The following is a 229646-nucleotide window of genomic DNA, read 5'->3' as shown; positions in this document are numbered from 1 at the left end:
GCACCGGCCTGAACCTCACCCGCGCGGGACACGTCGTCCACTTCGACCGCTGGTGGAACCCCGCCGTCGAGGAACAGGCCACCGACCGCGCCTACCGGATCGGCCAGACCCAGCCCGTCCAGGTCCACCGCCTCGTCACCGAGGGCACCGTCGAGGACCGCATCGCCGAGATGCTCACCGCCAAGCGGGCCCTGGCCGACGCCGTCCTCGGCTCCGGCGAGGCCGCCCTGACCGAGCTGACCGACCGCGAACTGACCGACCTCGTGTCCCTGAGGAGGCCGGTGTGAGTTCCGGGGAGAGCAGTCCGGCGGAGGCAGCCCGAGAGGCGCTGCGCGCGGCTCGGGCGGGCGCCTCCGGCGGGGAACGCGGTGCGGAAGGGGCTGCGTCGTCCGGCACGGCGGCTGCGCCTGACGCGGCTCATGGAGACCGCGTGGGGGAGCTGGCCGAGGGAGGGTCCGCGCCGGCCGAAGCGCAAGAGGCTAAGCACCGGCCCGGCGGGGCGGCGCGTGCCGCGCTGCGGGGTGCTCCCGAGGCGGATGGCGTCGCGTCCCAGGAGGCCGCCGGAGCCGAGGCTCGGCCCGGTGAGGTCGCTCGGGCGGCTCTGCGGGCCGCTGTCGCGGCCCGGCGTGAGGGGGCGGAAGCGGACTTCGACTCGGATGCCGAGTCCGATGGCCTGCCCATGTCGGCCGACCCTCCGCCGACCACCGAGGAGCCCACCACGGCCGGCCCTCGCCCGGCCGACGTCGCCCGCGAGGCGCTCCGTGCCGCCCGGCGGGAAGCCGAGCGGCGCCCCCGTCGGACCACGCCACGTCCCGTACCCGCGCCCGCCGAGGGCTCCGGGCGCTCCGCCCATGCCCAAGTCGCCCGCGACATGCGGGCCTTCCTCAGCAACGCCTTCCGTATGCCCGAGTGGGCCGACGACCCCGAGGGCGCTGAAGCCCAGCCGCAGCACGACAGCCCCGAGCCCGTCGGCATGGCCGCCCTGCTGAAGGCCGCCCCGGCGATCCCGCGGGACCAGGACCGCACCCCGCCGGGCGAAGCCCCCACCACCCCGGAACCGGGCCCGGCCGCGGACCACCCCACGCCGGAGCCCCCCACCGAGCACGCGCCGACGCCCGCCTCCCCGGAGCCCGCCGAGCACGAGCGGATCCCTTCCCGGACCAGCACCGGCGCCCATCCGCACCCCGCACCCCCACACATCCCCTCCTCCATGGCCACCCCCCACCGCGACAACGAACTCCGCCGCACCTTCCCCCCGTTCACCCCCCGCCCCGAGGCGCACCACGAGTTCGCCACCACCTGGTGGGGTCAGGCATGGGTCGACGCGCTGGAGCACACCGCGCTGGACGTCAACCGGCTGGGCCGAGGGCGCGGTTACGCCGACGCGGGCAACGTCGACGCGATCACCGTGACACCGGGCCTCGTGCTGGCGTACGTACGGGGGAGCCGTCCACGGCCGTACCGGGTGCAGTTGCGGCTGCGGACGCTGGGTGACGAGGACTGGGAGCGCTTCCTGGAAGCGGCGGTGGACAGCCCCGCGGACATCGCCGCGCTGCTCGACAAGGAGCTGCCGCACACCCTGGCCGACTGCGGGGTCCCCCTGCTGCCCGGCCCCGGCGACCTCACCTCGCACTGCAGTTGCCCCGACTCCGGCCGCCCCTGCAAACACGCGGCCGCGCTCTGCTACCAGACGGCCCGCCTGCTGGACGCCGACCCGTTCGTGCTGCTTCTGCTGCGCGGCCGGGGCGAGCGGGACCTGCTGGACGCCCTCGCCCGGCGCAGCGCCGCCGACGCGGCCCGTGCCGCGCGGGAGCGGGGCCCGGCCGCGCTGCCCGGGGTGAGGGCCTCGGAGGCGCTCGCGGGGCGCCCGCTCCCGCCGCTGCCGGCACCGCTGCCCGCGCCCGTTCACCCCGAGGCGCCTCCGGCGTACCCGGCGGCGCCCGGCGGTCCCGACCCGTTCGCGCTGGACCAGTTGGCCACCGACGCGGCCGCCCGCGCGCACGCCCTGCTCACCACCGGCCGCGACCCGGTGGGCGGACTGACGCTGTGGCAGGACGCCGTGCGCCTCGCGGCCGCCCGGCCCGGCTCCGGCCTGACCGCCACCACCCGCAGCCTGTACGCCACCCTGGCCGCCGCCGTGCGGCGCACCCCCGCCGAGCTGGCCCGCGCGGTCGCCGCCTGGCGGCAGGGCGGCTTCGCCGGGCTGAGAGTGCTCGAGGAGCCCTGGGACCCGCCCGCGGGCCGCTTCGACCGCGCGCGCCCGCTGCTGCTCGCCGCCGACCTGCCCGCGTTCCGTCCCTGGCGCAACCACCTCACCCACCCGGCGGGCCACGCCCAACTCCGGCTGGGCCAGGACGGCTTGTGGTACGCGTACGAGTCGGAGCCCGGCCAGGAGGACTGGTGGCCCCGGGGTACCCCCGACCTCGACCCGGTCTCCGCCCTCACCACCTTGGACATACCGGACTCGCTCTGAGCGCCGAAGGCACGCCGTGAAGACCGTGTGAGAGTTCCCCGGGCTTTCCGGGGAGCCCCGAGCCGGTCACCGGGCCCCCCGGCCCGGCGAGGCCGTCCGGGCGGTTAGCGTGGTGCGGTGAGTGAGAAGAAGACCCCCACCCTTCAGTACCGGTTCGACGGCCCGGAAGACGCCCCCGTGCTCATCCTGGGCCCTTCCCTCGGCACGACCTGGCACATGTTCGACCGCCAGGTTCCGGAACTGGTCAAGCAGTGGCGGGTCCTGCGCTTCGATCTGCCGGGCCACGGCGGCGCCCCCGCCCACCCGGCCGGTTCGGTCGCGGAGCTGGCCACGCGCCTGCTGGCCACCCTGGACAGTCTCGGCGTGCAGCGCTTCGGCTACGCGGGCTGCGCCCTCGGCGGCGCCGTCGGCATCGAGCTGGCCCTGCGCCACCCCGAGCGCCTCGCCTCGCTCGCGCTGGTCGCCGCCTCGCCCCGGTTCGGCACCCCCGACGAGTTCCGTCAACGTGGCGTGATCGTACGCACGAACGGCCTCGACCCGATCGCGCGAAGCGCCCCCGACCGCTGGTTCACGCAAGGCTTCGCCGCCGCCCAGCCCGCGATCACCGAGTGGGCGGTGCAGATGGTGCGCACCACCGACCCCGGCTGCTACATCGCCGCCTGCGAGGCGCTCGCCGCCTTCGACGTGCGCCCGGAGCTGGGCCGTATCGGGGTGCCCGCGCTCGTGCTGGTCGGCTCCGAGGACCAGGTCACCGGCCCCGCCGAGGCCCGCACCCTGGTCGCCGGGATCCCGGACGCCCGGCTCGCGGTCGTACCCGGCGCCTCCCATCTGGTGCCCGTCGAGCAGCCCGCCGCGGTCACCGATCTCCTCGTCCGGCACTTCTCCACCGCCTGGCAGCAGACCTTCGACACCGGCCAGGCCGCACTCCCGGCCGCCGCCCCGGTCACGCAGGCCCCGGCCGCCCCGGCCCCCGTGGCGATGCCCACCCCTGCCCCCGTTCCCGTCGTGCCGCCGCGCACCGCGCCGGTCGCCGAGATCGCGACCGCCGCCGAGCCGCCGCAGCCGGTCGCGCCGCCGGACCGCTACGAGACGGGCCTGAAGATCCGCCGCGAGGTGCTGGGCGACGCGCACGTCGAGGGCGTCCTCGCGCGGGCCGACGAGTTCTCCGGCGACTTCGAGGAGCTCGTCACCCGCTACGCCTGGGGCGAGGTGTGGGACCGGCCGGGCCTGGACCGCAAGTCCCGTAGCTGCGTCACGCTCACCGCGCTGGTCGCGGGCGGCCACCTGGACGACCTGGCCGTCCACACCCGCGCCGCGCTCCGCAACGGACTCACCCCGCAGGAGATCAAGGAGGTGCTGCTCCAGGCCGCCGTCTACTGCGGCGTCCCGGCGGCGAACAGCGCCTTCCGGGTGGCCCAGCGGGTCATCCGCGAGGAGACCACGCCCGCCGAGTGAGTCCCCGGCCGCTGGACGCGGCACGATGGAAGCGACCGCAGCCGAACCGGCAGGACGGGGAGCCATGAAGTTCACCAAGAAGTCCCACTCCTGCGTCCGCCTGGAGAAGGACGGCCGGACGCTCGTCATCGACCCCGGCGGGTTCAGCGAGCCGGACGCGGCACTCGGCGCGGACGTCGTCCTCGTCACCCACGAACACCCGGACCACTTCGACGAGGGCCGGCTGCGCACCGCGCTGGAGGCGAACCCGGAAGCCGCGATCTGGACCCTCAGGTCGGTCGCCGACCAGCTCACGGCCGCGTTCCCCGGCCGGGTGCACACCGTCGGACACGGCGACAGCTTCACCGCCGCCGGCTTCGACGTGCAGGTCCACGGCGAGCTGCACGCCGTCATCCACCCGGACATCCCGCGCATCACCAACGTCGGCTACCTCGTCGACGGCGGCAAGGTCTTCCACCCCGGCGACGCCCTCACCGTCCCCGACCAGCCGGTGGAGACGCTGATGCTCCCGGTGATGGCCCCCTGGAACAAGATCTCCGAAGTGATCGAGTACGTCCGCGAGGTCAAGCCCCGGCGGGCCTACGACGTCCACGACGCCCTCCTCACCGACCTGGCCCGGCCGATCTACGACCGCCAGATCGGCGCCCTGGCCGACGCCGAGCACCTGCGCCTGGCACCGGGGGCCTCCGCCGAGCTGTGAGGCCCGTTGTCGGACCCGGCGGGTAGGTTGAGGGACATGCGTATCGCCACCTGGAACGTGAACTCGATCACCGCCCGCCTGCCGCGGCTGCTCGCCTGGCTGGAGAGCAGCGGCACCGACGTGCTCTGCCTCCAGGAGGCCAAGGTCGCCGAGGCGCAGTTCCCGGTCGAGGCCCTGCGCGAGCTGGGCTACGAGTCGGCGGTCCACGCCACCGGCCGGTGGAACGGCGTGGCGGTGCTCTCCCGCGTGGGGCTGGAGGACGTGGTCAAGGGCCTGCCCGGCGACCCCGGCTACGAGGGCGCCCAGGAGCCCCGCGCCGTGTCGGCCACCTGCGGCCCGGTCCGCGTCTGGTCGGTGTACGTCCCCAACGGCCGCGAGGTGGAGCACCCGCACTACGCGTACAAGCTCCAGTGGCTCGAGGCGCTGAAGACCGCCGTCGCCGGCGACGCGGCGGGCGGCCGCCCCTTCGCCGTCCTCGGTGACTACAACATCGCCCCGGCCGACGACGACGTGTACGACCGCGTCGCCTTCGAGGGCGCCACCCACGTCACCCCCGCCGAGCGCGCCGCGCTCGCCTCCCTGCGCGAGACCGGCCTGAGCGACGTGGTGCCCCGCCCGCTGAAGTACGCCCACCCGTACACGTACTGGGACTACCGCCAGCTCTGCTTCCCCAAGAACCGTGGCATGCGCATCGACCTGGTGTACGGCAACGGCCCGTTCGCCGGAGCCGTCAAGGACGCCTACGTCGACCGCGAGGAGCGCAAGGGCAAGGGCGCGTCCGATCACGCGCCGGTGGTGGTCGACCTCGACGTGTGATGCCAGGCTTGGCCCATGAACATCCCGTTCCTGGGCCACCGGCGCGGCAAGAGCGGTGACGCGGCGCTCCCGGCCGACCCCGAGGCCATCGCCGCCCTGCTCTCCGAGTGCGAGCTGCTGCGCTCCCAGGCGGCCCGGGCGGGCGTCCGCCTGGACGACACCCCGGCCTCCCTGGAGGCCCTCGACCAGCTCGTCCCCCGCTGGCGGGACGACCCCGAGGTGCTGCCCTGGCTCGGCAACGACGCCGGGCTCTACCTCGGCACCGTCGTCGTCCGCACCGTAACCGGCGCCTCCTGGCGCATCAGACGGGACGGAGAGCCCGTCCTGCGGCTCGCCTCCGGCCGGGAGGTGGAGGTCGCCGAGTCAGGCCGTCAGTGGGCCGCGAGCGGCCTTCCTGAACTGTCCCAGTCGTACGCGGAGATCGCCGAACCCTGACCCCCGCACATCCCCGCGCCGCACAACTGGGGCTTAAATACGGCTAATGCCACCAAGTGCGTGTCGTCCGCACGCTCCGGCACGGTCTGGATAGTTTCGGCCACTACGACTCGGCGAGAGTGAGTAGGGCTGCGGATGGCCGTCGATCCGTTGATCGAACTGCGTGACGTCAACAAACACTTCGGGGAGCTGCATGTCCTGCAGGACATCGACCTGACCGTCGGCAAGGGGGAGGTGGTCGTGGTCATCGGCCCCTCCGGGTCGGGCAAGTCGACGCTGTGCCGGGCCATCAACCGGCTGGAGACCATCGAGTCGGGCACGATCACGCTCGACGGCCGGCCGCTTCCCGAGGAGGGCCGGGCGCTCGCCAGGCTGCGGGCCGAAGTGGGCATGGTCTTCCAGTCGTTCAACCTCTTCGCCCACAAGACGGTCCTGGAGAACGTCTCCCTCGCGCAGACCAAGGTGCGCGGCCGCAAGAAGGCCGAGGCCGACCGCCGCTCCCGTGAACTCCTGGACAGGGTCGGCCTCTCGGCCCACGCGGACAAGTACCCCGCCCAGCTCTCCGGCGGCCAGCAGCAGCGCGTGGCCATCGCCCGCGCCCTCGCCATGGACCCCAAGGCGCTGCTCTTCGACGAGCCCACCTCCGCGCTCGACCCCGAGATGATCAACGAGGTGCTCGAGGTCATGCAGCAGCTCGCCCGCGAGGGCATGACCATGATCGTCGTCACCCACGAGATGGGCTTCGCCCGCTCCGCCGCCAACCGCGTCGTCTTCATGGCCGACGGCCGGATCGTGGAGGACCGCAGTCCCGAGGAGTTCTTCACCGCCCCGCGCAGCGAACGCGCCAAGGACTTCCTTTCCAAGATCCTCAAGCACTGACCGGGGGAGTGCGACCCATGTTCCGCCACACCCGCGCGCCCCGCGCCGTCGGCCTGCTCGCGCCCCTGCTGACCTCGCTCGTCCTGCTCGCCGCCGCCTGCGGCAAGGACGGCAGCCCGCCCACCAAGGGCCCCGCCCCCGACCAGCTCCCGCACTACTCGGTGGACCGAGACTTCAGCCTCCCCGGCTCCCCGACCTGGGCCCGCGCCAAGAAGCGCGGCCACTTCGTCGTGGGCGCCAAGGAGGACCAGCCCTACCTCGGCGAGAAGGACCCGGCGACCGGCCGGTACTCCGGCTTCGACATCGAGATCGCCAAGATGCTCTCCGCCTCCCTCGGTCTGCCCGGCGACTCCGTCCGCTTCCGCACGATCGCCTCCGCCAACCGCGAGACGGCCCTGCAGAACGGCCAGATCGACTACTACGTCGGCACCTACACCATCAACCCCAACCGCAAGAAGCTCGTCGGCTTCGCGGGCCCCTACTACATGGCCGGCCAGTCCCTGCTCGTCCGCAAGGACACCGACGACATCAACGGACCCGAGGACCTCGACGGCAAACGCGTCTGCTCGGCGGCCGGTTCGACCCCGTACCAGCGCATCAAGGACGAGTTCCCGAAGGCCGTCCTGGTCGCCTACGACACCTACTCGGTCTGCGTCGACAACCTCCTCACCTACCAGGTCGACGCGGTCACCACCGACGACGCCATCCTGATCGGCTACGCCGCCAAGGCCCCCGACGAACTCAAGGTCGTCGGCAAACCGTTCTCGAAGGAGCCGTACGGCATCGGCGTCCCGCGCAACGACAACGCCCTGCGCTTCGCGCTCGACGACGCCCTCGCCGCCCGCGAGAAGGACGGCGACTGGAAGAAGGCGTACGACGCCACGCTCGGCCTGTCCGGCGTGCCCGCACCGAAGCCCCCGCCGATCGACCGCTACCCGGCGAGCTGACGGAAGGACGCCATGAACGTACTGACAGACAACTTCGCCGTCTACGCCGAGGGATTCCTCGGCACGGTCGAACTGACCGTCTACGCCTCCCTGCTGGCCCTCGCGCTCGGCTTCCTGATGGCGTCCTTCCGGGTCGCGCCCGTGGCCTCGCTGCGCGTCTTCGGCACGGTGTGGGTGACCGTGCTGCGCAACACCCCGCTCACCCTGCTGTTCTTCGCGGTGCTGCTCGGGCTGCCCCGGTTCGGACTCGTCCTGCCCTTCCAGGCGTTCGCCGTCCTCGCGCTCGGCTGCTACACCTCCGCGTTCATCTGCGAGGCGCTTCGCTCCGGCATCAACACCGTGCCCAGGGGCCAGGGCGAGGCCGCCCGCAGCCTCGGCATGACCTTCTCGCAGACGCTCAGCGTGGTCGTCCTCCCGCAGGCGTTCCGCTCGGTGATCCCGCCCGTCGGCTCCACCCTGATCGCGCTGGCCAAGAACTCCGCCATCGCCGGCGCCTTCAGCGTCACCGAACTGCTGGGCACCTACAAGACGTTGAGCGAACTGGGCTACAACATCATCTGGACCTTCTTCTGGATCGCCGTCGGCTACCTGATCATCACGCTCGCCATCAGCGCCCTGTTCAACCTGCTGGAACGCAAGTGGGGAGTGGCCCGATGACCGCCGAGACCACCGCGCTCTACGACGTCCCCGGCCCCGGCACCCGCCGACGCCACGCGCTGTACGCGGCGCTGTCCACCGCCGTCCTGCTGGGCCTGGTCGCCTGGCTCCTCTACCTCCTCTTCTCCACCGGCCAGTTCACCGCCACCAAGTGGATGCCGTTCGAGTACAAGGGCATCCAGGAACTGCTGCTGCGCGGGCTCGGCAACACCCTCAAGGCGTTCGGCATGGCCGCCGTGCTCTCCCTCGCCCTCGGCGGAGTGCTGGCCGCCGGACGCCTCTCCGACCACGCGCCGGTGCGCTGGCTGGCGACGCTCCTCGTGGAGTTCTTCCGGGCGATGCCCGTCCTGGTGATGATCTTCTTCATCTTCGTGGCGCTCAAGGTGCAGCCGCTGCCCGCCCTCGTCGCCGGACTGACCCTCTACAACGGCTCGGTGCTCGCCGAGGTCTTCCGCTCCGGGGTGAACTCCGTGGAACGTGGTCAGGGCGAGGCCGCGTTCGCTCTCGGCATGAGGAAAACCCAGGTCATGTCCTACGTCCTCGTACCGCAGGCCGTACGCGCCATGTTGCCTGCGATCATCAGCCAGTTGGTCGTCGCGCTGAAGGACACCTCGCTGGGCTTCCTCATCACCTACGAGGAGTTCCTCCATGCCGGGAAGCTCATCGCCTCGAACCTCGACTACGATTTGCCGTTCATCCCCGTGGTGATGGTGATCTCGCCGATCTACATCGGGATGTGCATGCTGCTCTCGTGGTTCGCCGTCTGGGTGTCCCGCCGGGAGCAGCGCAGTCCCAAGACCGAGGCCGTGGCTGTCGCCGCGCCCGGCCCTGGGGCGCCGCTGCCGGGTGGGGAGCCACCCACGGCTCCGAAGCCGTGACGAAGGCGGCGGTTCACACGGGCCATGCTCGTCCGGCGGCGGCCGGAGATCACTGCTCGCGCAGGGGGACCGACACGTACGACGGGTCGTTCCCGGGCGAGGAGAAGGTCAGCCGCGCGCCGGACGGGTTGTGCTCGATGTAGAGCGGATCGACCGTGTCGGCCACCAGGGCCAGCCGGTGCCCGGCCGGGACGTCGTAGGCCGTGGAGAACAGGTCCAGATCCACCCCGAACGGCTCGCCCGGGGTGCGGCCGTGCCAGGTCAGGGGCGCGTGGGTGACCAGCTTGCCGATGCCGAGCGGGCCCACGTCGTAGAGGTAGGCCACGAAGGTGCCGCTCTCGGCGGTCGGCGTGAGCGTGGTGTGCAGCCTGGCGGTGCCGCGTACCCGCTGGGGGGCCGCGTACCGCTCCGACTGCCAGACGGCCGCCCAGCGGCGCGGGAGCAGCGGGACGGAGGCCATCGGGGGCAGCTTGGTGACCTGGTCCAGGAGGCCGGAGAGCAGGACGATCCCGCCGTCCGCCCCGGAGTCGACGTTGGCGTGGATGGTGGTGCTGCCCGCCAGCGCGATCTTGCGGTCGGTGGCGGCGACCGACTTCCAGTCCGGGTAGCCCTCGTAACCTCCGCCGCCGCGGGAGCGGAGCTGGACCGGCTGCTCGCGGTCGACGCCGTTGTCCACGCCCCGCAGATAGTGGTCGAACCAGCGGCCGGTGTCCTGCCACACGTCGTTGGGCAGCCCGAACAGGCCGGTCAGCTCGGGGGTGGCGTGGTCGCCGGGGCGCAACTGGAGGCGCTTGGGGCCGCTCAGCTTCTCGTAGAAGCTCGCGTACTGGTTGGCCGGGAAGACCGAGTCGCTCCAGGCGTTGGCGAGCATGACGGCGGGCTTGTTGGCGTTCAGCCGGTCCAGGTAGGTCAGGGGGGAACGCCGCTCGCCCCAGTCGATCAGGCTCTGCTCGTCGGCGAGGTCGGAGGCGTAGAAGCTGTCGAAGATCTTCCGCAGTTCGGCGCTCTCACGGCCGGTGACGAGGCCCGCGCCGTCCAGCAGGGCGCCCGCCTGGACGTGCTGGGTGCGGCCGGAGTAGATCGAGCCGATCAGGTCGGCCCAGCCGCTGAGCGCCGCCACGGCCCTGATCCGCTTGTCGTGGGCGGCGGCGAGGAGGCTGATGCCCGCGCCGTAGGAGACGCCCGCCATGCCGATACGGTCCGGGTCGGAGGGGGTGTTCGCCAGCGCCCAGTCGATCACCTTGGAGGCGTCCGCGAGGTCGGGCGGCCCGGCCACCTCGATCTCGCCGCCGGACTGCCAGAAGCCGCGCACGTTGTAGGTGAGGACCACATAGCCGGAGTCGGCGAGCTTGCGGGCCTGGGCGAGGTACTCGACCTGCGGCAGGCCCCAGCTCGTCGGCAGCACCAGGAGCGGATGGCTCCCCGCGCCGGCCGGGGTGACGACGTTCGCCTTCAGTACGGTCCCCCCGTCTCCGGGGATGTCCACGAACCGTACGGCGGGGGCCGCCTGGGCGACGGGAGCCAGTCCGACGACCGCGCCGGCGACCAGCGCCGCCGAGAGGGCGCCGACGGCGCAGGTGCGCAGGGGTTTGCGGGTGGGGGCCATGGTCACTCCTGACGCGTGCCAGTGCGAAAGTGACCCGACAGTAGTGGGTTGTTCTTACCTCAAGTAACCCGTGGGTAAGTTACGTACGGGTAACAATTGTTGAAGAGTGTTGCGCCCTAGGAGGCGGGTGCCGCCGCTGCCGGTGTCTCCTCGGTCTCCTGGAACGGCGCCTGCGCCGCCCGCGTGACATCGGCGACCAGTTCCACCAGGTCGGGGCCGTACGCCTGGGAGTTGACCACCTTCAGCAGCAGCACGAACGATCCCGAGCCGTGCTTGCGGGCCAACCGCTCGTGGTTGCGGGCCAGATAGCGGGTCGCGGCCTGATTGGTGATCGCCCGCTGCCCGCAGAACAGGAACACCGGCCGCGTCTGCCGCCCCGCCGAGACCTTCGCCAGCAGCACGTACTCGGTCGTGCCGGGCTCCATCCGGTAGGTCTCCCCGCCGATCCGGAACGCGCCCCGGTTCGGCCCCTTCTCCTTCTCGGTGTTCATCCGCACCCCCGGCAGCATCGCCGACATGTGCGCCAGCATGCGCCGGTTGGACGCCGGGCCGCCCACACAGAACTCGGTGCGCTCGCCGAACCCCTGGTGCGGCACGTCCTGCGTCACCAACTGCAGGTGCGCCCCGCAGTCCTTGATCAGCGCGGACAGCTCCAGCAGCGCGAACACATCGAAGCGGTGCACCGCCGGTTCGGTGGCGGCCGGGTCCCGGTTCACCACGAACAGCGACTCCGAGTTGTCCGGCAACCCGAAGAACCCCTGCTTCCGCCGCAGCTTCCGCCGCCACAGATAGGTACGAGCCACCCAACCCAGCGCGGCACTGACCCCCGCGGCTATGACCCCTAGGACGATGTTGCGCACGTCGTCGTTCATGCGGGGGGATGCTAGCGGGTCCATGAGTACGGAGAGCGGGCGCGGGCCCCGTAAACCCGGTGGCCGCCGCGCGGGCCACTCCGCGATGCTGGGCGCGTGATCGAGCTGGATGCCGCGGTGCGGATCGTCGAGGAGGAGCTGGAACGCGAGTACCGGCGGAAGTCGGCGCTGGGGAGGCAGCCGCCGAACCTGGTCGTCTCACGGGCCGTGCGGCATGAACTGGCGTGGATCGTCTCCGTGGCGACCGCGGAGTACCTGCGGACCCGTGACCCTGCTCTCCTGTTGGTCGGGGCAGGCCCGTACCTGGTCGACCGCATGGACGGCGGGCTGCACTCGGTCGGTGCCGTCTCCTGGGCCTCGGGGGCGTGGGAGACCGACTACCGGGTGCGCATCCGGGGAGAGGTCGTGCGGACCGCCGTGGACGAGCTGCACGACGAGGTCCGGGCCGCCGTCGCGGAGAAGGGGCGGCTGCCCGCCATGCGTCTGCTGCGGCAGCGGGTGCCCGTGCTGGCGCTCTCCCAGGCTGCCGCGTACGTGACCGGGCTGGGCGAGGGCGCGGCTCCGGCGGGGCTCGTGGCCGTCGTCACGCGGGAACTGGTGCCGCCCGTCGACCCGGTGATGGCCGTCGACACCATCCGGGCCGGCTGAGTCCGCGTGCGGGGGCCCGGGCCGCGAGGCATACTGTCGAGGGCCTCGGGAATCTGGTTACGCTGCGCGGACGGTGTTCTCGGGAGGTTCGGATGGGTCGTCCTGGTACGCGGAAGCTGACGGTGCTGGCGGTGTCGGTCGCCGTCGTGTCGTCCATGGGTGCGGCGGCTCCACCGGCCGCGCCGGGCGGGCCCGGCGGGAAGGTGCCCGTGGCGGTCGGCTACGGGGGCGCGGTCTCCAGCGTCGACGCCGACGCCAGTGCGGCGGGCATCGAGGTGCTGCGCAACGGCGGCAACGCGGTCGACGCGGCCGTGGCCACCGCGGCCGCGCTGGGCGTCACGGAACCGTACTCGGCGGGCGTCGGCGGGGGCGGCTACTTCGTCTACTACGACGCCAAGTCCCGCACCGTGCACACCATCGACGGCCGCGAGACCGCCCCGCTGAGCGCCGGGTCCGACCTGTTCCTGGAGAACGGCAAGCCGCTCGCCTTCGCGGACGCCGTCACCAGCGGACTGAGCGTCGGCACTCCGGGCACCCCGGCCACCTGGCAGACGGCACTGCGCAGTTGGGGCACCAGCAGCCTCGCCAAGGTGCTGCGGCCGGCCGAGCGGATCGCCCGCGACGGCTTCACCGTGGACGACACCTTCCGCTCCCAGACCGCCTCCAACGAGACCCGTTTCCGCTACTTCCCGGACACCGCCCGGCTGTTCCTGCCCGGCGGCAAGCTGCCCGTCGTCGGCTCGACCCTCAAGAACCCTGATCTGGCGAAGACCTACCAGGAGTTGGGGCGCAAGGGCGCCGACGCGATCTACCAGGGCGAGCTCGGCCGGGACATCCTCACCACCGTCAACAAGCCCCCGGTCGACCCCGCCTCCGGCTGGAACGCCCGCCCCGGCAAGCTGACCGCCAAGGACCTGTCGAGCTACCGCGCGAAACTCCAGCGGCCCACCGACACCTCGTACCGCGGCCTGAAGGTGTACTCCATCGCGCCCTCCTCCTCCGGCGGCACCACGGTGGGCGAGGCCCTCAACATCCTGGAGAAGAGCGACCTCTCCAAGGCGAGCGAGACCCAGTACCTCCACCGGTACATCGAGGCGAGCCGGATCGCGTTCGCCGACCGGGGCCGCTGGGTCGGCGACCCCGCCTTCGAGGACGTACCCACGAAGCAACTGCTGTCGCAGCGGTTCGCCGACTCGCGGGCCTGCCTGATCAAGCCGGACGCCGTCCTCACCAGCCCGCTCGCCCCCGGCGACCCGCGCCACCCCGCCGCCTGCGCCACCAAGGGCAAGGCCGCGCCGACCACGTACGAGGGCGAGAACACCACCCACCTCACCGTCTCCGACAAGTGGGGCAACGTCGTCGCCTACACCCTCACCATCGAGCAGACCGGCGGCAGCGGCATCACCGTGCCCGGCCGGGGCTTCCTGCTCAACAACGAGCTGACCGACTTCTCCTTCGCCCCGGCCAGCCCCGCGGTCCACGACCCCAACCTGCCCGGACCCGGCAAGCGCCCCCGCTCCTCCATCTCGCCGACCATCGTCCTCGACCGGCACGACCGGCCCGTGGTGGCGCTCGGTTCGCCCGGCGGCGCCACCATCATCACCACCGTGCTCCAGACCCTGACCGGGTTCCTCGACCGGGGTCTGCCGCTGGTGGACGCCATCGCCGCACCCCGCGCCAGCCAGCGCAACGCCGCCCAGACCGAGCTGGAACCCGCCCTGTACGACAGCGCGTTGCGCGAGCGGCTGGAACAGCTCGGGCACAGCTTCAAGCTCAACCCGGAGATCGGCGCCGCGACCGGCGTACAGCGGCTGCCGGACGGGAAGTGGCTGGCCGCCGCCGAGACGACCCGGCGCGGCGGCGGCTCCGCCATGGTCGTGAAATCGACGGGCTGACGGGCTGACCGGAGGGAGCCTCAGGCGCCCTCGCGCTGCGCCTCGGCCGGCTGGGCCTCCTGGCCCCGGACCCGGAAGTCCAGCCGCCCGTCGGCCACATCGACGGTCACCTCGCCGCCCTCGGCCACCGTGCCGTTCAGCAGCAGCCGGGACAACTGGTTGTCCACCTCGCGCTGGATGGTGCGGCGCAGCGGACGCGCACCGTACTCCGGCTGGTGGCCGCGCTCGGCCAGCCAGTCCACGGCCGCCTCGGTGAACTCCACCGCCACGCCCTGGGCGTTGCTCAGTTCGCGCGTGCCGTTCAGCAACAGGTCGGTGATCCGGCGCAGTTGCTCGGGCGTGAGCTGGCGGAACACCACGATCTCGTCGATCCGGTTGAGGAACTCCGGCCGGAAGTGCTCCCGCAGCGGCCGCAGGATCTGCTCCCGCCGCGCCTCCTCGTCCGCGTCCGCGCCGCCCGGCCCGAAGCCGATCCCGGCACCGCGCCGGGTGATGACGTCCGAGCCCAGGTTGCTGGTCATCACGATCACGGTGTTGGTGAAGTCCACCGTCCGCCCCTGGGCGTCGGTCAGCCGGCCGTCGTCCAGCACCTGGAGCAGGATGTTGAACACGTCCGGGTGCGCCTTCTCCACCTCGTCCAGCAACAGCAGCGAGTACGGATGCCTGCGCACCACCTCGGTGAGCTGGCCCGCCTCCTCGTGACCGACGTAACCGGGCGGTGCCCCGACCAGCCGGGAGACGGTGTGCCGCTCCTGGTACTCGCTCATGTCGAGCCGCACCATGCGGTCCTCGCTGCCGAACAGCGACTCCGCAAGCGCCCGGGCCAGTTCGGTCTTGCCGACACCGGTCGGACCGAGGAACAGGAAGCTGCCGATCGGCCGGTCCGGGCTCGACAGCCCGGCGCGGGAACGCAGCACGGCGTCGGCGACCACGTTCACCGCCTCGTCCTGGCCGACGACCCGCTGGTGCAGATGCTCGTCCAGGCCGAGCAGCCGCTCCTTCTCCTCCTGGGTCAGCCGGCTCACCGGGACCCCGGTCTGCCGGGACACGACCTCGGCGATGGCCTCCGCCGTCACCTCGAGGTTCTGCCCCTCGACGGCCTCCCCGTCGTCGGCCGCCTCCGAGATCCGCCGCTGGAGATCGGCGATCCGGTCCCGCAACTGCGTGGCCTGCTCGTACTGTTCGTCCGCCACCGCCTGGTCCTTGTCCCGGACCAACTGCTCGGCCTCGCGCTCCATCGCGCGCACGTCCGCGCCCTTGGTCCGGGCGCCGAGCCGTACCCGCGCGCCCGCCTGGTCGATCAGGTCGATCGCCTTGTCCGGCAGCCGGCGGTCGGTGAGGTACCGGTCGGACAGCTCCACGGCGGCCGCGAGCGCCTCGTCCGAGTAGCGGACCTGGTGGTGGGCCTCGTAGCGGTCGCGCAGCCCGCGCAGGATCTCCAGCGCGTCCTCGACGGTCGGCTCCGGCACCTGGATCGGCTGGAACCTGCGGGCCAGCGCCGCGTCCTTCTCGATCCGCCGGAACTCCTCCAGCGTGGTCGCGCCGACGATGTGCAGCTCACCCCGGGCCAGGGCGGGCTTGAGGATGTTGCCCGCGTCCATCGCGCCGCCCTCGCCGCCGGTGCCCGCCCCGACGACGGTGTGCAGCTCGTCGATGAACACGACCAGCTTGTCCGAGTTGGCGCGGATCTCCTGCACGATGTTGTTCAGGCGCTCCTCGAAGTCGCCCCGGTAGCGGGTCCCGGCCACCACCGAGGTCAGGTCGAGCGCCACCACCCGGCGCTCCTCCAGGCCCTCGGGCACGTCGCCGTCCGCGATGCGCTGCGCCAGCCCCTCGACCACCGCCGTCTTGCCGACGCCCGCGTCACCGATCAGCACCGGGTTGTTCTTGCCGCGCCGGGACAGCACCTCGATGGTCTGCTCGATCTCCTTCTCCCTGCCGATGACCGGGTCGATACGGCCCTCGCGGGCCAGCTCGGTCAGATCGCGCCCGTACTTGTCCAGCGTCGGCGTGGAGGTCGGCCGGGGGCGGTCCTGGCGGCCCTGCGCGGTGTCCTGGGCCTCGGGCGGCACCGGGCCGCCCCGGAACCTGGCCGCGTGCAGGATGTGCCCGGCGGCCGAGTCGGGGTTCATCGCGAGGGCGCTCAGCACGTGCTCGGGGCCGATGTACCCGGCGCCGCTGGCCCGGGCCATCTCGTGCGCCTCCATCAGTGCCCGCTTGACGGCCGGGGTCAGGGAGAGTGCGGTCGGCGGCACCTTGCCCGGCTGGTGCTGCACGGGGCCGGCGCGGCCGTCGATCTCGGTGGCCATCGAGTCCGGGTTCGCCCCGGACCGGCTGAGCAGACTGCGGGTGGGCTCGCTGGACAGTGCCGCGCGCAGCAGGTGCTGGGTGTCGAGATCCCGGCTGCCGTGCTCGGCGGCGTACTGCGCGGCCCCCTTGACCAGCTCGCGCGCGGGCTGGCTCAGCAGGCGGCCGATGTCGATCTGGCGGGGGCCGCCGGGCTGGCCCTGGCCCCCGGTGCCGCCGAAGAAACGGGAGAAGAACTCCCCGAAGGGGTCGCCCTCCGGGCCGATGTAGCCGCTGGTCATCGTTTCCGTCCTTCGCAGACGACGTGCGGAACGGCCGGGTAACCCGGATCGGCCGCTCTTGCCACGATGGCACGAGGCGGGGTGAAGGGCACCCGCAGGCTTCGGCGGGGGACCGGACGGCCGAGCTGGCGGGTGTTCCGGGCTCTTCAGGGGGTGTCTCGTCGATCACTCCGGGCTCGCGGCGTCCTGACCCGGCCTGATCGACAAGACGTCCCCTAGGGGCTCCAGTGGATGAACGCCCTGGTCGGCGGCGGGTCCCTCACCCGCGGGGACCGTTGCCCCCGACCCCGCTAGGGGGCCGGGATCAGGGGCGGCTCCGGGAGATTCCGGTGCCGCGGTGTCCGCCGGAAGCCGAGCATGGAGTCATGACACGTCCGGGCAGCCGCAACTGGAGGCACCTTCTCGCGCCCACGGTCTGGGCAGCCATCGCCCTGGCCGTGAACGCGGCCTTGTGGGCGCCCATGGACACCGATCCGGAACTCAGCCCGCTCTCGCTGACCGTCAGCGACTTCGCCGCACTGGACCGGGGCGGCCCGATAGAGACCGGCATGGCCCTGCTGGGCGTGGCCTCGCTGCTGTTGCTGGCGGGGATGGCACGGGCGCTGCCGGTACGCGGGCTGCCCTCGGTGCTGCTGGCGGTCTGGGGGCTCGGTCTGGTCGTCGCCGCCGTGGTGCCCACCGACGCGCTGACCACCGACCTGAGCGGGTCGGCGTACGTCCACCGGTACGCCTCGGTCACCGCGTTCGTGGCACTGCCCGCCGCCGCTCTCCTCCTGGCCCGCCGCCTCGGCCCCGGCGAGCGCCGGGCCCGGTCCATACGCGTGCTGGGGTGGGCCGCGCTGGCCGGGGCCGCGGTGATGGCCTGCTCGGCGAACCTGGGCGACCGGGAGTTGATCGGCCTGGCCGAACGGGCCCTGCTCGGCTGCGAGATGGTCCTGCTCGGGGTGCTCGCCCTGTACGCGCGGGCGCCGCGTGCCGCTGGGCCGGTGCTGCCGGTGATGCCGGGGCGGCGGGAGGCACCCGAGGGGGAGCGCCTGGCCACGCGCGGCCGTGCGGGCAAGCGATGAGCGTTACGACGCCGTGCCCTGCCGTGCCGTCTCGCGTGCCGTCTCGCGTGCCGTGAGGATGCGCGGTCCCGCGTCCGTGATGGCCACCGTGTGCTCCACGTGCGCCGCGCGGGAGGCGTCGTTCGTGCGCAGGGTCCAGCCGTCGAGGTCGGGGTGGTAGTCGTCCTTGCCGCCGGCGATCAGCATCGGCTCGATCGCCAGGACCATCCCGTGGCGCAGCGGCATGCCCCGGCCGGGACGGCCCTCGTTCGGCACCCCGGGGTCCTCGTGCATCTTGCGTCCGATGCCGTGGCCGCCGAAGTCGGCGGGGATGCCGTATCCGGCCGCACGGCACACCGTGCCGATGGCGTGGGCGATGTCGCCGATGCGGTTGCCGACGACGGCCGCCCCGATCCCGGCCGCCAGTGCCCGCTCGGCCGTGTCGATCAGGGTCAGGTCCTCGTCGCGGGGGCGTCCGACCACGAAGCTGATCGCCGAGTCGCCGGCCCAGCCGTCCAGCAGCGCGCCGCAGTCCACGGAGAGGAGGTCGCCGTCGCGCAGGCGGTAGTCGCTCGGGATGCCGTGCACGATCGCGTCGTTCACCGAGGCGCAGATCACCGCCGGGAAGGGGGTCGGGGCGAAGGAGGGCCGGTACCCGAGGAAGGGCGAGGTCGCCCCGGCCTCGCGCAGCACCTCGCGTGCCACCTCGTCCAGTTCCCGCAGGCTCACGCCCACGTCGGCCGCGTCCCGTACCGCCGTCAGGGCACGCCCGACGACCTGGCCCGACGCGTACATGGCCTCGATGGAGGCGTCCGTCTTGAGTTCAACCATGCCAATTACTATACCGGTATTAGAATGGTGTCATGGTGCGCACCCCCCTGACCCCCGAAGAGCGCGAGCGCGGCGAACAGCTCGGCCGGCTGCTGCGCGAGGCGCGCGGCGCGCGGAGCATGACCGCGGTCGCCGCGGTCGCCGGCATCTCCGCCGAGACCCTCCGCAAGATCGAGACCGGCCGGGCACCGACCCCCGCGTTCTTCACCGTGGCGGCGCTGGCGCGGGCGCTCGGGCTCTCCATGGACGAACTGGTCGTCCGGTGCGCCCTGGTGCCCGTCTGAGCGGCGCCTCGTCGCGTTCCGCAAACCGTGCGTAGCAGGCCCGTAACACGCCTGGTGTTGCCTGGCTCCCGCAGTGCTGGCAATCGAGCGGGGGCCGGTCGATGGCGGAACAACTCGCGGCGGGGTCGGGGGAGTTCGGGTACTACCTGGACGGCCTCCTGGCCCGCTTGGACCAGGGCGCGGGCTGGTGCGGGGCCTTCTGGCAGCGCGACCCGGACGGTATGCGCGCCTGCCGCGAGGGGCGCGAGGTGCCTCCGTGGGACGTGGTGGACGCCCTGCTGCGCGACCTGGCGGCGACGTACGGCACGGAACCGGCCCTCGCCGAACGGGAGCGAGCCCGCATCCTGCACGCGGGCGCCCTCACCGCGTACGACGCCCGCCCCGGCGCCCACGACATCCTGACCCGCCGCCTGCACGGCACGCTCCGCGAGCGCCACGACGCCGGTGAGCGCGAGGCCGCCCTGACGCACCGTCTCACCGAGGCGCGGACGGAGGTCGAGGCGGAGTCCCTCCGTGTCGACCTTGCCTGGGCCCGGGACGACCGCCACCGGGCCACGGCCCGCTGCGCGGAACTCCGGGACCGGCTGGCCCGCATCCCCACCGCCCGCCCTGGCCCGTACCCCCCTGTCCAGGCGGCGCCCGCCCCGGATGCCGCTGGAGCCCCGTCCGGCCCGCTCCGCGCGAGCGCCGGCCGTCCGGACGCCGCCGCTGTCGCCATGGGTGGCGGTCCGGTCGCACCTGACTCCGCCCTCGTCGGTCCGGCAGCTCCCGGCGGCGAGGGTCACGCGTCTCCCTTAACTCCCGCCCCCGCCAGACCCCGCAAGCGCCGCCGAGGCAGCGCCCGTTTCGCCGGGCTGGACGAGGACACCCCCGCCCCGCTCGTCCTCCCCGGAGCCCCCGCCCCGCAGGACGACCCCGACCTCACCCCCCGAGGCGCCCGCTTCGCCGGAGCGGAGGCGGAGGAGACGCCGGGCGGTGACCGGACGGAACCCGTACCCGATGCCGACGATCACCGTGCCGTGGCCCACGCCGTCGCGCAGCTCGCAGCACTCCGCGCCGGGGGCCGCAGCGGTGAGGCGCACATACTCCTGGCGGAAGCCGCCCGCTGGCCCGCCGTACGTCTCCCGCTCCTGGCGGACGCCCTCACCCGCGCCGGCCGGGACGCGGACTGGGCCACCCTGCGATGGGAGGCGGCCGCGCTGCCGGCGGGGCAACTGGTCGAAGCGGCAGCCGCGTTGGAATCGGCGGGCCGGGCCGGCGAAGGCGACCGCCTGCTGCGGGAGGGCGCCGCCCGCCCACCGGAGGAGACCGGCGCGGCGGTCGCACGACTCGATGCCGAGGGCCGTACCCGCGATGCCCGGACCCTCCTGGACGCCTGTGTCCGTGCCCGCACCCCCGAGGACGCGGCCCGCACCGCCGCCGCGGCCCCCGGACGGATCGCCCCCCTCCTCCTGCAAGCCGCCCGCCACGTCTCCGAGGAACACCACCGGGACCTCCTGCACGCCCTCCGGGTCGCCGGGATCACCCACTGACCGGCCCCCGCTCACCCGCAGGGGTGTGAAACGGGATCGAATCAGCGGGTTGGCGACGATGGTCTTGGCAAGGGCGTCCAAGAGGCTTACTTTCGTCCCTCTACGGCCCGTTTCTACGGGCGTAGAGGCTCGGACGCCGCGTCGAAGGAGCAGCTCATGGCCAACGTCGTACGTGCCGCACTGGTTCAGGCCACCTGGACCGGCGACACCGAGTCCATGATCGACAAGCATGAGGAGTACGCCCGCGAGGCGGCGGCCCAGGGCGCGAAGATCATCGGGTTCCAGGAAGTCTTCAACGCCCCCTACTTCTGCCAGGTGCAGGAGCCAGAGCACTACCGCTGGGCGGAACCGGTGCCGGACGGGCCGACCGTGAGCCGGATGCGGGACCTGGCGGCCGAGACCGGCATGGTGATCATCGCCCCGGTCTTCGAGGTCGACGGCTCCGGTTTCTACTACAACACCGCCGCCGTGATCGACGCGGACGGCAGCTACCTGGGCAAGTACCGCAAGCACCACATCCCCCAGGTCAAGGGCTTCTGGGAGAAGTACTACTTCAAACCCGGAAACCTCGGCTGGCCCGTCTTCGACACGGCGGTCGGCAAGGTCGGCGTCTACATCTGCTACGACCGCCACTTCCCCGAGGGCTGGCGCCAACTGGGACTCAACGGAGCCCAGTTGGTCTACAACCCGTCAGCGACCCACCGCGGTCTCTCCTCCCACCTCTGGCAGTTGGAGCAGCCCGCCGCGGCCGTCGCCAACGAGTACTTCGTCGCCGCCATCAACCGCGTCGGCCAGGAGGAGTACGGCGACAACGACTTCTACGGCACCTCGTACTTCGTCGACCCGCGCGGCCGCTTCGTCGGCGAGGTCGCCGACGACAAGGCCGAGGAACTCGTCGTACGCGACCTGGACTTCGACCTCATCGACGAGGTCCGGCAGCAGTGGGCGTTCTACCGCGACCGCCGCCCCGACACCTACGAGGGGCTGGTGAACCCGTGAACGACCTGTACGCCCGCCACCGTGGTGTCATGCCCGACTGGCTCGCCCTCTACTACGACCGGCCGCTGGAGATCACCCACGGCGAGGGCCGCCACGTCTGGGACGCCGAGGGAAACCGCTACCTGGACTTCTTCGGCGGCATCCTCACCACCATGACCGCGCACGCCCTGCCCGAGGTCACCAAGGCGGTCAGCGAGCAGGCCGGCCGCATCATCCACTCCTCGACCCTCTACCTCAACCGCCCGATGGTCGAACTGGCCGAGCGCGTGGCCATGTTGAGCGGAATCCCGGACGCGCGGGTCTTCTTCACCACCTCCGGCACCGAGGCCAACGACACGGCGATGCTGCTCGCCACCACCTACCGCCAGGGCAACACCGTCCTGGCGATGCGCAACAGCTACCACGGCCGTTCCTTCGGCGCGGTCGGCATGACCGGCAACCGCGCCTGGTCCCCGACCACCCTGTCCCCGCTCCAGACCCTCTACGTGCACGGCGGCGTCCGCAGCCGGGGCCCGTACGCGGACCTCGACGACCGCGCGTTCATCGACGCCTGCGTGGCCGACCTGCGCGACCTCCTCGGCCAGACCCGGCCCCCGGTCGCGCTGATCGCCGAACCCATCCAGGGCGTCGGCGGCTTCACCTCCCCGCCGGACGGCCTGTACGCCGCCTTCCGCGAGGTGCTGGACGAGCACGGCATCCTCTGGATCTCCGACGAGGTCCAGACCGGCTGGGGCCGCACCGGCGAGCATTTCTGGGGCTGGCAGGCACACGGCCGGAGCGGCCCGCCGGACATCGTCACCTTCGCCAAGGGCATCGGCAACGGCATGTCCATCGGCGGGGTGATCGCCCGCTCCGAGATCATGAACTGCATCGACGCCAACAGCATCTCCACCTTCGGCGGCACCCAGATCACCATGACCGCCGGTCTCGCCAACCTCGCCTACCACCTCGAACACGACCTCCAGGGCAACGCCCGCCGGGTCGGCGGCCTGCTCATCGAGCTGCTGCGCGCCGTCACCGCCGGACTGCCCGGCGTCCGCGAGGTGCGCGGCCGGGGCCTGATGATCGGCGTCGAACTGGTGAAGCCGGGCACCGACCAGGCCGATCCGGCCGCAGCGGCCGCCGTACTGGAGACGGCCCGCGCGAACGGCCTGCTCATCGGCAAGGGCGGCGGCCACGACACCAGCGCCCTGCGCATCGCCCCGCCGCTGACGCTCACCGTCGCGGAGGCCGAGGAAGGCGCGGCGATCCTCGAGAACGCGCTGAGGAGCACGTACTAGAGAACGAGGTACAGCGATGACCACCACCTCGGAGTTCCGGCACGCCTCCCGGCCGGAGGAACCGGCCCTGTCCGTCCGGCAGGTGCTCACGCTGGAACGGGTGCTCGCCGGGGAGCCCGAGGTGGTGGCCGGGGCCGGCGGGCTCGACCGGGCCGTGCGCTGGGTGCACGTGGCCGAGGCCGCCGACGTGGGCGTGATGCTCAGCGGCGGCGAGATGGTGCTCACCACCGGGGTGCTGCTCGCCGGGGACGAGGCCAAGCAGACCGCGTACATCCAGTCGCTGCACCGGGCGGAGGCCGCCGCCGTCGTCCTCGGGCTCGGCCGCGCCTTCCCCACACCGCCCGAGGTGATGCGCCGGGCCGCCGAGCGGTGCGGGCTGCCGCTGGTCGTCCTGCACCGGCCCTTCCCCTTCGCCGAACTCACCGAAGAGGTCCAGTCCCGGCTGGTACGGCGGAAGTTCGCCGCCGTCAGCCTCTCCGAGGCCGTCCGCACCGGCCTCACCGCGCTGATCACCTCCGGCGCCCCGCTGCAGCGTCTCCTGGACGAGGTCGCCCAGCACAGCGGCTGTCCGGTCGTCCTCACCAACCTCGCCCACCGCGTCCTCGCCACGGCGGGGGAGCGGCCTGCCGTGGACGACGTGCTGCGCGACTGGGAGCGCATCGCCCGGCAGGCCGGGGGCAGCGAGGGCGACGGCTGGGTCCGCGCCGAGCTGGGCGGCCGCGGGGAGCGCTGGGGCAGGCTGCTGCTGTGCGGCTACCGGGGCGACACGGCCACCGGGCGCCTCCTGGCCGACCGGGCCGCCGAGGCGCTGGTGCTGCACCGGATGCTCGGCGCCGGCTCCGGCCGGACCTGGGAGGAGCAGTCCGCGCACGGGCTGCTGACCGACCTCGCCGCCGGGACCGTACCCGCCCGCCATCTGCTGCCCAGGGCGCGCGCGGCCGGACTCCCCGTCAACCGGCGCACGTTCGTGCCGCTCGTCGTGCCGGGCGCCGAACCTGCCCGGCTGGAGCGGGTGTTGCGCACCCTGGGGCTGACCGGGCTGGTCGCGGAGCTGGCCGACGGCGCCACCGCCGTACTGCTCAGCCTCGCCCGCGACCAGGACGCGGAAGCGCTCACCGCGCGCCTGGCCGCGCGGCTGCGCACCCCCGAGCATCCGGACACGGTGATCGCCGCCGCCGACCCCCGTACCTGCTGGGACGACGTGCCCGCCGGACTGCGCGAGGCCCGGCACGTCGCGGACGCCGTCGCCGGGGCCGCCCTCGACCCGCCGGCCGTGGTCCGGCTGCGGGACGTGCACCTGCGCGGGCTGGTCCGGCTGCTGCGCGACGACCCGCAGGTGCAGTCCTTCGCCGAACGCGAGCTGGACGGCCTGCTGTGCGGCGGCGGCCGTGAGCTGCTGGACGTGCTGCGCACCTATCTGGCGACCGGCCGCAACAAGTCCCGCACCGCCCAGCTCCACCACGTCTCCCGGCCCGCCCTGTACCGCCGGCTAGAGGCCATACAGACGCGGCTCGGGATCGACCTGGACGACTTCGAACAGGCGGCCTCCGTGCACATCGCACTCCTCGCGCACGATGCGCAACAGGGCTGAAACATGCCACGACCTGCGAAAACGGCGGTGAAACATGTCCACGGGAACACGTGACACGGTGGCACGGCCACGCCCCGCAGACGTGACACGCTGCCACTCAAACCGGCCCCGCGACCTTCCTAGGCTCCCCTTGAGTCGAGCTACCGGAGGTCCCGATGAGCCGAGTGATCCGCGCCGCCCTCTTCCAGACGGCCTGGACGGGCGACAAGGAATCCATGATCCAGGTGCACGAGCAGGCGGCCCGCGACGCCGCCGCCCAGGGCGCCCAGGTCCTCTGCTTCCAGGAGCTGTTCTACGGCCCCTACTTCTGCCAGGTGCAGGACAAGGCGTTCTACGAGTACGCCGAGCAGATCCCCGAGGGCCCCACCGTCCGCCGCTTCCAGGCGCTGGCGAAGGAACTGGGCATCGTCCTGGTGCTGCCCATGTACGAGGAGGAGCAGCCCGGCGTCCTCTACAACACCGCCGCCGTGATCGACGCGGACGGCTCCTACCTCGGCAAGTACCGCAAGACCCACATCCCCCAGGTCCAGGGATTCTGGGAGAAGTTCTACTTCCGTCCCGGCAACAGCGGCTGGCCCGTCTTCGACACCGCCGTCGGCCGGATCGGCGTCTACATCTGCTACGACCGCCACTTCCCGGAAGGCTGGCGGGCGTTGGGCCTGGCCGGAGCCGAGATCGTCTTCAACCCCTCGGCCACCTCGCGCGGACTCTCCCGCTACCTCTGGCAGTTGGAGCAGCCGGCGGCGGCCGTCGCCAACGAGTACTTCGTCGGCGCCATCAACCGGGTCGGCGTGGAGGACCTGGGCGACAACGACTTCTACGGCACCACGTACTTCGTGGACCCGGAGGCCCAGTTCGTCGGCGAGGTCGCGAGCGACAAGGAGACCGAACTCGTCGTACGCGACCTCGACATGGCGAAGCTGCGCGAGGTCCGCGACCGCTGGCAGTTCTACCGCGACCGCGAGCCGGGCACGTACGGCCCGCTGACGGCGCCGTAACCGACAGGTCCTGTCCAGAAGGCCGTTCGATCCAGGAGTAGGAGCATGGGCACCCGTACCCTCATCCGCAACGGTCTCGTCATCACCGCCTCCGACGAGATCCACGCCGACGTACTGATCGAGGACGGCCGTATCGCCGCCCTCGCCGCCTCCGGCACCCCCGCCGCCGAGGCGTTCACCGCGGACCGGACCATCGACGCGACCGGGAAGTACGTCATCCCGGGCGGAGTCGACGGCCACACCCACATGGAGATGCCGTTCGGCGGCACCTACGCCGCCGACACCTTCGAGACCGGCACCCGCGCGGCAGCCTGGGGCGGCACCACCACCATCGTGGACTTCGCCATCCAGAGCGTCGGCAGCACCCTGCGCGAGGGACTGGACGCCTGGCACCAGAAGGCCGAGGGCAACTGCGCCATCGACTACGGCTTCCACATGATCGTCTCCGATGTGAACCAGGAGACGCTCAAGGAGATGGACCTGCTGGTCGAGGAGGGCGTGACCTCGTTCAAGCAGTTCATGGCCTATCCGGGGGTCTTCTACTCCGACGACGGCCAGATCCTGCGGGCCATGCAGAGGGCCGCCGAGAACGGCGGGCTGATCATGATGCACGCCGAGAACGGCATCGCCATCGACGTCCTGGTCGAGCAGGCCCTCGCACGCGGCGAGACCGACCCCCGCTACCACGGAGAGGTCCGCAAGGCCCTGCTGGAGGCCGAGGCCACCCACCGCGCGATCAAACTGGCCCAGGTCGCCGGCGCGCCGCTGTACGTCGTGCACGTCTCGGCGCAGGAGGCGGTGGCCGAGCTGACGCGGGCCCGCGACGAGGGTCTGAACGTCTTCGGCGAGACCTGCCCGCAGTACCTGTTCCTGTCCACCGACAACCTCGCCGAGCCGGACTTCGAGGGCGCCAAGTACGTGTGCAGCACCCCGCTGCGGCCCAAGGACCACCAGGCCGCACTCTGGCGGGGCCTGCGCACCAACGACCTCCAGGTGGTCTCCACCGACCACTGCCCGTTCTGCTTCTCCGGCCAGAAGGAGCTGGGCCGCGGCGACTTCTCCAAGATCCCCAACGGGATGCCGGGTGTGGAGAACCGCATGGACCTCCTCCACCAGGCCGTGGTCGACGGCCACATCTCGCGCCGCCGCTGGATCGAGATCGCCTGCGCCACCCCGGCCCGCATGTTCGGTATGTACCCGAAGAAGGGCACCATCGCGCCCGGCGCCGACGCCGACGTGGTGATCTACGACCCGCACGCCGAGCAGGTGATCTCGGCCGAGACGCACCACATGAACGTCGACTACTCGGCGTACGAGGGCAAGCGGATCACCGGCCGGGTCGAGACGGTCCTCTCGCGCGGCGTCCCCGTGATCACCGACCGGGAGTACACCGGCCACGCCGGGCACGGCGCCTACACCCCCCGCTCCACCTGTCAGTACCTCAACTAGGAGTCGTGCCCATGGACTTCGGACTAGTCCTCCAGACCGACCCGCCGGCCTCCCGAGTCATCGACCTGATGAAGCGGGCCGAGCGCAACGGCTTCACCCACGGCTGGACCTTCGACTCGGCCGTGCTCTGGCAGGAACCGTTCGTCATCTACAGCCAGATCCTGGCGAACACCGACAGGCTGACCGTCGGCCCGATGGTCACCAATCCCGGCACCCGCACCTGGGAGGTCACCGCCTCCACCTTCGCCACCCTCAACGACATGTACGGCAACCGCACGGTGTGCGGCATCGGCCGCGGCGACTCCGCGATGCGCGTCGCGGGCCGCAAGCCCAACACCCTCGCCCGGATCAGCGAGGCCATGAAGGTCATCCGCGCCCTCGGCCGGGGCGAGGAGGCCGACCTGGGCGGTACCCCGATCCGGCTGCCCTGGGTGCGGGAGGGCGCCGAACTCCCCGTCTGGATGGCCGCGTACGGGCCCAAGGCGCTGAAGATGACCGGCGAGGAGGCCGACGGCTTCATCCTCCAGCTCGCCGACCTCTACCTCACCGAGTTCATGGTGAAGGCCGTCAAGGACGCGGCCGTGGCCGCCGGCCGCGACCCGGACGAGGTCACCATCTGCGTGGCCGCCCCCGCCTACGTCACCGACGACGACTCGCCCGAGGCCCTCGCCCACGCCCGCGAGCAGTGCCGCTGGTTCGGCGGCATGGTCGGCAACCACGTGGCCGACCTCGTCTCCCGCTACGGCGAGCACTCCGCGCAGATCCCCGACGAACTCACCGAGTACATCAAGGCCCGCCAGGGCTACGACTACGCCCACCACGGACGCAGCGGCAACCCCGACACCCAGTTCGTGCCCGACGAGATCGTGGACCGCTTCTGCCTGATCGGCCCGGTCGAGACCCACATCGAGAAGCTGAACGCCCTGCGCGCCCTGGGCGTGGACCAGTTCGCGGTGTACGACATGCACGACGCGCAGGAGGCCACCATCGACGCCTACGGCACGAAGGTGATCCCCGCCGTCAACGCCTGAGCACGGCAGGCGAATCGAACTCCCCCTTCCCGCGTGACGCGCGGGAAGGGGGCCAGGACGCCCGTACGGAACCCTTACGGGACGCACCCCCCCCGCACGGCCTGTCCCGACCCTCCCATCCGATTGGCCTGCACCATGACCGATACAGCTCCCACGGCCATACCACCGTCCGACCAAGTCACCCTCGCCGACGGCCGGGTGGAGATCGCCCCCGGCACACCCCGGCCCAGCGGCCCCTACGCCAACGAGGACCTGCTCCCGGTACCCGCGTCCCAGCGGACCTGGACGACGTACAACTTCTCCGCGCTGTGGGTCGGCATGGCCCACAACACCGCCTCCTGGACGCTCGCTTCGGGACTCATCGCGGTCGGCATGGACTGGAAACAGGCCGTGTTCACCATCGCCCTGGCCAACCTGATCGTGCTGGTGCCGATGCTGCTCACCGGGCACGCGGGACCGAAGTACGGCATCCCCTTCCCCGTCTTCGCCCGCGCCTCCTTCGGGGTGCGCGGCGCCAACCTGCCTGCTGTCGTACGGGCGTTGGTGGCGTGTGGCTGGTTCGGCATCCAGACCTGGATCGGCGGCGAGGCCATCTACTTCCTGGCCGGCAAGCTGATCGGCGACCGCTGGTCCGGCGCCTCGCACATCGGCGGCTACGCCTGGACCATGTGGCTCTCCTTCGCCATCTTCTGGGCGATCCAGGTGGCCATCATCCTGCGGGGCATGGAGACCATCCGCCGCTTCGAGAACTGGGCCGCGCCCTTCGTGCTGGTCGGGGCGTTCGTGATGCTGTGGTGGATGAGCGACCAGGCCGGGGGAGTCGGCCCGCTCTTCGACCAGCCGTCCAAGCTGGGCTGGGGCGGTGACTTCTGGAAGCTGTTCTGGCCCTCCCTGATGGGCATGATCGGCTTCTGGTCCACCCTCTCCCTGAACATCCCCGACTTCACCCGCTACGGCCGCAGCCAGCGCGCGCAGACCCTCGGCCAGGCTTTCGGTCTGCCCACGACCATGACCCTCTTCGCGTTCCTTTCGGTCCTGGTCACCTCCGGCTCGCAGGCGGTGTACGGCGAGCCGGTCTGGGACCCGGTCCAGCTCGCCGCCAAGACCGACAACGTGGTGGGCCTGATCTACGCCCTGGTCACCGTCCTGGTGGCGACCCTCTCCGTGAACATCGCGGCCAACCTGGTCTCCCCGGCCTTCGACTTCTCCAACGTCGCGCCGCGCAAGATCAGTTTCCGCACCGGCGCGCTGATCACCGCCGTCCTCGCGGTGCTGATCTTCCCGTGGCGGCTGTACTCCGACCCGCAGGGCTACATCTTCACCTGGCTCGGCCTGGTCGGCGGCCTGCTCGGCACGGTGGCGGGCATCCTGGTCGCCGACTACTGGTTCCTGCGCCGCACCCGCCTCGACCTGGCCGACCTGTACCGGGCGGGCGGGCGTTACTGGTACGCGGGCGGCTGGAACTGGCGGGCGGTGGTGGCCTTCGTGGTGGGCGGCGTCCTCGCCGTCGGCGGGGCCGACTTCCAACCGCTGATCGACGGCCGCCCGATCCCGGCCCTCAGCGCACTGTCCGACTACGGCTGGGCGGTCGGGCTCGGCACCTCGCTGGTGCTGTACGTGGCGCTGACCCTGGCGAGCGGCAAGAAGACTGCGCAAACGCCGAGTTGACGCAGTGAGCCCCGGTGGCCGAGGTGCGGCTGCCGGGGCTTCCTTCCTACTTGGCGCCGCCGCGCAGGGCCGCCACCGCGTCCTTGGCCGCCTTGATGGCGCCCTTGTTGATCTCGGCCGTCGCGGGGGCCTTCTTGTTCTCGAAGTCGCTGCCGCTGTAGGTGATGACCACCAGCGCGTTGGCGACGTGGGCCAGCACCACGCCCTCGCGGGTCTGCTGCTTGTCCTCCGTGGTGAGGTTCACGACGGAGTAGCCGCCGTCCCCGAGACCGGGCACGGCTCCGCCGCCGCTCTTCTCGCCGACCCGCTGCTCGTACTCCTTGGCCGCTGCCTCGTCGGAGGCGGCGACCTCGTAGGAGACGTCCAGCCAGCGGTAGTCGTAGCCCTTGAGCGCGTTCCAGGAGCAGGTGCGGCGCAGCCGGGAGTCGGTGGACGGTATCTCCTTGCCCGCCGTCTTCGCGCCGGGCACCAGTGACTTCACGGTGGCGACGGGCACTCCGGTGCAGGGCGCGGGCGCCGCGTCGTAGGTCTTGGCGGCGGGCGCGGCCGAGGAGGCGGCAGGCGCGGCGGAGTCACCGGCAGACGTCGGACTCCCCCCAGCAGGACCGGAGTTGGCGGTGGCGGCAGGACCCGAGGTGAGGGCCCAGCCCGCGACGGCCAGCACGACGACCGGGGACAGACGAGCGGTGAGGGCGAGCGGCAGAGGCAGAGATCGCACGGCGCACTTCTCGTGGGGGAGGGGGTGGTGGAAGGGGTCCGCAGGGGCGGGGGACGACAGTGTCACACGACGGGTCCGTGACACGGAAGCCCGAACTCGCTGTGTGCTCGACCGGTGACCGGGGCCGTGTACCGGGGAGTTGCGTATCGCCCTTTTCCTCCCTGCCCGCTGTGCGTCTTCCGCCTGCGGAACGGAAGGCGTGTGATTGGCATGGACCTGTTGTGAAGGTGCCGCTAGGCTCTGCCCCGCACTGATGAGAGCGCTCTCAGAAATCGGCTGTTCCACCCCCACCTCGTTGGAACGACGAAGGGCAACTCCCCATGAGACGCAAGAAAGTCGTGCGCGCCGCCGCGGCCGCACTCCTCATGCTCGGCGGCCTCTCCGCGGCGGGCACCCTCCCCGCCTCCGCGCAGACCGCCGGCGAAGCCCCCGCATCCAAGAGTCTGCTGACCGCGATGCAGCACGACTTCGGGCTCACCAAGACCCAGGCCGAGGCCCGCCTCAAGGCCGAGCGCGCGGCCACCGACCTGGCCCCGAAGGCCCGCACGACCGCCGGTGCGGCCTACGGCGGCTCCTGGTTCGACGCCCGCAGCGGCCGGCTGACCGTGGCCGTGACCGACGACGCCTCCGCGAGCGTCCGCGCCGAGCTCCGCGACGCCGGGGCCACCGTGCGCACGGTGGAGCGCAGCGCCCGCGAGCTGGACGCGGCCAAGGCGCGCGTCGACCGCCTCAAGGCGCCCAAGTCCGTGACCAGTTGGCATGTCGACCCGAGCGCCGGGTCCGTCGTGATCGACGTGGTCCGCTCCAAGGCCGCCGACAACGATGTCCAGCGCTTCCTGGCGAGCGCCCGCCAGGCGGGTCCCGTCACCGTCAACAAGGTCGCCGAGTCCGCGAGCACCCTCGCCGCGGGCACGGTCGGCGGAGACCCGTTCTACACGGGCAACGTCCGGTGCTCCATCGGCTTCTCGGTCTACGGCGGCTTCGTCACCGCGGGGCACTGCGGCCAGCCGTCCGCCGCCGTCTACGGCTGGGACCGGTCCTACGTCGGCAACTTCCAGGGCTCGTCGTTCCCCGACAACGACTACGCCTGGATCAACGTGGGCAGCGGCTGGTGGACCGTACCGGTCGTGCTCGGCTGGGGCACCGTCTCCGACCAGCTCGTGCGCGGCTCCAACGTGGCCCCGCCCGGCACCTCCATCTGCCGCTCCGGCTCCACGACCCACTGGCACTGCGGCACCGTCCTCGGCCTCAACGAGACCGTCAACTACAGCCAGGGCGCGGTGCACCAGGTCACTAGGACCAACGTGTGCGCCGAACCCGGTGACTCCGGCGGCTCGTTCATCAGCGGCGACCAGGCCCAGGGCGTCACCTCCGGCGGCTGGGGCAACTGCTCCAGCGGCGGCGAGACCTGGTTCCAGCCGGTCAACGAGATCCTGAGCCGCTACGGCCTGACCCTGCACACCGCCTGACCCTCCGCGCACCAGGGGCCCCGCGGGCGACCTGCCCGCGGGGCCCTTCGCGCCCTCTTGCGCAGCCCTCGGCAGAACTTGTTTCATCCTGCATGAGTCACCGGGCAGAGAAAGAGGCCGCATGTTCACCACCCGTCCCACCCTCCAGGGCACCTTCGGCATGGTGTCCAGCACCCACTGGCTGGCCTCCCAGTCGGCCATGGCCGTGCTGGAGGACGGCGGCAACGCCTTCGACGCCGCCGTGGCGGGCGCGTTCGTGCTGCACGTCGTGGAACCCCACCTGAACGGCCCGGCGGGCGAGGTCCCCATCCTGCTCGCCCCGGCCGGCGGCGAGGTCCGGGTGCTGTGCGGCCAGGGGGTCGCCCCGGCGGGCGCCACCGTCGCGCACTACCGGGGCCTGGGACTGGACCTCGTACCCGGCACCGGGCCCCTCGCGTCCGCCGTGCCCGGCGCCTTCGACGCCTGGCTGCTGCTTCTGCGCGATCACGGGACCAAACCTCTGGACGAGGTCCTGAAATACGCCATCGGATACGCCGAGGACGGCCACCCGCCCGTGGAGAACGTCACCGCGACCGTGGAGAGCGTGCGGGAGCTGTTCGAGACGGAGTGGACGAGCTCGGCCGAGGTCTACCTGCCGGGCGGCCGCGCACCCCGCCCCGGTGAGCTGCTGCGCAACCCCGCCCTCGCCGCCACCTGGAAGCGCCTGCTGGCCGAGACCGCGGGCGCGGGCGACCGCGAGGCCCGCATCGACGCCGCCCGCGCGGTGTGGCGTACGGGCTTCATCGCCGAAGCCCTGCTCCGCCAGTCCCGCCGCCCCACCCTCGACTCCACCGGCGCCCACCACACCGGCACCCTCACCGAGGCCGACCTCGCGGACTGGACGGCGACCTACGAGGCTCCGGCGACGTACGACTGGAACGGCTGGACCCTCTGCAAGGCGGGCCCCTGGAGCCAGGGCCCGGCCCTCCTCCAGCAGCTCGCCCTGCTCCCGGCCGACCTCCCGCCCTACGGCAGCGCCGACTACGTCCACCTGCTGATCGAGGGCTGCAAGCTCGCCATGGCCGACCGCGAGGCGTGGTACGGCGACGCCGCGAAGGCGCCGCTCACCGAGCTGCTGTCGGACGAGTACAACACCGGCCGGCGGGGCCTGATCGGCGCCGACGCCTCCTGGGAGCTGCGGCCGGGGAGCCCCGGCGGGCGCACGCCCCGCCTGCCGAAGCAGGTGCACGCGCGCGTGCCGCACGGCGTCATGGGGGTGGGCGAGCCCACCGTGGCCGTACCGGGCGAGCCCCGCGTGAGCGCCGACGGCACCACGCGCGGGGACACCTGCCACCTCGACGTGGCCGACCGCTGGGGCAACATGATCGCCGCCACGCCCAGCGGAGGCTGGCTCCAGTGCAACCCGGTCGTGCCCGAACTGGGCTTCCCGCTCGGCACCCGGCTCCAGATGACCTGGCTGGAGGAGGGCCTGCCCAACACGCTGACCCCCGGCCGCCGCCCCCGTACCACCCTCAGCCCGTCGCTGGCCCTGCGCGACGGCGTGCCCGTACTCGCCTTCGGCACCCCCGGCGGCGACCAGCAGGACCAGTGGCAGACGCACTTCTTCCTCGCCGCCGCCCTGCGCGCACCCGTCCGGGGCGCCCTCGACCTCCAGGGCGCCATCGACGCCCCGAACTGGCACAACGACAGTTTCCCCAGCTCCTTCTACCCGCGCGGCCAGGAGCCCGGCAGCGTGACCGTCGAGTCCCGCATGCCCGAGGCGGTCGTCGCCGAGCTGCGCCGCCGAGGGCACGACGTCACCGTGGGACCCGCCTGGTCGGAAGGCCGGCTGTGCGCGGTCGCCCGCGACCCCGCCACCGGCGTCCTGTCCGCCGCGGCGAACCCACGGGGCATGCAGGGGTACGCGGTCGGCCGCTGAGGGTTTTCCACAGGCTCCGCCGAGGGTTTTCCACAGGCCGGAGAGGCCATGTCGGCGGGACGTGGTCTCATGGACACATGATCGAAGACACGGAAACCATCGAGGAGTTTCTCGCCCACCACTCCGCCGACGTGGAAGAGGCGATCCGGAAGGCCGCCGCCACCGAGATCCTGCCCCGCTTCCGCCGCCTGGCCGAGCACGAGGTGGACCAGAAGAGCGGGCCGCACGACCTGGTGACCGACGCCGACCGGCTCGCCGAGCGCCGCCTCACCGAGGAGCTGAGCCGCCTGCTGCCCGGCTCCGTCGTGGTCGGCGAGGAGGCCGTGCACGCGAACCCGGCCACGTACGACGCCATCCGGGGCGACGCACCGGTGTGGATCATCGACCCGGTCGACGGCACCCGCCAGTTCGTGCACGGCAACGACGGCTTCTGCACCCTGGTCGCGCTCGCCCACCGGGGCACCGTGCTGGCCTCCTGGACGTACGCGCCGGTCCGCGACCAGTTCGCCACCGCCGTGCGCGGCCAGGGCGCCTTCCTGGACGGGGAGCGGCTCTTCGCCGGGCCGCCCGCGCCGGGCCGGGACCTCAGGGTGGCCGTCTCCCACCCCGACTACACCACCGAGGAGCAGAAGCGCGCGCTGCGCGCCCTGTGGACCGACGGGGTCGCCCCGCGTTCCTGCGGCTCGGCCGGCCTGGAGTACCTGGCGATCGCGCGGGGCGAGACCGACGCCGTGGCCTTTTCCTGGGAGGCCGCCTGGGACCACGCGGCGGGCCTGCTGCTGGTGGAGGAGGCGGGCGGCGCCCACCTGACCCTCACCGGAGAGCCCTTCCGCATAACCGGGGGCAACGCGCTGCCGTTCACCGCCGCCCGCGACGCCACCACGGCCCGCCAGGTCGGGGAGCTGCTGCGCACCGGGTGACGTTGAGCGGCCGGGGCCGGTGAGGATGCCCCGGCCTATGCTGATCCGAGTTGCCATCGGCTGACGAGGGGGTCGGAAGGTGCCGTCGATGCTGGACGCGGTCGTGGTGGGAGCGGGGCCGAACGGACTGACCGCCGCCGTGGAGCTGGCCCGCCGGGGCTTCTCCGTGGCCGTCTTCGAAGCGCGGTCCACCGTGGGCGGCGGCGCCCGCACCGAGGAACTCACGCTGCCCGGCTTCCGGCACGACCCCTGCTCGGCCGCGCACCCCCTGGGCATCAACTCGCCCGCGTTCCGCGCCATGCCGCTGGAGCGGTACGGGCTGCGGTGGCTCCACCCGGAGCTGCCCATGGCCCACCCGTTCCTGGACGGCAGCGCAGCCGTGCTGGCCCGCTCGGTCGCGGAGACCGCGGCCTCCTTCGGCCCGCGCGACGCGGGTGCGTACCGCCGCCTGATCACCCCGTTCCTGCACCGCTGGGACACCCTGCTGCGGGACTTCATGTCCCTGCCGCTGACCGCGCTGCCGCGTGACCCGCTCACCCTGGCCCGCTTCGGCCTGGCCGGCCTGCCGCCCGCGACGGCCCTGATGAGCCGCTTCCAGGACGAGCGGTTCAAGGCCCTGTTCTCCGGTCTTGTCGCCCACGCGATCGCCCCGCTGAGCGGCTTCGGCACCGGAGCGATCGGCCTGGTCTTCGCGCTCGCCGCGCACGCGCGGGGCTGGCCGGTCGCCCAGGGCGGCTCCCAGTCGATCTCCGACGCGCTCACGGCGTACCTGCTCGACCTCGGCGGCACCGTGCACACCGACTACGAGGTCAAGCGGGTGGACGACCTGCCACCGGCCCGCGCCTACATCTTCGACACCTCACCGACGGCGCTGGCCCGCATCGCCGGCTTCGGCAACTACTACGACGGCTACCGCTACGGCCCCAGCGTCTTCAAGATCGACTACGCGCTGGACGGCCCCGTCCCGTGGACCGCCCCCGAGGCCCGCGTCGCGGGCACGGTCCAGCTCGGCAAGAACCGGGCCGAGATCGACCGAGCCCTGCGCGCCGCGTCCCGCGAGGGCCGCGCCCCCGACCCGCCGTTCCTGATCACCGTGCAGCCCAGCGTGGTCGACCCCACCCGCGCACCCGAGGGCAAGCAGGTCTTCTGGGCGTACGGCCACGTCCCGAACGACTGGCAGGGCGACCTCACGGACGCGATAGAACGCCAACTGGAGCGCTTCGCCCCCGGCTTCCGCGACCGCGTCCTCGCCCGCGCCACGGCGGGCCCACCCGAGTTGGCGTCCCGCAACGCCAACTACATCGGCGGTGACATCGCCTGCGGCGCGGTCGACGGCCGCCAACTCCTGCTGCGCCCCCGCCCCACCCTGTTCCCGTACCGCACCCCCCACCCCGCCGTCTTCCTCTGCTCCTCCGCGACCCCGCCCGGCGCGGGGGTACACGGCATGTCGGGCCACAACGCGGCGAAGGAAGTCTGGAGGAGGCTCCGCCAGTCATGACCACCATCACGCTCGTCCAGGGCGACATCACCGAGCAGCGCGTGGACGCGATCGTCAACGCGGCGAACTCTTCCTTGCTGGGCGGGGGAGGGGTGGACGGGGCGATCCACCGGCGGGGCGGCCCCGCGATCCTCGCGGCCTGCCGCGACCTCCGGGCCGCCCACTACGGCGGCGGCCTCCCCACGGGCGAGGCGGTTGCCACGACGGCGGGGGATCTTCCGGCGGAGTGGGTCATCCACACGGTGGGGCCTGTCTGGCAGGGGCCGGGCTCCGATCCGTCTTTGCTGGCGTCCTGCTATCGGGAGTCGCTGCGGGTGGCGGATGAGTTGGGGGCGCGGACGGTGGCGTTTCCGGCGATCTCGACGGGGGTGTACCGGTGGCCGGTGGGGGAGGCGGCGCGGGTCGCCTTGGACGCGGTGCGGTCTGCTCCGACCGGCGTGGAGGAGGTCCGCTTCGTGCTTTTCGATGAGCGGACGTTCGAGGTGTTCGCGGGGGAAGTGGAGTGACGATGGCGGTTCAGGGATTCCGGTGCCGCGCCGGTAGCTGATCCCTCCGATGACGTGACGACGGCCGACGAACGGCCGCCCGGCTTCCTTCCGTTGCTCGGGGAAGCAGGGCGGCCGGGGTGCCCACCGCTCATCGGTCAGCAGGCGTGCGTGCGCCTGCTCGGGATCACCGAGGCTGGTAGGCGGTTGCTAGCACGGAGACGGTGACCTGATCGGGCAGGGGGTGGTCATCGGCCAGGTCCGCAGGACTCAAGTGGCGTGCGCTCGGCGTCATTGCCACCAGGTCCAGGGCATCCCGCCTGGTCAGGGTCACGGGGTACTCGACCTGTTCGGTGACGACGCTGTCGAAGAAGGGAGCCAGCGCCCGGTGCAGGCGCTGTTCCTTGGCCGGATCGACCGTGATCATCGCGGGTAGCCGGCCGCGGAGTTCGGCCAGGTGCCGCCCAGTGGGACGGACGACGATCAACCGGCCGGTCGGACGCAGCACGCGGTGGAACTCCGCCGGATTGCGTGGGGCGAACACGTCCAGCACGACATCGGCCACCCCATCGGCCAGCGGGAAGGGACGGAAGACGTCCCAGGCCACCGCCGCGGCTCGTTCGTGAACCCGGGCTGCCGCGCGGAGCGCGCGCACCGACGTGTCCAGGCCCAGACCGCGAGCGCCGGCCAACTGGTCGAGTATGCCGCCCAAGTAGTAACCGGTGCCGCAGCCCACGTCCACGACCGTGGGCTGCTCGGACACGGCGTCGGCCACCAGATGGGTCACAGCCTCACGGAGGGGTGCATAGGCACCGGCGGCCAGGAACCGGCTCCGGGCTTCGACCATGGCAGCGTCGTCGGCGCTGGTGGCGCGGCTGCCTGTCAGCAGGCCCGCGTATCCGTGCCGTGCGACGTCGAAGGTGTGGCCGACCGGACAGCGCAGCGCGCCACGGTCGGGGTTCAGGGGGCGAGTACGACACGTCGGGCAGCGCAGCAGGTCGAGGAAGAGTTCGAGGGCAGGGGGAAGCAACACGGGCACGGGGCACTCCTGGCCGGGGTGAAGGGAAGAGACCGTGTCTGCGTGCGGGCCCGGAGCGGCACTGCCCCGGAGCGGGGCGTGCGGCGTCGTAAGCGGGGTTCAGGCAGCAGACACACCAAGGAGGGCGATGCCGTCCGGCGTCGCCCTCATCGTCTTCCGATCAGAGGAAGCAGTGGCGGGGGGTGCTCGTGAATGCCATGTCTTGAGTCTATGGCTGCGGGTGAAGCGCCGTGTGCTTCAACGAGGTTGAGGGAGTGGGCAGGCGCTTAGAAGGCGCTTGGCGTGATTGCTGCCGCGTCGCCCCTGACCTGGGGCTTTCCGTAGGGCGGAGGTGAATTCTCCGTGTCTTCGGCACGCATTCGACAGGGGACGTGAACGTCACCCGACTGTGGTCACCAGCGGGCTCCGAGATCACAAAAAGCCTGCCCCCGGCGGGCTGACGCGGTTCTCCTGAGGAGGCACTGTGACACTCGCGGCTCGAAAAGTGCCCACCGTGGGTACAGACTTCCACGCGGCGGGCCCGCAAGGTGGTGCTCAGGACGTCAGCGGCTCTGGACTCATCGATTTACCGTCCGGTGGTAAAGACATCACACCTCGGATGTCGGATCCTTGAGGACACAGGAGGGGGGTGGTTCGTGTGAGAAGGTCCCTCAGGGAGTCTCTGTAGCGAGGGCAAGATCATCGGTTGATCGGAATCTCGTAGACGATCTCGCAGTGAGCGACGGGCACAACGATGTCCGCCGTCTCCACGGGCCGCCCTTGGTCGCTGTAGTACGTCCGCCGGATGTGCGTGACGAGCGCGGCCTTCTGGATGCCGAGTAGCGACGCCTCCTCGGCGGTCGCCTGCCTCGGCTCCGGCTGCTCCACCGCATGGCTGACGGTGATACCGATCGCGGCCATACGGTTCACGACCCCGGCGCCAGCGTGCGGTCCTCCCTCGGGAAGGACGACGAGGGTGCCAGCGGTGAGGTCGTACGGCTCCCAGCTCGTGGACAGTTGCACCGGCCTGCCGTCCGCGAGGAACTCGTACGTCGTCCGTACGCACAACGCGCCCTCGTCGACCCCCAGCCGCGCCGCGATCTCCGCCGGGGCTGGCACCTTGGCGTCCGTCCGGCTCTCCCAGTCGCCCTGCCTGCCGACGGCCTTCATGTCCGCCCGGAACGGTGAGCCACTGGGCTGCTCCCGCGCTGAAGACCGTACGACCCGCACGCGCTGCCGGGGCTCGGCGACGTACGTGCCCGAACCGGCACGACCCTCCAAGACCCCCTGGGAGATCAGCAACTCCTGCGCCCGGCGCACCACGTTCTCGCCGACGCCGCACTCCTGGCCGATCTGAGCGCGGGAGGGCAGGCGGTCTCCCGGCTCCCACACACGTTCCGCGATCCGGCGCCTCAGCTCATCGGCGATGCGGAGGTACGGCGGTTGCTCAGACATATGGAAAATCTAGTCCACTAGCCCTAATCTAGTTAACTAGCTTCACTGAAAGTGATCGCCGGTTGACGGAGGCTGCCCTGTGCCCGCTTCGGGAGTTCGCGCGGAGGCCATCGCCGCCCGGCTGTCCGCCTTCGGATTTCTCACGCGAGTGGAGGAACACCCCCGGCACACGACGGTCGAAGCGGAGATGCCGGACGACGTCTCCGCCGAGACATGGCGAGAGGTCCTGGACGCGGTGTCCACGGCCGACCAATTCGGCCTCCTCGCCACCAGCTTGAACGCCCGCACCCTCTGGGCGGTCGTACGCAAAGCGGTCCCCACGACGGGCGATGTCGGGGGACCGAGCCATCAGCGATAGGAGCTGAGCAGCGTGCTCAACCGTATCCGCCGCGCCCTTGCCCTAGCTAGGGTGCGGACCTCGACCAAGGGCAGGCATCGCCGCCCCTTACGGCCCTCCCACCCGTCGGCCGAAGCCTTCTCCCTGGCGCCCACGGACGCATCGACCGTTGTCCTGCATCGGTCCACCGCATTGACGGCTCATCTGGCCCCGCTTGCGGGTGAGAAAGTCGCCCTGGTCCGCCCGTACGTGCTGGCGTGGGAGAGGCGCGCGCGGCCTCGCGCCGTGCTTGTCGCCCCTCACCTCTCCGCCGAAGCATGGTCGGCCCTTGCGGGGGTCCACTGATGCCGCCCTGTCGACAGTCATCGATCACGGAAGGCATGCCGGGCCCCTGCCGCTCGACCGCCTGCCACATCGGCACGCATTCCGCTTGCGTGGAGTCGGCGCCGGCACCGGCACCCATCGATCTTCCGGTGATCTATGAAGCGTGCGACTGCCTGTGCCATAGGGCCGTCGACCTGCCTGCGTCCGTGGTGGTGACGCGGTGAGGCCCCCGATCGCCGGTAGCGCACCGGTAACGAGCGTCGAAATCACTGCCAGTACCGTGCAGCGCGGCGACGTCATCCAACTCGGCGGCAGAGCCTGCCGCGTGAGCGACCTGCTCCAGCTTCCTCACGGTGCGAAGCAACTCGTCTTCGAGTCGGGCGAGCTGCTGACCATGCACACGCGTACCCGACTCGTCGCCGCGCGGCCTATGAGAAGGCGGTGACGGTACTCGTGCCACCTCGCCACCATGACATCGCCGACGACCTACGGCAGCAGATCACCTCCGGCCGTCTCCAACCCGGCGAACGACTCCCATCCGAAACGGCCCTGGCCGAACAGTACGCCGTGAGCACGGTGACACTGCGCCATGCCCTCGCAGTGCTCCAGGGCGAACGCCTCGTCGAGAAAATCCACGGCAAGGGCAACTTCGTCCGACGGGCACCACGCAAGATCATGTACGTCGGCGGCTGGGGAACGCTGGACCTGTTGACGGCCACTGGACCGGCGTTGCGCATCACCGTTCGTAGCGCCACGATCCCGGCCCGCGGCAGCCTCGCAGCTCTCTTGATGGTGCCGACAGGCAGCCCCCTGGCGGAGCTCTCCTGCCTCAGTCTCGATGGCGATACGCCCCAAGGACTGGCCCGCATCTACATGCCACGCGCCCTGGCGCCGGCCGGAGTGCTCGACGACGCCCCCGCGCGCCGAGAAGCGCTCGCAAGATTCGCCGTCCTCGGCCCGTCACCGGCCGCCATCCGAGAGACGGTCTGCGCTCGCTCAGCGACACCGGACGAAGCCTCGGCCCTGAAGATCCCTTCCGCGACGGCTGTCCTCGCTATCACCCGCATTGCCACCGACTCCAGCGGACGTGTCACCGAGGTCGCGCTCCTGGCGTTCCCGGGAGACCGTGTCGACGCGGTCTTCACCTCCCACCACGTGATCAACGAGAGGCATCCCTCGCCATGACAGCCCCGAGCGAACTCCGGCTTCTTCCTTGGGTGGGTCCGGAAGGCAAGCCCTGCTACCTGAGCACCGGCGACCGTAGTGGCTACATCTCCCGCTTGGCAGACGACGTCGAGTCGGCCCAACTCGACGTCGCTACTGAGTTGCTGGACCAAGTCTCGGACACGCTCGACGACGCGGGCGCGGACCCGGACGAGGTCCGCAGCCTGGCACGGGACTTGGCCAGTGCACTGCGCGACGTATTGCGGGTCGCGATCAGCCGAGGCTGCCTGTTGGCTGTCAGCGATCCGCACAAGCTCTAAGGACTGCCACGAAACGGCGCCTGCCAAGACAGGTCCATTCGAACGGAGGCAGGAGCCTAGGCATCAACTGGGTTACTCCCTCAGTTCGTTGGGCGGATCTTGCTCGACTTCCTTGTGCCTCAGAGACCAGCAGCCTGACGCATGCCGACGGAAAGAAACACCCATCTTGCCGTACGGCCACCCCTGGGCGGAAACGCGTTGAGTCTGAGCGCTCTGAACTGGTACTTCGCGGCTGCGGGCTGCGCTTCGTCTGTCACTGTCGGTCGCCGTTGGCCGGCCTTGGGTGCCCTCGCACGGCCCAGGGACGGCCCAGCCCGACCCGCGCGGACCGAGCGAGTCGGCTCCGTTGTCGGTGTGGGCGGCTACCGTGCATCCGCCAGCGAGGGCAACACCATGGGGAGGGGCTTTGGGAGCCAAGACGGGATTTCTGGTGTACGCCGATGGCGACGTGCCGCGGCTGCTACGCGAAGTGGGCGCAGCGGATCTGGAACAGACCGACAACATGATGCGGCGGCTCTACCCAGGCTGGGAGATCGAGGAGAGCGAGGTCTCGAAGCTCAGCGGGGGCGTTTACCCGCCGGAGGGGACGGCTTACGCGGCCAGCTGGCCGGGCCTGGAGTTCATCGGTGACCAGAGGGTGATGATCGACGCTCCCTCGGAACTGCCGGAGCACCTCGTGGCGGCAAGCGCCGGCCGACGGCTCGTGCTTCACGCCATGCACAGCGTCGTGGACTGGCTCGCGTTCGCCGTATGGGAGGACGGCCGGCTCGTCCGCTCCGTGAGCCTGTCCCCGGACAGCGGCATCATCGAGAACATCGGCGAACCCCTCCCCTTTGAGCTGCCCTACTGGTCCGGGGATCGCCCGGCCGACGTCATCCCCTGGCCGGACGAGGACGAAGAGCCGTACCCACTGCCCTTCCACCCCTTGGAACTTGGCGAAGACGCACTGCGAGCACTCTGCGGCTTCGTCCTGGAGGGCCACCTCGAATCGGACGACATCGACGCGGACAACATCCACCTGCACGGATTCCGGGTCCGGGATCCGCACGGCCTTGATCCCGCAGAGCAGCAAGCGGCCATGGAAGCCATGAGTCCGCCGCGCTTCTTCACCGTGAGCCCAGACGGCTCGCTCATCGAGCGCGATGGCCTTTAGCTCGGGACTTCTTCGTCCCGAAGCAACTTGGGGCGGCCGTTGTACTTGGACTGCGGCTCGTGTCACCTGCGCTGATGGTCCGCTGACGTCCACGATTGTTCGTGGATGTGCGCCGCGGTTGTCACGCAGTTAGACACTCACCGCTGTAGCTCCATCAACTCGTCGACTGCTCGGAGATCTGCCGAGGTCTGCGGTGAAGAGGGGGTGGGCAAAGGTCCCCACGAGCCACCTTGGGACTATGTTGCAGGCCGCAGACCCCACCCCCTCATCAACTGACCAACACGCTTTCCAACTGTGTTGGTGGGGTCTCGGGCTGCGTGCGGGGGCGTTCACCTGCGTTCATTGGCGGCTGGCCGCCGATGCGGGTACGGCTTCAGGACTCGCCTGAACGATCGTGGACGGGGCTGAATGAGACGGAAACTGAGACGGCCGTCCATGCTCCTAGAGCCGACATCGCCACCATGGCGCGTCCAGACTGTCAGTCGGGATGACCTTGGCCCTGGCCAGGATCTTCGCGTCCAGGGCCCGCACCAGGGCCCGCAACTCACGCGCGCTCCTCCTGGGCAGGGCGTGAATCACGGCTTCAAGGTGACCGCGGAAGTCGACGCCGTAACACCCGCACTCAAGGATGCCGCAGTCAGGACCTAGTGGGTCCGCAAGCTGCCTGAGAGGGCCGTGGGCTAGGGCCTTCCAGTGCCAGAACGCCTCTTCCGTGGCTTCGGGCCAGAAACGGGTCTTCTCAAGCCGCCGTATGTCAGCAGTGCAAGATCCGGAGAGGCGATCAATGAACGGGTACCGTCGCTGCCTCGGCCGGCGGCTAGGAAGGCCGCCCCGCAGGGCTGACGGGCGCCTACGCGGCATTGCCCCTTCGGTTGTGGGTCATGCGGGCAAGGTACAGAACGACATGCTCGGTGGCCACCGCGTATCGGGTGACTGAAGCTCTGAGCTTCGGAAGCTTGGGTCTCTTACGGCCGATTGCTGGGCTGACCTGCGGCGGAGCGGCTACGGAACCTGCCTGGCTGGCGGCCGGGTCACCGCTTTCCCCGTGGCTTCCCGCCTGACCTGGCACGGTTCTGGCACGCCGACACGGGTGATCTCTCGTTGCTGGGCTTGGCCCCCTGGATGCTACGAATCAACTCAGCTGTCTGCGCTGACCGTTTCGCCCCCACTGTTGTCAGTGGGCCCTCATACAATCGGAGTTGACCGGCATGGTCCTGATGCGAAGGAGGTGAATGATGGCCAAGAAGGGAAGCGGTGGCAGCTCCGGGAGCAAGGCCCGGAGCGCCGTAACCGGCCGGTACGTGACCAAGAGCTATGCGAAGGCTCACCCACGTACCACGGTGGTAGAGACTCCGAAGAGGCGTTCCGGCAAGAAGTGACCTCTTGAAGTCCAAACAGGGAGGGGTGTCGCTCACGCGGCGCCCCTCCGCTCCTCCCACCATATCGACCCGTACGCGGACAGCTAGCCGCGGGGACGTCCGATCAGGACAACATTGAAAACCGTCGTGGCAGCGATATCACCGTGGGTTCAAATCCCACCACCTCCGCACAATGAGCAGTGAGAACGGCGCCCGACCAGGAACATCGGTCGGGCGCCTTCCTCATGCGCGGTGCCTGCTAGTGACCGTGGTTCCCCGTGAGTTCCCGGTCTACCGGGCACGGATGGGGCACGGCTTCAGTCGCCCTGGAACCACAGATAGCTGCCTGGAGTGCTGGCGCACTGCTCCAGCAACCTTGCCAGGTCGTCCAAGGCACGGAGCTGACGCTCATCGGTGCACCGTTGCCGTAGATCGGGGATCTCACCGAGAGCAACGGCAGCCTCCTGCTCGTTCATCAGAGCATCCCCGTACGGATCTACGGCGGTCAGCCGCCCAGGCACTCCGAGCAGCCGTAGCAAGCCGATCGCATCCGCCAACGCGTCCCCGTGCCCGAACGAACTCTGTATCAGCGTCGCTCGGGACTTGCGCCAGTTATGCGTTGGCCGTGCTGAGTGCAGCTCCACGTCTATCCCCACGGGCTCATGATGCCTGCTACAGAGGCTCAGCATCTGATCCGTAGCTCTAGCCAGCTCGGTCAGTGACGGTCATACAGGCCGCGCTTCGGGTCGACAAGGACGCTACGGGACGGGACCGGTCGCGCTGGTTGCTGTACTCCGCTGCTGTACAGCTAGCGCTCTTCGGCCCACGACCGGAACATCGTCAGGAGCTCGGTCAAGTTGCCGGGACCGCAGGCGCCGTCGAATTGATGGTCTATCACTCGCGCGAAGATCCAGTCATTGGGGCCGCGCCTGATGGTCTGCTCGGGGTACTCGCGCTCTTCGAGCGAAGTGTCCTCAAGATCAATGGTGATGGTCCACCCAGGGTTGTCGAGCGTCGCGATCTTGACACCCCATTCGTGCTCCCAATCGCCGTCGCACTGCTCGGCGTACCACCCCTACAGCCAGCCAAGAACGCTGTCCGAGTCGCTCATAGCCGCTGATCCTAGGCGTGGCGGGTGCCCACGGCCTGTGGACTCTCGACGAGCCGCTCAGCTTCCTCCCGCAGGCACATCCGAACGCGCCCGTCATACTGTGCGCGTGAACCGTGAGGGACTCGTGGCTCTGTTGCAGAGCAATGGGAGCGATCGCTCACGCGAGGCAGTCGAGCGCCTCGCTGCGGGCGCTGAGTTTGTGGTCTGGTCCAACAATCCTGTCTCGGCTCGTCGCCTATGGGATGTTTGGGCGTGGCGTGAGGAGTGCCTGCTTGAGCAGGGCATCAGCAAGGCAGGGCTAGCCGAGGCAGTTCGCGCCCTGCGAGCAGCCGGGGATGATCCGATCTGCCTTGGTGCTATCTACCCGGCTGACCGGCGGCAGAATTGCACTCTCTTCTTGGCCGGAGACCTCGGAAGCTGCGTCGCTTGCATGTAGGCCCCATGTGCGATCGTCGCCAGCGATGGTGAGAGGTCGGCTCCGAGACTCTGGGCTGGAGCTACCACCGTTGGCCCACGATCAGTGGACTGTGGCTGGGGGCAAGCTGGTGCGGCGTCGTTCATTGCTTGCCGACCGTGCAGCGCCCCGAACGCAGGCTTTGCACTCTGACCTCATCCTTACCAGGTCGATCGCAGGGCACAGTCGACCGTGACCAGCCAGCCCAGCGCTTCGGGCGAGCGTCCGCTGAGAACTGGTGTCGACCGCCGTGATCCGCGCTTGTTGGTGTCAGCTGCTGATGTCAGCACCCGGGATCATCCCTGTATGACGCAGAGCGAATACGTGCTGAGGATGGCCGATCTCCGGCGGGCCTGTTCTGTACTCCTGGACGAGACGGAACGCCGGTTCGGCGTCGAGGTGGACCTCTCCAGGGTGTCTGCGGACTACTACTGGAGTCTCGACCCTGCGACTGCGTTCGACATGAGCGAGACGCCGACAGCACCGCTTGGCTGCGGACAGGTCAGTGACGACGTCGCCGAGATCGCCGCGCTTGTGCGGCGCGGCCCTGAGGACGTGATCCCCCTGTGGCACGACCTCGATCACCTCGCTGGCGTGCTGCGCCTTCTTGCATACCTCGATCTGCCGCAGTAGGGCCAGGCGGAAGAATCTTGAAAACCGTCGTGGCAGCGATGTCACCGTGGGTTCAAATCCCACCACCTCCGCAGGTGAACGGTCCCTGACCAGGTATATCGGTCAGGGACCGTCGTGCTGTGCGATGGCCGTGGGTGACCGTCGTTCCCCGGTGTTCCCCGCTCGATCGGGCACGCCGGGGGCACGGTCAGTCTTCGGCGGGACTGTGTGCCGTGAGGTCAACCCATATCCACGGCTTGTGATCCCAGTCGCGTACCTCGCCTATGACTAGGTCGATGGTCGTCCCCACTGGCGGCAGGTCCCGCACGAGGCGCTTCACTCCCGGCTCGCTTCCGCGGCGAATCGTGTCCAGTGAGGCGCCCACCGGGTCGTACTCGTCGAGCTTTGCCGTGAGGCCCCATGGCTGGTGACTAGTGATCGTTGCTTGGACTGTTTCGCCCTGCCGAAGCTCGCTGAGAGGCCGTCTCGGTTCATCTGCCATGGCGGCATCCTCCTCAACCCACCACTCACCCCAGCTCCCATCCCGTCCGCCGTCGACCCACACACCGTGGAGCGGGCGTGGTTCATGGCGTCCAGGTGGAGCGCGCCACTGTACGAACGACCTGGACGCCATGGGCCGCGTCTGCTCGGCTTTGCCTGGGTCGGTGGTGGACGGGATGGGAGCTCTCAACGCTCGCCACGATGTTCCCGCGGCCGGGAACGGCGCCCCTCCATCCCGGTGCCGGCCGATCCCCCGCCGGAGGCATCGTCTGTGACCGGTGGCCGAGCGCACGTCGGGTGATCGACGCATGCCACCGGGCCTATCCACATGTGGGCGGGCGTCGGCGCAGCCGGGGCGGAGCGGGCCGGAGGCAGGAGCGGCGCCCCGAGCGGAGCCGGGAAGCCCGCCCGGCGGAGCGGAGCGCAGCCGGATGCTTGATGAAGTAGAGAAGGTCTTACCCCGCTGGGATCAGGCGCTTGCCGTCATGGCTCCGCACGTGAGGCCCGTTGCCGTCCAAGGCATCCAGCAGCCTGACCGCGAAGACCTCCGACATGCGCTCACTGACCTTGGGGGCTCTCTCGGACGCCGATAGGGCTCGACCGTAGACGGCGGCTGGAGGCTGCCGGAGATCTGCCCGAGCGGCCGGATGTCGGCTGACGGAGGCCCCCGAAAACTTCGACACGTATTCGACACGGCCACCCGCCAGAACCCGGTGACAGCCGGACGGCTCCGGAGTCTCCCCATGATCGTCGGGGGAGAGGCCGGGGCCTCGTCATGTCTACCGAAACAGCGCCTGACCAGCAAAAAGCCCTTCCCGAAGGAAGGGCTTGGACGCGCGCCCCCGGCGGGACTCGAACCTGCGGCCAAGCGCTTAGAAGACGCCTGGCGTGTCGGTCAAGGTGTCTCGCGCATCCCCTCTATCCCGCTGGCAGAGCAGTGGCCGATGCTGCTGCGGGCCGCTGGCTGCCCGGTTGGCGTTGCCCTCTTTGAAGGGTCTCTTGCCCCCTGTTGGGTGAGCTCTTGATTGCCAGGTACTTTGTGATGCAAAGTTACTCCGCAGCGGACGACCATCTGGGCGTTCGTGCAAGGGCGTTGGTGAAGCGCCGGTCATGAGGGGGACAGATGGAGACATCCGCACCGGGTAGCGCGGGATCGGATCCGAGGGCGACTGCGGCGGCACTGTTGGCCGCGACGGAGGACCTCCGGGCTGGGACTCGCAGGCAGACCAGGTGGGCATGGACTGCACTTCTGGGCTTCGGGCTTCTTGCGCTGGCGGCCACTCCTGTCGCCCGGTACGCCTTCAACTTCGGAGCTCATGGGCGAAACATCGGGTCCTATCCGGCCTTCGCCTACGCCGAGTTGACCGGTCTCTGTGTCGTCCATGAACCGGGGGCCCCTTGTCTGAAGGGAGAGTTCGACGGAGCCGTCCTGCGCTTCGTGGCATGGGGCGTGTGGTTCGCGGTTCTTCCCCTCGCATGGTTCGTCTTCGCCCGCTGGTATCGCCTGCGGGGGGAGGCTCGAGGTGTCGTACCTCGGCGCGGTATGTGGGTTCTTGCAACCTTCGTGGCCACCACCGCGATCACGGCGGCTCTGGCGCTACTGCTGTTCGGCAAGGACCAGCCGTGGGAGGCCGTACTGCTGGAGAACAGCTACGCCTCACCGTGGTACCTGGTCGACATCGGACTTCTCGGCCTCGGCATTGCGGAACGCAGTTGGATCGTCGCAGCGGCAGGCACCGCTCACGCCCTACTGCTCACGGGCTACCTGGGGGCCTCATGGGGGAGCGGATGGCTTCCGTGGCAGCACCCCGCCCACCCCGGGTTGACGGACGGGCCGCAGGCCAAGGCGTTTCTGCTCGCCGCGATTCTGCTCATCGCCGGTCTTTGCGAGTGGACGACGGTCCGTCGCCGGGGCGTACCAGGTCCAGCCGGTGCAGGTACGGTCGTCTCATGAGCGTCGAAGGCTCGGCCGTCACGCAGGACGACCAGGAGGAACCCCATCCGACCCAGGCGCTGGACGACACCGTCCACCAGCGTGTGCGGCTCGGTGTCCTCACTGTTGCCCGCGAAGCCGACCGGGTCGAATTCAGCTTCCTGAAGAAGCAACTGGCCGTCACCGACGGAAATCTCTCCAGGCACCTGAAGGTGCTGGAAGAGTCCGGGCTGATCATCCTTGAGAAGGGCTACGCCGGTCGACGTCCTCGTACGTGGGTGACCCTCACCCGCGAAGGTGCACAGGCCCTGGACGTCGAACTGCGGGCTCTACGGGCACTCGTGCTTCGTCTTGAGGCTCCGCGTCAGGTGCCCGACACGCCCGGCGCGTGATCAGCGGGCGGGAATTGCTCACCAGTCCCGCCACCGGTTCGTGAGTTCGCGTCGGCCGAGACCGTGCCCGACGGTGAGGGGCGCGACGTCGACCCCCTGCTCAAGGCATGGCGCTCCCACGAAGTCAGCGGGCCTCGGCCGGCCGGAGATCCTCCGTCACCGGCGCGAGAACCGCCTTCGGCCTACGCGGCCCGACCCCGCTCAACCCCGCGCTCATCGCCAGCGCGACCCCCGCCGCCGCCAGCGCCGCCCGTAGCCCGGTCAGGAAGTGCCCGGAGGACGCCTGGCCCACGAGCAGCCCCATCACAGCCACCCCGACGAGCCCACCCAACTGGCGTGAGGCGTTGAGGACTCCGGAGGCGATGCCCGCGTTGACGGGGGCCACCGAGCCGAGCATGGCGTTGGTCATGGAGGGCACGACCAGGCCGAGGCCGAAGCCGGCGACCACGAACTGCGCGACCATCCGCACATACGAGTCCGAGCCGACGACCGGGATCATGGCCAGGTAGCCGAGGGTGGCCAGGGTGTTGCCGGTGATCAGGACGGAGCGGGCGCCGTACCGCTTGACCAGCGGGCCGCAGCACAGGTTGGCGATCATGATGGCGGCCGTCATCGGCAGGAACGCGAGGCCCGCGGTGATCGGGGAGTAGTTCCAGACCTGCTGGAAGAACAGGCTGAAGACGAAGATCAGGCCGTAGAAGGCGAAGTTGAGCAGCGCGCCGATGAGCGAGGTCGCGGTGAACGCGGGGCGGCGGAACAGGTGCAGCGGGAGCATCGGGTCGTGGGTACGGCGTTCGGCGGCGAGGAAGCCGGTCAGTGCCAGGACGCAGACGACCAGGCAGGTCAGCACGGTGGCCGAGGTCCAGCCCTGCGCGTTGGCCTCGACGATCGCCCCGGTCAGCGCGCCCAGCCCGACCACCGCGAGCAACTGGCCCGGCAGGTCCAGCGAGCGGACCACGGAGGCGTCACGGGCGGGGGCGGGGCGGGCGTAGGCCCGGACGAGGACGATACCGAGGGCGGCGATCGGGAGGTTGACGTAGAAGATCGACCGCCAGCCGAGCGCGTCCACCAGCAGGCCCCCCACCACCGGGCCCAGGGCCAGGGCGAGGCCGCCCGCCGCCGCCCACAGGCTCACCGCGCGGGTGCGCTCGGCGGGTTCGGGGAAGTTGGTGTTCACGATGGACAGCGACGACGGCACGATCATCGCGGCCCCCGCGCCCTGGAGGACCCGGGCGGCGGTCAGGGCGACCAGCGTGGGGGCGGCGCCGCAGATCAGCGAGGTCACGGCGAAGAGTGCGAAGCCCCACATGAATATCCGCCTGGGGCCGTAGCGGTCGCCCATGGCGCCGGCGGTCAGCAGGAAGGCCGCGAAGGTGAGGGTGTAGCCGTTGATCACCCACTCCAGGCCGGAGAGGCTGCCGCCGAACTCGGCGCCGAGGGCCTTGATGGCGACGTTGACCACGCTCACGTCGAGGATGACGACGACGAAGCCGAGGCACGCGGCGAACAGGGGCAGTCCTGGCCGGGTCTTGTGCGGTGAGGTCTGGGGCACGGGAGTCTTCCTTCCATGCGTGCCGAGGCGGAACAGCGAGAAGGGGGTGCGGTGAGGTACGGGAGCAGGGCGGTACGCCGGCGTCTCCGGTAGACTGTTCGTCGATGGACGAACAGTCAGAGTGTACGCAGATCATCGAACACTCTGCAATCCGTGCGCGCCCGGTGGGTACGGATCGAGCGAGACGGGACGGAGAGATCAGCCATGGCGGCACAGACCCCTCGGCAGCAGGACGCGGCGAGCCACCGCACCCCGCCGGTCCACGCGGCCCCGGACGAGGTCGCGCTGGAGACGGCCCTGCTCGCCCTCGCCGACCCCGTGCGCCAGACCCTGGTGCGGGAGTTGGCCGGGGCCGGGGACTGGGAGCGGGCCTGCGGCAGCTTCGACGTGCCGGTCACCAAGGCGACCCTCAGCCGCCACTTCGCCGTGCTGCGCGAAGCGGGGCTCCTGGAGCAGCGGGACGCGGGGGCCAAGCGCCTCAACCGGCTTCGCAAGCCGGAGTTCGACGCCCGGTTCCCCGGTCTGCTGGACCTGGTCCTCGGGCACGGAGGTGCCGCCCCGCGGGCGTGAGCACCGGCCCGGTGTGCGGGAGTCGTGCTCCCTCCGTGTTGCGCCAGGAGGTCCCTACGCGTCCGGCGCCGTGCTTCGCAGGGCCGGGGTGCCGTCGCCCGCAGTGCGCGGGGCCGGGATCGCCGGGCGGGCGTTCACGCGCGTCCGGCGTTCGTCCGACTTCGCGCACAACTCCCGTACGGCCGAGGCGAATCGCTCGGGGGAGGGCGGGTCGGCCGGACCGAGCAGGCGCTCCTTGAGCTCGGCGCGGTCGGCCGCGTACCGGTCCCGGCGCGGATCGCGCACCGACTCCAGCAGCTCCGGCACGCCCTCCGCGTCCGGGGTGAGCACGGCGCCGGCGGACACGGTGGGGAAGGCGGCCCGGAAGTCCTCCTCAGGCAGCCCCGAGGTGTTGGCCACGGCATAGGGCTTCTCGCTGCTCAGCCAGTCCGACACCACGCTGGACACATCGCTGATCAGCAGATCGGCCGCGTTGAAGCAGGCGTAGAGCGCCGGACGGGCACCGGTCACGATCAGGTGCTCCCACTCCGGGTGCGAGGCCCAATACGCCCTCTCCCAGGCGGCCGTGGCCCGCGCGATGCGGGACTCGCGGTCGCCGTCCGGGGTGCCCTGGAGCATCATCCGTTCGAGCTCGTCCGCCGCGCCACGGAACGCGGTGGAGGTGAGCCGGTCCAACTCAATTGTGGCGCGCAGGATTTCGGCTTCGGCCTCCGGGCCCGGGCGGGTGCCGGAACGTTTCGCGTTCGCCGCGTGGATCAGCGCCCGGACGCGCGCGTCGGCCGCGCCCGCGCGCGGGTCGACCGAGCCGGTCATGGGGTGCGGCTTGTACAGCAGACGCACGTGGGGGTCGGCGAGCAGTCGCCGCACGATGTCCTCGCCCGCGAGGACCACCGAGGTGTTGCCCGGATTGCCGTCCCAGCCCTCCCACGTCGGGGCGTACAGCACGGTGGTGTACGGGCCGGAGGGCGGCCCCGAGTGCGCGCGGATCGCGGCCAGTTGGGGGCGGCCCACCTCCACGACGTCCCCGTCCTCGACGCCGACGTCGGCGAGCGCGTACCGCTCCCGCGCCGCCGGGCCGGCCACCCACACCTCGTCGTACGCCTTGGCGTAGGGGTTGCAGGAGGAGAGCTTGTCGCTCTCGCCGTGGTTGACGAACGCGTGCTTGATGGCGGGGATGCGCAACACCTGGGAGGTCTTGCCGGAGTTGGCCGGGTGCAGCATCGCCTTGAGCGTCGAGTTCTCCAGCGCGAACAGCGTGGCGACCTTGGGGAAGCAGAGGACGGGTACGTCCGTCGCGTCGATCTTCTGCACCATGAACCGCTCCCGCAGCACGATCAGCGGCCGCTCCAGCCCGGACAGCGTGGAGAGCCACATGTTCGCCTGGTAGGCGGAGGAGGCGCCGCCGGAGAAGTACATCGCCACGGTCGGCCGGTACTCGGCCAGCCAGTCGTCCAGCCACTCCATCACCTGCGCGTCACCCGCCGGGCGGTTCTCCGGCAGCAGCCAGGTGGCCAGGCGCACGACGCCCATGCCGATCAGGGTGAGGGAGGCGGCGAGCCCGGCGAAGCCCCATTCGGCCCGCGCGGTGCACGCGGTGACCAGGAGCCCGGCCGTCGCCGGGATGGAGAACGCCAGCAGGCGGTGGCCGGCCCGGCGGGCCAGGACGCGCGGCGGTGCGACGGTCGGGTTCAGCGCGCGGACGTCGATGTTGCGTGTCACGACCGGCAGGGTCCGGGTGCGGCGCACCAGCAGGGAGACCGCCTGGCAGGCGAAGTGCAGGACGTAGAAGGCGCTCGACGCGGCGAGCAGCGGGGGCATCTCCCGCTCCGGGTCGATCCCGTCGATCCGCAGCAGCGCCACCATGAGCAGCATGTCGCGCAGCAACTGCCGCACGGTCACGTCCAGTCGGATCCTGCTCAGCGTGGACAGCAGGGCCGGGCGCCGGTGCAGCAGGCCGGCGTCGAGCGCGAGACCGGCCGCGCCGGAGGCGACGAGGAGCGGCACGTCCGGCAGCAGCGCGCCCGCCAACTGCCCGGCGAACAGCAGGAACAGCGTGGATATCGCGCACAGCGCGGGCAGTCGGGTCCTGATCCTGGGAAGGAGTCCGGCAAGGGGCACGGTGGGAGCTCCTGCTGCTCGTACGACGGGAGACGCGGCGCCGGAACGACCCCGGCCACCCGCGCCCGCCCCGGCCCCACGAACAGCCAACGACCGGCCGGACCCCCCGGTCACGTGACCCGGGGTTTTCGCCAGGGCTTCCGAATCCCCGGCGTCCGTGACCGGTGGAACCCGTGCCCCGCCCCTCCCCGCCGCCGTGGCATCATCGGCCGGGGTTCGGTGGAGAGAAGGGGTCGCGGACGGTGATGGAGAGCGTTCTCGGTGTGTCCGGCCGGGTGGGAGCGTCGTTGCTCGACGGGTTCTCGCTGGAGATGACCGGGAAGGACGTGCCGCGGCTGGAGGAGGCGCGCGCGGCTATCGCCCCCGGAACCCGGATCAACATCACCTACCTCGCGGGCGAGGACCCCGGTATGCGGCTGGCGGCCGCGCGGGCGGTGCGGGAGTGCGGGTTCGTGCCGGTGCCGCACCTGTCGGCCCGGCGGCTGCCCTCCAGCGCCGAGCTGGAACGTTTCCTCGCCGGACTGGCCGAGGAAGGCGCCGTGGAGAACGTGTTCGTGGTCGGCGGCGACCCGGCCCGCCCCGAGGGACCGTACGAGGACGCGCTCTCCGTCATCCGCAGCGGGCTGCTCCAGCGGTACGGCGTACGACACGTCGGCATCTGCGGCTACCCGGAGGGGCACCCGGCGATCGGCGACGACGCGCTGTGGTCGGCGCTCACCGGCAAGGCGGCCGCGCTCGAGGCGGCGGGGCTCACGGGCGACGTCATCACCCAGTTCGGCTTCGACGCCGACGCCGTCCTCACCTGGCTGGAGGCCCTGCGCGGGCGCGGGGTGCACCTCCCGGTGCGCGTCGGCGTGCCCGGCCCGGCCGGGGTGCGGCGGCTGCTCGGGTACGCGACCCGGTTCGGGGTCGGCACCGGTGCCGGTGTCGCCCGCAAGTACGGGATGTCGCTGACCAACCTCATGGGCACGGCGGGCCCGGACCGCTTCCTGGACGACCTGGTCTCCGGCTGGGACCCGGCCCGCCACGGCACCGTCGGGCTGCACTTCTACACCTTCGGCGGGCTCCGCCCGACCGCCGAGTGGATCACGCGGTACCGGACGGACCGAGGCTGACCCCGTCCGAGGTGCATGTCGGAATCTCGCCAGCCAGGGGTGCCGAACTGCCCGATGCTTGAGGCATGCGGAAAGCGACCACCACGAGCCCCGACGCCCCCTTCGACCGGGAGCACTGCGTGCACGCCGTCCAGTCCAAGGACGCCCGGTTCGACGGCTGGTTCTTCACCGCCGTGCTCACCACCCGCATCTACTGCCGCCCGAGCTGCCCCGTGGTGCCGCCCAAGGCGGAGAACATGACCTTCTACCCGAGCGCCGCCGCCTGCCAGCGCGCCGGGTTCCGCGCCTGCAAGCGCTGCCGCCCCGACGCCACCCCCGGCTCCCCCGAGTGGAACCACCGCGCCGACCTGGTGGCCCGCGCCATGCGGCTCATCGCGGACGGGGTCGTCGACCGCGAGGGCGTGCCCGGACTTGCCGCCCGGCTCGGCTACTCCGCCCGCCAGATCGAGCGCCAGCTCCTGGCCGAACTCGGCGCCGGCCCCCTCGCCCTGGCCCGCGCCCAGCGCGCCCAGACCGCGCGGCTGCTGATAGAGACCACCGGGCTGCCCATGGCGGAGATCGCCTTCGCCGCCGGGTTCTCCTCCATCCGCACCTTCAACGACACCGTCCGCGAGGTCTTCGCCCTCGCCCCGACCGACCTGCGCACCCGCGCACCCCACGCGCAAGCGGCCGGAACCGCGGGCACGCTCACGCTCCGGCTGCCGTTCCGCGCGCCGCTGAACCCCGACAACCTCTTCGGCCACCTCGCCGCCACCGCCGTACCCGGCGTGGAGGAGTGGCGGGACGGCGCCTACCGGCGCACGCTGCGGCTGCCGTACGGGCACGGCATCGTCGCCCTCACCCCCGAGGCCACCCACATCGGGTGCCGGATCGCCCTCAGCGACCTGCGCGACCTCACCGTGGCCATCAGCCGCTGCCGCAGGCTGCTCGACCTCGACGCCGACCCGGTCGCCGTGGACGAGCGGCTGCGGGCCGACCCGGTGCTCGCCCCGCTGGTGGACGCCGCGCCGGGGCGCCGGGTGCCGCGCACGGTGGACGAGGCCGAGTTCGCCGTACGCGCGGTGCTCGGACAGCAGGTGTCCACGGCCGCCGCCCGCACGCACGCCGCCCGGCTGGTCACCGCGCACGGCAAACCGCTGGACGACCCCGAGGGCGGCCTCACCCACCTCTTCCCCGACCCCGACGCGCTGGCCGCCGTGGACCCGGAGACGCTGGCCATGCCGCGCAGCCGCCGCGCCACGCTGACCACGCTGGTCGGCGCGCTCGCGGACGGCACCCTGAACCTGGGCGTGGAGGCCGACCGGGCCGAGACCCGCGCCCGCCTGCTGGACCTGCCCGGGTTCGGCCCCTGGACCGCCGACGTCATCGCCATGCGCGCCCTCGGCGACCCCGACGCCTTCCTCCCCACCGACCTAGGCATCCGGCGCGCCGCCGAGACCCTGGGCCTGCCCGGCACCCCGGCGGCGCTCACCGCCCGCGCCGAGGCATGGCGCCCCTGGCGGGCCTACGCCGTGCAGTACCTGTGGGCGACCGACAGCCACCCGATCAACTTCCTCCCGGCCTGAAGCAAGGAACTCCCGTGCGACACCACACCGTGATCGACAGCCCCTACGGGCCGCTGACCCTCGTCGCGGACGCCGACGACGCCCTGTGCGGCCTGTACATGACCGACCAGCGCCACCGCCCGGCCGACGAGACCTTCGGCCCGCGCGACGACACCCTGCGTATCTTCGGCGAGACCCAGGAGCAGTTGACGGCCTACTTCGCCGGTGAGACACGGCGGTTCACCGTCCGGCTCGGCCTGCACGGCACCCCGTTCCAGCGCCGCGTGTGGGACCAGCTCGGCGAGATCCCCTACGGGGAGACCCGGAGCTACGGCCAACTGGCCCTCGCCCTCGGCACCCCCGGCGCCTCACGCGCGGTCGGCCTCGCCAACGGCCGCAACCCGGTCGGCATCATCGTCCCCTGCCACCGCGTCGTCGGCTCCGACGGCAGCCTCACCGGCTACGGCGGCGGCCTGGACCGCAAGCGCCGCCTGCTGACCTTCGAACGCGGCTCGGACCGGGCGGAGACGGGGGTGCTGTTCTAGACGCCGCCCACCGGGACCGCCCCGCCCGCGGCCCAGCGCACCGCGCCGACGGGGACCGCCCCGCTCAGCCGCCCGACGCCCAGCGCACCGCGGCCACAGCCCCGAGGAGCACCGGCGGCAGCGGCCACCACCAGGGCATGACCCGGCGCACCGGCGGCAGCAGCCAGACCGCCGCCGCCGTGACCGCCGCCCCGACGGCCGTCACGCACGACAGCACGATGCCCGCGTAGGCGTCGTCGTCCCAGGGCCCGGACGGGCGGATCGTCAGCGCCGTCCAGCAGAAGTACGCCGCGACGAGCGTGAGCAGCGCCGACGGCACGGCGAGCACCAGGACGACGCACCCGCGGTCGTCCTCGTCCATCAGGCGGCCCGATGGCCGTTCTCCAGCTCCGCCGGGCCGGTGCCGTCCTCCGCCGCGTCCAGGGCCGCGAGGACGCGGCGGCCGAGCTGAGGGGGCAGGAAGTCGGGGAGGTCGGCGCGCGGGACCAGGCGCCAGGACAGCAGCTCCTCCTCCTGGAGGCGGATCGACTTGAGGTCGGCCTCGGTGAGGACGCCGCCGTCGTAGAGGTACGCCACCAGCGGCATGTGGCCGGGCACCGGCACCCAGTCCACCGCCAGCAGCCGGCCCGGCACCCGGTCGAGACCGATCTCCTCCAGCGTCTCGCGGCGCGCGCCGAGCCGGGGCGTCTCACCGTCGTCCGACTCGATCGTCCCGCCCGGCAGCCCCCACCCCGGCCGGTAGTTCGGCTCGACCAGCAGCACGCGCCCCTCCGCGTCCCGGAACAGGGTCGCGGCGGCGGACAGGACGCGCGGCAGGCCCGCGATGTACGTGGCGAAGTCGTCAGAGGTGGTCATCCAGGCAGGGTAACCACGGCAGCCGGGCGAGCGCCGCGCGGCCGGTGTCGTGGCGTTCCGGCCGGTCAGGGGGTGGTGGGGGACACGCCCTAGGGTGGCAAGCCGCGCCGTCCCCGAGGGCGGCGGTCGAGTGTGAGGGGACGCGGAGTGGTGGACGGTGTGGGACGCGGGGTGCTCGTCGCCCCGGACAAGTTCAAGGGGTCGCTGACGGCGGCGGAGGTCGCCGCGCACGTGGCGGCCGGGCTGCGGCGGGCCGTACCGGGCGTCGAGGTCGAGACGCTGCCCGTCGCCGACGGCGGGGACGGGACCGTGGACGCCGCTCTCGCGGCCGGGTTCGAGCGCCGGGAGGTGCGGGTCGCCGGGCCGCTCGGGCGGGAGGTGACCGCCGCCTTCGCGGTGCGTGGTGACACGGCGGTCGTGGAGATGGCGGAGGCGAGCGGACTGCGCCGCCTGCCCGCCGGGACCCTCGCCCCGCTCACCGCGTCCACCCACGGCACCGGGGAGCTGCTGCGGGCCGCGCTCGACTCGGGCGCCCGCACCGTCGTCCTCGGGGTCGGCGGCAGCGCCACGACGGACGGCGGCACCGGGATGCTGACGGCGCTCGGGGCGCGCTTCCTCGACGAGCGGGGCGAGCCGGTCGCGCCCGGCGGCGGAGGGCTCACCGCTCTCGCCCGCGCCGACCTGACCGGTCTCGACCCCCGGCTGGCCTCGGTCGACCTGGTTCTCGCGAGCGACGTGGACAACCCCCTCACCGGCCCGCACGGCGCCGCCGCGGTCTACGGCCCGCAGAAGGGCGCCTCCCCGGCCGACGTGGCCCTGCTGGACGCCGCGCTGACCCGTCTCGCGGCCGTCCTGGCACCCGACCTCGCGGACAGGCCAGGCGCGGGCGCTGCGGGCGGTGCCGGGTACGCGGCGCTGCTGCTGGGCGCCCGGTTCCGGGCCGGTATCGAGGTCATGCTCGACGTACTGGGCTTCGAGGCCGCGCTGGCCCGCGCCGACCTCGTCATCACGGGCGAGGGCGCCCTGGACGAGCAGACCCTGCGCGGCAAGGCCCCGGCCGGGGTGGCCGCGGCGGCCCGCGCCGCCCGCAAGGAGGTCGTCGCGGTGTGCGGCCGCCTGACCCTGCCGCCCGAGGCCCTGCACCGGGCCGGCATCACGGCCGCGTACCCGCTGACCGCCCTGGAGCCCGACCCCGCCGTCTGCATCGCCGAGGCGGGCCCCCTCCTGGAACGCCTCGCGGCCCGCATCGCCGAGCGGCACCTGCCCCGACACTCCTAGGGCGACGCGAAAGGGCCCCGGACCGAAGAAGGTCCGGGGCCCCGAGGCCAGGAGATCCGCGCTACGGCAACTGCGCCGCCCGCGCCTCCCGACGGTTGTCGCGGAAGTTGTTCACCCGGCGGGCCGTGGCGAACAGCGGGATCACCGCGCCCATCACGAGCTGGAGTGCGCAGCCGGTCTGGAGCAGGAGCTGACCGCCGGGGGCCTCGAAGGCCCACGCGGCCAGCAGGCCCATCGACAGCACGATCCAGCCCAGCATGGCGCCGGCGAGGCGGCCGCGCGGCTTCGGGTACTCGACCCGGCTCACCATCAGCCAGGCGGTGCCCAGGATGGCCATCAGCGTGGCCGGGAAGGGCAGCTCCAGCAGCACGATGGAGACGACCGTCAGCGCGCCGAACGGCGAGGGCATGCCCTGGAACATGCCGTCCCTCACCGTCACGCAGGAGAACCGCGCGAGCCTCAGCACCACGGCCAGCAGCACCACGATCGCGCCCAGTGCCGCCACCCGCTGGTGGGCGTCGTCCGCGACCATGCCGTAGACGAGGACGAAGTACGCCGGGGCCAGGCCGAAGCTGATCAGGTCGGAGAGGTTGTCCAGCTCCGCGCCCATCGGGGAGGAGCGCAGCTTGCGCGCCACCAGCCCGTCGAACAGGTCGAAGACCGCCGCGCAGAGCATCAGGATGACCGCCGTGGCCGCGCTGTGGCGGGCCATGCCGGATTCCTGGCTGCCGGTGAGGTGCGGGATGAGGATGCCGGTGGTGGTGAAGTACACCGCCATGAAGCCGCAGGTCGCGTTGCCGAGCGTGAGCGTGTCCGCTATCGACAGGCGCATAGAGAGGGGCATCTCCTCCTCGTCGCCGGCCTCGTCTGCCTCGGGCACCCAGCCCGCCTGTGTCTCTGGATCAATCACGGTCAATGCGAGTCACCCCAGCCACGGTCTTCTGCCCGACCTCGACGTCGACCTCCACGCCCTCGGGCAGGTACAGGTCGACACGCGAGCCGAAGCGGATCAGACCGATGCGGTCGCCCTGCTCGACCTTCGTGCCCTCAGGGATGTAGGGCACGATGCGGCGGGCAACGGCGCCCGCGATCTGGATCATTTCGATGTCGCCGAGTTCGGTGTCGAAATGCCAGACTACGCGCTCGTTGTTCTCGCTCTCCTTGTTGAAAGCCGGAACAAAGCCGCCGGGGATGTGCTCGACCGACGTCACGGTGCCCGAGAGGGGCGCGCGGTTGACGTGGACATTGAGCGGGCTCATGAAGATGGCTACGCGGGTGCGGCCGTCCTTCCAGGGCATGATGCTCTGCACCACACCGTCGGCGGGCGAGATGACGCGTCCCGTGGCGATCTCGCGCTCCGGGTCGCGGAAGAACCACAGCATGCCCGCCGCGAGAGCGGTGGCGGGCACGGCGACGGCCTTGGCGACGCCCGAGCGGCGGGCCCGCGCCAGGCTGAGGGCCGCGGTGGCGACGGTCGGGAGGAGCCACGGCGATGCTCCGCGCGCGAGGCGTACGCCGCCGGCTCGGCTGTCGCTGGGTGCAGAGGTTTGGCTGTGGGGCATGGATGACCTTCGTAGCGGATGATGCCGCGCAATGACGGGGGACGGCGGCTTTCCGGGGATCGTACCGGGCGCGGGGCGCAACTGGGCAAGCCAGGAAGCCGAGTCGGCGGCCGAAGAGCGTCGACGGGGTGTGATCTTCTTCTCGGCGAAAACACCCCGTCTCGGGACAATCAGCCCTGGAATCGATACTCTTCGAGGAGTCGGCGGCCGATGATCATTTTCTGGATCTCGGCGGTACCCTCACCGATCAGCAGCATCGGCGCCTCGCGGTACAGGCGCTCGATCTCGTACTCCTTGGAGAAGCCGTAGCCGCCGTGGATGCGGAAGGCGTCCTCCACCACTTCCTTGCAGTACTCGGAGGCGAGGTACTTGGCCATCCCGGCCTCCAGGTCGTTTCGCTGCCCGGAGTCCTTTTTGCGCGCCGCGTTGACCATCATCGCATGCGCGGCCTCGACCTTCGTCGCCATCTCGGCCAGCTTGAACTGGATGGCCTGGTGCTGGGCGATCGGCTTGCCGAAGGTGTGCCGCTGCTGCGCGTACCCGACGCCCAGCTCGAACGCGCGCTGGGCGACACCGCAGCCACGGGCCGCCACATTGACGCGGCCGACCTCGACCCCGTCCATCATTTGGTAAAAACCCCGGCCCGTGACGCCGCCGAGCACCCGGTCCGCGGGCACCCGCAGACCGTCCATGATCAGCTCGGTGGTGTCGACGCCCTTGTAGCCCATCTTGTCGATCTTGCCGGGGATGGTGAGACCGGGTCGGACCTCGCCGAAGCCGGGCTCCTTCTCCACCAGGAAGGTCGTCATGGACTTGTGGGGCGCGGTGCCCTCGGGGTGTCCTTCGTCACTGCGGACCAGAACGGCCACCAGGGAGGACGTGCCGCCGTTCGTCAGCCACATCTTCTGGCCGTTCAGGACGTACTCCTCGCCGTCCTTCACCGCCTTGGACGTGATGGCCGACACGTCCGAGCCGAGCGCCGGCTCCGACATCGAGAACGCGCCCCGGATGTCGCCCGCCGCCATGCGCGGCAGGAAGTGGTCCTTCTGCTCCTCGGTGCCGTGCTGCTTGAGCATGTACGCCACGATGAAGTGCGTGTTGATGATCCCGGAGACCGACATCCAGCCGCGGGCGATCTCCTCCACGCACAGCGCGTAGGTGAGCAGCGACTCGCCCAGGCCCCCGTACTCCTCGGGGATCATCAGACCGAAGAGGCCGAGCTCCTTGAGCCCGTCCACGATCTGCTGCGGGTACTCGTCGCGGTGTTCGAGCTCCGTGGCGACCGGGATGATCTCCTTGTCCACGAAGTCGCGGACGGTGGAGAGGATCTCCGTCTGGATGTCCGTCAGTCCGGCGGTCCGGGCGAGGCGCGCCATCTACTTCACCTGCTCCTTGAGCTCCGGGCGGCCGGGCTGCTCGCCGCCGCGCTCCTTGATGTACGTCTCGGTCGGCACCATGACCTTGCGGCGGAAGACGCACACCAGGGTGCCGTCCTGCTTGTAGCCCTTGGTCTCCACGTACACGATCCCGCGGTCGTCCTTCGACTTCGACGGCCACTTGTCGAGCACGGTCGTCTCGCCGTAGATCGTGTCGCCGTGGAAGGTCGGCGCCACGTGCTTGAGCGACTCGATCTCCAGGTTGGCGATCGCCTTGCCGGACACGTCCGGCACCGACATGCCGAGCAGGAGGGAGTAGATGTAGTTGCCCACCACGACGTTCTTGCCGAAGTCGGTCGTGCTCCCGGCGTAGTTGGCGTCCATGTGGAGCGGGTGGTGGTTCATGGTGAGGAGGCAGAAGAGGTGGTCGTCGTACTCGGTGACCGTCTTGCCGGGCCAGTGCTTGTAGACCGCCCCGACCTCGAACTCCTCGTAGGTGCGCCCGAACTGCATGCTCACGCCTCCGGAATCTCGAACTTGGTCGTCCGCCGCATCCCGGCCGCGCGGCCCTTGCCCGCGACGACCAGGGCCATCTTGCGGCTGGCCTCGTCGATCATCTCGTCGCCGAGCATCGCCGAGCCCTTCTTGCCGCCCGCCTCGGAGGTGCAGTACTCGTAGGCGTCCAGGATCAGCTCGGCGTGGTCGTAGTCCTCCTGCGAGGGGGAGAAGACCTCGTTGGCGGCGTCCACCTGGCCGGGGTGCAGCACCCACTTGCCGTCGAAGCCGAGCGCGGCGGCGCGGCCGGCGACCTCGCGGAAGCCGTCGACGTTGCGGATCTGGAGGTAGGGGCCGTCGATCGCCTGGAGGTCGTTGGCGCGGGCTGCCATCAGGATCTTCATCAGGATGTAGTGGTAGGCGTCCGCCGGGTAGCCGGGCGGCTGCTCGCCCACGACCAGGGTCTTCATGTTGATCGACGCCATGAAGTCGGCCGGGCCGAAGATGATCGTCTCGATGCGCGGGGACGCCTGCGCGATCTCGTTGACGTTGTTGAGGCCCTGCGCGTTCTCGATCTGCGCCTCGATGCCGATGCGGCCGACCTCGAAGCCCATCGTCTTCTCGATCTGCGTCAGCAGCAGGTCAAGGGCGACGATCTGCTGGGCGTTCTGCACCTTCGGCAGCATGATGCAGTCGAGGTTCGGACCCGCGCCCTCGACCACCGTCACGACGTCGCGGTACGTCCACTCGGTCGTCCAGTCGTTGACCCGCACGACCCGCGTCTTGCCCGTCCAGTCACCCTCGTTGAGGAACTTGACGATGGTGTGCCGCGCCTCCGGCTTGGCGAGCGGCGCGCACGCGTCCTCCAGGTCCAGGAAGACCTGGTCGGCCGGGAGGTCCTGCGCCTTCTCCAGGAAGCGCGGGTTGCTCCCCGGCACCGCGAGACAGGAGCGGCGCGGGCGAAGGCGGTTGACGGGGGACGTCATGCGGGGACCTCCAGGGGGTCGAGCTTGTTCGCTTTACGGATCTCGTCGACGATACGGCCGATGATTCCGGTGATGTCGAAGTCCTTCGGGGTGAACACGGCCGCCACACCGGCCGACTTCAGCAGTTCGGCGTCGGCGTTCGGGATGATCCCGCCCGCGATCACCGGGATGTCGTGCGCTCCGGCCTCGCGCAGCCGGTCCAGCACGTCCGGCACCAGTTGGGCGTGCGAGCCGGACAGGATGGACAGGCCGACCGCGTGCACGTCCTCCGCGAGAGCGGCGTCCACGATCTGCTCCGGGGTCAGCCGGATGCCCTGGTAGACCACCTCGAACCCGGCGTCACGGGCGCGTACGGCGATCTGCTCGGCGCCGTTGGAGTGCCCGTCCAGGCCCGGCTTGCCCACCAGGAACCGCAGCTTGCCCACGCCCATGTCCCGCGCGGTGGCGTCCACCCGCGCCCGCACCCCGGCCATCGCCGAGCCGGCCTCGGCGGGCACCGCCACCGGGGCGGAGGAGACGCCGGTCGGCGCCCGGTACTCACCGAACACCTCGCGCAGCGCCCCCGCCCACTCGCCGGTCGTGACCCCGGCGCGGGCGCACTCCAGCGTGGCCTCCATGAGGTTGGCGGTGCCCTTGGCGGCCTCCTTCAGCTTCTCCAGCGCCTTGCAGGGGCGCGGGTGGTTGAAGGGCGGCTGGTAGCGGGTGTCCCGCCAGGTGCCCAGGGCCTCGATCACCCGGTTCTCCACGGCCGGGTCGACCGTCTGGATCGCCGTGTCCAGGTCGGCGGTGAGCGGGTTGGGCTCGGTCGTCTCGAAGATGTTGACGCCGATGATCTTCTCGTCGCCCGACTCGATCCGCGCCCGCCGCTCGGCGTGCGAGGCGACCAACTGGGCCTTGAGATAACCGGATTCGACGGCGGCCATCGCGCCGCCCATCTCCTCGATGCGGGCCATCTCCGCAAGTGAGTCATCGACCAGTGCGGCCACCTTCTCCTCGATGACGTGGCTGCCGGCGAAGATGTCCTCGTACTCCAGCAGATCGCTCTCGTGCGCCAGCACCTGCTGGATGCGCAGCGACCACTGCTGGTCCCAGGGGCGGGGCAGGCCCAGGGCCTCGTTCCAGGCGGGCAACTGCACGGCACGCGCGCGGGCGTCCTTGGAGAGCGTCACCGCGAGCATCTCCAGCACGATCCGCTGGACGTTGTTCTCCGGCTGCGCCTCGGTCAGACCGAGCGAGTTGACCTGGACGCCGTAGCGGAACCGGCGCTGCTTGGGGTTCTCGATGCCGTACCGCTCACGGGTGACCTGGTCCCAGATGCGGCCGAACGCCCGCATCTTGCACATCTCCTCGACGAAGCGGACGCCCGCGTTGACGAAGAAGGAGATGCGGGCCACCACGTCGCCCATGCGCTCCTCGGGCACCTGGCCGGAGTCGCGCACGGCGTCGAGCACCGCGATGGCGGTGGACATGGCGTACGCGATCTCCTGGACCGGCGTGGCCCCGGCCTCCTGCAGGTGGTAGCTGCAGATGTTGATCGGGTTCCACTTGGGGATGTGGGAGACCGTGTACGCGATCATGTCGGTCGTCAGCCGGAGCGAGGGTCCCGGCGGGAAGACGTGTGTCCCGCGCGACAGGTACTCCTTGACGATGTCGTTCTGGGTCGTGCCCTGGAGCTTGGTGACGTCCACACCCTGCTCCTCGGCGACGACCTGGTAGAGCGCCAGCAGCCACATGGCGGTGGCGTTGATCGTCATCGAGGTGTTCATCTGCTCCAGGGGGATGTCCTGGAACAGCCTGCGCATGTCACCCAGATGCGAGACGGGCACACCGACCCGGCCGACCTCGCCGCGGGCGAGGATGTGGTCGGCGTCGTAGCCGGTCTGGGTGGGCAGGTCGAACGCCACCGACAGACCGGTCTGGCCCTTGGCCAGGTTGCGCCGGTACAGCTCGTTGGACGCCTCCGCCGTGGAGTGACCGGCGTACGTGCGCATGAGCCACGGCCGGTCCTTCTGACGCTGTGTCATCTGTGGGCCTCCGCCGCGCTCAGACGTTCCGGAAGCGGTTGATCGCGTCGATGTGCTCGGCGCGCTTCTCCGCGTCGCGCACGCCGAGCCCCTCCTCGGGGGACAGGCACAGCACGCCGACCTTGCCCTGGTGCAGGTTGCGGTGCACGTCGTACGCGGCCTGGCCGGTGTCCTCCAGGGAGTACACCTTCGACAGCGTCGGGTGGATCTTGCCCTTGGCGATCAGGCGGTTGGCCTCCCACGCCTCGCGGTAGTTGGCGAAGTGGGAGCCGATGATGCGCTTGAGCGACATCCACAGGTAGCGGTTGTCGTACTCGTGCATGTAGCCCGAGGTCGAGGCGCAGGTGGTGATGGTGCCGCCCTTGCGCGTGACGAAGACGCTCGCGCCGAAGGTCTCGCGGCCGGGGTGCTCGAAGACGATGTCGATGTCCTCGCCGCCGGTCAGCTCGCGGATGCGCTTGCCGAAGCGCTTCCACTCCTTCGGGTCCTGGGTCTGCTCGTCCTTCCAGAACTTGTAGCCCTCGGCGTTGCGGTCGATGATCGCCTCGGCGCCCATCGAGCGGCAGATGTCCGCCTTCTGGTCGCTGGAGACGACGCAGATCGGGTTGGCGCCGCCGGCCAGCGCGAACTGGGTGGCGTAGGAGCCGAGTCCGCCGCTCGCGCCCCAGATGAGGACGTTGTCGCCCTGCTTCATCCCGGCGCCGTTGCGGGAGACGAGCTGGCGGTAGGCGGTGGAGTTGACCAGGCCGGGGGCCGCGGCCTCCTCCCAGCTCAGGTGGTCCGGCTTCGGCATGAGCTGGTTGGACTTGACGAGCGCTATCTCCGCGAGCCCGCCGAAGTTGGTCTCGAAGCCCCAGATCCGCTGCTCGGGGTCGAGCATGGTGTCGTTGTGGCCGTCCGAGGACTCCATCTCGACGGAGAGGCAGTGCGCGACGACCTCGTCACCGGGCTTCCAGGCGTTCACGCCGGGGCCGGTGCGCAGCACGACGCCCGCGAGGTCGGAGCCGATGATGTGGTACGGCAGGTCGTGCCGCTTGGCCAGCTCGTTCGTGCGGCCGTAGCGCTCCAGGAACCCGAAGGTGGACAGCGGCTCGAAGATCGAGGTCCACACCGAGTTGTAGTTCACCGAGGAGGCCATCACGGCCACCAGGGCCTCGCCGGGGCCCAGCTCGGGCAGCGGCACCTCGTCGAGGTGGGTGGACTTGCGCGGGTCCTTGTCGCGGGTGTCCAGCCCCGCGAACATCTCCGTCTCGTCCTTGTGCACGGTGATCGCGCGGTACGACTCGGGCAGCGGCAGCGCGGCGAAGTCGGCGGACGTGGAGTCCGGGGACTGGATCGCGGCGAGGATGTCCTTCACGGTCACGGTATTGCCTCCGGCGGTGAGCGCCCTGTCAGGGAGGGGCGCTGGGGTTTCGTCGGTGCGGGAAGTGCGCTCTGAGGGTGCGAGGGGTGGGCCGTCTGTTCGGCGGCTGGTGCTTCGGCGGCGCTTTGTGGCGCGGGAGGTTGCCTGTGACGCAGGCGTCCGGACGCGCAAACCGGGGGGCTTGCGGGGACAGCCGACGCGCGGGATTTCGCTACGCGCCGGCCGTCCGGACACTCTCAACGTATGACACGGCGTGTCAGGCGGCAAGGCACTGAGTGCCAGAACTTCCACTCACATGAAATCTTTACGTAACAAATGAGCGATGATCGATCGAACGGGCTCGGGGAGCCGGGTGAAAGCGGCCCCCGGCATGCCAAAACGGCCACCCCGGAGGGTGGCCGTCGTCACAGCGGGAGAGGGCTTGCTCAGCGCTCCTTGAGCGCCTGCTCGATGGTCCGCATGACCTCGTCCAGCGGGGCGTCGGTGCGGGCGACCGTCACCAGCACCTCGCCGTGCGTGGAAGCCGTCGCCGGGGCCGGGGCCGCGGTGCCGGCGGACGTGCTCCGGCCGGCGCCGATGCCGGTGCCGAAGGTGCGGCGGACGATGGCGAAGGCGTGGTCGAGCTGCGCCTCCACATCGCCCTGGCCGTCCGCCCGCAGCCAGCGCCGCAGGACGTGGTTGTGGGCGGTGACCACCGCGGAGGCGGCGACCTCGGCCAGCAGCGGGTCGTCGTTGGCGTCGTCGGCGTGCGCCCGCTCGTCGAAGTGGCCCAGCAGATAGCGGGTGAACAGGCGCTCGTAGCGGGCCACCGAGGCGATCTCCGCCTCGCGCAGCGTGGGCACCTCACGGGTCAGCCGGTAGCGGGCCACCGAGATCTCCGGCTGGGCCGCGTACATCTTCATGACTTCCTTGATCCCGCGGCACACGGTGTCGAGCGGGTGCTCGTGCGCGGGGGCGGCCTTGAGCACCGCCTCGGCCCGGATCAGGGTGTCGTCGTGGTCCGGGAAGATCGCCTCTTCCTTGGAGCGGAAGTGCCGGAAGAAGGTGCGGCGGGCGACGCCGGCCGCCGCGGCGATCTCGTCGACGGTGGTCGCCTCGTACCCCTTGGACGCGAACAGCTCCATGGCGGCGGCCGCCAGTTCCCGGCGCATCTTCAGCCGCTGGGCGGCGGCGCGACCGCCCGCGGCGCTCTCCGGTGCGTCGGAGGAGGCGGATGTACGTGAGGACCTGACGGGCTGGGACATGACCCGAACGTACTGCATGGACGCCGTGCCACGCGCGGGTGCCGGGTGCCCGGAGCCCTCGCCCTGAAGGTGGGCGGGGGCCCGGCCGGGCGGGGTGAGGCCGCCCGGTTCGAGCAGCCCTCCCCACTCCGGCCGGTCCCGGAAACCGTCGCCGTCAGCGGCGGGCATACTCGCGGAAGCCCCGGCCGGTCTTGCGGCCCAGGCAGCCCGCCGCCACCAGGTGCTCCAGCAGCGGCGCCGGGGCGAGGCCCGGGTCGCGGAACTCGCGGTGCAGCACCTTCTCGATGGCCAGCGAGACGTCGAGACCGACCACGTCCAGCAGTTCGAACGGACCCATCGGGTAGCCGCCGCCCAGCCGCATCGCCGCGTCGATGTCGTCGAGGGTCGCGTAGTGCTCCTCGACCATCTTGATCGCGTTGTTCAGGTACGGGAACAGCAGCGCGTTCACGATGAAGCCGGCGCGGTCGCCGCAGTCCACGGGGTGCTTGCCGAGCCGGGCGCAGACCTCACGGACGGTGGCGTGCGTGTCGTCGGCGGTGAGCACGGTGCGCACCACCTCGACCAGCTTCATCGCCGGGGCCGGGTTGAAGAAGTGCATCCCGATCACGTCCTGCGGGCGCGAGGTGGCGCGGGCGCAGGCGACGACGGGCAGCGAGGAGGTCGTGGTGGCCAGGACCGCGCCCGGCTTGCAGACCTTGTCCAGCGCCTGGAAGAGCTGCCGCTTGACGTCCAGGTCCTCGGCGACGGCCTCCACCGCGAGGTCCACCTCCGCGAACGCCTCGTAGCCGCCCGCCGGGGTGATGCGCTCCAGCATCCCGGCGGCCGACTCGGCGGTCAGCCGGCCCTTGGCGACCGAGCGGTCCAGCGACTTGCCCACGCGGGCCTTTGCCGCCTGCGCCTTCTCCTCGGTACGGGCGGCGAGGACGACCTCGAACCCGGCCTTGGCGAACACCTCGGCGATGCCCGACGCCATCGTGCCGGACCCGGCCACGCCCACCGAGCGCACCGTACGGCCCGCCGACGCGCTCTCGCCGGGTGCCGGGGTGAGGGCGTCCGGGACGGTCTCGGCGCTGCCGGGGGCCGCGTAGGTGTAGAAGCCGCGCCCCGCCTTGCGGCCGGTCAGGCCCGCCTGGCTGAGCTGCTTGAGGATCGGGGCCGGGGCGTGCAGCCGGTCGCGGGACTCGGTGTACATCGCCTCCAGGACCCGGCGGGCGGTGTCCACGCCGATCAGGTCCAGCAGGGCGAGGGGGCCCATCGGCAGGCCGCAGCCCAGCCGCATCGCCGCGTCGATGTCCTCGCGGGAGGCGTAGCGGGCCTCGTACATCGCGGCGGCCTGGTTCAGGTAGCCGAACAGCAGGCCGTCGGCGACGAATCCGGGGCGGTCGCCGACCCGGACCGGCTCCTTGCCCAGCTCGAACGCGAGGTCGGTGACGGCGGTGACCGCCTGCGGCGCGGTGAGCACCGAGGAGACGACCTCCACCAGCTTCATCGCCTGCACCGGGTTGAAGAAGTGCAGCCCGAGGACCCGCTCGGGGCGTTCCGAGCCGGCGGCGAGCCGGGTGACCGACAGCGCGTTGGTGCCGGTGGCCAGGATCGTCTCCGGCCGCACCACCCGGTCCAGTTCGGAGAGGATCTGCTGCTTGATCTCGTACGACTCCGGGGCCACCTCGATCACGAGGTCGGCGTCGGCCGCCGCCGCGAGGTCGGTGGAGGTGGTGACCCGGTCCAGGACGGCGGCGCGCTCCGGCTCGGTGAGCCGGCCGCGCTCGACGGCGCGGGCGGTGGAGCTCTCCAGCGCCTGGACGCACCGGGCGGCCTGGGTGGCGTCGATGTCGATGCCGACCACCTCGCGGCCGGCCCGGGCCAGGACCTCGGTGAGACCGGTGCCCATGGTGCCGAGACCGACCACGGCGATCGTCCGCAGCGGGGAGGGAGGGGTGTGGGACAGGGGAGTGGCCATCGCGGAACTCCAGGAAGAGTGGTGACGACGAGGAACGCGCCTGACGCGTCGTGGACGCGCAACGGGGCGCGGGGATGCGGGTGTTGCCGGGCCGCGAAGCGCACACGCCCGGTGCCGTCACGCCGGGCGCGCACACGCCCTGGACGGCTCGATCTGCCCGGCCCTGTCCCGGAGCCGGGTCGTGCTCTCGACGGTTGCGTCACCAGACCGTCGCCAGCCGAAGCGCGAGTGGGTAACTCGCTCGTCTGAGCTTAACCAGCGAGTAACGAGCGCGCCAGTGGTCGGCGCCAACTCGCTTTGTGATGTACCTCCCTCAGTCGTCACCACCCGCCTACGCTGGGTACGTGGACGAAGAGTTGCGAGTGCTCACCGAACGCTTACGGCAGGAGTCGCGGGGCGGGGCCGCGTACGAGAGGCTCGTGGGCACCGGGGATCACGATGAGCTGGCCCATGTGCTCACCGCGCCCGGGCAGCCGCTGTGGGCCAGGGAGTTGGCCGCGTTCCGGCTCGGAGTCGCCGGGGACCGGCGGGCGTTCGAGTCGCTGGTGCTGCTCCTCAATCACCGCGACCCGCCCCGCTGCGCCTCGGCCGCCGAAGCCCTGGCCGCCCTCGGCGACCCGCGCACCGCCCGCGCGGCCGCCGCCCTCGCCACCAACGAACTCCGCGTCGCCTACGCCCTGCAGCCGGTACGCCTCCTCGTCCGGCTGCGCGCCCCCGAGTCCGTCCCCGCCCTCATCGCCAACCTCGAACGCCGACTGCGCCCCCACGACCCCTACCGCCGCGTCGCCCTGGCCTGCGTCGAGGGCCTGGGCACCCTGGCCGACCCTCGCGCGAAGCGCGTACTGACGGAGGCGCTCGCCCACCCTGCCCTGGCGGGGGCGGCGATGACGGCGCTCGGCCGCATCCCCCGTCAGAGACAGAGTGGTTGACGCGGAGGTGCTGCGGTCATCCGTGAAAGCCCAGCAGTCCGTGCAGGGTTGATCCACGGGCGGCCGCGGGGGCTGTCCTCGCGTCCAGGGGCTCGGGGGCCGGGGACTTGTCGCAGACCGCGTCGATCTCGCCCCGGCCGCGGGGGACCGTGCCGTCGGTGAGGTAGGTGGTCAGGTGGTCGTCCAGGCAGGAGTTGCCGGTCAGGGTGATGCCGTGGTTGCCGCCGCCCTGCTCGACCACCAGGCTGGAGTGGGCCAGCAGGCGGTGGGTCATGACGCCGCCCGAGTAGGGGGTCGCCGCGTCGTCCGTCGCCTGGAACAGCAGCGCCGGGGGCAGTTTGCCGTTGGCGATGTTGACGGGGTGCCGGGTGCTCGTCGGCCAGAACGCGCACGGTGCGTTGTACCAGGTGTTGTTCCAGGTCATGAAGGGTGCCTTGCGCTGCGTCGCCCAGGTGTCCCGCGACCAGCGCCGCCAGTCGCGCGGCCACGCCGCGTCCCGGCACTGCACGGCCGTGTAGACGCTGTAGTTGTTGGCCCCGGCCGCGTCGACGGCGGCGAATTTCCCGTACGCCTTCTCCAGCGGCCCGGTGTCCTTGTCGTGGACGTAGGAGGCGAGCGCCTCGGCGAGGTAGGGCCAGTAGCCGTCGTAGTAACCGCCCGGCATGTAGGTGTCCTCCAGCTCGGCGGCGCCCACCTTGCCGCCCGCCGGGTCCTTCGCCAGCGCGGCCCGCATCGCGTACCAGTCGGCCTCGATCCGCGCGGGGTCGGTGCCGAGGCCGTACGCCTCGTCGTGTCCGGCGATCCACGCCATCAGCGCCTTGTGGCGGGCGTCGAAGGCGTGGTCCTGGGTGAGGTTGTCCTCGTACCAGACGCCCGTGGGATTCACGATCGAGTCCAGCACAAGGCGGTGCACGCGGCTGGGGAAGAGCTTGGCGTAGACCGCGCCCAGGTAGGTGCCGTATGAGTAGCCGAGGTAGCTGAGGCGGCCGGCGCCGAGGGCCTGGCGGACGGAGTCCAGGTCGCGGGCGGCGGAGACGGTGTCGATGTACGGCAGCACGTCCGCGTGGGCCTTGCCGCAGGCGGTGGCGAAGGACCGCACCCGGTCCAGGTTCCGCCGCTCCAGCTCCGCCGTGGCCGGGACGGTGTCGGGGCGCACCGGCGCGAAGTGGTCCGGGGCGCAGTCCAGGGCCGGGGTGCTCCTGCCGACGCCGCGCGGGTCGAAGCCGATGACGTCGTACTGCGCGGCCACCTCGGCGGGCAGCGCGGAGGCGACGAATCCGGCGAGGGCGAGCCCGCTGCCGCCGGGGCCGCCGGGGTTGACCAGCAGCGGCCCCTGGGAGGTCTTCGCGGAGTGCGGGACACGGGAGAGGGCGAGCGTGATCTGCCGCCCGGCGGGCCGGTCGTGGTCCAGCGGCACCTTCAGGGACGCGCACTGGAGGGTCGGGTAGTTGCCGGTGCCGCAGTCCTTCCAGGCGAGACCCGGCGCGGCGGGGGCGGCCTGGACGGGCAGGGCGGTGGCGGAGGCCGCGAGCAGGACGGCCGTCGCGCCCAGTACGGCTGCGCGTGTTCTCATGCGTGGGCACTCCACGGGACGGAGGATGGCGCGGGCCGCGAGGGCCGCGGTCCTCGCGGCATCGTCCCTGCAATCCCCGGCTCCGGAGCGTCTTGGCCCCGTACTTGACCCGAACGGGTCGCCGGATGCCCTCGAACGCCCTCACATGAGGGTGAGCTGTGTCGGCTCGGGTTCGGCCGGCCGCTCCTCGGTCCGGGCCGGGCGGATGCGCCGGGTGGCACCGGCGCGGGTCGGCCCGATGCCGTACTCCCGCGCCAGCTCGTGCACCTGGCGGGTGATCCGGCGCTGGTACCAGGTGGGGGCGTAGGCGCCGCCCGCGTACAGCCGTTCGTAGCGGGCCACCAGGTGCGGGTGGTGCCGGGCGAGCCAGCTCATGAACCACTCCCGCGCACCGGGCCGCAGATGCAGCACCAGCGGCGTCACCGAGGTGGCCCCGGACTCCGCGATGGCGCGCACGGTGTCGCGCAGCCGCTCGGGCTGGTCGCTGAGGAAGGGGATGACCGGGGCCATCAGCACCGCGCAGCCGATGCCGTGCTCGCCGAGCGTGCGCACCACGTCGAGCCGCCGCTCGGGCGCCGGGGTGCCCGGCTCGACCGTGCGCCACAGCTCGGGGTCGGTGAAGCCCACGGACACCGAGATGCCCACGTCCGTCACCTCGGCCGCACGGACCAGGCGGTCAAGGTCGCGCAGGATCAGGGTGCCCTTGGTGAGGATCGAGAACGGGTTGGCCCGCTCGGTCAGGGCGTCGATGATGCCCGGCATCAGCCGGTAGCGACCTTCGGCGCGCTGGTAGCAGTCGACGTTGGTGCCCATCGCCACGTGCTCCCCGCCCCAGCGCGGCGAGGCGAGCTGGCGGCGCAGCACCTCGGGCGCGTTGACCTTGACCACGATCTGCGAGTCGAAGCCGAGCCCGGTGTCCAGGTCCAGATAGCTGTGCGTCTTGCGGGCGAAGCAGTACACACAGGCGTGCGAGCAGCCCCGGTAGGGGTTCACCGTCCATTCGAACGGCATCCGTGAGGCGCCCGGTACCCGGTTCAGGACCGAGCGGGCCCGGACCTCGTGGAAGGTGATGCCCTTGAACTCAGGGGTGTCGAAGGTGCGAGTCGTGACGGCGCCCGCTTCGAACAGCGCGCCGTCGGGGGTCCGGCCGTGACCACCGGACTCGTCGGTCAGGTTCTCCCAGCGCATGACGCCTCCTCGGTAGCTCGTCACCCAGAATAGAACATCTGTTCCCATGATCGGGCGGACCCCGATTTGGGCGGCCGGGCGCCGGGGTGGTTGGCTTGCCGAAAACCTGAGGTATCAGCTCGTGGAGGAAGCAATGGCGCAGGTCGAGGCCACTACGGAACGAGTTTTCGCGGCGAACGCCGACAGAGTGTTCGACGCGCTCATCGACTACCGGTCCACCCGCCCGAGGCTGCTCCCCGAGCACTTCAGCGAGTACGAGGTGCGTGAGGGCGGCAACGGCGCGGGCACCCTCGTCCACTGGAAGCTCCAGGCCACCAGCAAGCGCGTGCGCGACTGCCTGCTGGAGGTGAGCGAGCCCACCGACGGCGAGCTGGTCGAGAAGGACCGCAACTCCACCATGGTCACCACCTGGCGTGTCACCCCGGCCGGTGAAGGCCGTGCCCGTGTCGTGGTCACCACGACCTGGAAGGGCGCCGGCGGCATCGGCGGCTTCTTCGAGCGCACCTTCGCCCCCAAGGGCCTGGGCCGCATCTACGACTCGGTGCTCGACCGGCTCGCCACCGAGGTCGAGAAGTAACACCCCCAAACACCGGCCGGTGCGGGGGGTGTTGCTCCCCTCACCGGTTCGAGTGATCTCCGCCGAGACCGGATTCATGCCGTAACTCGCCGTATGTGTTCGCAGTTGTCGCGTAACGCGGGATGTGCGACAGGTGCGAGCGAGGGGAGCGGTACGTGGGCGGAACGACGCTGGTGCGCGAGGAGCCGGTCGCAGAGGCGGTCCCGGCTCCGGTCGAACACCTGGACCCACCACCATCCGCCGCCGGACCCGAACTCGGCGCGCGCCAGGTGCGGTTGGTCTTCATCGGGCTGATGCTCGCCCTGCTGCTGGCCGCGCTGGACCAGATGATCGTCGCCACCGCGCTGCCGAAGATCGTCGGTGAGCTGCACGGCCTGGACAAGATGTCCTGGGCGATCACCGCCTACCTGCTGACCTCCACCATCGGCCTGCCGCTCTACGGCAAGCTCGGCGACCTCTTCGGCCGCAAGGGCGTCTTCCAGTTCGCCATCCTGGTCTTCGTCATCGGCTCCGCCCTCGCCGGGCGGGCGCAGAGCATGGACCAGATGATCGCCTTCCGCGCGGTCCAGGGCGTCGGCGCGGGCGGCCTGATGATCGGCGTACAGGCGATCATCGCCGACATCGTGCCGCCCCGGCAGCGCGGCCGCTACATGGGCCTGATCGGCGCCGTCTTTGGCCTCGCCTCCGTCGCGGGCCCCCTGCTCGGCGGCTACTTCACCGACCACCTCTCCTGGCGCTGGTGCTTCTACATCAACGTCCCCTTCGGCCTGGTCACCCTCGCCGTCGTCGCCGTCGTGCTGAAGCTGCCCCGGCCGAAGAGGCGCGGCCGCCTCGACGTGCCCGGCGCCCTGCTGCTCGCCGCCGCCTCCACCTGCCTCGTGCTGCTGACCAGTTGGGGCGGCACCGAATACGCCTGGGACTCCAAGGAGATCATCGGCCTCGGCGCGGGCGCGCTCGCCGCCGCGCTGCTCTTCCTCGTCGCGGAGCGGTTCGCCGCCGAACCCCTCATGCCGCTGCGGCTGTTCCGCGACTCCGTCTTCAACATCACCGGCCTGGTAGGACTGGTCATCGGCGTCGCCCTGTTCGGCGCGGCCAGCTATCTGCCGACCTTCCTCCAGATGGTCGACGGGGCCAGCGCCACCGAGTCCGGTCTGCTGATGCTGCCCATGATGGCGGGCATCGTCGGCGCCTCGATCATCGGCGGCCAGCTCATCAGCCGCACCGGCCGCTACAAGATCTACCCGCTGCTCGGCGCCGCGCTCGCCGCGCTCGGCATGTGGCTGCTGTCCCGGCTGGAGGTGGACACCTCCCGGCTGACGTACAGCATCTGGATGGCCGTCCTCGGCACCGGCATCGGCCTGGTCATGCCCGTCCTGGTGCTCGCCGTGCAGAACTCCGTGCGCCCCGCCGACCTCGGCACCGCCACCAGCGCCAACAACTACTTCCGGCAGATCGGCGGCAGCGTCGGCGCCGCCATCTTCGGAACCCTCTTCGCCGACCGGCTCACCGACGCCCTGCGCGAGGACCTCCCGCCAAACGCCTCGGCCGCGCTGCCCGACCCCGAGGCGATCACCCCGCAGCTCGTCCACGCCCTGCCCCCGGCGCTGCGCGACGCCTACATCCACGCCTACGCCGACGCGATGCCCCGGATCTTCCTGTACCTGGTGCCGGTGCTCGTCCTCGGCCTGATCATCGCCTTCTTCCTCAAGGAGAAACCCCTGGTGTCCCAGCACGCCCCCACCGCCACCGACCCGGACACCGTGCCGGTCAGCGTCCCCGTACCCCAGGCCCGTTCGCCGCACGCGGCCGGGATCGCGGTCTGCGGCACCGTCCAGCACCCGGACGGCACTGTGGTGCCCCGCGCCGCGCTCACCCTCATCGACGTCGCCGGCGTGCAGATCGGCCGGGGTGCCAGCGGCGACGACGGCCGCTACGCCCTCGCCACCCCCGGCCCCGGCTCCTACGTGCTGATCGCGGCGGCGGGCGGCCACCAGCCGCAGGCCGTCTCCGTCACCGTGGGCGAACGGCCCGTCGAACTGGACGTGGTCCTCGGCGGCGCCGGACGCCTCGCGGGCGCCGTGCTCACCGCGGACGGCAGCCCCGTACGCGACGCCACCGTGACCCTCACCAACGTGCACGGCGAGGTCGTCGCCTCCACCCGCAGCGGCCGCGAGGGCGGCTACGTCATCACCGAGCTGGTCGCGGGGGAGTACACCCTCGCCGCCAGCGCTCCCGCCTTCCGTCCGGCCGCCCTCCCGGTCAGCGTCCAGGCGTCCCGCGAGACCCGCCAGGACGTCGAACTCGCGGGCGGCGCCGTGCTCAAGGGCACCGTCCGGGCCGGGGGAGGGCGTCCCGTGGAGGACGCGCGCGTGACCCTGCTCGACGCGGCCGGGAACGTCGTCGACACCCTCACCACGGGCGCCGACGGCACCTTCCGTTTCATCGACCTCTCCTCCGGCGAGTACACCGTCATCGCCGCCGGCTACCCGCCGGTCGCCACGGTGCTGCAGGTGGCGGGCGGTGGCCGCACCGAGCGTGACCTGCAACTGGGGCACGAGGACTGAGCGGGAGCGGGCCCCGCGGGGCCGGCGTGATCCCGGGGACGGAATTCACGGATTGCCACACATGGCGATGTGACTCCCCCGTACCGTAGTGGCGGGCGGCACAGATCGTTCGCGTACAGCCGTGGGGAGAGAGGGCCTGGGCCATGGACCGTGGCAGCGAGCGGGACGCGTCTCCCGGCCGCGGCAGGGGTGACACCGCGGCCGGCCGGATTCCGCTGGCCGTGGTGATCGTCGACCGCGCGGGCCTGGTGTCCCACTGGAGCAGCGGCGCCGGGCGGATGTTCGGCACCGGCCGGGAGGAGGCCGTCGGGCAGCCCGTCGCGGACCTGCTGCCCGTCTCGGGCGCCCTCCCCGACGAACTCCCGCCCGACGGGTACGACGGGTACGACGGGCCCGGCCCCGACCTGGAGACCTCCCTCGGCACGCACACCGGCTATCCGACCGCGGGCCGCGCCCGGCTCACCCCGCCCGAGCGCAGGGACGACGAGCGGATCGACGTGCTGTGGTGGGCCTACCCGCTTGTCGGACCAGGGCCCTCCCGGCTGCTGGTGCTCGCCGCCGACGCCACCCGGCTGCGCGAGGCCCGCGGCCACCTCGACGAGGGCACCGAGCGCATCGCGCCCGGCTTCGCCCGCCACACCGAACTGCCCACCGCCGCCGACCTGGAGCGCAGGCTGCCCGAGATCCTGCCCAACATGGGGCCCGGACTCGGCGCCCGCATCGTCTCCCAGGTGCTCGAACTCGGCTATCCGGTGCTGGAGTTCAGCCAGTACGAGCGGGTGCCCGTCACCCCTTACTGGGGTGTGCCCCGGCGCCCCGGCCGCTCTGACAGCGTTGTCCCCCGCCCCCGCTCCGAGCCCCTGATCCCGGCCGAGGCCCTCGCCGACCTGGAGTACGCGGCCGTGCGTGAGCGGCTGGAGTTCCTCAACGAGGTCAGCTCCGGCATCGGCACCTCGCTCGACCTCGGCGAGACGATCCGCGAGGTCACCAGCGCCGCCGTGCCCCGGTTCGCGGACTTCGCGGGCACCCACCTGCGCTCCGCCGTCCTCGCGGGCGAGGGCTTCCCCGACGGGCCGCCCGACGCCAGCACCGTGATGCACCGGGTCTGGGTCGAGCACGACGACGAACCCGGCCGCTGGGACGACACCGTCCCGGTCGGCGAGGCGTTCGCCTTCCCCGAGCACACGCCGTTCTACCAGTGCATGGTCACCGGTGAACCGGTGCTCATCCCCAGCATCAGCGAGGAACTGGGCAACAGGATCTCCGGCGAGTTCGAGAAGCGGGACCTCAGGCCGCTCATCAACGGCCGCTCCCTGCTGATCGTCCCGCTGAAGGCGCGCAACGTGGTCCTCGGCTTCATGGTGCTGCTGCGCCGCGCGGACCGGCTGCCGTTCGACGGCATGGACCGCACCACGGGCGCCGAACTCGCCGCCCGCGCCGGGCTCGTGCTCGACAACGCCCGCATGTACACCTACCAGGAGAACGTCGCCGAGACCCTCCAGGACAGCATGCTGCCGCAGGTCACCCCGCGCATGGCCGGGTGCGACGTGGCGACCCGGTACCTGCCCGGCATCCGGCTCGGCCGGATCGGCGGCGACTGGTTCGACACCGTCAAACTGCCCGGCTCGCGCACGGCGCTGGTCGTGGGCGACGTCATGGGCCACGGGCTCAACTCGGCCGCGATGATGGGCCAGTTGCGCACCGCCGTCCAGACGATGGCCACGCTGGAGACCCCACCCGCCCAACTGCTGCGCAACCTCGATGACCTGGCCCGCCGGCTGGGCGAGAACTACCTCGCCACCTGTCTCTACGCCGTCTACGACCCGATCCGCGGCGAGTTGCAGATCGCCAACGCGGGCCACATCCCGCCCGTGCTGGTGCGCGCGGCGGACGGCGGCAGCGAACTGCTCGATCTGCCCACCGGCGCACCCATCGGCGTCGGCGGGGTGCCCTTCGAGGTCACCACGGTGCGGGTCGCGCCCGGTGACCGGCTGGTGCTGTGCACGGACGGCCTGGTCGAGGTGCGCGGCTCGGACATCGGGGACGGGCTGGCCGCGCTCTGCGAGTCCGCCGCGCATCCGGCCGCCTCGATGGACGCGGCCTGCGACACGATCATCCGCGCGCTGAACACCCGTGGCGGCCGCAAGGACGACGTGGCCCTGCTGATGGCCCGGCTCAACGGCATCCCCGACGACCACGTGGCCCAGTGGCGGCTGGACGCCGACCCGCGCGAGGTCTCCCGCGCCCGGCACCTGGTCCAGGGGCAACTGCTGAAGTGGGGCCTGCCACAGGCGGTGGACACCGCGCTGCTGCTGGTCAGCGAGGTCGTCACCAACGCCGTACGGCACGGCGGGGGCGGCCCGGTCGGGCTCCGGGTGGTCCGCACCGACGCCCTGCTGTTCGAGGTCACCGACGAGGAACCGGAGCTGCCCGACATGCGCACCGCCGGGCCGGACGACGAGGCGGGCCGGGGGCTGCGCGTGGTCAGTCGGCTCGCGAAGGAGTGGGGCGCGACGGCGAGCGGGCACCACAAGACGGTGTGGTTCGAGCAGGCGCTGATCCCGTAAAGGTGCCCCTGGACCCCTTGCCCGGGGGGCGGCCGGCGCGATATCCCGATCAAGGCACCGACCTTGGGGAGATCGCAGTGAACGTTTCCGACGACTACCGCTCCAACTGGGAGAGTTACTGGCGGGAGACCTCCGAGGAGCGGGGGGACGCGATCTGGGACTCCGACCCCTCGCTGACCGCCGAGCCCCACAGCGAACTCCTCCTGCCCCACGCCGACGCCGGCCGCGTCATCGTGGACCTCGGCTGCGGCAACGGCACCCAGACCCGCTACCTCGCCACCCGGTTCGCCCGCGCGGTCGGCGTCGACCTCTCGGACGCCGCGATCGACCACGCCCGCCGTGCCACGGCCGGCCCCTCGGCCGAGTTCGAGCAGCTCGACCTGACCGACACCGACGCCGTACGCGACCTGCACGGCCGCCTCGGGGACAGCAACGTCTACATGCGCGCCGTCATCCACCAGAGCGAACCGGCGGCCCGCCCCGCGGTCGCCACCGCGGTGGCCGAACTCCTCGGTGAGTCGGGCCGTGCCTTCGTCGTCGAACTGACCTCCGCGTCCCGTGACGTCCTCCAGCGCGCGGCCGCGGGCCCCGCCGGGCCGCCGCCGAAGCTGCGCCGCGTCTTCCACCACGACCTCAAGCCCGCCGCCGCCGCGGACGACGAGATCCCCCGCCTCCTGACCGAGGCGGGCCTGAAGATCCTGGCCACCGGTGAGACGGTCCTCCCGCAGACCGAGCACTTCCCGGACGGCACCCGCATAGACCTGCCCGCCCGGTGGTTCGTCCTCGCACGCGAGTGAGAACGGGGCGGGCCGGACGGTGACGTCCGGCCGGGTCGTAGCCGCCGCCCGGCCGGACGCGTAACCTGCGCGGCATGAAGATCCTCATCAGTGCCGACATGGAAGGCGCCACCGGGGTCACCTGGCCCGCCGATGTGCTGCCGGGGACCCCCGAGTGGGAGCGGTGCCGGGGGATGTTCACCTCCGACGTGAACGCCGCCGCGCTGGGCTTCTTCGACGGCGGGGCCGATCAGGTGCTGGTCAACGAGGCCCACTGGACCATGCGGAACCTGCTGCTGGAGGACCTGGACGAGCGGGTCGAGATGCTCACCGGGCGGCACAAGGCGCTGTCCATGGTGGAGGGCGTCCAGCAGGGCGACGTCGACGGCATCGCGTTCGTCGGCTACCACGCGGGCGCCGGCATGGAGGGCGTCCTCGCCCACACCTACCTCGCCAACCAGATCACCGGGGTCTGGCTGAACGACGTACGCGCCAGCGAGGGTCTGCTGAACGCGCACGTCGTCGCGGAGTACGGGGTGCCCGTGGTGCTGGTCACCGGGGACGACCTGGCCTGCGAGGACGCGCTCGGCTACGCGCCCGGGGCGCTGAAGGTCGCGGTCAAGGACCATGTCTCGCGGTACGCGGCCGTGTGCCGCACCCCGGCGCGCACCGCCGCCGACATCCGGGCCGCGGCCAAGGAGGCGGCCGGGCTGGCCGTACGGCAACAGCCCTCGCAGCAGGGCCCGTTCACCGTCGCCGTGGAGTTCGACGCCGAGCATCTGGCGATGGCCGTCACGGTCGTGCCGGGGGTCGCGCGGGTCGGGGAGCGGAAGGTGGCGTACACCACCGACACGATGTACGAGGCAATTCGCACGTTCAAGGCGGTCACCACGATCGCCTCAGCAGCCGTGGAGGAACAGTATGGCTGACCAGCGCGCGCTGGACGAGGTGGTCGAGTTCACCTCCGAGCTGATCCGGATCGACACCAGCAACCGGGGCGGCGGCGACTGCCGGGAGCGGCCCGCCGCCGAGTACGCCGCCGAACGCCTGGCCGGCGCGGGCCTGGACCCGCTGCTGCTGGAGCGGACCCCCGGGCGGGCCAACGTGGTCGCCCGGGTCGCGGGCACCGACCCGTCCGCCGACGCGCTGCTGGTCCACGGGCATCTGGACGTGGTGCCCGCCGAGGCCGCCGACTGGAGCGTGCACCCCTTCTCCGGCGAGGTCCGCGACGGCGTGGTCTGGGGGCGCGGTGCCGTCGACATGAAGAACATGGACGCGATGATCCTGGCCGTGCTGCGCGGCTGGGCCCGGCAGGGCGTACGGCCGCGCCGGGACCTGGTCATCGCGTTCACCGCCGACGAGGAGGCCAGCGCGGAGGACGGCTCCGGGTTCCTCGCCGACCGGCATCCCGAGCTGTTCGAGGGCTGTACGGAGGCCGTCGGGGAGTCCGGCGCCTTCACCTTCCACGACGGCACCGGGCGCGAGATCTACCCCGTGGCGGCGGGGGAGCGGGGCACCGGCTGGCTGCGGCTCACCGCCGGCGGCCGCGCCGGGCACGGCTCCAAGGTGAACCGGGAGAACGCGGTGACCCGGCTCGCCGCCGCCGTCACGCGTATCGGCGAGCACGAGTGGCCGCTGCGCATCACACCGACGGTACGGGCCGCGCTCACCGAACTCGCCGCGCTGTACGGCCTCGAGCCCGACTTCGACGACGTGGCTCTGCTGCTGGACAAGCTCGGCCCGGCGGCCAAGCTGGTCGAGGCGACCGTCCGCAACAGCGCCAACCCGACGATGCTGGACGCCGGTTACAAGGTCAACGTCATCCCCGGTGACGCGCACGCCCACATCGACGGACGCTTCCTGCCGGGCGGGGAGGAGGAGTTCGAGTCGACGCTGGACCGGCTCACCGGACCCGATGTGGACTGGGAGTACGTGCACCGCGAGGTGGCCCTCCAAGCCCCGGTGGACGCACCGCTGTTCGCCCGCATGCGCTCGGCCGTCGAGGAGTTCGCGCCCGGCGCGCACGTCGTCCCGTACTGCATGTCCGGCGGCACCGACGCCAAGCAGTTCTCCCGGCTCGGCATCACCGGCTACGGTTTCGCCCCGCTGCGCCTGCCCGAAGGACTCGACTACCAGGCGCTGTTCCACGGCGTGGACGAACGCGTGCCCGTGGAGGCGCTGCGGTTCGGCGTCCGCGTCCTCGACCGCTTCCTGCGGACGGCCTGACCGAGATGGGGGACGAGATGGGGGACGAGATGGGGGAAGAGATGGGGGAAGAGATGGGGGAAGAGATGCGGGTCCAGCCGTACGGTTCCTGGCCGTCGCCCGTCGACGCGGCCCTCGCCGCCGCGCACGACGGACACCCCGAGTGGGTGGGGTTCGTCGGGGACGAGGTCTGGTGGACCGAGCCCCGGCCCGCCGAGGGCGGCCGCCGGGCCCTGGTGCGCCGCACGGCCGACGGCGCCGAGGAGCCGGTGTTGCCGCAGCCGTGGAACGTGCGCAACCGGGTCCACGAGTACGGCGGCCACCCCTGGGCCGCCGCCTCCGGTGCGGACCGTCCGCTGGTCGTCTTCACCCACTTCGCCGACCAGCGGCTCTACCGCTACGAGCCCGGCGGGGGCGACCCGGTCCCGCTGACCCCGCTCTCCCCGACGGGCGGCGGACTGCGCTGGGCCGAGCCGGAGTTGGATCTCGAACGCGGCGAAGTCCGGTGTGTGCTGGAGGAGTTCACCGGCGAGGGCAGCGGTGACGTACGGCGCGTGCTCGCCGCCGTACCGCTGGACGGCTCGGCCGCCGACGACCGGTCGGCCGTACGCGAACTCACCGGCGAGCGCCACCGGTTCGTCACCGGCGCGCGCGTGTCCCCGGACGGTCGCCAGGCCGCGTGGCTGGCCTGGGACCACCCGCGCATGCCCTGGGACGGCACCGAACTCCTCGTCGCGGACATCGGCGACGACGGCCGCTTCCGGGACGTGCGCACGGTCGCCGGAGGGGACGACGAGGCCATCGCCCAGGTGGAATGGGCGCCGGACGGGCGGCTGCTGTACGCGAGCGACCGGGGCGGCTGGTGGAACCTCTACCGCGACGGCGTACCGCTGTGCCCGCGCCAGGAGGAGTTCGGCGGCCCGCTGTGGAAGCTCGGCCAGCGCTGGTTCGTCCCCCTGGCGGACGGGCTGCTCGCGGTCCTGCACGGCCGTGGCGCCGCCGTGCTCGGGATACTCGACCCCGAGACCGGTGAGATCGCCGACGCGGCGGGCCCCTGGACCGAGTTCGCGTCCTCCCTCGCCGCCCACGGCAGCCGGGTCGCGGCCATCGGGGCGAGTCCGCGCACCGGGTACGAGGTCATCGAGCTGGACACCGGCACCGGCCGCGCCCGCGTGATCGGTGCGAGGCACCGGGACCCCGTCGACCCCGCGTACTACCCCGAGCCCGAGGTCCGCACCTTCACCGGGCCCGGCAGCCGCGAGGTGCACGCGCACGTCTATCCGCCGCGACACCCTGAAATCGCCGGTCCCGAGGGCGAGTTGCCGCCCTACGTGATCTGGGCGCACGGCGGCCCGACCAGCCGGGTCCCGCTCGTGCTGGACCTCGAGATCGCCGCCTTCACCTCGCGCGGCATCGGCGTCGCCGAGGTCGACTATGGCGGCTCCACCGGGTACGGGCGCGAGTACCGCGAGCGGCTGCGGCACCAGTGGGGCGTGGTCGACGTGGAGGACTGCGCGGCGGTTGCCCTGGCCCTGGCCGAGGAGGGCACGGCCGACCGGGACCGGCTGGCGATCCGGGGCGGCAGCGCGGGCGGCTGGACCACCGCGGCCTCCCTGACCAGCACCGATGTCTACGCCTGCGGCACGATCAGCTACCCGATCCTCGACCTCGCCACCTGGGGCCCCGGCCGCACCCACGACTTCGAGTCCCGCTACCTGGAGTCCCTGGTCGGCCCGGTCGCCGAGGTCCCCGAGCGCTACGCCGAGCGGTCGCCCACCACCAATGCCGACCGGCTGAAAGCCCCCTTCCTGCTCCTCCAGGGGCTGGACGACGTCATCTGCCCGCCCGAGCAGTGCGAGCACTTCCTCGACCGCGTCGCCGGCCGGGGTGTACCGCATGCCTACCTCACCTTCGCCGGCGAGGGCCACGGCTTCCGCCGCGCCGACACCATGGTCCGCGCACTGGAAGCCGAACTGTCCCTGTACGCCCAGGTGTTCGGCCTCGACCTGCCCGGTGTCCCGGAACTGGAGCTCGGCACGTGAAGCAACTCCTGCGCCCCGCCCGGCTCGCCCCCGGCGCCCGCGTGGCCGTGGTCGCGCCCAGCGGGCCGGTGCCCGAGGCACGGCTGCACGCGGGCCTCGACATCCTGCGCGGCTGGGGCCTCGACCCGGTCGCCGCACCCCATGTGCTGGACCGGCACGGCCAGTTCGGCTACCTCGCGGGCACCGACGCCGCCCGAGCCGAGGACCTCCAGCGGGCCTGGTGCGACCCCGGAGTCGACGCGGTGCTCTGCGCGCGCGGCGGCTACGGCGCCCAACGGATGGCCGACCTGCTCGACTGGGAGGCCATGCGCCGGGCCGGACCGAAGGTGTTCGTCGGCTTCAGCGACATCACCGCGCTGCACGAGGCGTTCGCCACCCGGCTGGGCCTCGTCACCCTGCACGGCCCGATGGCCGCGGGGACCGACTTCATCGGCAGCGAACGCGCCCGCGACCACCTCCACGCGACCCTCTTCACCCCGGAGAAGGTCCAGCAGATCACCACCGACGGCAAACCCCTCGTCCCCGGCCGCGCCCGAGGCGTCACCCTCGGCGGCTGCCTCTCCCTCCTCGCGGCGGAACTCGGCACCCCGCACGCCCGCCCCTCCGCCCGAGGCGGCCTGCTCTGCCTGGAGGACGTGGGCGAGGAGACCTACCGCCTCGACCGCTACCTCACCCAGCTCCTCCGCTCCGGCTGGCTGGAGCGCGCCCACGGCATCCTGCTCGGCTCCTGGCACGACTGCGACCCGTACGACACCCTCCGCCCCATGCTCACCGACCGCCTGGCCCCCCTGGGCGTCCCGGTCCTCGAGAACGCCGGTTTCGGCCACAACCCGGACGCCCTGACGATCCCCTTCGGCATGGCTGCGGAACTCGACGCGGACGCGGGCACGCTGCTCCTGGAGGAGCCCGCGCTGCGCTGAGTTGACCTTGCCGTGGCGTCAACGTTTCTACTGACGGCATGCGCATCGGAGAGCTTGCCGCGCTCGTCGGAGTCACCACACGAGCCGTACGCCACTACCATCACGTCGGCCTGCTGCCCGAACCCACGCGGCGGGCCAACGGCTACCGCTCCTACACCCTGCGGCACGCCGTGCTGCTCGCCCGTATCCGGCGGCTGACCGAGCTGGGCCTCTCCCTGGACGAGGTGCGGGACGTCCTCGCCGACGACGCCGGACGCGAACTGGCCGAAGTCCTGCGGGAACTCGACGCCGACCTCGCCCGGCAGGAGCGGGAGATCCGGCGGCGCCGCGAGGTGCTGGCGGACCTGCTCGCGGGACCCCTCACGCCGGACGCCCCGCTGTCGCCCGGCCTCGCCGCGCTGCTCCGGGCCGCCCCCGACACCACGTCGCCCGCCGCCGCCAAGGACAGGGAACACCTGGTGCTGCTGGACACGGTGGCCGGCGGGGACGCGGTGTACGCGGCCCTGCACCCCCTGTCCGAGGACCCGGCGGTGCTCGAGTTGTACCAGCGGCTGGACGAGCTGGCGGACGCCCCCGCGGACGACCCCCGGATCGCGGTGCTGGCCGAGGAGATGTCCGCCGCCGTCCCCGACGAGGTACTGGCCGCGATCCCCGTCTCCGGCCGGGCGACCCCCGACTTCGGGGCGGCGCTGCTCGCCGACTATCCGCCCGCGCAGGCCGAGGTGGTGCGCCGGGTGATGAACACGCTGGTCACCCGGATGGACAGGAGCCGGTCATGACCACCCGAAGCACCCGGAGGACACGCACCCGTGTTGCGATCGTCGCGCGTCGGCTCGTCGCGCACGAGGTCCGCGCGCTGTACTCGCTGGGCCTGTGGGCGCTGCGCCGCCGCCAGGTCCCCGAAGGCGCCCTGGCCGTCGCCTACACCGGGCCGCAGACCGCCATGATGTACGGCCTGCTGTTCGTCTCCCTCGTCGAGACCGTCATGCTCGCCCTGGTGATCCCGTGGCCGCTCGTGCACGCCGTCCTGCTCGTCGTGGACGGGTACGGGATGGTGCTGGTGCTCGCCCTGCACGCGGCCTGCGTGGTCCGGCCGCACCTCGTCGCCTCCGACGGCTCGTTGCGCCTGCGGTACGGCGCGCTGTTCGACCTCGCGGTACCGGCCGCCGCCATCGTCTCCGCGCGGGTCGAACGGCGCCACCTCGGCCGGGGACTCGTCGCGGTCGACCCGGAAGGAGTGCTCGACCTCTCGGTGGGCGGCCAGACCACGGTGTGCGTGGAGCTGGCCGAACCGGTCGCGTTCAAAAGGCCGTTGGGCAGGAAGGAGGCCGCCCGCGTGCTCCGGTTCCACGCCGACGACCCGCGCGCCGCGGTCGAGGCGCTCCGGGCCGGTGGTCCCGCCACGCCGGTGGAGGCCCCCGGTGCCGGGGCATAGGCTGGCCCGATGCCGCACACCGCACCCCACTACCTCGCCCAGGGCCCCCGTGTGGCCGTCCGTCGGTTCCGGCTGGAGGACGGGGGGGAGTTCACCGCGCGGGTCAGGGAGAGCAAGGATCTGCACCGGCCGTGGCTGGTGATGCCCGACAGCGACGAGGCGTACGCCGCCTATGCGCGGCCGCTGATCGATGACGCGGGGCGGGCCGGGTTCCTGGTGTGCGAGAAGGACACCGGGGACATCGCCGGGTTCGTCAACATCAACAACATCGTCCGGGGCGGCTTCCAGTGCGGGGCGCTCGGGTACGGGGCGTTCGCGCACGCGGCCGGGCGGGGGCTGATGCGGGAGGGGCTCGAGCTGGTGATCGGGTACGCCTTCGGGCCGCTCGGGTTGCACCGGCTGGAGATCAACGTGCAGCCCGGCAACACCGCGTCCATCGCGCTCGCGCGCGGCGCCGGGTTCCGGCTGGAGGGGTTCTCGCCCGCCATGCTCCAGGTCGACGGCGAGTGGCGCGACCATGAGCGCTGGGCCCTCACCACGGAGATGCGGGACCTGGACTGACCCGGCCCCGTCCCCGGTTCAGGCCGACTGGTCGGCGTACTCGAAGATCGTCCCGTCCGGGTGCATCACCAGCAGGTTGCGGCCCACCGGGGTCGGCACCGGGCCCGCGATGATCTGCGCGCCCATGCCCGACAGCAGTCGGTGCGCCTCCTCGACGTCCTTCACGGCGATCGTCGCGGTCACCTTACGCAGCACCTCCAGCTCCGCCTCCGGCCCGCTCATCAGCAGGAACGAGCCGATCGCGGCGACCCGTACCCCACCGCGCTCGAAGCGCGCCGCCGTGCCGCCCGCCAGCCGCTCGTAGAACGGGATCGCGGTCTCGAGGTCGTCGACGCAGATGCGCAGTGTGGCGCCAAGAATCTCCATGCGAACGAGCCTAGTTGGGGCGAGCCGGAGCGCACAGGCCGTCGCCGCGCTTCGTAGGCCGTGCGCGCGGCCGGGTGACGTGCGAGGGGTTTGGGTGCCGTGACCCCGGTTACGCGGAAGACCTCGGACGAACCGCACCACCGGGGCGCCCGCGATCGGTCACTCTGCGTGACGGGTCGGGGCCCGTCGGGGGCCGGGCGGCCCGCCCGGTGCGCCGAGGATCGTCCGAGTCGCCTCGGACACGCGGAAAGGAGACCCATGAACAACGACGAACTCACCGAACTCGGGCAGCAGTTGCGGGTGGACAGCGTGCGGGCGGCGGACGCCGCGCAATCCGGACACCCGACCTCCTCGATGTCCGCCGCCGACCTGCTGGCCGTGCTGCTCGCCAACCATCTGCGCTACGACTTCGAACGCCCCGACCACCCCGCCAACGACCGCTTCATCCTTTCCAAGGGACACGCTTCCCCGCTGATGTACTCCGTCTTCAAGGCGGCCGGCGCCATCGACGACGCCGAACTGCTCACCTTCCGCAAGCTCGGCAGCCGCCTGGAGGGCCACCCCACCCCGCGCAGGCTGCCCTGGGTGGAGACCGCGACCGGTTCGCTCGGCCAGGGTCTGCCGGTCGGTGTCGGCATCGCGCTGGCCGGGAAGCGGCTGGACCACTCCGACTACCGCGTCTGGGTGGTGTGCGGCGACAGCGAGATGGCCGAGGGCTCGGTCTGGGAGGCCGCCGAGGCCGCCGCCTACGACAAGCTGGACAACCTCACCGTGATCGTGGACGTCAACCGGCTCGGCCAGCGCGGCCAGACCCGGCACGGGCACGACCTGGACGCCTACGCCCGCCGCTTCCAGGCGTTCGGCTGGCACACCGTCGAGATCGACGGCCACGACGTCGCGGCGATCGACCGCGCCTACGGCGAGGCCGAGTCCACCAAGGACCGCCCCACCGCGATCATCGCCCGCACCCTCAAGGGCAAGGGCGTCGCCGCCGTGGAGGACAAGGAGGGCAAGCACGGCAAGCCGCTGCCCGACGCCGAGGCGGCCGTCGAGGAGCTGGGCGGCCCCCGCGACATCCGCGTCCACGTCAGCGAGCCGCCCGCGGCCACGCCGGAGAAGCTCGCCCACGAGCCGCTGCGTCTGCCGCGCTTCGACAAGGGCGAGGAGGTCGCCACCCGCGACGCCTTCGGCAAGGCGCTGGCCGCCCTCGGCACCGCCCGCGGTGACGTCGTCGCCCTGGACGGCGAGGTCGGGGACTCCACCCGCACCGGGGTGTTCGCCGAGGAACACCCCGAGCGCTTCTTCGAGTCCTTCATCGCCGAACAGCAGATGGTCGCCTCGGCGGTCGGCATGGCGGCGCGCGGCTGGCTGCCGTACGCGTCCACCTTCGCGGCCTTCTTCAGCCGCGCCTACGATTTCGTGCGCATGGCCTCCGTCAGCGACGCCGGGATCAACCTGGTCGGCTCGCACGCGGGCGTGGCCATCGGGCAGGACGGCCCCTCGCAGATGGGCCTGGAGGACCTGGCGATGTTCCGGTCCGTGTACGGCTCCACCGTGCTCTACCCCTGCGACGCCAACCAGACCGCCCGCCTCGTCGCCGCCATGGCCGACCTGGACGGCATCCGCTACCTGCGCACCTCGCGCGGCGAGAGCCCGGTGATCTACGACGCCGACGAGGAGTTCCCCGTCGGCGGCAGCAAGGTGCTGCGCTCCAGCGACGAGGACCGGCTCACCGTCGTCGCGGCCGGGGTCACCGTGCAGGAGGCGCTGACGGCCGCCGACAAGCTCGCGGAGGAGGGCATCAAGGTCCGGGTCATCGACCTGTACTCGGTCAAGCCCGTCGACGTGGAGACGCTGCGCCGGGCCGCCGACGACACCGGCTGCCTGGTGACGGTCGAGGACCACCACGAGGAGGGCGGCATCGGCGACGCGGTCGTCGAAGCCTTCACGGACGGCCGCCCCGTGCCGCGCCTGGTCCGGCTCGCGGTCCGGATGATGCCGGGCTCGGCCGCGCCCGACGAGCAACTGCACGCGGCCGGCATCGACGCCGCGAACATCGCGGCCACCGCCCGCCTGCTGGTGGGCGAGGCCGTGGTGAGCTGAGTCGGGAGACCATCTTCGGCGGGCGTCGCGTGTGCGGCGCCCGCCGTCGCGTTCAGGCGGGCTTGCGGCACAGGATCTCGCCGTGCAGGACCGCGAACCAGCCGTCCTCCCGCCGCCCCCACTCACGCCACGCCCCGGACACCGCCGCCAGGTCCCCGGGCGTGGCGTGGCCGCCCTCCACCGCGCGCTCGGCGTAGGCGGAGGCGAGCGTGCGGTCCGCCCACAGGCCGCTCCACCAGGCGCGTTCCTCGGGGGTGGCGTAGGTCCAGGTGCCCGACGTGGCCGTGACGTCGCTCAGTCCGGCGGCCAGTGCCCAGCTCCGCAGCCGCCGACCGGCGTCCGGTTCACCGCCGTTGGCCCGCGCGACGCGCCGGTACAGGTCCAGCCAGTCGTCCAGGCCGGGCACGGCCGGGTACCAGGTCATGGCCGCGTAGTCCGCGTCGCGCACCGCGATCAGCCCGCCGGGCCGGGTCACCCGGACCATCTCGCGCAGGGCCCCCACCGGGTCACCGACGTGCTGGAGCACCTGGTGGGCGTGGACGACGTCGAAGGTGTCGTCGGGATGTCCGAGGGCGTGCACATCGGCGACCTCGAAGCCGACGTTGGTCAGCCCCCGCGCGGCGGCGGTGGCGCGGGCCCGCTCCAGGACGGCGGGGGCGCGGTCGACCCCGGTCACCCGGCCGTCCGGGACCAGCGCGGCGAGGTCGGCGGTGATGGTGCCGGGGCCGCAGCCGATGTCGAGGACGCTCATGCCGGGTTCGAGCGAACCGAGCAGGTAGGCGGCCGAGTTGGCGGCGGTGCGCCAGGTGTGCGACCGCAGCACCGACTCGTGGTGCCCATGGGTGTAGACGGCGGTCTCGCGCGGTTCCGGCATGGCTCGGGTCCCTTCGACGGTCCGGCCGCGGCGCCCGTGGAGGACACCGCGGCCGCAGTGGGTCGAACGGTACGCCGAGGAACCGAATGATGAGACCGCCGGTCCGTGATACGGACTGACGGAGCGTCAGGCGCCGGTCGGGTGGGGGCTGTAGGCCGTCAGGACCTCGGGCAGCTTCTCCACCGTCACCGTGCCGGACACCGACGTGACCTCACCGTCGTACGCCAGCGGGGTGCCCGGCGCGAGGCCGGACAGCCGCAGCTTGCCGAGCTGCACCGCCGCGTGGCCCTGGGAGCGGGTGAGCGGGCCCGCCACGGCGGCCGCCAGCAGACGCAGCGCGGGCCAGCCGCTGCCGTGCACCACCCGCACGTCCAGCGGCCCGCCCGACAGCTCGGTCCTGCGCCCGGCGCCCAGGCCGCTGCGCCGGTAGACGCCGTTGCCGACGAACAGCATCCACAGCGGGTGCCGCTTGCCGCCCGCCTCCACCTCCAGCGGATGCCGGTCGGCGCGCAGCACCTTCACCGCGCCCAGCACCCCGGCCGCCCAGCCGCCGATCCGGGGCGACCAGTGCTCGCGCTCGCGCACCAGCTCCGGGTAGACGCCCACGCTGAGGGTGTTCAGGAAGACGCTGGAGCGGCCGTCGGCGGTGAACTGGCCGACGTCCACCTGGACCGCCTCGCCCGCGCGGACGGCGGCCGCCAGATCGGCCGCGTCCTCCACCCCGAGGTCGTACGCGAAGTGGTTCAGGGTGCCGCCGGGCAGCACCGCCAGCGGAAGCCCGTGGAGCAGGGCGACCTCCGCCGCCGCGTTCACCGTGCCGTCGCCGCCGCACACCCCGAGCACCCGTGCCCTGGCCGCCGCCTTGTCCAGCTCGGCCCGGATCTCCTCCGGCTCGCACTCCACGATCTCGGCCCGCGGCAGCGCGTCGTGCAGGGCGCTCACCCGGTCCGCTGTGCCCGAGGAGCGGTTGGCGACCATCACCAGGCCCTCGCCCTCCGGCAGCGCCGGGGCGTCCGCGCGCGGCCGGGCGGCCGGACGGGCCGCCGCCCGCGTCGGCACCAGCTTCCGCACCACGAACGCGGCCCCGACCCCGAGCGCCGCACCGGCCAGCACGTCGCTCGGGAAGTGCGCACCGGTGTACACCCGCGACGTCGCCACCGAGAACGCCACCGGCGCCACCGCCGCGCCCCACGCCGGGGACTCCAGCGCGACCCCGGCCGCGAAGGCGGCGGCCGAGGCGGAGTGGCCGGACGGGAAGGAGGTGGTGATCGGCTGCCGCTTGAGCTGGCGGGACAGCGGCACCGGGTCCAGCACCGGCCGGGTGCGGCGCACCGACCGCTTGCCGAGGGTGTTGACGGTCAGCGAGGCCAGGCTCAGCGAGGCCAGCCCCCGCACGGCCGCCCGGCGCGCCCTCGGGGTGCGGGTCGCGGCGATCGCGCCGGCCACCGCGAACCACAGCACGCCGTGGTTGGCGCTGCGGCTCAGGCGGGGCAGCACCTTCTGGGCGCCGGGCCACTTCCGCTCGGCGGCCACCTCGAAGAGCCGGGCGTCGGCCGTGAGCAGCCGTCGCAGGACGTTGCGTCCCGTTGCCGGGACAGCGGTGAGGTCGACATCTGCGCTCATGTTCGACCCCCTACCCCGAAGCGGCCCTTTCTTGTGCGGCCGCCCGGGTAAGGGCGCGCGGAGGCCGGGGGAGCGGGATCTTCGTACAGTGGACGTCAGGACCGCGGACCCGACGAGCGGGGGTACCACCATGACCGGAGTCGACCCCGGCCGACTGGACGACCAGCAGCTCATGAAAGAGCTGGAGACGATCCACCGCACACGCCACGACACCCTGCTGTACGCCTCCAACGACGCCCTGCGCGCCCACAACGAACGCATGGCGCAGTTGGAGGGCGAGTACCTGCGCCGCAACCCGCGCCGCCTGGTCAGCGCGGGCCGCACCCGCGAGGGCGCCCGCGAACGGGGCTGCGGCGAGACCTCCACGCCGGGTGAGCCGGAGGTGTGAGGTCCGGGCCGGCCCCTTCCAGGCGGCCGCCGGGGGCGGCGTCACCCGTTGGGTGTGGTCCGTGTCCCGCGAATGGGGTCCGGCCGCGCGCGGGTCGGCGCCCTGGGGGCTCTGATGGCAGCGAGGGCACGGAACGCGTGCCCCGACCGCCGTACCGCCGAGGAGCCCGCCCCATGCGCCGCACCGTACGCGTCCTCACCACCTCCGCCGCCCTGGCCTGCGCCACGCTCGTCATAGCCGGGCCCGCCGAACCGGCCGAGCCGGGCGCCCCCTGCGAGGACCCTGCGGCGTCGGCGCCCCGGTCGCCGGGCCAGACGTACGACGGTACGAATCCGGTGCCCGGAGCGCCGTACCTGAGCGCGGCGCCCACCGGCCCGGCGTGGAGCGGCGCGGAGGACTGCTCCGGCGGCTCCGGCGGGAAGACCGGGCAGGGCGACGACCAGACCTGGGAGGGCGAGGACGGCGACGGCGAAGTCGGCCAGGACCGGGAGTCCGGCCCCGCGAAGGACTTCGGCGACCCACCCACCCTGGAGCACGGCGTCCAGGCCGGGGCCGGCGGCACGTTCACCGACTCGGTGCCCGCCCTCGCGGCCGGCGGCACGCTGATCGCCGCCGCGGCGGCGGGCGCCGGGTACCGGCTGTACGGCCGCAGGCGCGCGGCCGGGCACTGACGGCGGGCAACCGGAGGCCGCCGTGACCGGGACGACGCCGGACGCGAGCCATGCCGGGCCCGTCGCCGGGTACACACCTTCCCGAGGGCACCACCAGCAGGCACCCCGCACACCCGCCACACGGCACCGGGCTCGGGGCACACGGCACACGGACCGCGCGGAGGCGGACATGCGGCGGAGGGAACCCGAGGGCCACGGCCCCGTCCGCTACGGGCCCCCGTTCCCCGCCGACGGCCTGCCCGTGCTCCCGGAACTCGCCGACCGCCTGGCCGCCGCCGAACACCACGGCGAGGCCCAGCCCGCCGGAGGGGACCCGGCCCTGCTGGAGGCGGCCTGCGGCTACTGGACCCGGCGCGGACTGCCCTGCACCCCCGACCGCGTGACCCTCGCCCCCGGCGCGCCCCCGCTGCTGCCGGCGCTGACCGCCGCGCTCGCCGGGGACCACGGCGACATCCTGGCGCCCCGGCCCCGCGCCGCCTGGTGGGCGCCCAGCGCCCGGCTGCTCGGCAGACGCCTCTTCCCGGTGCCCGTCCCGGCGGGGAGCGGCGGGATACCCGACCCGTTCGCGCTGCTGGAGACCGTCCGCCGGGTCAGGGAAGAGGGCGGTGACCCCCGGCTGCTGGTGCTGTCCGTCGCGGACGACCCCACCGCCGCCGTCCCCGCGCCCGAGCTGCTGCACGAGACCGTGGAGGCGGCCGCCGCCGAGGGCCTGCACATCGTCAGTGACGAGACCTGGCGCGACACCCTGCACGACCCCCACGACACGGTCCTGGTCAGCCCGGCCGAGATGCTGCCCGACCATGTCACCGTCTTCGCCGACCTCGCCGGATCGCTGCTCCCGGCCGGCTGGCCCGCGGCCGTCGCCCGCTTCCCGGACAGCGCGGCGGGGGAGCGCGTCCACGCCCGTGTGCTGGACGTGCTCTTCGCGCTCGGCGCCCGCCTTGCCGCCCCCGTCGCGGCCGCCGCCCAGTACGCGCTGGACGAGCCCGAGCCGGTCACCGCCCGCCGCGAGGCCGCCGTCCGCCTGCACGCGCGCCTGGCCGCCGCCGCGTACCGCACGGTCCTCGCGGGCGGTGCGCTCGCCCCGCCCCCGCAGGCCGGACGCCACCTCTACGCCGACCTCGGCCCGCTGCGCGCGGCCCTGGCCGCGCGGGGCGTCGGGGACGCGCAGGAACTGGAGGACTTCCTCACCGCCCGGCTCGGCATGCCCGCGCCCGGCGGCCACCGCTTCGGCGACGACCTCGGCGCCCTGTGCGTACGGCTGTCCACCGCCCCGCTGCTGGGCGGCACGGACGAGGAGCGCGAGGAGGCGCTCGCCTCGCCCGACCCGACGGAACTGCCCTGCACGAGCGACGCGTTGCTCACCCTGAGGTCGGTCCTCGACGAACTCCGTGACGAAGCTCAGCGATGGGAGCCCCCTCGATGACGCAGCAGACGCATGAGCCCGGGTCCACCGCCACGACCACCACCACGCCCCCGCCGAGCGCCCCGGCGCCGACGGACGCCGTGCCCGAGGTGGTCGTCCGCGCCCCGCTCGCGCCCGCGTCACCGCCGCTGGCCGAACCACGCCCGCTGGGCGAACACCGGGTGTGGCCGAGGACCTTCCACGACCGGCTCACCGCGCCGCTGCCCGGATGGAAGGCCATGGCCCGCTTCGCCCGCGAGGGCGCCGTGCGCCCCGAACCCGAGGGACTCGTCGACATCCCCCGACTCCCCTACGAGCCGGGCCCGTTGCCCCGGGTAGGAGCCGACACCCTGGCCGTCACCTGGGCGGGGCACGCCAGTTGGGTGGTGCGGATCGGCGGGCTGACCGTGCTCACCGACCCGGTGTGGTCGCGCCGCATCCTCGGCACCCCGGTCCGTGTCACCCCCGTCGGCGTCGCCTGGGACAGCCTGCCCCCCGTCGACGCCGTCGTGGTCAGCCACAACCACTACGACCACCTGGACGCCCCCACCCTGAGCCGACTCCCGCGCGACACACCGGTGTTCGCGCCCGCCGGACTCGGACGCTGGTTCCGGCGCAGGCGGTTCACCTGCGTCACCGAGCTGGACTGGTGGGAGGGCGCCCGACTCTCCGGTGTGCGCTTCGACTTCGTGCCCGCGCACCACTGGTCCAAGCGCACCCTGACCGACACCTGCCTCAGCCTGTGGGGCGGCTGGGTGATGACCGCGCAGAACGGGCAGCGCCTCTACTTCGCGGGCGACACCGGTTACGGCCACTGGTTCGGCCGCATCGGCCGCCGCTACCCCGGCATCGACCTCGCCCTGATGCCGATCGGCGCCTATGACCCGCGCTGGTGGCTCAGCGACGTCCACTGCGACCCGGAGGAAGCCGTACAGGCCACCCTCGACCTCGGCGCCCGCCGGATGGCGCCCATGCACTGGGGGACGTTCGTGCTCTCCGCCGAGCCCGTCATGGAACCGCTCACCCGCGTCCGCGCGGCCTGGGAGAAGGCGGAACTCGCCCGGACCGACCTGTGGGACCTCCCGGTCGGCGCCTCCCGCGTGCTGGAGGCAGAGCCGCGCCCTACCGCTCCCCGCCCCGCACCCGGCGCACCAGCCCCGGAGCCGCGCTGACCAGCGCGGTCAGCACGACCACCGCCACCACGCCCTCCCACGGCCGGGCGAACAGCGAACCCCCGAGAATGCCGATCACCTGATACGTCAGCGTCCACGCCAGGCACGCCGGAAGGTTGCCCCGCGCGAAGCGCCGCAGCGGCCACTCGGCAAGCAGACACGCCAGCATCACCGGAATCCGGCCCGCCGGCACGAGCCGGGACAGCACCAGCACCGTCACCCCGTGGTCGGCCAGCTTCTCCCGCGCCTGGTCCAGCCGCTCCTCCGGCGCCCGCGACCGCAGCGCCTCCAGCCAGCGCGACCCGCTCTGCGAGCCGAGACCGCGCCGCCCCAGCCAGTACAGCGCCGCGTCCCCCAAGAAGGCCGCCAGCGACGCCGTCACGAACACCAGCAACAGCGAGAACGGCGCCGTGCGATGGACCGCCACCACCGCCGCCGTGCTCACCAGCGCCCCCGTCGGCACCACGGGTATCAGCGCGCCTGTCAGCACCAGCAGGAACAGCGACGGATACCCGAGCGCCTGCTGCGTCGGCTCCAGCGGCACGCCCTGTGTCGCGGCGGCGGCCAGCACCACCGCGCCCCCCAGCCCTCTCACCGGGCGACCTCCAGCCGTACGCCCTCCCCGTGCCCCAGCCGGTGCACCGTCACCTTCGGCGCGGCCTCGGCCGCCAGCCGCACGAACTCCTCGCCCGGCGCGTGGAATTCGTGCGGACGCACCGCGTCCATCCCGATCGGCCAGTACGTGCCGTAGTGCACCGGCACCGCCCAGCCCGGCGCCAGCCGCGCCAGCGCCCGCGCCGCCCGGCCCGCGTCCAGGTGCCCCTCGCCCAGATACGGCCCCCAGCCGCCCACCGGCAGCAAGGCCACGTCCACCGGGCCGACCTCCTCGGCCATCGCGTCGAAGAGCCCGGTATCACCGGCGAAGTAGGTGCGCGCCTCACCCTCCACGACATAGCCGAGCGCGGGGGAGCGGTGCGGGCCGAAGGGCAGCCGCCGTCCGTCGTGCAGCGCGGGCACCACCCGCACCCGCAGCTCCCCGATCCGGACCTCGTCGCCGGGCGCCACCTCGGTGATGTCGAGCCCCCGCAGCCGCCGCAGTCCGGGCACCGTCCGGGGCGCGCCCCGGGGCACCAGCAGACGTGTGCCCGGCGCGAGCCCCGCCAGCGAGGGAAGGTGCAAGTGGTCGGCGTGCAGATGGGAGACGAGCACCGCGTCGGCGCGGCGGGCGTCGGCGGGCGGCGGCGCGCCCCGGCGGCGGCGCAGATGCGCCAGCCGTGAGGCGAACAGGGGATCGGTGAGCACCCGCGTGTCCGAGTCCTCGATCGTGCAGGTGGCGTGACCCCACCAGGTGACCTCCACCGGCACTACCCTCACCTCCGCCGCGCGACTCCCCCGAAGCGTACGGGCAGCGGTAGGGTCGGCGGCGAACCCGGAGGTGAGGGGACGCCATGGGACCGTTACAGGGTGCCTCGGCCGGTGCGGCGACGTTACGGATCACCGCCATCGCCAGCCTGACCCCGCTGGAGGAGCTGGAGTCCGACCCGTTCCTGGTCGACTCCCGCAGCCAGCACGCCATGTGCGCCCGCTGGGCCGCCGAGCAGGGGTACGTGATCGCGCGCGAACTCCTCGTAGGCGGGCTGCGCTTCGACCACGACGCGCTGTGGGACGGGGTGCGCCCCGGCGTGGACGTGTTCGTCGCCCCCAGCAGACGGGTGCTGGAGCGCGCGCTGTCCACGGGTGAGGAGTTCACCGCCGAGTGCGCCCGGCGCGGGGTCCGCGTGGAGACGGTGGGCAGCGCCGAACCCGCGTACGACGCCCGGATGAAGGCGCGCGTGCACCGGCGGCTCTCGATGCCCACGGCCGGCTACGACGGCAAGTGACTCCTTCCGGGCCGCCCCGGCCCCCGCAGCCGGTGTGACAAGGTGGGGGCAGGCCCCGAGGGGCGGGCCGGGACGTGAGGTGCGCGGGGCGTGCGGTGGCGGCGGGTTGCCGGTCAGATCGGTCGTAGCGTCACGGTGTGGGCGGTCTCCACGCTCACCATGCTCGTACTCGCCGGAGCCCTCCCCGACTTCCGGCTCCAGTCCCCCGACGGCGACAGCGCCACCCGTATCGCCGTCACCGCCGCCTGCGGAGCCGGGGCGTTCGGCCTGCTGTCGGCGCTGGCCTGGCCGGTGCTGGTGCGGCTGCTGCTGCTCGTGCCCGCGCTCTTCCTCGGCCTGCTGGTCTTCTTCCTCAACGGCTCCCTGCTGCTGCTCGCCCTGCGCGTCAACCCCTCCGGGCGCGGCGAGGTGGCGCCCGAGACCGCGGTGATCGTCGCCGCCGTGATGTCCGCCGTCGCCTCGGCCACCGGCGGGGCGCTCGCCGTACGCGACGACGACGCCTACCGGCGCCGCCTGTTGCGCCTCGCGGTGCGCCGCCGAAGAGCCGGCCGGCCCTGCGCGAGCACGCCCGGCCTGGTCTGCGTCCAGCTCGACGGCGTCGGCCACGACGTGCTCACCGCCGCCGTCCGCGACGGTCTGATGCCCACCGTGGCCCGCTGGCTCGCCACCGACGGCGTCATCCCGCCCACCCACCGGCTCGCCTCCTGGCGCACCGACTGGTCCAGCCAGACCGGCGCCAGCCAGCTCGGCATCCTCCACGGCAGCACCTACGACGTCCCCGCCTTCCGCTGGTACGAGAAGGACCGGGGCGAGGTCATGGTCTGCAACCGGCCCACCTCGGCCGCCGAGTTGCAGCGCCGCGCCGTCGCCCGCACCGGGGACGGCGGCCTGCTCACCGTCGACGGCGCCAGCCGGGGCAACCTGTTCAGCGGCGGCGCCGGGGAACAGGCCCTCGTGCTCTCCATCGCCACCCGCCGCCGCGGCCGGGGGAACCGTTCCCGCGCCGGCTACTTCGCCTACTTCTCCGACCCGGCCAACGCGGTGCGCACCGCCCTGTCGTTCTTCGCCGAGATCGGCCGCGAGATCGGCCAGTCCACCCGCGCCCGGTTCGCCGGCCGGCACCCGCGCGTCGGCCGGGGCGGCCTCTACCCGTTCGTCCGCGCCTTCGCCACCGTCGTCGAACGGGACGTGGTCGTCGCCGCCGTGATGGGCGATCTGCTCGCGGGCCGCACCGCCGTCTACGCCGACCTCGTCGCCTACGACGAGGTCGCCCACCACTCCGGCCCCGACAGCCGGGACGCCCGCCAGGTCCTCAAGCGCCTGGACCGCTCCCTCGCGCTGATCGAGAAGGCCGCCGAGCACGCCCCGCGCCCCTACCGCCTGGTCGTCCTCTCCGACCACGGGCAGAGTCCGGGCGAAACCTTTCGCTCCCGCTACGGCCTCACCCTCGCCGACCTCGTCCGCGCGGGAAGCGGGCTGCCCGTGCCGCGCGGCGCCGGCCGCACCCCCAGCGGCGCCGAGGCCCGCGCCGCCGTACGCGTCGCCCTCGGCCGCGCCGACGGCACGGACGACGGACCCACCCCGCCCGTGCGCCGCTCCGAGCCGGTCGTGCTCGCCTCCGGCAACCTCGGGCTGGTCTCCTTCCCGGACGTCCCCCACCGGATGACCAAGGAGGAGATCGACGCCCGCCACCCGGCGCTGCTCCCCACCCTCGCCAACCACCCCGGCATCGGCTTCCTGCTGGTGCGCAGCGCCGAGCACGACGGCGTGGTCCTCGGCCCCTGCGGCACCGAGATCCCGCTGGCCGAACTGGACGAGCGGCCCGGACCGCTGGCCCGCTTCGGCCCCGGCGCCGCCGACGCCGTACGCCGCGCCCACTCCTTCCCCCACACCGCCGACATCATGGTGAACTCCTGGCACGACCCCGCCAGCGGTGAAGTGCACGCCTTCGAGGAGCAGATCGGCTCCCACGGCGGCCTCGGCGGCGCCCAGTCCCGCCCCTTCCTGCTCTCCCCGCTCACCCTCTCCTTGCCCGACGAGGACGGAGCGGGCCTGTCCGGCGCCGAGCGCCTGCACGGCGTACTGCGCCGCTGGCTCGGCGAGTTGAACGGGCCCGAGGTGCCGCTCGACGCCGGCCCCGAGCGCCGGGCGGCCTGAGTACGCGGGCCGGTCCTCACCGTGCCGTGACCCCGGATGTGATCGGATGGGGGGTACGGGGGCACAAGGACCCGGAACACGAGAACATCCGCGAAAGGAACCACCGTGGCTACCACGCGCACCGCACACACGGTCTGGGAAGGCGAACTGCTGTCGGGCAGCGGCACCGTCACGTTCGACTCCTCCGGCATCGGCTCCCAGCCGGTGTCGTGGCCGTCGCGCGCCGAGCAGGCGAACGGCCGCACCAGCCCCGAGGAGCTGATCGCCGCCGCTCACTCGAGCTGCTTCTCCATGGCCCTGTCGCACGGCCTGACCGGCGCCGGCACCCCTCCCACCCGGCTGGAGACCAAGGCCGACGTGACCTTCCAGCCCGGCGAGGGCATCACCGGCATCCACCTCACCGTGCGCGGCGAGGTCCCCGGCCTGGACGCGGACGGCTTCCGCACGGCCGCCGAGGACGCCAAGAAGAACTGCCCGGTCAGCCAGGCCCTGGCCGGCACCGACATCAGCCTCACGGCCGAGCTGGCCTGAGCCCTGAGGGCCGCCGGTGCCGCGCCCCGCGCGCGGCACCGGGTCACAGGCTCTCGCGGAACTCCCGCAGCAGTTTCCGGGTGCGCTGCGCGGAGGCCGCCCGCGCCGTCATGTGGTCCAGCACCTCCAGGTGCGCGGCCACCTCCTCGCGCGAGTCGAGGTAGAGCGCGCCGGTCAGATACTCGGTGAACACCATGTCCGGCAGCTCCCGTTCGGCGAACCGGAACAGCGTGAAGGGGGCGTACGTCCCCGGATGCGGGCCCGCCGCGAACTCCGCGAGCTGGAGGGTGATCCGGTCCCGCTCGGCGTACTCCAGCAGATGGTCGAGCTGGTCGCGCATCACCTCGGAACGGGTGCTCACCGGGCGCCGCAGCACCGTCTCGTCCATGATCACCCACAGGTGCGGCCGGTCGTCCCGCTCCAGCAGTTGCTGTCGCTCCAGGCGCAGCGCGACATGCCGGTCCACCGTCTCCTGGCCGTGCTGTCCGATCGTCCCGGCCTCCAGCACCGCCCGCGCGTACGCCTCGGTCTGGAGCAGGCCGGGGATGAAGTGCGGCTCGTAGGAGCGGATGAGGCGGGCGGCGCCCTCCAGGCTCACGTACAGGCTGAACCAGTCCGGCAGCACGTCGTGGAACCGCTGCCACCAGTCGGGCCTGTTGGCCTCCTCGGCCAGCCCGACGAACGCGGTGGCCTCCTCCTCGCCCACCCCGTACGCGGCCAGCAGCGCCTGCACGTACGGGATCTTCAGCGCGACCTCGGCCGTCTCCATCCGCCGTACGGTCGCCGACGCCACCCGGAGGACGCGCGCCGCCTCGTCCCGGCTCAGTCCGGTCGACTCCCGCAACTCCTGCAGCCGCCTGCCGAGCACCACCTGCCCCACAGTGGGAGCGGTCCGCCGCTCACTCACACCCCGTCCTCCCCTCCCCCCGAAGCCTGCGGGCAGTGTGCCACGCACGGGCCGCCCGCACACGGGGGATCAACCGGCCAACCTGGGGCCCGAGTTGGCCGAGTCGGGCAGGTTCAGGGAGGAGTCGCCGTGCAGGGTGAGGCGTATGGGGCGGAAAACGGTGGTGTCCGCCCGGGGTTCGCCGGTGCCGGGGTTGCGGGCGAAGCGGGGGTGGGCGCCCGCGCTGATCTGCCAGCGGACGCGGTGGCCGGGGGCGAAGCGGTGGGCGATGGCGCTCATCGGGACGGTGATCCGCGCCGGGGCGTGCGGGGATGCCGTGAGGGTACCCAGTCCGTCGCAGACATTGACGGAGCGCCCTTCGGGGTCCACGTCGCACAGGCGGGTGAAGACGTCGGTGTGACCGGTGTCGGCGGAGAGGGTCAGGTCCGCGGTCACCGGGCCGACGACGTCGAGCGGCTCGGTCAGCGGGGGACCGGTGAACGTCACGACGTCGCCACGGGCTTCCAGCGGGCGGTTGTCGCGCGGCCCGGCGCCGGGGGAGAGCAGGGGGCCGCCCAGGGCCGGGGTGGGGTCCTCCGGGTCGTGGCGGAACGTGGCCGGCGGGGCGGAGTCGGTGGGGGCCCGCCGGGTGAGGCGGCCGTCGCCGGTGGGGTACCAGGAGGTGGCTTCCGTGGCCGGTGGCCAGTCGTCCAGGTCCCGCCAGGTGTTCTCGCCACCCATGTGCACGCGCACCACTGTGGGACGCAGTGCGGTGGGGTCGGCGCACAGGTGGGCGCGGAGCCAGGCGAGGGTCTCCGCGAACACCTCGGGCCAGCCCTGCTGGAGGGCGGAGGTGTGGGTCCAGGGGCCGACGAGCAGCGCGGTCTCGCACCCGGCCCGGCGCAGCCGCGCGTACTGCTCGATGGTCTGGTCGGCCAGCGCGTCGTGCCACCCGGTGATCAGACCGGTGGGGACGCGGTGCCGTTCCGACGGTGCCGCCGACGCGCCGTCCCAGTAGGGGTCCTCGGCGTCCGGGTGGGCCATGACCTCGTCCAGCCAGGGCACTTCGGCTCCGAGCGCGGATGCGTGCGCACCGCGCAGCGGCCGGGCCATGGTGACGGCGCGCAGGTGGCGCCGCAGGCGCAGGGCGGCCCGTGCGAAGGGCGCGACCCCCTGGTGCTGGTAGGTCATGCCCAGGCCGACCGTGAGCGCGTTCTCCAGGCGCAGCGCGCCGCCCGCGTGGAAGAGGGCGTACGGGTCGTGCAGCCCCACCTGCACCACCATCGCCTTCAGCTCCGGCGGCGGGTCCAGGGCGAGGGCCCACTGCACATAGCCCAGGTAGCTGGGGCCGACGGTGCCCAGCGTGCCGTCGAACCAGGGCTGTTCACGCAGCCAGGCCACGGTGGCCCGGCCGTCGGCGGCCTCGTGGCGCCACAGGTCGAACGCGCCCCTGGAGCCGCCGGTGCCCCGGCAGCTCTGCAGGACCACATGGAAGCCCTGTTCCGCGAAGAGGAGGCCGTACATCGGGGACCACGGCAGGCCCCGGCCGTAGGGCGAGCGGACCAGCAGGGTGGGGAAGTCGCCCCCGGCGCGCGGGAAGTAGTGGTCGGTGAGCAGTGTGCCGCCGTCGGCCCCGGGCACCGCGAGCCCCGGCTCCCAGCCGACCTCGTACCGCTTCGCCGCAAGGCCCCGGAACGTCTTGCGCATCAGGCGTGCGGACAGCGGCGGCTTTCGGAACGACATGATCCCCTCCTGTATTCCGTACGGTGTACGAGAATAGGGGATGCTTGGATGACCTTGGCAAGGGCCGGTCGCCGACAGGCCGGGGAGAAGGAGCGGTGGAGCGTGGCACAGGACGAGGGAACCGGCGCCGCGGGCGTCGACCCCGAGCGGCTCTGGCTGCGCCCGGCAGAGCCCCGCAAGGGCCGCAGGCCCTCCTTCAGCCGCGAGGCGATCACGGTGGCGGCCGTCGCCCTGGCGGATGCGGAAGGGCTCGACGCGGTCAGCATGCGCCGGGTCGCGGCCGCGGTCGGGGCCGGGGTCATGTCGCTCTACAGCTACGCCCCCGACAAGGAGACGCTACTGGAGCTGATGATCGACCACGTCAGCGCCGAACTGCCGGCCACCGGCCCGCTCACCGGCGACTGGCGGGCCGACCTGAAGACCGTCGCCCGCCTCCAGCGCGGCCACATGCTGCGCCACCCCTGGCTCCCCGCCGCCCTGGCCGCCCACCGCACCCCCGGCCCGAACGTCCTGGCCTTCCTCGAACACGCCCTGACCGCGCTGCGTCCCTGCGGACTCGACGGCGCCGCCCGGCTGGAGATCTTCGCCCAGCTCACCGCCTTCGTCGCCGGGCACGTCACCCATGAACTCGCCCAGGCCGCGGCCGTCCGCTCGCCCGGACGCGCCGCCGCCGAGGCCCGTTACCTCGCCGCGGTCGCCCAGGACGGCGACCACCCGGAACTCGCCGAAGCCCTCTGTGCTCCCCGCCGTCCCACCGACCCCGAAGCCACCTTCACCCGCTTCCTCGACCGCCTGGTCGACGGGCTGGACACCGACTGGTCCGGGGCGGGCCATCGCCCTCAAGGAGGGTGAACTCCCCCTGAAATCAAGGGACATGGCAGCTGCGAGCGTGGGCACATTGAAGTCTGTGCTCGACTACGACAAAGAAGCCGAGTCCTACGACAAGCTCCGTGGCGGCGAGCCCCGTGCCCGCGCCGCCGCCGACGCCGTCCTCGGGCTGATCCCGGACCACGAAGGCCGCCTGCTGGACAACGGCTGCGGCACCGGCATCGTCACCCGCCTGCTGGCCGGGGCGCGGCCCGCGCTGCGGGTCACCGGGGTGGACCTCACCTCCGCCATGGCCAGGCGGGCATCCGCCCGGCTGCCCGGCTGCGTGATGCGTGCCGACAGCCGTCGACTGCCCTTCGCGGACGGCACGTTCGACGCCGTCACCAGCGTCTGGCTGCTGCACCTGCTGGACGACCCGGCCGACCTGCGTGCCGTGATCGCCGAGTCCGCGCGGGTGCTGCGGCCGGGCGGCACCTACGTCACCACCGTCGACAAGGCGAAGGCGCACGACGTGGGCAGCGACATCGACGCCGTGCTCGGCCCGCGCCCCAGGCGCCCCGCCTCCGACGACCCCGCCCTGGTGGACGCGTACGCCGCCGAGGCCGGGCTCGTCCGGACCGGTCTGGCCCGCTTCACCGGCGTCGGCCAGGGCCGCAGCCCGCGCCGGACCGTCACCGACCTGCGGCGCGGCTGGTTCACCCTGCTGCCGCCAGGCGAACCCCGCACCGAGGAGTTCGCCGCCCGCCTGGCCCGGCTGCCCGACCAGGACCGCCCCCGCGCCGACCCCGTCTTCACCGTGCACGCCTACCGCCGGTCCGGGTGACCGGTGCCGAACCGTCCCCCGTTTGCCGTACCGGCAACAGAGCTTGCCGCCGGACACCGCGCCGTCGCACGCTGGGCGCAGCCGGAGCAGAGCCGGGGAAGAGAGGCTGACCAGCATGGCGCACGACCACCACCACGCACCCACCGGGCACGCGCACGGACAGACGCACGGACACGCGCACGGACACGAGACCGACATCGACTGGGCCGAGATGGGCCCGGTGCTGGAGTCCCAGGCGGAGCTGCTCGCGCCGCTGTACCGCGAGGCGATGGGCTGGCTGGCCGAGGAGAGTCCCGAGCCGGGGCTGATCGTGGACGCGGGCAGCGGACCCGGCGTCGTCGCCTGCCTGTTCGCCGAGGAGTTCCCCGGCGCGCGCGTGGCCGCCGTGGACGGCAGCGGACCCCTGCTGGAGCGGGCTCGCGAGCGCGCCGAACGCCTCGGCGTGGCCGGCCGCTTCACCACCGTCACCGGCGAACTCCCCGAAGCACTGGATGAGTTGGACCGACCGGCCGACCTGCTGTGGGCCAGCCGCAGCCTGCACCACCTCGGTGACCAGCGAGCCGGGCTCGCCGCGTTCGCGCAGCGGATCGCCCCCGGCGGCACCCTCGCCCTCCTCGAAGGCGGACTTCCCGCCCGCTACCTGCCCCGCGACATCGGCATCGGCCGCCCCGGCCTCCAGTCCCGGCTGAACGCGGTCGAGGAGGAGTGGTTCAGCCGGATGCGGGCCGAACTGCCCGGCGCGGTCACCGAGACCGAGGACTGGCCCGCCCTGCTCACCGCGGCCGGCCTCAAGCCCACCCGCACGCGCACCTTCCTGCTGGACCTGCCCGCCCCGGCCGACGAAGCGGCCCGCGGCTACGCCGCCGCCTACTTCACCCGGCTGCGCGACGGCCTCGGCGACGCCCTGGACGCCGAGGACCGAGCCACCCTGGACCGCCTCCTCGACCCCGCCGACCCGGCGGGCGTGCACCAGCGGACCGACCTGTTCGTGCTGGACGCGTACACGGTCTACACGGCGGTACGCCCCGTCTGAGCCGGGTCGGCCGGGTCAGTTCCCGGCGAGGAACTCCCGGGCCAGCCGGTCCCCGAGGGCGACCGCGGCGCCGTGGCTCTCTACGGGGGAGACCAGGGAGTCCTTGAACAGGATGTACGTCACCCCGGACTCGGCGCCCCCGGTCGCCGGGTCCGGGTCGATGCCGAGCGCCTCGGCGGTGGCGTACGACGCCTCGCCGATGATCTCCTTCGGGCCGGTGTCCCCGACGACCGCGTACTCCACCTGGTCGCCGTGGACGACGGCGACCACACCGCCGCCCTCGATCCCGGCCGCCGCGTGATCCCACAGGGCGCTCTTGCCCGGCACCACCACGTAGGGCAGCGTGTCCGCGCGCAGGGGCCTGCCGTCCGACTGGTGGAAGGCGGTGTCGTCCTGGTACCAGGGGTCTCGGTCCTCGTTGCAGTGCTCCGTGCGCAGCCCGTCGCAGTCCACGTCCATGTCCGCCTTCCAGAACACCGCGCCCTTCAGCCCGCACACCGGGATCGTCGCGGCGCTTTCCGCGTCGGTGCGGTACAGACCGTCGGAGATCCGGTCGCACGACCTCACCTTCGCCAGCAGGTCGGCCGCGCTCACCGTCCCCTCCCGCGCCCGCTTCGGCGAGTCCCCGTAGGCGGCGGCCAGGGCCGCGGCGGCGAGCAGGACGGTCCCGGCGGCGGTGGCGAGACCCAGTGGACGAAGACGCACGGCGCGGTGGCCCTTCGGTCGGCGAAGCTCGGCGTAGCGCACAGGGCCGCCCGACCCCTTCTGACGGGGGTGGACGACCCTGTGGCGTACGGGGTGTCAGACCATGTCGAACGTGGCCGGGTCGGGACCCAGCCGCTTGTCCTCGTTCAGCGCGCTGATGGCGGCGAGGTCCTCGTCGTCCAGGCTGAAGTCGAACACCTCGATGTTCTCCTTGATCCGCGACGGCGTCACGGACTTCGGGATGACGATGTTGCCGAGCTGGATGTGCCAGCGCAGCACGACCTGCGCCGGCGTACGCCCGTGCTTCTGGGCGATGGCCACGATCGCCGGGACCTCCAGCAGGCCCTTGCCCTGGCCGAGCGGCGACCACGCCTCGGTGGCGATGCCCTGCTCCGCGTCGAACTCCCGCGCCGCGCGCTGTTGGAGCTGCGGGTGCAGCTCGATCTGGTTCACCGCCGGGACGATCGACGTCTCCGCGATCAGCCGCTGGAGGTGCTCGGGCAGGAAGTTGGACACGCCGATCGCGCGGACACGGCCGTCGGAGTACAGCTTCTCGAACGCCTTGTACGTGTCGAGGTAGTTGTCCCGCGCCGGCAGCGGCCAGTGGATCAGATAGAGGTCGAGGTGGTCGAGACCGAGCTTCTCCAGCGAGGTGTCGAAGGCGCGCAGGGTGGAGTCGTACCCCTGGTCGCTGTTCCAGAGCTTGGTGGTGACGAAGAGGTCTTCCCGAGGGAGTCCGGAGGCGGCGATGGCCTTGCCGGTGCCCTCTTCGTTGCCGTAGATCGCCGCGGTGTCGATGCTGCGGTACCCGGTCTCCAGCGCCGTGGCGACCGCGCGCTCCGCCTCGTCGTCCGGGACCTGCCAGACGCCGAAGCCGAGCTGGGGCATCTCGACACCGTTGTTGAGGATGATCGGGGGGACCTTGCTGCTCACGGGCTCATGATCCTTCGGTTGTGGACAGGTGCTACACCCATCGTCAACGATCAAGCGCCGGGATGCATTCCTGACCTGCCGGTCAGGAGTGGTAAAGCGCTTCCACCTCACGCTCGTACGCCTTCTCGATCGCCTTGCGCTTCAGCTTCAGCGACGGCGTCAGCAGTCCGTGTTCCTCGGTGAAGGACTGCGCCAGGACGCGGAAGGTGCGGATCGACTCCGCCTGGGAGACCAGTGTGTTCGCGGCCACCACCGCCCGGCGCACCTCCGTCTCCAGATCCGCGTCGCGCACCAGCTCGGCCGGGCTCGGCCGGGGCTTGCCGCGCATCTGGAGCCAGTGGTCGACCGCGTCCTGGTCCAGGGTCACCAGCGCCGCGATGTACGGGCGGTCGTTGCCGACCACGATGCACTGATTGACCAGCGGATGGTCGCGCACCCGCTCCTCCAGCACGCCGGGGGAGACGCTCTTGCCGCCGGAGGTCACCAGGATCTCCTTCTTGCGGCCGGTGATCGTGAGATAGCCGTCCTCGTCCAGCGAACCGAGGTCGCCGGTGGCCAGCCAGCCGTCGTGCAGGGTCTCGTCGGTCGCCTTGGGGTTGTTCAGATACCCCTGGAAGACGTTGCCGCCGTGCAGCCAGATCTCGCCGTCCTCGGCGACGTGCACCGTCACACCGGGGACGGCCTGGCCGACCGTGCCGTAGCGGGTGCGCTCGGGCGGGTTGGCGGTCGCGGCGGCCGTCGACTCGGTCAGGCCGTACCCCTCGTAGATCTGCACGCCCGCGCCCGCGAAGAACAGGCCGAGACGGCGGTCCATCGCCGAGCCGCCCGACATCGCGTTGCGGATGCGGCCGCCCATCGCCGCGCGGACCTTGGAGTACACCAGCTTGTCGAAGAACTGGTGCTGCATCCTGAGGCCCGCCGAAGGCCCCGGTCCGAGCCCCCACGCCTTGGCCTCCAGCGCGTCGGCGTACTTCACGGCCACGTCGACCGCCTTCTCGAAGGGCGTCGCCTTGCCCTCCTTCTCCGCCTTGCGCCGGGCCGAGTTGAACACCTTCTCGAAGATGTACGGCACCGCCAGGATGAACGTCGGCCGGAACGCCGCCAGGTCCGGCAGCAGGGCGGCCGCGTGCAACTGCGGCTGGTGGCCGAAGCGGACCCGGCCTCTGAGCGCGGCGACCTCCACCATGCGGCCGAAGACATGGGCCAGCGGCAGGAACAGCAGCGTGGACGCCTGGTCGCCCTTCTTGGAGTGGAACACCGACTCCCAGCGCCGGATCACCGCGTCCGCCTCGAACATGAAGTTGCCGTGCGAGAGCACACAGCCCTTGGGGCGGCCCGTGGTGCCCGAGGTGTAGATGACGGTGGCGGTCGAGTCCGGGGTGACCGCCTTGCGGTGCCGGTGCACCACCTCGTCGTCCAGATGCGCCCCGGCGTCGTACAGCTCCCGTACGCAGTTGGCGTCCAACTGCCACAACTGCCGCAGCCGGGGGAGCCGGCCGATGACGGTGGCGATCGTCATCGCGTGGTCCTCGTGCTCCACCACGGCGGAGGTGACCTCGGCGTCGTGCAGCATCCAGAAGCACTGCTCGGCGGAGGAGGTCGGGTAGATCGGCACCACCTGGGCACCGATCGTCCACAGCGCGAAGTCGAACAGGGTCCACTCGTAGCGGGTGCGGGACATGATGGCGACCCGGTCACCGAAGCGGACACCCTGGGCGAGCAGACCCTTGGCGAGGGCGACGACCTCGTCCCGGAACTCGGCGGCGGTCACGTCCCGCCACTGCCCATGATCGTCCTTGCGGCCGAGGGCGATGTGCTGGGGGTCGGTGCGCGCGTTGTCGAAGACGGCGTCGGCCAGACCGCCGACAGGTGGCTCGGTCTCCGTCACAGGGTCGATGAACTCGCGCAAACCCGGCTCCCCCTTCCTCGCCCTTCGGTCACGCCCCGCGACGCTCCGCACAGCGCCGTGAAAGCTACCCCACCGAATGGCCGGATGGGAGGGGTCGGGAAACCGTCCAAACCGCGCGTACCTCGCGGACGGTAGCCGGAAAATCCCCGCACATGGGGAAGGGACGGACACGATACTGACGGGTCGGTACGTACCGGTGGCGTAATCTCCACCGAATCTGTACGGGCCGGTCACGGCGGCCACCAGGACAGGCGCCTGCTCTCAGCCGCCCTGGCGCCGCAGCCGCTCGCCGCCCGCCAGCACCGCCTCCGCCAGAGCGTCCGCCGCCTCCTGGGCGGGTCCCCCGCGGTGGCCGTGGGTCAGGACGAAGTCGATCCCGCCGAGGTCCGGCAGGCCCGCCCGCTCCGGTACGCGGACCAGGCCCGGCGGGATCAGTCTGCGGGAGTGGGCCATCACGCCGAGCCCGGCCCGGGCGGCCGCGATGAGGCCGTTGAGGCTGCCGCTGGTGCAGACGATGTGCCAGGGGCGGCCCTGGGTGTCGAGGGTTTCCAGGGCGCGGGCCCGTGTGATGCCCGGCGGGGGATAGACGATCAGCGGGACCGGGCGGTCCGGGTCCAGGCGGAGGCGTTCCGCGCCGATCCAGACCAGGTCGTCCCGCCAGACCAGGCGGCCGCGCGGGTCCTCGGGGCGCCGCTTGGCCAGCACCAGGTCGAGCTTGCCCTCGGCCAGGCGCTCGTGCAGCGTCCCGGACAGCTCCACCGTGAGTTCCAGGTCGACCTCGGGATGGTCGTGGCGGAAGCCCTCCAGGATCTCCGGCAGCCGGGTCAGCACGAAGTCCTCCGAGGCGCCGAACCGCAGCCTGCCCCGCACCCGCGCGCCGGAGAAGTACGCCGCCGCCTGCTCCTGCACCTCCAGCAGCCGCCGCGCGAAGCCGAGCATCGCCTCACCGTCGCCGGTCAGCTCCACCGAGTGGGTGTCCCGCGCGAACAACTGGCGGCCCGCCGCCTCCTCCAGCCTGCGCACATGCTGGCTCACCGTCGACTGCCGCAGCCCCAGCCGCCGCGCGGCCTGCGTGAAGTTCAGCGTCTGCGCCACCGCCAGGAAGGTCCGCAGGTGCGTGGGGTCGTACATGACGGCAGCCTAGTCCGGTCATCGCCAATCGCGATCGCAGTCAGAGCGGTATGCCGGATTCCGCGATCGGCTCCGGGCAGGCACGATGGAGATCGTCCGCCCGCACCGAGAAGCTACGGAGCCCTGTGAAACGCCGGCTGCCCATCGACCCGTACATCGCGCTGCTCCTCGGCACGGTGGGCCTGGCCGCGCTGCTGCCCGCGCGGGGCGTCGCCGCCGACGTGGCCTCCGGCGCCTCCACGGCCGCCATCGCCTTCCTGTTCTTCCTCTACGGCGCCCGCCTCTCCACCCGCGAGGCGATGGACGGACTGCGCCACTGGCGGCTCCACCTCACCGTGCTGGCCTGCACCTTCCTCGTCTTCCCGCTGCTCGGCCTGGCCGCGCGAGGACTGGTCCCGGCCCTGCTGACCCAGCCGCTCTACCAGGGGCTGCTGTTCCTCACCCTGGTGCCGTCGACCATCCAGTCCTCCATCGCCTTCACCTCCATCGCGCGCGGGAACGTGCCCGCCGCCATCTGCGCGGGCTCCTTCTCCTCCCTCGTCGGCATCGTCGTCACCCCGCTGCTCGCCTCCGTACTGATCGGCGGTCCGGGTGGCGGCTTCTCCGCCGACGCCCTGGTCAAGATCGTGCTGCAACTGCTGGTGCCGTTCCTCGCCGGGCAGCTTCTACGGCGCTGGATCGGCGACTTCGTCGCCCGGCACAAGAAGGTGCTCGGACTGGTCGACCGGGGCTCGATCCTGCTGGTCGTCTACACCGCGTTCAGCGAGGGCATGGCCCAGGGCATCTGGCACCAGGTGAGCCCGCTGCGGCTCGGCGCGCTGCTCCTCGTGGAGGCCGTCCTGCTCGCCGTGATGCTCGCCCTGACCTGGTACGGCGCGCGGGCCCTCGGCTTCGGCCGCGCCGACCGCATCGCCATCCAGTTCGCCGGGTCGAAGAAGTCCCTCGCCTCCGGACTGCCCATGGCCGGCGTCCTGTTCGGCGCCCACGCCTCCCTCGCCGTACTGCCGCTGATGCTCTTCCACCAGATGCAGCTCATGGTCTGCGCGGTCATCGCCAAACGCCGCGCCCGCGACCCCGAGGAGCCCCCGGCCCCGGCCGCCCAGGTGCCCCGCCCGCGCGTGGGACCGGGCGGCGGCGAAGCCCCGTAGGCGTCCGAACGCGTTTCGTTCATGGGCCCGTTGGCCCGGATTTCCGGCACGGACAGCCCACGGCGGATAACGTTCCGTCATGACCGCAGCACCCGTACTCGACCCCCGGCGCACCGCCCTCGTCCTCGTCGACCTCATGGACCGCCTCGTCGCGCTGCCCCTGGAGCCCCGCAAGGGCACCGAAGTGCTGGCCGCCGGAGAGGAGTTGGCGGCGCGCTGCCGCGCCGAGGGCGCGCTCGTCGTACTCGTCCGGGTCGAACGGCCCGCCGTCCCCGAACAGCCGCCCGGCAGCGGACTTGCCGCCGGACTGCAGAGGGACGGCGACCTGGAGGTGGTCAAGCGGACCATCGGCGCCTTCCAGGGCACCGGACTGGACGAGCGGCTGCGTGCCCACGGCGTCGACACCCTGGTCCTCGGCGGCATCGCCACCAACCTGGGGGTCGAGTCCACCGCCCGCGCCGCCGCCGACCTCGGCTACGAGCTGGTCTTCGTGGAGGACGCGATGGCCGCCTTCACGGCCGCCGAGCACGAGGCGTCCGTACGGCTGGACTTCCCGCGGCTGGGCACGGTCACCACCACCGGACGGCTGGGCTTCGGGGACGGCCGGGGCTGAAGCGGCGGGCCGGGCGGGGCGCGGGCCGGGTGCTTTCCGGCCACCCCGCCGACCGCCCGACGCACGGAGCCGACCGTTCACCGCACCACCGCGCGCCCCGCCTTCTCAACCCACCCGCCCGGACCTACCGTCCGGCCCCATGAGCAGCCCCCCTGTCGCGCCTCCGGGCTGGAGCCGCTGGCTCGTACCGCCCGCCGCGCTCTCCGTCCACCTCTCCATCGGCCAGGCGTACGCCTGGAGCGTGTTCAAGCCACCTCTGGAATCCGCGCTGGACCTCGACGGCACCCAGAGCGCGCTGCCGTTCCAACTGGCGATCGTGATGCTCGGTCTTTCGGCCGCGTTCGGCGGCACCCTCGTCGAGCGCAACGGCCCGCGCTGGGCGATGACCGTGGCCCTGGTCTGCTTCTCCTCCGGGTTCCTGATCTCCGCGCTCGGCGCGCAGACCCAGCAGTACTGGCTGATCGTCCTCGGGTACGGCTTCGTCGGCGGCATCGGCCTCGGCATCGGCTACATCTCGCCCGTCTCCACCCTGATGAAGTGGTTCCCGGACCGGCCCGGCATGGCCACCGGCATCGCCATCATGGGCTTCGGCGGCGGCGCCCTGATCGCCTCGCCCTGGTCGGCCCAGATGCTGGAGTCCTTCGGCACCGACCACTCCGGGATCGCGCTGGCCTTCCTGGTCCACGGCCTGGCGTACGCCGTGTTCATGACGCTCGGGGTACTGCTGGTCCGGGTGCCACGGCCGGCCGAGCGGGCCGAGAGCGGTCCGAGCGTGGTCGAGGGCGTCCGGGTCTCGGCCCGCGGCGCGCTGCGCACCCCGCAGTTCTGGTGCCTGTGGGTCGTGCTGTGCACCAACGTCACGGCCGGGATCGGCATCCTGGAGAAGGCCGCCCCGATGATCACGGACTTCTTCGCGGACAGCTCCACGCCGGTCTCCGTCTCGGCGGCGGCCGGCTTCGTCGCGCTGCTGTCGGCCGCCAACATGGCCGGCCGGATCGGCTGGTCCTCCACCTCCGACCTCATCGGCCGCAAGAACATCTATCGCGTCTACCTCGGCGTCGGCGCGGTGATGTACCTGCTCCTCGCCCTGTTCGGCGACACGTCCAAGCCGCTGTTCGTGCTGTGCGCGCTGGTCGTCCTCTCCTTCTACGGCGGCGGCTTCGCCACCATTCCCGCCTATCTGAAGGACCTCTTCGGCACCTACCAGGTCGGCGCCATCCACGGCAGGCTGCTCACCGCCTGGTCCACCGCTGGCGTACTCGGGCCGCTGATCGTCAACTGGATCGCCGACCGGCAGGAGGCCGCCGGGAAGCACGGTCCCGCGCTGTACGGGCTGTCCTTCTCCATCATGATCGGCCTGCTCCTCGTCGGCTTCGTCGCCAACGAACTCGTTCGCCCCGTCAACCCCCGCCACCACGTCCCCGCCCCGAAGGAGGCCCCCGATGCCCAGCGAGAGCAGCCCGCCTGACCGGCGCGCCCTGATCGCCTTCTCCTGGCTCTGGGTGGCCGCGCCGCTCGCCTACGGGCTGTACGAGCTGGTGCGCAAGGCGACGCAGCTCTTCACGGGCTGAGGGCCAGGAGGCCCGGACGCGCGACCTGACCAGGGCGCCGTCCGGGCCTCCGTCCGTACGAGCGAAAGCCCGAGCGTATGAGCGGAATTCGGATGTCCGAGAGTCTGCAAGAAGCCGACAACTGGGATGCCCGATTCCTGTGGCTTCACGTACCCCCGTACCCGCGAGTCACTGCGCAGACTGGAGAGTCCCGCTACTCACGGCAGCAATGAGGGGACCCCCGCATGCACGGCTCGCGTATCGCCGCGATCGGCCACTACCAGCCCGCCAGGGTGCTCACCAACGAGGACCTGGCGCGCATGGTCGACACCAGCGACGAGTGGATCACCAGCCGGGTCGGCATCCGCACCCGGCACATCGCGGGCCCCGACGAGCCGGTCGACGAGCTGGCCGCGCACGCCGCCGCCAAGGCTCTGGCCACGGCCGGGCTCGCCCCCGGCGACATCGACCTGGTGCTGGTCGCCACCTCCACGGCGATCGACCGCTCCCCGAACACCGCCGCCCGGGTCGCGGCCCGCCTCGGCATCCCCGAGCCCGCCGCGATGGACGTCAACGTGGTCTGCGCCGGGTTCACCCACGCGCTGGCCACCGCCGACCACACCGTCCGGGCCGGCGCCGCCACCCGGGCGCTGGTGATCGGCGCGGACAAGATGTCCGAGGTCACCGACTGGACCGACCGCACCACCTGCGTCCTGGTCGGCGACGGCGCGGGCGCGGCCGTGGTCGAGGCGTGCGCGCCGGGCGAGGAGGCCGGGATCGGGCCGGTGCTGTGGGGTTCGGTGCCGGAGATGGGCAACGCGGTACGGATCGAGGGCACGCCGCCGAGGTTCGCGCAGGAGGGGCAGAGCGTGTACCGCTGGGCCACGACCCAGTTGCCGCCGATCGCCCGGCGGGCCTGCGAGAAGGCGGGCATCGAACCGGCCGACCTCGCCGCGGTCGTCCTCCACCAGGCCAACCTGCGCATCATCGAGCCGCTCGCGCACAAGATCGGCGCCGTGAACGCCGTCGTCGCGCGCGATGTCACCGAGTCCGGCAACACCTCCGCCGCGAGCATCCCGCTCGCCCTGTCCAAGCTGATCGAGCAGGGCGCCGTCCGCACCGGCGACCCGGCCCTCCTCTTCGGCTTCGGCGGCAACCTGTCGTACGCGGGCCAGGTGATCCGCTGCCCGTGACGGGCGGCCCGGACGGCACGTAGCGGTGCGGTCACCTTCTGTTCCCGTGGGTGCCGTGGGGCACAGATACGCAGGTGAAAGGCACTCCGAAACCTTGGTATTGTTGTCCATGTCGCCGCGGGGAACACCTCCTCAAGGCGGCAGACACCTTGTCCGGGTGGCGGAATGGCAGACGCGCTAGCTTGAGGTGCTAGTGCCCTTTATCGGGCGTGGGGGTTCAAGTCCCCCCTCGGACACCAAGTAGGGACCCCTGTACCGCAGGGGTCTTTCTGCTTTTCCGGCACCTGCGGGCGACCGAACCCGTCCGCTAGACCCAGCGCACCGGCAGCCGCTGCGGGCCCCGGATCAGCATGCCCTCGCGCCAGGCCAGGGCGGCCGGGTGGGCGTCGAGGGTGAGCCGGGGGCAGCGTTCCAGCAGGGCGCCGATCGCGATGCGGGCCTCCAGGCGGGCCAGGGGTGCGCCGAGGCAGTAGTGGATGCCGTGGCCGAAGGCGACGTGGCCGCCCGCGGGGCGCCGGATGTCGAAGCGGCCGGGGTCGGGGAAGCGGGCCGGGTCGTGGTCCGCGTCGGCCAGGGCCACGAGGACGAGGCGGCCGTCTCCGGGGATGACCGTCCCGCCGATCTCGACCGGTTCGGTGGTGAACCGGTACGTCGGTGTCTCCACCGGGCCGTCGTAGCGCAGCATCTCCTCCACCGCGTTGGGGAGCAGCGTCATGTCCTCGCGCAGCAGCGCCAGTTGGTCGGGGTGGGTGAGCAGCGCCAGTACGCCGTTGGAGATCAGGTTGACCGTGGTCTCGTGGCCGGCGACCAGCAGCAGCCAGGCGGTGCCGAGCAGTTCCTCCGCGGAGAGTCGGTCGCCGTCCTCGTCGGTGGTGCGGATCAGGCCGCTCAAGAGGTCCTGGCCCGGCTCCAGCCGCTTGCGCTCCACGAGTTCGGCGAGATACGCGGTCACCTCGTGGGTCGCCGTCACCCGTGCCCGTGGGTCGGGGTCGGTGAGGACCGTGGCCGTCCAGGTGCGGAACGCGGTGCGGTCCAGCGTCGGGACCCCGAGCAGTTCACAGATCACCGAGATCGGCAGGGGGAACGAGAGCGCGTCCACCAGGTCGGCCCGCCCGTCGGGGAGTGCCGTCATCGCGTCGAGCAGCTCGTCGGTGATCTGCGCCACGCGTGGGGCGAGTTGCTCGATCCGGCGTGTGGTGAACTCCCGCACGACCAGCTTGCGCAGCCGCCCGTGGTCCGGCGGGTCCTGGTTGAGCATGTGCGGCCCGGCCGCCGGGCTGGAGAGCGGGAAGGAGGGAGAGGCGTTCTTCCACTGCTTGGACAGCGCCGGGTTCATGAGCGCGGCCCGCCCGGCCTCGTACCCGACCACGAGCCACGCCTCCGCGCCCTCGGGGATGCGCACCCTGTGCACGGGGCCGCGCTCACGCAGTGCCGCGTACACCGGATACGGGTCGCGGACGAAGTCCTCGCCCAACGCCGCCAGGTCGATCACTTCGGCCGTCGCCACAGTCCGCCCCCGTCTCGTGGATCATTCCGACGCTAGCAGCGGGTGGTGCGTCGCCCAAGGCCGAATCCGGTCGTCGGTGGTGGGGGAGCGTCCCTGCTCGGAGGGGGATTGTGGAACCGACCGCCTCTTGTTATCGTCACTTCGACGTTAACGGGGAGGGGTGAGGACGGCATGGCTGTCCCGGACATACTCAGCAGCTTGGTCGCGCCGCTGAACCATCAGTTGTTCCACCTGGGTCAGGACGCGGTCACCTGGTCCGAGCTGCTCGGCTTCGCCACCGGTGCGGTGTGCGTCTGGCTGTGCGTGCGGGCGAGTGTGTGGAACTTCCCCGTGGGGATCGCCAACAACCTGTTCTTCCTGGTGCTGTTCTGGAGCGCGCGCCTCTACGCGGACGCCTGGCTCCAGGTCGTCTACCTGGTCCTCGCCGCCTACGGCTGGCTGACCTGGCTGCGCGGCGGCGACCGGCGCTCCCGCCGGCGCATGGGTCACGCGTCCCGCTCCACCCTGTGCGTCCTGCTGGCCCTGCTGGTGCCTGTCACCTGGGGGTTGACGGTACTGCTGACCCGTGCGCACGACTCCGCCCCCTTCTGGGACGCCCTGACCACCGCACTGTCGCTGGCCGCGCAGTGGCTGCTCAACGCCAAGCAGATCGAGAACTGGTACTTCTGGATAGCCGCCGACCTCGTCTACATCCCGCTCTACTTCGCCAAGGGCCTGGACCTCACCGGCATCGTCTACATGCTCTTCCTGACGATGTGCCTGGTCGGATGGCGTTCCTGGCACCGCGAGTTGGCGACCCCCATGACGGAAACCGGACGGGCGGTGACCGTGTGAGCGCCCGCTTCGCCCACGGGCTGGTGATCGGCAAGTTCTACCCGCCGCACTCCGGCCACCACTTCCTGATCCGTTCCGCCGCCGATGCCTGCGAAGCCGTCACGGTCGTCGTGATGGCGGCCGGCCACGAGTCGATCCCGCTGGCGGACCGCGTCGCCTGGATCGGCGAACACTGGGCCGACGAGCCCCATGTCGCGGTCGTGGGCGTCGTCGACGATCTAGCGGTCGACTACGACAGCGACGCGGCCTGGGACGGCCATGTCGCCCTGATGCGCCAGGCTCTGGCCGAGGGCCCGCACGCGTCGGACGTGGACGCGGTGTTCAGCTCCGAGCCCTACGGCACCGAACTCGCCCGCCGTTTCGGCGCCGCGCCCGTCCTGCTCGACCTCGACCGGGGCACCTTCGCCGTCTCCGGTACGAAGGTCCGCGCGGACCCCGTCGCCCACTGGGACGAGATCGAGCCGCCGGTCCGCGCCTGGCTCGCCCGCCGGGTCGTGGTCGTGGGCGCGGAGTCCACCGGGACCACCACGCTCTCCCACGACCTCGCCGACGCCCTGCGCGCCCGGGGCGGTCCGCACGCGCTCACGCGCTGGGTGCCGGAGTACGGCCGCGAGCTGACGGTCGCCAAGCTCGCCCGCGCCCGCGGCCTGGCGGGCCCGGACGTGCCCCGGCCGACCGTGGCGGACCTGGACTGGGACGACGCCGACTTCAAGCTGGTCGCCCGCCGTCAGAATCGCACCGAACAGCACGCCGCCCGCGCAGGCGGCCCGGTGCTCGTGTGCGACACCGACGCCCTGGCCACCACCGTCTGGCAGGAGCGCTACCGAGGCCGCGCCACCGGCCCGGTTCGTGACCTCGCCCGGGCCATGCCGCCGCGCGCCCTCTACTTGCTCACCTCGGACGAGGGCGTCCCCTTCGACGACGACGGCCTGCGCGACGGCGAGCACCTGCGGGGCTGGATGACCGACCGCTTCCGCGAGGTCCTCACCAGCTCAGGCGTCGAGTGGCTGGAGCTCCACGGCGACCGCCCGACGCGTCTGAACCGCGCGCTCGCCGCCGTCGACCGGCTCCTGGCCGAGGGCTGGGGGATGGCGGACCCCCTGGGCTGAGCCTCCGCCCGATCAGGCCGTGACCAGACCGTCACGTCGGCCGGCGGGAAGCCCGGTTCGGGCACCGCCGTGGACCTGACCTGGGCCACCGGAAGATCATCCGCACCACCACGCCCCAGATGGCGGGGGAGTGGACGTGTGGGTCCGGCCCGCACTGCGGTTCACCTTGCCGCATCCCTTGACGCGCCCCCCGCCGCCGGATTAACTCACGTCCTAAATTAAGCCCTGAGGAGCCGATGCGGTTTTCGGGGTCTCTCTCCCGGAAAGGGACAGCCAGAGCCATGCGCAGCATCCGAGCCGCGGCCACAGGCGCCGTCGTCATGTCGCTCGCCCTCGCGGCCACCGCGTGCGGAGGAGGTACGGACAGCGGGGACGGAGCCGGCGGCTCGTCCAAGACGCTGACCTACTGGGCCTCCAACCAGGGCGCCAGCGTCGAAGTGGACAAGCAGGTGCTCCAGCCCGAGCTGGACAAGTTCGAGCAGCAGACCGGCATCAAGGTCAAGGTCGAGGTCGTGCCCTGGTCCGACCTGCTCAACCGCATCCTCACCGCCACCACCTCCGGCCAGGGCCCCGACGTGCTGAACATCGGCAACTCCTGGACCGCCTCCCTCCAGGCCACCGGTGCCCTGCTGCCCTGGGACGAGGGCAACTTCGCCAAGATCGGCGGACGCGACCGCTTCGGTGAGTCCGCCCTCGCGTCCACCGGCGTCGAGGGCAAGGACCCGGCCGCCGTACCCCTGTACTCGATGTCGTACGCGCTCTACTACAACAAGCAGATCTTCGCCGACGCAGGCATAGCGAAGCCCCCGGCCACCTGGGACGAACTCGTCGCGGACGGCGCGAAGATCAGGGCCAAGGGCAAGTCCGTGCTGGGGGCGGAGGGCTCGAACCCCTCCGAGAACATCCACCACGTCTTCGTCCTCGCCAAGCAGCACGGCGCCGACTTCTTCACCGCCGACGGCAAGCCCGACTTCACCAGCCCGAAGGCCGTCGAATCCGTCAAGCAGTACGTCGACCTCATGGCCAAGGACAAGGTCATCCCGCCCGGCAACGCCGAGTACGCGCAGAACCAGTCCGTCAGCGACTTCGCCAAGGGCAAGCAGGCCATGCTGCTGTGGCAGTCCGCCGCCGCCAACCTCAAGTCCCAGGGCATGAAGGAAGACGCCTACGGTGTCGCCCCCGTGCCCGTCCAGAAGGGCGCCCCCGGATCGGGGACCCAGGTCAACTCCATGGCCGGCGGCATCAACATCGCCGTCTTCAAGGACAGTCACAACCTCGACGGCGCCACCGAGTTCGTGAAGTTCATGACCAGCGACGCCGAGCAGAAGGCCCTCAACAAGGCGTACAGCTCCATCCCGCCGGTCAAGTCGGCCCAGGAGGACCCCGAGTTCGCCGGACCGTCCATGGCCGTGCTGAAGGACACCCTCGCCAAGAGCGCCGCCGCACTGCCCCAGGTCGCCACCGAGTCGCAGTTCGAGACCGCCGTCGGCACCGCAGTCAAGGAACTGTTCGCCGACGCCGCGGCCGGACGCGCGATCACCACCGCCTCCGTCAAGGCCAAGCTGGAGAAGGCCCAGCAGCAGATGCCGGCGGCCTGACGTCCATGACCACCACCGTCCTGAAGGAACCGGTGCGGGGGGACACCCCCGGTGCGGCGCGCGACCCGCGCCGCACCGGGCGGACCCGCCGCACCGCGCTCCCGTACCTGCTCCTCCTGCCCGCCCTCGTCTTCGAACTCCTCGTCCATCTGGTCCCGATGGTCATCGGCACCCTGATGAGCTTCCGGTCGATCACCCGCTTCACCCTGCGCGACTGGAACAACGCCCCCTGGAACGGGCTGCGCAACTTCCGCGTGGCCGTGGACTTCGACGCACCCGCGGGCGAGGCGCTGCTGCGCTCGTTCCTCGTCACCATCGGATTCACCCTGTGCTCGGTCGCCCTGTGCTGGGCGCTCGGCACCGCCGCCGCCGTCTTCATGCAGGACACCTTCCGCGGCCGCGGCCTGCTGCGCGCCCTGTTCCTGGTGCCGTACGCGCTGCCCGTCTATGCGGCCGTCATCACCTGGGTGTTCATGTTCCAGCACGACAACGGCCTGGTGAACCACGTTCTGCACGACCAGCTCCACCTCACCGACAAGCCGTCCTTCTGGCTCATCGGCGACAACAGCTTCTACGCCCTGCTCACCGTCTCGGTGTGGAAGGGCTGGCCGTTCGCCTTCCTCATCGTGATGGCCGGCCTCCAGAACATCCCGCGCGAACTGTACGAGGCGGCCGCGCTGGACGGCGCCGGGATGTGGCAGCAGGTCCGCCGCATCACCCTGCCGTCGCTGCGCCCGGTCAACCAGGTGCTGATCCTGGTGCTGTTCCTGTGGACGTTCAACGACTTCAACACGCCCTACGTCCTGTTCGGCCGGGCCGCCCCCGAGGCCGCCGACCTCGTCTCCGTGCACATCTACCAGACCACCTTCCTCACCTGGGACTTCGGCACCGGCTCCGCCATGTCCGTCCTGCTGCTGCTCTTCCTGCTGGTCGTGACCGGCGGATACCTGCTGCTCACCTCGCGCGGAAGGAGGGCCGGAAATGGCTGACTCGTCGCCCATGGCGCCGCCCCGTTCGTTCCTGTGGTCCCGGCGGATCTTCCTCACCCTGCTCACCGGCTTCGTCCTGGTGCCCGTCTACGTGATGGTCTCCAGCTCGCTCAAGCCGCTTGCCGACGTCACCGACAAGTTCCGCTGGCTGCCGAGCGAGTTGACGATCCGGCCGTACATCGACATCTGGTCGACGGTGCCGCTCGCCCGGTACTTCGTGAACTCGCTGATCGTGGCGGGCTCGGCCACCGTCTGCTCGGTCGTCATCGCGGTGTTCGCGGCCTACGCCGTCAGCCGCTACGACTTCCGGGGCAAGCGCGTCTTCACGGTCACCGTGCTGTCCACGCAGATGTTCCCCGGCATCCTCTTCCTGCTCCCGCTGTTCCTGATCTACATCAACATCGGCAACGCCACCGGGATCGCCCTGTTCGGCTCGCGCGGCGGGCTGATCCTGACGTATCTGACCTTCTCGCTGCCGTTCTCCATCTGGATGCTGATCGGGTACTTCGACTCGGTGCCGCGCGACCTCGACGAGGCGGCGCTCGTGGACGGCTGCGGGCCGCTCGGCGCCCTGTTCCGGATCGTGGTGCCCGCCGCGATTCCCGGCATCGTCGCCGTCGCCGTCTACGCCTTCATGACCGCGTGGGGAGAAGTCCTCTTCGCCTCCGTGATGACCACCGACACCACCCGCACGCTCGCCGTCGGACTCCAGGGCTACTCCACCCTCTACGACGTCTACTGGAACCAGATCATGGCCGCCTCGCTCGTCGTCAGCGTCCCCGTGGTCGCCGGATTCCTGCTGCTCCAGCGCTATCTCGTCACCGGACTGACGGCGGGCGCCGTCAAGTGACCGACTCCCCGCACCTCGAAGGGACTTCCATGTCCGAGCCCATCGACCTCGCCGCCCTCCCGTCCGACTTCCGCTGGGGCACCGCGACTTCGGCGTACCAGATCGAGGGCGCCGTCGCCGAGGACGGCCGCTCGCCGTCGATCTGGGACACCTTCTCGCACACCCCCGGCAAGATCGACGGTGACGACAACGGCGACACCGCCTGCGACCACTACCACCGCTGGCGCGACGACCTCGGCCTGATGCGCCGACTGGGCGTCGACATGTACCGGTTGTCCGTCGCCTGGCCGCGTGTGATGCCCGGCGGCGACGGCCCGGTCAACGCCAAGGGGCTGGCCTTCTACGACGAGTTGACCGACGCCCTGCTGGAGGCGGGCATCACCCCCTCCGTCACCCTCTACCACTGGGACCTGCCGCAGGTGCTCCAGGACCGGGGCGGCTGGCCGGAGCGCGAGACCGCCGAGCACTTCGCCGCCTACGCCTCGGCCGTCGCCGAACGCCTCGGCGACCGGGTCACCCACTGGGCCACCCTCAACGAGCCGCTCTGCTCGGCCTGGATCGGCCACCTCGAAGGCAAGATGGCGCCGGGCTGGACCGACCTCACCGCCGCCGTCCGCGCCTCCTACCACCTGCTCCTCGGCCACGGCCTCGCCACCCAGGCGATCCGTGCCGCCGCGCCCGATGCCGAGATCGGCATCGTCACCAACCTCTCCACCGTGCACGCCGCCACCGACAGCCCCGAGGACATGGCCGCCGCGCACCGCCAGGACGGCCACGTCAACCGCTGGTGGCTCGACCCGGTGCACGGCCGCGGCTTCCCCGCCGACATGGTCGAGGTGTACGGCGTGGAACTACCCGAGAAGCCAGGGGACCTGGAGACCATCGCCACCCCGCTGGACTGGCTGGGCCTGAACTACTACATGCCGGCGCACGTCGCCGACGACCCCAAGGGTCCTGCCCCGTTCACCCGTTCCGTGCGCCGTGAGGGCGTACCGCGTACGGGCATGGACTGGGAGATCGACGCGAGCGGTATCGAGACCCTGCTGCTGCGCCTCACCGAGGAGTACGGCGCCCGGAAGCTGTACGTCACCGAGAACGGCTCCTCCTTCCCCGACCTGGTCGGACCCGACGGCACCGTCGACGACCCCGAGCGGCGGGACTACCTGGAGACCCACCTCGCCGCCTGCGCCTCCGCCGCCCGCAAGGGCGCCCCCCTCGCGGGCTACTTCGCCTGGTCCCTCCTGGACAACTTCGAGTGGGCCTACGGCTACGCCAAGCGGTTCGGCCTGTTCCACGTCGACTACGCGACCCAGGCCCGCACGATGAAGGCGAGCGGACGCAGGTACGCCGAGATCATCGACGCCCACCGCGACCTCGGGCGGCGCGCGGCCTGAGTCCCCGGGGCGGGCGCGGTGTCCCCGCGTCCGCCCCCCACCCGCTTTGTGACACGCACCAGGCACAGAACTGTCAAGGCCCCACACCGCAGACAGATCTTCCCGAGGGAGAGCCGCATGCCGTCACGCACCCCCCGCACCCTGCTCACCGCACTCGCCGCCGTCGCCCTGCTGACCGGGACCCCGGCCCTGACCGGCCCCGCGACCGCCGCTCCCGCCGCAGCGGCCGTCACCTGGGACACCGACCGCGCCGCCACCGCCTACGCCGCCGACCCCGCTGCCGTCACCGCCTCGGGCAGCGAGAACGCCGGCACCGCCGCCGCACTCGCCTTCGACGGCAACGGCTCCACCCGCTGGTCCAGCGACTTCGCCGACGGCGCCTGGGTCCGCGTGGACCTCGGCGGCGTCATCCGAGTGGACCGCGTCGTCCTCGACTGGGAGGCCGCGTACGGCAGGAGATACGTCCTGGAGGTCTCCCGCAACGGCACCGACTGGACGCCGTTCTACACCGAGACCGCGGGCACCGGCGGCTCCGTGACCGCGCACACCTACCCGCAGGAGGTGACCGGCCGCTACGTCCGCATGCGCGGCCTCGAACGCGCCACCCCTTACGGTTACTCGCTCTACTCCTTCAAGGTCTACGGCGGCGAACCCGCGCCCGCCTCCATCACCCGCACCAACCTCGCGCTCAACCACCCCGCGTACTCCAACCTCTACCAACACGCGGGAAACTCACCGGCGTTCGTCACCGACGGCGGTTGGCCCGCCAACCTCAAGGGCGACAGCACCCGTTGGTCCAGCGACTGGAACGCCGACCGCTGGGTGTCGGTCGACCTCGGCGCGACGTCCACGATCTCCTCCGTCGACCTCTACTGGGAGTCGGCCTACGCCGTCGACTACCTGCTCCAGGTCTCCGACGACAACCGCACCTGGCGGACGGTGTACCAGCCGTCCGCCGCCGAGGTCTCCGCCCGCCGCGCCGACATCCAGGCCCCCGGCGACGCGGCCGGACTGCACGACACGGTCACCCTCCCGACCCCGGCCACCGGCCGCTACGTCCGCATGCTCGGCAAGGAGCGCCGCTCCTTCTACAACCCGGCGCCCTACACCGCGCAATTCGGGTACTCCCTCTACGAGTTCCAGGTCTGGGGCACCGGCGGCAGCGCCACGGCCGCGTACCCGGCGCTGCCCGGCGAGCAGTCCGGCAGCTACCGGACCACGTTCTTCGACGACTTCACCGGCACGGCTCTGGACCGCTCCAAGTGGCGCGTGGTGCGCACGGGCACCGAGATGGGCTCCGTCAACGGCGAATCCCAGGCGTACGTCGACTCCGCCGACAACATCCGCACCGAGAACGGCGAGCTGATCCTCAAGGCCAGGTACTGCAAGGGCTGCACCCGCGCCGGCGGCGGCACGTACGACTTCACCTCCGGCCGCGTCGACACCAACACCAAGTTCGACTTCAGCTACGGCAAGGTCAGCGCCCGGATGAAGCTGCCGGTCGGCGACGGCTTCTGGCCCGCCTTCTGGCTGCTGGGCAGCAACGTGGACGACCCGACCGTGTCCTGGCCCGCCTCCGGCGAGACCGACATCATGGAGAACATCGGCTACGGCGACTGGACCAGCTCCGCCCTGCACGGCCCCGGCTACTCGGCCGACGGCAACATCGGCGCCCGCCAGACCTACCCGAACGGCGGCCGCGCCGACCAGTGGCACACCTACGCCGTCGAGTGGACCCCGATGGCGATGCGCTTCTACGTGGACGACCGCGTGGTCCAGGAGACCACCCGCAACAAGCTCGAATCGACGCGCGGGCAATGGGTCTTCGACCACGACCAGTACGTCATCCTGAACCTCGCCCTGGGCGGGGCCTACCCGGCCGGCTGGAACCAGGTCACCTCCCCCTACTGGGGGCTGCCGCAGTCCAGCGTGGACCGGATCGCCGGCGGGGGAGTGCAGGCGGAGGTGGACTGGGTGCGGGTGGAACAGAAGCGGTAGCCGTTCCGGACGATCCAACTCCTCGCGCGGGAACGGCGGATACGCTTTCGGCGCCGACCGGTTCCGTCTTCTCGCGCATGGAGGAGTGCCCGTGCAGATCGACACCAGCAAGCCCCATCCCGCCCGCGTCTACGACTGGCTGCTGGGCGGGAAGGACAACTACCCGGTCGACCAGCGGATAGGGGAGACGCTGCCCGAGCAGTCGCGGCGCAGCGCGGCCCGCAACCGGGAGTTCATGCACCGCGCCTCCGCGTGGCTCGCGCGCCGGGGGATCGACCAGTTCCTCGACATCGGCACCGGCATCCCCACCGAGCCGAACCTGCACCAGATCGTGCAGGCGATCCGGCCGGAGTCCCGGATCGTCTACGTCGACAACGATCCGATCGTCCTCCGTCACGCGGAGGCGCTGCTGGTCAGCACGCCGGAGGGCGCCACCGACTACATCCACGCCGATGTACGGCAGCCCGAGGCGATCCTCGCCCACGCCCGCGAACGCCTGGACTTCGACCGTCCCGTCGCGCTGTCCCTCATCGCCCTGATGCACTTCCTCCCCGACACCGAGGACCCCTACGGCCTGACCCGCACCCTCCTCGCCGCCCTCCCCTCAGGCAGCTACCTCGTCCTCTCCCACGGCACGGCCGACCAGCACCCTGACCTCAGACAGCAGGTGGAGGAGGCATACAAGAAGGGCACGATCCCCCTGCGCATGCGCACCCGAGCAGAGGTGGAGCCCTTCTTCACCGGCCTCGAACTGGTCGACCCGGGTCTGGTCTTCGCCACGGAATGGCACCAGGAGGGCCCGGCACCGGAGCAGGAGCGGAGCGGGTTCTATGTGGGGGTGGGGCGAGTGCCTTGAGTGGACACTGCGTCCCAGGAAGTCCTTGCTGTTCCGTGAGTCCGCGAACTCGATCGCCGCGAGGGCGCTCGACACCTCGCTGTATCTGCACCTCACCGAGCAATTCGTTCGCATGCACGGCCACCGTCCCAGCCCCGCCGAGGCCCGTTCCTGGGAGCGACGCGCTGACAGAAGCGGGGCCGATCGCAGGGCCCTTCGGCGGGCATGTGCTTGCCGAGGGTCCTGGGCATGTCCGCTCCCACAACACCTCCAGCGGCCCAGGCGCCTTGCTCGCCGGCGCGGCCGTCAACGTCCGCTCCGGGCGGTCTCGGTTCGCGAGAGCAGTCGCCTTCCCAGGAGCGCGATCGGCATGGTGGCGAACCCGGCCCGCCCCACACCGTCACTTGCGTAACGAGGTTTCAACGAAGCCGGTGCATGCGGCCCTTGAAGTACGGAGCGACTGTAAGTTCCTGCCATGAAACAGGGTAAAGAGGTCGAGAATCCCGAGTCGCGCTTCTTCGCGGTGCTCCTGGCGGCGGCCAAGCTCCCCGGTGTGCGTATCCACCGAGAGGCCTACCTCCGGACTGCGCTGCGGCGCCACTGCACCGAGGATGAGATCCGCAGAGCGATCGAAGAGACTCCCGCCGCGGCGGGTATCACCGTCGACGTTCTGGAGAAAGCGGCGAACGACTCGATCCGCTATGAGACAGCCAAGGTGAGTGCCCTCTCCGCCGCGGCCGGGATCCCCGGCATCCTCGCCCTTCCCGCCACGGTGCCCGCCGACGTTGCACAGTACGTCGGCCACATGCTGCGTATCGCGCAGAAGCTCGCCTATCTCTACAGCTGGCCCGAACTGTTCTCCGACGACGGTGATGACGTCGATGACGCCACCATGGGGGTGCTCACGCTGTTCTTCGGCGTGATGTTCGGCACCCAATCGGCGAACGCCGCTGTGGGGAAGGTCGCGGGGATGATGTCTGAGCAGGTGGCCAAGAAGCTGCCTCAGAAGGCGCTCACCAAGGGCGTCGTCTATCCCATAGTGAAGAAGGTCGCGGCCTACATCGGCGTCAAGTTGACGAAGGAATCGTTCGCGAAGGCCGTCTCGAAGGCGATCCCTCTCGTGGGTGCTGCCGTCTCCGGCGGGTTCACCTTCGCGACCTATCTTCCGATGGCCAAGAGGCTCAAGAAGCACCTCGCCGGCCTGCCATTGGCGGACCCGTCGCACCGAGTGATGGAGGGGGAAGTCGTGGACGGTGAAGTCGTCGAAGAGCACGAATCCTTCGTCCCGGCACAGGCTGAACCGCATGGCGCGGACTCCGCTGCCGTCAAGCTGGAGGAACCTGGGTCCTGACCCCGCCAGTGGCCTCCTGGCTGCCGCAGGGGCCCGTCTTCCGCCTTCGACGGAGGTGCGGGCCCGGGTTCGCAGCTGTCAGACACCTTCGCCGCTACCCGGCGGTGTCTTCGCGTCTCGTAGCCTCCGGCCGTCCCCCACCCGTACGGGCCGCAGGGCATGGACAAAGGGGGCTTCGTCGGCAAGGCGATGTTCGCCTACCGCTACAGCCACCGTCCGGCCGTCTGGATGCGCCGGCTCACCAGGGCCGGGTTCCTCTCGCCCGACGCGCACCGCCCTGGAGAAAGCCGCCGCCGAGGAGGTGAAGGCCAGGTCAAAGGGGGCGGCCTCGAGGACCTGCGCAAACGCCGTATCAAGGCGGTCATCCCGGAGAAGAAGGACCAGGCCGCCAACCGGAGGAAGAAGGGCGGTGGAGGTGGCAGGCCCGTCAGTCACGACACCGAGCCCCACAAGGAACGGCACACCGTCGTGCGGTGATCAACAGGATGAAGGCATGGCGAGGCATCGCCAACGGCTACGACAAGGCTCCGGGCAGCTACCTCGCCGGACTCCACCTCCGGGCTTCCGTGATCTGGATCGAGGACCTCACACGAGCGGCCCCTTGATCACAACCGAATACGCTCCCTAAGGTGCCACGGGAGGAGGGAGTGGCGGTCAGCGAAGAGGTTTTCGTGCACCTGCCGTGGGCCAAGGTCCTTCCGTGCGGGAACGGGAAACTGGTACTCCGGTCGTAACGATCCGTCCGCCACCACGGCGACGCGTTCGGTGTCGTGGAGTCCGCTGGCCGGAACCGGCGAGCTCAGCTCGTACGATCGCGTCGCCATGAGTCCTGATGGCGCGGAAGGCAGGCAAGCGAAGCCCGCCTGCCCGTGGGGCGGCTCGCCGTCCGGCCATTGCCGTATACACAACGTCTGTTCCGATGCAGTGCGCACAGACATCAGGGAAGGAATCTCATGATCTTCATCACCGCGAAGTTCCGAGTGAGGCCCGAACACGCCGACCGTTGGCCCGAGATCGCCGCTGACTTCACCCGGGAGACGCGCGCCGAGCCCGGCTGTCTGTGGTTCGACTGGTCGCGCAGTGTGGACGAACCGACGGAGTACGTCCTGGTCGAGGCCTTCCGCGACGACGAGGCAGGGGCCAGGCATGTGCAGTCCGCGCACTTCAAGGCTGCGCAGCAGACGCTGCCGCCGCATCTGGTCGAGACGCCGCGCATCGTGAACGTGAGCGTTCCGCAGGATGACTGGTCGTTCCTTGGGGAGATGGCGGTGCCAGGAAAGCAGTAGCGCCTTGCCCAGGCGTCAGAGCGATGGGCTCGCGGCGCGACCGCCACGGCTCCCCGCTCCGTCCGCTGCGCTCACGGGGACACAGCAGGGCGAGTCGTGCCTTGCACTGGTCGCCATCTGTGCATCCTTTGCCCACCTTGATCGGAACTTTGCCGCCCCTTTGTCAGGATCGCGAAAGCAAACCGGCTCGGTGAACTACCGTCTTCGGGCCGGTCAGCCGACTCAGGGGGAGCAGAAGACACCATGGGCGACCACAGCGAGGGCAAGATACTCGACATCAAGATCGCCGATCTGAAGGCGACGGCCCCGCATTTCCACACGCACAGCTCCGACCTGGCCAAGGCGCTGACCAAGCTCAAGACCGCTCTGGCGGCAGCCGGTTCGCCGTGGGGTGACGACGAACAGGGACGGAAGTTCCACGAGTCCTACGGCCCGCACGTCGAGAGGATGGAGACCGCCGCCGGGATTCTCGCGCTCGGCCTGGCCAGCATCGAAGCGGCCATGACCGACATGGCTGACAGTCACATCGACAACGAACTGCTGGTCCGCTCGATGTTCAGCAAGATCCAGACCGCCCCGCACGACGGCCACGGGAGCGCGCGGTGAGCGCGGCCGACAAGGCCAAAGAGATCGTCCAGGACCTGACCGGCATGTGGTGGCCGGATGCCGACGAAGGGGGTCTGCGCGACGCGGCCAAAGCCTGGCGGGACTTCGCGGACGACCTGGAAGACGTGACGGCCGCCGCGAACAAGTCGGCGCGCGGCATCATCGAGCACAACAAGGGCGAGGCGATATCCGCCTTCGACGACCCGTTCTGGCGCCGCTACTACCACGACGGCCACGGCTGGCTCCAGGACATGATCGATGGCGCCCGCGACATGGCCAAGGCCCTCGACCAGTACGCCGACGTCGTCCACAAGGCCGTCAAGCATCTGGAACACGAGCTGGAGATCGTCGGCGCCACCATCGTCGCCGGCACCGCCCTCGCGGTCTTCACGCTCGGCATCTCCGAAGGTGTCGCGGCAGCCGCCGCCGCCTCGATCCTGGAGCTGTCCGCCACGCTCGGCGTGACAGTGACCACCGAGATCGCCGCCATCGCCGGGACCACCCTGGCCACGGCCGCCATCGGTGGACTCGAGTCGATCACCGTCGACCTCGCCGTCACCCAGCCTGTCGCCATGGCCACCGGCGAGAGCAAGGGCTTCAGCCTCGACGAGGTGAGCGACTCCGCCCGCTACGGCATGGAGTTAGGCGGCGCGTTCGGAGCAGGTGGGAGCACAGCCCGAATCGTCGCCGAGAACGGTGCAATGGAGGGCCTGTTCAACGGCTTCCGGCTGAACAGCGCGGCCCTCGACGAGATGGGCAAGTCCCGTACGTGGAAGCTGATCCAGTCCCCCGACTCGAAGATTCCCGCTCCTCCGGCGCGAGCCGGCGACTACGAGTTGGTCTCGGGCGACCCGGTCTACTTCGGGAAGAACACCACGACGGTGGGTTACGACGAGCGCACCCTGAGCAACCTGCAGCGGGTCGCCCGTGTCCCCGGCGTACACGACGTGGTCGTCCATGGCACGGACGAGGGGGTTTTCGTCCCCGGCCGAGTCAACGCCGCGGGGAAGACCCTTACGGACTTCGAAGTGCATCCCAACCACATCGCGGACGCGATCCGCAGCAACCCCGACTACCACGGTGAACCGGTGCGCCTCATCTCCTGCCGCTCCGGCGCCGACGCGAGACCGCCCGAGCTGCCCCTCGCGCAGTCCGTCGCCAACGAGCTCGGTGTGCCCGTGACGGCACCCACGAGCATTGTGGGCACGTCCGCCCAGCTCGGCCTCAACCAGACCCCCACCATCGGCAACAATGGCTACTGGCGCACCTACCTGCCCATGGCCCACTAGGGCAGGCTCACAGGAGTGGAAATGATCAAGCGAGCGGGCTTCTATCGGGAGATCGGCGGTCGGGCCACCACGGCAGACGATGCGCCGTCGCTGCGAGATGCCGTACAGGACAGTGGGCCCTGGGACGAGGACCGTGTCCTCGCCTACCTGGAATCGGCCCTGGAGATCTACTCCACGATGGGCGCCGAGCGCGATGTCCTCACCGGCGAAGAGTGGATCGTGGGCTCCGGATCCCTGATGACGGATGGCACCTGGCTCTGGCCCGTCGATCTCACGTACTACGTACGTCGTCACCACGCTGCCCTGCCGCAGGAATTCCTGAACCACGTCCGGGCCAACCACTACACGGTCCCTGTCGTGCCCGACGAACGGGCCAGGCACATTTTCCAGGAGGAGTTCCCGGACCACGCCCCCGCCGTGGCCCCGTCCAAGGCTGCGGGCTTCTTCACCTGGTACGTGCCGAAACTGGACAGCGCGCGCGCCCATCAGCTTCTCACGCATCTGGAGACCGCCGGGCTCTCCGCCGTGCACCCGCTGACCAATGCCCTCTTCGGATTCCGTGAGACGCCGGTCGGAAACCGTGAGCCGCTGATGGGTGATGGCGCAGCCCTGGCCGCCGCCTTGGCCGACGATCGATACTCGAAGGCCGAGTTCACCTGCTGGAAGGGCTACGACCAGTCCCTGACCGGCATCGTGCGACGCACGGACGAGACGACGCAGAGCATCACGCTGCGCCTCACCGACGTCCCCGTGTCCGACCGCGAGGAGGCGGTCGCGGCACTGGTGCGCACGCTCGATCAGGATGCGGCCGACTGCCGCGGGTTCGTCATCGACCGAGCCGGCGTTTCCGCTTCCCAGGGCTGGGACCGCATCCTCGTCGGCGACGGGGGGCACTTCACCGTGTGGCCCGACACCGTCGGCATCCTCCGGGACCGCGTGGGCAACCACCCTGAGCTGGCCGACAGTAAGCCGACTGCTTACGGCCCACTAGAGGTCTTCCACCGCCCTTGAACCGTCCGCTGACAGGACCCGCTCGGGTCCGGCCGCGCCGAGATCGGTCGTACCGACCCGAGCGTGCTCACCGAGGAACGCCCGGGACCGCGGCGGTTGTTGCTCGGCGGGCGTAGCTGGCAGGTCACCTGCATCGACTGGCTGCGCAAGCGCGCCTTCGTCGAACCCGCGGACGGAGGGGGGATTGCCAAATGGATGAACGGCGGCATCGGTGGGTTGTCTTATGCCCTCACGCGCGCGATGCGCCAGGTGTTGTTGGGTGAGAACCCGCTTGTGTCACTCACTCGTCGGGCGGAGGCGAGCCTGGCCGAGCAACGCGAGAGCGACGCCCCCGGAACGGTGCATCCGGGCGGAGCTTTGATCACTCGCGTGGGCAGCGATGTCCGCTGGTGGACCTGGGCCGGCCACCGAGCCAACGCTACCTACCCTTGGTGCAACTCTCCAGTCGGTCGCTGATCCTGTGCAACGCCCGACGGACTGCTGGGTGCGCCTACGCGAAGACGTCACTCCGGCCGACTGGCACGCGGCTCGCGAGAGTGTAGGTGAAAACCTGGTGCTTCCCGACGTGGACCGCCGGGCAGTACGGGGACTGAAGTTTTCAGCCGCTCTCCCCGAACGCCTGGGGGTCGCGACGGTTGCAGCTCGGCTGGCGGACTTTCAGGGTGCTCGCTCCGTCCTGGCTGAGCCCGCACGTCTGCTGTCCTGAGCGGATCCAACTGGATCTGGCTTTTCGCTTGGCTGTGAGGCCGAGGACCGAGCTCGCTAGCGCTAGGGAACGGACGTCCTTGGCATTCAACCCCCTCAAGGGGATACCAGCTCCAGCACTTTCGCCTGCCCCTTCTCTGCGGGGGCCGAACTCGGGTCCACCGCCACCTCGGTGGCGCCGATCCGCCCGTGCCGCCACAGCCACATCACATCCCGCCCGAACGACCACACCAGCGACCCCAGCGCCAGCAGGACCACGCCGAGTTCCGCCGGGTGGGGGAGGAGGGAGGAGCCGGCTATCAGGAGGGCTATGCCCTGGAGGGCGGCGACCGTCTTGCGGGCGAAGGACGGGGGGAGGGGGGCGTTGAGCCAGGGGGCGAAGCGGGCGGCGGCCACGAAGGCGTAGCGCATCGCGCCGATCAGGAGGACCCAGGGGCCGAGCCGGGTGGACACGTACACGCTCAGGACGAGGATCAGGAACGCGTCCACCTCCATGTCGAAGCGGGCGCCCAGCGCGCTGGAGGTGCCGGTGCGGCGGGCGACCTTGCCGTCCACGCCGTCCAGGAGGAGGGCGACGGCCGTCAGGCCGACCAGCAGGGTCACCGGCGGGGCGCTCTCGAAGGAGTCCGCGACCAGCGCGGTGACCCCGCCGACCAGGGTGGCCCGGCCGAGGGTGACCCGGTTCGCCGGGCCGAAGGAGCGCAGCGCGGAGCGGTGCAGGGCGCGCGAGAGCACCGCCCAGGTGGCGAACGCGAAGGCGAGCCCCGAGAGCCAGCCGGCCACCCCCAAGCCGATGGCCGTGCCGAGCAGGGCCAGCAGCAGGATCTGTACGCCCGCTCCCACAGCGGTCTCCTGCTGAAGCCTTGCGTCATACGTGTTGTTCAGGGCCACCGCGCATCCTCCGGCCGAGTGACAGAGTCGATCAAGGCCGCGTACTGTGCGCGGCCTGTGCCCTTCTCGGTACGTGAGCAAGTTCCCGATCGTTCAGGAGGATGCCGATGAACCCCGCCGCCCGCGCGTTCTGGCTGAGCTCGCCCGGCCACGGCGAGCTGCGCGACGTCACCCTTCCGGAGCCCGGCGAGGACGAGGTGCTGGTGCGCGCCCTGTACTCCGGGGTCAGCCGGGGCACCGAGACCCTGGTGTTCCGCGGTGGCGTTCCGGCGAGCCAACACCGCGTGATGCGGGCGCCGTTCCAGGAGGGCGACTTCCCCGCCCCCGTGAAGTACGGCTATCTCAGCGTCGGCGTCGTCGAGCGGGGGCCCGATGCGCTGATCGGCCGAACGGTCTTCTGCCTCCATCCGCACCAGACCCGTTACGTCGTTCCGGTGAGCGCCGTGACCGTCGTACCCGAACAGGTGCCCGCCGCGCGTGCCGTGCTCGCCGGGACCGTCGAGACCGCCGTGAACGCCCTGTGGGACGCGGCCCCGCAGATCGGGGACCGGATCAGCGTGGTCGGCGGCGGCATGATCGGCTGCTCGGTCGCCGCGCTGCTCGCCCGCTTCCCCGGCGTCCGGCTCCAGCTCGTGGACGCCGACCCGGCACGCGCCGAGACCGCCAAGGCCCTCGGCGTCGACTTCGCCACGCCCGACGAGGCCACCGGCGAGCGCGACCTCGTCGTCCACGCCAGCGCCACCGAACAGGGACTCACCCGCGCCCTGGAACTGCTCGCCCCCGAGGGCACCGTCGTCGAGCTGAGCTGGTACGGCGACCGGCGCGTCTCCCTGCCGCTGGGCGAGGCGTTCCACTCCCGCCGGCTCACCCTCCGCGGCAGCCAGGTCGGCACCGTCTCCCCGGCCGCCCGGCCCGGCCGCGGTTACGCCGAACGGATGACGCTCGCCCTGGACCTGCTGGCCGATCCGGCGCTGGACGCGCTCATCACCGGCGAGAGCGAATTCGGCGAACTCCCCGAGCTGATGCCCCGCCTGACGAGCGGCGAGATCCCCGCCCTGTGCCACCGCATCAGGTACCCCGACCCGGCCTGACCTGAGAAAAGAGTGAGAGAGGGCTGAACACGGGGAAGCGAGGAGCCGTACTACTCGTCAACCCCCGGCAGGAACCTCGGGGGACCAGACGCGCCGCACCTGGAGGGTCGTCCGTTGTTCAGCATCACCGTCCGCGATCACATCATGATCGCCCACAGCTTCCGCGGCGACGTGTTCGGACCCGCGCAGCGCCTGCACGGCGCCACGTTCCTGGTGGACGCCACCTTCCGCCGTGAGCAGTTGGACGAGGACAACATCGTGGTCGACATCGGCCTGGCCACGCGGGAGCTCGGCGAGATCACCGCCGAGCTGAACTACCGCAACCTCGACGAGCAGCCCGAGTTCGCCGGGGTCAACACCTCCACCGAGTTCCTGGCCAAGGTCGTCGCCGACCGCCTCGCCGAACGCGTCCACAAGGGCGCCCTCGGCGAGGGCGCGAAGGGCCTGGCCGCCATCTCGGTGACCCTGCACGAGTCCCACATCGCCTGGGCGAGTTACGAGCGTGACCTGTGACCGACCTGACCGTGGACCGGGCCCGTCTCGCCTACGTGCCCGCACAGCCCCTCGCCACCGAGAACTTCGGGATCATCCCCATGTCGCTGCGCACCGTGCACTTCGTCATGCCCGGCGGCGTCGACGACCCGGCCGCGCCCAGCGGCGGCAACGCCTACGACCGCCGGGTCTGCCTCGACCTGCCCGGCTTCGGCTGGCAGGTCGTACGGCACGCCGCCCCCGGCGCCTGGCCGGACCCCGACGCCGACGCCCGTGAGTCGCTCGCCCGCACCCTCGCCCAGATGCCGGACGACACGGTGGTCCTGCTGGACGGCCTGGTCGCCTGCGGCGTGCCCGAGATCGTCGTGCCCGAGGCCGAGCGGCTCCGGATCGCCGTCCTCGTCCACCTGCCGCTCGGCGACGAGACCGGGCTCGACCCGGCCGTGGCCGCCGACCTCGACGCCCGCGAGCGCGCCGTGCTGCGCGCGGTGCCCGCCACCATCGCCACCAGCGACTGGGCCGTACGCCGGCTGGTCTCGCACCACGGCCTCGCCCCCGACCGGGTCCACCTCGCCGCCCCCGGCGCCGACATCGCGCCGCTGGCGCCCGGCACCGACGGCATCTCCCACCTGGTGTGCGTCGCCGCCGTCACCCCGCGCAAGGGCCAGCACCGCCTGGTCGAGGCCCTGGCCGCCGTACGGGACCTGCCCTGGACCTGCTCGCTGGTCGGCGGCCTCGGCACCGACCCGGAGTACGTCGCCATGCTGCGCGACCAGATCGAGCGGCACGGCCTGACCGACCGGCTGCACCTGACCGGCCCCCGCACCGGCGCCGACCTCGACGCCAGCTACGCCGCCGCCGACCTCATGGTGCTCACCTCCTACGCCGAGACCTACGGCATGGCCGTCACCGAGGCCCTCGCCCGGGGCATCCCGGTCATCGCCAGCGACGTGGGCGGGCTGCCCGAGGCGGTCGGCCGCGCCCCCGACGGCGGCGTGCCCGGCATCCTCGTACCCCCGGAGGACCCCGCCGCCATCGCCGCCGAACTGCGCGGCTGGTTCGGCGAGCCCGATGTGCGCCGCCGCCTCAAGGCCGCCGCGCGCGGCCGGCGCAGCGCGCTCGGCGGCTGGGCCGCCACCGCCCGCAGCCTCGCCGGGGTCATCGGCAGGCTCCCCGGCGCCCCCAGGAGGGCCGCATGACCGACCCGACGACGCTGACCCAGCAGGGCGGCGCGCACACAGCCGCACAGGAGGAGCACCGGGTGAGCGACGGCACCGAGCACACCGGCACGGCCGACGTCATCGCCGGTGCCGGACCCGTCGGCCGCCCCGGCGAGCGGGCCACCGTACGGCTGCGGGAGGGGGAGCCCGATGAGGCGCCCCGCTACGCGCCCGAGTGGCTCCAGCTCAGGGAACCGGCCGACGCGGACGCGCGGGCCCTCGGCCTGCTGGAACCGCTGGCCAAGCGGCTCGCCGAACTCCCGCCCAAGGAGGGCGGGGCCGTGATCCACGACCTCGGCTGCGGCACCGGCTCCATGGGCCGCTGGCTGGCGGCCCGGCTGGACGGCGCCCAGCACTGGGTGCTGCACGACCGCGACCCGTACCTGCTGCACTTCGCGGCCGTCGCCTCCCCGCGCGTCGCCGCCGACGGCAGCCGGGTCACCGTCGAGACCCGGCGCGGTGACGTCGCCCGGCTCACCCCGGACGCGCTGAGCGGCGCCTCGCTGGTGACGGCGTCCGCGCTGCTGGACGTCCTCACCCGCGCCGAGGTGGAGACGCTGGCCGCCGCCTGCGCGGGCGCGGGCAGCCCCGCCCTGCTCACCCTGTCCGTCGCCGGACGCGTCGAGTTCGCCTCCGCCGACCCGCTGGACGCCGACCTGGCCGAGGCGTTCAACGCCCACCAGCGCCGGGGCGGCCTGCTCGGCCCGGACGCCGTCTCCGCGGCCGGCGAGGCGTTCGCCGCGCACGGCGCGACCGTACGGGTCAACCCCAGCCCGTGGCGGCTCGGCCCGGAGCAGTCCGCGCTGACCGCGCAGTGGCTGCGGGGCTGGGTCGGCGCCGCCGTGGAGGAGCGGCCCGCGCTGCGGACGCGGGCCGAAGGCTATCTGCGCGACCGGCTGGCCGCGTGCGAGGCGGGGGAGCTGGAGGTCGTGGTGCACCACAGCGATCTGCTGGCCCTGCCCCGGCCGGTGGAGGCGTGATGAACGGGCGGGCGGGGGCGGCCGGACCGGCGACCGCGGAAGATCTCGCGTGCCCGGACCAGGAAGCCGTCAAGGGCCTCCTCGAGCCGCCCGCGCCCGCCCGGTCGTGCGACACCACCGAGCGAAACGTCACTCCTCGCCCCCGCCGGGCGCTGCGCACCCACATCGGCACCGCTGTCGGCGTCGCCATCCTCGGCGTGCTGCTGTGGCGGCTCGGCACCGGACCGCTGGTCGACGGGCTGCGCCGGATCGACACGGCGACGGTGCTCGCGGCCCTCGGGATCGGCGTGGTCACCACCGTGTTCAGCGCCTGGCGCTGGCAGTTGGTGGCGCGCGGCCTGGGCATCCGGCTGCCGCTGGGGGCCGCCGTCGCCGACTACTACCGGGCCCTGTTCCTCAACGCGGCGCTGCCCGGCGGTGTCCTCGGGGACGTGCACCGGGCGGTGCGGCACGGGCAGAGCGCCGGGGACATCCGGCGCGCCGTCAAGGCGGTCGTGCTGGAGCGGGTCGCCGGGCAGGCGGCGCTCGCCGTCTGCGGCGCCGCCCTGCTGCTCACCCTGCCCTCCCCGGTCCGCGACGACCTGCGCACCTTCGCGCTGCCGGTGGCGCTCGCCGGGGCGGGCGCGCTCGCGGTCGTGCTCGCCGTCCGCATGAACCGGGCGCCCGGCCGGCGCACCGGCACGCTGCCGGGGAGCGGGTTGCTGCGGGAGGCGCGGCAGGGGCTGCTGTCGCGGGAGAGCGGGCCGGGTGTCGCGCTGTCCTCGGCCGTCGTCCTGGCCGGACACCTCGGCATGTTCGTCGTCGCGGCCAGGATCGCCGGGAGCGCGGCGTCGGTGGCGGTGCTGCTGCCGCTCGCGGTGCTGGCCCTGCTCGCCATGGGGCTGCCGCTCAACGTGGGCGGCTTCGGCCCCCGCGAGGGCGTCACCGCCTGGGCGTTCGCCGCCGCCGGGCTCGGCGCGAGCAGCGGGGTCGCCGTCGCCGTGGTGTACGGCGTGCTCAGCTTCGTCGCCGCCCTGCCCGGCGCCGTCGTCCTCGTCGTCCGCTGGGCGGGAGCCTTGCGCGGCTACCCGAGTGCCGAACCCGGACCCTCGGACGAGGTCAGCAGCCGGAAATACGGCTCGAAGTTCTCCACCAGGCCGGCCAGCAGGCCCTTCCCCTTTTCCGCCGAAGCCAGCGACGGGCGGCCGATGACGCCCGATTCGGTATAGGCGGACATTCCCGTGGTGAGCAGATGACGACGGTCGTCGGCGGTGAAATCGGCCGACTCGTGACCAGGGCGGAGGAATTCGGGATGAGCGTGCAGCAGAATGGACGTCTCGATCTCGCCCGCGTGCATGTCGGTGAGCAGCGAGGTGACCACACCCGCCCGCTGCCGCGCCTCCTCCCAGTCCTCGGCCGCCGGGTACAGCGCCATCGACTCGCCCCGCGCGGACGCCTCCTGGACGACGTTGCCCAGCACGTAGTTGCCGCCGTGCCCGTTGACCACGACGAGCGACTCCACGCCCGAGCGGCGCAGCGAGTCCGCGATGTCGCGCACCACCGCGTGCAGGGTCACGGCGGAGATGCTGACGGTCCCCGGCCAGGCCGCGTGCTCGTGCGAGCACGCGAGGGTCACCGGGGGCAGGAGATGAACCGGGTACGCGGCGGCGATCTCGCGTGCCACGGCACAGGCCACCAGCGTGTCGGTCGCCAACGGAAGGTAGGGACCGTGCTGTTCGAAGCTCCCCACGGGAAGGACGGCGACCTGACGTGACACGCCCGCCCCCCGCGCCCGTACGTCCTCGGTGGTGTCCGCGGGCATCACCCCGTAGGCCGCCGCTCGCGCGCCCGAACCACTCATGTTTCCCACGGCCTTTCGTCTCTGCTTAGGAATCAGATCATGACAGAAAACATCGGCGTCTTCGGCGGGAAGTCCCCGCGCCGTTCGGGCACGGAACGCGTCGTGAATACCCCGCTGCCCACCGTGTACGGGGAATTCCAGGCGGTCGGCTACCTGGACCATGACCGCGGTGATGAACAAGTCGCTCTGGTGCACGGCGACATCGGTACCGAGAACGTGCTGGTGCGGCTGCACTCGGAGTGCCTGACGGGCGACGCGTTCGGCTCCCAGCACTGCGAGTGCGGTGAGCAGTTGGCGGCCGCGCTGCGCGCGGTGGTCGCCGAAGGCAGCGGTGTCGTCCTGTACCTGAGGGGGCACGAGGGCCGGGGCATCGGCCTGCTGGCCAAGCTGCGGGCGATGGCGCTCCAGGCGGAGGGCCTGGACACGGTCGAGGCCAACCTCGCGCTCGGTCTGCCGGTGGACGCCCGTGACTACCGGGTGGCGGCGGAGATGCTGCACGACCTCAAGGTGCGCTCGGTCCGGCTGATGTCCAACAACCCCCGCAAGCGCGAGGCGTTGACGCAGTACGGCATCGAGGTCGCCGAACAGGTGCCGCTGCTGATCGAGCCGAGCGAGAACAACATCACGTATCTGCGCACCAAGCGGGAACGGCTCGACCACCACCTGCCCCACCTGGACGCGGTGGCCCACGGCTCCTGAGCCGCGCAAGTCCCCCATGCGACGAGTCCGGCCTGGTTCTCCACGGCCGGACTCGTCGCGTCCGCTCAGTCCTGGACCGCCTCGTGCACCAGGCGGCGCAGGTCGGGGAAGATCTTCAGGGTGCGCGGGCGTACCTGGGTCATGAACTGCACGGTCATGTCCAGCGCCGGGGCCACCCAGAAGGCGGTGGTCGCCACGCCGGTCCAGCCGAAGGTGCCGGGGGCCGAGGGTGCCAGGGTGCGGGCGGGGTCGGTGACGACGGAGACGTTGAAGCCGAAGCCCAGGCCGTCGTTGGCGCGCTCCTGGTGCGCGGGGGCGCCGAACTCGCGCAGCACGGCGTCGCCCGGGAGCTGGTTGCGGGTCATCAGGGCGAGCGTGCCGGGGGAGAGCAGGCGGACGCCGTCGAGCTCGCCGCCCCGGCGCAGCAGCTCCATGAAGCGGTGGTAGTCGGCCGCGCTGGAGACCAGTCCGCCGCTGCCCGACAGGAACCGGGGACGGCCGCGCAGGGGCAGCCCCGGCACCGGTGTGATGCCGCCGTCCTCCGTCTCGCCGTACAACTCGGCCAGCCGGGGCTCCTGTTCGGGGGTGAGGTGGAAGCCGGTGTCGGTCATGCCGAGCGGGGTGAGGATGCGCGTGGCGAAGAACGCGTCGAGCGGGCCGCCCGAGACCACTTCGATGAGCCGGCCCAGCACATTGGTGGCGACCGAGTAGTTCCACCGCGTGCCCGGCTCGAACTGGAGGGGCAGGCGCGCGTACACCGCCACCGTCTCCGCGAGGTCCGCGCCGGAGGGGACGGACGACTCCAGCCCGGCCGCGCGGTACAGGGCGTCCACCGGGTGGTCGTGGTAGAAGGCGAAGGTCAGGCCGGCCGTGTGGGTGAGCAGATGCCGGACCCGGATCGGTCCGGCGGCGGGGCGGGTGCGTACGTCGTCCCCCGAGCCACTCTCGTAGACGCGGGGGTCGGCGAACTCGGGCAGGTAGCGGTCGATCGGGTCGTCCAGGGCGAGCCGGCCCTCCTCCACCAGCATCAGCACGGCGACCGCCGTCACCGGCTTGGTCATGGAGTAGATCCGCCACAGGGTGTCCGTCTCCACCGGGAGTCCGGCCGCGAGGTCACGCAGGCCGTAGGTGGTCAGACGGGCGACCCGGCCGCCACGGGCCACCGACACCAGGAAGCCGGGCAGCCGGCCCTCGTCCACGAGCGCGCCGAGGTGCTCGTCGAGGCGGTCCAGCGCCTTCTCGTCCAGCCCCACGTCCCGCGGGGCGACTTCCTGTCGCAGCTCTGCCATGGCGCTCTCCTCCGGTCCTGCCGTACCCGGGTCCCGCCGGGCCGGCCTTCATCGCTCATCGTGGCGCATGATCACCGTCAAGTACCCCGTCATCAGCGGATCTTGTGAGCGACGCGACTCGGTGTCCGGGCAGCAGGCGGGCGAGCGGCACGGCCGCGGCCGCGACGGCGGCGAGCACGAGGAGCGCGGCGCGCGGCCCGGCCCCCATCAGCGCGGTCGCGGCCGCCACGCCCAGCACCGGCCCGATGTTCAGCGCCGTCTGCTGAAGACCGCCCGCCACCCCGGCCGCCGTCACCTCGGACTGCCGTACGACGACATGGGTGGCCGCCACCATCACCGTGCCGAACCCCGCCCCCAGCAGGGCGAAGGCGCAGCCCAGGGCCGACGTGCCCGTGGCCCCGGACAGGACGAGTCCGCCCGCCGCGAGCAGAGCGGTCGCCGCCCCCACCGTCCACCGCGCGCCCACCCGGCGCAGGAACACCGGGCAGCAGGGCGCGGAGGCCACCATCATCACCGCCAACGGCACGCTCCGCAGGGCACTCTGGAACGGGTCGAGGCCCAAGTCCCTCTGCAGTACGTAGGTCTCCACGAAGAGCGTGCCGAACAGCGCGGCCGACGCGGCGACCAGGATGCCCAGCGCGGCCGCGACCGGCGTCGAGCCGATCACCCCGGGCGGGAGCAGCGGAGCCGCCGCGCGTCGCTCGCGCCGTACGAACGCGGCGCCCGCCAGCGCGGCCACTCCCAGTCCCGCCACCATGACCGCACCGGAGGCCACCAGGCCGTGCACCAGGAAGGCCAGCGTCAGCGCCAGCAGCAGCGCGCCGGGCAGGTCCAGCGAAGGACCGGACGGAGCGGCGGACCCCTGCGCGGGCGCTCCGCCCATCAGTGCGGCCGTGCCGAAGACCAGCGCCGGGACCACGCCGAGGAGGAACACCGCCCGCCAGCCCGGCCCGCTCACCAGCGCCCCGCCGAGCAGCGGGCCCGCGGCCGCCGCCAGTCCGATCGCGCTGGTCCGCACCGCCAGCGGCATCGCCAGCCGGTCCGCCGGGTACGCCAGCCGCAGCATGCCCAGCGTGGCGGGCTGCAGCACCGCCCCGCACACCCCCTGGGCGACCCGGAGTCCGATGACCCAGCCGATGTCCGGCGCGAGCGCGATGCCCGCCGACGCGGCCCCGAACCCCAGCATCCCGAGGGCGAACATCCGCCCGTGCCCGTACCGGTCCCCGATCCGTCCCGCGAACACCAACAGACCCGCCACGACCGCCAGATAGGCGGTGCTGGTCCACTGCACCTCGGCGAAGGAGGCGCCCAGCGAGCGCTGCAGCGACGGCTGGGCCACCGTGAGGACCGTGCCGTCCAGTGCGACCAGCACGGCGCCCGCCACACTGGACGCCAGCGTCAGCCGCCGGTTCACCGGCCGCCGTCCGGTCCCAGGTGCGCGGCCACGCACGCCTCCAGCAGGGGGCCGAAGTCATCCTCCCCGGTGGCGAGTTGCAGGCTTCCCCAGCGCCACAACTGGGCCAGACCGTGGAGGTTGGCCCACAGGGCACCCGTCACCCGCCGGGCGTCGACGTCCGGGCGGGCCCGGCCCACCCGCTCCACCAGCAGCCCGAAGAGGGGCAGGCTGGTGTCCCGCAGCCCCAGATGGCCGCTCTCCAGCACGTCATGACGGAACATCAGTTCGTACATGCCGGGGTTGTCCAGCGCGAACCGCAGATACGTGCGCGCCAGTGCCGCCACCTGTCCGCGCGGACCCTCCTCGGTGCTCTCCAGCGTCGCCCGCGCCTGCGCGCCGAGGTCGGTGAAGCCGTGCCGGGCGATGGCGGACAGCAGCTCCAGATGGGTGGGGAAGTAGCGCCGGGGCGCCCCGTGGGAGACGCCCGCGCGGCGGGCGATCTCGCGGAGCGTCAGCGCCTGGGCGCCCTCGGCGGCCACCAGGGCCACCCCGGCGTCGACCAGACGGTCGCGCAGGCCGGCGTCGGATGCGTTCATGGACAGTGTCTACCAGGCAGGGGTAGACACTGTCTACGTGTCTTGCGGGAATGACGGCCGAGCCCGGACCGGTTGACGTGGGTATGACTCAGGACACGACGCAGGACGCACTGCTGGCGCAGCTCTCCGAGGGGCACGGCGGGGTGCTCGTCACCCTCAAGCGAGACGGCCGGCCCCAGCTCTCCAACGTCAGCCACGCCTACGACCCGGCCGAGCGGATCATCCGGATCTCGGTCACCGACGACCGCGCCAAGACCCGCAACCTGCGCCGCGACCCCCGCGCCTCGTACCACGTCACCAGCGCCGACCGCTGGTCCTACGCCGTCGCCGAGGGCACGGCCGAGCTGACCCCGGTGGCCGCGGACCCGTACGACGAGACGGTGGAGGAGCTGGTGCGGCTGTACCGCGAGGTGCTGGGCGAGCACGACGACTGGGACGAGTACCGCGCGGCCATGGTCCGCGACAAGCGCCTGGTGGTCCGGCTGCACGTGGACCGGGCGTACGGGATGCCGCGCCGCTAGGGGAGACGCTCCCTAGCCCTTGAGGTAGGCGATCACCATGTCGGCGAGCATGGCGCGGTAGTGGTCGCGGCGGGCGGGGGCGGCCAGGTCGCGGTCGAAGAGGGCGCCGAAGGTGTGCCGTCCGGCGACCCGGTAGAAGCAGAAGGCGCTGATCATCGCGTGCAGGTCGACCGCGTCGACGTCGGCGGCGAAGACCCCCGACTCCCGTCCGGCGTCCAGGATCTCGCGGAGCGAGGCGAGTCCGGGGGCGTCGATCCGGCCGAACCGGCGGGCGGCGGCCAGGTGTTCGCCGCCGTGGATGTTCTCGATGCCGACGAGGCGGACCAGGTCCGGGTGGCGCTCGTGGTGGTCGAAGGTGACCTCGGCCAGGCGACGGACGGCGGTGACCGGGTCCAGATGCCCGACGTCCAGCAGTTCCTCGACCCCGTGCAGCGCGCCGTACGCCCGCTCCAGCACGGCGGCGAACAACTGCTTCTTGCCGCCGAAGTAGTAGTAGATCATCCGCTTGGTGGTGCGGGTGCGGGCCGCTATCTCCTCCACGCGGGCGCCGTCGTAACCGGCGCGGGCGAACTCGCCGGTGGCCGCTTCGAGGATGTCGGACCGGGTGCGGGCGGCGTCCGGTAACCGCCTGTCGGGTCGTACCGGTTCGTCGACGCTGGTCATCGCGTTCCTTCGGGCCGTCGGGCGGGGCTTGTACCGGTCTGTCTGCGATTGTAGAAGCCCGGCCCGCCGGGCATGCGAACGGCCCGGAGCGACCAACGGGTCGCTCCGGGCCGTCCGGCGCCTCAGGGCTGCCGGTTCCACTCCGCTATCACGGGGCGTCCGTGCTCGGTGGACAGGCGGCTTACCGTGCCGGTGGCGAGCTGGAACAGCCGCCCCTCGCTGGGCGGCAGGCCCAGCCGACGAGCCGTCAGCACCCGCAGCACGTGCCCGTGCGCGACCAGCAGCACATCACGGCTGTCCGAGTCGAGCGCCTTCTCCACGCGGGCCAGCACCCGGTCGATGCGCGCCCCGATCTGCTCGGGCGACTCGCCGGGATGACCCTCGGGGCCGGGCACCGCCCCGTCGGTCCACAGGTCCCAGTCGGGCCGGGTGCGGTGGATGTCGACGGTGGTGATGCCCTCGTAGCCGCCGTAGTCCCACTCGCGCAGGTCGGGCTCGGGGTCGGTGCCGGTCAGGCCCGCCAGTTCGGCCGTGCGCCGGGCCCGGGCGAGGGGGCTCGTCAGGGTGAGTGCGAAGGTCCGGCCGGCGAGGAGCGGGGCGAGCGAACGCGCCTGCTCCTCGCCGTGCTCGGTGAGGGGCAGGTCGGTCCAGCTCGTGTGCTGGCCCGACAGGCTCCACTCCGTCTCGCCGTGGCGGACCAGCAGAAGGTCCCCCACGGCGGGTCAGCCCTTCTTCTCGACGGCGTGGCCGCCGAACTGGTTGCGCAGCGCGGCGATCATCTTCATCTGCGGCGAGTCGTCCTGGCGGGAGGCGAAGCGCGCGAACAGCGAGGCGGTGATGGCCGGGAGCGGCACCGCGTTGTCGATGGCGGCCTCGACGGTCCAGCGGCCCTCGCCGGAGTCCTCGGCGTAGCCGCGCAGCTCGTCCAGGTGCTCGTCGTCGTCCAGGGCGTTGACCGCGAGGTCGAGCAGCCAGGAACGGATGACCGTGCCCTCCTGCCAGGAGCGGAAGATCTCGCGGACGTTGTCCACGGAGTTCGCCTTCTCCAGCAGCTCCCAGCCCTCGGCGTACGCCTGCATCATGGCGTACTCGATGCCGTTGTGGACCATCTTGGAGAAGTGCCCGGCACCGACGCGGCCCGCGTGGACGTACCCGTACGGCCCGTCGGGCTTGAGGGCGTCGAAGATGGGCTGGAGACGCTCGACGTTCTCCTTGTCGCCGCCGACCATCAGGGCGTAGCCGTTCTCCAGGCCCCAGACACCGCCGGAGACGCCCGCGTCGACGAAGCCGATGCCCTTGATGCCCAGCTCGGCGGCGTGCTTCTCGTCGTCCGTCCAGCGGGAGTTGCCGCCGTCCACCACGATGTCGCCGGGGGAGAGCAGGTCCTTCAGCTCGTCGACGACGACCTGGGTGGCGGTGCCGGCGGGGACCATCACCCAGACGGTGCGCGGCGCGTCGAGCTTCTCGACCAGTTCGGCGAGGTCCTTGACGTCGGTCAGTTCCGGGTTGCGGTCGTAGCCGATGACCTGGTGGCCCGCGCGGCGGATGCGCTCGCGCATGTTGCCGCCCATCTTGCCGAGGCCGATGAGTCCGAGCTGCATGTCAGTTCACTTCCTTGAGGGAGCGGTAGGCGGCGACGAGGGCCGTGGTGGAGGGGTCGAGGCCGGGCACCTGGGCGCCTTCGGTGAGGGCGGGCTCGATGCGCTTGGCCAGGACCTTGCCCAGCTCGACGCCCCACTGGTCGAAGGAGTCGATGTTCCAGACGGCGCCCTGGACGAACACCTTGTGCTCGTAGAGGGCGATGAGCTGGCCGAGCACGGAGGGGGTGAGCTCGGGGGCCAGGATCGTGGTGGTGGGGTGGTTGCCGCGGAAGGTGCGGTGGGCCACCTGCGCCTCGGCGACGCCTTCCTCGCGGACCTCTTCCTCGGTCTTGCCGAAGGCGAGGGCCTGGGTCTGGGCGAAGAAGTTGGCCATCAACAGGTCGTGCTGGGCCTTGAGTTCGTCGCTCAGTTCGTCCACGGGGCGGGCGAAGCCGATGAAGTCGGCCGGGATGAGCTTGGTGCCCTGGTGGATCAACTGGTAGTAGGCGTGCTGCCCGTTGGTGCCGGGCGTGCCCCAGACCACCGGGCCGGTCTGCCACTCCACCGGGCTGCCGTCACGCTGCACGGACTTGCCGTTGGACTCCATGTCCAACTGCTGCAGATACGCCGTGAACTTCGACAGGTAGTGGCTGTAGGGGAGGACCGCGTGGGACTGGGCGTCGAAGAAGTTCCCGTACCAGATCCCCAGCAGGCCCAGCAGCAGCGGGGCGTTCTCCTCGGCCGGAGCGGTGCGGAAGTGCTCGTCGACGGTGTGGAAACCGTCCAGCAGCTCCCGGAAGCGGTCCGGGCCGATGGCGATCATCAGCGACAGGCCGATCGCCGAGTCGAAGGAGTACCGGCCCCCGACCCAGTCCCAGAACTCGAACATGTTGTCCACGTCGATACCGAACCCGGTGACCTTCTCCGCGTTCGTCGACAGCGCCACGAAATGCTTCGCGACCGCCTTGTCGTCACCGAGGACGTCCAGCAGCCACTTGCGGGCCGACGTGGCGTTGGTGATCGTCTCGATCGTCGTGAACGTCTTCGACGCCACGATGAACAGCGTCTCCGCCGGGTCCAGATCACGGATCGCCTCGTGCAGGTCCGCGCCGTCCACGTTGGAGACGAACCGGACGGTCAGGTCGCGGTCGGTGAAGGGACGCAGCGCCTCGAACGCCATCGCCGGACCCAGGTCGGAGCCGCCGATACCGATGTTGACGATGTTCTTGATCCGCTTGCCGGTGTGACCGGTCCACTCACCCGAGCGGACCCGGCCGGCGAAACCGGCCATCTTGTCCAGCACCGCGTGCACGGCGGGGACGACGTTCTCCCCGTCGACCTCCACCACCGCATCCCGCGGGGCACGCAGCGCGGTGTGCAGCACGGCCCGGTCCTCGGTCGAGTTGATCCGGTCACCACGGAACATCGCGTCCCGCTGACCGAACACGTCCGTGGCGACGGCGAGTTCCTGGAGCAGGGCCAGGGTCTCGTCGGAGACCTGGTGCTTGCTGTAGTCGATGTGCAGGTCGCCCACGTGGACGACGTAACGCTCGGCCCGGCCGGGGTCGGCGGCGAACAGCTCGCGCAGGTGCGGCTGACCGCCGGCGCGGTGGTCGGCGAGGGCCGTCCACTCGGGGCGCCGGGTGAGCTTGGGGGTGTCTGACGGTGCGTCGGACATCAGGCGTTCTCCTTTGCCTCGCCGGTCAGGGCGATGGCGTACATCTCGTCCGCGTCGAGGCGACGCAGTTCCTCCGCGATCAGCTCCGAGGTCGGGCGGACCTTCAGGGCCAGGGTGCGCGACGGCTGGCCCGGCAGGGTCAGCGTGGCGAGGGGGCCGTCCGGGCGGTCGATGACGATCTCGCCGTCCTCGGTGCCCAGCCGCACGGCGGTGACCACCGGGCCGTCGGAGACCACACGGTCCACCTTCACGTGCAGACGGGCCTCCAGCCAGCGCGCGAGCAGCTCGGCGCTGGGGTTGTCCGCCTCCGCCTCCACGGCGGCCGAGGTCACCTTCACCCGCGCCTGGTCCAGCGCGGCCGCGAGCATCGAGCGCCACGGGGTGAGCCGGGTCCAGGCGAGGTCGGTGTCGCCCGGCGCGTAGGTGCGGGCACGGGTCTCCAGCACCTCCAGCGGGTTGTCGACCGCGTACAGGTCGGTGATCCGGCGCTGGGCGAGTGCGCCCAGGGAGTCCTTGGCCGGGGCCTCCGGCGCGTCCACCGGCCACCAGACGACCACGGGGGCGTCGGGCAGCAGCAGCGGCAGCACCACGGAACCCGCGTGGTCGGACACCTCGCCGTAGGTGCGCAGGACGACGGTCTCACCGGCGCCGGCCTCGGAGCCGACCCGGACCTCGGCGTCGAGCCGGGAGCCGGTGCGGTCGCGCAGGCGGGCGTGGCGCTTGATGACGACCAGGGTGCGCGAGGGGTGCTCGTGCGAGGCTTCCTCGGCCGCCTTGATGGCGTCGTAGGCGTTCTCCTCGTCCGTGACGATGACCATCGTCAGGACCATGCCCACGGCCGGCGTGCCGATGGCGCGACGGCCCTCGATCAGCGCCTTGTTGATCTTGCTTGCCGTGGTGTCGGTCAGGTCGATCTTCATGGCCTGCGCCAGCTCCGTCCGTCTCGTGCGAGCATCTCGTCCGCTTCCTCGGGTCCCCAGCTTCCGGACGCGTACTGCGCCGGAGTGCCGTGCTCGTTCCAGTAGCGCTCGATCGGGTCGAGGATCTTCCAGGACTCTTCCACTTCCTGGGTGCGCGGGAACAGGTTGGCGTCGCCCAGCAGCACATCGAGGATGAGCCGCTCGTACGCCTCGGGGCTGGACTCGGTGAAGGACTCGCCGTAGGCGAAGTCCATCGACACGTCCCGGATCTCCATCGAGGTGCCCGGCACCTTGGAGCCGAAGCGGACGGTCATGCCCTCGTCCGGCTGGACGCGGATGACGATCGCGTTCTGGCCCAGCTCCTCCGTGGCGGTGGAGTCGAACGGCGAGTGCGGGGCGCGCTTGAAGACGACCGCGATCTCGGTGACGCGACGGCCCAGACGCTTTCCGGTGCGCAGGTAGAACGGCACGCCCGCCCAGCGGCGGTTGTCGATCTCCAGCTTGATGGCCGCGTAGGTGTCGGTCTTCGACTTGGGGTCGATGCCGTCCTCGTCGAGGTAGCCGACGACCTTCTCGCCGCCCTGCCAGCCGGTGGCGTACTGACCGCGCACGGTGTGCTCGCCCAGCTCGTCCGGGAGGCGGACCGACTTCAGGACCTTCAGCTTCTCGGTGAGCAGCGAGTCCGCGTCGAAGGCGATCGGCTCCTCCATGGCGGTGAGCGCCATGAGCTGGAGCAGGTGGTTCTGGATCACGTCACGGGCGGCGCCGATGCCGTCGTAGTAGCCCGCGCGGCCGCCGATGCCGATGTCCTCGGCCATCGTGATCTGCACGTGGTCCACGTAGGAGCGGTTCCAGATGGGCTCGTACATCTGGTTGGCGAACCGGAGCGCCATGATGTTCTGGACGGTCTCCTTGCCCAGGTAGTGGTCGATCCGGAACACCTGGTCCGGCTCGAACACCTCGTGCACGACCTTGTTCAGCTCGTGCGCGCTCTCCAGGTCGTGACCGAACGGCTTCTCGATGACCGCGCGGCGCCAGGAGCCTTCGGGGGCGTCCGCCAGACCGTGCTTCTTGAGCTGCCGGACGACCTTCGGGAAGAACTTCGGCGGCACCGAGAGGTAGTACGCGAAGTTGCCGCCGGTGCCCCGGGAGGCGTCCAGCTCGTCGACCGCCTGCTTGAGCTGGTCGAAGGCGGTGTCGTCGTCGAAGTCGCCGGGGATGAAGCGCATGCCCTCGGCGAGCTGCTGCCACACCTCCTCGCGGAACGGCGTACGCGCGTGCTCCTTGACCGCGTCATGGACGACCTGTGCGAAGTCCTGGTCCTCCCAGTCGCGGCGGGCGAAGCCCACCAGGGAGAAGCCCGGCGGCAGCAGGCCCCGGTTGGCGAGGTCGTAGACGGCGGGCATCAGCTTCTTGCGGGACAGGTCGCCCGTGACACCGAAGATCACCAGGCCCGACGGCCCCGCGATACGGGGCAGCCGGCGGTCCTGGGCGTCGCGCAGCGGGTTGTCCCACTCGGCGGCCGGGGTGACCGGGACCCGGAGGTCCTCGGCCTCGCGGACCGCGGCGGGCTTCGCCTTGGCCCGCGTCTTCCGTGCCTTGGGCTCGGCCTCGGCGGCGGCCGCCTTCGGCTCGGCCTCAGCGGTGGCCGCCGCCTTCGGCTCGGCTGACTTGCTCGTCATTACGCGTCCACTCCCTTGCTCTTCAGGGACTCGGTCACGGCGTCCAGCAGCTCCAGCCAGGCCGCCTCGAACTTGGCGACGGCCTCGTCCTCGAGCTGCTGGACGACCTCGTCGTAGGAGATGCCCAGCTTCTCCACGGCGGCGAGGTCGGCGCGAGCCTGCTCGTAGCGGCCGGTCACCGTGTCACCGGTGATGTCGCCGTGGTCGGCGGTGGCGTTCAGCGTGCCTTCCGGCATGGTGTTGACGGTGCCGGGCGCGACCAGCTCGTCCACGTACAGGGTGTCCTTGTACGCCGGGTCCTTCACGCCGGTGGAGGCCCACAGCGGGCGCTGCTTGTTGGCGTCGGCGGTGGCGAGCGCCTGCCAGCGGGCGGAGGCGAAGACATCCTCGTACGCCTCGTAGGCCAGACGGGCGTTGGCGAGGGCGGCGCGGCCCTTCAGGCCGAGGGCCTCGTCGGTGCCGAGGGCGGTCAGGCGCTTGTCGATCTCGGAGTCCACGCGGGACACGAAGAAGGACGCCACGGAGTGGATCTTGGACAGGTCCAGGCCGCGCTCCTTGGCCTTCTCCAGACCGGCCAGGTAGGCGTCCATGACGGCGCGGTAGCGCTCCAGGGAGAAGATCAGGGTCACGTTGACGCTGATGCCCAGGCCGATGACCTCGGTGATCGCCGGGAGGCCCGCCTCGGTGGCCGGGATCTTGATCATCACGTTGGGGCGGTCGACCAGCCAGAAGAGCTGCTTGGCCTCGGCGACCGTGGCCACCGTGTCGTGCGCGAGCCGCGGGTCGACCTCGATGGAGACCCGGCCGTCACGGCCGTCCGTGGCGTCGTACACACCGCGCAGCACGTCGGCGGCGTCGCGCACGTCGGCGGTCGTCATCATCCGCACGGCCTCGTCGACCGTGACACCGCGTACCGCCAGGTCGGTGAGCTGCTCCTCGTAGCCCTCGCCGGAGCCGATGGCGGCCTGGAAGATCGAGGGGTTGGTGGTGACGCCGACGACACCGCCGTCCGTCACGAGGGCGGCCAGGCTGCCCGAGGTGATCCGCTTGCGCGACAGGTCGTCCAGCCAGACCGACACGCCCTCGTCGGCGAGACGCTTGAGGGCTCCGGGGGTGCTGATTGCTTCGGTCACAGTGCTCATCTTTCTTCGTCGCGTGTTTCTTTGTCGCGTGGGATCAGGCGCGCGCGGCGGCCAGCGAGGTGCGGGCGGCGGCGGCGACGTTCTCGGGGGTGAAGCCGTACTCGGCGAACAGGGCGTTCGCGTCGGCGGAGGCGCCGAAGTGCTCCAGGGAGACGATGCGGCCCGCGTCACCCACGAAGCGGTACCAGGTCAGACCGATGCCGGCCTCGACGGCGACGCGCGCCTTCACGGCGGCGGGCAGGACGCTCTCGCGGTAGGCGGCAGGCTGCTGCTCGAACCACTCGACGCACGGCATCGACACCACGCGCGTACCGGTGCCCTCGGCCTCCAGGGCGTCACGGGCGGCCACCGCGAGCTGGACCTCCGAGCCGGTCGCCATGATGATCACCTCCGGGACCTCGGTCGAGGAGTCGACGAGGACGTAGCCGCCCTTGGCCGCGTCCTCGTTCGGAGCGTACGTCGGCACGCCCTGACGGGTGAGCGCGAGACCGTGCGGGGCCGGGTCGGTGGCGTGCCTCTTCAGGATCTCGGCCCAGGCGGTCACGGTCTCGTTGGCGTCCGCCGGGCGGACCACGTTCAGGCCCGGGATCGCGCGCAGCGAGGCCAGGTGCTCGACCGGCTGGTGGGTCGGGCCGTCCTCGCCGAGACCGATGGAGTCATGGGTCCACACGTAGGTGACCGGAAGCTGCATCAGGGCCGACATACGGACGGCGTTGCGCATGTAGTCGGAGAACACCAGGAAGGTGCCGCCGTAGATGCGGGTGTTGCCGTGCAGGGCGATGCCGTTCATCTCCGCGGCCATGGAGAACTCGCGGATACCGAAGTGGACCGTACGGCCGTACGGGTTCGCCTCGGGCAGCGGGTTGCCCTTCGGCAGGAAGGAGCTGGTCTTGTCGATCGTGGTGTTGTTGGAGCCGGCGAGGTCGGCCGAGCCGCCCCACAGCTCCGGCAGCACCGGGCCGAGCGCCTGGAGGATCTTGCCGGAGGCGGCACGGGTCGCGACCGACTTGCCCTCCTCGAACACCGGCAGCGCGTCCTGCCAGCCCTCGGGCAGCTCGCCCTTGGAGACGCGGTCGAACAGCTCGGCGCGCTCCGGCTGGGCGGTGCGCCACTCGGCGATCTTCTTGTCCCAGGCGGCGTGCGCCTCGGCACCCCGGTCCAGGGCACGGCGGGCGTGGCGCAGGACCTCGTCGGAGACCTCGAAGGTCTGCTCCGGGTCGAAGCCGAGGACGCGCTTGGTGGCCGCGATCTCCTCGTCGCCGAGGGCGGAGCCGTGGGAGGCCTCGGTGTTCTGCGCGGTCGGCGCGGGCCACGCGATGATCGTGCGCATGGCGATGATGGAGGGGCGCCCGGTCTCGGCCTTGGCGGCCTCCAGCGCGGCGTGCAGCGCGGGGACGTCCACGTCGCCCTCGGCGGTGGGCTCGATGCGCTGGGTGTGCCAGCCGTACGCCTCGTACCGCTTCAGCACGTCCTCGGAGAAGGCGGTCTCGGTGTCGCCCTCGATGGAGATGTGGTTGTCGTCGTATAGGAAGACGAGGTTGCCGAGCTTCTGGTGGCCGGCGAGCGAGGACGCCTCGGCGGAGACGCCCTCCTCCAGGTCGCCGTCGGAGACGATCGCCCAGATGGTGTGGTCGAAGGGGGAGGTGCCCTCGGGGGCCTCGGGGTCGAAGAGACCGCGCTCGTAGCGGGCGGCCATCGCCATGCCCACCGCGTTGGCGGCACCCTGGCCGAGCGGGCCGGTGGTGGTCTCCACACCGGCGGTGTGCCCGTACTCGGGGTGTCCGGGCGTCTTGGAGCCCTGGGTGCGGAACGCCTTGAGGTCGTCCAGCTCCAGCTCGTACCCGGCGAGGAAGAGTTGGGTGTAGAGGGTCAGCGAGGTGTGACCGGGGGACAGCACGAAGCGGTCACGGCCGGTCCACTCCGGGTCGGCCGGGTCGTGCTTCATCACCTTCTGAAAGATCGTGTACGCGGCAGGCGCGAGGCTCATCGCGGTGCCGGGGTGGCCGTTGCCGACCTTCTGCACGGCGTCGGCCGCGAGAAGCCGGGCCGTGTCGACGGCGCGACGGTCGAGATCGGTCCACTCGAAGCTCTCGGGGGTCTGCGTGCTCATCTTCAAGAAGTCCTCGTCAGAAGCAGGGATGCTGGTCAAACGCGTTCAAACTTAAAAGTCTGACTTTTTCGCGGAAAGGTCGGGGTGTGTCAGCCTGTGGTGAATCTGGGACACCGATCGCTTGATAGGAACGGCAAATCGAACATGGCGGACAGATCGCCTCAAGGTGTGGGTCGCGGCACGGACGGTGACGGGATCAGGACCTTCCCTTTCCCGACCGAGCTGGCCGTCGGCGGTGTCGGCATGCAGGTCGGCGCCATGGGTGAGGACCGCACCTGGCATGCGGATGCCCCGCTGGACCGGGTCCATCGCATCGACTTCCACGTGGTCATGCTGTTCACCGAGGGTCCGGTCCGGCACATGATCGACTTCGCCGAGTACGAGGCCGGCGCCGGTGACGTGCTCTGGATCCGCCCCGGCCAGGTCCACCGCTTCTCCCGCACCAGCCGGTACCGGGGCACCGTCCTGACCATGCAGCCCGGCTTCCTGCCCCGCGCCACCGTCGAGGCCACCGGCCTGTACCGCTACGACCTGCCGCCGCTGCTGCACCCCGACCCGGCGCAGCGCGCCGCGCTGAAGGACTCCCTCGCCCAGCTCGGCCGCGAGTACGAGGACACGTCCACGCTGCCGATCAGCCTGCACACCGCCGTCCTGCGGCACAGCCTCACCGCGTTCCTGCTCCGCCTCGCCCACCTCGCGGCCAGCTCCGCCGAGGCGAACCGGGGCCGGGCGGACACCACCTTCACCCTCTTCCGGGACGCGGTGGAGCGCGGCTTCCCCACCAACCACAGCGTCAACGCCTACGCGGACGCCCTCGGTTACTCCCGCCGCACCCTCGTCCGCGCGGTCCGCGCCGCCACCGGCCAGACCCCCAAGGGCTTCATCGACAAACGCGTCATCCTGGAGGCCAAGCGCCTCCTCGCCCACACGGACATGCCCATCGGCCGCGTCGGCGCCGCCATCGGCTTCCCGGACGCGGCCAACTTCTCCAAGTTCTTCCATCTGCACACCGGGGTGACGCCGGTGGGGTTCCGGGCGGAGTTGCGGTGAGGGCTGCCCGACAGCGCTAGGTCACGTTCTGGTCTCGCTTCGGATGTGAAGGCAACTTCGCGGATTCTTCACGGGTCTCGCACACGCACGGTGTGAGAGCAGCTCAGGGGGGACCCATGAATCGTCCGGGACGACCGCAGGCGTCGGTTCGGGGCGCGCGCAAGGCGTGGCGCAAGGGAGTCGGGGCCGGGGTGCTGATCTGCGCCCTGGTCACCGGGTGCGGCAGCGGGGGCGAGGAGGAGGCGGTGGCCGCCAAGCCGCGGCCCACGGTGACGGTCACCGCGACCGTCACGGCCACGCCGGCCCTGCTGGACAGTCAGGTGGAGAGCACGGTCGCCGACGCGACCGGGGCGGCGAAGCAGCGCGGCTACCGCGTCTCCGCGCACGACGCCAGCGAGAAGGACGCGTCCCCGGCGGACGACTGGACGGTCTGCTTCGAGAAGTTCGGGCGGGACAGCGTCGAGTTCGGGGCCGTGGCGTCGGGGGCGCCGTGTCCCGAGGCGGACGGCCGGCCGATTCCGTGGCCGTCGATGCCGAGCCTGGTCGGCCGCACGTACGCGGGTGCGGCCACGGCCGTGGGCAAGGTGACGGACGGCGACGTCTCCGTCAAGGCGTCCTACAAGGACGAGGACGTCGACGGCGACCACGACGACTGGAAGGTGTGCTTCCAGTCGCCCGGCGCCGGGACGCAGGTCGTGGGTGACCGTGATGTCACGCTGTGGCTGACCGAGGACGGCTGCCCGTCGGCGAAGGGCACCTACAAGGACAAGACCAACGACCCGGACTACACCCCGCCCGTCGCTGCGGGAAGCGACGACTCCTCGGGCTCGACCGGTTCGACCGGCACGTCCAGCTCGTCGGGCGGCTCCTCCAGCGGTGGCGCCGGCACCACCTGCGAGATCGTCTCGAACGCCGGGAACTGCTACAACGCGGGCCAGTTCTGCCGAAACGCCGACGTCGGCAGCTCCACCCACGCGGGCAACGGGCGGCTGATCTTCTGCCGGGACGAGGGCAGCAGGAACCGCTGGAACTACTGACGGAAGGCGGCGCCGGGCCGCGAGGACCCGGCGCCACCACCACCGGCGGCGGTCAGTGGGAGAAGGTGAACCAGTTCAGGTTCACGTAGTCGGCCGACTGGCCGCTGCTGAAGGTCAGATAGACGTCGTGCGTCCCGGTGACCCCGCTGATGTTGGCCGGGATGGTCTGCCAGGTCTGCCAGCCCCCGGTGCCCGAGAGGGCGAAGCTTCCGACGGGCGCGTTGGAGCGGCTGTCGAGCCGTACCTCCACCAGCCCGCCCACGCCGGAGGCCGCCCCGCTGGCCACCCGGGCCTTGAACTGGGTGGCGGGCGAGGAGCCGAAGTTGACGCCCTTGTACTGCGCCCAGTCACCGTTGGCCAGGTGGCTGAGGTTCTGGCCGCCGCCGGAGTCCGTGGTCGTCTCGGTGTTCACGCCGGACTGGCTGTCGTAGGACTCGGCCTGGATGGTGCCGTAGGCGTCGCGGTTGCCGGACGGCGGGGGAGTGGTACCGCCTCCGCCGCCGGACTGGAGCACCTGGACGTAGTCCACGGCCATCGGGTGACCCGGCTCGGTGCCGCCGTCGGGGCCGCCGCCGAACGCGTCCGGGAAGCCGCCGCCCATCGCCACGTTCAGGATGATGAAGTAACCGTGGTTGGTGGCGTTGGCCCAGGTCGTCGCGTCCACCTGATTGGCGCGCACGGTGTGGAAGTTGACGTTGTCGACGTAGAAGCGGATCTGCTCGGGGCTGGTCGAGCGGTCCCACTCCATCGCGTACGTGTGGAACCCGGACTGGCACGTACTGCCAGGACACGCGGTGGAGTTGCCGATGCCGGTGGTCTCGTTGCAGGGGCCGCCGGGGTTGGTGCCGCAGTGCATGGTGGACCACACGGTGTTCAGACCCTGGACGTTCTCCATGATGTCCAGCTCACCGACACCGGGCCAGTTCCAGTAGTTGCCCCGGAACGGCGAACCCAGCATCCAGAACGCGGGCCAGTAGCCCTTGGCCGCCGCGCCCGTGACATTGGGCATCTGCACACGCGCCTGCACCCGCAGCTTGCCGCCCGCCGGGGGCTGGAAGTCGGTGCGGTTGGTCTCGATACGGCCCGAGGTCCAGCGGCCCGAGGAGTCGCGGCGCGGGGTGATCAGCAGGTTGCCGTTGCCGTCCAGCGCGACATTGCTGGTGCTGTTGGTCATGGTCTCGATCTCGCCGGTGCCCCAGTTGGCGGCGCCGCCCGGATACGAAGTACCGGTCGCGTACTGCCAGTTCGAGGTGCTGACACCGGAGCCCGCCGAGCCGTTGAAGTCGTCCAGGAACACCTGGGTCCAGCCGGACGGCGGGGTGGGCGCGGAGGCGTCGGCCGGAGCGACGGCCGCCATCGCGGCCGCGGCCGCGATGCCCAGCGTGCCGAGGGCGGCGATCAGCGCCCGCCGGACGGAGCGCCGGCGTCTGCCGCCGGCCGGGGAGGTACCGGAGGTTTCACTCATGGGGGTGCCTTCCGGGGTACGGGGTGAAGTGCGGGGGTGCCCTTGAGAGCGCTCTCAGGGTGCGGACAATGTGCTCCCCGGCTCTGGGGGCGTCAAGGGTTGAAGCGAGGAAAGTCTTTGCGGGGTGGGGGAGTTCACTCCCTGAAGTCGCCCGTGCCGCCGCAAATCGCTTGCTCAGCAGGACTTGGCGGGGGTGATCTTCCGTACGTCTTCCCCGCGGACGACGACCTGCCGTTCCGTGCCGCCCGTGGTGCGCATCAGCGTGACCTTGCCCGGCAGATACGACACCAGCTCGCCGCAGAGCTGGCCGGCAGGAGTGCTCACCTTCACCAGGTCGGCGGCCGGTTCCTCCGACCTGGTCCAGGAGACGAACAGGGCGCCGACGACCAGGGCCACCCCGCAGGTCAGCGCGACAGCGCTGACGTACACGGCCCGCCGCACCCGCCCGATCTCCGTCAGCGTCCACTCCCGCAGCGCCTGCCCGCCCAGCCTGACCCGTTCGCCGGGCTTGCCGAATGACGCGCGTACCGCGACCAGCGAGCCCGTCAGGAGCAGCAGAAAGGCCCCGGCCAGCAGCGACACGGCCACCGTCCGCCAGGGCGACTCGAGCGCGGACAGGTCGTCGCGGCCCTTCAGCACGGTGACGACCGTGACCAGCGCGGTCAGGCCCAGTAGCCCGTTGCGCCACCCCTCGGCCTGCTTGCGGAGCACGTCGAGCTGGCTGAACTCCAGCTCGCGGGCCAGCTCTGCCCACCTGCGGTCCGTGCCCGCGCTCATGACCCGCTCCCCGAGGAGCGCCCCAGCCGCCAGTACGCCCCGCAGCCCACGAAGAACGCGCCCTCCTGCAGCCCGGTGTGGGCGAACCCGCATTCGCAGTAGAGCACCTCGGCCGAGACGACCGCTGACCGCTCTGCCGGGGACAGCGGCCTGTCCTGCCGCGACGGGAACCCTTTCGAGCCGACGACGCCGAGCGGGAAGTCCGTCCTGCTGGTCCCGTGGCAGCGTGGGCAGGGGCCGGAGACGGCGACCGTGCTGGAAGCCGAGGTCAGATCGAATTCACTCTCCTCGCGTACACCGAGGTCGAGTTGGGCGTAGGGCATGTCGAGGTCGTGCTGCGGGACGGTCATGACGTGTGCTCCTCCTCCGGCTGGGGTGCTTCGCCGTCCTTCGGGACGCGCAGGTCGAACATCGGTGCGTACAGTGCCAGCCGCTCCGTCACCCAGGCGCTGTCCGTGCCGAGTTCGCGGGACAGGGCGGCGATCCGCTCCGGCGGCACGGTGCCCGAGACGGCGGGCGCGCGGCCGTTGAGTCCTTCGCTCAGCAGGATCAGGTCCTGCCAGCGGGGCAGCTCGTCTGGGGCCTCGGGGGCGTCGACCACGATGCCGAGCGGCGCGTAGCAGAGGAGGCGTTCGTACACCTCGCGGACCCTGCGACCGGCGCGCGCGGCAACGGCGACGATCTCGAACGCGCTGATGATGGGCGACTTGCGCGGCTTCTGGGTGTTCACACCGTCGGACAGCGCGAGGATCTCGTACCGCTTCGGCTCGACCTTGTGCAGGAGTCGCCGGCCTTCCTCCGTCGGGTCCGGGATCGGGGCGCCGAGCTCGCGGTAGGGAGCGAGCCGGTCGAGCGCCTCGCCGATGGTCAGGGTGGAGCGGAGCGCGTACTGGGCGATGTGGAGCGGGGTCAGGGCGATCCAGTCGACCCGGATGTGGTCGGCGCTGTCGAGGTCGATGATGTCGGTCAGCAACTCGGACTCGGCTTCGCCAGGAGTGAGCTTCAGGGCCGCGGCGGGCAACGCAGGCGGCTGCTTGCCGAGGTGGGGTGCGTGCGCGGCGAGCCGGTGGAGGCTGTCTCCGAGGGACTCCCGGAGGGCCCCCGCCGTGTTCACCAGCATCGCCGCCGTCCAGGGCACGGTGGGGTCGAGGCTGCCGATGAGCACGGCCATTCGGTCACGCGGGGACAGATCCACCCAGTGTCGCAGCGGTTCGAGGTCCTGGGGCATATCCATGCCGAACAACGCCAGCCGCTGTACCCGCGCGACGAACGAGTGCCACGGCTCGAAGTCCTGATCGGTGCCGAGGCCGGGGAACGCGCCGCCGGGCGCATGGCACAGCGCCAGGAGATCCAGCGGCACCGACCGGGTGCGCAGCACCTGCTCGTCGGCCGCGTCGACGGTGAGCAGTTTCAGGTCGGCGCGCACGAGCGGCGGCAGGCCGTCCGGCCGTTCGGGGAGTTCGGGCAGTGGCCCGGCCGACGGTCCGGCAAGACCGCCCACGGAACGCAGCACCTCGTCCACCGTGGTCTCCTCGCGGGCGGCCAGGGCCAGCAGGGACTGAAGGCTCGGATCGGGTGTCCCGCCCTCGGGCTCCCAGAAGGCGCGGAAGAGGTCCCACTGGGTGTCGCTGAGTGCGGACGGAAGCAACTGGTCCTCGGCGGGCAGCCGGTATCCGTACGGTTCCCACTTCCGTAGTTGTTCCAGCACGTCGGCGCTGGTCGTGCCGAGCCGGTCGGCGAGGCGGGCGATGTGCACCGGGAGCACCTCGGCCGGCAGCCCTCGGCTGGAGTAGCCGTGCCGATGCTCCGTCCAGCCGGCCAGCAACTCGGCGTCCCGGGCCGTGGCGCGGTACCCCAGTAGCGCCACCGGCACCTTAGGAATCACCAGCCCGAGGTGCCGGTAGCGCGCGGCGCGCTTGAGGAGGGCCTGCAGACGGAGTCCGGAGGTCGCCGCGATGGAGAGCAACGCCCCTAGGGCAGGCTGCCGTGCGGCCTGTCCAGGCACGGCCCAGTCGGTCATCCAGCTCATCAGGTCGAGGTCGACCGGTTCGGGGACGAAGTCCAGCGCGGCGGTGCCGTCCGGCTCGACGGCCGGTATGAGCAATTGGGGCGTCAGCAGTGCGAACCGGCGTAGGCCACGCAGCACGTCGGCCACGGTCCGCTTGGTCCGCAGGGCGTGCATCACGAGGTTGCGAGCCGAGCCGGTCGCATTGTCCAGCAGCGCGTTGTCGCCGGGACGGGGCACGGGGTGGCCGCTGACATCTTCGGGCATGACCATGTCCCCGTCCTGCTCCGTGGCCGGCGGGGCGCCATGGTCACGCAGTACCGCCCGGCGCCAGGCCGATGCGAACTGGTTGTCGTTGCTCGTGCCGTCCTCGGGGCGGCGGGGAAGCAGCGCGCGGTCGTCCGGGAACCAGCCGACCGCGTCGAGCGCGACCGGAGGCCGCTGATGTTCGGAGAAGCGGTCGACGGGCAGGATCAGACCCCGGCCGGCCAGCCGCTCGGCGACCGCCGCGGCCAGCCCCACGTCCTGGTTCTCCAGTCGCCACAGCCAGGCCAGATCGAGCCCTTCCCAGCCGGGCAGGTCGTCGGCGGCGGCGCGCACCTGGTCCCCGGCCCAGGCATGGTCCCACTCCAGCAGGCTGTTGCGGTTGACGCTGAGCTTCGGGACCTGGGGGCCGGAGAGGTTGATGACGTACCCGAAAGGCGTGGCGGAGGTGACGATGCCGTCCGACAGCACCGCTCCGGTGCCTGACACCCACCACACCGGCCCGTGCGCGTTCAGCGGTTCGGCCGGGGCGGTCTCGTCCTCCGGTACGGGATGGTGCAGCCTGTCGGGCTCGCGGACGAGTGGTTCGCGGCCCTCCTCGTCGAGGGTCAACCGGTATTCGCTCAGCCTGACCTGATGGTTCATCGTTTTGGTGACGGACAACTGCTCCTCGTCCGGCCCCGGCTCGCTGAGCATCAGCCTGACCCGGGTGCCGCCCTCTCGCATGGGGTCCGGGTCGTTGTCGCTGTAGGGACGGATGCGGAACAGGCCGCTGCTGCTGGAGATGTCGACCACCAGCGCCTGCCCGGCCGTCGAGCCGCCCGCGCGTACCTCGCGGGTCACCAGCGATACCTCGTCGGCGATCATGAAGTAGCTGAGCACGCCGATCCCGAACCGGCTGTAGGGGTAAAGCCGCAGCTCCGGGTCCTCCGCCAGCCATTGGGCCTGCTCCTGCCTGAAGGCGCGGGTCTGTGAGAAGCGGCGTCCGGCCCGGCTGAAGGTGTGCTCCAGCACGGACCGGCTCATCCCGACGCCGTTGTCCCGGCACTCGATGTAGGCCCGGCCCGGACGCCCGTCCGCCGTGGTCTCCCGGCCCTGGGTGATCCGGATCTCGCCCAGCCACTCGTACGGCTTGCGGTCGCGGCGGTCCAGGTACTCCCAGCGCATCGCCCGGTACCGGCAGGCGTCGGCGGCGTTCTGGTACAGCTCCCGCACCGCCAGCGAGCGGTCCCCGTACAACTGGTGGCCCATGAGGAGTTCGCGGATCTCGTCCTGGGCCAGGGTGAAGCGGAGCAGCGGGACGCTGTAGACGCGGTCCTCGGAGTTCTGCTGGCGCGCGGCCTGGAGATCGCGGGCGGTGACGCGGCCGGGCAGTCCCGCCAGCAGGTCCCCGCGCTGCAGATGCCGGGCCGAGGCCAGGGCGCGCAGTACCTCGTCGGCGCGGTGGGTGACCTCCACCAGGCTCTCGTGCAGGGCGGGGTGCCGGCACATCATGTTCAGATGCAGGCCGTCGTCCTCGCGGGTCCACTCCAGCTCCTGCTGAAGGTCGTGCACCACATCGGCGGGCACGATCGGGTCGGCGACGCCTACATGATCGGGGAGTACATCGGGGAACAGCCGTACGTCGGCGGCGAGCAGACCGGCGAGCCGCAACTGACCGAGCACACCCCACCAGCGCACGGAGCAAGGGCCCTCCGCTGTCATCAGGGTGGACGGCGAGGTGCCGAGAAGGTCGTTGTACTGGCCGGTGTCGAGAGGGTCGTTGGCGAGGAAACGCACCGCCGCCACCAGCAGCCAGCGAACCTGCTCCGCCTTGTGCTCCAGCTCAGGGCCCAGCAGGGCGCGGGCCAGATGTTCGGCCAGTTCCAGGCCCCCGGGGTCGGGTTCCTCCACCATCTGCTCCGCCACCCAGCGGTGCGCGAGCCAGGCCGCGAGCGCCCGGTGCTCCTCGTCCTCACCACGCCGCTCGTGCCCGCGCGCCTTGCGCAGCAACTGCGGATGGCTCTCGTGGATGTTGCGCAGTTCGGCACGCATCAGGGGGGTCGGGCCGTCGGTGTCGTGGACGTCCTGGTCCAGGTCCCAGGGGTCGGTCTCGGCGAGGCGGCTCAGCTTGTGCGCCCACATCGCCTCCCGCAGGAACGGCAGCCCGGCCAGCAGCCCCGTCTCCAGCGGCGACCGCTCCTGCCCCGGCAGGAGGAGCGCGGGCACGACCCGGCGCAGGACGCGCTCCGGGAGACCTGAGTCCTGCCAGGGGTCGGCGAAGCGTGCTCGGTCCCTCAGCACCGACGCGGCGCACCGGTGCGCGAAGCCGGCGACCCGGTCGCGCATCGCGGAGTCCGGCCCCGGCTCACCCTCCGGCGCGGTCCAGATTCCCGCCTTCTGCACGGCCTCGAACCAGCGCAGCGGAATGTCCGTGCCGTCGCACAGCTCAGGGAAGCCGGTCAGGCCCTCGTCGTGCGGGGCAGGGCTGACCAGGGGCTTCTGCGTGTGCCCGCCGTGCCGGTGAGCGAGGGCGGCGGTGCGGTCCTGGGCGCGGTGGAAGACGGCCTCCACGGTGCGCTCCGGGGTGAGCGGGTTCAGCGCCTCGGCGAGCGCACGCGTGAAGTGGCTGCCCTCCGGGCCGTAGTGGCACCGCTGGCCCTTGCCGCAGCCCACGAGCAGCGCCAGCCGCCGCGACGGCGCGTGCACGGTGGCTGCGCCGAAGCCTGACCCGTCCTCCTCGGGCTGGCCGTCCCGGCAGGCGTCCACGACGAAGACCACGGACTCGGCCCGGCACCCGGACAGGTACCTGGACACGTCCAGCCGCAGCAGCGACTCGGACTGGCCCTCGGTCCACCGCCCGCCCGGCTCGGGCGCGAGAGCGCTCGCGGGCACCAGGTAGTCCTGGCCGTCCAGGTGCACGCCGTGCCCGGTGAAGTACACCAGCAGCAGATCGCACTCGCGTCGGGCGGCCGCCTCCAGGGCGGAGGTCACGGCCCCCTTGTCCACCGGGCGGTCGTCGCCGGGGCCGAGAGTCACCACGCCGTACCCGGACGCGGTCAACTGCTTGGTCAAGGCATGGAGGTCCTTGGTCACCACATCCGTCAGAGAGGCGAACCTCCCTTGGGCGTAAGGGGTTTCACCCACACCGATGAGCAGAGCCTGTCGTCTGAGCGTCACCAGCGGGAGGTTAGCGTCCTTCGGCACGATGGGGGAGCGTTCGCCCGGATCACGGCGTCCGGCACTCTGTCCGGGGGCGCGTGCCATGATCGGACCAGGCGGGCCGGAAAGGGTGAGACGTGAGGCTGACGATTCTGGGCGGCGGCGGGTTCCGCGTGCCGCTCGTGTACGGCGCGCTGCTGGCCGACCGCGGCGAGGGCCGGGTGAGCGAGGTCGTCCTGCACGATGTGGACGCCGGGCGGCTGGACGCGGTGACCCGGGTGCTGGCCGAGCAGGCGGCCGGGGTGCCGGACGCGCCCGTCGTCCGGGCCACCACCGATCTGGACGAGGCGCTGCGCGGGGCCGACTTCGTGTTCTCCGCGATCCGGGTCGGCGGGCTGCGCGGGCGGGCCGAGGACGAGCGGGTGGGGCTGGCCGAGGGGGTCCTCGGGCAGGAGACGGTCGGTGCCGGGGGCATCGCCTACGGGCTGCGTACCGTGCCCGTCGCCGTCGACATCGCCCGCCGGGTGGCCCGGCTCGCCCCCGACGCCTGGGTCATCAACTTCACCAACCCGGCCGGCCTGGTCACCGAGGCCATGTCCCGGCACCTCGGCGACCGGGTCATCGGCATCTGCGATTCCCCGGTCGGCCTCGGCCGCCGCGTCGCCCGCGCCTTGGGCGCCGACCCGCGCGAGGCGTTCGTCGACTACGTCGGCCTCAACCACCTCGGCTGGGTACGCGGTCTGCGCGTCGCCGGACGCGACGAACTGCCGCGCCTGCTGGCCGACACCGACCGGCTCGGCTCCTTCGAGGAGGGCCGGCTGTTCGGCCCCGAGTGGCTGCGCTCCCTCGGCGCGGTCCCCAACGAGTACCTGCACTACTACTACTTCAACCGCGAGACCGTCCGCGCCTACCAGGAGGCCGAGCAGACCCGCGGCGCCTTCCTCCGCGACCAGCAGTCCCGCTTCTACGCGGACGCGCTGCGCCCCGGCGGCTCCGCGCTGCGCGCCTGGGAGGACACCCGCGCCGAGCGCGAGGCGACGTACATGGCGGAGAACCGGGAGAGCGCCGGGGCCGGGGAGCGCGAGGAGGAGGACCTGTCGGGCGGTTACGAGCAGGTGGCGCTCGCGCTGATGCGGGCCATCGCCCGCGACGAGCGCACCACCCTGATCCTCAACGTCCGCAACCGCACGACGCTCACCGCGCTGGACGCCGACGCGGTGATCGAGGTGCCCTGCCTGGTCGGCGCGGACGGCGCGCACCCGCTGGCCACGGACCCGCTGCCCGGCCACGCCGCCGGACTGGTCTGCTCGGTGAAGGCGGTCGAGCGGGAGGTGTTGGCCGCCGCGGAGTCGGGGTCGCGGGCGACGGCCGTGAAGGCGTTCGCACTGCATCCGCTGGTTGACTCGGTCAACGTGGCCCGGCGGCTGGTGGACGGTTACACCGCCGCCCACCCGGAGCTGGCGTATCTCGTGTGAACACGCGGGAGGGCCGTTCCGCCGAACGGCCCTCCGTCGTGATCAGTGCTCCGTCACCCGGTCAAACGGTCACCCGGTCAAACGGTCACCCGGTCGACGGGTCATCGGGTAAGCGGCTCACCCGGTGAACCCGGCCGTGATCGAGGTGAACTGCCAGTTGCTCTGGCTGATGCCGGAGCAGTTGCTCACCACGCCCCCACCGGGGCACGGCCGGTCCCGGTTTACCGACCAGTAGGCGAGCCGGGCGATGTGGTGCGAGTTGGACCAGTCGCGGATCTTCGTCCAGATCTCCGGTGTCGTGTTCTCCTGCTGGTCGGAGAGACCGTTCATGCCGGAGATGCCGATGTGGGAGTACGCGGTGGCGTCGTCCCAGCCGAAGGTCGACTTCAGCTTGGCCTTCAGTCCCTCGGCCGCGTTCACCGTGTTGCCGTACATGTCCGAGCCGCCGCCGAAGTCGAACGGCATGATCGTGAACACGTCGATGTCGGCACCTATCGACTTGGCCTGCTCGATGAGCCGGTTGCCGTAGTAGGTCGGGCCCGTGGTCGTGGTGCCGAAGGTGACGATGGTCTTCAGGCCGGGGTTGTTGGCCTTGACCGTCTTCAGCGCGGTGAGGATCTTGGCCTGCACGGCCTCGTTCTCGAACTCGTCCGTGTTCTCGATGTCCATGTCGATCGATTTCAGCGAGTAGGCGTCGATCACCTTCTGGATCGCACCCGCCAGCGCGCTCGCCGAGGAGCAGTTGGCGCCCAGCTTGCTGCCCTGCCAGCCGCCGAACGACGGCACGATGTCACCGCCCGCCGAGCGGATCTGGTTGATCGCGGTCTGGTCGACGCCGCCGGTCAGCGGCCTGCTGCCGTCCCAGGAGGGGTTGCAGCCGCCGGAGTCCAGCACGAACGCCATGGTGAACCACTTCACCCCGGTCGCGTTCATGACCGTCGCCGGGTTCGGCGGGTCGCCCCAGCCCTCGTACAGATACGGCGCGGCCTGCTTGAAGCCGGTGCCGCCGCCGGAGCCCGCGCTGGTCGTCACGCTCACGGCGTTGGAGGCGCCGGAGGTGTTCCCGGCCGCGTCCCGCGCCTTCACGGTGAAGGTGTAGGCCGTGCTCGGCGAGAGCCCGCTGACCGTGGCGGTGGTGCCGGAGACGCTGAGCACCTGGTTGGAGCCGCTGTAGATGTCGTACGCGCTGACGCCCACGTTGTCGGTCGCCGCGTTCCACTTCAGCGAGACGCTGGAGGAGGTCTTGCCGGTCGAGGTCAGGCCGCCCGGAGTGCTCGGCGCCTGGGTGTCGCCGCCGCCCCCGCCGCCCGGACCGTCCAGGCTGATGTCGTCGGCCTGGTAGGAGCCCTGCGCGTACCAGCCGTGCACGTACACGGTCGCGCTGGTCTGCGAGGCTCCGGTGGTGAAGGAGACGCTGAGCTGGCTGTACGCGGACGGCGATGAGGTCCAGGTCGAGGCGCCGCCGTCCACCCCGAGGTAGACGTACGAGCCGCGGACCCAGCCGCTGAGGGTGTACGCGGTGTTCGGCTTCACGGCGACGGTCTGCGCGCACTGCGCATTGTCGCTCGAACTCACCGCTCCCTGGAGCGCCTTGGAGCCGCCGTGCACGGGGGAGGAGACGACCGAACCGAGGTTGCCGGAGCAGGTCCAGGGGGACACTCCGCCCGACTCGAAGCCGGGGTTGGTGAGCACGTTGGCCGCCTGGGCGGTGCCTGGCAGGGCGACGGCCCCGCCGAGCGCGAGGGCGGCGGAGCCGAGCAGGGCGAGAAGCCGGCGTCTGGGACGCCCGAGGATGTGTCGCACGCGATCTCCCTGATGGTATGGGGGCGTTCGGGAGTGCACCGGGGTGCGGGAAGTGCGGAACGAGCACGGAGAGAGTGCGCCCTCCAAAGTGGTATGGACCAATCCAACTGTCAAGAGACAGCACGGGATTGGTCCATACCGGGAGGGTGGAGCGCCGGGGCCCGGCCGCTACAGCGGCAGCGCGGCTCCGGCGGAGGCCGACGCGGCGAGCGGGACGGAGGGCGCGGGCAGGCGCATCTCCGCCTCCTCGGCCTCCTCGGGCTCCTGCTCGGGGAGGGTCGTCGGGCCCAGCGGGCGGGGCCCGGAGACGACCGCGTAGTCCTGGCCCAGGAACGGCGGCTCGACCGTGCCGGGGTCCTCGCCCAGCGCCAACTGCACAGCCGCCCAAGGGGCGTTGATACCGCACAGGGAGAGCTGGTGCAGGCCGCCCGCCGCTCGGGTGTTGACGTCGAGCAGCACCGGGCGGTCGCCCAGCATGCGGAACTGGATGTTGGACAGGTAGTGCAGCCCGAAGCCCTCGGCGATCAGCCGGGCCGGTGCGAGCCAGCGCTCGTCCAGGGTGAAGCCGCGACGCCGGCCGTTCTTGGTGCGGCCCACCATCAGCCGGGTCCGGTTGTCCGGGCCGGTCAGGCAGTCCACCGAGACCTCCGGCTGCTCCAGCCTCGGCATCACCAGCAGGTCCACCGGCTCCTCGGCGTCCCGCAGCGCCGCCACGGCAAGGTCGAGCTGCACGTACGGGCTCGGGAAGCCACTGAGATGGGCGAGCGAGAACGGCGAACGGGTGATCATCCGGAACCCGACCCCGCCCGCACCCGCGGCGGGCTTGAAGCACGCCTTGTGCCCGGCCTCCTCCAACTCCTCGACTGCGGCGACCAGTTCGTCCGCCGTGCGGACCCGGAACCACGGCGGCACCGGGACACCCACCGAGCGGACCGCCTCGTACGCGGTCACCTTGTCCTCGAACACCGCCACCGCCTCGGGCGTCGGCGCCAGCAGGGCCGTGCCCGCCGCGGCGAAGTCGGCGCGGTGCGCGACGATCGCCGACTGGTGCAGCCGGGGCACGAAGACATCGATGCCACGCCGTGCGCACTGGTCGAGCGCGTACTCCACGTACCCGGCCGGGGACAGCCCCTCCGGCTCCAGCGCGGCGGTGTCGGCGGCGGCCAGCACGGGGGAGTCCGGGTCGCCGTGCGTCGCGTGGATCTCCACGGCACGGTCGCTCGGGTTTCTCCGTAGCTGATCCATGAAGAACACGTTCTCCGCGTACGTGCGGTTGAGCCATACGCGTACGCGAGAGACCATGCGGGCCGCCTTTCGGGCATTTTCGGGCAGGACTCAGTGGTCCGCGCCCGGACAGGAGGAAGGAAGGGACACCAAACCGCCCTCAGGAAAGGGATGTTGGGCGGTGAGTGTTGGGGCGATCATACGGCCTGCGTCGAGCCGTTCGTGCAACGCGCGTGTTACGGATTCGCCGGGCGGGTCGGGCCCCCGGCGCCCCGCCCGCACGGGCCGCTCTTGCCCTCCCCGGGCCGGTGTGCTGTCGTGGTGCCGCGCCGCACACTGTCGTGGAAGGTCGGGTACCGGTGATCGAGGAACTGCTGCCGGACTCGGTGGTCGCCGTGGAGTCCTACGGCCCTCCGGACGACGACCCGGACACCGTGCTCTTCCCTGAGGAACGGGCGCTGCTGGCCCGCGCGGTCGACAAGCGCCGGCGCGAGTTCGCCTCCGCACGCGTCTGCGCGCGGCGCGCGATGGAGAAGCTCGGCCGGCCGCCCGCGCCCGTGCCGACCGGCGAGCGCGGCGCCCCGGTCTGGCCGGACGGCCTGCTCGGCAGCATGACCCACTGCGACGGCTACCGGGGTGCGGCCCTCGTCCGCTCGGGTGACCTGGCCTCCCTCGGCATCGACGCCGAGGTGCACGAACCGCTGCCGGAGGGCGTCCTCGACTCCGTCTCCCTGCCCGCCGAACGGGAACGGCACCGGGCGCTGACCGCGGCCCGGCCCGGCGTGCACTGGGACCGGCTGCTGTTCAGCGCCAAGGAGTCCGTGTACAAGGCGTGGTTCCCGCTGACGCGTGCCTGGCTGGACTTCTCCGAGGCCGACATCGAGCTGGTCCCCGCGCACGGCGGGCGCGGCACCTTCCACGCCCGCCTCCTGGTGCCGGGCCCCCTGGTCGGCACCACCCGCCTGACCGGGTTCGACGGCCGCTGGCTCACCGGGGACGGGCTGGTCCTCACGGCGGTGGCCGTACCGGCGCCCTGATCCGGGAGCTACGGGCACCAGGCCCGCAGCAGTTCGAAGAACCCGTCCTCGTTGCCCGCCAGACCCGCGCCCGCCAGGGCCTGTTCCGCCTCCGCGAGCACGGCCGGCGGCACCATCGCCGGGGCCGCGTCCGGCGGGCCGTCCAGGGTGGCGCGCACGGTGTGCAGCAGCCGCAGATACGCCTGGACGGCGGTGCGCTCACGGTCGGTCAGTACGGCGGTCGGCATCGGTCGGCTCCCCGGTCGGCGGCACGGTTCACGCACACTGGCGCCACGCGCCGCCCCTCGCGGCACGCAGGGTTCCAGCTTGCCGTCCGGCACTGACAACGCGGCGGCTCCGGCCCGCCCCGGGTCACCCGGACGGCCCAGGCCCGCGGTCAGCCCTGCGGTCCCGGATACCCCAGTGACGTACCGATGCGCCCCGCCACGTCGTCCCGGCGCACCGGGCCGCTCAGCGACGAACCCCTCATCCGCGTACGGCACTTGCTTGCCAGCAGCAGGCCGAAGGTCTCCGCGTCCCGCTCCTCGTCCAGGTCGAACCGGGTGCGCGCGGCGACACGGTGCACGGCCGCCTGCAACGCCTCCCGGTCGGTGTCGTCGGTCAGCAGCCGGGTGGCCACGCCCATCCCGAGGCCGTCGACCCGGTGGGCGGTGTGGTCGGCCTGCATGTGCCACAGCTCATGGCCGAGGATCACCAACTGGTGGTCGGGAGCGGTGCGTTCCTCCACCACGACCAGATCGCGGTCGGTCATGTCCAGCCACAGCCCGCTGGCCGTGCCGGGCGGGAAGACCGCCGTACGGAACTGCACCGGGCGGCCGCGTCTGCGGCTCATCGCCGAGCACAGCGAGCGGTACAGCTCCTCGGGCGGCACCGGCGCGGGCCGCCGGTCCAACTGTCCGACCAGCTCGGCGCACAGCCGGCGCATGCCCCTCGCGATGCCCACCGCCCTCATCCCGCTCACGACTCCGGCTGCCGGACGCTCTCCAGGAGCATGTCCAGCCACTCCGCGACCTTGTCCCGGTGCTGGTCCGTGGGGAGCTGGGCGGCCCGCCAGGCGATCCCGCGCACCCCGTGGTCCTGGAGCAGCCGCTCCAGCGGGTCCTGCGCGGCACCGGAGGCGGCCCGTTCCCGGTCCGCCAGCTTCTGCAGTAACTCCTGCTCGATGTGCTGCAGGGCACCCGCCAGCGCCTCGGGGTCCTCCGCCGTGAGGAACCCGGCGTGTACGTGGAAGAACCGCTGGAGCGCGTCGCAGTGCTCCATGGTGGGCCGGCGGTCGCCGTTGATCAGGGCGCCCGCCTGCTGCCGGGACATGCCCGCGCCGTCCGCGATCTCCTGCTGGGTGTATCTGCGCCCGCCGGGCTTCAGCCTCGTGCGGCGCAGCAGGTCCAGGCGTTGCAGGAAGCGGGCCTGCACATCCGGTTCACCGGCCGGGCGGCCGCAGAGCAGCGCCTTGACCACCGGCTCCGGGACCCCGCTGCCGACCGAGAGCCGGGCGGTGTCGAAGACCTCGCCGTGCGGTACGCCGAGCCGGTCGGCGAGCGCGGTGACGCGGGCGACGACGGCCGGAAGCTGAGCGGTCGCCGTGGCGCCCGGATTCTCGTAGCCATCCGTCACCGACAGAACTCCTACGTCTCTCAAGGGCCGCGCGAGATCGGGCGCGCTTGTCACCCCCGGCCGCCGTGAACATCCCGGAGAGTAGCCCGTCGTTCGAACTCCCATCCAGGTCTCGCCACAACTGTGGCGAATTTCAGCCGTCAACAGGCATGAAATGCCACGATAGTTGACACGGCTCTCGTCGGGGCAGCAGGATCGCAGCGCCGCGTGCTGCGGCCAAGGCAAGAGGGGTGACCACCCGATGGCACATCAGGCGGGAGGGCGGCGGCCGGTACCCCGGTCCGTCCCCGAGAGCTGTGAGACGCGGGCGTATCTGGACGACTACGCCGCCGTGGTGGAGGCTGCCCCGTTCCCGTCGCTCGTCGTGGACCACCGCTGGGACGTGATTCTCGCCAACGACGCCTTCGCCACGCTCTTCGGGGACGTGCGGCACCACCCCACCGCGATGCCGGGCGACAACTTCCTCAGGTTCGTCCTCTTCCACCCCGACGCGGGCCAGGTGCTCGGCGAGCACGAGCCGGGCTGGTGCCTGCCGATGCTGGCCCAGCTCAAGACCGCGCTGGAGGGGTACGGCCACGACCACGAACTCCAGGCGATACGCCGGGACGTGGCCCGCGACCCGATCATGGACGCCGCCTTCCGGCAGGGCCTGCCGTACTGGATCCACGCGGTCGGCGAGAGCGCGGCCCGGCTCGACGGCGCCGTACGCCTCCTGCACCACCCGGACCCGCGCCGGGGCACCGCCGAGTGCCGCGTCGTGGACGAGACCCCGCCCCTGCTGCGCGACCTGGGCCACCGCCGCCTGACGATGATCCCCCGGCAGCCGTCGGCCGCCGTCCGCCGCGCCCATCTGACGGTCGTCCCCGCCCCGTAGACCTGACCCGGCCCCGTCGGTGTTCAGGTCATCGACGGCGCCGGGTCATCCGCACCGAGGCCGGTTCCGGTTACGCAAACCGCTTGCGTAAATTGCGCTACCCTTGCGCGCATGACGCGACGACTTGCGGAAGTGGCGAAGAAGGTCGGGGTCAGCGAGGCCACGGTCAGCCGGGTGCTCAACGGCAAACCCGGAGTCTCCGACGCCACCCGGCAGTCGGTCCTCACCGCCCTGGACGTACTCGGTTACGAGCGGCCCACCCAGTTGCGCGGCGAACGCGCCCGCCTCGTCGGCCTCGTCCTGCCCGAGCTGCAGAACCCGATCTTCCCCGCCTTCGCCGAGGTCATCGGCGGCGCGCTGGCCCAGCTCGGCCTGACCCCGGTGCTGTGCACCCAGACCAAGGGCGGCGTCTCGGAGGCCGACTACGTCGAACTCCTCCTCCAGCAGCAGGTCTCCGGTGTCGTCTTCGCCGGCGGGCTGTACGCCCAGGCCGACGCCCCGCACGACCACTACCGCAGGCTCGCCGACCGCAGCATCCCGGTCGTGCTGGTCAACGCGGCCATAGAGCACCTCGGCTTCCCCGGTGTCTCCTGCGACGACACGGTCGCCGTCGAGCAGGCGTGGCGCCACCTGGCCTCCCTCGGCCACGAGCGCATCGGCCTGGTCCTCGGCCCCGACGACCACGTGCCCTCCGCCCGCAAGCTCGCCGCCGCCCGCGCCCTCGCGGGCGACCTGCCGGACGCCCACGTGGCCCGCGCCATCTTCTCCATCGAGGGCGGTCACGCCGCCGCCTCCCGGCTCATCGACCGGGGTGTCACCGGCATCATCTGTGCCAGCGACCCCCTGGCCCTCGGCGCCGTGCGGGCCGCCCGGCGCAAGGGGCTCGACGTGCCGGGCCGGATCTCGGTCGTCGGCTACGACGACTCCGCCTTCATGAACTGCACCGAGCCCCCGCTCACCACCGTGCGCCAGCCCATCGAGGCCATGGGCCGCGCGGCCGTGGAACTGCTGAACGCGCAGATCGGCGGCACCTCGGTCCCCGCCGAGGAGCTGCTGTTTGAACCCGAGCTGGTGGTCCGCGGCTCCACCGCGCAAGCCCCGCGCGACTGAGGACGCCCGGAGTCACCGGGCTGTCGAATAATTACAGATTCTGCGCGACATCTTGCGGCCCGGTGTCGTCGGTGCTTGAGTGTGCGGCGCCCACTGCTCCTGCCTTGAGGGGTCCACCGATGAGAAGCACCGGGTTCCGCCGCACCTTCGCCGCGATCGGCGTCTGTTCCTCGCTCGCCCTCACCGCAGCCGCCTGCGGTTCGGGCGACGACAGCTCGGCGGGCGGCAAGACCCGCATCACCGTCAACTGCGAGCCGCCGAAGAGCGCCAAGGTCGACCGCCGGTTCTTCGAGGAGGACATCGCCTCCTTCGAGAAGGCCAACCCGGACATCGACGTCGTCGCCCACGACGCCTTCCCCTGCCAGGACCCCAAGACCTTCGACGCCAAGCTCGCCGGCGGCCAGATGGAGGACGTGTTCTACACGTACTTCACCGACGCCCGGCACGTCGTGGACATCAAGCAGGCCGCGGACCTGACCCCGTACCTCAAGGACCTGAAGAGCTACGACAGCATCCAGAAGCAGTTGCGGGACATCTACACCGTGGACGGCAAGGTCTACGGCATCCCGCGCACCGGCTACTCGATGGGGCTGATCTACAACCGCGCCCTCTTCCAGAAGGCCGGCCTCGACCCCGACAAGCCCCCGGCCACCTGGGACGAGGTCCGCGCCGCCGCGAAGAAGATCGCCGGACTGGGTGACGGCACCGTCGGATACGCCGACTACAGCGCGCAGAACCAGGGCGGCTGGCACTTCACCGCCGAGCTGTACTCCCAGGGCGGCGACGTCGTCAGCGCCGACGGCAAGAAGGCCACCGTCGACACCCCCGAGGGCAAGGCGGTGCTGCGGAACCTGCACGACATGCGCTGGGCGGACGACTCCATGGGCAGCAAGCAGCTCCTCGTCATCAACGACGCCCAGCAGATGATGGGTTCGGGCAAGCTCGGCATGTACCTCTCGGCGCCGGACAACATCCCGATCCTCGTCAAGGAGAAGGGCGGCTCGTACAAGGACCTGGCGCTCGCCCCGATGCCCGGCGGCAAGGGCACGCTCATCGGCGGCGACGGCTACATGTTCGACAAGAAGGCCAGCCCGGCCCAGATCCGCGCCGGCCTGAAGTGGCTGGACCACATGTTCCTCACCCCCGGAGACGGCTTCCTCGGCGACTACGCCCGCGCCAAGAAGAACGACGCACCGGTCGGCCTGCCCGAGCCGCGCCTGTTCACCGGCGCCGCCGACGCCAAGGACCAGCAGGTCAAGAAGGCCAACGCCAATGTCCCGGTGGAGAACTACCAGACCTTCCTGGACGGCAACCAGAGCCTGGACATGAAGATCGAGCCGCCGCACGCCCAGCAGATCTACTCGGTGCTCGACGGTGTCGTCTCCGCCGTCCTCACCAAGAAGGACGCGGACATCGACCAGCTCCTGAAGGACGCGTCCGGCAAGATCGACAGCATCCTGGCGCGGGGCTGACCGCCATGACGAAGACGGCCGAGCGCCTCCCCGCGGCCGCCGCCCCCCTGGCCCCGCCCCCGTCCCCGGCGGGCGGCGGCCGGGGACGCCGGGTCCTGGCCGACCAGGTCCGCGCCTACGGCTTCCTGCTCGGCGGCCTGGTCTGCTTCGCCCTGTTCTCCTGGTACCCGGCGATCCGCGCCTTCGTCATCGCCTTCCAGCGCTACACCCCCGGCTCCGCGCCCGAATGGGTCGGCACCGCCAACTTCCGCCGGGTCCTGCACGATCCGGAGTTCGGCGCGGCCTGGCGCAACACCCTCACCTTCACCCTGCTCGCCCTCCTGCTCGGCTTCGCCGTCCCCTTCGTCCTGGCCCTGGTGCTCAACGAACTCCGGCACGCCAAGGCGTTCTTCCGGGTCGTGGTCTACCTCCCGGTGATGATCCCGCCCGTGGTCAGCGCCCTGCTGTGGAAGTGGTTCTACGACCCCGGCGCCGGCCTCGCCAACGAGACGCTGCGCGCCCTGCACCTGCCCACCTCCAACTGGTCCAACGGCACCGACACCGCGCTGATCTCCCTGGTGATCGTGGCCACCTGGGCCAACCTCGGCGGCACCGTGCTCATCTACCTCGCCGCCCTGCAGTCCATCCCCGGCGAGCTGTACGAGGCGGCCGAACTCGACGGGGCCAACCTCCTCCAGCGCATCCGGCACGTCACCATCCCGCAGACCCGGTTCGTGATCCTCATGCTGATGCTCCTCCAGATCATCGCCACCATGCAGGTGTTCACCGAGCCCTTCGTGATCACCGGCGGCGGCCCGGAGAGCGCGACCGTCACCGTGCTCTACCTCATCTACAAATACGCCTTCCTCTACAACGACTTCGGCGGGGCCTGCGCCCTCAGCGTCATGCTGCTGGTGCTGCTCGGCGCCTTCTCCGCCCTGTACCTGCGGCTCACCCGCACCGAGGGGGACGCATGAGCACCCGCACCCTCATCTCCCCGGCCACCCTCGCCCGCCCGCGCGGAAAGGCCCTGTACTGGACGGTGTTCGCGGCCGTCGTCGCCCTCTTCGCGCTCGCCTTCCTGTTCCCCGTGTACTGGATGGCGTCCGGCGCGATGAAGTCCCCGGACGAGATCGCCCGTACCCCGCCCACCTTCGTCCCCGAGCACTGGCACCTCAGCGGGTACACCGACGCCTGGGACCTGATGCAGCTCCCGCTGCACCTGTGGAACACCGTGGTCCAGGCGGCCGGCGCCTGGGCCTTCCAGTTGGTGTTCTGCACGGCCGCCGCCTACGCCCTGTCGAAGCTGAGGCCCGCCTTCGGCAAGGTCGTCCTCGGCGGCATCCTCGCCACCCTGATGGTCCCCGCGCAGGCCCTGGTCGTGCCCAAGTACCTGACCGCGGCCGACCTCCCGCTGATCCACACCAGCCTGCTCAACGACCCGCTGGGCATCTGGCTGCCGGCCGTCGCCAACGCCTTCAACCTGTATCTGCTCAAGCGGTTCTTCGACCAGTTGCCCCGCGATGTGCTGGAGGCCGCCGAGATCGACGGCGCGGGCAAGCTGCGCACCCTGTGGTCGGTCGTGCTGCCCATGTCCCGGCCGGTGCTCGGCGTGGTGTCGATCTTCGCGCTGGTCTCCGTCTGGCAGGACTTCCTCTGGCCGCTGATGGTGTTCTCCGACACCGACAAGCAGCCGATCAGCGTGGCCCTGGTCCAGTTGTCGCAGAACATCCAGCTCACCGTGCTCGTCGCGGCCATGGTGATCGCCAGCATCCCCATGGTGGCGCTCTTCCTCGTGTTCCAGCGGCACATCATCGCCGGGATCAGCGCGGGCAGCACCAAGGGCTGACCCGGCCCCCTCGACAGACCTCGACAGAAAGGGCACGCACCGTGGCACAGCCCAGCCATGCCCGCAGGCAGGCCGACTGGTGGCGCTCGGCCGTCATCTACCAGGTGTACGTGCGCAGCTTCGCCGACGGCGACGGCGACGGCACCGGAGACCTCGCCGGGGTACGCGCCAGACTGCCCTACCTCGCCGAACTCGGCGTGGACGCCCTGTGGTTCAACCCCTGGTACCTGTCACCGATGAAGGACGGCGGCTACGACGTCGCCGACTACCGGACGATCGACCCCGCCTTCGGCACCCTCGCCGAGGCCGAGAAGCTCATCGCCGAGGCGCGCGAGCTGGGCATCCGCACCGTCGTCGACATCGTGCCCAACCACGTCTCCGACCAGCACCCCTGGTTCCGGGCCGCGCTCGCCGCCGGTCCCGGCAGCCCCGAGCGCGAGCTGTTCCACTTCCGCCCCGGACGCGGTGAGCACGGTGAACTCCCGCCCAACGACTGGCCGTCGCAGTTCGTCGGCTCCACCGAACCGGTGTGGACCCGGCTCCCCGACGGCGACTGGTACCTGCACCTGTTCACCCCCGAACAGCCCGACCTCAACTGGGCCCACCCGGCCGTCCGCCGCGAGCACGAGGACATCCTGCGCTTCTGGTTCGAACGCGGTGTCGCCGGCGTCCGCATCGACTCCGCCGCCCTGCTCGCCAAGGACCCCGACCTCCCCGACCTGGCCGGGGCACCCGACCCGCACCCCTTCGTCGACCGCGACGAACTCCACGACATCTACCGCTCCTGGCGCGCGGTCGCCGACGAGCACGACGGGGTGTTCGTCGGCGAGGTCTGGCTCCCCGACGCCGAACGCTTCGCCCGCTACCTCCGCCCCGACGAACTGCACACCGCCTTCAACTTCGCCTTCCTGTCGTGCCCCTGGGACGCGGACCGGCTGCGCTCCGCCATCGACTCGACCCTCGCCGAGCACGCACCCGTAGGCGCCCCCGCCACCTGGGTGCTGTGCAACCACGACATCACCCGCACCGTCACCCGCTACGGCCGCACCGACACCGGCTTCGACTTCGCCGCCAAGGCGTTCGGCACCCCCACCGACCTCGCGCTCGGCACCCGCCGCGCCCGCGCCGCGGCCCTGCTCTCCCTAGCCCTGCCCGGCTCGGTCTACCTGTACCAGGGGGAGGAGCTGGGCCTGCCGGAGGCGGACGTCCCGGTGGACCGGATCGAGGACCCGATGCACCACCGCTCGGGCGGCACCGACCCCGGCCGCGACGGCTGCCGGGTACCGCTTCCCTGGACCGCCGACGCCCCGTACGCGGGCTTCGGCTCGCGCGAGGAGCCCTGGCTGCCGCAGCCCGCGGACTGGGCGCTCTACGCGGCCGACCGGCAGGAGGGCGACCCGCACTCCATGCTCACCCTGTACCGCGAGGCCGTCGCCGCCCGTCCCGCCTTCGGCGAAGGCCCGCTGACCTGGCTCCCCGCCCCCGAGGGCGTCCTCGCCTTCGCCCGCGCGGACGGCGCCCTGTGCGTGGTGAACCTCGCCGCCACGGCCGTCGACCTGCCCGCGCACTCCGCACTCCTGCTCGGCAGCGGCCCCCTGGACGAGGCGGGGCGTCTGCCGCAGGACACGGCGGTCTGGCTGCGCGCCTGAGCCGTCGCACCCCGCACCACCTGCTATCCCCGGCACCCCCACCACGAAGGGATCAGCACATGCACAGCAGCACCGCCAGACACGCGAGGCGCCTGCCCGCCGTAGGGGCCGTCGTCGCCCTCGCCGCGGGCATGATGGTCGCCGTGGCCCCCGCCGCGCACGCCGCCGCGGGCGCCACCCTCCCGTTCACCTCGGTCGAGGCCGAGTCCGCGACCACCACCGGCAGCAGGATCGGCCCCGACCACACCCAGGCCACCCTCGCGTCGGAGGCGTCCGGACGGCAGGCCGTTCGCCTGAACTCCGGTCAGCGCGTGGAGTTCACCGTGCCGCGCGCGGCCAACGCCGTGAACGTCGCCTACAGCGTCCCGGACGGCCAGTCCGGCTCGCTCGCCGTCTACGTCAACGGCACCAGGATCGCCAGGACACTCCCGGTCACCTCCAAGTACAGCTACATCGAAACCAGTTGGATCGCCGGCGCGAAGAACCACCACTTCTACGACAACGCCCGGCTGCTGCTCGGCCAGAACGTCCAGGCGGGCGACAAGGTCGCCTTCGAGTCCACCGGCACACAAGTCACCGTCGACGTGGCGGACTTCGAGCAGGCCGCGGCGGCCGCCACCCAGCCGGCCGGATCGGTGTCCGTCGTCTCCAAGGGCGCCGATCCCAGCGGCGGCGGCGACTCCACCCAGGCGTTCCGCGACGCCATAGCGGCCGCGCAGGGCGGCACGGTCTGGATCCCGCCCGGCGAGTACCGGATCACCTCCTCCCTCAGCGGCGTGCAGAACGTGACCCTGCGCGGCGCCGGCCACTGGTACTCGGTCGTGCGCGGCTCCCGGTTCATCGACCAGTCCAACTCCTCCGGCGGGGTCCACCTGAAGGACTTCGCGGTCATCGGCGAGGTCACCGAACGCGTCGACTCCAGCCCGGACAACTTCGTGAACGGCTCGCTCGGCCCGGGCTCCTCGGTATCCGGCATGTGGCTCCAGCACCTGAAGGTCGGCCTGTGGCTGACGGGCAACAACGACAACCTGGTCGTGGAGAACAACCGCGTCCTCGACACCACCGCCGACGGCCTCAACCTCAACGGCAACGCCCGCGGCGTGCGCGTCAGCAACAACTTCCTGCGCAACCAGGGCGACGACTCCCTCGCCATGTGGTCCCTGTACGCGCCGGACTCCAACTCCAGCTTCGAGAACAACACCATCTCGCAGCCCAACCTGGCCAACGGCATCGCCATCTACGGCGGCACCGACATCTCGGTGAAGAACAACCTGGTCTCCGACACCAACGCCCTCGGCAGCGGCATCGCCATCTCCAACCAGAAGTTCCTCGACCCCTTCTCCCCGCTGGCCGGCACCATCACCGTCTCGGGCAACACCCTGGTCCGCGCGGGCGCCCTGAACCCCAACTGGAACCACCCGATGGGCGCGCTGCGCGTCGACTCCTACGACAGCGCCATCAACGCCACGGTCAACATCACCGACACCACGATCACCGACAGCCCCTACAGCGCCTTCGAGTTCGTCTCCGGCGGCGGCCAGGGCTACCCGGTGCGCAACGTCAACGTGACCGGCGCGACGGTGAAGAACACCGGGACCGTGGTCGTACAGGCCGAGGCGCAGGGCGCGGCCGCCTTCAAGAACGTGAGCGCCACCCAGGTCGGCTCCGCCGGTGTCTACAACTGCCCCTACCCGGCGAACTCCGGCACCTTCTCGCTCACCGACGGCGGCGGCAACTCCGGCTGGAGCAGCACCTGGGCGGACTGCTCGACCTGGCCCCAGCCCGGCCAGGGCAACCCCCAGCCGGACCCCAACCGCAACCTGGCCAAGGGCCGTCCGGCCACCGCCACCGGGTCCCAGGACGTCTACACCCCCGGCAAGGCGGCGGACGGAGACGCCAACACCTACTGGGAGTCGGCCAACAGCGCCTTCCCGCAGTCCTGGACGGTCGACCTCGGCTCCGCCTACCCGGTCCGCCGGCTCGTCCTGAAGCTGCCGCCGTCCTCGGCGTGGGGCGCGCGTACGCAGACCATCGCCGTGCAGGGCAGCACCGACGGCTCGTCGTACACCACCGTGTCCGGGGCGCAGGGCTACCGCTTCGACCCGGCGAGCGGCAACACCGTCACCGTGTCCCTGCCGAGCGGCACCAGCCTGCGCCATCTGCGGCTGGTCGTCAGCGGCAACACCGGCTGGCCGGCAGGTCAGTTGAGCGAGGTGGAGGCGTACCAGACGTCCTGACGAAGACGTCCGCACCGGCCCGCTCCTCAACCGGGGGAGCGGGTTCCGGTATGTCCGGAACCATGCCGATCGTCGTCGGGACGCCTATCGTCGTGTCGTGACCTACGCAGCATCACGGGACGCGGACCACGAGTCCAACTGGCCGCGCGGCAGTTACCTCGGCAGGCTCTCCGAGGCCGCGCTCGACGACCTGCTGGCGCTCGGCCGGCCCCGCCGCTTCGAACCCAGGGACCTGCTGGTCCGCCAGGGCGACACCGACCGGCACACGCTGCTGCTGCTCTCCGGCTTCACCAAGGTCACCGCGACCGCGCAGAACGGCCTGGAGTCCCTGCTGGCGATCCGGCTGGGCGGGGACATCATCGGGGAGATGGCGGCCGTGGGTGACATGCCGCGCACGGCGACGGTCACCGCGTGCGGTCCGGTGACCGCGCGCGCCGTACCCCACGAGATCCTGCGCGCCTTCCTGCTGCGCCGCCCCGACGCGGCCGTGGAGCTGACCGGCATCGTCTCCGAGCGGCTGCGCTGGGCCAACAACCGGCGCCTGGAATTCCGCGGTTACAACGTGAAGGAGCGGCTGGCCCGCATCCTGGTCGACCTCGCGGCGAGCCACGGGCGGCCGGGACGGGACGGGGTGGAACTCGGATTCACCCTCACCCAGCCGGAGTTGGCCGCCCTCGCCGGAGCGGCCGAGCCGACCGTGCACAAGGCGCTCAAGGAGCTGCGGGACGCCGAGCTGATCGTCACCGGCTACCGCACCACGACCGTCCGCGACCTGGACCGGCTGCGTGAGGAGGCCCGGCTGCTGCCGTCGGACCTCGACTGAAACCCCCTCGGCGCACAGGGACTTCAGCCGGAGAACGCCCGCAGCAGGACACAGAGACCGGCCGTGACGGCCATCGCGGCCGTGCAGGCGATGGCGGCGGCGGCATAACGGCACTTCTTCACCGTGATCGCCGCCATGAACCGGCACGCCTCCCACAGTTCCGTCCCCTCCGGCCCCGGCCCCGGCCGCGCGCCCGGTGCGGTCGCGGTGGCCGAGAGGGCGCGGACGCTGAACCGGTTGAAGGACGCCGGCCGCCACAGCCGGGGCCGCAGGACCAGCGCCAGACACCCCACCCCGGTCACGAAGGCCACCGCGAACAGCACCACCAGCCCGTCCAGCAGCGCCCCGCTCACCGCGTGGTGCGCCCAGGCCGAGCGCGCCGTACGGACCCAGGGCCCGAAGGACACCACCAGCGCCGCCTGCACCCCGGCGAGCACCCCGGCCTTGCCGTCGGCGAGCTGATGGGTGGTCTGCAGCGACGTCAGCATCACGGCCGCGTCCTGCGGTCCGCCCTGCGTCTGCTCCGTCATGCCGTCTCCTCGGTGACGTGCGAGCCCCGAGCCGGGGTGCGACCAGTAACGCGCGCCGGTGCGCGGGCGACCACCTAATTCGACGGGTTCCCGGAAAGGATCCCGCATCCCGTATTTGTACGGGGTTCCGGGTCGCGCCGACTGATACCACGTATTCCCGTGCTGTCGGAACAACAGCGGACCCGGGGTTGTTTCTGTCTCGTTTTCGCAACAGCGGCATCCACGGATGGGCGCGACTGTAATCCTGCTTGTCCCATCCAGATCGTGCTTGTCCCCTCCAGATCGAGGCGTTCCGACGCGCGGGATTCGATCACGATTCCGAAGGAATAGAACATGAATCGAATGAAGGGATTCTCGCGCCGACCCCTCTTCTCCGTGGACGCGGAAGGGTACGGACGGAGCCACCCGAGGCGTCAGCACTGGATCCAGGACGCCATCGACCGCGTGCTGACCCAGGCCGCCACCGAGGTCGGGTTCGAGCGTGAGCGGTGGCAGACGCAGCTCGCGGGCGACTCCGCGTTCAGCGTGCTGGGCGCCGACGAGTCCGAGCCGCTGCTCGTGGACGACTTCGTCCGCCACCTCGACTCCGGGCTGCGCGAGGTCAACGACGGCCGCGAGGCGGACGCCCGGCTCCGGCTGCGGGCCGCCTTCCACCACGGTGTGGCCGTCCCCGCGCGCGGCGGCTTCTCCGACCACGGCGCGGTGGAGACCGCCCGCATCCTCGACTGCAAGCCGCTGCGGGAGGCGCTGCGGCTCAGCCCGTCGGCCGTGCTGGCGGTGGCGGTCTCCCGCGAGGTCTTCCACACCGTGATCGGTGGCGCGTACACCACCCTGCGCGCCGAGGAGTTCCGCGAGGCCAGGGTGCGGTCCAAGGAGTTCGACGACGCGGTGTGGATCAGGGTGCCGGGTGGCGACGTCCACGCGCTCGGGTCGCTGGAGGGCGGTGAGCCCCCGGTGGCCCCCGCGGCTCCCGGCGTCCCCACGGTTCCGGTGCAGCCGGCCGCCCCCGCGCAGACGCCGGTTCGCGACCAGAAGGCTGAACTGGTTTTCGAAGCGCCGGTACACGGTTCCGTCATCGGCATCGTGAATGAGTACCGCGCATGAACGGCGACATCCCGCTCCCCGAGAACCCGCCTGGAGAGACCGGCCGGGAGGGCGAAGTGAGCCGCCCCATACCGTCCGTGCCCGGAACGTGGAAAACACCGGGAACGGAGAAAGCGCCCGACGCCGATAAAGGCCCGGAGACGGAGGAAAAGGAATCCGCGAGCCCGGTACGCGACGGAGTCCCGGACGCCAGGAATTCCGCCACCAGCGGGACGCAGGAGGCGGGCGGGGCGCCGAGCGGGCCGGGAACCCCCGAATCCGGTGAGCGGCCCGCCCGGTCCGGTACTCCCGATGCACCCGGCGGTGAACCCGTTCGCTCCCCGGAGGGCGCGCCCTCCGCCGACCAGGACGGCCGGCCCGCGGCCGCCAAGGCGGACGAGCAGGTGTCGGCGCTCCACAACACCTACAACACCACCGTCAACCAGAACATGTACGGCGGCACGGGCCAGGGCGGCGTGACCGGCATCGCGGGCTTCGCCCCCGCTCCCAGGGGCCGGGCCACCGGGCCCATGCGGCAGGAGGAGATCGCCCTCCTGCTCCGACACCACGCCGAGCCCGACGCGTTCGCGGAGGCCCTCGCCGCCCTCCGCGCCGACCACGTGGTGACCCTGATCGGCGAGTCCGGCACGGGACGGCGTTCGGGTGCGGTGGCACTGCTGAAGAAGGCGATGGACGGAGGCGGCCGCGTGATCGTGCTGTCCCCGGACATCACCCTCGACCAGCTCGCGGAACGCGAGTTCCACGCCGGCAAGGGCTATGTCGTCCTCGACCGCGTCCAGGAAGGCTCCCTCAACGAGACCCAGGCGGACTTCGCCTGGCGCCGCGTGCAGGAGCGCGTGCACGCCAGCCGTGCCCACCTCGTCGTCACCACCCGGCCCCGCATGGAACGCGTACTGCCCACCTCGGTCAGCCATGTGGCCTGGAGCGCGCCCTCCACCGAGCAGGTGCTGCGGCTCCGGCTCAGGCTCGGCGGGATCCCCGAGGAGACGATCGCCGAGGCGGTCAAGCTGATCCGGCCCAACTGCCCCGTCGCCAAGGCCGCCGAGGTGGCCGACGGCATCTGCGAGGGCGGCGCTCCCGAGGAGGTGTGGAACGACTACGACACCGGTACCTACGACACCGTGCAGCGCTGGTTCCTCGCGCCCGGCCGCACCATGCGGGAGGTTCTCCAGGTCACCACGGTGGCGTTCGCCGCGGGCAGCGGCATCAGGTCCTGCGAGGAACTGTTCGCCCTGCTCGACGCCCATGTGGGCCGGCAGTTCGCCCAGGGAGCGGCGGGAGGCAAGGCCAACGCCTTCTCGAACTCGCTCGCTTCCGGCGCCACGCAGAAGGGCAACGACCTCGCCGCGAAGCGGGACGGCGGGGCGGAGTCCGCGCTGTTCGACCGCCGGCGGGCCATGCTGGACATCGAACTGCTGGCGCTGCGGCAGGTACCGATGGGCGCGGTCGTCCGCGAGGTCGTGGAGTTCGCCACCCCTTCGCACCGGCGTTGGGTGTTCATCGTGCTGTGCGGCCTCTTCGACTCCGACTTCTGGGACGGCGTGCGGAAGTGGCTCGGCGCCGTGCTCAGCGAGCCGGAGGCGCCGTGCAGTCCCGGCACCCTCGCCGGCGACGAGTTCGAGGTCTCCCTGGCCGCGGGCCTCGCGATGCTCGCCACCAAGGACTTCGAGGAGGTGGTCGGCAAATACCTGGTGCCCTGGGCGCAGGGGCACGCGGGACAGCGCGGGCAGTCCATGGCCGTCTACGTGCTCTGGTACATGTGCCAGAGCGACCTGGGCCTCGACACCGTCGCCCTCGACATCGCCCGCGGCTGGGCCCGCTCCACGTCCCCCGAGCTGCGCGGCACCGCGGCGCTGGCCTTCAGCGGCTGGCTCGGGGTGCGCTTCCCCTCGGACGCCGTGAAGTGGCTGTGGCACCTGATCGCCAACGAGAAGGGCCAGGGGCTCGCGGCCGCCGCGCTGGCCAACCACTTCGCCCTGCTCGTCCACCACGACGAGGACACGTCGAGGGTGCTGGGTCTGCTCACCTACCGCCTGGACAGGCTCCCGGCCAGGGCCGGACGCTCGCCGATGAGGTCGCTGACGTACCAGGTCGTGGTGACGATCCTGGCCATCAGGGACGCGTCCGGCCGGCCCGTCGCCCTGCGCCGCTTCGTGCTGCACCCCGAGGGCGGGGGCGCGCTGCTCGACCTGTGGGCCAAGGCGTTCTGCTACCGGCCGCTGCGCGCCATGGCCCTGAAGGCGTTCGCCGACCACCTCGGCGCACTGCCGTCGCTCACCGAGTCGACCGTGGACATGGGCCGCGCGCTCGGCCGGGGACTGGGCGAGCGGGTGACCGACCCCACCGAACGGCGCGCGCTCTGCGCGGAGCTGAAGCGGCTCACCAGGAACAAGAAGCCGCAGGACGCGATCCGCGCCCTGCTGGACGAACTCTGCTGCGATGAAGGGTGTTGACATGAGCGAGGCCGCGCGCGCACCGTATCCGGTCGTCTCGACCCGAACCCTCGAACCCCCCGCCGCCCGTGGCTGGCGCGGCATGGGCACCGCCCGGCGCGAGCGCTCGGAGCTGCCCCGGCTCGAACCCCATCAGGTCGCCGTGTACCGGGTGGGGGAGGACTGGGCCGAGAGCCACGGCGACCTCGACCCGCGCTCCGAGACGGCGGTACGGGCCACTTCGGTGACCGTCGTCGACCGGCGCCGTGACGTCCCGGTGGAGGCCATGGTCACGGTGCCCTCGGCCGACGGGACCGACTGCGCCGTCCGCGTCCGCTTCCGCTGTACGGCCGAGGACGCCGTGGAGCTGATGCGCGAGGGCGGCCCGTCCGACGCCTCCGACGCGCTGGTCTCCTACCTCCAGGGGTGTCCGGCGCTCGCCGAGGAGTACGTGCCCCAGGGCGACGCGCAGCTCGCCGAGGTCACCAAGCGGATCTGCGCCAACGTCACCGCCTTCGCCCTCGCCCAGCCGCCCCGGCTGCCGGGCATGGCCGTCGAGCTCGTCAGCGTGGACCTGCTCACTCCGGCCCAGCTCAGCGAACTGCGGCAGCGACTTGCGGAGTTGAGGCTCCAGCAGGAGCGGGACGCGGTGGAGCAGGCGGTCGCCCAGGAGCGTGCCAAGCGGGAACAGGAGTACCAGCAGCAGCTCGTGGCGCTGAAGCAGCAGCACGAGGAGCAGATGCGGCAGCGTGAGCAGGAGGCCGAGCTGAACCTCGCGGAACAGCGGGCCGCCTACGAACGCGAGCAGGAGTCGCTCGACGCCGGCCAGGAGGAGCGGCTCGGCTCCCGCTTCGCCCTGTGGCGGGCCTACCGGCGCAAGGAACTCACGGCCGAGCAGCTCGCCGACCGGCTGGGCAGCGCCGAACGCGATCTGCGGGAGGCCGAGGAGCGCCGCGACGACACCCAACGGGCGCTGCAGGAGAAGCTGGACAAGCTCCTGCGCGAGGACCTGCGGATCGAGGCCGAGCGGGCCGACCGCCGCTGGGAGGTGGAGCACCAGGAGAAGCTGCGCGAGCTGGAGGCCGGCCGGGAGGAGCGCCGGCACCGCGACGGGCAGCGCCGGGAGGACGCCCTGCGCAAGGAGCGCGACGACCGGCAACGGGCCGACCGGCGCCAGGAGATGAAGTTCGAGCTGTACAAGAGGCTCGTCCAGGAGGGCCACACCGCGACGATGCCCATCGACATGCAGCGCTTGCTGGAGGAGCTGCTCGGCGGCACCCTCGACAGCGGTCACGACGACGTCCGCACGGAGGTCGAGGCGGGCGAGCCGACCCCCGGTCCCGCCGCGGTCGACGGCACGGCGGACGCACCCCGCTCCGGCTCCGGGAGCACCGGCGCGCGGGCCTCCGGCGACGGCGAACGGTACGAGGACGACGAGCAGAACCCGTACGACGTCGGTCCCGCGGGGAGGGAGGAGTATGGCGACTGAGCCGCACACCCGCGCCCCCCGCGGCCTCGGCCGTCTCCTCCGCTCCGGCATAGGCGTCCACGAGCCGGTCCTCGACACCGTCCCGTCCGAGCGCCCCGTCTACACCCGTTACGGCGGCATCGTGCTGGCCACCGCCCTGCTGGGCGGGATCTCGGCGGCCGTGGCCCTGGACGCGCTGCTGCAAGGGGCCTCGACGTGGGCCATGGTGGCGGCCGGGGCGGTGTGGACGGCGTTCGTCTACCTCGTCGACAGCTGGCTGGTGTCCAGCACCCACGGCAAGATCGGCCGGTCCCGCAACCGAGCCCTGCTGCCGCGCCTCCTGCTGTCGATCCTGATCGGACTGGCCCTGGCCGAGCCCCTGCTGTTCCAGGTGTTCGCCCCTGAGATGGACAAGCACCTGACCGAGGGCCGGGACCGCGCCGTCCAGACGTACTACGGCCGTCTGCTGGCGTGCAATCCGGTCGACGGCACGACCACGCTGGACCGCGCCGACTGCGGGAAGTACCAACTCGGCGTGCGCGGCGCCCCGGTGGCGCTGCGGAACCAGATCACCGACGTCAAGGACCAGTTGGCGAAGCTCACCACGCACGTCGCCGACGTCGACCGGCAGCAGGCGAAGCTGGACGCCGACTCCAACGAGCTGTGCTCCAAGAAGAACTACAAGCGCGTGGCCGGCGGGTGGGACGTCACCCAGCAGTGCGAGATCGCCCGCAAGCAGGCCGCCGAGTACCGCTCCGGCAACGACGTCGACTCCGAACGCGCGAAGGCCACGGCCCTGCGGAACCGGATCGACACCCTCACCGGGCGGATGAAGAAGGCCACCGACGACTACCGCGCCAAGGTGATGGCGGCGGCGCGGACCGAACGCGCGGACAAGGCGACGGAGCTCCGGGACACCGGTCTGCTCGACCGCGCCGAGGCCCTCTGGGCGGTCATGACCAGCGCGTTCTACCCCTGCTATTTCGCCATCGTGCTCCACCTCCTGCTGCTGGTCTTCGACTCCCTGCCGGTCCTGGTGAAGTTCATGTCCGGGGTCAGCGCCTACGACCAGGCGCTGCACGACCACCTGGCGGGCGAGCGGCGTGAGCGCGACGCCGACCGGCGCGCGGACGAGGAGCGGGCACGGGAGCGACGGCGGGCCGAACTGGCCCTGCTGCGCGCCCGGACCACCGACGAGCGGGAGGCCGCGGAGCACGAACTCGCCCAGTCCCGGGTCCGCCGCGAGAAGGAGCGCCGCGCCCTCATCGAGGAGCTGACGCGTGCCCTCCTGAGCGAGGAGCCCGACCGGAATATCGGATTCCCGGAACAGAATGGTCAGGTACGGATCAAGCCACGGTAAGGTGCCCCGGTGACCACGCAATCGAACATTCCTGCAGGCTCGTACCCCGACGCGAACGGTACGGACCGGACGCCCGGCGGCACCCTGTTCACCGAGCCCGTCCTGGTGGTGAACCAGAAGGCCAAGCTCATCGAGCTGACCAACGAGTACAAGGTCATGGACCAGAACGGCCGTGACCTGGGTTCCGTGGTCGAGGTCGGGCAGGGCGTGTTCCGCAAGATCCTGCGCTTCGTCTCCAGCCTGGACCAGTACCTCACGCACCGGCTGGAGATCCGGGACACCCAGGGGCAGCCGCAGTTGCTGCTGACCCGCCCCGCGAAGATCTTCAAGTCGCGGGTCCTGGTGGCCCGCCCGGACGGCTCGCAGGTCGGTGAGATCGTCCAGCAGAACATGATCGGCAAGATCAACTTCGCCATGAACGTGGACGGCCACCAGGTCGGCGCGATCAAGGCGGAGAACTGGCGGGCCTGGAACTTCGCCATCGTGGACCACGAGGGCACCGAGATCGCCCGCATCACCAAGACCTGGGAAGGTCTGGCCAAGACGCTGTTCACCTCGGCGGACAACTACGTCCTCCAGATCCACCGTCCGCTGTCCGAGCCGCTGCTGAGCCTCGTCGTGGCGACGGCGCTCACCGTGGACACCGCGCTGAAGCAGGACGCGCGCGGCCTGGGCTGACGGGTACCTCTGCGGACATGTGAAAGGGCGGCCGGCGCGTGACGCGCCGGCCGCCCTTCGCGTGCCTACAGCCGTGTCAGCCGCCGCGGCCTCGACCGCTTCCGCGTCAGCCGCGGTTCCGCGGTCGCCGTACCCGGCTCCAGCGCCAGCACCGCCGCAACGGGATGTTCCTCGTCGTCCGGTCCCGGCGCGGGCGGGGGTACGGAAGCGGCGGCCGGTGTCGCGCGGGTCAGCAGGACCACGCCCCGGGCGGCCAGGGCCGCTCCGGCGAGGGCCGCCAGGATGCCCACGGCACCGCCGTTGAGACCCTGGCCGAGCAGGGTCAGGCCGATCACCGAGGCGGCCAGCGGGTTGGCCAGGGTGACCACCGCCAGCGGGGCGCCGAGCCCGCGCCGGTACGCCGTCTGCGACAGCAGCAGACCGCCGGTGGCGAAAGCGGCCACCAGCACCGCGACCACGATCACCAGCGGGCTCAGTACCGGCCCGGAACCCTCGGTGGCCGCCACGGTGACGGTCTGGGTCAGCGCGGAGGCGACACCCGAGGCGAACCCGGACGCGGTCGCGTGCCTGAGGCCCGGCCGGACGCCGGGCCGGCTCAGGGCGCCGATCACGGCGGTCGTCGTGACGGCGACCGCCAGCGCCGAGGGCAGGCTCAGCGCGCGCTCGGGCGCCGGACCGGAGGCGGCCGTCAGCAGCGCCCCCAGCCCGAGCAGGGTCAGCGCCGTGCCGCGCCACTCCAGTGCGCTGACCCGGCGACCGGCCGCCCGCGCCCCGAGCGGCACCGCCGCGACCAGGGTGAGGGCGCCCAGCGGCTGGACCACGGTGAGCGGCCCGTACCGCAGGGCGACGACGTGGAGCAGCGCGCCGGCCACGTTCAGGCCGACCGCTGACCACCAGGCGCCGGTGCTCAGCATCCGGGTCAGGCCCGCGCCCAGGTCGCGGGAGGCGAGGCTCGACTGGGCCACGGCGGCCGAGGCGTAGGCGACGGCCGATATCAGGGACAGGCCGAGGGCGACCAGCAGTGCGCCGCTCATCGGGCCGGTCCCGCGAGCGCGGTGTCCCCGGCCGTGAGGCGGGGCCGGGGCGCGGTGGTGCCCGCGCCCTCGGGGCCCGCCGTACGGTGCGGGGAGTGCACGACGGCGAGCGCGGTGATCAGCAGGGCCGTCGCCACGATCGAGTCCAGCCAGTAGTGGTTCGCCGTGCCCACGATCACCGCCAGGGTGACCAGGGGATGCAGCAGCCACAGCCACCGCCAGCGGGACCGGGTGGCGGCGATCAGGCCGACGGCCACCATCAGCGCCCAGCCGAAGTGCAGCGAGGGCATCGCCGCGAACTGGTTGGAGAGATGGTCGCGGGCGGGCGGCCCGTACACCGAGGGCCCGTAGATCCGGGCCGTGTCCAGCAGACCGGTGCCGCTCACCATCCTCGGCGGGGCCAGCGGGAAGGTGAACGTCAGTACCAGCGCCGCGCTCGTCACCAGCGCCAGAACCCGGCGCGCCCACACGTAGTGGGCCGGGCGGCGCAGGTACAGCCAGACCAGGAAGGCGACGGTGGCCGGGAAGTGGACGGTCGCGTAATAGGTGTTGGCCAGATGGACCAGGGCGTCGCCGTGCAGCAGCGCCGACTGGACGTCGGTCTCGGCGGGCAGATGGACGGCCCGCTCCAGGTGCCACACACGGTGGGCGTCGCGGAAGGCGTCCGAGGTGTGGCCGTCGGCAAGCCGCCGCCCGAGCTTGTAGACCAAGAAGAGCCCTGCGACCAGCAGGAACTCCCGCAGGAGCGGTGGCCGGGCGATCGTGTCCGGTTGCGCTTCGGCGGGCTCGGATCGGGCGTTCATCCCCCGGCCCCCTTCACTGACGGTGGTGCGTTGCCGAGCCCGGACGGCTTCCGAACTCAGCGATACGTTTCCGTACCGATACGCCAGTGTACCGATACGGTCGAGTACCGGTACACTTCCGTATCGGTACAGTGCGACACACTGGGATCGGGCAGCACACGCCGAGGACGAGTGAGCCGGTACGAGTGAGGGGAAGTCAGTGATGACGTCGCAGGCCGCGGACGGACCGGAGACGGTCGTCGCCTCGCGCCGCTCCAAGCTCACGCCGGAGCGTGAGCAGGAGTTCTTCGACGCCGTGCTCGACCAGATCCGCCGGTGCGGGTACGACTCCGTCACCATGGAGGGCGTCGCCGCCAGCACCCGGTGCAGCAAGTCCACGCTCTACCGGCAGTGGAAGACCAAGCCCCAGTTCGTCGCCGCCGCGCTGCGCGCCAACCGCCGGGTGCGGTTCGCCGGGATCGACACCGGCTCGCTCGTGGAGGACCTGCGGCAGGCGGCGCGGGCGGCGGGCGACTGGTCCGGCAAGGACACCCGGCTGCTCCAGTCGCTGGGGCACGCCGTCACCGACGACCGGGAACTGGCCGAGGCGCTGCGCGAGGCACTGGTCCACCCGGAGATCGCCGCCCTCCAGGAGATGCTGGAGCGGGGCGTGACACGGGGCGAGGTCCCGGCCGGGCACCCCGCGCTGGAGTACGTACCGGCGATGATGTTCGGCGTCCTGCGCGTGCGGCCCGTGCTGTGCGGGCAGTATGCCGACGCCGACTACCTGGTCGGGTTCGTGGAGGCCGTCGTGCTTCCCGCGCTGGGCCTGACCCGGAATCCGGCCGCGCAGGCCGGCTCAGACACCAGGCCGCCGTTCACGGGATGACTGAACGGTGACCTGGTCGCGCCGCACCGTGGGGACGGGAGCGGCGCGTACCCAGGCCGGGCGGGGCTCCCCTTGAGCGGAGGGGAGCCCCGCCCGGCCCGTACTTCTTCAGGGGCCGGGGCTCAGATGTCCTGCCCGTCGCCGCCGCCCGACGACACCTTGATGCCCTTCAGGATCTCGTCCATCACGGCCGTGGACTGCCCCACGTCCAGGCCGAAGCGCACCACCACGATGCGGCCGGGGTCGGCGGGCGACGGGAACGCGGCCGACTCCACGTACCCGTCCGCGCCCTTGCTGGTGACCGCCTTCCAGCGCACCAGATAGCCCTTCTGCCCGGCCACCGTCACCGCCCGCGAGGCCAGCACCTGGTGCGAGGTGATGCCGCCGTACGTCTTGCCGCCGTAGGACTCCTCGGCGTTGGCCGCCACATCGGCCTTGGCGACCTCCTCGGCCGTCTTGCCGCGCGTGCCCAGCAGGCTGGCCGGTGCCGTGTACGCGCCGCCCGCCGTGCAGCTCTTGGCCTTGTCGCCGGGGCAGTCGTAGGACTTGTCCGAGGTCACCTGCGCGCCGATGGCGAACGCCTGGCCGGTCCAGCCCTCGGGTACCGGCACGCTGATCCCGTTGACCGGGTCCGGCAGGGTGCCGCCGCCGCGCACCTTGGGCGCGGCCGACGGGGCGGGGGACGGCGACTCCTGCGGGCCCCCGCCGCCCGGCCCTTCCTTGCGGGGCTCCCGCTGCTGCCCCCGCGTCGGGCGCGAGTCGGCGCGGTCGCCCCCGCCGGGGTCCTTGGCCAGCGCGTACACGCCGACCACGACGCACGCCAGCACCGCGGCCGCCGCCGCGACGGCTATGCCCGTACGCAGTCCGCGCCGGGACCCGGCCGGAGGCTGGGACGGATACCCCGGGTAGGCGTGCGGCGGGTAGGCGGGCGGGGCCCCGTAGGCCGGGGGTGCGGGCTGGGCCGGGGGAGTGCCCGGAGCGCCCCAGGCGGGGGCCGTCCCGGCCGGACGGACCTGGGCCGTCCAGGCGTTGCCGTCCCACCAGCGTTCGGAGGGCGGAGCGTCGTGCGTCTGTCCGGGGTCGGGATACCAGCCGGGAGGAGTCACCTGCGTCATGGGCATACCGTATGAGGCATCGGTGAAAGCCGGATGAGAGCACCCGCCCTCGGCCGCCCCGAGGTCCCGGACCGGCGACCCGTACCGATTCACAGGTTTATCTGATTCCTGGTCAATAACCGATACCTGGAACCGAGTTGACGAGCGGCGGAGCACAAACCGGCCGGTCGGGCGGGGTGTTCGTCAGCCGGGCCGCGACCCCGCTCACCCGGCGGGGCAGCACCTGCCCGGAGCGGACGCCAACGGCCCGTCCGGGCGACTACGCTCGTGGTTCGTACGGCGTTCGGACGACCTGTGGAGGTAACGGGATGACGGAGGGACGGCCACAGGCGGCCGCCTCGGGCTACCTGTGGGAGCGGGAAGCGGAGATCGCCACCGTCACCGAGGCGATCGAGCTGCTGTGCGCCGACCGGACGTCCGCCGGCAGCCTCCTCCTCTTCCGCGGCGAGGCCGGACTCGGCAAGACCGCACTGCTCGCCGAGATACGCCGTATCGCCGAACGGCGCGGCTGCGTGGTCTGGTCGGCCCGCGCGGGCGAGACCCTCAAGTCCGTCCCCTTCCACGTCCTGCGGCAGCTCCTCCAGCCCGCGCTCGCCTCCCTCACCCCGGACGAGGCCCGCGAATACCTCGCCTCCTGGTACGACATCTCCGGTCCCGCCCTCGGCATAGTGGAGCCCGGCGAGGGCAGCCCCGACCCGAGTTACGTCTGCGACGGACTCGTGTTCGCGGTGGGCCGCCTCGTCTCCCGCGACTGGCCGCTCGTCCTGCTCGTCGACGACGCCCACTGGGCCGACCTGGAGACGCTGCGCTGGCTCGCCGCGTTCGCGCAGCGCCTGGCCGACCTGCCCGTGCTCGTCGTGGTCGCCCGCAGGCCCGGCGAGGCCCACGGCGACAGCGCCCGCCTCCTGGACGAGATCGCCGCCGCGGGCCGCCCCGTCAGCAACCTCAGCGCGCTCACCCCGCAGGCCACCGCCGGACTCACCCGCGCCACCGTCGGCCCGCAGGCCGACGACCCGTTCTGCCGCGAGGTCTGGGCCGTCACCGGCGGCAACGCCTACGACACCGTGGAACTCCTCGCCAAGGTCCGCGACCGCGAACTCCGGCCCGTGGAGGACCGCGCCGCCGAACTGCGCGCCCTCAACCGCTCCGCGCGCGGCGGCGGACTCGTCAGCCGCCTGGGCGAACTCGGCCTCGAGGCGACCCAGTTCGCCTGGGCCGCCGCCATCCTGGGCACCGGCAGCCCCGTCGGCCTCGTCGCCCGGCTCGCCACGATGGACGCCGACACCGCCGCGCGCTGCGCCGAGCTGCTCTGCGGCGCCCGTATCCTCGCCGAGGTGGCGCCCGACCCGACGGTGCCGCAACCGCAGGACAAGAAGGTGGAGTTCGTCCACCCCTTGATCGCCTCCGCCGTCTACGACTCCATCACGGACGCGATGCGCACCGCCATGCACGGCATCGCCGCGAACATCGTCACCGAGACCGGACGCAGCGCCGCCGAGGCCGCCCGGCACCTGCTGAAGGTGCACCCGGAGGGCGACGAGAGCCTCGTGGAGCAACTGCGCGAGGCGGCCCGCGAACACCTCGCCGTCGGAGCCCCCGACGCCGCCTGCGACTGCCTCGAACGCGCCCTGGACGAACCCCCGTTGCCCCACATCAGGGCTCAGGTGCTGTACGAGCTGGGCCGCGCGCGGCTGCTGTCGGCGCCCGCGCTCACCGTCGAGCACATGCGGGACGCCCTCGCCACCCCCGGACTCGACAGCGCCCAGCGCGTCGACGCCTCCATCCGCCTCTCCCAGGCCCTGGTCCACACCGACCAGTTGGAGGAGGCCGTCCGCACCGTCGAGACCGAGGCGGACCGGCACGGTCCGGGCCCGGTGCGGATGCGGCTCCAGGCCGTGCAGTTCACCTGGGAGGCCGTCCACGGCGAGACGGTGTCCCCGGAACGCTCCCGCCGCCTGGCCGAGCTCGCCGCGACCTGCGCCGGCCGCGACAACTCCGAGCGCGCCCTGCTGATCCTGCGCGGCTTCGACGCCATGACCCACGGCGAGAACGCCGAGCAGGTGGCCGAACTGTGCGACCGCGCCCTGGTCAACGGCCGCCTCGCACCCGGCCTCGGATGGACCGACGACGAGTGGGGCGTCGAGCTGCTGATGATGCTCGGCAGCGCCTACGCCCACACCGACCGGCTCGACCGCGCCGAGAGCCTCTTCTCCGAGGCCCTGCGCGCCTACACCCGCGCCGGCTGGCACGGTGGCCACCTCTCCCTGGCCAACGCCTACCTCGGCCTCGCCTACCGGCGCCAGGGCAAGCTCCACGACGCCGAGACCGTGCTGCGCGAGGCACTCCGGCTGGCCGAGCGCGTCGGCCGGGGCCTGCCGCTGTACTGGTCGGCGACCTGCGGACTGGTCGACACCCTGCTGGCCCGGGGCCATGTCGCCCAGGCGTGGTCGGTCGCCGAGCAGTACGGCTTCGCCCCGCCCTACCCGTCCACCATCGTGCTGCCCGACATCCGCTCCGTACGCGGACGGCTGCTGCTCGCCGTGGGCCGTACCGAGGAGGGCGTCAACGAACTGGAGGCCGCCGAGAAGGCCGCCGCCTCCCGTGGCGGCCACAACCCGGTCCTCGCGCCGTGGGCCGTCGACCTGGCCAGAGCCCTCGCCCCGCACGACCCGGAGCGGGCCCGCGCCCTGCTCACCGACGCCCGCCGCCAGGCCGAGCGGTTCGGCACGGACACCGCCATAGGAGAGGCCCTGCGCTGCGCCGCAGCCCTGGAGAGCGGCCCGAGCGCGGAACGCCTCGCCGCCAAGGCCGTCGCCTATCTGGAGGCGTCCCCCTGCCAGTACGAGCACGCCGCCGCCCGCGTCGAGCACGGCATCCTCGCCCGCTCCAGGGCCGAACTCACCCGCGGCCGCGACCTCGCCCAGGCGTGCGGCGCGGACGGGCTCGTGGCCCGCGCGAGCGGGGCGCTGGACCACCTGGGCGGCTGAAACCCGCTCACCCCTCCGGCGCGCCGCCCAGGATCTCCGCGAGGTCGTAGCGCACCGGCTCCTCCAACTGGGCGAACGTACAGCTTCGAGGGGTGCGGTCCGGGCGCCAGCGGCGGAAGCGGGCGGTGTGCCGGAACCGCCGGCCGTTCTCCATGTGGTCGTACGCCACCTCCGCGACCCGCTCCGGGCGCAGCGGAACCCAGGACAGGTCCTTCTTGCCCGACCAGCGGCTCGGCGCCCCCGGCAGCCGGGCCGTCTCATGGGCCGCCTCCTCCGCCCAGCGCGCCCACGGATGCCCGCTCACGTCGTCCATGAGCAGCGGCGCCAGCTCCTCAACCAGCTCCGCGCGCCGCTTCATCGAGAACGCGGCCGCCACGCCCACGTGCTGGAGCGCGCCCTCGTCGTCGTACAGCCCGAGCAGCAGCGAGCCGACCACCGGGCCGCTCTTGTGCAGGCGGTACCCGGCGACCACCACGTCCGCCGTCCGCTCGTGCTTGATCTTGAACATGGCGCGCTCGTCCTGGAGATAGGGCGCGGTGAGCGGCTTGGCGACCACCCCGTCCAGACCGGCGCCCTCGTACTGCTCGAACCAGCGCCGGGCCTCGTCCACATCGGTCGTCGCGGGCGCCAGATGCACCGGCGGGGTCACCCCGGCCAGCGCCCGGTCCAGCAGTGCCCGCCGGTCGGTCAGCGGCACGTCCAGCAGGGAGTGGTCGTCCAGCGCCAGCAGGTCGAAGGCGACGAAGGACGCCGGGGTCCGCTCGGCCAGCGTGCGCACCCGTGAGTCCGCCGGATGGATGCGCTCGGTCAGGGCGTCGAAGTCCAGATGCCCGCCCCGCGCGATCACGATCTCCCCGTCCACCACGCACCGCGTCGGCAGCCGCTCCCTCAGCGCCCTCACCAGCTCGGGGAAGTACCTGGTCAGCGGCTTGCCGGTGCGGCTGCCCAGCTCCACCTCGTCGCCGTCGCGGAACACGATCGCCCGGAAGCCGTCCCACTTCGCCTCGTAGTGCATGCCCGGCGGGATCTTCGCCACCGCCTTGGCGAGCATCGGCTTCACGGGCGGCATCACCGGCAGGTCCATACGCCGATTCTGCGCGCCGCCACCCGCCCCCGCCCGGTGTGCGGGCCGCGCGGGGTACGCCTACGGTGGCCGCATGGGCGATGCGGTGGAACTCCAGGTGGGCGGCCGGACCGTACGGCTGACCCACCCGGAGCGGGTGTTCTTCCCCGAGCACGGCTACACCAAGCTCGACATCGCCCAGTACTACGCCGCGGTCGGCCCCGGCATCCTGCGGGCCCTGCGCGACCGCCCCACCACCCTCCAGCGCTACCCGGAGGGCCTGGAGGGCGAGTGGTTCTACCAGAAGCGGGCCCCCAAGAACATGCCCGCCTGGATCCCCACCGCCCACATCACCTTCCCCAGCGGCCGCAGCGCCGACGAGATGTGCCCCACCGAGGAGGCGGCCGCCGTGTGGGCCGCCCAGTACGGCACGCTCACCTTCCACCCCTGGCCGGTACGCCGCGACGACGTGGACCACCCCGACGAACTCCGCATCGACCTCGACCCGCAACCCGGCACCGGGTACGAAGACGCCGTGCGCGCCGCCTTCGAACTCCGCGCGGTCCTGGACGAGTTCGGGGGACTGCGCGGCTGGCCCAAGACCTCCGGAGGCCGGGGCCTGCACGTCTTCGTGCCCATCGAACCGCGCTGGACCTTCACCCAGGTCCGGCGCGCCGCCATCGCCGTCGGCCGGGAACTGGCCCGCCGGATGCCCGAGCGGGTGACGGTGAAATGGTGGAAGGAGGAGCGCGGCGAACGCATCTTCGTGGACTACAACCAGACGGCCCGCGACCGCACCATCGCCTCCGCCTACTCCGTGCGCCCGCTGCCCGACGCCACCGTCTCCGCGCCGCTGCGCTGGGACGAGGTCGCCGACGCCCGGCCGCGCGACTTCGACATCGTCACCATGCCCCGCCGGTTCGCCGAACTCGGCGACGTCCACGCCGACATGGACGACCACCGCTTCTCCCTCGACGCCCTGCTGGACCTGGCCCACCGCGACGAGGCCGAGCACGACCTCGGCGACCTGCCGTATCCGCCGGAGTACCCCAAGATGCCCGGCGAACCCAAGCGGGTGCAGCCCAGCCGGGCCCGCAAGGACCAGGCGCCGTCCTGACCCCCGAAGGGCGCGGGGCCCCGCGGCTATCCTGATCACAGCCGCCGATGAGGAGCCCCAAGTGACCGAGGCAGTGTCGCGCCCCACGCTGGAGGCGGTGGCCGCGCGGGCCGGGGTGTCCCGCGCCACCGTCTCACGGGTCGTCAACGGCGGCGACGGCGTACGCGAATCGCTCGTGGCCCGCGTCCGCCGGGCCGTCGACGAACTCGGATACGTCCCCAACCAGGCCGCCCGCAGCCTGGTCACCAAGCGGCACGACGCCGTCGCGGTCGTCATCGCCGAACCCGGCACCCGGGTCTTCGCGGACCCCTTCTTCGCCGCCCAGTTGCGCGGTATCAGCAAGGAACTGACCGCCCACGACAACCAGTTGGTCCTGCTGCTCACCGAGGGCCGCGACGACCACGCGCGCGTGGCCCGCTATCTGGCCGGCGGCCATGTCGACGGCGCCCTCGTCTTCTCCCTCCACCTGGACGACCCGCTGCCCGGCCTGATCCGCGACGCCGGCGTCCGCACCGTCTTCGGCGGCCGCCCCGACTGGGACGAGGGCGACACGGGCGGCGCGGTGTACGTCGACAGCGACAACCGGGGCGGCGCCCGTGAGGCGGTACGGCACCTCGTCGGCCTCGGCCGGACCCGGATCGCGCACATCACCGGCGCCCTGGACCAGACCTCCGCCGTGGACCGGCTGGACGGCTACCGCGATGTCATGGGCGACGCCGACCCCCGGCTGGTCGTGGAGAGCGACTTCACTCCGGCGGGCGGCGAACACGCCATGCGGGAACTCCTCGCCCGCCGCCCCGACGTGGACGCCGTGTTCGCCGCCAACGACCTCACCGCGCTCGGCGCCCTGCGCGTCCTGCGCGAACACGGCCGGCGCGTACCCGAGGACGTGGCCGTGATCGGCTTCGACGACATGGCCCCGGTGGCCGAACAGACCGACCCCCCGCTCACCACGGTCCGTCAGGACATAGAGGGGATGGGCCGCCTGATGGCCCGCCTCCTCCTGGGCGGCGGCCCCGGCACCGCGAGCCGCGCCGACGGGGTCATCCTCCCCACCACCCTCGTGCGCCGCGCCTCCGCCTAACTTCCCTGCGACGGATCGCCCTCGATCAGCGCGAACTCGTACCCGTGCGGGTCGGCGACCCGGGCCAGGCGGCCCACGCCCGGCACGCCGGTCGCGGGCATGCGCACCGAGCCGCCCAGCTCCCGCGCGCGTGCCACCAGGGCGTCGGTGTCCTCGGTGCCGAAGTACGGGAGCCAGTACGGGCCGGTGTCCGCGGGGTCGTCCAGCGAGCTGACGATGCCGCCGAACATGGCGTCCTCGTCGGCGCCCCCGGGGTACAGCGAGGTGTAGACACCGCCGGGGAAGGCGACGCCGGAGGTCTGCACGCCGAGCACCCGGTGGTAGAAGGCCGCGCTCGCCGCCACGTCCGGGGTGTGCAGCTCGGCCCAGCACAGGGCGCCCGGCTCGGTCGCCGCGTCCAGGCCCTCGACCGGGTCCGGCTGCCAGATCCGGAACGCCGCCCCGGCCGGGTCCTTCAAGCCCGCCACCCGGGCGAGACCCAGCACCTCCGTCGGCTGGAACACCACCTTGCCGTGCGCGACCCCGGCGGCCTCGGCGGTGCCGAGTGCGTCCGCGCAGCGGAAGTACACCGTCCAGCCCGCCCGGCCGCGCTCCGGATCGATGGCCATCGCCCCGGCGACCGTCCTGCCGCCGGACTGGAGGAAGACGTAGCCGCCCGTCTCCGGGCCCGTCGGCACGGGCCGCCAGCCGAAGAGGCCGCCGTAGAAGGCGAGGCTCGCGTCCAGATCGGGGGAGCCGAGGTCGATCCAGTTCGGAGCGCCGTCGGGGAAACGGGTGGTGAGCATGCGCGCCCTCCTCGGGGACCGTCGGCCGTGCCGTCCTTGGCACCGACGAGTCTGGCACCGGCCGGGGAGGATCGCCCCGCGCGCCGCCGTGTGCGGGCGTGTCCGGCCGGAGGATCATCGGGACGGCCCACGCGACGCTCGTCGACACGGCGTTGATCAAACGTTTTTCGGCGCGCGGCACGATCCTGGCCATGCACATCGAGACCATCACACCGGCCGACTCCGCCTGGCAGGGCCAGGCCCTGTGCGCGCAGACCGGGGCGGACTTCTTCTTCCCCGAGCCCGGCAGTTCGGTGCGCGAGGCGAAACGGATCTGCGCCATGTGCGAGATCCGCCCCGCCTGCCTCGACTACGCGCTCGCCCACGACGAACGCTTCGGCGTCTGGGGCGGCCTGTCCGAACGCGAACGGCTCGCCCTGCGCCGCACGGCCCGCTGAGCGGCGGGCCGCGGGGCCGTCGGCGTCAGCCCGCCGCCCGCGCCGCCATCCGCGCCTTGCGCGCCGCGAGGCGCTCGTCGAACTTGGCGGCCTCCGAGTCCAGTCCGCCCATGTACACGCCCAGCTCCTCCTGGGCCCGCAGACCCTCCGGACCCAGGCCGTCGATCTCCATGACCTTCAGGAAGCGCAGCACCGGCTGGAGCACGTCGTCGTGGTGGATGCGCAGGTTGTAGACCTCTCCTATGGCCATCTGCGCGGCGGCCCGCTCGAAGCCGGGGATGCCGTGGCCGGGCATGCGGAAGTCGACCACGACATCGCGGACCGCCTGCATGGTCAGGTCGGGTGCCAGCTCGAACGCGGACCGCAGCAGGTTCCGGTAGAAGACCATGTGCAGGTTCTCGTCGGTGGCGATGCGGGCCAGCATGCGGTCGCAGACCGGGTCGCCGGACTGGTGGCCGGTGTTGCGGTGCGAGATCCGGGTCGCCAGCTCCTGGAAGGCGACGTAGGCGATCGAGTGCAGCATCGAGTGCCGGTTGTCGGACTCGAAGCCCTCGCTCATGTGCGACATGCGGAACCGCTCCAGCTCGTCCGGGTCCACGGCGCGGGAGGCGAGAAGGTAGTCACGCATCACGATGCCGTGCCGGCCCTCCTCGGCGGTCCAGCGGTGCACCCAGGTGCCCCAGGCGCCGTCGCGGCCGAAGAGCGAGGCGATCTCGTGGTGGTAGCTCGGGAGGTTGTCCTCGGTCAGCAGGTTGACGACCAGCGCGACCCGGCCGATCTCGGTGACCTTCGACTGCTCCTTGCCCCACGCCTCGCCGTCCTCGAAGAGGCCGGGGAAGTTACGGCCGTCGCTCCACGGCACGTACTCGTGCGGCATCCAGTCCTTGGCGACCTTCAGGTGCCGGTTCAGCTCCTGCTCGACCACCTCTTCCAGCGCGAACAGCAGTCGCGCGTCGGTCCAGGCGGACGGGCTGCCGAGGTGAGGGGAGGTGATCGTCAAGGGGAACTCCAGAAAACGGCCGAGCAGAGAAAAAAGGGAGGTTCGGTGACATACGACCCGACGGACGGTGTCTTGAACCTACGGCTTCGTAGCCTACGTGTCCGTAGGTTACGAAGCCGTAGGTTAAGGGCGGCGTAAGGACCGCGGACCGGACGGGTCCACCGCTCCCCGTCTAGCCGATCTCCTCCCGTGTCGCGTCCCTCAGTACTCCGTCGGCCACCAGCAGCCAGCGGGTGATCCCGATGGAGTCCAGGAACGGCAGATCGTGCCCGGCGACGATCAGCGCGCCCTCGTACGACTCCAGCGCCGACGTCAGTTGGTGCACGCTCGCCATGTCGAGGTTGTTGGTCGGCTCGTCCAGCAGCAGCAACTGCGGGGCGGGTTCGGCCAGCAGCAGCGCGGCCAGCGCCGCCCGGAACCGCTCGCCGCCGGAGAGCGTGCCCGCCTGCTGGTCGGCACGCTTGCCCCGGAAGAGGAAGCGGGCCAGCCGGGCCCGGACGCGGTTGGGGGTGGCGCCCGGCGCGAACCGGGCCACGTTCTCCGCGACCGTCGCCCCGTCGTCCAGCACGTCCAGCCGCTGGGGCAGGAACCGCAGCGGCACGTGTGCCTCGGCCAGCCCGGAGACCGGAGCCAGCTCCCCGGCGATCGTGCGCAACAGCGTCGTCTTTCCGGAGCCGTTGCGGCCGACGAGCGCGATCCGCTCCGGGCCGCGCAGATCCAGCAGGCCCTCGACGCGAGGCCCGTGGACCGTCTCCAGCTTCTCCAGTGTGAGCACCTGCCTGCCCGGCGGTACGGCCGTGTACGGCAGGTCGACGCGGATCTCGTCGTCGTCCCTCACCGCCTCCACCGCCTCGTCCAGGCGCTCCCTGGCCTCGGCGAGCCGCTCCTCGTGCATGATGCGGTGCTTGCCCGCCGACTCCTGGGCCGCGCGCTTGCGGGCCCCCATCACGATCTTCGGCTCGCGCTTGGAGTCGTACATCTTCTGCCCGTACCGCTTGCGGCGGGCCAACTTCATCTGGGCGTCGGACAGTTCCCTGCGCTGCTTGCGCACGTCGGCCTCGGCCGCGCGCACGGTCCGCTCGGCGGCCTCCTGTTCCACGGCGAGGGCCTCCTCGTAGGCGGAGTAGTTGCCGCCGTACCAGGCGACCTCGCCGGCCCGCAGGTCGGCGATCTGGTCGACCATGTCCAGCAGCTCGCGGTCGTGGCTGACCACGACGAGCACGCCCGGCCAGCCCGCCACGGCCGCGTACAGCCTGCGGCGGGCGTACAGGTCCAGGTTGTTGGTGGGCTCGTCCAGCAGCAGCACGTCGGGGCGGCGCAGCAGCAGCGCGGCCAGCCGGAGCAGCACCGACTCGCCGCCGGAGACATCGCCGACGGTGCGGTCCAGGCCGATGTGGCCGAGGCCGAGTTCACCGAGGGTGACGAGGGCGCGCTCCTCGACGTCCCAGTCCTCGTCCAGGGTCTCGAAGTGCTCCTCCGGGACGTCGCCCGCCTCGATGGCGTGCAGCGCGGCCCGCTTGGCGGCGATGCCGAGGGCCGCCTCGACACGCAGGGCGGTGTCGAGGGTGACGTTCTGCGGGAGCAGGCCGATCTCGCCGGACACCCTGATGGTGCCGTCGGTGGGGGTGAGGCTGCCGGAGAGCAGCTTGAGCAGGGTCGATTTGCCCGAGCCGTTGGCGCCGACCAGGCCGGTGCGGCCGGGGCCGAAGGAGATGTCGAGGCCGTCCAGGACGGGCGTGCCGTCCGGCCAGGCGAAGGTCAGGGAGGTGGCGGAGAGAGAAGTCGCGGGTGATGACATACGGGGCCTCACGGTTGCCGGGGTGCGGTCTGGTCGGGGAGCTGACGAGACACCGCGGGGCGGAAACCGGAAGCCTTGAGGCACGGGAGGCCGATAAAAAAAGGGCCTGTGCCTGAGGGACGGCTCGTACGCCGAGGTCGAACGCCACGCACACCTCACCGGTGTGAACGCGATGTCTCATGACCTCAGACGAGCAACGTCCTTCTCCTATCGACGGCAACAGAACCGCTGTACACGCTACGAACGGCTGTGAAGCCTGTCAACGCGATTAATGCGTGAGCGGGGCGGGCCCGCGACCGGGGCGGGTCAGCCGGCGTCCCGCATCAGCTCGGCCAGCCCCTGGTCCAGGTCGAGCTGAAGGTGTTCGAGGCCCACCGGCACCAGCTCGCCGGCCGCCCGCAGGAAGCGCCGGATCTCCCCGGAGCGCACATGCACCACCGCGGTGCCCTCCGGCGCGTGGAACTCCAGCACCGTCCGGTCGTAGCCGTACGGCCGCACGCGCACGTCCCCGTCGCCCTGCGGCTCGTGCAGCCCGGCGGACAGCAGCTCGCGGGAGAAGGTCCAGCACACCTCCACGCCCGCCAGGGTGGCCGGGGCCGGGAAGGTCATCCGGACGGCGTACGGGTCGCGCCGGTCGTAGTGCAGCGCGGCGGGAATGCTCGGCATGCGCGGCGCGGCGGCGACGAGACGCGCCTCCACGATTGCCTCGATCACGGTGGACAAAGCCTGTGCTCCCTCGGGACGGCTGGACACTGCTCCTGCGCGGGTTGCGGCCTGACACCGGGAGAGACGACGGAAGCCTTCGTTCCGTGCACACCGTCCGGGAGTGACCTCGGTCACGGTCGAGGGGTGCGAAACGGGCTCGAATCCGGGTACTCGGTGCGCTATCGGGCAGCGCGAGAGGCCCCGTGGAGCGACGGAGGGAGCGACCATGCCAGCCGGTTCCAGCCCCAAGCGCGAGCGGCAGTACGAGCACATCAAGGACAGCGAGCTGGAGCAGGGCGCGAGCGAGGACCGCGCGGAGGAGATCGCCGCGCGCACGGTCAACAAGGAGCGCGCCCGCGCCGGGGAGTCGAAGACGGCCAGCCGCAGCTCCGTCGAGGACATGTCGTCCGGGGAGCGCGGCGGCCGGCGTTCCGGGAAGGGCTCGCGGGGTCCGACCTACGACCAGCTCTACAACGAGGCGAAGCAGCGCGGCATCGACGGCCGCTCCGACATGAACAAGGAGCAGCTCCGGCACGCGCTGGAGAGGAAGAAGTGAGCCGGAGCGGGCTCAGCCCGCGCTCTGCCGGGGCCGCGCCAGCTCGGGCGCCGTCTTCGTGGCGGTGAACTCGGTGACGCGGTACTCGCACACCCCGGCCGTGACGAACGGGTCCTCGGCCACGACCGCCTCGATCTCCGCCCGGCTGTCCGCGACGGCTAGGACGACCCCGCCGTCGCGGGGGTTCTTCCGCCCGGAGGCCAGGAAGAGACCCTTGTCGTACTGCTCGTCCAGCCAGGCCACATGAGCGGTCAGGGCGGCGTCGACGGCGTCGAGCGGGGCGGTGTACGTCAGCTCCAGTACGAACATGATCGCGAGCCTACCCCCGCGCCCCGTAGGGTCATGGCCACCATGATCTCCGCACAGGTTCCGGCCGACTGGCCGACCACCGAGGAAGAGGCCCGCGCCGTCCAGGACGCGCTGCGCGGCCGCGTCGTCCGCGACGAGACGGGCCCGCCGCCCGGCACCGGCCACGTCACCGGCGTCGACGTGGCCTACGACGACGAACGCGACCTGGTCGCGGCGGCGGCCGTCGTCCTGGACGCGGCGACCCTGGAGACGGTCGCGGAGTCGACGGCGGTGGGCCGCGTCGCCTTCCCCTACGTCCCCGGCCTGCTCGCCTTCCGCGAGCTGCCCGCCGTGCGCGCGGCCCTGGATGCGCTGCCCTGCCCGCCCGGCCTGGTCGTCTGCGACGGCTACGGCCTCGCCCACCCCCGCCGCTTCGGCCTCGCCAGCCACCTGGGCGTCCTGACCGGCCTGCCCACGCTGGGCGTGGCCAAGAACCCCTTCACCTTCACCCACCCCGACCCCGCCCCGGCACGGGCGAGCACCGCCCCGCTGCTCGCGGACGACGGCGAGGAGGTGGGCGTCGCCCTGCGCACCCGGACCGGGGTGAAGCCGGTGTACGTCTCGGTGGGGCACCGCATCACGCTCGACAACGCGATCGCCCACACCCTCGCCCTGACTCCCCGCTACCGCCTCCCCGAGACCACCCGCAGAGCGGACGCCCTGTGCCGCGAGGCGCTGCGACGGGCGGCGGGGGCCTAGGCGCTCCGCTCCGCCACCACCCGGAACCCGATCCCCGCGGCCTGGAGTCGCGCCAGCAGGGCGTCGCCCATCGCGGTCGCCGGGGTGAGCTGGCCGGAGCGGGCCGGGAGGTCGTCCGTGGCCAGGGACAGGGCCGCCTCCGCGAACATCTTCGCGGTCTCCCCGTAGCCGGGGTCGCCGCCCGTGACCTCGGTGAAGACGCGCCGGCCGCCGCCCTCGCCGACGAAGCGGATGCGGAACCAGCTCCGGGCGCGCTTCTCGGCGCTCGGGCCCTCGCCGGGCCGGAGCCGGCCGGAGAGCCAGGCGCGCACGGGGGAGAGCTGGGCCGCCAGCGCGAGGACGCCCACGCCCGCCACCCCGGCCGCCGCGACCGGGAGGTGCTTCACCGCCGCGTAATGGCGGTAGCGGAAGTCGGGGCCGTAGCGGTCCAGGGACTTGGCTGAGCGGCGCACGATCTGCGGGTCGATGGTGGCCAGCGGCAGCGCCCAGGCGCCGATCTCCCCGGCGAATCGGGGCGCCCCCGTGGGCGCGGAGACCCGGCGGTCCATCAGGCGCGGCTCGTGCCGGGCCCGGTCGCGGGCCGCCGCCCACATGCTCCCGGCACGCGCGAACTGGTTCAGCGCCGAGGCGAGCGTGCCCCCGGAGAAGCTCGCGTCCACCGACACGAACCCGTCCACCCGCAGCGGCACCCCCTCGGGTAGCTGCCGCACCGTGAAATAGGCGCCCAGGTCGTGCGGTACGGAGTCGAAACCGCAGGCGTGCACCAGCCGGGCGCCGGTCTCGCGGGCGCGGGCGTCGTGGCGTACGTACATCAGGTCCACGAACTCGGGCTCGCCGGTGAGGTCGAGGTAGTCCGTACCGGCGTCGGCGCAGGCGGCGACCAGTTCCTCGCCGTAGCTGATGTACGGGCCGACGGTCGTGGCCACCACGCGAGCCTGCTCCGCGAGCGCCCGCAGGGTGGCGGGGTCGCTCACGTCGGCCCGGAGCACTCCGATGGCCGAGCCGCCTGGCAGCCGCTCGCGCAGCGCCTCCAGCCGGGCGGGGTCCCGGCCCGCGACGGCCCAGCGCAGGCCCTCGGGAGCGTGCGCGGCGAGATACTCCGCCGTCAGCGTGCCGACGAAGCCGGTGGCGCCGAACAGCACGATGTCGTAGGGACGGTCCGTCGATTTCAGCCTGCTCATGACACTCCTTGACCGTGCGGCCCGTGCAGCCCGCGCGACTGTCGGGGGCCGAGGCTAGCGTGAACGGTGCGGGGCCCGGCGGGCGCCCCGGAGCCGCGTGCCGGGGAAACGGGGCGCACCGGGGCACTTCGCTAAGCGCTCGCTCGTTCAGGTCTTGTGCCCGGTGGACGGGGTTCCTAGCATCACCGGTGTTACATCGTTCGTGTCATACGCGCTTGGGGGCATGACGGCATGACGACGGCAATGACGCCGGGGCAGGGCCCGCTCAGCGGGGTGCGGGTGGTGGAGCTGGCCGGGATCGGGCCCGGCCCCTTCGCCGCGATGCTGCTCGCCGACCTGGGCGCCGACGTGGTCCGGGTGGACCGCCCCGACGGCCCCGGCCTCGGCATCGACCCCGCCCGCGACGTGACCAATCGCAACAAGCGCTCCGTCGTGGTCGACCTCAAGGCCCCGGATGGTCCCGCGCGCGTGCTCGACCTCGCCGAACGCGCCGACGTCCTCATCGAGGGCTACCGCCCCGGCGTCGCCGAGCGCCTCGGCGTCGGTCCCGCCGACTGCCACGCCCGCAACCCCGCCCTGGTCTACGGCCGGATGACCGGCTGGGGCCAGGACGGCCCGCTCGCCGACCGCGCCGGACACGACGCCTCCTACATCGCCGTCACCGGCACCCTCGGCATGATCGGCCGCCCCGGCGAACCCCCGGCCCTGCCCGCCAACCTCCTCGGGGACTACGCGGGCGGCTCCCTCTATCTCGTCGTGGGCGTCCTCGCCGCGCTGCACCACGCCCGCGCCACCGGCACCGGCCAGGTCGTGGACGCCGCCATCGTGGACGGCACCGCCCATCTCTCCGCCATGATCCACGGCATGCTCGCCGCGGGCGCCTGGCAGGACCGCCGGGCCGCCAACCTCCTGGACGGCGGCTGCCCCTACTACGGCACCTACGAGACCGCCGACGGCCGGTACATGGCGGTCGGCGCCCTGGAACCCCGCTTCTACGCCGAGTTCCTCCGCCTCCTCGACCTCGACGGCCTGGCCGACGCCCACCACGACCCGGCCCGCTGGCCCGAGCTGCGCGAGCGGGTGGCCGCCCGCTTCAAGTCCGCCACCCGCGCCGAGTGGTCGGACGTCTTCGAGGGCACCGACGCCTGCGTCGCCCCCGTACTGAGCCTGCGCGAGGCCCCGCACCACCCCCACCTGGCCGCCCGCGCCACCTTCACCGAGCACGACGGGCTGGTCCAGCCCGCCCCCGCCCCGCGCTTCTCCGCCACCCCGACCGGCGTCCGCACCGGCCCCGCCCTGCCCGGCACCGGCGCCGCCGACGTGGCCCGCGACTGGGACCTCCCGCACGCCACCGGCTGACCGCCCCGCCCCACCCTCCCGAAAGGCACACCAGTGACCACCGAAGCGTTTGTGTACGACGCGATCCGCACCCCGCGCGGCCGAGGCAAGGCCAACGGGGCGCTGCACGGCACCAAGCCGATCGACCTGGTCGTCGGCCTGATCCACGAGATCCGCGCCCGCTTCCCCGGCCTGGACCCCGCCGCCATCGACGACATCGTGCTCGGCGTCGTCGGACCCGTGGGCGACCAGGGCTCCGACATCGCCCGGATCGCCGCCGTCGCCGCGGGCCTGCCGGACACCGTGGCGGGCGTACAGGAGAACCGCTTCTGCGCCTCGGGCCTCGAGGCCGTCAACACGGCCGCCGCCAAGGTCCGCTCCGGCTGGGAGGACCTGGTGCTGGCCGGCGGCGTCGAGTCGATGTCCCGCGTGCCCATGGCCTCGGACGGCGGCGCCTGGTTCAACGACCCGATGACCAACCTCGCCACCAACTTCGTCCCCCAGGGCATCGGCGCCGACCTCATCGCCACCATCGAGGGCTTCAGCCGCCGTGACGTCGACGAGTACGCGGCCCTGTCCCAGGAGCGCGCCGCCGACGCGATCAAGGGAGGCCGCTTCGACCGCTCGGTGGTCGCCGTCAAGGACCGCGCGGGTCTCACCGTCCTCGACCACGACGAGTTCCCCCGCCCCGGCACCACCGCGGACTCCCTCGCCGGTCTCAAGCCGTCCTTCGCCGACATCGGCGAACTCGGCGGGTTCGACGCGGTCGCGCTGCAGAAGTACCACTGGGTGGAGAAGATCGACCACGTCCACCACGCGGGCAACTCCTCCGGCATCGTGGACGGCGCCTCCCTGGTCGCCATCGGCTCCCGCGAGGTGGGGGAGCGGTACGGACTCACCCCGCGCGCCCGGATCGTCTCCGCCGCCGTCTCCGGCTCCGAGCCCACCATCATGCTCACCGGCCCCGCCCCCGCCACCCGCAAGGCGCTCGCCAAGGCCGGGCTGACCATCGACGACATCGACCTGGTCGAGATCAACGAGGCGTTCGCCGCCGTCGTCCTGCGCTTCGTCAAGGACATGGGCCTGTCCCTGGACAAGGTCAACGTCAACGGCGGCGCGATCGCGCTCGGCCACCCCCTCGGCGCCACCGGCGCGATGATCCTCGGCACCCTCGTGGACGAACTGGAGCGCCAGGACAAGCGCTACGGCCTGGCCACCCTGTGCGTCGGCGGTGGCATGGGCATCGCCACGATCATCGAACGCGTCTGAACTCCCAGCGGAATCAGCGGTATCAGCGGAACCAAGCGACTTCTACGGAGACGACTGTCATGACCGAGAGCACCACCATCCGCTGGGAACAGGACGACACCGGTGTCGTCACCCTCGTCCTCGACGACCCCGGCCAGTCCGCGAACACCATGAACCAGGCGTTCCGCGACTCCCTCGCCGTGATCACCGACCGGCTGGAGGCCGAGAAGGAATCGGTCCGGGGCGTCATCCTCACCTCCGCCAAGAAGACCTTCTTCGCGGGCGGCGACCTGCGCGACCTGATCAAGGTCACGCCCGAGACCGCCCAGGACCTCTTCGACGGCGGCCTCGCCATCAAGCGGAACCTGCGCCGCATCGAGACCCTCGGCGTGCCCGTGGTCGCCGCGGTCAACGGCGCGGCCCTCGGCGGCGGCTTCGAGATCGCCCTCGCCTGCCACCACCGGATCGCCCTCGACGCCCCCGGCTCCAAGATCGGCTGCCCCGAGGTCACCCTCGGCCTGCTCCCCGGCGGTGGCGGCGTCGCCCGTACCGTCCGGCTGCTCGGCATCACCGACGCGCTGCTGAAGGTGCTGCTCCAGGGCACCCAGTACAACCCGCGCCGCGCTCTGGAGAACGGCCTCGTCCACGAGGTGGTGGAGACGCCGGAGGAGCTGACCGCCCGGGCCCGCGCCTTCATCGACGCCAACCCCGAGTCCCAGCAGCCCTGGGACAAGCCCGGCTACAAGATCCCCGGCGGCACCCCGGCCAACCCCAAGTTCGCCGCCAACCTGCCCGCCTTCCCGGCCTCGCTGCGCAAGCAGACGGGCGGCGCGCCCTACCCGGCGCCGCGCAACATCCTCGCCGCCGCGGTCGAGGGCGCCCAGGTCGACTTCGAGACCGCGCAGGTCATCGAGGCCCGCTACTTCGTGGAGCTGGCGGCCGGGCAGACCGCGAAGAACATGATCCAGGCGTTCTTCTTCGACCTCCAGGCCGTCAACTCCGGCGTCAGCCGCCCCAAGGGCATCGAACCCCGCAAGGTGCGCAAGGTCGCCGTGCTCGGCGCGGGCATGATGGGCGCCGGGATCGCCTACTCCTGCGCCCGCGCCGGGATCGAGGTCGTCCTCAAGGACGTCTCGCTGGAGGCGGCCGCCAAGGGCAAGGGCTACTCCGAGAAGCTATGCGCCAAGGCCGTCGCCAAGGGCCGCACCAGCCAGGAGAAGGCCGACGCCCTGCTGGCCCGGATCACCCCGGCCGCCGACGCGGCCGACCTCGCGGGCTGCGACGCGGTGATCGAGGCGGTCTTCGAGGACACCGCGCTCAAGCACAAGGTGTTCCAGGAGATCCAGTCCGTCGTGGAGCCCGACGCGCTGCTCTGCTCCAACACCTCCACGCTCCCCATCACCGCGCTGGCCGAGGGCGTCGAGCGCCAGGGCGACTTCATCGGGCTGCACTTCTTCTCGCCGGTCGACAAGATGCCGCTGGTCGAGATCATCAAGGGCGAGCGCACCGGTGACGAGGCGCTGGCCCGCGCCTTCGACCTGGTCCGGCAGATCAACAAGACCCCGATCGTCGTCAACGACTCGCGCGGCTTCTTCACCTCACGGGTGATCGGCCACTTCATCAACGAGGGCGTCGCCATGGTCGGTGAGGGCGTGGAACCCGCCTCGGTGGAGCAGGCCGCCGCCCAGGCCGGCTACCCCGCCAAGGTCCTCTCCCTGATGGACGAGCTGACCCTGACCCTCCCGCGCAAGATCCGCGCGGAGACCCGCCGGGCCGTGGAGGAGGCGGGCGGCACCTGGACCCCGCACCCCGCCGACGAGGTCGTGGACCGCCTGGTCGACGAGTTCGGCCGCCCCGGCCGCAGCGGCGGCGCCGGCTTCTACGACTACGAGGACGGCAGGCGCGCGGGCCTCTGGCCGGGCCTGCGCGAGCACTTCACCAAGCCCGGTCACGAGATCCCGTTCCGCGACATGCAGGAGCGGATGCTCTTCGCGGAGGCCCTGGACACCGTCCGCCTCCTGGAGGAAGGCGTCCTGACCTCGGTCGCCGACGCCAACATCGGCTCCATCCTCGGCATCGGCTTCCCCGGCTGGACCGGCGGCGTCCTGCAGTACGTCAACGGCTACGAGGGCGGCCTGCCGGGCTTCGTGGCACGGGCCCGCGAACTGGCGGACCGCTACGGAGACCGCTTCACCCCGCCCGCGCTGCTGGTGGAGAAGGCGGAGCGGGGGGAGACCTTCACCGACGCCCGCTGACGTCTTCTAAGCGGGGCGCGTTCCGGGGGCTCGGTCCTCCGGGGCGCGCCCCGCGTCGTCGTCCCCCAGCCACTCCCGCACCTCCTGCCGCAGCGACCGCTGGAAGGTGGTCAGGAGCGCCTGGATCACCAGGGGCTGCATGTGGGCGGAGAGGGTGCGGACGTCCTTCGGGGCGCGTTCGGTGACCGTGTCGCGCAGCAGGGACGAGAGTTCCCGGGCGGCGGCGCGGGAGTGGTCGAGCAGGGTGGTGCGGGCGGCGAGGATGACCTCCTGGGAGAAGGGCAGGTCCAGGAGCTGCACGGCGAGGCGCAGCATGCCGGAGTCGACCCGGTAGGCGTCCTCCCCCTCCTCGGGCGCCTGGTCCTCCTCGGGTGCCAGGACGTCCATCGCCGCCAGACGCCGTACGTCCTCGTCGCTGAGCCGTCGGCCCGCCCGGCGGTCCAGTTCCGCGCGGCCGATCGTCTCCACCGCCTCCGGGGCCCAGGAGGAGACCACCGCCCGGTGCACCGCGAGGTCCTGGGCGGTGAGGTCGGCCGGGAGCCGGCTCAGATAGCGCTCGATCGCGGCCAGCGTCATCCCCTGGACCCGCAGCTCCTCGATCAGCGCCAGCCGGGCCAGGTGCTCGCGGCCGTACCGTCCGACCCGTCGGGGACCTATCTCGGGCGGCGGGAGCAGACCTCGGGTGCCGTAGAAACGCACCGTGCGCACGGTGACGCCGGACCGTGCCGCCAGCTCGTCGATGGTGAGGGTCGGGTCCTCGGCCTCGGTCGTCATCGCAGCAGTATCGCTGTCGCAGCAAGAGTGTGAAACCCGCGAAGGTCATGTGAGAAGTGCCGCTCTGTGACGTGGACCACCGCATATCGGGTGATCTCTCTGGGAAGCTGCTGCCTTGGTCTGTACCGCGACACGATCGCGCGGCGGGCCGCCCTGTAAGGAACCGGTCCCACGAGGTCCGGGAGTACCAGAGAGTGGAACGACCCGTGAGCAAGGACGCCGTTGGTTCGGCCCCGGCCACTGCCTCAGCGCAGCAGGCCCACACGCCCGCGGACGCGGGCGACGCCGGTTACAGCAAGGACCTCAAGCCCCGGCACGTCAACATGATCGCCATCGGCGGCGCCATCGGCACCGGCCTGTTCCTGGGCGCGGGCGGCCGCCTGCACAACGCGGGCCCCGCGCTCGCCCTTGCCTACCTGGTCTGCGGAGTCTTCGCGTTCTTCGTGGTCCGGGCGCTCGGCGAGCTCGTCCTGTACCGCCCGTCCTCCGGGTCCTTCGTGTCGTACGCGCGCGAGTTCCTCGGCGAGAAGGGCGCCTATGTCGCCGGCTGGATGTACTTCCTGAACTGGTCGACCACCGGCATCGCCGACATCACCGCGATCGCGCTCTACACGCACTACTGGAGCATGTTCACGTCCATACCGCAGTGGGTGCTGGCACTCATCGCGCTGGCCGTGGTGCTCGCCGTGAACCTGATCTCGGTGAAGATCTTCGGCGAGATGGAGTTCTGGTTCGCGATCATCAAGGTCGCCACCCTGGTGGGCTTCATGCTCATCGGCATCTTCCTGCTGGCCACCCAGCACGACGTGGACGGCCAGCAGCCGGGCCTGAGCGTCATCACCGACCACGGCGGGATCTTCCCGCACGGCATGATGCCCGTCGTCCTGGTCATGCAGGGCGTGATCTTCGCGTACGCCGCGCTGGAGCTGGTCGGCGTCGCCGCCGGTGAGACCGAGCACCCCGAGAAGGTCGTCCCGCGCGCGGTGAACTCGATCATGTGGCGCGTCGGCGTGTTCTACGTCGGCTCCGTCGTCCTGCTCGCGCTGCTGCTGCCCGGCTCGGTGTACTCCGCCGACCAGAGCCCGTTCGTGACCGTGCTGTCCAAGGTCGGCATCCCGGCGGCCGGCGACGTGATGAACCTGGTCGTGCTCACCGCCGCCATGTCCTCGCTGAACTCCGGCCTGTACTCCACGGGCCGCATCCTGCGCTCCATGGCCATGGCCGGTTCCGCGCCGAAGTTCACCAGCCGGATGAATCGCAGCCAGGTCCCCTACGGCGGCATCCTGCTGACCTGCGCGGTCTGCGTGCTCGGCGTCGGCCTGAACTACCTCGTGCCCAGCCAGGCGTTCGAGATCGTGCTGAACGTGGCCTCGCTCGGCATCATCAGCACCTGGGTGATCATCATGGTCTGCCACATGATCTTCGTCCGCCGTGCCCGCGAGGGCCAGGTCACCCGGCCGCACTTCCAGCTCAAGTTCAGCCCGGTCACGGAGATCGTCACGATCGCCTTCCTGCTGGTCTGTCTCGGCATGATGTGGAACGACCCCGAGGTCGGCCGCCGCACCCTCTACCTGATCCCGCTGATCGCCGTCCTGCTGGTCGCCGGCTGGTTCGGCGTCCGCCGCCGGGTCACCGCGAACACGGACCGGGAGCTGACCGACCTCACGAAGTAGCAGCTCGGGGCCACTGTCAGTGGCTGCCCCTACGGTGGCGTCATGTCGGAGATCCTTTACATCCGGGGTGACGCCACCGTTCCGTGTGCGGAGGGCCCCAAGGTGATCGCCCATGTCTGCAACGACATCGGCGGCTGGGGGAGGGGCTTCGTCTCCGCGCTGTCCGCGCGCTGGCCGGAGCCGGAGGCGGCCTACCGGGCCTGGTACCGGGGCCGCGCGGCGAACGACTTCGGTCTGGGCGCCGTCCAGCTCGTCGAGGTGGGCCCGCGCCTGTGGGTGGCCAACATGATCGGCCAGCACGGCATCAGGGGGCGCGGCAAGGGCGTCCCGGTGCGGTACGAGGCGATCGACACCGCGCTCGGACGGCTCGCGGACCAGGTGATCGAACTAGGTGCCTCCGTGCACATGCCCCGCATAGGCTGCGGTCTGGCGGGCGGCGAGTGGCCGCGCGTGGAGCCGCTCGTGAGCGGGCGGCTGCTGGGCCGGGGCATCCCGGTGACCGTGTACGACCACGGGGAGGGCGGCGCATGACCGACGTGCTGGTGCTGGGCGGTGCCGGGGTGGACACCATCGTCCGCGTGCCCGAGCTGCCGCTGCCCTTCGCCGACAGCTATCCCGTCGACACCGGCGTCCACACCCGCGCCGGGCAGACCGGCGACTTCGTCGCGCTCGGGCTCGCCGCGCTGGGCCTGCGCGTCCACCACCTCGACCTGATCGGCGACGACCCCGAGGGCGACCTCGTCCGGGCCCTCCATCACGAGCGGGGCATCGCCCTGACCGCGCTGCCGCAGCCCGCCGGGACCAAGCGGGCGGTCAACCTGGTCGGCCCCGACGGCCGCCGTCTCTCCCTGTACGACACCAGCCGCGCCCGCCCCGGCGACCGCTTCCCGGACGACGTGCTGCGTCCCCTCGCCGAGGCCGCCCGGCATGTCCACGTGACCATCACCCAGCCCTGCGCCGAGGCGCTGCCGCTGTTGCGGGAGACCGGCGTGCCGCTCTCCACCGACCTGCACGACTGGGACGGCGAGAACCCGTACCACGAGCCGTTCGCCCTCGCGGCCGACCTCGTGTTCGTCTCCGCCACCGCCCTCGCCGACCCCGAGCGCACCATGCGCCGGATCGCGGAACGGGGCCGCGCCCGGATCGTCGTCGCCACGGCGGGCGCCGAGGGGGCCCGTCTGCTCGCCGACGGCGAGCTGATCCACGTCCCCCCAGCGGTCCCGCCCGCCCCGGTGGTCGACTCCAACGGCGCGGGAGACGCCTTCGCCGCCGCCTTCCTCTACGGCCACCTGGCCGGGGAGGCCCCGGAGCGCTGCGCACGCTACGGCGCCATGGCGGGCGCCTACGCCTGCACCGTCCCGGCCACCCGCGCGGACGCGATAGGCCGCGACGGCCTCCTCGGCGAGGGAGCCGTCACGGCCTAGACGGGGCCGGGCTCAGTGCGCGTGCACGTCGTTCGTCGCCTCGATCTTCTTCCACGACTTCGGCTGGGCGGCCTTCACCGCGGCGGACGGGGCGAGAGAGGCCGCGCCGGCGTCCCTCGCGTCCGGCTTCGACGGCTGGAACAGCCAGGTGTCGAAGAGCGCGGCCAGCGGCTTGCCGGACACCTGCTCGGCGTACTTCTGGAAGTCGGCCACCGAGGCGTTGCCGTAGGCGTGCTTCTTCGGCCAGCCCTTCAGCAGCGCGAAGAACGCGTCGTCGCCGATCTCCTCGCGCAGCGCCTGCACGGCGAGCGCGCCACGGTCGTAGACGGCGAGGTCGAACTGGGCGTCGGCGCCGGGGTCACCGGGCGCGACGGTCCAGAACGGGTCGTCGGCCGGGTGCGAGGCGTACACGTAGTCCGCCAGCTCGCGCGTGGTGCCCTCGCCCTCGTGCTCGGACCAGAGCCACTGCGCGTAGCGGGCGAAGCCCTCGTTGATCCAGATGTCCTTCCAGCCCTTGAGCGACACGTCGTCGCCGTACCACTGGTGGGCCAGCTCGTGCACGACCACCGAGGCGTTGGAGCCGGCCGCGAACTGCTTGGGGCTGTAGTAGACGCGGGTCTGCGTCTCCAGCGCGTACCCGGTGGTGGTGTTGGGGACGTAACCGCCCGCCGAGGAGAACGGATACGGCCCGAAATAGCCGCTCAGCCAGTCCACCAGCTCGCCGGTGCGCTCCACGCTCGCCCGTGCCGCCCCGTCGTTCGCGCCGAGGTCCTTGCTGTAGGCGTTGATCACCGGCACCCCGCCCTCGGAGGTGGAGGTGGTGATGTCGAACCGGCCGAGCGCGAGGGTGGCCAGGTAGGTCGCCTGCGGCTTGTCCTGCCGCCAGTTGTAGCGCGTCCAGCCGAGCTTCGAGCTCGTCGACTGGAGCGTGCCGTTGGAGATCGCCTGGGTGCCGTCCGGCACCGCCACCGACACGTCGTAGGTGGCCTTGTCGCTGGGGTGGTCGTTGCTGGGGAACCACCACCAGGCCGCCTCGGGCTCGTCGGCCGCGATCGCGCCGTCCGGGGTGCGGTGCCAGGTGGAGAAGCCGTACGCGCTCTTCGTGGACGGCACCCCGCTGTAGCGGACGACCACGGTGACCTGCGTCCCCTTGGCCAGCGGGGTCTTCGGGGTGACCACCAGTTCATGCTCGCCCGAAGTGGTGAACGCGGCCTTGGCGCCGTTGACCCGCACCTCGCTCACGTCCAGCAGGAAGTCCAGGTCGAAGCTGGACAGGTCCTGCGTGGTCTTCGCCAGGATGGTCGCGGTGCCCTGCAGCTCGTCCGTCCTCGGCTGGTACTGGAGCCTCAGGTCGTAGTGCGAGACGTCGTAGCCGCCGTTGCCGTACTGCGGGTAGTAGGGGTCGCCGATGCCCGGCGCGCCGGGGGCGAACGTCGCGGCCGACGCCGGGATCGCCAGCAGGAGGGAGGCCGCGGCCAGTGCGCTCGGCGCGATGATTCTGCGGTGCACGTCAGCTCCAAGTCTTCGGGACAGGAAGTCTGTTCGGAGCCTATTCAGTCCCGGCCGCCCTTGGCGTGTCCACGCTCCCTCCCGTCACACGATCGCCATTCAGCCGTCACGCGTCCCGGTGACCACCGAAAGGCCCTCTTCTGCACGGGTGTTGACGGGGGTAGCGTCCGCCCATGCCGAATCGCTCGCTCTGGAGAATGCTCGCGGTCCTGGCCGTCGGCGCACTGACGGCCGTCCTCCTCGCCCCGTCCGCCGCCCAGGCGGCACCGCGCGAGAGCAGGCCCGTCTACTCGTACGCCGACGCCGTCCGCGAGTCCGTATGGGTGGACACCGGCCTGGACGAGGACGGCGACGGCCGCACCGACCGCGTCGCCGCCGACATCGTCCGCCCGTCCGAACCGGCCCGCCAGGGTCGCAAGGTGCCCGTCATCATGGACGCCAGCCCCTACTACTCCTGCTGCGGCCGAGGCAACGAGAGCCAGCTCAAGACGTACGACGCGCAAGGCCACGTCGTGCAAATGCCCCTTTTCTACGACAATTTCTTCGTTCCTCGTGGCTACGCGTTCGTCGGCGTCGACCTCGCCGGCACCGACCGCAGCGACGGCTGCGTGGACGTCGGCGGCCGCTCCGACATCGGCTCCGCCAAGGCCGTCGTGGACTGGCTCGGCGGCCGCGGCCGCGCCTACACCACCCGCACCGGCACCACACCGGTCAAGGCGGACTGGACCAACGGCGCCACCGGCATGATCGGCAAGAGCTGGGACGCCACCATCGCCAACGGCGTCGCCGCCACCGGCGTCAGGAACCTCAAGACCATCGTCCCGATCAGCGGCATCTCCTCCTGGTACGACTACTACTTCGCCCAGGGCGCCCAGCTCTACGACGGCGGCCCCGACGAACTCGCCGGATACGTGGAGAGCGACTCCGCCCAGGCCCACTGCGCGGCCGTACAGGAGAAACTCGCCGAGGGCAGCCCCGACTCCGGCGACTGGACCCCGCTGTGGACCGAGCGGGACTACGTGAAGGACGCGGGCAAGGTCCGCGCCAGCGTGTTCCTGGTGCACGGGATGCAGGACCTCAACGTCCGCACCAAGCACCTCGGCCAGTGGTGGGACGCGCTGGCGAAGCACGGCGTCGAGCGGAAGATCTGGCTCTCCCAGACCGGCCACGTCGACCCCTTCGACTACCGGCGCGGCGCCTGGGTCGACACCCTGCACCGCTGGTTCGACCACGAGCTCCTCGGTTACGACAACGGCATCGACCGCGAGCCCATGGCCGACATCGAGCGCCACCCCGACCAGTGGGCCACCTCCGCGCTCTGGCCGCCGCGTGACACCCGGACCACCACCCTGTACCCGGCCGGCGGCACCACGCCCGGCGTCGGCACCCTGGGCCCGCGCCGGGCCACCGGCACCGAGACCTTCACCGACGACCCGAGCCGGAGCGAGACCGACTGGGCGGCCGACCTCACCAGGTCCACCCACGACAAGGCCGCCTTCATCACCCCGGCGCTCACCGGCCCGCTGCGGATCTCCGGTTCCTCCCAGGTGACCGTCACCGCCACCCCGAGCACCGCCTCCGCCCACCTGTCCGCCGTCCTGGTCGACCTCGGCCCGGACACCATCCGGGATTACGCCGACAGCGCCGAGGGCATCACCACCCTCACCGAGCGCACCTGCTGGGGCGAGAGCACCGCCGGGGACAGCGCCTGCTTCAAGGCGACGTCGGCGAAGACGGCCGACGTCGGCGCCACCGTCGTCAGCCGGGGCTGGGCCGACCTCGGCCACCACGCCTCGCTCGCCAAGGGCGTCCCGCTCACCCCCGGCCGGGCCTACACCATGACCCTCGACCTGGCCGCCACCGACCACGTCGTCCCCGAGGGCCACCGGCTGGCGCTGGTCGTCGCGGGCACCGACAAGGACCTCATCGAACCGCCCTCCACCCGCCCCACCCTCACCCTCGACCTCTCCCGCACCACCGCCCGGCTCCCGCTGACCGGCGGCCCGGCCGCCCTGGACCGCGCCACCGCCGCACCGCCGACGCCGCGCACCCTCACCGTCGTCGGCACCCCGCGCTGCCTGACCGGCTACGGCGACGGCTGCACCGCCACCGGGTCACCGAGGCGGACCGTGCCCGGTTCGAGCACCTCCAGGTAGACACCGACGCAGGACAGGCGGCCCAGACCGAACACCGGCACCCGGTGTTCGCGGGCCACCGTCCGCATGACGGCCGGGTCGGCCGGAAGGCCGGCCTGGGCCAGGGCGGGGAGCACACAGCGGGGCGTGGGCACCGTCACCCGGAACAGTGCCCCGCCCACCCGCAGCCGGGCGCCCACCCAGGCGTCCTCGGGGAAGCCCGGGACGTCCGGTGTGTCGACGACCAGGTTGGGCCGGAAGCGGCGCGGATCGAAGTCCCCCGTGGGGCAGGCCTCCCGCAGCCGCGCCAGGGACGCGGTGGTGACCAGGTGGACGGCGCCGAAGTCGAAGAACGTCCCCGGTGCCACACCGCCCGAGGTGACCGACGTACCGGTGTCGTCCGTACGGGCCGTGCCCCGCAGCACCTCGGGCAGGCCGCCCTCGTACGCGGGCACCTCCCGCTCCAGCGCGCCGCCGGCCCGCGAAGGGTCGTCCGACACGGACACCTCCCGGCCCAGCAGCTCGGACAGCCGGGCGTCCAACTCCGGGTCACCGGGGGAGTGGGCCGTCCCGTCGGGCAGTCCGATCGTCACGGATGCGCCGAACGTCGCCCCGCACCCGAGCAACCGGCCCCACTTACGCGGGTGTTTGGCGGAGCCGACCGCTCCCGTGCCGTCGAGAACAGCCGCCACCCGGTCTCCGTGCAGCCCGCGCGCGGTGACCGCGACGCTCGTCAGGGGCTCGCCGAGCATGGACTTCACCGGGTAGCGGCGCAGCGCCGTCACAGTCGCCATGGCCCGATCATCACCGAGAGGCGGCGGCGAGGTCGAGACCACGGGGCGCGGGCCCCGCCGGAGGCCGGGCCGGGCCGTCCAACGGCGTACCGTCCCCTACCCACTCGACCACGCGTACGCCGGCGACCCGGCCGTGCCCGCTCCCGGCCCCGCGGCCGTCCGGCGGGCGGGAAACGCCTGCCTCCGCCGGGCGCTGCGCGGGCGGGACGCGGGAATACTCACCGCATGTCCCCCGCCTACGCCACCTTCGGTCTGGAACCGGCGACCCGTGTCGGCGCCGTCCTCGCCGACGGCGGCTACCAGGTCCACCGCGACTTCGTGGACTTCGTCGTCGACGGCCGTCCGCTGCTGCTGCGGCTCTCCGACCTGGACGCCGTGTCGCCGCTCGCCGCCGACCTCCCGCCCGCCGTCCTCGACGCCCGGGTGCGCGCCCTGCTGCTGGAGGACGAACCCCCGCTGCCCGGCGGCCGGTTCGTGCTCTACAACTGCCCGGAGTGCCCCGACCTCGGCTGCGGCGCCGTCACCGTCGTCATCGAACGGGACGGCGACGACTTCCGCTGGCGGGACTTCGCCTGGCAGACCGGTGAACACGTCGACCTCGAACGCGACGGCTACCACGGCATCGGCCCCTTCCACTTCCACGGCCCCGCCTACCGCGCCGCCCTCACCGCGCTGCTCGACGGCGCCCCCGCCGCCGCCCCGCCGCGCCGGGTGCTGCTCGTCGGCCCCCGCGTCGGCCTCCTCGCCAAGCTCGCGGCGGCCCTGCGCGGCATCGGCATCGGCGCCGACATCACCTTGGACGCCACCGACGTCCCCGTCGAGGAACTGAACGGCTACGGTGCCGCGTTGACCGGCCCCACGCTCCCGGAGCCCGAACGGGCCGCCGTACGCGAGGCGTTCGGGCGCCCCGGCGTCGACACCGTCCTCATGGCCGCGTCCGCCCCGATCGTCCCGCTCCTCGTCGCCCAGCTCCAGCAGGCCCTGGACCGGAGCCCGGCCGGGAGCCGCCGTCTCACCGCGCTGACCGCGACCCCCGAGGCCGCCGAGATCGAGGTGAGCGCACCGGGCCGCATCCAGCTCACCGCGTACCGGCTCGACCGGCTCCGCCGCACCCGCTCCCACACCGTGCTGGACGCCACCCTCGGCCCCGGCCGCCACCGCCTGCCGCTCGGCGCGGGAGCGGTCAGGGGCGAGACGTACCTCGTCGCGCGCACCTCCGGCGGGGTCCTGGTGGCCCCGGTCCGGGGCGGGTCCGCCCGCGACTAAAATCGGCGTCCTGATGACTGCCACCCTCGTCGCCAAGAACCTCGCCGCCGGACATGGCGACCGCTCCCTCTTCACCGGGCTCGACCTCGTCGTCGCACCCGGTGACGTGATCGGACTGGTCGGCGCCAACGGCGCGGGCAAGTCCACGCTGCTCAAGATCCTCGCCGGGCTCACCCCGCCCGAGGAGGGCGAGCTGCGGCTCTCCCCGCCGACCGCGACCGTCGGCCACCTCCCGCAGGAGCCGGAGCGCAGGCCGGGCGAGAGCGTGCGCGAGTTCCTGGCCCGCCGCACCGGCGTCGCCGAGGCCCAGCGCACCATGGACGAGGCCACCCAGGCGCTGGTCGACGGCGCGCCCGGCGCCGACGACGCCTACGCCACCGCGCTGGAGCGCTGGCTGAGCCTGGGCGGCGCCGACCTGGACGAACGCGCCGAGGACGTCGCCGGCACCCTCGGCCTCGCGGTCGGCCTCGACCGGCCCATGACCTCCCTGTCCGGCGGCCAGGCCGCCCGCGCCGGACTCGCCTCGCTCCTGCTCTCCCGCTACGACGTCTTCCTGCTGGACGAGCCCACCAACGACCTCGACCTCGACGGCCTGGAGCGGCTGGAGCGCTTCGTCACCGGGCTGCGCGCGGGCACCGTCGTCGTCAGCCACGACCGCGAGTTCCTCACCCGCACGGTCACCAAGGTCCTCGAACTCGACCTGGCCCAGCAGCAGATCAACCTCTACGGCGGCGGCTACGCGGCCTACCTGGAGGAGCGGGACGTGGCCCGCAGGCACGCCCGCGAGGACTTCGAGGAGTACGCCGACAAGCGCGCCGCCCTCCAGGACCGGGCCCAGATGCAGCGCTCGTGGATGGACAAGGGCGTTAAGAACGCCCGGCGCAAGGCGAGCACCGACAACGACAAGATCGGCCGCAAGTTCCGCAGCGAGGCCAGCGAGAAGCAGGCCGCGAAGGCCCGGCAGACCCAGCGGATGATCGAACGCCTCGACGTGGTCGAGGAGCCCCGCAAGGAGTGGGAGCTGCGCATGGAGATCGCCGCCGCACCACGCTCCGGCGCCGTGGTGGCCACGCTCCGCGACGCCGAGGTCCGGCGCGGCGACTTCACCTTCGGGCCGGTCTCGCTCCAGGTCGACTGGGCCGACCGGATCGCGGTCACCGGTGCCAACGGCGCGGGCAAGTCCACCCTGCTCGGCGCCCTGCTGGGCCGGGTCCCGCTGGACTCCGGGGACGCCACGCTGGGCTCCGGGGTGCTGGTCGGCGAGGTCGACCAGGCCCGCAAGCTGTTCCACGGCTCCGAGTCCCTGCTCGACGCCTTCCAGGCGGCCGTACCGGACACCGAGCCGGCGGAAGTGCGTACCCTGCTCGCCAAGTTCGGCCTGAAGTCGGACCACGTGCTGCGTCCGGCCGCGTCCCTCTCGCCCGGCGAGCGCACCCGCGCCGCCCTCGCCCTGCTCCAGGGCCGGGGCGTCAACCTGCTGGTCCTGGACGAGCCGACCAACCACCTCGACCTGCCCGCCATCGAACAGCTCGAGTCGGCCCTCGACTCCTACGACGGCACCCTGCTGCTGGTCACCCACGACCGCCGCATGCTGGACGCGATCAAGGTGACCCGCCGCCTGGAGGTCGCCGACGGCAAGGTGACCGAACGCTGAACCCCGTCCTCGGCCCGGCCGGAGAGCCGGGCCGAGGACGGGGAGCGGGTCAGCGGCGGCCCTTCTTCGGGTCGACCAGGCCCGCGCGGCGCAGCGCGTCGGCCATGGCGCTGTTGGCCGGCGCCGGGGCCGGACGGCCGCCCCGGTCCTTGCCGCCGCCGTTCCCACGACCCTGGCCGCCCTGGGCCTGACGCTGGCCCTGACCTTGACCCTGGCCTTGCCCCTGCCGCTGCTGCGGCGGGCGGGCACCGCCACCGCGCTGCTGACGGGGGCCGCCACGCTCCTGCGGGGCCGCCTCGTCGTCCAGCCGCAGCGTCAGCGCGATCCGCTTGCGCGGGATGTCCACGTCCAGGACCTTCACCTTGACGATGTCACCCGGCTTGGCGACGTCCCGCGGGTCCTTGACGAACGTCTTCGACATCGCCGACACATGGACCAGACCGTCCTGGTGGACGCCGATGTCCACGAACGCGCCGAAGGCGGCCACGTTCGTCACCACGCCCTCCAGCACCATCCCGGCGGCCAGGTCGGAGATCTTCTCCACGCCCTCCTTGAAGGTGGCCGTCTTGAACGCCGGACGCGGGTCACGCCCCGGCTTCTCCAGCTCCCTCAGGATGTCGGAGACGGTCGGCAGACCGAAGGTGTCGTCCACGAAGTCGGCGGCCCGCAGCGAACGCAGCACGCCCGTGTTGCCGACCAGCGTGGCCACTTCCTGCCCGGCCGTCTTCACCATCCGCCGCACCACCGGGTACGCCTCCGGGTGCACGCTGGAGGAGTCCAGCGGGTCGCTGCCGCCCCGGATGCGCAGGAAGCCCGCGCACTGCTCGTACGCCTTGGGGCCCAGGCGGGACACCTTCTTCAGCTCCGAGCGGGAGGCGAACGGGCCGTTGGTGTCGCGGTGCGTCACGATGTTCTCGGCCAGCGTGGCGGAGATGCCGGACACCCGCGAAAGAAGCGGCACGGACGCGGTGTTGACGTCCACGCCGACGCCGTTCACACAGTCCTCGACCACCGCGTCCAGCGAGCGGGACAGCTTCACCTCGGAGAGGTCGTGCTGGTACTGGCCGACGCCGATCGACTTCGGGTCGATCTTCACCAGCTCGGCCAGCGGGTCCTGCAGACGCCGGGCGATGGACACCGCGCCGCGCAACGACACGTCCATGCCGGGCAGTTCACGGGAGGCGTACTCCGACGCCGAGTACACCGAAGCGCCCGCCTCGGACACCATCACCTTGGTGAGGTTCAACTCCGGGTGCTTGGCGATGAGTTCGGTGGCCAGCTTGTCCGTCTCGCGGGAGGCGGTGCCGTTGCCGATGGCGACCAGGTCGACCTGGTGCTCCTTGGCCAGCCGGGCCAGCTTGGCGATCGCCTCGTCCCACTTGTTGGCAGGGACGTGCGGGTAGATCACATCGGTGGCGACGGCCTTGCCGGTGGAGTCGACCACGGCCACCTTCACCCCGGTGCGGAAACCGGGGTCCAGGCCCAGCGTGGCGCGGGTGCCGGCCGGGGCGGCCAGCAGCAGATCGCGCAGGTTGGCGGCGAACACGTCGACCGCCTCGTCCTCGGCCGCCGTACGCAACCGCAGCCTGAGGTCGATGCCGAGGTGCACCAGCACCCGGGTGCGCCAGGCCCAGCGGACGGTGTCGCCGAGCCACTTGTCACCGGGACGGCCCCGGTCCGCGATGCCGAACCGGCCCGCGATGATGCCCTCGTACGACGAACGGGCCCCCGGCTCCGTCGGCTCCTCCGGCTCCAGGACGAGGTCGAGGACCTCCTCCTTCTCGCCGCGCAGCATCGCCAGAACGCGGTGCGAGGGGAGCGCGGTGAACGGCTCGGTGAAGTCGAAGTAGTCGGCGAACTTGGCGCCCGCCTCCTCCTTGCCGTCACGCACCTTGGCGGCCAGCCGGCCGCGCGTCCACATCCGCTCGCGCAGCTCGCCGATCAGGTCGGCGTCCTCGGAGAAGCGCTCCGTCAGGATCGCCCGCGCGCCCTCCAACGCCGCCTGCGCGTCCGCGACGCCCTTGTCCGCGTCCACGAACGCGGCCGCCGCGGCCGCCGGTTCCACCGACGGATCGGTCAGCAGCCCCTCGGTCAGCGGCTCGAGACCGGCCTCACGCGCGATCTGCGCCTTGGTGCGCCGCTTGGGCTTGTACGGGAGGTAGATGTCCTCCAGGCGCGCCTTGGTCTCGGCGCCCCGGATGCGCTCCTCCAGCTCGGCGGTGAGCTTGCCCTGCTCGCGCACCGACTCCAGGATCGCGCTCCGGCGGTCCTCCAGCTCGCGCAGATACCGCAGCCGCTCCTCGAGCGTACGCAGTTGAGCGTCGTCGAGGGATTCGGTCGCCTCCTTGCGGTAGCGGGCGATGAAGGGCACCGTCGAACCGCCGTCCAGCAGCTCCACCGCGGCCTTCACCTGCCGCTCCCGTACGCCGAGTTCCCCGGCGATCCTGCCTTCGATGGACCCTGTGAGGGGTGTCGTCACGATCCCGTACCGCCTTCTCCGCTTAAGGTTGCGCGGCAATTGTGGCAGGTGGCGGCGGAGAACGGACGGCAGGGCGCACCGGGCGCCCCGTGTCAGGCGCGGCCGCTGGAGGCCCCGCCGAACAGCCGGGCGAGTGCCCGGAACGGCAGGGTGACGACGGTCGCGATGGCGCCGCCTATCTGGCGCAGCACATCGGCGATGGCACGGAACATGAGAGAACTCCAATCCACCCGGCGGTCGCCCGGTCCGCACCGGGTACCCGCGCGTCGTCCCGGCACGCCTGGTCACGTCCGGCCGTCTTCGGTGGCAGGAAAGGTGGGCTATCCGTCATTGCGGACACGGACGGCCCGCCCGAGAATCGACCGTATGCCGCAGCCCGCCCCGCGCACGGTCCTCCTCGTCCTCTTCGACGACGTACAGAGCCTCGACATCACGGGCCCGCTGGAGGTCTTCACCGGTGCCGAGCGGCTCGCGCCGGGCAGCTACCGGATGCGCACCGCCTCCCTGGACGGCGGCCCGGTGCGCAGCTCCAGCGGCCTGAACCTCGTACCCGACCTGGCGCTCACCGCCGCACCCGGCCCGCACACCCTGCTGGTCCCCGGCGGTGCGGGCACCCGCCGCCCCGACCCGGCGCTGGTCGAGTGGCTGCGCGATCACGGGCCCGGGGCGACGCGCCTGGTGTCCGTGTGCACCGGCGCCCTCCTCCTCGCCGCCGCCGGGCTGCTGGACGGCCGCCGCGCCACCACGCACTGGGCGCACTGCGAGCGGCTGGCCCGCGAGCACCCGGCCGTGACGGTGGAGCCCGAGCCGATCTATGTGCGCGACGGGCATGTGGCCACGTCGGCGGGCGTCACCTCCGGCATCGACCTGGCGCTGGCCCTGGTGGAGGAGGACCTGGACCGTCAGGTCGCGCTCACCGTCGCCCGGCACCTCGTGGTCTTCCTGCGCCGGCCCGGCAACCAGGCGCAGTTCAGCGCCCAGCTCGCCGCGCAGACCGCCTCCCGCGAGCCGCTGCGGGAGGTCCAGCGCTGGATCACCGAGCACCCGGACGCCGACCTCTCCGTCGACGCCCTGGCCGCCCGCGCCCGGCTCTCCCCGCGTCACTTCGCCCGCGCCTTCACCGCCGAGACCGGCACGACACCGGGCCGCCACGTCGACCGGGTCCGGCTGGAACACGCCCGCAGGCTGCTGGAGGACACCTCCGCCTCGGTCGAGGAGGTCGCCCGCGCGAGCGGCTACGGCACCCCCGAATCCATGCGCCGCGCCTTCCTCAAGGCGCTCGGCACCGCCCCGGCGGAGTACCGCCGCCGCTTCCACCCCGTACTCCCGCGCTGACTTCCCCGTCTTCCCGCGCCGACTTGGGCGCACCCGTCGAAAGGACCGCCATGCAGATCGCCGTCGTCCTCTACGACCGCTTCACCGCCCTGGACGCGGTCGGACCGTACGAGGCCCTGGCCCGCACACCGGACGCGGAGACCGTCTTCGTCGCCGAGCGGCCCGGCCCCGTGCGCACCGACACCGGCGCGCTCGCCCTGGTCGCCGACCGGTCGCTGGCCGAGGTGACCAGCCCCGACGTGGTGGTGGTGCCGGGCGGTCCGGGCCAGAGCGCGCTGATGGAGCACGCCCCGCTGCTCGACTGGCTGCGCCGGGCGGACGCCACCAGCACCTGGACCACCTCGGTGTGCACCGGCTCGCTGCTGCTGGGCGCCGCCGGACTGCTGGAGGGCCGTCGCGCCACCTCGCACTGGCTGGCCATCGAGGAACTGAAGCGGTTCGGCGCCGAACCGGTCGCGGAACGCGTGGTGACCGACGGCAAGTACGTCACGGCCGCCGGGGTGTCCGCCGGGATCGACATGGGCCTCACCCTGCTCGGCCGGATCGCGGGCGACGAGTACGCCCAGACCGTCCAGCTCGGCCAGGAGTACGACCCGCAGCCGCCCTACGACGCCGGTTCGCCGGCCAAGGCACCCGCCCACCTGGTCGCCGCCCTGCGCGAGCGGAGCCGGTTCATCCTGTCGTAGGCGCGCTCCAGGTGAAACGGGGTTCGCGGCGTTCCAGGAAGGCCGTCACGCCCTCCTGCGTGTCGGTGGCGGCGAGGGCCTCGGACGTCCAGTGGGCGTCGCGGTCGGTGCGGCCGTCGGCGTACTCCTTGGCGGCGGCCTGGGTCAGCAGGGAGCGGGTGGCCAGGGTGGCCGTGAGGGCGGCCACCCGCTTGTCCAGGTCGCCCACCGCGAGCACCTCGTCCACCAGTCCGGTGCGCAGGGCGCGGGCGCTGTCGATCAAGTCGGCCGAGAAGAGGAGGTACTTGGCGGTGGCCGGCCCGACCAGCGAGACCAGGCGGCGCGTGGAGGAGGCCGGGTAGACGATGCCGAGCCTCGCCGGTGTCACCCCGAACAGCGCGCCCTCCTCCGCCAGGCGCAGATCGCAGGCGGCCGCGAGCTGCGCCCCGCCGCCCACGCAGTGGCCCCGGATCGCGGCGAGGGTCGGCTTGGGGAACGCGGCCAGCGCCTCCTCGGCGGCCACCGCCAGGCCCTGCGCCTCGGCCGGCGAACCCCGCAGCGTGGAGATGTCCGCGCCCGCGCAGAAGGTGCCGCCCTCCCCGGTGAGCACCAGCGTCCGCACTCCGGGATCGGCGGCCAGGTCCGCCAGCAGCGGGGGCAGCGCCCGCCACATCGCGGCCGTCATGGCGTTGCGCTTGGCCGGGTGGCGGATGACGACGGTGGCGACGCGGTCCGCGACGCCGTGCGACAGCTCGGGCTCCATGCGGCGGATGCTATCCACGCCGACCGGGCCGGGCGCCGGTGCCGTCCGGGTGAGTTGGCTCTCAGCCGGCGCGGAGGGCCCGGCTAACCCGTACAAACCGAATAGTTCTCGAACCGGACACCCCACGGACAGGACCGGTCATCCGCACGACCGCATCGTGCGAGACCGGTCGTAACCGTTCGATACCCGCTGACTTGTGTTCAGTTCTCCGGGGCGCACCCCCTCGTTACCAACACTCGACGTGTGGTGACAATCGAGCGCGAGGGTGGCGACCGGACGATGGACAACCACGGGCGCGGAGGTGTGCCGCGCCCAGCGGAGGGCGCCGAGCATCCGCCCGGACCCCTGCCGTACGAGGGCGTGTGGCGGTTCACCGCCCCCGCCGTGGACGCCTCGGTCCCGCAGGCGAGGCATGCCGTACGGGACCTGCTGATGCGCCAGGGCGTACCGGTCGCGGACGAAGTGGTGCACGGGCTGCTGCTGATCGTCTCCGAGCTGGTCACGAACGCCGTCAAGCACGCGGCCCTGCTCTCCCCGGTGCTCGGGGTGGAGGTGGCCGTGGGCGCCGAGTGGGTCCGGGTGTCGGTGGAGGACAACCACCCCTACCGGCCGACCGCGCTGGAGGCCGACCACGCCCAGACCGGCGGCCGGGGCCTGCTCCTGGTGCGCGAGGTGGCACGGGAGGCGGGCGGCGCGGTCGACGTGGAGCACACGGCGAGCGGCGGCAAGGTGATCTGGGCCGCCCTGCCGCTCAAACCCGCGCTGTCCAGATGAGGGTCCGCGAGGCGAGAAGACGGCCCCGCGCGGGGCCTACCAGCCCGCGGACGACCCCGTCAGCTCCTTGATCGCCGGACGCGCCGCGTCCAGCACCGTCATGAACCACGCGGAGAACGGCTCGCGCGCGTGCCGCTCCGCCAGCTCGGCCGCCGTCACGAAGGCGGTCGCGCCCACCTCTTCCGGGTCCGGCGCAGGCTTCTGCTGGACCAGCCCGACGAAGAGGTGGTTGTACTCCTGCTCCACCAGCCCCGACGCCGGGTCGGGGTGGTTGTAGCGCACCGTGCCCGCCTGGGCCATCAGCGAGGGCGAGACCCCCAGCTCCTCGGCCGTACGCCGGGCCGCCGCCGCGAACGGCGCCTCACCGGGATAGGGGTGGCCGCAGCACGTGTTGGACCAGACTCCGGGGGAGTGGTACTTGCCCAGCGCCCGCTGCTGGAGCAGCAGCCGTCCCCGCTCGTCGAAGAGGAACACCGAGAAGGCACGGTGCAGTTGTCCCGGCGGCTGGTGGGCAGCCAGCTTCTCCGCGGTGCCGATCGTCACGCCGTTCTCGTCCACGAGTTCCAGCAAGATCGACTCCGCGGTCCCGTTCGACGAGAGTTGCGTCTCGGTGGCAGGTGTGATCGGCATACCCATCCTTCGCGTCGGTCTTCGCACTCCAAGTCTGCCGTACGAAAGCGGCACTCCCGGCACTTCCCGGCACGTCCGCATGTCCTTTACCCCCGTGCGCCCCTCAGTGACAGAGTCGCGCCTCGTGCTCCGCGTGCCCGCTCGGCTCCAACTGGAAGGTGCAGTGCTCCACGTCGAAGTGGTCGCCCAGGCAGCCCTGGAGCTCGTGCAGCATCTTCTCGTGGCCGATGGCGTTCAGCACGTCCGTGCTCACCACCACATGCGCCGAGAGCACCGGCAGTCCCGAGGTGATCGTCCAGGCGTGCAGGTCGTGCACGTCCTCCACGCCGTCCAGGTCGAGGATGTGGGTCCGTACCTCGCTCATGTCGACGTCCTTGGGGGCCGCCTCCAGCAGCACGTCCAGCGTCTCGCGCAGCAGCCGCAGCGTCCTCGGCACGATCATCAGCCCGATGACCAGCGAGGCGATCGGGTCTGCGGCCTGCCAGCCGGTCGTCAGGATGACGGCCGCCGAGATGATCACCGCCACCGAACCCAGCGCGTCCGCCGCGACCTCCAGGAAGGCGCCGCGCACGTTCAGGCTCTCCTTCTGCCCGCGCATCAAGAGCAGGAGCGAGACGGAGTTCGCCACCAGGCCGATCGCGCCGAAGACGACCATCAGCCCGCCCTGGGTCCCGGCCGGCCGCATGAACCGCTCCACCGCCTCCACCAGCACGTAGCCGCCGACGCCGAGCAGCAGCACACAGTTGGCGAGCGCCGCCAGGATCTCGGCGCGGGCGAAGCCGAAGGTGCGGTTGGTGCTCGGCGGCCGGGCCGCGAAGTGGATCGCCAGCAGCGCCATCACCAGGCCCACCGCGTCGGTGGCCATGTGGGCCGCGTCCGCGATCAGCGCCAGGGAGTCCGAGACCAGACCGCCGACGATCTCGACCACCATGATCGTGAGCGTGATGCCCAGCGCCGCGCGCAGCCTGCCCCGGTACGCGGCCGCGGCCGTCCCCGTGGACGGCACATGGCTGTGCGCATGCCCGTGGTCGTGCCCTGCCCCCATGAGAAAGACCACCCTTCAGCGCCGCGCGCCGGCTCGCAGACGAAAGCACCGGCTCACAGTCAACTACGGTCGGCGGTCACCGGGCAACGCGGCACTGAACACCGTTGTCATGTGCTCTGACCTGCGGAAACGTTCCGCAGGTCAGAGCTGTGCGGCGTCCTCACCGACCGTGGTGGAGCTGCCAGCCCTCCCACGCCGAACCGACCATCTCCGGCACCCCGAGCCGCGCCCGCCAGCCCAGCTCGGCCGCCGCGCGGTCGGCCGAGGCGACCGCGCGCGGGGCGTCCCCCGGACGACGGTCCTCCACCACCGGCGGGCGCCGGTCCCCGGTGACCTCGCCGATCACCGTGATCAGCTCGCGCACCGAGACACCTTCGCCCCGGCCGATGTTCAGCGTCAGATCGCCGCTCAGCGAGCCGTCGGACAGCCGCCGGGCCGCCGCGAGGTGTGCCTCGGCGAGATCCGTCACATGGATGTAGTCGCGGACGCAGGTGCCGTCCGGCGTCGGGTAGTCGGAGCCGAAGATCCGGGGCGCCTCGTCACGGGTCAGCCGGTCGAAGACCATCGGGACGATGTTGAACACCCCGGTGTCCGCCAGCTCGGGCGCGGCCGCGCCCGCCACGTTGAAGTAGCGCAGGCACACCGTCGAGATGCCGTGCGCCTGCCCGGCCGCGCGCACCAGCCACTCACCGGCCAGCTTGGTCTCGCCGTACGGGTTCACCGGGGCACACGGGGTGTCCTCGGTGATCAGGTCCACGTCCGGGTTGCCGTACACGGCCGCCGAGGAGGAGAAGACCAGCCGCCGTACGCCCGCGTCCGCGATCGCGTCCAGCAGGGTCGCCAGACCGCCGATGTTCTCCCGGTAGTAGCGGACGGGTTCGGCCACCGACTCCCCGACCTGCTTGCGCGCCGCGAGATGCACCACACCGGTCACCCCGTGCTCGGCGAACACGCGCTTCAGCAGGTCCCCGTCCAGCGTCGAGCCCTGGACCAGCGGCACGCCCTCGGGCAGCCGCTCCGGCACCGCCGCCGACAGGTCGTCCAGGACGACGACGTTCTCTCCGGCGTCGTTCATGGCCCGCGCCACGTGCGCCCCGATGTATCCGGCTCCGCCGGTGATCAGCCACGTCATGCTCGCAGACCCTACGCCGTCATCGCCGGGTGTCCCCGATGCCCGGATTTCGCGTCGCTCGTCGGGGCGCGGTTTGTGGGGCGGCCCCCGCATCCCCGATGATGATCGCGGCACAGGCGGGTGAGGCCCCCGGTGGCCCGGGCCTGAACGCCCGGTGAACGTGCACTCGGGCCCATCCGATAGCCTCTGCCGACATGCCGCCCCGGCGAGCCGCAGGCGAGGGGCGCCCCCATCACGCAGCAGACCGGCGCCGACGCGCCGGACCCAGGGAGTGAAT

201 protein-coding genes, 1 tRNA gene and 6 pseudogenes (1 of these 208 cut by a window edge) are annotated in these 229646 nt (G+C 71.9%); 128 read left to right on the top strand and 80 right to left on the bottom strand.

Going from position 1 to position 229646, the window contains the following annotated elements; translation table 11 throughout:
* The 10 genes from HEK131_RS20375 to HEK131_RS20330 form a co-directional block, all read left to right on the top strand.
* On the top strand, positions 1 to 287 hold the 3' portion of the coding sequence (locus HEK131_RS20375; RefSeq protein ID WP_244336466.1) for a DEAD/DEAH box helicase. The gene continues 2560 nt to the left of window position 1, outside the view; the window shows 287 of its 2847 coding nt (coding positions 2561-2847); its start codon lies beyond the left edge, outside the window; its stop codon occupies positions 285 to 287.
* 392 nt (positions 288 to 679) lie between these two features.
* Positions 680 to 2473 (top strand): SWIM zinc finger family protein, encoded by a 1794-nt coding sequence (locus HEK131_RS20370; protein WP_244336465.1) that lies wholly within the window; start codon positions 680 to 682, stop codon positions 2471 to 2473.
* Positions 2474 to 2590: 117 nt separating this feature from the next.
* Positions 2591 to 3928 (top strand): alpha/beta fold hydrolase, encoded by a 1338-nt coding sequence (locus HEK131_RS20365; protein WP_217465280.1) that lies wholly within the window; start codon positions 2591 to 2593, stop codon positions 3926 to 3928.
* 64 nt (positions 3929 to 3992) lie between these two features.
* Positions 3993 to 4628 (top strand): MBL fold metallo-hydrolase, encoded by a 636-nt coding sequence (locus HEK131_RS20360; protein ID WP_244336464.1) that lies wholly within the window; start codon positions 3993 to 3995, stop codon positions 4626 to 4628.
* A gap of 36 nt (positions 4629 to 4664) precedes the next feature.
* Entirely contained in the window at positions 4665 to 5444 is a 780-nt protein-coding gene (locus HEK131_RS20355) for an exodeoxyribonuclease III (RefSeq protein WP_244336463.1), read from the top strand.
* Between the two features lie 15 nt (positions 5445 to 5459).
* The gene (locus HEK131_RS20350) at positions 5460 to 5879 is read left to right on the top strand and encodes a DUF6278 family protein (RefSeq protein WP_244336462.1); all 420 of its coding nucleotides are present in this window, start codon (positions 5460 to 5462) and stop codon (positions 5877 to 5879) included.
* Positions 5880 to 6014: 135 nt separating this feature from the next.
* Positions 6015 to 6758, top strand: coding sequence for an amino acid ABC transporter ATP-binding protein (locus HEK131_RS20345; RefSeq protein WP_217465276.1), 744 nt, complete (start codon positions 6015 to 6017; stop codon positions 6756 to 6758).
* Positions 6759 to 6775: 17 nt separating this feature from the next.
* Entirely contained in the window at positions 6776 to 7705 is a 930-nt protein-coding gene (locus HEK131_RS20340) for a glutamate ABC transporter substrate-binding protein (protein WP_244336461.1), read from the top strand.
* A gap of 12 nt (positions 7706 to 7717) precedes the next feature.
* Positions 7718 to 8362: an amino acid ABC transporter permease gene (locus tag HEK131_RS20335; RefSeq protein WP_217465274.1), complete on the top strand. Its 645-nt coding sequence runs from the start codon at positions 7718 to 7720 to the stop codon at positions 8360 to 8362.
* Complete coding sequence (locus HEK131_RS20330) at positions 8359 to 9240, top strand: amino acid ABC transporter permease (RefSeq protein ID WP_217465273.1); 882 nt, start codon at positions 8359 to 8361, stop codon at positions 9238 to 9240. Before HEK131_RS20335 ends, HEK131_RS20330 begins: the two co-directional genes overlap by 4 nt.
* A 49-nt stretch (positions 9241 to 9289) precedes the next feature.
* Here the strand turns inward: HEK131_RS20330 and HEK131_RS20325 are convergent, their stop codons facing one another.
* Together HEK131_RS20325 and HEK131_RS20320 are read right to left on the bottom strand one after the other, a co-directional pair.
* Entirely contained in the window at positions 9290 to 10846 is a 1557-nt protein-coding gene (locus tag HEK131_RS20325; RefSeq protein WP_244336460.1) for a CocE/NonD family hydrolase, read from the bottom strand.
* 116 nt (positions 10847 to 10962) lie between these two features.
* The gene (locus tag HEK131_RS20320) at positions 10963 to 11718 is read right to left on the bottom strand and encodes a hypothetical protein (protein WP_217465271.1); all 756 of its coding nucleotides are present in this window, start codon (positions 11716 to 11718) and stop codon (positions 10963 to 10965) included.
* A 96-nt stretch (positions 11719 to 11814) separates the two neighbouring features.
* Here HEK131_RS20320 and HEK131_RS20315 point away from each other — a divergent pair, with 96 nt between their 5' ends.
* Together HEK131_RS20315 and ggt are read left to right on the top strand one after the other, a co-directional pair.
* On the top strand, positions 11815 to 12366 hold the full coding sequence (locus tag HEK131_RS20315; RefSeq protein WP_244336459.1) for a YrhB domain-containing protein: 552 nt from the start codon (positions 11815 to 11817) through the stop codon (positions 12364 to 12366).
* 92 nt (positions 12367 to 12458) lie between these two features.
* On the top strand, positions 12459 to 14261 hold the full coding sequence (ggt, locus tag HEK131_RS20310) for a gamma-glutamyltransferase (RefSeq protein ID WP_244336458.1): 1803 nt from the start codon (positions 12459 to 12461) through the stop codon (positions 14259 to 14261).
* 20 nt (positions 14262 to 14281) lie between these two features.
* Here the strand turns inward: ggt and HEK131_RS20305 are convergent, their stop codons facing one another.
* Complete coding sequence (locus HEK131_RS20305) at positions 14282 to 16849, bottom strand: ATP-dependent Clp protease ATP-binding subunit (RefSeq protein ID WP_244336457.1); 2568 nt, start codon at positions 16847 to 16849, stop codon at positions 14282 to 14284.
* A gap of 365 nt (positions 16850 to 17214) precedes the next feature.
* Here HEK131_RS20305 and HEK131_RS20300 point away from each other — a divergent pair, with 365 nt between their 5' ends.
* Positions 17215 to 17916 (top strand): DUF998 domain-containing protein, encoded by a 702-nt coding sequence (locus HEK131_RS20300; RefSeq protein ID WP_244336456.1) that lies wholly within the window; start codon positions 17215 to 17217, stop codon positions 17914 to 17916.
* A gap of 3 nt (positions 17917 to 17919) precedes the next feature.
* On the opposite strand, the gene map is transcribed toward HEK131_RS20300, so the two are convergent.
* Complete coding sequence (map, locus tag HEK131_RS20295; RefSeq protein ID WP_217465266.1) at positions 17920 to 18726, bottom strand: type I methionyl aminopeptidase; 807 nt, start codon at positions 18724 to 18726, stop codon at positions 17920 to 17922.
* Between the two features lie 32 nt (positions 18727 to 18758).
* On the opposite strand from map, the gene HEK131_RS20290 reads away from it, so the two are divergent.
* The 9 genes from HEK131_RS20290 to HEK131_RS20250 all read left to right on the top strand — a co-directional run bounded on the left by HEK131_RS20290 (position 18759) and on the right by HEK131_RS20250 (position 29558).
* A complete protein-coding gene (locus HEK131_RS20290; protein WP_217465265.1) occupies positions 18759 to 19010 on the top strand; it encodes a helix-turn-helix domain-containing protein in 252 nt (83 codons plus the stop codon).
* A 101-nt stretch (positions 19011 to 19111) separates the two neighbouring features.
* Positions 19112 to 20542: a hypothetical protein gene (locus tag HEK131_RS20285; protein ID WP_244336455.1), complete on the top strand. Its 1431-nt coding sequence runs from the start codon at positions 19112 to 19114 to the stop codon at positions 20540 to 20542.
* Between the two features lie 156 nt (positions 20543 to 20698).
* Positions 20699 to 21541, top strand: a complete 843-nt coding sequence (locus HEK131_RS20280) for a nitrilase-related carbon-nitrogen hydrolase (protein ID WP_244336454.1) — start codon at positions 20699 to 20701, stop codon at positions 21539 to 21541.
* A 29-nt stretch (positions 21542 to 21570) separates the two neighbouring features.
* Complete coding sequence (locus HEK131_RS20275; protein ID WP_244336453.1) at positions 21571 to 22821, top strand: aspartate aminotransferase family protein; 1251 nt, start codon at positions 21571 to 21573, stop codon at positions 22819 to 22821.
* Between the two features lie 16 nt (positions 22822 to 22837).
* On the top strand, positions 22838 to 24412 hold the full coding sequence (locus tag HEK131_RS20270) for a PucR family transcriptional regulator (protein ID WP_244336452.1): 1575 nt from the start codon (positions 22838 to 22840) through the stop codon (positions 24410 to 24412).
* Between the two features lie 155 nt (positions 24413 to 24567).
* Positions 24568 to 25410 carry a nitrilase-related carbon-nitrogen hydrolase gene (locus tag HEK131_RS20265; RefSeq protein WP_217465260.1) on the top strand — a complete coding sequence of 281 codons (843 nt, stop codon included), beginning with the start codon at positions 24568 to 24570 and terminating at the stop codon, positions 25408 to 25410.
* Between the two features lie 45 nt (positions 25411 to 25455).
* Positions 25456 to 26859, top strand: coding sequence for a dihydropyrimidinase (gene hydA / locus HEK131_RS20260; RefSeq protein ID WP_244336451.1), 1404 nt, complete (start codon positions 25456 to 25458; stop codon positions 26857 to 26859).
* Positions 26860 to 26870: 11 nt separating this feature from the next.
* Positions 26871 to 27890: a TIGR03842 family LLM class F420-dependent oxidoreductase gene (locus tag HEK131_RS20255; protein ID WP_244336450.1), complete on the top strand. Its 1020-nt coding sequence runs from the start codon at positions 26871 to 26873 to the stop codon at positions 27888 to 27890.
* 135 nt (positions 27891 to 28025) lie between these two features.
* Positions 28026 to 29558, top strand: coding sequence for an NCS1 family nucleobase:cation symporter-1 (locus HEK131_RS20250; protein WP_244336449.1), 1533 nt, complete (start codon positions 28026 to 28028; stop codon positions 29556 to 29558).
* 46 nt (positions 29559 to 29604) lie between these two features.
* Here the strand turns inward: HEK131_RS20250 and HEK131_RS20245 are convergent, their stop codons facing one another.
* Positions 29605 to 30276 (bottom strand): hypothetical protein, encoded by a 672-nt coding sequence (locus HEK131_RS20245; protein ID WP_244336448.1) that lies wholly within the window; start codon positions 30274 to 30276, stop codon positions 29605 to 29607.
* A gap of 320 nt (positions 30277 to 30596) precedes the next feature.
* Between HEK131_RS20245 and HEK131_RS20240 the strand changes: the two genes are divergently transcribed.
* From HEK131_RS20240 to HEK131_RS20220, 5 genes are all read left to right on the top strand, one after another.
* Complete coding sequence (locus HEK131_RS20240) at positions 30597 to 31745, top strand: alpha-lytic protease prodomain-containing protein (RefSeq protein ID WP_244336447.1); 1149 nt, start codon at positions 30597 to 30599, stop codon at positions 31743 to 31745.
* A 121-nt stretch (positions 31746 to 31866) separates the two neighbouring features.
* Positions 31867 to 33663, top strand: coding sequence for a gamma-glutamyltransferase family protein (locus tag HEK131_RS20235; protein WP_244336446.1), 1797 nt, complete (start codon positions 31867 to 31869; stop codon positions 33661 to 33663).
* 77 nt (positions 33664 to 33740) lie between these two features.
* Entirely contained in the window at positions 33741 to 34583 is an 843-nt protein-coding gene (locus tag HEK131_RS20230) for an inositol monophosphatase family protein (RefSeq protein WP_217465253.1), read from the top strand.
* Positions 34584 to 34662: 79 nt separating this feature from the next.
* Positions 34663 to 36081 (top strand): phytoene desaturase family protein, encoded by a 1419-nt coding sequence (locus HEK131_RS20225; RefSeq protein ID WP_244336445.1) that lies wholly within the window; start codon positions 34663 to 34665, stop codon positions 36079 to 36081.
* Entirely contained in the window at positions 36078 to 36587 is a 510-nt protein-coding gene (locus HEK131_RS20220; protein WP_244336444.1) for an O-acetyl-ADP-ribose deacetylase, read from the top strand. The genes HEK131_RS20225 and HEK131_RS20220 overlap by 4 nt, the downstream gene beginning before the upstream one ends.
* 166 nt (positions 36588 to 36753) lie before the next feature.
* Here HEK131_RS20220 and HEK131_RS20215 read toward each other — a convergent pair whose 3' ends face one another.
* Both HEK131_RS20215 and HEK131_RS20210 read right to left on the bottom strand, forming a co-directional pair.
* Entirely contained in the window at positions 36754 to 37605 is an 852-nt protein-coding gene (locus HEK131_RS20215; protein WP_244336443.1) for a putative RNA methyltransferase, read from the bottom strand.
* A gap of 678 nt (positions 37606 to 38283) precedes the next feature.
* The gene (locus tag HEK131_RS20210; RefSeq protein ID WP_244336442.1) at positions 38284 to 39039 is read right to left on the bottom strand and encodes a GntR family transcriptional regulator; all 756 of its coding nucleotides are present in this window, start codon (positions 39037 to 39039) and stop codon (positions 38284 to 38286) included.
* Positions 39040 to 39118: 79 nt separating this feature from the next.
* Here HEK131_RS20210 and HEK131_RS20205 point away from each other — a divergent pair, with 79 nt between their 5' ends.
* The 5 genes from HEK131_RS20205 to HEK131_RS20185 all read left to right on the top strand — a co-directional run bounded on the left by HEK131_RS20205 (position 39119) and on the right by HEK131_RS20185 (position 42337).
* Complete coding sequence (locus HEK131_RS20205) at positions 39119 to 39397, top strand: hypothetical protein (protein ID WP_244336441.1); 279 nt, start codon at positions 39119 to 39121, stop codon at positions 39395 to 39397.
* Between the two features lie 523 nt (positions 39398 to 39920).
* Entirely contained in the window at positions 39921 to 40145 is a 225-nt protein-coding gene (locus HEK131_RS20200) for a hypothetical protein (protein ID WP_244336440.1), read from the top strand.
* A complete protein-coding gene (locus HEK131_RS20195) occupies positions 40142 to 40885 on the top strand; it encodes a GntR family transcriptional regulator (protein ID WP_244336439.1) in 744 nt (247 codons plus the stop codon). The genes HEK131_RS20200 and HEK131_RS20195 overlap by 4 nt, the downstream gene beginning before the upstream one ends.
* A gap of 95 nt (positions 40886 to 40980) precedes the next feature.
* Complete coding sequence (locus tag HEK131_RS20190) at positions 40981 to 41184, top strand: hypothetical protein (protein ID WP_432215652.1); 204 nt, start codon at positions 40981 to 40983, stop codon at positions 41182 to 41184.
* Between the two features lie 406 nt (positions 41185 to 41590).
* A complete protein-coding gene (locus tag HEK131_RS20185) occupies positions 41591 to 42337 on the top strand; it encodes a DUF6928 family protein (RefSeq protein ID WP_244336435.1) in 747 nt (248 codons plus the stop codon).
* A gap of 1675 nt (positions 42338 to 44012) precedes the next feature.
* On the opposite strand, the gene HEK131_RS20180 is transcribed toward HEK131_RS20185, so the two are convergent.
* Positions 44013 to 44171, bottom strand: coding sequence for a hypothetical protein (locus HEK131_RS20180; protein WP_244336433.1), 159 nt, complete (start codon positions 44169 to 44171; stop codon positions 44013 to 44015).
* A gap of 332 nt (positions 44172 to 44503) precedes the next feature.
* Positions 44504 to 44755, bottom strand: a pseudogene (locus HEK131_RS20175) (immunity 53 family protein); the annotation flags it as partial.
* Between the two features lie 811 nt (positions 44756 to 45566).
* Between HEK131_RS20175 and HEK131_RS20170 the strand changes: the two are divergent.
* Positions 45567 to 45893: a hypothetical protein gene (locus tag HEK131_RS20170; protein WP_244336431.1), complete on the top strand. Its 327-nt coding sequence runs from the start codon at positions 45567 to 45569 to the stop codon at positions 45891 to 45893.
* A gap of 187 nt (positions 45894 to 46080) precedes the next feature.
* On the opposite strand, the gene HEK131_RS20165 is transcribed toward HEK131_RS20170, so the two are convergent.
* Positions 46081 to 46374: a hypothetical protein gene (locus tag HEK131_RS20165; RefSeq protein ID WP_244336429.1), complete on the bottom strand. Its 294-nt coding sequence runs from the start codon at positions 46372 to 46374 to the stop codon at positions 46081 to 46083.
* Positions 46375 to 46828: 454 nt separating this feature from the next.
* Positions 46829 to 46942: pseudogene (locus HEK131_RS20160) on the bottom strand (NUDIX hydrolase); the annotation flags it as partial.
* A gap of 995 nt (positions 46943 to 47937) precedes the next feature.
* On the opposite strand from HEK131_RS20160, the gene HEK131_RS20155 reads away from it, so the two are divergent.
* Both HEK131_RS20155 and HEK131_RS20150 read left to right on the top strand, forming a co-directional pair.
* Positions 47938 to 48327 (top strand): hypothetical protein, encoded by a 390-nt coding sequence (locus HEK131_RS20155; RefSeq protein ID WP_244336427.1) that lies wholly within the window; start codon positions 47938 to 47940, stop codon positions 48325 to 48327.
* On the top strand, positions 48324 to 48698 hold the full coding sequence (locus tag HEK131_RS20150; protein ID WP_244336425.1) for a winged helix-turn-helix domain-containing protein: 375 nt from the start codon (positions 48324 to 48326) through the stop codon (positions 48696 to 48698). Before HEK131_RS20155 ends, HEK131_RS20150 begins: the two co-directional genes overlap by 4 nt.
* Before the next feature lie 124 nt (positions 48699 to 48822).
* On the opposite strand, the gene HEK131_RS20145 is transcribed toward HEK131_RS20150, so the two are convergent.
* Positions 48823 to 50250, bottom strand: coding sequence for an MFS transporter (locus HEK131_RS20145; RefSeq protein WP_244336424.1), 1428 nt, complete (start codon positions 50248 to 50250; stop codon positions 48823 to 48825).
* A gap of 204 nt (positions 50251 to 50454) precedes the next feature.
* Between HEK131_RS20145 and HEK131_RS20140 the strand changes: the two genes are divergently transcribed.
* Positions 50455 to 50820 (top strand): ArsR/SmtB family transcription factor, encoded by a 366-nt coding sequence (locus HEK131_RS20140; RefSeq protein WP_244336423.1) that lies wholly within the window; start codon positions 50455 to 50457, stop codon positions 50818 to 50820.
* A 54-nt stretch (positions 50821 to 50874) separates the two neighbouring features.
* Here the strand turns inward: HEK131_RS20140 and HEK131_RS20135 are convergent, their stop codons facing one another.
* Entirely contained in the window at positions 50875 to 52938 is a 2064-nt protein-coding gene (locus tag HEK131_RS20135) for a hypothetical protein (protein ID WP_244336422.1), read from the bottom strand.
* Positions 52939 to 53183: 245 nt separating this feature from the next.
* Between HEK131_RS20135 and HEK131_RS20130 the strand changes: the two genes are divergently transcribed.
* The 3 genes from HEK131_RS20130 to HEK131_RS20120 all read left to right on the top strand — a co-directional run bounded on the left by HEK131_RS20130 (position 53184) and on the right by HEK131_RS20120 (position 56142).
* Positions 53184 to 54053: a methylenetetrahydrofolate reductase gene (locus HEK131_RS20130; RefSeq protein WP_244336421.1), complete on the top strand. Its 870-nt coding sequence runs from the start codon at positions 53184 to 53186 to the stop codon at positions 54051 to 54053.
* Between the two features lie 65 nt (positions 54054 to 54118).
* A complete protein-coding gene (locus tag HEK131_RS20125) occupies positions 54119 to 55618 on the top strand; it encodes a DNA-3-methyladenine glycosylase 2 family protein (RefSeq protein ID WP_244336420.1) in 1500 nt (499 codons plus the stop codon).
* Between the two features lie 14 nt (positions 55619 to 55632).
* The gene (locus tag HEK131_RS20120; RefSeq protein ID WP_217465242.1) at positions 55633 to 56142 is read left to right on the top strand and encodes a methylated-DNA--[protein]-cysteine S-methyltransferase; all 510 of its coding nucleotides are present in this window, start codon (positions 55633 to 55635) and stop codon (positions 56140 to 56142) included.
* A 64-nt stretch (positions 56143 to 56206) separates the two neighbouring features.
* Here the strand turns inward: HEK131_RS20120 and HEK131_RS20115 are convergent, their stop codons facing one another.
* A complete protein-coding gene (locus HEK131_RS20115; protein ID WP_244336419.1) occupies positions 56207 to 56503 on the bottom strand; it encodes a hypothetical protein in 297 nt (98 codons plus the stop codon).
* Positions 56503 to 56997 carry an NUDIX domain-containing protein gene (locus HEK131_RS20110; RefSeq protein ID WP_217465240.1) on the bottom strand — a complete coding sequence of 165 codons (495 nt, stop codon included), beginning with the start codon at positions 56995 to 56997 and terminating at the stop codon, positions 56503 to 56505. Before HEK131_RS20110 ends, HEK131_RS20115 begins: the two co-directional genes overlap by 1 nt.
* 150 nt (positions 56998 to 57147) lie before the next feature.
* Between HEK131_RS20110 and HEK131_RS20105 the strand changes: the two genes are divergently transcribed.
* The gene (locus HEK131_RS20105; RefSeq protein ID WP_244452086.1) at positions 57148 to 58275 is read left to right on the top strand and encodes a glycerate kinase; all 1128 of its coding nucleotides are present in this window, start codon (positions 57148 to 57150) and stop codon (positions 58273 to 58275) included.
* A gap of 61 nt (positions 58276 to 58336) precedes the next feature.
* On the opposite strand, the gene pssA is transcribed toward HEK131_RS20105, so the two are convergent.
* From pssA to HEK131_RS20060, 9 genes are all read right to left on the bottom strand, one after another.
* Positions 58337 to 59155, bottom strand: a complete 819-nt coding sequence (pssA, locus tag HEK131_RS20100; protein ID WP_161146182.1) for a CDP-diacylglycerol--serine O-phosphatidyltransferase — start codon at positions 59153 to 59155, stop codon at positions 58337 to 58339.
* 22 nt (positions 59156 to 59177) lie between these two features.
* A complete protein-coding gene (locus HEK131_RS20095) occupies positions 59178 to 59837 on the bottom strand; it encodes a phosphatidylserine decarboxylase (RefSeq protein ID WP_161146181.1) in 660 nt (219 codons plus the stop codon).
* A 170-nt stretch (positions 59838 to 60007) separates the two neighbouring features.
* A complete protein-coding gene (locus tag HEK131_RS20090) occupies positions 60008 to 61213 on the bottom strand; it encodes an acyl-CoA dehydrogenase family protein (protein WP_217465239.1) in 1206 nt (401 codons plus the stop codon).
* Positions 61214 to 61726 (bottom strand): MaoC family dehydratase, encoded by a 513-nt coding sequence (locus tag HEK131_RS20085; RefSeq protein WP_244452085.1) that lies wholly within the window; start codon positions 61724 to 61726, stop codon positions 61214 to 61216.
* Positions 61727 to 61728: 2 nt separating this feature from the next.
* Positions 61729 to 62694: an HpcH/HpaI aldolase/citrate lyase family protein gene (locus HEK131_RS20080; protein ID WP_244336418.1), complete on the bottom strand. Its 966-nt coding sequence runs from the start codon at positions 62692 to 62694 to the stop codon at positions 61729 to 61731.
* Positions 62691 to 64718, bottom strand: coding sequence for a protein meaA (locus HEK131_RS20075; RefSeq protein WP_244336417.1), 2028 nt, complete (start codon positions 64716 to 64718; stop codon positions 62691 to 62693). The genes HEK131_RS20080 and HEK131_RS20075 overlap by 4 nt, the downstream gene beginning before the upstream one ends.
* A 19-nt stretch (positions 64719 to 64737) precedes the next feature.
* A complete protein-coding gene (gene ccrA / locus HEK131_RS20070) occupies positions 64738 to 66081 on the bottom strand; it encodes a crotonyl-CoA carboxylase/reductase (protein ID WP_217465236.1) in 1344 nt (447 codons plus the stop codon).
* Between the two features lie 425 nt (positions 66082 to 66506).
* Positions 66507 to 67325 (bottom strand): TetR family transcriptional regulator, encoded by an 819-nt coding sequence (locus HEK131_RS20065; RefSeq protein WP_244336416.1) that lies wholly within the window; start codon positions 67323 to 67325, stop codon positions 66507 to 66509.
* A 154-nt stretch (positions 67326 to 67479) separates the two neighbouring features.
* Entirely contained in the window at positions 67480 to 69285 is a 1806-nt protein-coding gene (locus HEK131_RS20060) for a 3-hydroxyacyl-CoA dehydrogenase family protein (RefSeq protein ID WP_244336415.1), read from the bottom strand.
* A gap of 344 nt (positions 69286 to 69629) precedes the next feature.
* On the opposite strand from HEK131_RS20060, the gene HEK131_RS20055 reads away from it, so the two are divergent.
* Positions 69630 to 70214: an adenylosuccinate lyase gene (locus HEK131_RS20055; protein WP_217465234.1), complete on the top strand. Its 585-nt coding sequence runs from the start codon at positions 69630 to 69632 to the stop codon at positions 70212 to 70214.
* A gap of 16 nt (positions 70215 to 70230) precedes the next feature.
* Here HEK131_RS20055 and HEK131_RS20050 read toward each other — a convergent pair whose 3' ends face one another.
* Both HEK131_RS20050 and HEK131_RS20045 read right to left on the bottom strand, forming a co-directional pair.
* A complete protein-coding gene (locus HEK131_RS20050) occupies positions 70231 to 71787 on the bottom strand; it encodes an alpha/beta hydrolase (RefSeq protein ID WP_244336414.1) in 1557 nt (518 codons plus the stop codon).
* A 141-nt stretch (positions 71788 to 71928) separates the two neighbouring features.
* Entirely contained in the window at positions 71929 to 72975 is a 1047-nt protein-coding gene (locus HEK131_RS20045; protein WP_244336413.1) for an Rv2578c family radical SAM protein, read from the bottom strand.
* 133 nt (positions 72976 to 73108) lie between these two features.
* On the opposite strand from HEK131_RS20045, the gene HEK131_RS20040 reads away from it, so the two are divergent.
* The 11 genes from HEK131_RS20040 (at position 73109) to HEK131_RS19990 (ending at position 86622) form a co-directional block, all read left to right on the top strand.
* Positions 73109 to 73552 (top strand): SRPBCC family protein, encoded by a 444-nt coding sequence (locus tag HEK131_RS20040; RefSeq protein ID WP_217465342.1) that lies wholly within the window; start codon positions 73109 to 73111, stop codon positions 73550 to 73552.
* A 155-nt stretch (positions 73553 to 73707) separates the two neighbouring features.
* Entirely contained in the window at positions 73708 to 76116 is a 2409-nt protein-coding gene (locus HEK131_RS20035; protein ID WP_244336412.1) for an MFS transporter, read from the top strand.
* A gap of 143 nt (positions 76117 to 76259) precedes the next feature.
* Entirely contained in the window at positions 76260 to 78683 is a 2424-nt protein-coding gene (locus HEK131_RS20030; protein WP_244336411.1) for an ATP-binding SpoIIE family protein phosphatase, read from the top strand.
* 77 nt (positions 78684 to 78760) lie between these two features.
* The gene (locus HEK131_RS20025) at positions 78761 to 79480 is read left to right on the top strand and encodes a class I SAM-dependent methyltransferase (protein ID WP_244336410.1); all 720 of its coding nucleotides are present in this window, start codon (positions 78761 to 78763) and stop codon (positions 79478 to 79480) included.
* Positions 79481 to 79554: 74 nt separating this feature from the next.
* On the top strand, positions 79555 to 80388 hold the full coding sequence (locus tag HEK131_RS20020; protein WP_244336409.1) for a M55 family metallopeptidase: 834 nt from the start codon (positions 79555 to 79557) through the stop codon (positions 80386 to 80388).
* Positions 80381 to 81685, top strand: coding sequence for a M20/M25/M40 family metallo-hydrolase (locus HEK131_RS20015; protein WP_244336408.1), 1305 nt, complete (start codon positions 80381 to 80383; stop codon positions 81683 to 81685). The genes HEK131_RS20020 and HEK131_RS20015 overlap by 8 nt, the downstream gene beginning before the upstream one ends.
* A 53-nt stretch (positions 81686 to 81738) precedes the next feature.
* A complete protein-coding gene (locus HEK131_RS20010; protein WP_244336407.1) occupies positions 81739 to 83706 on the top strand; it encodes a prolyl oligopeptidase family serine peptidase in 1968 nt (655 codons plus the stop codon).
* Positions 83703 to 84626 carry a S66 peptidase family protein gene (locus HEK131_RS20005; RefSeq protein ID WP_244336406.1) on the top strand — a complete coding sequence of 308 codons (924 nt, stop codon included), beginning with the start codon at positions 83703 to 83705 and terminating at the stop codon, positions 84624 to 84626. Before HEK131_RS20010 ends, HEK131_RS20005 begins: the two co-directional genes overlap by 4 nt.
* A 38-nt stretch (positions 84627 to 84664) precedes the next feature.
* Positions 84665 to 85405, top strand: coding sequence for a MerR family transcriptional regulator (locus HEK131_RS20000; RefSeq protein ID WP_244336405.1), 741 nt, complete (start codon positions 84665 to 84667; stop codon positions 85403 to 85405).
* Positions 85402 to 86061 (top strand): hypothetical protein, encoded by a 660-nt coding sequence (locus tag HEK131_RS19995; protein WP_244336404.1) that lies wholly within the window; start codon positions 85402 to 85404, stop codon positions 86059 to 86061. Before HEK131_RS20000 ends, HEK131_RS19995 begins: the two co-directional genes overlap by 4 nt.
* Positions 86062 to 86070: 9 nt before the next feature.
* Positions 86071 to 86622 carry a GNAT family N-acetyltransferase gene (locus HEK131_RS19990; protein WP_217465224.1) on the top strand — a complete coding sequence of 184 codons (552 nt, stop codon included), beginning with the start codon at positions 86071 to 86073 and terminating at the stop codon, positions 86620 to 86622.
* An 18-nt stretch (positions 86623 to 86640) separates the two neighbouring features.
* Here the strand turns inward: HEK131_RS19990 and HEK131_RS19985 are convergent, their stop codons facing one another.
* Complete coding sequence (locus tag HEK131_RS19985) at positions 86641 to 86988, bottom strand: VOC family protein (RefSeq protein WP_217465223.1); 348 nt, start codon at positions 86986 to 86988, stop codon at positions 86641 to 86643.
* Between the two features lie 258 nt (positions 86989 to 87246).
* Here HEK131_RS19985 and HEK131_RS19980 point away from each other — a divergent pair, with 258 nt between their 5' ends.
* A complete protein-coding gene (locus HEK131_RS19980) occupies positions 87247 to 89091 on the top strand; it encodes a transketolase (RefSeq protein ID WP_244336403.1) in 1845 nt (614 codons plus the stop codon).
* Between the two features lie 52 nt (positions 89092 to 89143).
* Here the strand turns inward: HEK131_RS19980 and HEK131_RS19975 are convergent, their stop codons facing one another.
* A complete protein-coding gene (locus tag HEK131_RS19975; protein ID WP_244336402.1) occupies positions 89144 to 89965 on the bottom strand; it encodes a methyltransferase domain-containing protein in 822 nt (273 codons plus the stop codon).
* 126 nt (positions 89966 to 90091) lie between these two features.
* Positions 90092 to 91588: a bifunctional phosphatase PAP2/diacylglycerol kinase family protein gene (locus tag HEK131_RS19970; protein ID WP_244336401.1), complete on the bottom strand. Its 1497-nt coding sequence runs from the start codon at positions 91586 to 91588 to the stop codon at positions 90092 to 90094.
* Positions 91589 to 91718: 130 nt separating this feature from the next.
* Between HEK131_RS19970 and HEK131_RS19965 the strand changes: the two genes are divergently transcribed.
* From HEK131_RS19965 to HEK131_RS19950, 4 genes are all read left to right on the top strand, one after another.
* Entirely contained in the window at positions 91719 to 91976 is a 258-nt protein-coding gene (locus tag HEK131_RS19965; RefSeq protein WP_244336400.1) for a DUF6158 family protein, read from the top strand.
* 173 nt (positions 91977 to 92149) lie between these two features.
* The gene (locus tag HEK131_RS19960) at positions 92150 to 92647 is read left to right on the top strand and encodes a hypothetical protein (RefSeq protein ID WP_217465357.1); all 498 of its coding nucleotides are present in this window, start codon (positions 92150 to 92152) and stop codon (positions 92645 to 92647) included.
* 169 nt (positions 92648 to 92816) lie between these two features.
* Positions 92817 to 94073: an aminotransferase class I/II-fold pyridoxal phosphate-dependent enzyme gene (locus tag HEK131_RS19955; RefSeq protein ID WP_244336399.1), complete on the top strand. Its 1257-nt coding sequence runs from the start codon at positions 92817 to 92819 to the stop codon at positions 94071 to 94073.
* On the top strand, positions 94070 to 95224 hold the full coding sequence (locus HEK131_RS19950) for an MBL fold metallo-hydrolase (protein WP_244336398.1): 1155 nt from the start codon (positions 94070 to 94072) through the stop codon (positions 95222 to 95224). The genes HEK131_RS19955 and HEK131_RS19950 overlap by 4 nt, the downstream gene beginning before the upstream one ends.
* On the opposite strand, the gene HEK131_RS19945 is transcribed toward HEK131_RS19950, so the two are convergent.
* Both HEK131_RS19945 and HEK131_RS19940 read right to left on the bottom strand, forming a co-directional pair.
* Positions 95175 to 95819: a DedA family protein gene (locus tag HEK131_RS19945; RefSeq protein WP_432215651.1), complete on the bottom strand. Its 645-nt coding sequence runs from the start codon at positions 95817 to 95819 to the stop codon at positions 95175 to 95177. The two genes, HEK131_RS19950 and HEK131_RS19945, sit on opposite strands and share 50 nt — an antisense overlap.
* Entirely contained in the window at positions 95816 to 96589 is a 774-nt protein-coding gene (locus HEK131_RS19940) for an MBL fold metallo-hydrolase (RefSeq protein WP_217465216.1), read from the bottom strand. Before HEK131_RS19940 ends, HEK131_RS19945 begins: the two co-directional genes overlap by 4 nt.
* 83 nt (positions 96590 to 96672) lie before the next feature.
* On the opposite strand from HEK131_RS19940, the gene HEK131_RS19935 reads away from it, so the two are divergent.
* The 3 genes from HEK131_RS19935 (at position 96673) to HEK131_RS19925 (ending at position 99792) form a co-directional block, all read left to right on the top strand.
* Positions 96673 to 97104, top strand: a complete 432-nt coding sequence (locus HEK131_RS19935; RefSeq protein ID WP_217465215.1) for a hypothetical protein — start codon at positions 96673 to 96675, stop codon at positions 97102 to 97104.
* A 90-nt stretch (positions 97105 to 97194) separates the two neighbouring features.
* Positions 97195 to 99261 carry a phage holin family protein gene (locus HEK131_RS19930; protein WP_279614267.1) on the top strand — a complete coding sequence of 689 codons (2067 nt, stop codon included), beginning with the start codon at positions 97195 to 97197 and terminating at the stop codon, positions 99259 to 99261.
* Between the two features lie 105 nt (positions 99262 to 99366).
* A complete protein-coding gene (locus HEK131_RS19925) occupies positions 99367 to 99792 on the top strand; it encodes an OsmC family protein (RefSeq protein ID WP_217465214.1) in 426 nt (141 codons plus the stop codon).
* Positions 99793 to 99835: 43 nt separating this feature from the next.
* Here HEK131_RS19925 and HEK131_RS19920 read toward each other — a convergent pair whose 3' ends face one another.
* Both HEK131_RS19920 and HEK131_RS19915 read right to left on the bottom strand, forming a co-directional pair.
* Positions 99836 to 100699, bottom strand: a complete 864-nt coding sequence (locus HEK131_RS19920; RefSeq protein ID WP_244336397.1) for a helix-turn-helix domain-containing protein — start codon at positions 100697 to 100699, stop codon at positions 99836 to 99838.
* Between the two features lie 69 nt (positions 100700 to 100768).
* Entirely contained in the window at positions 100769 to 102421 is a 1653-nt protein-coding gene (locus tag HEK131_RS19915; protein ID WP_244336396.1) for a CocE/NonD family hydrolase, read from the bottom strand.
* A gap of 102 nt (positions 102422 to 102523) precedes the next feature.
* Between HEK131_RS19915 and HEK131_RS19910 the strand changes: the two genes are divergently transcribed.
* The 3 genes from HEK131_RS19910 (at position 102524) to HEK131_RS19900 (ending at position 105105) form a co-directional block, all read left to right on the top strand.
* Positions 102524 to 103273, top strand: a complete 750-nt coding sequence (locus HEK131_RS19910; protein ID WP_217465212.1) for a TetR/AcrR family transcriptional regulator — start codon at positions 102524 to 102526, stop codon at positions 103271 to 103273.
* Between the two features lie 55 nt (positions 103274 to 103328).
* Positions 103329 to 104072 (top strand): class I SAM-dependent methyltransferase, encoded by a 744-nt coding sequence (locus tag HEK131_RS19905; RefSeq protein ID WP_244336395.1) that lies wholly within the window; start codon positions 103329 to 103331, stop codon positions 104070 to 104072.
* Positions 104073 to 104187: 115 nt separating this feature from the next.
* Positions 104188 to 105105, top strand: coding sequence for a class I SAM-dependent methyltransferase (locus tag HEK131_RS19900; RefSeq protein WP_244336394.1), 918 nt, complete (start codon positions 104188 to 104190; stop codon positions 105103 to 105105).
* Positions 105106 to 105120: 15 nt separating this feature from the next.
* Here HEK131_RS19900 and HEK131_RS19895 read toward each other — a convergent pair whose 3' ends face one another.
* The 4 genes from HEK131_RS19895 to HEK131_RS19880 form a co-directional block, all read right to left on the bottom strand.
* Positions 105121 to 105810, bottom strand: coding sequence for a glycoside hydrolase family 75 protein (locus tag HEK131_RS19895; RefSeq protein WP_244336393.1), 690 nt, complete (start codon positions 105808 to 105810; stop codon positions 105121 to 105123).
* A 96-nt stretch (positions 105811 to 105906) separates the two neighbouring features.
* Complete coding sequence (locus HEK131_RS19890) at positions 105907 to 106743, bottom strand: aldo/keto reductase (RefSeq protein WP_279614266.1); 837 nt, start codon at positions 106741 to 106743, stop codon at positions 105907 to 105909.
* Between the two features lie 82 nt (positions 106744 to 106825).
* Positions 106826 to 108652, bottom strand: coding sequence for an AMP-dependent synthetase/ligase (locus tag HEK131_RS19885; protein ID WP_244336392.1), 1827 nt, complete (start codon positions 108650 to 108652; stop codon positions 106826 to 106828).
* Positions 108653 to 108913: 261 nt separating this feature from the next.
* The gene (locus HEK131_RS19880) at positions 108914 to 109783 is read right to left on the bottom strand and encodes a LysR substrate-binding domain-containing protein (protein ID WP_244336391.1); all 870 of its coding nucleotides are present in this window, start codon (positions 109781 to 109783) and stop codon (positions 108914 to 108916) included.
* 137 nt (positions 109784 to 109920) lie between these two features.
* Between HEK131_RS19880 and HEK131_RS19875 the strand changes: the two genes are divergently transcribed.
* The 6 genes from HEK131_RS19875 (at position 109921) to HEK131_RS19855 (ending at position 114526) form a co-directional block, all read left to right on the top strand.
* Positions 109921 to 110931, top strand: coding sequence for a bile acid:sodium symporter family protein (locus HEK131_RS19875; RefSeq protein WP_217465336.1), 1011 nt, complete (start codon positions 109921 to 109923; stop codon positions 110929 to 110931).
* A 79-nt stretch (positions 110932 to 111010) separates the two neighbouring features.
* Positions 111011 to 111544, top strand: a complete 534-nt coding sequence (locus tag HEK131_RS19870) for an isochorismatase family protein (RefSeq protein ID WP_244336390.1) — start codon at positions 111011 to 111013, stop codon at positions 111542 to 111544.
* Positions 111545 to 111683: 139 nt separating this feature from the next.
* Positions 111684 to 113012, top strand: a complete 1329-nt coding sequence (locus HEK131_RS19865) for an OFA family MFS transporter (protein WP_244336389.1) — start codon at positions 111684 to 111686, stop codon at positions 113010 to 113012.
* Positions 112987 to 113115, top strand: a complete 129-nt coding sequence (locus tag HEK131_RS30165) for an MFS transporter small subunit (protein ID WP_279614265.1) — start codon at positions 112987 to 112989, stop codon at positions 113113 to 113115. The genes HEK131_RS19865 and HEK131_RS30165 overlap by 26 nt, the downstream gene beginning before the upstream one ends.
* 224 nt (positions 113116 to 113339) lie before the next feature.
* A complete protein-coding gene (locus HEK131_RS19860) occupies positions 113340 to 114287 on the top strand; it encodes a beta-ketoacyl-ACP synthase III (protein ID WP_244336388.1) in 948 nt (315 codons plus the stop codon).
* Between the two features lie 151 nt (positions 114288 to 114438).
* Positions 114439 to 114526 (top strand) — tRNA-Leu (locus HEK131_RS19855).
* Between the two features lie 68 nt (positions 114527 to 114594).
* Here the strand turns inward: HEK131_RS19855 and HEK131_RS19850 are convergent.
* A complete protein-coding gene (locus HEK131_RS19850) occupies positions 114595 to 115794 on the bottom strand; it encodes a cytochrome P450 family protein (protein ID WP_279614264.1) in 1200 nt (399 codons plus the stop codon).
* Positions 115795 to 115965: 171 nt separating this feature from the next.
* On the opposite strand from HEK131_RS19850, the gene pnuC reads away from it, so the two are divergent.
* From pnuC to HEK131_RS19765, 16 genes and pseudogenes are all read left to right on the top strand, one after another.
* Entirely contained in the window at positions 115966 to 116628 is a 663-nt protein-coding gene (gene pnuC, locus HEK131_RS19845) for a nicotinamide riboside transporter PnuC (protein ID WP_244336387.1), read from the top strand.
* Positions 116625 to 117737: an AAA family ATPase gene (locus tag HEK131_RS19840; RefSeq protein ID WP_244336386.1), complete on the top strand. Its 1113-nt coding sequence runs from the start codon at positions 116625 to 116627 to the stop codon at positions 117735 to 117737. The genes pnuC and HEK131_RS19840 overlap by 4 nt, the downstream gene beginning before the upstream one ends.
* 281 nt (positions 117738 to 118018) lie before the next feature.
* The gene (locus HEK131_RS19835; protein ID WP_244336385.1) at positions 118019 to 119335 is read left to right on the top strand and encodes an ABC transporter substrate-binding protein; all 1317 of its coding nucleotides are present in this window, start codon (positions 118019 to 118021) and stop codon (positions 119333 to 119335) included.
* Positions 119336 to 119340: 5 nt separating this feature from the next.
* Complete coding sequence (locus HEK131_RS19830; protein WP_217465200.1) at positions 119341 to 120324, top strand: carbohydrate ABC transporter permease; 984 nt, start codon at positions 119341 to 119343, stop codon at positions 120322 to 120324.
* Between the two features lie 10 nt (positions 120325 to 120334).
* Positions 120335 to 121174, top strand: a complete 840-nt coding sequence (locus HEK131_RS19825) for a carbohydrate ABC transporter permease (protein ID WP_217465335.1) — start codon at positions 120335 to 120337, stop codon at positions 121172 to 121174.
* Positions 121175 to 121203: 29 nt separating this feature from the next.
* Positions 121204 to 122568 carry a GH1 family beta-glucosidase gene (locus HEK131_RS19820; RefSeq protein ID WP_244336384.1) on the top strand — a complete coding sequence of 455 codons (1365 nt, stop codon included), beginning with the start codon at positions 121204 to 121206 and terminating at the stop codon, positions 122566 to 122568.
* 117 nt (positions 122569 to 122685) lie between these two features.
* Positions 122686 to 124566 (top strand): discoidin domain-containing protein, encoded by a 1881-nt coding sequence (locus tag HEK131_RS19815; protein WP_244336383.1) that lies wholly within the window; start codon positions 122686 to 122688, stop codon positions 124564 to 124566.
* Between the two features lie 85 nt (positions 124567 to 124651).
* The gene (locus HEK131_RS19810; RefSeq protein WP_244336382.1) at positions 124652 to 125422 is read left to right on the top strand and encodes an SAM-dependent methyltransferase; all 771 of its coding nucleotides are present in this window, start codon (positions 124652 to 124654) and stop codon (positions 125420 to 125422) included.
* Between the two features lie 454 nt (positions 125423 to 125876).
* Entirely contained in the window at positions 125877 to 126752 is an 876-nt protein-coding gene (locus HEK131_RS19800; RefSeq protein ID WP_244336381.1) for a hypothetical protein, read from the top strand.
* Between the two features lie 123 nt (positions 126753 to 126875).
* Positions 126876 to 127022 (top strand): annotated as a pseudogene (locus tag HEK131_RS19795) (SAM-dependent methyltransferase); the annotation flags it as partial.
* Between the two features lie 51 nt (positions 127023 to 127073).
* Positions 127074 to 127357: pseudogene (locus HEK131_RS19790) on the top strand (hypothetical protein); the annotation flags it as partial.
* A gap of 348 nt (positions 127358 to 127705) precedes the next feature.
* Positions 127706 to 128038: a putative quinol monooxygenase gene (locus tag HEK131_RS19785; protein WP_244336380.1), complete on the top strand. Its 333-nt coding sequence runs from the start codon at positions 127706 to 127708 to the stop codon at positions 128036 to 128038.
* Positions 128039 to 128281: 243 nt separating this feature from the next.
* Positions 128282 to 128644 (top strand): hypothetical protein, encoded by a 363-nt coding sequence (locus tag HEK131_RS19780; protein ID WP_244336379.1) that lies wholly within the window; start codon positions 128282 to 128284, stop codon positions 128642 to 128644.
* On the top strand, positions 128641 to 129933 hold the full coding sequence (locus HEK131_RS19775; protein ID WP_244336378.1) for a hypothetical protein: 1293 nt from the start codon (positions 128641 to 128643) through the stop codon (positions 129931 to 129933). Before HEK131_RS19780 ends, HEK131_RS19775 begins: the two co-directional genes overlap by 4 nt.
* A 21-nt stretch (positions 129934 to 129954) precedes the next feature.
* Positions 129955 to 130944, top strand: a complete 990-nt coding sequence (locus HEK131_RS19770; RefSeq protein ID WP_244336377.1) for a hypothetical protein — start codon at positions 129955 to 129957, stop codon at positions 130942 to 130944.
* Between the two features lie 27 nt (positions 130945 to 130971).
* Positions 130972 to 131650: pseudogene (locus tag HEK131_RS19765) on the top strand (DEAD/DEAH box helicase); the annotation flags it as partial.
* A 95-nt stretch (positions 131651 to 131745) separates the two neighbouring features.
* Here the strand turns inward: HEK131_RS19765 and HEK131_RS19760 are convergent.
* A complete protein-coding gene (locus HEK131_RS19760; RefSeq protein WP_244336376.1) occupies positions 131746 to 132540 on the bottom strand; it encodes a CDP-alcohol phosphatidyltransferase family protein in 795 nt (264 codons plus the stop codon).
* 107 nt (positions 132541 to 132647) lie between these two features.
* Here HEK131_RS19760 and HEK131_RS19755 point away from each other — a divergent pair, with 107 nt between their 5' ends.
* The 5 genes and pseudogenes from HEK131_RS19755 to HEK131_RS19735 all read left to right on the top strand — a co-directional run.
* Complete coding sequence (locus HEK131_RS19755) at positions 132648 to 133631, top strand: zinc-dependent alcohol dehydrogenase (RefSeq protein ID WP_244336375.1); 984 nt, start codon at positions 132648 to 132650, stop codon at positions 133629 to 133631.
* 114 nt (positions 133632 to 133745) lie between these two features.
* Positions 133746 to 134144: a 6-pyruvoyl trahydropterin synthase family protein gene (locus HEK131_RS19750; protein WP_161146112.1), complete on the top strand. Its 399-nt coding sequence runs from the start codon at positions 133746 to 133748 to the stop codon at positions 134142 to 134144.
* Positions 134141 to 135322, top strand: coding sequence for a glycosyltransferase family 4 protein (locus tag HEK131_RS19745; RefSeq protein ID WP_217465191.1), 1182 nt, complete (start codon positions 134141 to 134143; stop codon positions 135320 to 135322). Before HEK131_RS19750 ends, HEK131_RS19745 begins: the two co-directional genes overlap by 4 nt.
* Positions 135319 to 136323 (top strand): methyltransferase domain-containing protein, encoded by a 1005-nt coding sequence (locus HEK131_RS19740; protein WP_244336374.1) that lies wholly within the window; start codon positions 135319 to 135321, stop codon positions 136321 to 136323. The genes HEK131_RS19745 and HEK131_RS19740 overlap by 4 nt, the downstream gene beginning before the upstream one ends.
* Positions 136323 to 137285, top strand: a pseudogene (locus tag HEK131_RS19735) (lysylphosphatidylglycerol synthase transmembrane domain-containing protein); the annotation flags it as partial. The gene HEK131_RS19740 and the pseudogene HEK131_RS19735, both read left to right, overlap by 1 nt.
* 101 nt (positions 137286 to 137386) lie before the next feature.
* Here the strand turns inward: HEK131_RS19735 and HEK131_RS19730 are convergent.
* Entirely contained in the window at positions 137387 to 138163 is a 777-nt protein-coding gene (locus HEK131_RS19730; RefSeq protein ID WP_347881865.1) for a creatininase family protein, read from the bottom strand.
* A 39-nt stretch (positions 138164 to 138202) separates the two neighbouring features.
* Here HEK131_RS19730 and ribA point away from each other — a divergent pair, with 39 nt between their 5' ends.
* The gene (gene ribA, locus HEK131_RS19725; protein WP_244336372.1) at positions 138203 to 138862 is read left to right on the top strand and encodes a GTP cyclohydrolase II; all 660 of its coding nucleotides are present in this window, start codon (positions 138203 to 138205) and stop codon (positions 138860 to 138862) included.
* Between the two features lie 65 nt (positions 138863 to 138927).
* On the opposite strand, the gene HEK131_RS19720 is transcribed toward ribA, so the two are convergent.
* The 3 genes from HEK131_RS19720 to HEK131_RS19710 are packed head-to-tail and all read right to left on the bottom strand — an operon-like array spanning position 138928 to position 142143.
* A complete protein-coding gene (locus tag HEK131_RS19720) occupies positions 138928 to 140151 on the bottom strand; it encodes a serine hydrolase domain-containing protein (RefSeq protein ID WP_244336371.1) in 1224 nt (407 codons plus the stop codon).
* A 55-nt stretch (positions 140152 to 140206) separates the two neighbouring features.
* Positions 140207 to 141565, bottom strand: coding sequence for an MFS transporter (locus HEK131_RS19715; protein WP_244336370.1), 1359 nt, complete (start codon positions 141563 to 141565; stop codon positions 140207 to 140209).
* The gene (locus HEK131_RS19710) at positions 141562 to 142143 is read right to left on the bottom strand and encodes a TetR/AcrR family transcriptional regulator (RefSeq protein WP_244336369.1); all 582 of its coding nucleotides are present in this window, start codon (positions 142141 to 142143) and stop codon (positions 141562 to 141564) included. The genes HEK131_RS19715 and HEK131_RS19710 overlap by 4 nt, the downstream gene beginning before the upstream one ends.
* Before the next feature lie 83 nt (positions 142144 to 142226).
* Between HEK131_RS19710 and HEK131_RS19705 the strand changes: the two genes are divergently transcribed.
* Positions 142227 to 142664 (top strand): PPOX class F420-dependent oxidoreductase, encoded by a 438-nt coding sequence (locus HEK131_RS19705; RefSeq protein ID WP_244336368.1) that lies wholly within the window; start codon positions 142227 to 142229, stop codon positions 142662 to 142664.
* A 12-nt stretch (positions 142665 to 142676) separates the two neighbouring features.
* Here HEK131_RS19705 and HEK131_RS19700 read toward each other — a convergent pair whose 3' ends face one another.
* The 8 genes from HEK131_RS19700 to tkt form a co-directional block, all read right to left on the bottom strand.
* Positions 142677 to 143327, bottom strand: a complete 651-nt coding sequence (locus HEK131_RS19700; RefSeq protein WP_244336367.1) for a TetR/AcrR family transcriptional regulator — start codon at positions 143325 to 143327, stop codon at positions 142677 to 142679.
* 122 nt (positions 143328 to 143449) lie between these two features.
* Positions 143450 to 144043: a histidine phosphatase family protein gene (locus tag HEK131_RS19695; protein WP_244336366.1), complete on the bottom strand. Its 594-nt coding sequence runs from the start codon at positions 144041 to 144043 to the stop codon at positions 143450 to 143452.
* Positions 144044 to 144049: 6 nt separating this feature from the next.
* Positions 144050 to 144928, bottom strand: a complete 879-nt coding sequence (gene gnd / locus HEK131_RS19690) for a phosphogluconate dehydrogenase (NAD(+)-dependent, decarboxylating) (RefSeq protein ID WP_217465183.1) — start codon at positions 144926 to 144928, stop codon at positions 144050 to 144052.
* Position 144929: 1 nt separating this feature from the next.
* Positions 144930 to 146585: a glucose-6-phosphate isomerase gene (pgi, locus tag HEK131_RS19685; protein WP_244336365.1), complete on the bottom strand. Its 1656-nt coding sequence runs from the start codon at positions 146583 to 146585 to the stop codon at positions 144930 to 144932.
* Positions 146585 to 147505: a glucose-6-phosphate dehydrogenase assembly protein OpcA gene (gene opcA / locus HEK131_RS19680; RefSeq protein WP_217464546.1), complete on the bottom strand. Its 921-nt coding sequence runs from the start codon at positions 147503 to 147505 to the stop codon at positions 146585 to 146587. Before opcA ends, pgi begins: the two co-directional genes overlap by 1 nt.
* Entirely contained in the window at positions 147502 to 149187 is a 1686-nt protein-coding gene (gene zwf, locus HEK131_RS19675; RefSeq protein WP_244336364.1) for a glucose-6-phosphate dehydrogenase, read from the bottom strand. Before zwf ends, opcA begins: the two co-directional genes overlap by 4 nt.
* Complete coding sequence (tal, locus tag HEK131_RS19670; RefSeq protein ID WP_217463815.1) at positions 149187 to 150329, bottom strand: transaldolase; 1143 nt, start codon at positions 150327 to 150329, stop codon at positions 149187 to 149189. The genes zwf and tal overlap by 1 nt, the downstream gene beginning before the upstream one ends.
* 34 nt (positions 150330 to 150363) lie before the next feature.
* The gene (tkt, locus tag HEK131_RS19665) at positions 150364 to 152439 is read right to left on the bottom strand and encodes a transketolase (protein WP_244336363.1); all 2076 of its coding nucleotides are present in this window, start codon (positions 152437 to 152439) and stop codon (positions 150364 to 150366) included.
* Between the two features lie 144 nt (positions 152440 to 152583).
* On the opposite strand from tkt, the gene HEK131_RS19660 reads away from it, so the two are divergent.
* Together HEK131_RS19660 and HEK131_RS19655 are read left to right on the top strand one after the other, a co-directional pair.
* Entirely contained in the window at positions 152584 to 153489 is a 906-nt protein-coding gene (locus HEK131_RS19660) for a helix-turn-helix domain-containing protein (protein WP_217463817.1), read from the top strand.
* Positions 153490 to 153605: 116 nt separating this feature from the next.
* Positions 153606 to 154526 carry a PASTA domain-containing protein gene (locus tag HEK131_RS19655; protein WP_244336362.1) on the top strand — a complete coding sequence of 307 codons (921 nt, stop codon included), beginning with the start codon at positions 153606 to 153608 and terminating at the stop codon, positions 154524 to 154526.
* A 52-nt stretch (positions 154527 to 154578) separates the two neighbouring features.
* Here HEK131_RS19655 and HEK131_RS19650 read toward each other — a convergent pair whose 3' ends face one another.
* From HEK131_RS19650 to HEK131_RS19635, 4 genes are all read right to left on the bottom strand, one after another.
* On the bottom strand, positions 154579 to 155991 hold the full coding sequence (locus tag HEK131_RS19650) for a glycoside hydrolase family 16 protein (protein ID WP_217463819.1): 1413 nt from the start codon (positions 155989 to 155991) through the stop codon (positions 154579 to 154581).
* Positions 155992 to 156165: 174 nt separating this feature from the next.
* Positions 156166 to 156768, bottom strand: coding sequence for a hypothetical protein (locus tag HEK131_RS19645; RefSeq protein WP_244336361.1), 603 nt, complete (start codon positions 156766 to 156768; stop codon positions 156166 to 156168).
* The gene (locus HEK131_RS19640) at positions 156765 to 157118 is read right to left on the bottom strand and encodes a hypothetical protein (RefSeq protein ID WP_244336360.1); all 354 of its coding nucleotides are present in this window, start codon (positions 157116 to 157118) and stop codon (positions 156765 to 156767) included. Before HEK131_RS19640 ends, HEK131_RS19645 begins: the two co-directional genes overlap by 4 nt.
* Entirely contained in the window at positions 157115 to 162283 is a 5169-nt protein-coding gene (locus HEK131_RS19635) for an HD domain-containing protein (RefSeq protein WP_244336359.1), read from the bottom strand. The genes HEK131_RS19640 and HEK131_RS19635 overlap by 4 nt, the downstream gene beginning before the upstream one ends.
* 32 nt (positions 162284 to 162315) lie before the next feature.
* On the opposite strand from HEK131_RS19635, the gene HEK131_RS19630 reads away from it, so the two are divergent.
* On the top strand, positions 162316 to 163653 hold the full coding sequence (locus HEK131_RS19630; RefSeq protein ID WP_244336358.1) for a 6-phospho-beta-glucosidase: 1338 nt from the start codon (positions 162316 to 162318) through the stop codon (positions 163651 to 163653).
* Positions 163654 to 163770: 117 nt separating this feature from the next.
* Here the strand turns inward: HEK131_RS19630 and HEK131_RS19625 are convergent, their stop codons facing one another.
* The gene (locus tag HEK131_RS19625) at positions 163771 to 165456 is read right to left on the bottom strand and encodes a carbohydrate binding domain-containing protein (RefSeq protein ID WP_244336357.1); all 1686 of its coding nucleotides are present in this window, start codon (positions 165454 to 165456) and stop codon (positions 163771 to 163773) included.
* A 168-nt stretch (positions 165457 to 165624) separates the two neighbouring features.
* Positions 165625 to 166758, bottom strand: coding sequence for an ATP-grasp domain-containing protein (locus HEK131_RS19620; RefSeq protein ID WP_244336356.1), 1134 nt, complete (start codon positions 166756 to 166758; stop codon positions 165625 to 165627).
* A 281-nt stretch (positions 166759 to 167039) separates the two neighbouring features.
* Here HEK131_RS19620 and HEK131_RS19615 point away from each other — a divergent pair, with 281 nt between their 5' ends.
* Positions 167040 to 167717: a 4'-phosphopantetheinyl transferase family protein gene (locus HEK131_RS19615; protein ID WP_244452081.1), complete on the top strand. Its 678-nt coding sequence runs from the start codon at positions 167040 to 167042 to the stop codon at positions 167715 to 167717.
* Positions 167718 to 167725: 8 nt separating this feature from the next.
* On the opposite strand, the gene HEK131_RS19610 is transcribed toward HEK131_RS19615, so the two are convergent.
* From HEK131_RS19610 to HEK131_RS19600, 3 genes are all read right to left on the bottom strand, one after another.
* Complete coding sequence (locus HEK131_RS19610) at positions 167726 to 167944, bottom strand: hypothetical protein (RefSeq protein ID WP_217463824.1); 219 nt, start codon at positions 167942 to 167944, stop codon at positions 167726 to 167728.
* 149 nt (positions 167945 to 168093) lie between these two features.
* Positions 168094 to 168642, bottom strand: a complete 549-nt coding sequence (locus HEK131_RS19605) for a toxin-antitoxin system, toxin component (RefSeq protein ID WP_217463874.1) — start codon at positions 168640 to 168642, stop codon at positions 168094 to 168096.
* A 32-nt stretch (positions 168643 to 168674) separates the two neighbouring features.
* Positions 168675 to 169331, bottom strand: a complete 657-nt coding sequence (locus HEK131_RS19600; RefSeq protein ID WP_217463825.1) for a helix-turn-helix domain-containing protein — start codon at positions 169329 to 169331, stop codon at positions 168675 to 168677.
* A 241-nt stretch (positions 169332 to 169572) separates the two neighbouring features.
* Between HEK131_RS19600 and HEK131_RS19595 the strand changes: the two genes are divergently transcribed.
* From HEK131_RS19595 to HEK131_RS19560, 8 genes are all read left to right on the top strand, one after another.
* A complete protein-coding gene (locus HEK131_RS19595) occupies positions 169573 to 170205 on the top strand; it encodes a PAS domain-containing protein (RefSeq protein ID WP_244336355.1) in 633 nt (210 codons plus the stop codon).
* A gap of 111 nt (positions 170206 to 170316) precedes the next feature.
* Positions 170317 to 171315: a LacI family DNA-binding transcriptional regulator gene (locus tag HEK131_RS19590; RefSeq protein WP_244336354.1), complete on the top strand. Its 999-nt coding sequence runs from the start codon at positions 170317 to 170319 to the stop codon at positions 171313 to 171315.
* A 119-nt stretch (positions 171316 to 171434) separates the two neighbouring features.
* Positions 171435 to 172787 carry an ABC transporter substrate-binding protein gene (locus HEK131_RS19585; protein WP_244336353.1) on the top strand — a complete coding sequence of 451 codons (1353 nt, stop codon included), beginning with the start codon at positions 171435 to 171437 and terminating at the stop codon, positions 172785 to 172787.
* Between the two features lie 5 nt (positions 172788 to 172792).
* The gene (locus tag HEK131_RS19580) at positions 172793 to 173743 is read left to right on the top strand and encodes a carbohydrate ABC transporter permease (protein ID WP_161151107.1); all 951 of its coding nucleotides are present in this window, start codon (positions 172793 to 172795) and stop codon (positions 173741 to 173743) included.
* A complete protein-coding gene (locus HEK131_RS19575; RefSeq protein ID WP_244336352.1) occupies positions 173740 to 174615 on the top strand; it encodes a carbohydrate ABC transporter permease in 876 nt (291 codons plus the stop codon). The genes HEK131_RS19580 and HEK131_RS19575 overlap by 4 nt, the downstream gene beginning before the upstream one ends.
* 41 nt (positions 174616 to 174656) lie before the next feature.
* Complete coding sequence (locus HEK131_RS19570) at positions 174657 to 176264, top strand: glycoside hydrolase family 13 protein (RefSeq protein ID WP_244336351.1); 1608 nt, start codon at positions 174657 to 174659, stop codon at positions 176262 to 176264.
* 59 nt (positions 176265 to 176323) lie between these two features.
* Complete coding sequence (locus HEK131_RS19565; protein WP_244336350.1) at positions 176324 to 178501, top strand: discoidin domain-containing protein; 2178 nt, start codon at positions 176324 to 176326, stop codon at positions 178499 to 178501.
* A gap of 97 nt (positions 178502 to 178598) precedes the next feature.
* Entirely contained in the window at positions 178599 to 179324 is a 726-nt protein-coding gene (locus tag HEK131_RS19560) for a Crp/Fnr family transcriptional regulator (RefSeq protein WP_217463832.1), read from the top strand.
* A 23-nt stretch (positions 179325 to 179347) separates the two neighbouring features.
* Here the strand turns inward: HEK131_RS19560 and HEK131_RS19555 are convergent, their stop codons facing one another.
* The gene (locus HEK131_RS19555; protein ID WP_244336349.1) at positions 179348 to 179854 is read right to left on the bottom strand and encodes a hypothetical protein; all 507 of its coding nucleotides are present in this window, start codon (positions 179852 to 179854) and stop codon (positions 179348 to 179350) included.
* A 333-nt stretch (positions 179855 to 180187) separates the two neighbouring features.
* On the opposite strand from HEK131_RS19555, the gene HEK131_RS19550 reads away from it, so the two are divergent.
* From HEK131_RS19550 to HEK131_RS19530, 5 genes are read left to right on the top strand one after another with little or no spacing between them, the layout of a single operon-like run.
* The gene (locus HEK131_RS19550; RefSeq protein ID WP_244336348.1) at positions 180188 to 180958 is read left to right on the top strand and encodes a hypothetical protein; all 771 of its coding nucleotides are present in this window, start codon (positions 180188 to 180190) and stop codon (positions 180956 to 180958) included.
* On the top strand, positions 180955 to 183411 hold the full coding sequence (locus tag HEK131_RS19545; protein ID WP_244336347.1) for a hypothetical protein: 2457 nt from the start codon (positions 180955 to 180957) through the stop codon (positions 183409 to 183411). Before HEK131_RS19550 ends, HEK131_RS19545 begins: the two co-directional genes overlap by 4 nt.
* A gap of 1 nt (position 183412) precedes the next feature.
* The gene (locus HEK131_RS19540) at positions 183413 to 184879 is read left to right on the top strand and encodes a hypothetical protein (RefSeq protein ID WP_244336346.1); all 1467 of its coding nucleotides are present in this window, start codon (positions 183413 to 183415) and stop codon (positions 184877 to 184879) included.
* Positions 184869 to 186218: a DUF4407 domain-containing protein gene (locus tag HEK131_RS19535; protein ID WP_244336345.1), complete on the top strand. Its 1350-nt coding sequence runs from the start codon at positions 184869 to 184871 to the stop codon at positions 186216 to 186218. The genes HEK131_RS19540 and HEK131_RS19535 overlap by 11 nt, the downstream gene beginning before the upstream one ends.
* Before the next feature lie 9 nt (positions 186219 to 186227).
* Entirely contained in the window at positions 186228 to 186896 is a 669-nt protein-coding gene (locus HEK131_RS19530; RefSeq protein ID WP_244336344.1) for an LURP-one-related/scramblase family protein, read from the top strand.
* A 65-nt stretch (positions 186897 to 186961) separates the two neighbouring features.
* Here HEK131_RS19530 and HEK131_RS19525 read toward each other — a convergent pair whose 3' ends face one another.
* Positions 186962 to 187930, bottom strand: a complete 969-nt coding sequence (locus HEK131_RS19525; protein WP_217463839.1) for a hypothetical protein — start codon at positions 187928 to 187930, stop codon at positions 186962 to 186964.
* Positions 187927 to 188733, bottom strand: a complete 807-nt coding sequence (locus HEK131_RS19520; protein ID WP_244336343.1) for a phosphatase PAP2 family protein — start codon at positions 188731 to 188733, stop codon at positions 187927 to 187929. The genes HEK131_RS19525 and HEK131_RS19520 overlap by 4 nt, the downstream gene beginning before the upstream one ends.
* A 202-nt stretch (positions 188734 to 188935) precedes the next feature.
* Between HEK131_RS19520 and HEK131_RS19515 the strand changes: the two genes are divergently transcribed.
* Entirely contained in the window at positions 188936 to 189601 is a 666-nt protein-coding gene (locus tag HEK131_RS19515; protein WP_244336342.1) for a TetR/AcrR family transcriptional regulator, read from the top strand.
* Between the two features lie 122 nt (positions 189602 to 189723).
* Here the strand turns inward: HEK131_RS19515 and HEK131_RS19510 are convergent, their stop codons facing one another.
* Entirely contained in the window at positions 189724 to 190716 is a 993-nt protein-coding gene (locus HEK131_RS19510) for a DUF2510 domain-containing protein (protein ID WP_244336341.1), read from the bottom strand.
* A gap of 308 nt (positions 190717 to 191024) precedes the next feature.
* On the opposite strand from HEK131_RS19510, the gene HEK131_RS19505 reads away from it, so the two are divergent.
* Positions 191025 to 193703, top strand: a complete 2679-nt coding sequence (locus HEK131_RS19505; protein ID WP_244336340.1) for an ATP-binding protein — start codon at positions 191025 to 191027, stop codon at positions 193701 to 193703.
* Between the two features lie 7 nt (positions 193704 to 193710).
* Here the strand turns inward: HEK131_RS19505 and HEK131_RS19500 are convergent, their stop codons facing one another.
* The gene (locus HEK131_RS19500; protein WP_244336339.1) at positions 193711 to 194787 is read right to left on the bottom strand and encodes an ATP-dependent DNA ligase; all 1077 of its coding nucleotides are present in this window, start codon (positions 194785 to 194787) and stop codon (positions 193711 to 193713) included.
* Positions 194788 to 194860: 73 nt separating this feature from the next.
* Between HEK131_RS19500 and ligD the strand changes: the two genes are divergently transcribed.
* Together ligD and HEK131_RS19490 are read left to right on the top strand one after the other, a co-directional pair.
* Positions 194861 to 195883, top strand: a complete 1023-nt coding sequence (gene ligD / locus HEK131_RS19495; RefSeq protein ID WP_244336338.1) for a non-homologous end-joining DNA ligase — start codon at positions 194861 to 194863, stop codon at positions 195881 to 195883.
* A 61-nt stretch (positions 195884 to 195944) separates the two neighbouring features.
* Complete coding sequence (locus tag HEK131_RS19490; RefSeq protein WP_244336337.1) at positions 195945 to 196967, top strand: LacI family DNA-binding transcriptional regulator; 1023 nt, start codon at positions 195945 to 195947, stop codon at positions 196965 to 196967.
* Here HEK131_RS19490 and HEK131_RS19485 read toward each other — a convergent pair.
* Positions 196964 to 197752 carry a VOC family protein gene (locus HEK131_RS19485; protein ID WP_244336336.1) on the bottom strand — a complete coding sequence of 263 codons (789 nt, stop codon included), beginning with the start codon at positions 197750 to 197752 and terminating at the stop codon, positions 196964 to 196966. The two genes, HEK131_RS19490 and HEK131_RS19485, sit on opposite strands and share 4 nt — an antisense overlap.
* A gap of 191 nt (positions 197753 to 197943) precedes the next feature.
* On the opposite strand from HEK131_RS19485, the gene HEK131_RS19480 reads away from it, so the two are divergent.
* Positions 197944 to 198189 (top strand): WhiB family transcriptional regulator, encoded by a 246-nt coding sequence (locus tag HEK131_RS19480; RefSeq protein ID WP_161148549.1) that lies wholly within the window; start codon positions 197944 to 197946, stop codon positions 198187 to 198189.
* A gap of 25 nt (positions 198190 to 198214) precedes the next feature.
* Here the strand turns inward: HEK131_RS19480 and HEK131_RS19475 are convergent, their stop codons facing one another.
* The 3 genes from HEK131_RS19475 to HEK131_RS19465 form a co-directional block, all read right to left on the bottom strand.
* Positions 198215 to 199189, bottom strand: coding sequence for an acyl-ACP desaturase (locus tag HEK131_RS19475; protein WP_217463848.1), 975 nt, complete (start codon positions 199187 to 199189; stop codon positions 198215 to 198217).
* A gap of 172 nt (positions 199190 to 199361) precedes the next feature.
* Entirely contained in the window at positions 199362 to 200987 is a 1626-nt protein-coding gene (locus tag HEK131_RS19470; RefSeq protein ID WP_244336335.1) for an ABC-F family ATP-binding cassette domain-containing protein, read from the bottom strand.
* 306 nt (positions 200988 to 201293) lie between these two features.
* Positions 201294 to 201710 carry an SsgA family sporulation/cell division regulator gene (locus HEK131_RS19465; RefSeq protein ID WP_217463850.1) on the bottom strand — a complete coding sequence of 139 codons (417 nt, stop codon included), beginning with the start codon at positions 201708 to 201710 and terminating at the stop codon, positions 201294 to 201296.
* 208 nt (positions 201711 to 201918) lie between these two features.
* Between HEK131_RS19465 and HEK131_RS19460 the strand changes: the two genes are divergently transcribed.
* The gene (locus HEK131_RS19460; RefSeq protein ID WP_244336334.1) at positions 201919 to 202248 is read left to right on the top strand and encodes a plasmid stabilization protein; all 330 of its coding nucleotides are present in this window, start codon (positions 201919 to 201921) and stop codon (positions 202246 to 202248) included.
* Positions 202249 to 202260: 12 nt separating this feature from the next.
* Here the strand turns inward: HEK131_RS19460 and HEK131_RS19455 are convergent, their stop codons facing one another.
* Positions 202261 to 202557 carry a YciI family protein gene (locus HEK131_RS19455; RefSeq protein WP_244336333.1) on the bottom strand — a complete coding sequence of 99 codons (297 nt, stop codon included), beginning with the start codon at positions 202555 to 202557 and terminating at the stop codon, positions 202261 to 202263.
* Positions 202558 to 202599: 42 nt separating this feature from the next.
* On the opposite strand from HEK131_RS19455, the gene HEK131_RS19450 reads away from it, so the two are divergent.
* On the top strand, positions 202600 to 203295 hold the full coding sequence (locus HEK131_RS19450) for an endonuclease V (RefSeq protein ID WP_244452080.1): 696 nt from the start codon (positions 202600 to 202602) through the stop codon (positions 203293 to 203295).
* On the opposite strand, the gene HEK131_RS19445 is transcribed toward HEK131_RS19450, so the two are convergent.
* Positions 203292 to 204476 carry a saccharopine dehydrogenase family protein gene (locus HEK131_RS19445; protein WP_244336332.1) on the bottom strand — a complete coding sequence of 395 codons (1185 nt, stop codon included), beginning with the start codon at positions 204474 to 204476 and terminating at the stop codon, positions 203292 to 203294. The two genes, HEK131_RS19450 and HEK131_RS19445, sit on opposite strands and share 4 nt — an antisense overlap.
* A gap of 231 nt (positions 204477 to 204707) precedes the next feature.
* On the opposite strand from HEK131_RS19445, the gene HEK131_RS19440 reads away from it, so the two are divergent.
* From HEK131_RS19440 to HEK131_RS19430, 3 genes are read left to right on the top strand one after another with little or no spacing between them, the layout of a single operon-like run.
* A complete protein-coding gene (locus tag HEK131_RS19440) occupies positions 204708 to 205835 on the top strand; it encodes a CaiB/BaiF CoA transferase family protein (RefSeq protein WP_279614263.1) in 1128 nt (375 codons plus the stop codon).
* A gap of 33 nt (positions 205836 to 205868) precedes the next feature.
* Positions 205869 to 207083 carry an acetyl-CoA C-acetyltransferase gene (locus HEK131_RS19435; protein WP_244336331.1) on the top strand — a complete coding sequence of 405 codons (1215 nt, stop codon included), beginning with the start codon at positions 205869 to 205871 and terminating at the stop codon, positions 207081 to 207083.
* 59 nt (positions 207084 to 207142) lie between these two features.
* Positions 207143 to 209317 carry a 3-hydroxyacyl-CoA dehydrogenase NAD-binding domain-containing protein gene (locus HEK131_RS19430; RefSeq protein WP_244336330.1) on the top strand — a complete coding sequence of 725 codons (2175 nt, stop codon included), beginning with the start codon at positions 207143 to 207145 and terminating at the stop codon, positions 209315 to 209317.
* A 6-nt stretch (positions 209318 to 209323) separates the two neighbouring features.
* Here the strand turns inward: HEK131_RS19430 and HEK131_RS19425 are convergent, their stop codons facing one another.
* Positions 209324 to 210091 carry a MerR family transcriptional regulator gene (locus HEK131_RS19425; protein WP_244336329.1) on the bottom strand — a complete coding sequence of 256 codons (768 nt, stop codon included), beginning with the start codon at positions 210089 to 210091 and terminating at the stop codon, positions 209324 to 209326.
* 206 nt (positions 210092 to 210297) lie between these two features.
* Here HEK131_RS19425 and HEK131_RS19420 point away from each other — a divergent pair, with 206 nt between their 5' ends.
* From HEK131_RS19420 to HEK131_RS19410, 3 genes are read left to right on the top strand one after another with little or no spacing between them, the layout of a single operon-like run.
* A complete protein-coding gene (locus HEK131_RS19420; protein WP_217463857.1) occupies positions 210298 to 211764 on the top strand; it encodes an amino acid permease in 1467 nt (488 codons plus the stop codon).
* A 42-nt stretch (positions 211765 to 211806) separates the two neighbouring features.
* Positions 211807 to 212295 carry a macro domain-containing protein gene (locus HEK131_RS19415; RefSeq protein ID WP_244336328.1) on the top strand — a complete coding sequence of 163 codons (489 nt, stop codon included), beginning with the start codon at positions 211807 to 211809 and terminating at the stop codon, positions 212293 to 212295.
* The gene (locus HEK131_RS19410) at positions 212292 to 213188 is read left to right on the top strand and encodes a PfkB family carbohydrate kinase (protein ID WP_244336327.1); all 897 of its coding nucleotides are present in this window, start codon (positions 212292 to 212294) and stop codon (positions 213186 to 213188) included. Before HEK131_RS19415 ends, HEK131_RS19410 begins: the two co-directional genes overlap by 4 nt.
* A gap of 12 nt (positions 213189 to 213200) precedes the next feature.
* On the opposite strand, the gene HEK131_RS19405 is transcribed toward HEK131_RS19410, so the two are convergent.
* The gene (locus HEK131_RS19405) at positions 213201 to 214697 is read right to left on the bottom strand and encodes a M1 family metallopeptidase (RefSeq protein ID WP_244336326.1); all 1497 of its coding nucleotides are present in this window, start codon (positions 214695 to 214697) and stop codon (positions 213201 to 213203) included.
* A 173-nt stretch (positions 214698 to 214870) separates the two neighbouring features.
* On the opposite strand from HEK131_RS19405, the gene HEK131_RS19400 reads away from it, so the two are divergent.
* The gene (locus tag HEK131_RS19400) at positions 214871 to 216853 is read left to right on the top strand and encodes a Xaa-Pro dipeptidyl-peptidase (protein ID WP_244336325.1); all 1983 of its coding nucleotides are present in this window, start codon (positions 214871 to 214873) and stop codon (positions 216851 to 216853) included.
* On the opposite strand, the gene HEK131_RS19395 is transcribed toward HEK131_RS19400, so the two are convergent.
* Positions 216784 to 217626 (bottom strand): MOSC domain-containing protein, encoded by an 843-nt coding sequence (locus HEK131_RS19395; protein WP_244336324.1) that lies wholly within the window; start codon positions 217624 to 217626, stop codon positions 216784 to 216786. The two genes, HEK131_RS19400 and HEK131_RS19395, sit on opposite strands and share 70 nt — an antisense overlap.
* A gap of 225 nt (positions 217627 to 217851) precedes the next feature.
* Here HEK131_RS19395 and HEK131_RS19390 point away from each other — a divergent pair, with 225 nt between their 5' ends.
* Together HEK131_RS19390 and HEK131_RS19385 are read left to right on the top strand one after the other, a co-directional pair.
* Positions 217852 to 218892 carry an oxidoreductase gene (locus HEK131_RS19390; RefSeq protein WP_244336323.1) on the top strand — a complete coding sequence of 347 codons (1041 nt, stop codon included), beginning with the start codon at positions 217852 to 217854 and terminating at the stop codon, positions 218890 to 218892.
* A 13-nt stretch (positions 218893 to 218905) separates the two neighbouring features.
* Positions 218906 to 220546, top strand: a complete 1641-nt coding sequence (locus HEK131_RS19385) for an ABC-F family ATP-binding cassette domain-containing protein (protein ID WP_244336322.1) — start codon at positions 218906 to 218908, stop codon at positions 220544 to 220546.
* Between the two features lie 49 nt (positions 220547 to 220595).
* On the opposite strand, the gene HEK131_RS19380 is transcribed toward HEK131_RS19385, so the two are convergent.
* Positions 220596 to 223025, bottom strand: a complete 2430-nt coding sequence (locus HEK131_RS19380) for a Tex family protein (RefSeq protein ID WP_244336321.1) — start codon at positions 223023 to 223025, stop codon at positions 220596 to 220598.
* A 92-nt stretch (positions 223026 to 223117) separates the two neighbouring features.
* Positions 223118 to 223237 (bottom strand): LPFR motif small protein, encoded by a 120-nt coding sequence (locus HEK131_RS30160; RefSeq protein WP_254641675.1) that lies wholly within the window; start codon positions 223235 to 223237, stop codon positions 223118 to 223120.
* Positions 223238 to 223391: 154 nt separating this feature from the next.
* On the opposite strand from HEK131_RS30160, the gene HEK131_RS19375 reads away from it, so the two are divergent.
* On the top strand, positions 223392 to 224360 hold the full coding sequence (locus HEK131_RS19375) for a GlxA family transcriptional regulator (RefSeq protein WP_244336320.1): 969 nt from the start codon (positions 223392 to 223394) through the stop codon (positions 224358 to 224360).
* A 50-nt stretch (positions 224361 to 224410) separates the two neighbouring features.
* Positions 224411 to 225046 carry a DJ-1/PfpI family protein gene (locus tag HEK131_RS19370; protein ID WP_217463867.1) on the top strand — a complete coding sequence of 212 codons (636 nt, stop codon included), beginning with the start codon at positions 224411 to 224413 and terminating at the stop codon, positions 225044 to 225046.
* Here HEK131_RS19370 and HEK131_RS19365 read toward each other — a convergent pair.
* A complete protein-coding gene (locus HEK131_RS19365) occupies positions 225033 to 225788 on the bottom strand; it encodes an enoyl-CoA hydratase/isomerase family protein (RefSeq protein ID WP_244336319.1) in 756 nt (251 codons plus the stop codon). The genes HEK131_RS19370 and HEK131_RS19365 overlap by 14 nt on opposite strands.
* Before the next feature lie 279 nt (positions 225789 to 226067).
* Between HEK131_RS19365 and HEK131_RS19360 the strand changes: the two genes are divergently transcribed.
* A complete protein-coding gene (locus tag HEK131_RS19360) occupies positions 226068 to 226562 on the top strand; it encodes an ATP-binding protein (RefSeq protein WP_202494596.1) in 495 nt (164 codons plus the stop codon).
* Positions 226563 to 226598: 36 nt separating this feature from the next.
* Here the strand turns inward: HEK131_RS19360 and idi are convergent, their stop codons facing one another.
* From idi to galE, 3 genes are all read right to left on the bottom strand, one after another.
* Positions 226599 to 227192 carry an isopentenyl-diphosphate Delta-isomerase gene (gene idi, locus HEK131_RS19355; protein ID WP_217463869.1) on the bottom strand — a complete coding sequence of 198 codons (594 nt, stop codon included), beginning with the start codon at positions 227190 to 227192 and terminating at the stop codon, positions 226599 to 226601.
* Between the two features lie 103 nt (positions 227193 to 227295).
* Positions 227296 to 228237 carry a cation diffusion facilitator family transporter gene (locus tag HEK131_RS19350; protein WP_244336318.1) on the bottom strand — a complete coding sequence of 314 codons (942 nt, stop codon included), beginning with the start codon at positions 228235 to 228237 and terminating at the stop codon, positions 227296 to 227298.
* A gap of 160 nt (positions 228238 to 228397) precedes the next feature.
* Positions 228398 to 229369 carry a UDP-glucose 4-epimerase GalE gene (gene galE / locus HEK131_RS19345; protein ID WP_217463871.1) on the bottom strand — a complete coding sequence of 324 codons (972 nt, stop codon included), beginning with the start codon at positions 229367 to 229369 and terminating at the stop codon, positions 228398 to 228400.
* Positions 229370 to 229646 lie beyond the last annotated feature (277 nt).

The organism is Streptomyces seoulensis (assembly GCF_022846655.1).
Taxonomy (GTDB): Bacteria; Actinomycetota; Actinomycetes; order Streptomycetales; family Streptomycetaceae; genus Streptomyces.
The sequence above is the reverse complement of the archived record's forward strand: the minus strand, read 5'-3'. Positions and strand labels throughout refer to the sequence as shown.

Bases quoted from the DNA above. Each gene is read 5' to 3' on its own strand.
- HEK131_RS19740 (WP_244336374.1), top strand. From the start codon at position 135,319: ATGACCGACCCGACGACGCTGACCCAGCAGGGCGGCGCGCACACAGCC.
- HEK131_RS20210 (WP_244336442.1), bottom strand. From the start codon at position 39,039: ATGTCTGAGCAACCGCCGTACCTCCGCATCGCCGATGAGCTGAGGCGC.
- HEK131_RS20170 (WP_244336431.1), top strand. From the start codon at position 45,567: ATGACGCAGAGCGAATACGTGCTGAGGATGGCCGATCTCCGGCGGGCC.
- HEK131_RS19565 (WP_244336350.1), top strand. From the start codon at position 176,324: ATGCACAGCAGCACCGCCAGACACGCGAGGCGCCTGCCCGCCGTAGGG.
- HEK131_RS19820 (WP_244336384.1), top strand. From the start codon at position 121,204: ATGTCCGAGCCCATCGACCTCGCCGCCCTCCCGTCCGACTTCCGCTGG.
- HEK131_RS19830 (WP_217465200.1), top strand. From the start codon at position 119,341: ATGACCACCACCGTCCTGAAGGAACCGGTGCGGGGGGACACCCCCGGT.
- HEK131_RS19590 (WP_244336354.1), top strand. From the start codon at position 170,317: ATGACGCGACGACTTGCGGAAGTGGCGAAGAAGGTCGGGGTCAGCGAG.
- HEK131_RS19460 (WP_244336334.1), top strand. From the start codon at position 201,919: ATGCCAGCCGGTTCCAGCCCCAAGCGCGAGCGGCAGTACGAGCACATC.
- HEK131_RS20150 (WP_244336425.1), top strand. From the start codon at position 48,324: ATGAGCGTCGAAGGCTCGGCCGTCACGCAGGACGACCAGGAGGAACCC.
- HEK131_RS19825 (WP_217465335.1), top strand. From the start codon at position 120,335: ATGGCGCCGCCCCGTTCGTTCCTGTGGTCCCGGCGGATCTTCCTCACC.
- HEK131_RS19445 (WP_244336332.1), bottom strand. From the start codon at position 204,476: ATGAGCAGGCTGAAATCGACGGACCGTCCCTACGACATCGTGCTGTTC.
- HEK131_RS19415 (WP_244336328.1), top strand. From the start codon at position 211,807: ATGTCGGAGATCCTTTACATCCGGGGTGACGCCACCGTTCCGTGTGCG.
- HEK131_RS19950 (WP_244336398.1), top strand. From the start codon at position 94,070: ATGACGCAGCAGACGCATGAGCCCGGGTCCACCGCCACGACCACCACC.
- HEK131_RS19550 (WP_244336348.1), top strand. From the start codon at position 180,188: ATGAATCGAATGAAGGGATTCTCGCGCCGACCCCTCTTCTCCGTGGAC.
- HEK131_RS20090 (WP_217465239.1), bottom strand. From the start codon at position 61,213: ATGGCGCGCCTCGCCCGGACCGCCGGACTGACGGACATCCAGACGGAG.
- HEK131_RS19545 (WP_244336347.1), top strand. From the start codon at position 180,955: ATGAACGGCGACATCCCGCTCCCCGAGAACCCGCCTGGAGAGACCGGC.
- HEK131_RS30160 (WP_254641675.1), bottom strand. From the start codon at position 223,237: ATGTTCCGTGCCATCGCCGATGTGCTGCGCCAGATAGGCGGCGCCATC.
- HEK131_RS19980 (WP_244336403.1), top strand. From the start codon at position 87,247: ATGAACAACGACGAACTCACCGAACTCGGGCAGCAGTTGCGGGTGGAC.
- HEK131_RS19535 (WP_244336345.1), top strand. From the start codon at position 184,869: ATGGCGACTGAGCCGCACACCCGCGCCCCCCGCGGCCTCGGCCGTCTC.
- HEK131_RS20300 (WP_244336456.1), top strand. From the start codon at position 17,215: ATGACACGTCCGGGCAGCCGCAACTGGAGGCACCTTCTCGCGCCCACG.
- HEK131_RS19375 (WP_244336320.1), top strand. From the start codon at position 223,392: ATGCCGCAGCCCGCCCCGCGCACGGTCCTCCTCGTCCTCTTCGACGAC.
- HEK131_RS19660 (WP_217463817.1), top strand. From the start codon at position 152,584: ATGGCGGACAGATCGCCTCAAGGTGTGGGTCGCGGCACGGACGGTGAC.
- HEK131_RS20305 (WP_244336457.1), bottom strand. From the start codon at position 16,849: ATGACCAGCGGCTACATCGGCCCGGAGGGCGACCCCTTCGGGGAGTTC.
- HEK131_RS20080 (WP_244336418.1), bottom strand. From the start codon at position 62,694: ATGACGTCCCCCGTCAACCGCCTTCGCCCGCGCCGCTCCTGTCTCGCG.
- opcA (WP_217464546.1), bottom strand. From the start codon at position 147,505: ATGAAGATCGACCTGACCGACACCACGGCAAGCAAGATCAACAAGGCG.
- HEK131_RS19595 (WP_244336355.1), top strand. From the start codon at position 169,573: ATGGCACATCAGGCGGGAGGGCGGCGGCCGGTACCCCGGTCCGTCCCC.
- HEK131_RS19730 (WP_347881865.1), bottom strand. From the start codon at position 138,163: ATGAGTGGTTCGGGCGCGCGAGCGGCGGCCTACGGGGTGATGCCCGCG.
- HEK131_RS19800 (WP_244336381.1), top strand. From the start codon at position 125,877: ATGAAACAGGGTAAAGAGGTCGAGAATCCCGAGTCGCGCTTCTTCGCG.
- HEK131_RS20320 (WP_217465271.1), bottom strand. From the start codon at position 11,718: ATGAACGACGACGTGCGCAACATCGTCCTAGGGGTCATAGCCGCGGGG.
- HEK131_RS20355 (WP_244336463.1), top strand. From the start codon at position 4,665: ATGCGTATCGCCACCTGGAACGTGAACTCGATCACCGCCCGCCTGCCG.
- HEK131_RS20040 (WP_217465342.1), top strand. From the start codon at position 73,109: ATGGCGCAGGTCGAGGCCACTACGGAACGAGTTTTCGCGGCGAACGCC.
- HEK131_RS19655 (WP_244336362.1), top strand. From the start codon at position 153,606: ATGAATCGTCCGGGACGACCGCAGGCGTCGGTTCGGGGCGCGCGCAAG.
- HEK131_RS19525 (WP_217463839.1), bottom strand. From the start codon at position 187,930: ATGAGCGGCGCACTGCTGGTCGCCCTCGGCCTGTCCCTGATATCGGCC.
- pnuC (WP_244336387.1), top strand. From the start codon at position 115,966: ATGGCTGTCCCGGACATACTCAGCAGCTTGGTCGCGCCGCTGAACCAT.
- HEK131_RS19480 (WP_161148549.1), top strand. From the start codon at position 197,944: ATGCACATCGAGACCATCACACCGGCCGACTCCGCCTGGCAGGGCCAG.
- HEK131_RS19990 (WP_217465224.1), top strand. From the start codon at position 86,071: ATGCCGCACACCGCACCCCACTACCTCGCCCAGGGCCCCCGTGTGGCC.
- HEK131_RS19935 (WP_217465215.1), top strand. From the start codon at position 96,673: ATGGGACCGTTACAGGGTGCCTCGGCCGGTGCGGCGACGTTACGGATC.
- HEK131_RS19815 (WP_244336383.1), top strand. From the start codon at position 122,686: ATGCCGTCACGCACCCCCCGCACCCTGCTCACCGCACTCGCCGCCGTC.
- HEK131_RS19400 (WP_244336325.1), top strand. From the start codon at position 214,871: ATGCCGAATCGCTCGCTCTGGAGAATGCTCGCGGTCCTGGCCGTCGGC.
- HEK131_RS20030 (WP_244336411.1), top strand. From the start codon at position 76,260: ATGGACCGTGGCAGCGAGCGGGACGCGTCTCCCGGCCGCGGCAGGGGT.
- HEK131_RS19710 (WP_244336369.1), bottom strand. From the start codon at position 142,143: ATGAACGCATCCGACGCCGGCCTGCGCGACCGTCTGGTCGACGCCGGG.
- HEK131_RS20065 (WP_244336416.1), bottom strand. From the start codon at position 67,325: ATGTCCCAGCCCGTCAGGTCCTCACGTACATCCGCCTCCTCCGACGCA.
- HEK131_RS19900 (WP_244336394.1), top strand. From the start codon at position 104,188: ATGGCGCACGACCACCACCACGCACCCACCGGGCACGCGCACGGACAG.
- HEK131_RS19865 (WP_244336389.1), top strand. From the start codon at position 111,684: ATGAGCAGCCCCCCTGTCGCGCCTCCGGGCTGGAGCCGCTGGCTCGTA.
- galE (WP_217463871.1), bottom strand. From the start codon at position 229,369: ATGACGTGGCTGATCACCGGCGGAGCCGGATACATCGGGGCGCACGTG.
- HEK131_RS19520 (WP_244336343.1), bottom strand. From the start codon at position 188,733: ATGAACGCCCGATCCGAGCCCGCCGAAGCGCAACCGGACACGATCGCC.
- HEK131_RS19965 (WP_244336400.1), top strand. From the start codon at position 91,719: ATGACCGGAGTCGACCCCGGCCGACTGGACGACCAGCAGCTCATGAAA.
- HEK131_RS19585 (WP_244336353.1), top strand. From the start codon at position 171,435: ATGAGAAGCACCGGGTTCCGCCGCACCTTCGCCGCGATCGGCGTCTGT.
- HEK131_RS20255 (WP_244336450.1), top strand. From the start codon at position 26,871: ATGGACTTCGGACTAGTCCTCCAGACCGACCCGCCGGCCTCCCGAGTC.
- HEK131_RS20010 (WP_244336407.1), top strand. From the start codon at position 81,739: ATGGGGGAAGAGATGCGGGTCCAGCCGTACGGTTCCTGGCCGTCGCCC.
- HEK131_RS19555 (WP_244336349.1), bottom strand. From the start codon at position 179,854: ATGACGGAGCAGACGCAGGGCGGACCGCAGGACGCGGCCGTGATGCTG.
- HEK131_RS20095 (WP_161146181.1), bottom strand. From the start codon at position 59,837: ATGCCCCACAGCCAAACCTCTGCACCCAGCGACAGCCGAGCCGGCGGC.
- HEK131_RS20180 (WP_244336433.1), bottom strand. From the start codon at position 44,171: ATGAACGAGCAGGAGGCTGCCGTTGCTCTCGGTGAGATCCCCGATCTA.
- HEK131_RS19455 (WP_244336333.1), bottom strand. From the start codon at position 202,557: ATGTTCGTACTGGAGCTGACGTACACCGCCCCGCTCGACGCCGTCGAC.
- zwf (WP_244336364.1), bottom strand. From the start codon at position 149,187: ATGACGAGCAAGTCAGCCGAGCCGAAGGCGGCGGCCACCGCTGAGGCC.
- tkt (WP_244336363.1), bottom strand. From the start codon at position 152,439: ATGAGCACGCAGACCCCCGAGAGCTTCGAGTGGACCGATCTCGACCGT.
- HEK131_RS19575 (WP_244336352.1), top strand. From the start codon at position 173,740: ATGAGCACCCGCACCCTCATCTCCCCGGCCACCCTCGCCCGCCCGCGC.
- HEK131_RS20240 (WP_244336447.1), top strand. From the start codon at position 30,597: ATGAGACGCAAGAAAGTCGTGCGCGCCGCCGCGGCCGCACTCCTCATG.
- ggt (WP_244336458.1), top strand. From the start codon at position 12,459: ATGGGTCGTCCTGGTACGCGGAAGCTGACGGTGCTGGCGGTGTCGGTC.
- HEK131_RS20130 (WP_244336421.1), top strand. From the start codon at position 53,184: ATGGAGAGCGTTCTCGGTGTGTCCGGCCGGGTGGGAGCGTCGTTGCTC.
- HEK131_RS19780 (WP_244336379.1), top strand. From the start codon at position 128,282: ATGGGCGACCACAGCGAGGGCAAGATACTCGACATCAAGATCGCCGAT.
- HEK131_RS19510 (WP_244336341.1), bottom strand. From the start codon at position 190,716: ATGACGCAGGTGACTCCTCCCGGCTGGTATCCCGACCCCGGACAGACG.
- HEK131_RS20335 (WP_217465274.1), top strand. From the start codon at position 7,718: ATGAACGTACTGACAGACAACTTCGCCGTCTACGCCGAGGGATTCCTC.
- HEK131_RS19440 (WP_279614263.1), top strand. From the start codon at position 204,708: ATGACGACGGCAATGACGCCGGGGCAGGGCCCGCTCAGCGGGGTGCGG.
- HEK131_RS19360 (WP_202494596.1), top strand. From the start codon at position 226,068: ATGGACAACCACGGGCGCGGAGGTGTGCCGCGCCCAGCGGAGGGCGCC.
- HEK131_RS19645 (WP_244336361.1), bottom strand. From the start codon at position 156,768: ATGAGCGCGGGCACGGACCGCAGGTGGGCAGAGCTGGCCCGCGAGCTG.
- HEK131_RS19870 (WP_244336390.1), top strand. From the start codon at position 111,011: ATGACCGCAGCACCCGTACTCGACCCCCGGCGCACCGCCCTCGTCCTC.
- HEK131_RS19755 (WP_244336375.1), top strand. From the start codon at position 132,648: ATGAACCCCGCCGCCCGCGCGTTCTGGCTGAGCTCGCCCGGCCACGGC.
- HEK131_RS20285 (WP_244336455.1), top strand. From the start codon at position 19,112: ATGGCGGAACAACTCGCGGCGGGGTCGGGGGAGTTCGGGTACTACCTG.
- HEK131_RS20275 (WP_244336453.1), top strand. From the start codon at position 21,571: ATGCCCGACTGGCTCGCCCTCTACTACGACCGGCCGCTGGAGATCACC.
- HEK131_RS19395 (WP_244336324.1), bottom strand. From the start codon at position 217,626: ATGGCGACTGTGACGGCGCTGCGCCGCTACCCGGTGAAGTCCATGCTC.
- HEK131_RS20360 (WP_244336464.1), top strand. From the start codon at position 3,993: ATGAAGTTCACCAAGAAGTCCCACTCCTGCGTCCGCCTGGAGAAGGAC.
- HEK131_RS19365 (WP_244336319.1), bottom strand. From the start codon at position 225,788: ATGGAGCCCGAGCTGTCGCACGGCGTCGCGGACCGCGTCGCCACCGTC.
- ribA (WP_244336372.1), top strand. From the start codon at position 138,203: ATGACAGAAAACATCGGCGTCTTCGGCGGGAAGTCCCCGCGCCGTTCG.
- HEK131_RS19425 (WP_244336329.1), bottom strand. From the start codon at position 210,091: ATGACGACCGAGGCCGAGGACCCGACCCTCACCATCGACGAGCTGGCG.
- HEK131_RS19720 (WP_244336371.1), bottom strand. From the start codon at position 140,151: ATGGCAGAGCTGCGACAGGAAGTCGCCCCGCGGGACGTGGGGCTGGAC.
- HEK131_RS19915 (WP_244336396.1), bottom strand. From the start codon at position 102,421: ATGTCGTTCCGAAAGCCGCCGCTGTCCGCACGCCTGATGCGCAAGACG.
- tal (WP_217463815.1), bottom strand. From the start codon at position 150,329: ATGAGCACTGTGACCGAAGCAATCAGCACCCCCGGAGCCCTCAAGCGT.
- gnd (WP_217465183.1), bottom strand. From the start codon at position 144,928: ATGCAGCTCGGACTCATCGGCCTCGGCAAGATGGGCGGCAACATGCGC.
- HEK131_RS19390 (WP_244336323.1), top strand. From the start codon at position 217,852: ATGTCCCCCGCCTACGCCACCTTCGGTCTGGAACCGGCGACCCGTGTC.
- HEK131_RS19580 (WP_161151107.1), top strand. From the start codon at position 172,793: ATGACGAAGACGGCCGAGCGCCTCCCCGCGGCCGCCGCCCCCCTGGCC.
- HEK131_RS20045 (WP_244336413.1), bottom strand. From the start codon at position 72,975: ATGCGCTGGGAGAACCTGACCGACGAGTCCGGTGGTCACGGCCGGACC.
- idi (WP_217463869.1), bottom strand. From the start codon at position 227,192: ATGCCGATCACACCTGCCACCGAGACGCAACTCTCGTCGAACGGGACC.
- HEK131_RS20350 (WP_244336462.1), top strand. From the start codon at position 5,460: ATGAACATCCCGTTCCTGGGCCACCGGCGCGGCAAGAGCGGTGACGCG.
- ligD (WP_244336338.1), top strand. From the start codon at position 194,861: ATGGGCGATGCGGTGGAACTCCAGGTGGGCGGCCGGACCGTACGGCTG.
- HEK131_RS19610 (WP_217463824.1), bottom strand. From the start codon at position 167,944: ATGCCGACCGCCGTACTGACCGACCGTGAGCGCACCGCCGTCCAGGCG.
- HEK131_RS20060 (WP_244336415.1), bottom strand. From the start codon at position 69,285: ATGGCCACTCCCCTGTCCCACACCCCTCCCTCCCCGCTGCGGACGATC.
- HEK131_RS20280 (WP_244336454.1), top strand. From the start codon at position 20,699: ATGGCCAACGTCGTACGTGCCGCACTGGTTCAGGCCACCTGGACCGGC.
- HEK131_RS19650 (WP_217463819.1), bottom strand. From the start codon at position 155,991: ATGAGTGAAACCTCCGGTACCTCCCCGGCCGGCGGCAGACGCCGGCGC.
- HEK131_RS19540 (WP_244336346.1), top strand. From the start codon at position 183,413: ATGAGCGAGGCCGCGCGCGCACCGTATCCGGTCGTCTCGACCCGAACC.
- HEK131_RS19955 (WP_244336399.1), top strand. From the start codon at position 92,817: ATGCGGCGGAGGGAACCCGAGGGCCACGGCCCCGTCCGCTACGGGCCC.
- HEK131_RS20050 (WP_244336414.1), bottom strand. From the start codon at position 71,787: ATGAGAACACGCGCAGCCGTACTGGGCGCGACGGCCGTCCTGCTCGCG.
- HEK131_RS20020 (WP_244336409.1), top strand. From the start codon at position 79,555: ATGAAGATCCTCATCAGTGCCGACATGGAAGGCGCCACCGGGGTCACC.
- HEK131_RS19515 (WP_244336342.1), top strand. From the start codon at position 188,936: ATGACGTCGCAGGCCGCGGACGGACCGGAGACGGTCGTCGCCTCGCGC.
- HEK131_RS20000 (WP_244336405.1), top strand. From the start codon at position 84,665: ATGCGCATCGGAGAGCTTGCCGCGCTCGTCGGAGTCACCACACGAGCC.
- HEK131_RS20265 (WP_217465260.1), top strand. From the start codon at position 24,568: ATGAGCCGAGTGATCCGCGCCGCCCTCTTCCAGACGGCCTGGACGGGC.
- HEK131_RS20340 (WP_244336461.1), top strand. From the start codon at position 6,776: ATGTTCCGCCACACCCGCGCGCCCCGCGCCGTCGGCCTGCTCGCGCCC.
- HEK131_RS20015 (WP_244336408.1), top strand. From the start codon at position 80,381: ATGGCTGACCAGCGCGCGCTGGACGAGGTGGTCGAGTTCACCTCCGAG.
- HEK131_RS19860 (WP_244336388.1), top strand. From the start codon at position 113,340: ATGCACGGCTCGCGTATCGCCGCGATCGGCCACTACCAGCCCGCCAGG.
- HEK131_RS19385 (WP_244336322.1), top strand. From the start codon at position 218,906: ATGACTGCCACCCTCGTCGCCAAGAACCTCGCCGCCGGACATGGCGAC.
- HEK131_RS20270 (WP_244336452.1), top strand. From the start codon at position 22,838: ATGACCACCACCTCGGAGTTCCGGCACGCCTCCCGGCCGGAGGAACCG.
- HEK131_RS19705 (WP_244336368.1), top strand. From the start codon at position 142,227: ATGACTCAGGACACGACGCAGGACGCACTGCTGGCGCAGCTCTCCGAG.
- HEK131_RS19350 (WP_244336318.1), bottom strand. From the start codon at position 228,237: ATGGGGGCAGGGCACGACCACGGGCATGCGCACAGCCATGTGCCGTCC.
- HEK131_RS19970 (WP_244336401.1), bottom strand. From the start codon at position 91,588: ATGAGCGCAGATGTCGACCTCACCGCTGTCCCGGCAACGGGACGCAAC.
- HEK131_RS19470 (WP_244336335.1), bottom strand. From the start codon at position 200,987: ATGTCATCACCCGCGACTTCTCTCTCCGCCACCTCCCTGACCTTCGCC.
- HEK131_RS20235 (WP_244336446.1), top strand. From the start codon at position 31,867: ATGTTCACCACCCGTCCCACCCTCCAGGGCACCTTCGGCATGGTGTCC.
- hydA (WP_244336451.1), top strand. From the start codon at position 25,456: ATGGGCACCCGTACCCTCATCCGCAACGGTCTCGTCATCACCGCCTCC.
- HEK131_RS19770 (WP_244336377.1), top strand. From the start codon at position 129,955: ATGATCAAGCGAGCGGGCTTCTATCGGGAGATCGGCGGTCGGGCCACC.
- pgi (WP_244336365.1), bottom strand. From the start codon at position 146,585: ATGTCCGACGCACCGTCAGACACCCCCAAGCTCACCCGGCGCCCCGAG.
- HEK131_RS19835 (WP_244336385.1), top strand. From the start codon at position 118,019: ATGCGCAGCATCCGAGCCGCGGCCACAGGCGCCGTCGTCATGTCGCTC.
- HEK131_RS19505 (WP_244336340.1), top strand. From the start codon at position 191,025: ATGACGGAGGGACGGCCACAGGCGGCCGCCTCGGGCTACCTGTGGGAG.
- HEK131_RS19785 (WP_244336380.1), top strand. From the start codon at position 127,706: ATGATCTTCATCACCGCGAAGTTCCGAGTGAGGCCCGAACACGCCGAC.
- HEK131_RS19960 (WP_217465357.1), top strand. From the start codon at position 92,150: ATGCGCCGCACCGTACGCGTCCTCACCACCTCCGCCGCCCTGGCCTGC.
- HEK131_RS19605 (WP_217463874.1), bottom strand. From the start codon at position 168,642: ATGCGCCGGCTGTGCGCCGAGCTGGTCGGACAGTTGGACCGGCGGCCC.
- HEK131_RS20075 (WP_244336417.1), bottom strand. From the start codon at position 64,718: ATGACACAGCGTCAGAAGGACCGGCCGTGGCTCATGCGCACGTACGCC.
- HEK131_RS20140 (WP_244336423.1), top strand. From the start codon at position 50,455: ATGGCGGCACAGACCCCTCGGCAGCAGGACGCGGCGAGCCACCGCACC.
- HEK131_RS19430 (WP_244336330.1), top strand. From the start codon at position 207,143: ATGACCGAGAGCACCACCATCCGCTGGGAACAGGACGACACCGGTGTC.
- HEK131_RS20220 (WP_244336444.1), top strand. From the start codon at position 36,078: ATGACCACCATCACGCTCGTCCAGGGCGACATCACCGAGCAGCGCGTG.
- HEK131_RS19880 (WP_244336391.1), bottom strand. From the start codon at position 109,783: ATGTACGACCCCACGCACCTGCGGACCTTCCTGGCGGTGGCGCAGACG.
- HEK131_RS19985 (WP_217465223.1), bottom strand. From the start codon at position 86,988: ATGGAGATTCTTGGCGCCACACTGCGCATCTGCGTCGACGACCTCGAG.
- HEK131_RS20230 (WP_217465253.1), top strand. From the start codon at position 33,741: ATGATCGAAGACACGGAAACCATCGAGGAGTTTCTCGCCCACCACTCC.
- HEK131_RS20125 (WP_244336420.1), top strand. From the start codon at position 54,119: ATGCGGAAAGCGACCACCACGAGCCCCGACGCCCCCTTCGACCGGGAG.
- HEK131_RS19370 (WP_217463867.1), top strand. From the start codon at position 224,411: ATGCAGATCGCCGTCGTCCTCTACGACCGCTTCACCGCCCTGGACGCG.
- HEK131_RS19450 (WP_244452080.1), top strand. From the start codon at position 202,600: ATGATCTCCGCACAGGTTCCGGCCGACTGGCCGACCACCGAGGAAGAG.
- HEK131_RS19485 (WP_244336336.1), bottom strand. From the start codon at position 197,752: ATGCTCACCACCCGTTTCCCCGACGGCGCTCCGAACTGGATCGACCTC.
- HEK131_RS19995 (WP_244336404.1), top strand. From the start codon at position 85,402: ATGACCACCCGAAGCACCCGGAGGACACGCACCCGTGTTGCGATCGTC.
- HEK131_RS20250 (WP_244336449.1), top strand. From the start codon at position 28,026: ATGACCGATACAGCTCCCACGGCCATACCACCGTCCGACCAAGTCACC.
- map (WP_217465266.1), bottom strand. From the start codon at position 18,726: ATGGTTGAACTCAAGACGGACGCCTCCATCGAGGCCATGTACGCGTCG.
- HEK131_RS19635 (WP_244336359.1), bottom strand. From the start codon at position 162,283: ATGGCACGCGCCCCCGGACAGAGTGCCGGACGCCGTGATCCGGGCGAA.
- HEK131_RS20290 (WP_217465265.1), top strand. From the start codon at position 18,759: ATGGTGCGCACCCCCCTGACCCCCGAAGAGCGCGAGCGCGGCGAACAG.
- HEK131_RS20115 (WP_244336419.1), bottom strand. From the start codon at position 56,503: ATGGACGAGGACGACCGCGGGTGCGTCGTCCTGGTGCTCGCCGTGCCG.
- HEK131_RS19500 (WP_244336339.1), bottom strand. From the start codon at position 194,787: ATGGACCTGCCGGTGATGCCGCCCGTGAAGCCGATGCTCGCCAAGGCG.
- HEK131_RS20325 (WP_244336460.1), bottom strand. From the start codon at position 10,846: ATGGCCCCCACCCGCAAACCCCTGCGCACCTGCGCCGTCGGCGCCCTC.
- HEK131_RS19700 (WP_244336367.1), bottom strand. From the start codon at position 143,327: ATGACCAGCGTCGACGAACCGGTACGACCCGACAGGCGGTTACCGGAC.
- HEK131_RS19975 (WP_244336402.1), bottom strand. From the start codon at position 89,965: ATGCCGGAACCGCGCGAGACCGCCGTCTACACCCATGGGCACCACGAG.
- HEK131_RS20370 (WP_244336465.1), top strand. From the start codon at position 680: ATGTCGGCCGACCCTCCGCCGACCACCGAGGAGCCCACCACGGCCGGC.
- HEK131_RS19620 (WP_244336356.1), bottom strand. From the start codon at position 166,758: ATGGTCTCTCGCGTACGCGTATGGCTCAACCGCACGTACGCGGAGAAC.
- HEK131_RS20110 (WP_217465240.1), bottom strand. From the start codon at position 56,997: ATGACCACCTCTGACGACTTCGCCACGTACATCGCGGGCCTGCCGCGC.
- HEK131_RS20085 (WP_244452085.1), bottom strand. From the start codon at position 61,726: ATGCAGTTCGGGCGCACCTACGAGGAGTTCGAGGTCGGGGCGGTCTAC.
- HEK131_RS19640 (WP_244336360.1), bottom strand. From the start codon at position 157,118: ATGACCGTCCCGCAGCACGACCTCGACATGCCCTACGCCCAACTCGAC.
- HEK131_RS30165 (WP_279614265.1), top strand. From the start codon at position 112,987: ATGCCCAGCGAGAGCAGCCCGCCTGACCGGCGCGCCCTGATCGCCTTC.
- HEK131_RS20165 (WP_244336429.1), bottom strand. From the start codon at position 46,374: ATGGCAGATGAACCGAGACGGCCTCTCAGCGAGCTTCGGCAGGGCGAA.
- HEK131_RS20330 (WP_217465273.1), top strand. From the start codon at position 8,359: ATGACCGCCGAGACCACCGCGCTCTACGACGTCCCCGGCCCCGGCACC.
- HEK131_RS20345 (WP_217465276.1), top strand. From the start codon at position 6,015: ATGGCCGTCGATCCGTTGATCGAACTGCGTGACGTCAACAAACACTTC.
- HEK131_RS19410 (WP_244336327.1), top strand. From the start codon at position 212,292: ATGACCGACGTGCTGGTGCTGGGCGGTGCCGGGGTGGACACCATCGTC.